Annotated in this window: 182 protein-coding genes, 3 tRNA genes and 1 riboswitch; of the genes, 91 read left to right on the top strand and 94 right to left on the bottom strand. The window is 63.3% G+C overall.

The features are described 5' to 3' along the window. The 4 genes from E5222_RS13595 to E5222_RS13580 all read left to right on the top strand — a co-directional run. Window positions 1-366, top strand: a 366-nt coding sequence (locus tag E5222_RS13595; RefSeq protein WP_136694311.1) for an aldehyde dehydrogenase family protein, incomplete at its 5' end; no start/stop codon positions are given. A 212-nt stretch (window positions 367-578) separates the two neighbouring features. Then, a complete protein-coding gene (locus E5222_RS13590; RefSeq protein ID WP_136694310.1) occupies window positions 579-962 on the top strand; it encodes a hypothetical protein in 384 nt (127 codons plus the stop codon). A 99-nt stretch (window positions 963-1,061) separates the two neighbouring features. Continuing rightward, window positions 1,062-1,397 (top strand): UrcA family protein, encoded by a 336-nt coding sequence (locus E5222_RS13585; RefSeq protein WP_136694309.1) that lies wholly within the window; start codon window positions 1,062-1,064, stop codon window positions 1,395-1,397. Window positions 1,398-1,422: 25 nt separating this feature from the next. Continuing rightward, window positions 1,423-3,024, top strand: a complete 1,602-nt coding sequence (locus E5222_RS13580) for a tetratricopeptide repeat-containing sulfotransferase family protein (RefSeq protein ID WP_136694308.1) — start codon at window positions 1,423-1,425, stop codon at window positions 3,022-3,024. A gap of 81 nt (window positions 3,025-3,105) precedes the next feature. On the opposite strand, the gene E5222_RS13575 is transcribed toward E5222_RS13580, so the two are convergent. The 5 genes from E5222_RS13575 to E5222_RS13555 all read right to left on the bottom strand — a co-directional run bounded on the left by E5222_RS13575 (window position 3,106) and on the right by E5222_RS13555 (window position 10,051). Beyond that, window positions 3,106-5,526 carry a TonB-dependent receptor gene (locus tag E5222_RS13575; protein ID WP_211196155.1) on the bottom strand — a complete coding sequence of 807 codons (2,421 nt, stop codon included), beginning with the start codon at window positions 5,524-5,526 and terminating at the stop codon, window positions 3,106-3,108. A 203-nt stretch (window positions 5,527-5,729) separates the two neighbouring features. After that, a complete protein-coding gene (locus E5222_RS13570; protein WP_136694307.1) occupies window positions 5,730-6,683 on the bottom strand; it encodes a sterol desaturase family protein in 954 nt (317 codons plus the stop codon). Between the two features lie 288 nt (window positions 6,684-6,971). Then, complete coding sequence (locus tag E5222_RS13565; protein WP_136694306.1) at window positions 6,972-7,895, bottom strand: Vgb family protein; 924 nt, start codon at window positions 7,893-7,895, stop codon at window positions 6,972-6,974. Window positions 7,896-7,934: 39 nt separating this feature from the next. Next, on the bottom strand, window positions 7,935-8,942 hold the full coding sequence (locus E5222_RS13560) for an MBL fold metallo-hydrolase (protein ID WP_136694305.1): 1,008 nt from the start codon (window positions 8,940-8,942) through the stop codon (window positions 7,935-7,937). A 17-nt stretch (window positions 8,943-8,959) separates the two neighbouring features. Continuing rightward, window positions 8,960-10,051: an MBL fold metallo-hydrolase gene (locus E5222_RS13555; protein WP_136694304.1), complete on the bottom strand. Its 1,092-nt coding sequence runs from the start codon at window positions 10,049-10,051 to the stop codon at window positions 8,960-8,962. Between the two features lie 213 nt (window positions 10,052-10,264). Here E5222_RS13555 and E5222_RS13550 point away from each other — a divergent pair, with 213 nt between their 5' ends. From E5222_RS13550 to E5222_RS13500, 11 genes are all read left to right on the top strand, one after another. Further along, window positions 10,265-11,350, top strand: a complete 1,086-nt coding sequence (locus E5222_RS13550) for a putative urea ABC transporter substrate-binding protein (protein ID WP_136694303.1) — start codon at window positions 10,265-10,267, stop codon at window positions 11,348-11,350. A 46-nt stretch (window positions 11,351-11,396) separates the two neighbouring features. Further along, the gene (locus E5222_RS13545; RefSeq protein WP_136694302.1) at window positions 11,397-12,212 is read left to right on the top strand and encodes an ABC transporter permease; all 816 of its coding nucleotides are present in this window, start codon (window positions 11,397-11,399) and stop codon (window positions 12,210-12,212) included. Beyond that, window positions 12,209-13,027 (top strand): ABC transporter ATP-binding protein, encoded by an 819-nt coding sequence (locus E5222_RS13540; RefSeq protein ID WP_136694301.1) that lies wholly within the window; start codon window positions 12,209-12,211, stop codon window positions 13,025-13,027. Before E5222_RS13545 ends, E5222_RS13540 begins: the two co-directional genes overlap by 4 nt. A 12-nt stretch (window positions 13,028-13,039) precedes the next feature. Next, window positions 13,040-13,549, top strand: a complete 510-nt coding sequence (locus E5222_RS13535; RefSeq protein WP_136694300.1) for a CopG family ribbon-helix-helix protein — start codon at window positions 13,040-13,042, stop codon at window positions 13,547-13,549. Then, complete coding sequence (locus E5222_RS13530) at window positions 13,546-14,370, top strand: urea amidolyase associated protein UAAP1 (protein ID WP_136694299.1); 825 nt, start codon at window positions 13,546-13,548, stop codon at window positions 14,368-14,370. Before E5222_RS13535 ends, E5222_RS13530 begins: the two co-directional genes overlap by 4 nt. Before the next feature lie 20 nt (window positions 14,371-14,390). Beyond that, a complete protein-coding gene (locus E5222_RS13525) occupies window positions 14,391-15,026 on the top strand; it encodes an urea amidolyase associated protein UAAP2 (RefSeq protein ID WP_136694298.1) in 636 nt (211 codons plus the stop codon). Further along, window positions 15,023-18,634, top strand: coding sequence for an urea carboxylase (uca, locus tag E5222_RS13520; RefSeq protein ID WP_136694297.1), 3,612 nt, complete (start codon window positions 15,023-15,025; stop codon window positions 18,632-18,634). The genes E5222_RS13525 and uca overlap by 4 nt, the downstream gene beginning before the upstream one ends. Next, the gene (gene atzF / locus E5222_RS13515) at window positions 18,631-20,397 is read left to right on the top strand and encodes an allophanate hydrolase (protein ID WP_136694296.1); all 1,767 of its coding nucleotides are present in this window, start codon (window positions 18,631-18,633) and stop codon (window positions 20,395-20,397) included. The genes uca and atzF overlap by 4 nt, the downstream gene beginning before the upstream one ends. 262 nt (window positions 20,398-20,659) lie before the next feature. Beyond that, a complete protein-coding gene (locus E5222_RS13510; protein ID WP_136694295.1) occupies window positions 20,660-21,652 on the top strand; it encodes a sterol desaturase family protein in 993 nt (330 codons plus the stop codon). A 122-nt stretch (window positions 21,653-21,774) separates the two neighbouring features. Continuing rightward, on the top strand, window positions 21,775-22,452 hold the full coding sequence (locus E5222_RS13505) for a hypothetical protein (protein WP_136694294.1): 678 nt from the start codon (window positions 21,775-21,777) through the stop codon (window positions 22,450-22,452). A 92-nt stretch (window positions 22,453-22,544) separates the two neighbouring features. After that, window positions 22,545-22,862 (top strand): 2Fe-2S iron-sulfur cluster-binding protein, encoded by a 318-nt coding sequence (locus tag E5222_RS13500; RefSeq protein ID WP_136694293.1) that lies wholly within the window; start codon window positions 22,545-22,547, stop codon window positions 22,860-22,862. Between the two features lie 100 nt (window positions 22,863-22,962). On the opposite strand, the gene E5222_RS13495 is transcribed toward E5222_RS13500, so the two are convergent. After that, window positions 22,963-23,673 carry a lanthionine synthetase LanC family protein gene (locus E5222_RS13495; protein ID WP_136694292.1) on the bottom strand — a complete coding sequence of 237 codons (711 nt, stop codon included), beginning with the start codon at window positions 23,671-23,673 and terminating at the stop codon, window positions 22,963-22,965. A 179-nt stretch (window positions 23,674-23,852) separates the two neighbouring features. Further along, window positions 23,853-24,134, bottom strand: coding sequence for a hypothetical protein (locus tag E5222_RS16685; protein ID WP_211196154.1), 282 nt, complete (start codon window positions 24,132-24,134; stop codon window positions 23,853-23,855). Window positions 24,135-24,349: 215 nt separating this feature from the next. Between E5222_RS16685 and E5222_RS13490 the strand changes: the two genes are divergently transcribed. The 6 genes from E5222_RS13490 to E5222_RS13465 all read left to right on the top strand — a co-directional run bounded on the left by E5222_RS13490 (window position 24,350) and on the right by E5222_RS13465 (window position 38,482). Next, entirely contained in the window at window positions 24,350-25,939 is a 1,590-nt protein-coding gene (locus E5222_RS13490) for a bifunctional AfsR/SARP family transcriptional regulator/alpha/beta hydrolase (RefSeq protein ID WP_211196153.1), read from the top strand. 10 nt (window positions 25,940-25,949) lie between these two features. Continuing rightward, complete coding sequence (locus tag E5222_RS13485) at window positions 25,950-26,627, top strand: Fe2+-dependent dioxygenase (RefSeq protein ID WP_136694291.1); 678 nt, start codon at window positions 25,950-25,952, stop codon at window positions 26,625-26,627. A 198-nt stretch (window positions 26,628-26,825) separates the two neighbouring features. Continuing rightward, a complete protein-coding gene (locus E5222_RS13480; RefSeq protein ID WP_136694290.1) occupies window positions 26,826-27,980 on the top strand; it encodes a TIGR03032 family protein in 1,155 nt (384 codons plus the stop codon). Window positions 27,981-28,111: 131 nt separating this feature from the next. Beyond that, window positions 28,112-35,932, top strand: coding sequence for a hypothetical protein (locus E5222_RS13475; RefSeq protein WP_136694289.1), 7,821 nt, complete (start codon window positions 28,112-28,114; stop codon window positions 35,930-35,932). 20 nt (window positions 35,933-35,952) lie between these two features. Beyond that, on the top strand, window positions 35,953-36,624 hold the full coding sequence (locus E5222_RS13470) for a glycosyltransferase family A protein (RefSeq protein ID WP_136694288.1): 672 nt from the start codon (window positions 35,953-35,955) through the stop codon (window positions 36,622-36,624). An 88-nt stretch (window positions 36,625-36,712) separates the two neighbouring features. After that, a complete protein-coding gene (locus tag E5222_RS13465; protein ID WP_136694287.1) occupies window positions 36,713-38,482 on the top strand; it encodes an ATP-binding cassette domain-containing protein in 1,770 nt (589 codons plus the stop codon). Between the two features lie 575 nt (window positions 38,483-39,057). Here E5222_RS13465 and E5222_RS13460 read toward each other — a convergent pair. Continuing rightward, complete coding sequence (locus tag E5222_RS13460) at window positions 39,058-41,577, bottom strand: TonB-dependent receptor (protein ID WP_136694286.1); 2,520 nt, start codon at window positions 41,575-41,577, stop codon at window positions 39,058-39,060. 208 nt (window positions 41,578-41,785) lie between these two features. Here E5222_RS13460 and E5222_RS13455 point away from each other — a divergent pair, with 208 nt between their 5' ends. Then, window positions 41,786-42,763: a helix-turn-helix domain-containing protein gene (locus tag E5222_RS13455; protein WP_246021780.1), complete on the top strand. Its 978-nt coding sequence runs from the start codon at window positions 41,786-41,788 to the stop codon at window positions 42,761-42,763. A 387-nt stretch (window positions 42,764-43,150) separates the two neighbouring features. Here the strand turns inward: E5222_RS13455 and E5222_RS13450 are convergent, their stop codons facing one another. Further along, window positions 43,151-43,816, bottom strand: a complete 666-nt coding sequence (locus E5222_RS13450) for a hypothetical protein (RefSeq protein ID WP_169053598.1) — start codon at window positions 43,814-43,816, stop codon at window positions 43,151-43,153. Further along, on the bottom strand, window positions 43,768-44,400 hold the full coding sequence (locus E5222_RS13445; protein ID WP_281276783.1) for an aconitase family protein: 633 nt from the start codon (window positions 44,398-44,400) through the stop codon (window positions 43,768-43,770). Before E5222_RS13445 ends, E5222_RS13450 begins: the two co-directional genes overlap by 49 nt. A 95-nt stretch (window positions 44,401-44,495) precedes the next feature. Between E5222_RS13445 and E5222_RS13440 the strand changes: the two genes are divergently transcribed. Beyond that, window positions 44,496-44,717, top strand: coding sequence for a hypothetical protein (locus tag E5222_RS13440; protein WP_136694282.1), 222 nt, complete (start codon window positions 44,496-44,498; stop codon window positions 44,715-44,717). Window positions 44,718-45,100: 383 nt separating this feature from the next. On the opposite strand, the gene E5222_RS13435 is transcribed toward E5222_RS13440, so the two are convergent. Beyond that, window positions 45,101-45,191, bottom strand: a tRNA-Ser gene (locus E5222_RS13435). A gap of 84 nt (window positions 45,192-45,275) precedes the next feature. On the opposite strand from E5222_RS13435, the gene E5222_RS13430 reads away from it, so the two are divergent. From E5222_RS13430 to E5222_RS13410, 5 genes are all read left to right on the top strand, one after another. Beyond that, window positions 45,276-45,680, top strand: coding sequence for a metallopeptidase family protein (locus tag E5222_RS13430; protein ID WP_136694281.1), 405 nt, complete (start codon window positions 45,276-45,278; stop codon window positions 45,678-45,680). 142 nt (window positions 45,681-45,822) lie between these two features. Beyond that, a complete protein-coding gene (locus tag E5222_RS13425) occupies window positions 45,823-46,833 on the top strand; it encodes a peptidylprolyl isomerase (protein ID WP_136694280.1) in 1,011 nt (336 codons plus the stop codon). Continuing rightward, the gene (locus E5222_RS13420; RefSeq protein ID WP_136694279.1) at window positions 46,833-47,150 is read left to right on the top strand and encodes a DUF1905 domain-containing protein; all 318 of its coding nucleotides are present in this window, start codon (window positions 46,833-46,835) and stop codon (window positions 47,148-47,150) included. The genes E5222_RS13425 and E5222_RS13420 overlap by 1 nt, the downstream gene beginning before the upstream one ends. Next, window positions 47,147-47,482 carry a DUF1905 domain-containing protein gene (locus E5222_RS13415; RefSeq protein ID WP_136694278.1) on the top strand — a complete coding sequence of 112 codons (336 nt, stop codon included), beginning with the start codon at window positions 47,147-47,149 and terminating at the stop codon, window positions 47,480-47,482. Before E5222_RS13420 ends, E5222_RS13415 begins: the two co-directional genes overlap by 4 nt. 22 nt (window positions 47,483-47,504) lie before the next feature. Beyond that, complete coding sequence (locus tag E5222_RS13410) at window positions 47,505-48,809, top strand: serine hydrolase domain-containing protein (RefSeq protein WP_136694277.1); 1,305 nt, start codon at window positions 47,505-47,507, stop codon at window positions 48,807-48,809. A gap of 171 nt (window positions 48,810-48,980) precedes the next feature. Here the strand turns inward: E5222_RS13410 and E5222_RS13405 are convergent, their stop codons facing one another. Beyond that, the gene (locus tag E5222_RS13405; protein WP_136694276.1) at window positions 48,981-51,062 is read right to left on the bottom strand and encodes a RelA/SpoT family protein; all 2,082 of its coding nucleotides are present in this window, start codon (window positions 51,060-51,062) and stop codon (window positions 48,981-48,983) included. A 159-nt stretch (window positions 51,063-51,221) separates the two neighbouring features. Between E5222_RS13405 and E5222_RS13400 the strand changes: the two genes are divergently transcribed. Genes E5222_RS13400 through E5222_RS13385 form a run of 4 tightly spaced genes read left to right on the top strand, consistent with a single transcriptional unit; the run spans window position 51,222 to window position 53,318 of the window. Then, on the top strand, window positions 51,222-51,506 hold the full coding sequence (locus tag E5222_RS13400; protein ID WP_425456261.1) for a hypothetical protein: 285 nt from the start codon (window positions 51,222-51,224) through the stop codon (window positions 51,504-51,506). Next, window positions 51,506-52,177, top strand: a complete 672-nt coding sequence (gntA, locus tag E5222_RS13395) for a guanitoxin biosynthesis heme-dependent pre-guanitoxin N-hydroxylase GntA (RefSeq protein WP_425456263.1) — start codon at window positions 51,506-51,508, stop codon at window positions 52,175-52,177. Before E5222_RS13400 ends, gntA begins: the two co-directional genes overlap by 1 nt. Then, complete coding sequence (locus E5222_RS13390) at window positions 52,174-52,761, top strand: DUF1989 domain-containing protein (protein ID WP_136694274.1); 588 nt, start codon at window positions 52,174-52,176, stop codon at window positions 52,759-52,761. Before gntA ends, E5222_RS13390 begins: the two co-directional genes overlap by 4 nt. Next, entirely contained in the window at window positions 52,761-53,318 is a 558-nt protein-coding gene (locus E5222_RS13385) for a DUF421 domain-containing protein (RefSeq protein ID WP_136694273.1), read from the top strand. Before E5222_RS13390 ends, E5222_RS13385 begins: the two co-directional genes overlap by 1 nt. A gap of 3 nt (window positions 53,319-53,321) precedes the next feature. Here E5222_RS13385 and E5222_RS13380 read toward each other — a convergent pair whose 3' ends face one another. Next, window positions 53,322-55,235, bottom strand: a complete 1,914-nt coding sequence (locus E5222_RS13380; RefSeq protein ID WP_136694272.1) for a M1 family metallopeptidase — start codon at window positions 55,233-55,235, stop codon at window positions 53,322-53,324. A 216-nt stretch (window positions 55,236-55,451) separates the two neighbouring features. Between E5222_RS13380 and E5222_RS13375 the strand changes: the two genes are divergently transcribed. Next, on the top strand, window positions 55,452-56,330 hold the full coding sequence (locus E5222_RS13375; protein ID WP_136694271.1) for a hypothetical protein: 879 nt from the start codon (window positions 55,452-55,454) through the stop codon (window positions 56,328-56,330). Window positions 56,331-56,378: 48 nt separating this feature from the next. On the opposite strand, the gene hemF is transcribed toward E5222_RS13375, so the two are convergent. Then, on the bottom strand, window positions 56,379-57,233 hold the full coding sequence (gene hemF, locus E5222_RS13370) for an oxygen-dependent coproporphyrinogen oxidase (RefSeq protein WP_169053597.1): 855 nt from the start codon (window positions 57,231-57,233) through the stop codon (window positions 56,379-56,381). Between the two features lie 162 nt (window positions 57,234-57,395). On the opposite strand from hemF, the gene pdeM reads away from it, so the two are divergent. The 3 genes from pdeM (at window position 57,396) to E5222_RS13355 (ending at window position 59,374) form a co-directional block, all read left to right on the top strand. Next, window positions 57,396-58,118 carry a ligase-associated DNA damage response endonuclease PdeM gene (gene pdeM / locus E5222_RS13365; RefSeq protein ID WP_136694269.1) on the top strand — a complete coding sequence of 241 codons (723 nt, stop codon included), beginning with the start codon at window positions 57,396-57,398 and terminating at the stop codon, window positions 58,116-58,118. Between the two features lie 136 nt (window positions 58,119-58,254). Beyond that, the gene (gene infC, locus E5222_RS13360) at window positions 58,255-58,776 is read left to right on the top strand and encodes a translation initiation factor IF-3 (protein ID WP_136694268.1); all 522 of its coding nucleotides are present in this window, start codon (window positions 58,255-58,257) and stop codon (window positions 58,774-58,776) included. A 340-nt stretch (window positions 58,777-59,116) separates the two neighbouring features. Further along, window positions 59,117-59,374 carry a hypothetical protein gene (locus E5222_RS13355; RefSeq protein ID WP_136694267.1) on the top strand — a complete coding sequence of 86 codons (258 nt, stop codon included), beginning with the start codon at window positions 59,117-59,119 and terminating at the stop codon, window positions 59,372-59,374. A 4-nt stretch (window positions 59,375-59,378) separates the two neighbouring features. Here the strand turns inward: E5222_RS13355 and E5222_RS13350 are convergent, their stop codons facing one another. Beyond that, window positions 59,379-59,759, bottom strand: a complete 381-nt coding sequence (locus E5222_RS13350; RefSeq protein ID WP_136694266.1) for a VOC family protein — start codon at window positions 59,757-59,759, stop codon at window positions 59,379-59,381. Window positions 59,760-59,822: 63 nt separating this feature from the next. Here E5222_RS13350 and E5222_RS13345 point away from each other — a divergent pair, with 63 nt between their 5' ends. Next, window positions 59,823-61,268 (top strand): SLC13 family permease, encoded by a 1,446-nt coding sequence (locus E5222_RS13345; protein ID WP_425456260.1) that lies wholly within the window; start codon window positions 59,823-59,825, stop codon window positions 61,266-61,268. A gap of 136 nt (window positions 61,269-61,404) precedes the next feature. After that, window positions 61,405-62,361: a hypothetical protein gene (locus E5222_RS13335; protein WP_169053561.1), complete on the top strand. Its 957-nt coding sequence runs from the start codon at window positions 61,405-61,407 to the stop codon at window positions 62,359-62,361. Window positions 62,362-62,394: 33 nt separating this feature from the next. Here E5222_RS13335 and E5222_RS13330 read toward each other — a convergent pair whose 3' ends face one another. Together E5222_RS13330 and E5222_RS13325 are read right to left on the bottom strand one after the other, a co-directional pair. Beyond that, entirely contained in the window at window positions 62,395-63,990 is a 1,596-nt protein-coding gene (locus E5222_RS13330) for an ATP-binding protein (protein WP_136694263.1), read from the bottom strand. A 171-nt stretch (window positions 63,991-64,161) separates the two neighbouring features. Further along, a complete protein-coding gene (locus tag E5222_RS13325) occupies window positions 64,162-64,695 on the bottom strand; it encodes a J domain-containing protein (RefSeq protein ID WP_136694262.1) in 534 nt (177 codons plus the stop codon). A gap of 190 nt (window positions 64,696-64,885) precedes the next feature. On the opposite strand from E5222_RS13325, the gene E5222_RS16600 reads away from it, so the two are divergent. Further along, on the top strand, window positions 64,886-65,047 hold the full coding sequence (locus tag E5222_RS16600) for a hypothetical protein (RefSeq protein ID WP_169053596.1): 162 nt from the start codon (window positions 64,886-64,888) through the stop codon (window positions 65,045-65,047). On the opposite strand, the gene pal is transcribed toward E5222_RS16600, so the two are convergent. The 14 genes from pal to hisB all read right to left on the bottom strand — a co-directional run bounded on the left by pal (window position 65,048) and on the right by hisB (window position 73,673). After that, the gene (pal, locus tag E5222_RS13320; protein WP_136694261.1) at window positions 65,048-65,563 is read right to left on the bottom strand and encodes a peptidoglycan-associated lipoprotein Pal; all 516 of its coding nucleotides are present in this window, start codon (window positions 65,561-65,563) and stop codon (window positions 65,048-65,050) included. Between the two features lie 59 nt (window positions 65,564-65,622). Then, window positions 65,623-67,014 carry a Tol-Pal system beta propeller repeat protein TolB gene (gene tolB, locus E5222_RS13315; RefSeq protein WP_136694260.1) on the bottom strand — a complete coding sequence of 464 codons (1,392 nt, stop codon included), beginning with the start codon at window positions 67,012-67,014 and terminating at the stop codon, window positions 65,623-65,625. Continuing rightward, on the bottom strand, window positions 67,011-67,826 hold the full coding sequence (locus E5222_RS13310) for a TonB C-terminal domain-containing protein (RefSeq protein ID WP_136694259.1): 816 nt from the start codon (window positions 67,824-67,826) through the stop codon (window positions 67,011-67,013). Before E5222_RS13310 ends, tolB begins: the two co-directional genes overlap by 4 nt. A 12-nt stretch (window positions 67,827-67,838) precedes the next feature. Continuing rightward, window positions 67,839-68,288 (bottom strand): ExbD/TolR family protein, encoded by a 450-nt coding sequence (locus E5222_RS13305; RefSeq protein WP_136694258.1) that lies wholly within the window; start codon window positions 68,286-68,288, stop codon window positions 67,839-67,841. Next, window positions 68,289-68,993: a protein TolQ gene (gene tolQ / locus E5222_RS13300; RefSeq protein WP_136694257.1), complete on the bottom strand. Its 705-nt coding sequence runs from the start codon at window positions 68,991-68,993 to the stop codon at window positions 68,289-68,291. Beyond that, complete coding sequence (locus tag E5222_RS13295) at window positions 68,990-69,451, bottom strand: YbgC/FadM family acyl-CoA thioesterase (RefSeq protein ID WP_136694352.1); 462 nt, start codon at window positions 69,449-69,451, stop codon at window positions 68,990-68,992. The genes tolQ and E5222_RS13295 overlap by 4 nt, the downstream gene beginning before the upstream one ends. 70 nt (window positions 69,452-69,521) lie before the next feature. Next, the gene (locus E5222_RS13290; protein ID WP_136694256.1) at window positions 69,522-69,899 is read right to left on the bottom strand and encodes a histidine triad nucleotide-binding protein; all 378 of its coding nucleotides are present in this window, start codon (window positions 69,897-69,899) and stop codon (window positions 69,522-69,524) included. Next, window positions 69,899-70,213, bottom strand: a complete 315-nt coding sequence (locus E5222_RS13285; protein WP_136694255.1) for a phosphoribosyl-ATP diphosphatase — start codon at window positions 70,211-70,213, stop codon at window positions 69,899-69,901. The genes E5222_RS13290 and E5222_RS13285 overlap by 1 nt, the downstream gene beginning before the upstream one ends. Window positions 70,214-70,268: 55 nt before the next feature. Next, window positions 70,269-70,460 carry a PEP-CTERM sorting domain-containing protein gene (locus E5222_RS13280; protein ID WP_136694254.1) on the bottom strand — a complete coding sequence of 64 codons (192 nt, stop codon included), beginning with the start codon at window positions 70,458-70,460 and terminating at the stop codon, window positions 70,269-70,271. A gap of 83 nt (window positions 70,461-70,543) precedes the next feature. Further along, a complete protein-coding gene (gene hisF, locus E5222_RS13275) occupies window positions 70,544-71,302 on the bottom strand; it encodes an imidazole glycerol phosphate synthase subunit HisF (RefSeq protein WP_136694253.1) in 759 nt (252 codons plus the stop codon). Then, window positions 71,299-71,511, bottom strand: coding sequence for a hypothetical protein (locus E5222_RS13270; protein WP_136694252.1), 213 nt, complete (start codon window positions 71,509-71,511; stop codon window positions 71,299-71,301). The genes hisF and E5222_RS13270 overlap by 4 nt, the downstream gene beginning before the upstream one ends. Continuing rightward, window positions 71,511-72,236, bottom strand: a complete 726-nt coding sequence (gene hisA / locus E5222_RS13265) for a 1-(5-phosphoribosyl)-5-[(5-phosphoribosylamino)methylideneamino]imidazole-4-carboxamide isomerase (protein ID WP_136694251.1) — start codon at window positions 72,234-72,236, stop codon at window positions 71,511-71,513. The genes E5222_RS13270 and hisA overlap by 1 nt, the downstream gene beginning before the upstream one ends. A 112-nt stretch (window positions 72,237-72,348) precedes the next feature. Then, window positions 72,349-72,978 carry an imidazole glycerol phosphate synthase subunit HisH gene (gene hisH, locus E5222_RS13260; protein WP_136694250.1) on the bottom strand — a complete coding sequence of 210 codons (630 nt, stop codon included), beginning with the start codon at window positions 72,976-72,978 and terminating at the stop codon, window positions 72,349-72,351. A 101-nt stretch (window positions 72,979-73,079) separates the two neighbouring features. Next, window positions 73,080-73,673 (bottom strand): imidazoleglycerol-phosphate dehydratase HisB, encoded by a 594-nt coding sequence (gene hisB / locus E5222_RS13255; protein ID WP_136694249.1) that lies wholly within the window; start codon window positions 73,671-73,673, stop codon window positions 73,080-73,082. A gap of 105 nt (window positions 73,674-73,778) precedes the next feature. Between hisB and E5222_RS13250 the strand changes: the two genes are divergently transcribed. From E5222_RS13250 to gmk, 3 genes are read left to right on the top strand one after another with little or no spacing between them, the layout of a single operon-like run. Beyond that, on the top strand, window positions 73,779-74,273 hold the full coding sequence (locus E5222_RS13250) for an SspB family protein (RefSeq protein WP_136694248.1): 495 nt from the start codon (window positions 73,779-73,781) through the stop codon (window positions 74,271-74,273). Window positions 74,274-74,286: 13 nt separating this feature from the next. Beyond that, window positions 74,287-74,676, top strand: a complete 390-nt coding sequence (locus E5222_RS13245; protein ID WP_136694247.1) for a hypothetical protein — start codon at window positions 74,287-74,289, stop codon at window positions 74,674-74,676. Window positions 74,677-74,724: 48 nt separating this feature from the next. Then, window positions 74,725-75,360, top strand: coding sequence for a guanylate kinase (gene gmk, locus E5222_RS13240; protein ID WP_136694246.1), 636 nt, complete (start codon window positions 74,725-74,727; stop codon window positions 75,358-75,360). A gap of 11 nt (window positions 75,361-75,371) precedes the next feature. Here the strand turns inward: gmk and E5222_RS16595 are convergent, their stop codons facing one another. Further along, the gene (locus E5222_RS16595; protein WP_169053594.1) at window positions 75,372-77,750 is read right to left on the bottom strand and encodes a S8 family peptidase; all 2,379 of its coding nucleotides are present in this window, start codon (window positions 77,748-77,750) and stop codon (window positions 75,372-75,374) included. Here E5222_RS16595 and E5222_RS16850 point away from each other — a divergent pair. The 3 genes from E5222_RS16850 to E5222_RS16590 all read left to right on the top strand — a co-directional run bounded on the left by E5222_RS16850 (window position 77,734) and on the right by E5222_RS16590 (window position 79,075). Beyond that, a complete protein-coding gene (locus E5222_RS16850; RefSeq protein ID WP_281276782.1) occupies window positions 77,734-77,862 on the top strand; it encodes a hypothetical protein in 129 nt (42 codons plus the stop codon). The two genes, E5222_RS16595 and E5222_RS16850, sit on opposite strands and share 17 nt — an antisense overlap. Window positions 77,863-77,986: 124 nt before the next feature. Then, a complete protein-coding gene (gene dapD / locus E5222_RS13230) occupies window positions 77,987-78,826 on the top strand; it encodes a 2,3,4,5-tetrahydropyridine-2,6-dicarboxylate N-succinyltransferase (RefSeq protein WP_136694245.1) in 840 nt (279 codons plus the stop codon). Window positions 78,827-78,925: 99 nt separating this feature from the next. Beyond that, complete coding sequence (locus tag E5222_RS16590; RefSeq protein WP_169053593.1) at window positions 78,926-79,075, top strand: hypothetical protein; 150 nt, start codon at window positions 78,926-78,928, stop codon at window positions 79,073-79,075. Between the two features lie 99 nt (window positions 79,076-79,174). Here the strand turns inward: E5222_RS16590 and E5222_RS13225 are convergent, their stop codons facing one another. Next, window positions 79,175-79,624, bottom strand: coding sequence for a hypothetical protein (locus E5222_RS13225; protein WP_136694244.1), 450 nt, complete (start codon window positions 79,622-79,624; stop codon window positions 79,175-79,177). Window positions 79,625-79,687: 63 nt separating this feature from the next. After that, entirely contained in the window at window positions 79,688-80,959 is a 1,272-nt protein-coding gene (locus E5222_RS13220; protein WP_136694243.1) for a dipeptidase, read from the bottom strand. A 91-nt stretch (window positions 80,960-81,050) separates the two neighbouring features. Between E5222_RS13220 and E5222_RS13215 the strand changes: the two genes are divergently transcribed. Next, on the top strand, window positions 81,051-81,503 hold the full coding sequence (locus E5222_RS13215) for a cupin domain-containing protein (protein WP_136694242.1): 453 nt from the start codon (window positions 81,051-81,053) through the stop codon (window positions 81,501-81,503). 15 nt (window positions 81,504-81,518) lie between these two features. Here the strand turns inward: E5222_RS13215 and E5222_RS13210 are convergent, their stop codons facing one another. Further along, window positions 81,519-81,734, bottom strand: a complete 216-nt coding sequence (locus E5222_RS13210; protein ID WP_136694241.1) for a helix-turn-helix transcriptional regulator — start codon at window positions 81,732-81,734, stop codon at window positions 81,519-81,521. A 3-nt stretch (window positions 81,735-81,737) separates the two neighbouring features. Beyond that, on the bottom strand, window positions 81,738-82,154 hold the full coding sequence (locus E5222_RS13205) for a hypothetical protein (RefSeq protein ID WP_246021768.1): 417 nt from the start codon (window positions 82,152-82,154) through the stop codon (window positions 81,738-81,740). A gap of 144 nt (window positions 82,155-82,298) precedes the next feature. On the opposite strand from E5222_RS13205, the gene E5222_RS13200 reads away from it, so the two are divergent. Then, window positions 82,299-84,167 carry an ABC-F family ATP-binding cassette domain-containing protein gene (locus E5222_RS13200; RefSeq protein ID WP_136694240.1) on the top strand — a complete coding sequence of 623 codons (1,869 nt, stop codon included), beginning with the start codon at window positions 82,299-82,301 and terminating at the stop codon, window positions 84,165-84,167. Window positions 84,168-84,176: 9 nt separating this feature from the next. Here E5222_RS13200 and E5222_RS13195 read toward each other — a convergent pair whose 3' ends face one another. After that, a complete protein-coding gene (locus tag E5222_RS13195) occupies window positions 84,177-85,445 on the bottom strand; it encodes a gallate dioxygenase (RefSeq protein ID WP_136694239.1) in 1,269 nt (422 codons plus the stop codon). A gap of 127 nt (window positions 85,446-85,572) precedes the next feature. Further along, window positions 85,573-85,821: a hypothetical protein gene (locus tag E5222_RS13190; RefSeq protein ID WP_136694238.1), complete on the bottom strand. Its 249-nt coding sequence runs from the start codon at window positions 85,819-85,821 to the stop codon at window positions 85,573-85,575. A gap of 182 nt (window positions 85,822-86,003) precedes the next feature. Between E5222_RS13190 and E5222_RS13185 the strand changes: the two genes are divergently transcribed. Then, window positions 86,004-87,053, top strand: a complete 1,050-nt coding sequence (locus tag E5222_RS13185; protein WP_136694237.1) for a TIGR00341 family protein — start codon at window positions 86,004-86,006, stop codon at window positions 87,051-87,053. A gap of 69 nt (window positions 87,054-87,122) precedes the next feature. Here E5222_RS13185 and E5222_RS13180 read toward each other — a convergent pair whose 3' ends face one another. Then, the gene (locus E5222_RS13180; protein WP_136694236.1) at window positions 87,123-88,382 is read right to left on the bottom strand and encodes a gallate dioxygenase; all 1,260 of its coding nucleotides are present in this window, start codon (window positions 88,380-88,382) and stop codon (window positions 87,123-87,125) included. 247 nt (window positions 88,383-88,629) lie between these two features. Here E5222_RS13180 and E5222_RS13175 point away from each other — a divergent pair, with 247 nt between their 5' ends. Continuing rightward, a complete protein-coding gene (locus E5222_RS13175) occupies window positions 88,630-89,907 on the top strand; it encodes a cyclic di-GMP phosphodiesterase (RefSeq protein ID WP_136694235.1) in 1,278 nt (425 codons plus the stop codon). A 93-nt stretch (window positions 89,908-90,000) separates the two neighbouring features. Here E5222_RS13175 and E5222_RS13170 read toward each other — a convergent pair whose 3' ends face one another. Both E5222_RS13170 and E5222_RS13165 read right to left on the bottom strand, forming a co-directional pair. Next, window positions 90,001-90,252, bottom strand: a complete 252-nt coding sequence (locus E5222_RS13170; protein WP_136694234.1) for an SWIB/MDM2 domain-containing protein — start codon at window positions 90,250-90,252, stop codon at window positions 90,001-90,003. 42 nt (window positions 90,253-90,294) lie between these two features. Next, window positions 90,295-90,900 (bottom strand): YbhB/YbcL family Raf kinase inhibitor-like protein, encoded by a 606-nt coding sequence (locus tag E5222_RS13165; protein ID WP_136694233.1) that lies wholly within the window; start codon window positions 90,898-90,900, stop codon window positions 90,295-90,297. A gap of 288 nt (window positions 90,901-91,188) precedes the next feature. On the opposite strand from E5222_RS13165, the gene E5222_RS13160 reads away from it, so the two are divergent. Next, a complete protein-coding gene (locus E5222_RS13160; RefSeq protein WP_136694232.1) occupies window positions 91,189-92,646 on the top strand; it encodes a S41 family peptidase in 1,458 nt (485 codons plus the stop codon). A gap of 18 nt (window positions 92,647-92,664) precedes the next feature. On the opposite strand, the gene E5222_RS13155 is transcribed toward E5222_RS13160, so the two are convergent. Continuing rightward, on the bottom strand, window positions 92,665-93,123 hold the full coding sequence (locus E5222_RS13155) for a COG3650 family protein (protein ID WP_136694231.1): 459 nt from the start codon (window positions 93,121-93,123) through the stop codon (window positions 92,665-92,667). A 104-nt stretch (window positions 93,124-93,227) separates the two neighbouring features. Between E5222_RS13155 and E5222_RS13150 the strand changes: the two genes are divergently transcribed. From E5222_RS13150 to E5222_RS13140, 3 genes are all read left to right on the top strand, one after another. Further along, complete coding sequence (locus E5222_RS13150) at window positions 93,228-93,743, top strand: cupin domain-containing protein (RefSeq protein WP_136694230.1); 516 nt, start codon at window positions 93,228-93,230, stop codon at window positions 93,741-93,743. Window positions 93,744-93,745: 2 nt separating this feature from the next. Next, complete coding sequence (locus tag E5222_RS13145; RefSeq protein ID WP_136694229.1) at window positions 93,746-94,171, top strand: ion channel; 426 nt, start codon at window positions 93,746-93,748, stop codon at window positions 94,169-94,171. A gap of 76 nt (window positions 94,172-94,247) precedes the next feature. Beyond that, the gene (locus tag E5222_RS13140) at window positions 94,248-94,748 is read left to right on the top strand and encodes a hypothetical protein (protein ID WP_136694228.1); all 501 of its coding nucleotides are present in this window, start codon (window positions 94,248-94,250) and stop codon (window positions 94,746-94,748) included. Window positions 94,749-94,757: 9 nt separating this feature from the next. Here E5222_RS13140 and E5222_RS13135 read toward each other — a convergent pair whose 3' ends face one another. Next, entirely contained in the window at window positions 94,758-95,168 is a 411-nt protein-coding gene (locus tag E5222_RS13135) for a DUF6491 family protein (protein ID WP_136694227.1), read from the bottom strand. Between the two features lie 101 nt (window positions 95,169-95,269). Continuing rightward, window positions 95,270-95,614, bottom strand: coding sequence for an HPF/RaiA family ribosome-associated protein (locus E5222_RS13130; protein WP_136694226.1), 345 nt, complete (start codon window positions 95,612-95,614; stop codon window positions 95,270-95,272). A 218-nt stretch (window positions 95,615-95,832) separates the two neighbouring features. Between E5222_RS13130 and E5222_RS16845 the strand changes: the two genes are divergently transcribed. Together E5222_RS16845 and E5222_RS13125 are read left to right on the top strand one after the other, a co-directional pair. Further along, window positions 95,833-95,961 carry a hypothetical protein gene (locus E5222_RS16845; RefSeq protein ID WP_281276781.1) on the top strand — a complete coding sequence of 43 codons (129 nt, stop codon included), beginning with the start codon at window positions 95,833-95,835 and terminating at the stop codon, window positions 95,959-95,961. 49 nt (window positions 95,962-96,010) lie between these two features. Continuing rightward, the gene (locus E5222_RS13125; RefSeq protein WP_136694225.1) at window positions 96,011-96,484 is read left to right on the top strand and encodes a YaiI/YqxD family protein; all 474 of its coding nucleotides are present in this window, start codon (window positions 96,011-96,013) and stop codon (window positions 96,482-96,484) included. 15 nt (window positions 96,485-96,499) lie between these two features. Here the strand turns inward: E5222_RS13125 and E5222_RS16585 are convergent, their stop codons facing one another. Next, complete coding sequence (locus E5222_RS16585) at window positions 96,500-96,655, bottom strand: hypothetical protein (protein WP_169053592.1); 156 nt, start codon at window positions 96,653-96,655, stop codon at window positions 96,500-96,502. Window positions 96,656-96,824: 169 nt separating this feature from the next. Between E5222_RS16585 and E5222_RS13120 the strand changes: the two genes are divergently transcribed. After that, window positions 96,825-97,133, top strand: coding sequence for an alkylphosphonate utilization protein (locus tag E5222_RS13120; protein WP_211196152.1), 309 nt, complete (start codon window positions 96,825-96,827; stop codon window positions 97,131-97,133). A 264-nt stretch (window positions 97,134-97,397) separates the two neighbouring features. Here the strand turns inward: E5222_RS13120 and E5222_RS13115 are convergent, their stop codons facing one another. The 4 genes from E5222_RS13115 to E5222_RS13100 all read right to left on the bottom strand — a co-directional run bounded on the left by E5222_RS13115 (window position 97,398) and on the right by E5222_RS13100 (window position 100,345). Further along, window positions 97,398-98,327 carry a hypothetical protein gene (locus E5222_RS13115; RefSeq protein WP_136694224.1) on the bottom strand — a complete coding sequence of 310 codons (930 nt, stop codon included), beginning with the start codon at window positions 98,325-98,327 and terminating at the stop codon, window positions 97,398-97,400. 99 nt (window positions 98,328-98,426) lie between these two features. Then, window positions 98,427-98,738 carry a hypothetical protein gene (locus E5222_RS13110; RefSeq protein WP_246021767.1) on the bottom strand — a complete coding sequence of 104 codons (312 nt, stop codon included), beginning with the start codon at window positions 98,736-98,738 and terminating at the stop codon, window positions 98,427-98,429. Between the two features lie 4 nt (window positions 98,739-98,742). Further along, a complete protein-coding gene (locus tag E5222_RS13105; protein ID WP_136694223.1) occupies window positions 98,743-99,336 on the bottom strand; it encodes a c-type heme family protein in 594 nt (197 codons plus the stop codon). Between the two features lie 76 nt (window positions 99,337-99,412). Further along, on the bottom strand, window positions 99,413-100,345 hold the full coding sequence (locus E5222_RS13100; protein WP_136694222.1) for a hypothetical protein: 933 nt from the start codon (window positions 100,343-100,345) through the stop codon (window positions 99,413-99,415). 219 nt (window positions 100,346-100,564) lie between these two features. Between E5222_RS13100 and E5222_RS13095 the strand changes: the two genes are divergently transcribed. Beyond that, a complete protein-coding gene (locus E5222_RS13095; protein WP_136694221.1) occupies window positions 100,565-100,921 on the top strand; it encodes a YigZ family protein in 357 nt (118 codons plus the stop codon). A gap of 107 nt (window positions 100,922-101,028) precedes the next feature. Then, on the top strand, window positions 101,029-102,759 hold the full coding sequence (locus E5222_RS13090) for a hypothetical protein (protein ID WP_169053591.1): 1,731 nt from the start codon (window positions 101,029-101,031) through the stop codon (window positions 102,757-102,759). A gap of 113 nt (window positions 102,760-102,872) precedes the next feature. Here E5222_RS13090 and thiC read toward each other — a convergent pair whose 3' ends face one another. The 3 genes from thiC to E5222_RS13075 form a co-directional block, all read right to left on the bottom strand. Beyond that, entirely contained in the window at window positions 102,873-104,738 is a 1,866-nt protein-coding gene (thiC, locus tag E5222_RS13085; protein ID WP_136694219.1) for a phosphomethylpyrimidine synthase ThiC, read from the bottom strand. Window positions 104,739-104,781: 43 nt separating this feature from the next. After that, a riboswitch (TPP riboswitch) is annotated at window positions 104,782-104,891 on the bottom strand. Between the two features lie 46 nt (window positions 104,892-104,937). Then, on the bottom strand, window positions 104,938-106,074 hold the full coding sequence (locus E5222_RS13080; RefSeq protein ID WP_136694218.1) for an acyltransferase family protein: 1,137 nt from the start codon (window positions 106,072-106,074) through the stop codon (window positions 104,938-104,940). 126 nt (window positions 106,075-106,200) lie between these two features. After that, window positions 106,201-106,599: a hypothetical protein gene (locus E5222_RS13075; RefSeq protein ID WP_136694217.1), complete on the bottom strand. Its 399-nt coding sequence runs from the start codon at window positions 106,597-106,599 to the stop codon at window positions 106,201-106,203. Between the two features lie 286 nt (window positions 106,600-106,885). Between E5222_RS13075 and E5222_RS13070 the strand changes: the two genes are divergently transcribed. Then, a complete protein-coding gene (locus tag E5222_RS13070) occupies window positions 106,886-108,415 on the top strand; it encodes a YadA-like family protein (RefSeq protein ID WP_136694216.1) in 1,530 nt (509 codons plus the stop codon). A 76-nt stretch (window positions 108,416-108,491) separates the two neighbouring features. Here the strand turns inward: E5222_RS13070 and E5222_RS13065 are convergent, their stop codons facing one another. Further along, complete coding sequence (locus E5222_RS13065) at window positions 108,492-108,773, bottom strand: YdhR family protein (RefSeq protein ID WP_136694215.1); 282 nt, start codon at window positions 108,771-108,773, stop codon at window positions 108,492-108,494. Window positions 108,774-108,960: 187 nt separating this feature from the next. Here E5222_RS13065 and E5222_RS13060 point away from each other — a divergent pair, with 187 nt between their 5' ends. The 4 genes from E5222_RS13060 (at window position 108,961) to E5222_RS13045 (ending at window position 113,496) form a co-directional block, all read left to right on the top strand. Beyond that, the gene (locus tag E5222_RS13060) at window positions 108,961-109,590 is read left to right on the top strand and encodes an SOS response-associated peptidase family protein (protein WP_136694214.1); all 630 of its coding nucleotides are present in this window, start codon (window positions 108,961-108,963) and stop codon (window positions 109,588-109,590) included. 101 nt (window positions 109,591-109,691) lie between these two features. After that, a complete protein-coding gene (locus tag E5222_RS13055; protein ID WP_136694213.1) occupies window positions 109,692-111,998 on the top strand; it encodes a TonB-dependent hemoglobin/transferrin/lactoferrin family receptor in 2,307 nt (768 codons plus the stop codon). Window positions 111,999-112,018: 20 nt separating this feature from the next. Further along, the gene (locus E5222_RS13050; RefSeq protein ID WP_136694212.1) at window positions 112,019-113,002 is read left to right on the top strand and encodes a DUF6607 family protein; all 984 of its coding nucleotides are present in this window, start codon (window positions 112,019-112,021) and stop codon (window positions 113,000-113,002) included. Window positions 113,003-113,088: 86 nt separating this feature from the next. Continuing rightward, the gene (locus E5222_RS13045) at window positions 113,089-113,496 is read left to right on the top strand and encodes a DUF6152 family protein (protein WP_136694211.1); all 408 of its coding nucleotides are present in this window, start codon (window positions 113,089-113,091) and stop codon (window positions 113,494-113,496) included. A gap of 3 nt (window positions 113,497-113,499) precedes the next feature. Here the strand turns inward: E5222_RS13045 and E5222_RS13040 are convergent, their stop codons facing one another. Beyond that, window positions 113,500-114,090, bottom strand: a complete 591-nt coding sequence (locus E5222_RS13040; protein WP_136694210.1) for a hypothetical protein — start codon at window positions 114,088-114,090, stop codon at window positions 113,500-113,502. 144 nt (window positions 114,091-114,234) lie between these two features. Here E5222_RS13040 and E5222_RS13035 point away from each other — a divergent pair, with 144 nt between their 5' ends. Continuing rightward, the gene (locus E5222_RS13035) at window positions 114,235-116,280 is read left to right on the top strand and encodes a S9 family peptidase (protein ID WP_136694209.1); all 2,046 of its coding nucleotides are present in this window, start codon (window positions 114,235-114,237) and stop codon (window positions 116,278-116,280) included. A 77-nt stretch (window positions 116,281-116,357) separates the two neighbouring features. On the opposite strand, the gene E5222_RS13030 is transcribed toward E5222_RS13035, so the two are convergent. Next, window positions 116,358-117,236 (bottom strand): MipA/OmpV family protein, encoded by an 879-nt coding sequence (locus tag E5222_RS13030; RefSeq protein ID WP_246021766.1) that lies wholly within the window; start codon window positions 117,234-117,236, stop codon window positions 116,358-116,360. Between the two features lie 37 nt (window positions 117,237-117,273). Beyond that, on the bottom strand, window positions 117,274-117,870 hold the full coding sequence (locus E5222_RS13025) for a DUF2585 family protein (protein ID WP_136694207.1): 597 nt from the start codon (window positions 117,868-117,870) through the stop codon (window positions 117,274-117,276). Window positions 117,871-118,020: 150 nt separating this feature from the next. Between E5222_RS13025 and crtY the strand changes: the two genes are divergently transcribed. The 4 genes from crtY to E5222_RS13005 are packed head-to-tail and all read left to right on the top strand — an operon-like array spanning window position 118,021 to window position 122,426. Further along, the gene (gene crtY / locus E5222_RS13020; RefSeq protein ID WP_136694206.1) at window positions 118,021-119,238 is read left to right on the top strand and encodes a lycopene beta-cyclase CrtY; all 1,218 of its coding nucleotides are present in this window, start codon (window positions 118,021-118,023) and stop codon (window positions 119,236-119,238) included. Further along, window positions 119,235-120,731: a phytoene desaturase gene (locus E5222_RS13015; RefSeq protein ID WP_136694205.1), complete on the top strand. Its 1,497-nt coding sequence runs from the start codon at window positions 119,235-119,237 to the stop codon at window positions 120,729-120,731. The genes crtY and E5222_RS13015 overlap by 4 nt, the downstream gene beginning before the upstream one ends. Before the next feature lie 10 nt (window positions 120,732-120,741). Further along, entirely contained in the window at window positions 120,742-121,335 is a 594-nt protein-coding gene (locus E5222_RS13010; protein ID WP_136694204.1) for an LOG family protein, read from the top strand. A 32-nt stretch (window positions 121,336-121,367) separates the two neighbouring features. Then, window positions 121,368-122,426, top strand: coding sequence for a phytoene/squalene synthase family protein (locus E5222_RS13005; RefSeq protein WP_246021776.1), 1,059 nt, complete (start codon window positions 121,368-121,370; stop codon window positions 122,424-122,426). Window positions 122,427-122,429: 3 nt separating this feature from the next. Here the strand turns inward: E5222_RS13005 and glpD are convergent, their stop codons facing one another. After that, window positions 122,430-123,911: a glycerol-3-phosphate dehydrogenase gene (gene glpD / locus E5222_RS13000; RefSeq protein WP_136694202.1), complete on the bottom strand. Its 1,482-nt coding sequence runs from the start codon at window positions 123,909-123,911 to the stop codon at window positions 122,430-122,432. Next, window positions 123,908-125,167: a multidrug effflux MFS transporter gene (locus E5222_RS12995; protein WP_136694201.1), complete on the bottom strand. Its 1,260-nt coding sequence runs from the start codon at window positions 125,165-125,167 to the stop codon at window positions 123,908-123,910. The genes glpD and E5222_RS12995 overlap by 4 nt, the downstream gene beginning before the upstream one ends. 94 nt (window positions 125,168-125,261) lie before the next feature. On the opposite strand from E5222_RS12995, the gene dinB reads away from it, so the two are divergent. Next, window positions 125,262-126,389, top strand: coding sequence for a DNA polymerase IV (gene dinB, locus E5222_RS12990; protein WP_136694200.1), 1,128 nt, complete (start codon window positions 125,262-125,264; stop codon window positions 126,387-126,389). Here the strand turns inward: dinB and E5222_RS12985 are convergent. The 4 genes from E5222_RS12985 to E5222_RS12970 all read right to left on the bottom strand — a co-directional run bounded on the left by E5222_RS12985 (window position 126,386) and on the right by E5222_RS12970 (window position 128,702). After that, window positions 126,386-126,847 carry an NUDIX hydrolase gene (locus E5222_RS12985; RefSeq protein ID WP_136694199.1) on the bottom strand — a complete coding sequence of 154 codons (462 nt, stop codon included), beginning with the start codon at window positions 126,845-126,847 and terminating at the stop codon, window positions 126,386-126,388. The two genes, dinB and E5222_RS12985, sit on opposite strands and share 4 nt — an antisense overlap. Continuing rightward, window positions 126,835-127,455 carry a 6-phosphogluconolactonase gene (locus E5222_RS12980; protein ID WP_136694198.1) on the bottom strand — a complete coding sequence of 207 codons (621 nt, stop codon included), beginning with the start codon at window positions 127,453-127,455 and terminating at the stop codon, window positions 126,835-126,837. Before E5222_RS12980 ends, E5222_RS12985 begins: the two co-directional genes overlap by 13 nt. Window positions 127,456-127,569: 114 nt before the next feature. Beyond that, the gene (locus tag E5222_RS12975; RefSeq protein ID WP_136694197.1) at window positions 127,570-128,031 is read right to left on the bottom strand and encodes a Dps family protein; all 462 of its coding nucleotides are present in this window, start codon (window positions 128,029-128,031) and stop codon (window positions 127,570-127,572) included. Between the two features lie 104 nt (window positions 128,032-128,135). Then, window positions 128,136-128,702 (bottom strand): hypothetical protein, encoded by a 567-nt coding sequence (locus tag E5222_RS12970; RefSeq protein WP_136694196.1) that lies wholly within the window; start codon window positions 128,700-128,702, stop codon window positions 128,136-128,138. A gap of 426 nt (window positions 128,703-129,128) precedes the next feature. On the opposite strand from E5222_RS12970, the gene E5222_RS12965 reads away from it, so the two are divergent. Next, a complete protein-coding gene (locus E5222_RS12965; RefSeq protein ID WP_169053590.1) occupies window positions 129,129-131,777 on the top strand; it encodes a G8 domain-containing protein in 2,649 nt (882 codons plus the stop codon). Between the two features lie 236 nt (window positions 131,778-132,013). On the opposite strand, the gene E5222_RS12960 is transcribed toward E5222_RS12965, so the two are convergent. From E5222_RS12960 to E5222_RS12950, 3 genes are all read right to left on the bottom strand, one after another. Further along, window positions 132,014-138,550 (bottom strand): hypothetical protein, encoded by a 6,537-nt coding sequence (locus E5222_RS12960; protein ID WP_136694194.1) that lies wholly within the window; start codon window positions 138,548-138,550, stop codon window positions 132,014-132,016. 676 nt (window positions 138,551-139,226) lie between these two features. Next, window positions 139,227-139,300 (bottom strand) — tRNA-Gly (locus E5222_RS12955). A gap of 96 nt (window positions 139,301-139,396) precedes the next feature. Beyond that, window positions 139,397-139,948, bottom strand: a complete 552-nt coding sequence (locus E5222_RS12950) for a MarR family winged helix-turn-helix transcriptional regulator (protein WP_169053589.1) — start codon at window positions 139,946-139,948, stop codon at window positions 139,397-139,399. Between the two features lie 486 nt (window positions 139,949-140,434). Between E5222_RS12950 and E5222_RS12945 the strand changes: the two genes are divergently transcribed. Further along, window positions 140,435-143,806 carry a TonB-dependent receptor domain-containing protein gene (locus E5222_RS12945; protein WP_169053588.1) on the top strand — a complete coding sequence of 1,124 codons (3,372 nt, stop codon included), beginning with the start codon at window positions 140,435-140,437 and terminating at the stop codon, window positions 143,804-143,806. A gap of 125 nt (window positions 143,807-143,931) precedes the next feature. Further along, the gene (locus E5222_RS12940; protein ID WP_136694191.1) at window positions 143,932-144,453 is read left to right on the top strand and encodes a hypothetical protein; all 522 of its coding nucleotides are present in this window, start codon (window positions 143,932-143,934) and stop codon (window positions 144,451-144,453) included. A gap of 103 nt (window positions 144,454-144,556) precedes the next feature. Here E5222_RS12940 and E5222_RS12935 read toward each other — a convergent pair whose 3' ends face one another. Both E5222_RS12935 and E5222_RS12930 read right to left on the bottom strand, forming a co-directional pair. Next, entirely contained in the window at window positions 144,557-145,585 is a 1,029-nt protein-coding gene (locus E5222_RS12935) for a hypothetical protein (protein ID WP_136694190.1), read from the bottom strand. 187 nt (window positions 145,586-145,772) lie between these two features. Further along, window positions 145,773-146,201, bottom strand: coding sequence for a MarR family winged helix-turn-helix transcriptional regulator (locus E5222_RS12930; RefSeq protein ID WP_169053587.1), 429 nt, complete (start codon window positions 146,199-146,201; stop codon window positions 145,773-145,775). Window positions 146,202-146,547: 346 nt separating this feature from the next. On the opposite strand from E5222_RS12930, the gene E5222_RS12925 reads away from it, so the two are divergent. After that, window positions 146,548-147,201 carry a Crp/Fnr family transcriptional regulator gene (locus tag E5222_RS12925; protein WP_136694188.1) on the top strand — a complete coding sequence of 218 codons (654 nt, stop codon included), beginning with the start codon at window positions 146,548-146,550 and terminating at the stop codon, window positions 147,199-147,201. A gap of 22 nt (window positions 147,202-147,223) precedes the next feature. Here E5222_RS12925 and E5222_RS12920 read toward each other — a convergent pair whose 3' ends face one another. From E5222_RS12920 to E5222_RS12905, 4 genes are all read right to left on the bottom strand, one after another. After that, window positions 147,224-148,699: a TRAFs-binding domain-containing protein gene (locus E5222_RS12920; protein ID WP_136694187.1), complete on the bottom strand. Its 1,476-nt coding sequence runs from the start codon at window positions 148,697-148,699 to the stop codon at window positions 147,224-147,226. 9 nt (window positions 148,700-148,708) lie between these two features. Continuing rightward, window positions 148,709-149,200, bottom strand: coding sequence for a nucleotide synthetase (locus E5222_RS12915; RefSeq protein WP_342773184.1), 492 nt, complete (start codon window positions 149,198-149,200; stop codon window positions 148,709-148,711). 2 nt (window positions 149,201-149,202) lie between these two features. Continuing rightward, a complete protein-coding gene (locus tag E5222_RS12910; protein WP_136694185.1) occupies window positions 149,203-150,813 on the bottom strand; it encodes a TIR domain-containing protein in 1,611 nt (536 codons plus the stop codon). 191 nt (window positions 150,814-151,004) lie between these two features. Next, complete coding sequence (locus E5222_RS12905) at window positions 151,005-151,928, bottom strand: hypothetical protein (protein WP_136694184.1); 924 nt, start codon at window positions 151,926-151,928, stop codon at window positions 151,005-151,007. Between the two features lie 332 nt (window positions 151,929-152,260). Between E5222_RS12905 and E5222_RS12900 the strand changes: the two genes are divergently transcribed. The 5 genes from E5222_RS12900 to asnB are packed head-to-tail and all read left to right on the top strand — an operon-like array spanning window position 152,261 to window position 157,289. Next, window positions 152,261-152,668: a hypothetical protein gene (locus E5222_RS12900; RefSeq protein WP_246021765.1), complete on the top strand. Its 408-nt coding sequence runs from the start codon at window positions 152,261-152,263 to the stop codon at window positions 152,666-152,668. Further along, complete coding sequence (locus E5222_RS12895) at window positions 152,661-154,082, top strand: sodium:solute symporter family transporter (RefSeq protein ID WP_136694183.1); 1,422 nt, start codon at window positions 152,661-152,663, stop codon at window positions 154,080-154,082. The genes E5222_RS12900 and E5222_RS12895 overlap by 8 nt, the downstream gene beginning before the upstream one ends. Next, window positions 154,083-154,205, top strand: coding sequence for a hypothetical protein (locus tag E5222_RS16840; RefSeq protein ID WP_281276777.1), 123 nt, complete (start codon window positions 154,083-154,085; stop codon window positions 154,203-154,205). After that, window positions 154,202-155,293, top strand: a complete 1,092-nt coding sequence (locus E5222_RS12890; RefSeq protein WP_136694182.1) for an aspartate/ornithine carbamoyltransferase family protein — start codon at window positions 154,202-154,204, stop codon at window positions 155,291-155,293. The genes E5222_RS16840 and E5222_RS12890 overlap by 4 nt, the downstream gene beginning before the upstream one ends. Window positions 155,294-155,342: 49 nt before the next feature. After that, window positions 155,343-157,289 carry an asparagine synthase (glutamine-hydrolyzing) gene (gene asnB / locus E5222_RS12885; protein ID WP_136694181.1) on the top strand — a complete coding sequence of 649 codons (1,947 nt, stop codon included), beginning with the start codon at window positions 155,343-155,345 and terminating at the stop codon, window positions 157,287-157,289. A gap of 39 nt (window positions 157,290-157,328) precedes the next feature. On the opposite strand, the gene E5222_RS12880 is transcribed toward asnB, so the two are convergent. Then, window positions 157,329-158,537, bottom strand: a complete 1,209-nt coding sequence (locus tag E5222_RS12880; protein ID WP_136694180.1) for a tetratricopeptide repeat protein — start codon at window positions 158,535-158,537, stop codon at window positions 157,329-157,331. A gap of 94 nt (window positions 158,538-158,631) precedes the next feature. Next, on the bottom strand, window positions 158,632-159,891 hold the full coding sequence (locus tag E5222_RS12875; RefSeq protein WP_211196151.1) for a Zn-dependent hydrolase: 1,260 nt from the start codon (window positions 159,889-159,891) through the stop codon (window positions 158,632-158,634). A gap of 281 nt (window positions 159,892-160,172) precedes the next feature. Between E5222_RS12875 and E5222_RS12870 the strand changes: the two genes are divergently transcribed. From E5222_RS12870 to dhaK, 4 genes are read left to right on the top strand one after another with little or no spacing between them, the layout of a single operon-like run. Further along, the gene (locus tag E5222_RS12870) at window positions 160,173-161,060 is read left to right on the top strand and encodes a class II fructose-bisphosphate aldolase (RefSeq protein WP_136694178.1); all 888 of its coding nucleotides are present in this window, start codon (window positions 160,173-160,175) and stop codon (window positions 161,058-161,060) included. Between the two features lie 16 nt (window positions 161,061-161,076). Then, entirely contained in the window at window positions 161,077-161,802 is a 726-nt protein-coding gene (locus E5222_RS12865; protein ID WP_136694177.1) for an HAD-IA family hydrolase, read from the top strand. Window positions 161,803-161,823: 21 nt separating this feature from the next. Continuing rightward, the gene (gene dhaL, locus E5222_RS12860; protein ID WP_136694176.1) at window positions 161,824-162,486 is read left to right on the top strand and encodes a dihydroxyacetone kinase subunit DhaL; all 663 of its coding nucleotides are present in this window, start codon (window positions 161,824-161,826) and stop codon (window positions 162,484-162,486) included. A 41-nt stretch (window positions 162,487-162,527) separates the two neighbouring features. Next, window positions 162,528-163,520 carry a dihydroxyacetone kinase subunit DhaK gene (dhaK, locus tag E5222_RS12855; protein ID WP_136694175.1) on the top strand — a complete coding sequence of 331 codons (993 nt, stop codon included), beginning with the start codon at window positions 162,528-162,530 and terminating at the stop codon, window positions 163,518-163,520. 77 nt (window positions 163,521-163,597) lie between these two features. Here the strand turns inward: dhaK and E5222_RS12850 are convergent, their stop codons facing one another. Together E5222_RS12850 and E5222_RS12845 are read right to left on the bottom strand one after the other, a co-directional pair. Further along, window positions 163,598-164,185 carry a hypothetical protein gene (locus E5222_RS12850; RefSeq protein ID WP_136694174.1) on the bottom strand — a complete coding sequence of 196 codons (588 nt, stop codon included), beginning with the start codon at window positions 164,183-164,185 and terminating at the stop codon, window positions 163,598-163,600. Next, window positions 164,182-164,667, bottom strand: coding sequence for an RNA polymerase sigma factor (locus E5222_RS12845; protein ID WP_136694173.1), 486 nt, complete (start codon window positions 164,665-164,667; stop codon window positions 164,182-164,184). The genes E5222_RS12850 and E5222_RS12845 overlap by 4 nt, the downstream gene beginning before the upstream one ends. Before the next feature lie 123 nt (window positions 164,668-164,790). Between E5222_RS12845 and E5222_RS12840 the strand changes: the two genes are divergently transcribed. After that, window positions 164,791-165,036 (top strand): hypothetical protein, encoded by a 246-nt coding sequence (locus E5222_RS12840; RefSeq protein ID WP_136694172.1) that lies wholly within the window; start codon window positions 164,791-164,793, stop codon window positions 165,034-165,036. 242 nt (window positions 165,037-165,278) lie between these two features. Here E5222_RS12840 and E5222_RS12835 read toward each other — a convergent pair whose 3' ends face one another. Together E5222_RS12835 and E5222_RS12830 are read right to left on the bottom strand one after the other, a co-directional pair. Then, window positions 165,279-165,665, bottom strand: a complete 387-nt coding sequence (locus E5222_RS12835; RefSeq protein WP_136694171.1) for a DUF302 domain-containing protein — start codon at window positions 165,663-165,665, stop codon at window positions 165,279-165,281. Between the two features lie 11 nt (window positions 165,666-165,676). Next, window positions 165,677-166,633, bottom strand: a complete 957-nt coding sequence (locus tag E5222_RS12830) for a TauD/TfdA dioxygenase family protein (protein ID WP_136694170.1) — start codon at window positions 166,631-166,633, stop codon at window positions 165,677-165,679. Between the two features lie 101 nt (window positions 166,634-166,734). Here E5222_RS12830 and E5222_RS12825 point away from each other — a divergent pair, with 101 nt between their 5' ends. From E5222_RS12825 to E5222_RS12805, 5 genes are all read left to right on the top strand, one after another. Next, window positions 166,735-167,055: an I78 family peptidase inhibitor gene (locus E5222_RS12825; RefSeq protein ID WP_136694169.1), complete on the top strand. Its 321-nt coding sequence runs from the start codon at window positions 166,735-166,737 to the stop codon at window positions 167,053-167,055. Further along, complete coding sequence (locus E5222_RS12820) at window positions 167,048-167,470, top strand: Rid family hydrolase (RefSeq protein ID WP_246021764.1); 423 nt, start codon at window positions 167,048-167,050, stop codon at window positions 167,468-167,470. The genes E5222_RS12825 and E5222_RS12820 overlap by 8 nt, the downstream gene beginning before the upstream one ends. Continuing rightward, window positions 167,467-168,036 (top strand): hypothetical protein, encoded by a 570-nt coding sequence (locus E5222_RS12815; RefSeq protein ID WP_136694168.1) that lies wholly within the window; start codon window positions 167,467-167,469, stop codon window positions 168,034-168,036. The genes E5222_RS12820 and E5222_RS12815 overlap by 4 nt, the downstream gene beginning before the upstream one ends. After that, on the top strand, window positions 168,033-169,082 hold the full coding sequence (locus E5222_RS12810; RefSeq protein ID WP_136694167.1) for an enoyl-CoA hydratase/isomerase family protein: 1,050 nt from the start codon (window positions 168,033-168,035) through the stop codon (window positions 169,080-169,082). The genes E5222_RS12815 and E5222_RS12810 overlap by 4 nt, the downstream gene beginning before the upstream one ends. A gap of 79 nt (window positions 169,083-169,161) precedes the next feature. Then, window positions 169,162-169,944, top strand: coding sequence for a sulfite exporter TauE/SafE family protein (locus E5222_RS12805; RefSeq protein ID WP_136694166.1), 783 nt, complete (start codon window positions 169,162-169,164; stop codon window positions 169,942-169,944). Here E5222_RS12805 and E5222_RS12800 read toward each other — a convergent pair. Genes E5222_RS12800 through E5222_RS12790 form a run of 3 tightly spaced genes read right to left on the bottom strand, consistent with a single transcriptional unit; the run spans window position 169,941 to window position 172,535 of the window. Then, window positions 169,941-170,744 carry a fructosamine kinase family protein gene (locus E5222_RS12800; protein ID WP_136694165.1) on the bottom strand — a complete coding sequence of 268 codons (804 nt, stop codon included), beginning with the start codon at window positions 170,742-170,744 and terminating at the stop codon, window positions 169,941-169,943. The two genes, E5222_RS12805 and E5222_RS12800, sit on opposite strands and share 4 nt — an antisense overlap. After that, window positions 170,741-171,202 carry a low molecular weight protein-tyrosine-phosphatase gene (locus E5222_RS12795; RefSeq protein ID WP_136694164.1) on the bottom strand — a complete coding sequence of 154 codons (462 nt, stop codon included), beginning with the start codon at window positions 171,200-171,202 and terminating at the stop codon, window positions 170,741-170,743. Before E5222_RS12795 ends, E5222_RS12800 begins: the two co-directional genes overlap by 4 nt. Window positions 171,203-171,209: 7 nt before the next feature. Beyond that, a complete protein-coding gene (locus E5222_RS12790; protein WP_136694163.1) occupies window positions 171,210-172,535 on the bottom strand; it encodes an alkaline phosphatase PhoX in 1,326 nt (441 codons plus the stop codon). Window positions 172,536-172,668: 133 nt separating this feature from the next. On the opposite strand from E5222_RS12790, the gene E5222_RS12785 reads away from it, so the two are divergent. Then, the gene (locus tag E5222_RS12785) at window positions 172,669-174,867 is read left to right on the top strand and encodes a beta-glucosidase (protein WP_136694162.1); all 2,199 of its coding nucleotides are present in this window, start codon (window positions 172,669-172,671) and stop codon (window positions 174,865-174,867) included. On the opposite strand, the gene ligD is transcribed toward E5222_RS12785, so the two are convergent. The 13 genes from ligD to E5222_RS12720 form a co-directional block, all read right to left on the bottom strand. Further along, window positions 174,861-175,739, bottom strand: a complete 879-nt coding sequence (ligD, locus tag E5222_RS12780) for a non-homologous end-joining DNA ligase (RefSeq protein ID WP_136694161.1) — start codon at window positions 175,737-175,739, stop codon at window positions 174,861-174,863. The genes E5222_RS12785 and ligD overlap by 7 nt on opposite strands. Window positions 175,740-175,799: 60 nt before the next feature. After that, complete coding sequence (locus tag E5222_RS12775; RefSeq protein ID WP_136694346.1) at window positions 175,800-176,822, bottom strand: phytase; 1,023 nt, start codon at window positions 176,820-176,822, stop codon at window positions 175,800-175,802. A gap of 2 nt (window positions 176,823-176,824) precedes the next feature. Continuing rightward, window positions 176,825-179,728, bottom strand: a complete 2,904-nt coding sequence (locus tag E5222_RS12770; RefSeq protein WP_136694160.1) for a TonB-dependent receptor — start codon at window positions 179,726-179,728, stop codon at window positions 176,825-176,827. Window positions 179,729-179,846: 118 nt separating this feature from the next. Then, window positions 179,847-179,975 (bottom strand): DUF2474 domain-containing protein, encoded by a 129-nt coding sequence (locus E5222_RS12765; protein ID WP_136694159.1) that lies wholly within the window; start codon window positions 179,973-179,975, stop codon window positions 179,847-179,849. Further along, entirely contained in the window at window positions 179,975-180,973 is a 999-nt protein-coding gene (cydB, locus tag E5222_RS12760) for a cytochrome d ubiquinol oxidase subunit II (RefSeq protein WP_136694158.1), read from the bottom strand. Before cydB ends, E5222_RS12765 begins: the two co-directional genes overlap by 1 nt. Continuing rightward, window positions 180,970-182,427 (bottom strand): cytochrome ubiquinol oxidase subunit I, encoded by a 1,458-nt coding sequence (locus tag E5222_RS12755; protein ID WP_136694157.1) that lies wholly within the window; start codon window positions 182,425-182,427, stop codon window positions 180,970-180,972. The genes cydB and E5222_RS12755 overlap by 4 nt, the downstream gene beginning before the upstream one ends. Before the next feature lie 111 nt (window positions 182,428-182,538). Continuing rightward, window positions 182,539-183,168, bottom strand: coding sequence for a peroxiredoxin (locus tag E5222_RS12750; RefSeq protein ID WP_136694156.1), 630 nt, complete (start codon window positions 183,166-183,168; stop codon window positions 182,539-182,541). A 175-nt stretch (window positions 183,169-183,343) separates the two neighbouring features. Then, complete coding sequence (locus E5222_RS12745) at window positions 183,344-183,493, bottom strand: transposase (protein WP_136694155.1); 150 nt, start codon at window positions 183,491-183,493, stop codon at window positions 183,344-183,346. After that, complete coding sequence (locus E5222_RS12740; protein ID WP_246021763.1) at window positions 183,493-185,256, bottom strand: SulP family inorganic anion transporter; 1,764 nt, start codon at window positions 185,254-185,256, stop codon at window positions 183,493-183,495. The genes E5222_RS12745 and E5222_RS12740 overlap by 1 nt, the downstream gene beginning before the upstream one ends. Window positions 185,257-185,271: 15 nt before the next feature. Then, complete coding sequence (locus tag E5222_RS12735; protein ID WP_136694154.1) at window positions 185,272-186,498, bottom strand: NAD(P)/FAD-dependent oxidoreductase; 1,227 nt, start codon at window positions 186,496-186,498, stop codon at window positions 185,272-185,274. A 51-nt stretch (window positions 186,499-186,549) separates the two neighbouring features. Further along, window positions 186,550-186,972 carry a YeeE/YedE family protein gene (locus E5222_RS12730; protein ID WP_136694153.1) on the bottom strand — a complete coding sequence of 141 codons (423 nt, stop codon included), beginning with the start codon at window positions 186,970-186,972 and terminating at the stop codon, window positions 186,550-186,552. Further along, window positions 186,972-187,418: a YeeE/YedE family protein gene (locus E5222_RS12725; RefSeq protein WP_136694152.1), complete on the bottom strand. Its 447-nt coding sequence runs from the start codon at window positions 187,416-187,418 to the stop codon at window positions 186,972-186,974. Before E5222_RS12725 ends, E5222_RS12730 begins: the two co-directional genes overlap by 1 nt. After that, window positions 187,415-188,341, bottom strand: a complete 927-nt coding sequence (locus tag E5222_RS12720; RefSeq protein WP_136694151.1) for an MBL fold metallo-hydrolase — start codon at window positions 188,339-188,341, stop codon at window positions 187,415-187,417. The genes E5222_RS12725 and E5222_RS12720 overlap by 4 nt, the downstream gene beginning before the upstream one ends. Window positions 188,342-188,421: 80 nt before the next feature. Between E5222_RS12720 and E5222_RS12715 the strand changes: the two genes are divergently transcribed. Together E5222_RS12715 and E5222_RS12710 are read left to right on the top strand one after the other, a co-directional pair. Further along, window positions 188,422-189,057, top strand: a complete 636-nt coding sequence (locus E5222_RS12715) for a peroxiredoxin (RefSeq protein WP_136694150.1) — start codon at window positions 188,422-188,424, stop codon at window positions 189,055-189,057. After that, window positions 189,054-189,398 carry an ArsR/SmtB family transcription factor gene (locus tag E5222_RS12710; protein ID WP_136694149.1) on the top strand — a complete coding sequence of 115 codons (345 nt, stop codon included), beginning with the start codon at window positions 189,054-189,056 and terminating at the stop codon, window positions 189,396-189,398. The genes E5222_RS12715 and E5222_RS12710 overlap by 4 nt, the downstream gene beginning before the upstream one ends. Before the next feature lie 102 nt (window positions 189,399-189,500). On the opposite strand, the gene E5222_RS12705 is transcribed toward E5222_RS12710, so the two are convergent. Continuing rightward, window positions 189,501-189,577 (bottom strand) — tRNA-Met (locus E5222_RS12705). Window positions 189,578-189,735: the final 158 nt, after the last annotated feature.

Here is a 189,735-nt window from a genome sequence, read left to right as displayed (position 1 = left end):
GCGCATCTGGTGGACAAGGTGACACCGGACATGAAGCTGTTCCGCGACGAAAGCTTCGGCCCCGTCGTGGGCATTGCCCGCGCACGGGATGAGGCGCATGCGATCGAGCTGGCGAACGATACCGAATATGGTCTCTCGTCCGCCGTATTTACCAGGGACACCGCCCGCGGATTGAAGGTGGCTCGCCAGATCCAGGCTGGCATTTGCCACGTAAATGCCTCGACCGTGTCCGACGAGCCGCAGATGCCCTTCGGCGGCATGAAGGCATCGGGCTATGGCCGCTTCGGCGGCAAGGCCGGTATCGATGCATTCACCGAACTGCGCTGGATCACCTTCGAAACCGAGCCGGGTCACTACCCGATCTGAGCGCGCGCCCTTCCGCTTCCCATCCTGCCCTTGCCGCAGGTGGGATGGCGGAGCGGGCAGTCCGACAGCAAACAGTCTCCTGCAAAATCGAAGCTCTGCGCCGCTTGACGCGCAAGGCTGTTTCCTGAACACTCAGGGCAATCAAGAGAAAGTCTTTGGGAGAGTTTCTGCAACACGCGCCTTTCGCGGGGCGCGTAGCAAGGAGACTCTGCATGCGGCTTCTCGCCCCTTCCCTTTTCCTTGGAACAGCCCTGGCCGTGGGTCACGTCACCCCGGCCCTCGCTGAAATGGATCCGCGTGCCCGACTGGTCCGCTGCGGCGAGGAAAGCTGTCTTCGGATCTCAGGGTTTCGCGAAGATCCGGCCTTTACCGTCAGCGTGAACGGCCGAAAATTCACCGTCGAAGGGAAGAATAGCTGGCGCGTACGCCTCCCGGTCGACACGGTGCGCGAGATCTCCTCGCCACAGGCTCGCACAATCGAAATTTCGCTGCGAAATCCTCATACTAACACTGAAACCTCCGCCAGCACCCCGCTGCCGATCGGGTTGCTCGGCGGTATCACCACGCTGACATCGCTCGAGGTCACGGGCTCCTGACCTTGCAATCCTCTCCCGCTGATCCTTGCAAGCCTGCCGGGGCAGGCATATCTCCTTGGCTAGCCGCCACAGAGCGGCAACGCGACAATACAGGAGAGGATGACCATGAAAGCAGGCCTGATGGCCCTGGCCGCGTGCGCGCTTGCGACGCCGGCCATGGCGGCAAACACACTTCCCGACCCCTTCGTGCAGGAATCGGCAACACTCCGCCTCGACGGGCTCGACCTGACGACCGTGGACGGACAGCGGCGCCTCGCCATCCGCATGGACAATGCGGCGCGCGCCGTGTGCGGCGAAGGGCTCGATACCGTGCACCTGAGGGCGCATGCCCGCGCGCGGGAATGCCGTACCGAAGTGCTGGCGAAGATCCGCGAGCAGATCGAAACCCGCGTGGCGGCAAACGAAGCGCCGGTGCAGCTGGCGTCCAGCCGCTAGGAACCAACTTCAGCCGGGGGCTGGCATGAATACCGCCGGCCCCACGGCAGAACTCTCGCCCGCGACGCTTGAGGCGCAGGCCCGGCAGGCACTGGAAGAAGGCGACCTGCTGGCGGCGACGAACGCCGCCAAGTCGCTGGTCATGCAGCAGCGCGATGCGCCGCAGGGCTACTTCCTGCTCGGCATTGCCGCAGAGCAGGCCGGTCAGATCGACAATGCCGTGCTGCTGCTGGAAGCTGCCGCCCAACGCGGGCCGGAAGCCGAACACCTTGCCCAGCTGGCGCGGCTGCTCAGCCTGCTGCATCGCGATGGGGAGGCGGCCAATGTGGCGCGCAAGGCGCTGGTGCTCGACCCCAGCGATGCGCGCACGCTCGATACGATCGGCTGTGTGCTAACCCGGATCGGCGACCATGAAGGCGCGATCGCGCCCTTCACAAGCGCGGTCGCGATCGAACCGGACAATCTCGATTTCCGCTACAATTTGGCAGCAGCAGCAAGCTTCACCGGTCAGGTAGAGGCTGCGCGCGAGAACTACGAAGCCATCCTCTCCACGGACCCAGGCAATGCGCGGGCGCATTATGCGCTGGCGATACTCTCGCGCCAGACGGCGGCGGCCAATCACGTGCCGCGGCTGAGGCAGGTCCTGACCGAGGCGAGCGATCCCGACGATGCGTTGCGTATCCGCTATGCGCTGGCGAAGGAGTTGGAGGATCTGGGCGATGCCGAGGCGTTCGAACACCTCTCCACCGCTAATGCGCAACACAAGCGCGCCCTGCAATATGACTTTGCCGATGATGCGGCGATCTTCGATGCGATCGAGGCGCTGTTCGCCGGGCGGGACGGAAAGCTGTTCGCGGGGGAAGGCAATCCCGATGGCTCGCCGATTTTCGTGACCGGCATGCCGCGCACCGGCACTACGCTGGTCGACCGTATCCTCTCGTCGCACCACCACGTCGCTTCCGCCGGAGAGCTGCAGGCGATGCCGGTGGCGGTCAAGCGGCTGGCTGGCACGCCGTCGCGCAAGGTCATCGATGCCGAAACCGTGCAGGCCAGCGGCGATATCGAACCGCAGCGGATCGGGGAGGCCTATATGGCGCAAGCCGCGCCCCATCGCCCAAGCGAGGGAAGCAGGTTCATCGACAAGCTTCCGGCCAATTTCCTCTATATCGGCCATATCGCCCGCGCCCTGCCCAATGCCCGGATCGTGTGCCTGCGCCGCAATCCGCTGGACACTGTGTGGAGCAATTACAAGAACCTGTTCGCCAGCCAGTCGGCCTATTACGCCTATTCCTATGACCTGATGGATACGGCGCGCTATTATGCGCGCTTCGCGCGGCTGATGGCGCTGTGGGACAGGCTTTTCCCCGGCCGCGTACTGCAACTCTCCTATGAGGAACTCGTCGCGGACCAGGAAAGCCAGACCCGGCGGCTGCTCGATCATTGCGGGCTGGATTGGGACGAAGCCTGCCTGAATTTCCATGAGAGCAAGGCGGCAGTTGCAACGCCCAGCGCGGCGCAGGTTCGCCGTCCGCTCAATGCCGATGCTGTCGGACGGTGGCGCGCGCATGAAAAGACGTTGGCGCCGATCTGCGACTGGTTCGAAGAGCAGGGTATTCCGACCGGCTGAGTTGCTTACCAAGCGCAGAGAAAAGGGGCGCCGACCGTTTCCGGCCAGCGCCCCTTCGCTTTGCTCGCTATCTCCGGCGGGTCAGAAGGAGACGCGGCCCTCCACACCCACGGTACGCGGGTTGAGCGGAACCTGGCGGTAATAGCGCAGGACAACACCATCATTCAGGCCCGTGCGCGACCGGTCATTGGTCACGGAAACAATCGCATCGTTGTTGAAGATGTTGTTCGCCCACAAGCTGATCGTGTAATTGTCCCACTCATAGGCCACCGAAGCGCGATGGGTCGTGAAGCTCGGGATAAGATCGCCGAAAGCGCGTTCATAGCCCAGGCGCGATACGACATTGCCGCGATAGACGGCCGTCCAGTTGGCGATCAGTTCACCGTCCGCCATGGGCGTGACATAGGTCACCCCGAGGCTACCCGAATTCTTGGCCGAACCCGGTAGGCGATCGCCATCAAGTGCATCGATCGATATCGGAGCGCTGGGATATGTTCCCGCAGGGTCGTTGACCGAGATGAGGCCGGGGACGTCCTGCGTCAGCTTGGCATCCAGATAGGAATAGGTTCCCCGGATCGTCAGTTGAGGGACCGGCCTGATCACGAAGGATGTCTCGAAGCCCTCGGACTCGCCAGTGCCGCCGTTCACCGTAATGCCGGTAACGCCATAGGTCGTGGCAGAATTGACCTGGATACCGTCCCACTTGATCTGGAACACGTTGAAGTTGAGCGACAGGATATCGTCGAACAGCTGCGCGCGGATACCCAGTTCAAGGTTCTTGGTCGTATCCGGCCCATACTGTTCTTCGTTGGGCAGGGCGCAGATGATCTGGTCTCCTGTATACTCGGTCGGGTCTACCGGGATATCGGGCGGACACGGCGCGACACGGTTCGGGCCGCCAAGGCGGTAGCCCTTGCTGTAGGTGCCGTAGATCATGATGTCTGGCGTGATGTCGAAGGAGGTGTTGAACTTCCACACCCAGCCATCTTGGCCGTCATCGCCGCCATTGACGTCCAGTTCGCGCGGATCGAGCGGATCGCCCAGGAACGGCAGCGCCGCCGCACCGGCAATTGTCGAGGTGTAGTCGAAATAGCGGGCGCCAGCGGTTACCTGCCATTGCGGGATGATCTGGAAGGTCGCTTCACCGAAGACCGCCTTCTCCTTCACCTCGGATTCGACATAGCTGACATATTCCAGGAATTCCGGATTGGTCGCCGGATCTCCCCAGGGGTGGTTCGGCAGGCGCTCGGCATAGTCGCTGTTGAACTTATTCTCGTTGTAGAAGCCGCCGAGAACCCAGCTGAGCGGACCCCCATGGCTTGAAACGAAGCGGATTTCGGCATTCTTCTGTTTGCGCTTCTGGTCCGACTGGAAGAAGCCCGCAAAGCCGGGATACAGCTCGTAGCCATAGTCGAGATCGAGCAGCAGGTCGGTCACGTCGCCAAGCGCGTCAAACTTGGTTTCGGTGTAGGCACCAGTGGCCACGACATCGACGATGTCGGCGATATTCGCATTGATCTGGGCGCTGGCGAGATGCGCGTGGCGATCCACCGGCTCCTCAAAGCGGCTGGCGTTTTCGTAGACGCCCGTTCCCAGCACGCCGGCGCTGTTCGACGATGCGCCATCGGTCTTGGTCTGCTGATACGCATAGGTCAGCAGCAGCTGCAGGTTGTCGTCGGTCTGGAACAGCAACTGGTTGCGCGAGGTGAAGGTGCGCTCGAAATTGAGATCCTCTGCCTCGAAAAGGTTCGCGTCGTAGCCGGCCTGGGTGATGCTGTCAGGCCCGTCCGGCTGCGGGTTCGATATGCCGGGCTCCTGCACAAGCAGCGGGTAATCAATATAGCCGGGATCGAAGTAATAGCCCGTGGCGCTGCGGAAGGCGATGTGATCGCGCACGATCGGCAGGTTGATCACACCATCGACCTGGTAGCCGAAATCATCGCTTTCCGACTTGGCGTAACCACGCGCATGGAACGATCCCTCGATGGCGGTCGGATCGGGCCGGTTGGGAATGTAGCGGATCGCACCGGCCAGCGTACCAAGGCCATAAAGCGTGCCTTGCGGGCCAAGCAGCGTCTCGACGCGTTCGATGTCGATTAGCTTGAAGTCGTAATAGAGCGGAACCTCGCCGAGATAGATGCCCAGCGCGTCATCGAAGTTGGAGCCGAAATCGTCGACGTCGGTGGCGTTAAGGCCGCGCAGCACGATATCGCCCGTGGTGCCACCACCCGTGTCGGAAATGGTCACGCCCGGTGTGAAATCGGCAATGTCGCGAATGTCGTCGATCCGCTGGCGCTGGAGCTCCTCGGCGCTGACGGCGGTGATGTTGATCGGCGTATCCATGATCGTCGTCGCGCGGCGCGTGGCGGTGACGAGAATGGTGTTGCCGCTCGCGCCCTCCTCGCTCTCTTCGCTCTGGGCCATCGCCGGCATGGCGAGCATGGTGCTCGAGATGATTGTCGCCGACAGCAGGCGCAGCTTCAGTTTGGCGCTATTTCTCATGATATTCGTACCCCGCATGCTTTTTGGTTGAGCCTCCCCGGGCCGCGACTCGCATGTCGCAGCCTGGTAATTTCTTCTTGAGGACCTTTGGTAGTGACCGGTTTCCGTTATTCGGATTTCAGTTCGCTACTTGCGCAGTTCGACGATGATATTTCGCCTGATATTGCGATCCCGATATTTCGTTATTTATCCAATTTGTCGGCTTACGCCGACGTACTCCGCCTGCTCTTGTACTTGTCTATCAGTGGTTGAAACGGAAACATGAACTGTTCGTAGATCGACAGCCGCTTGCGTTCATCCTGGCCCACGATCGCGGATTCCCCTTCGCGATAGGTGCCGAAGATGCGGTCGATCAGGATCAGCGAATTGGCATAATTGCACCGCGTATCTTCATAGCTCAGCGCCGTGTGGTGCAGGCTGTGGTGGCGGATCGTGGTGAAGACAAAGGAATAGACCAGCGGCGGGTCCGAGCGGATATTCGCATGGGCGTAACCCGATATCACGCCGAGGACGTTGAGTGCGCAGAACAGCGCGACGATGTCGAAATCGAACAGCGCCACTACGCTGAGGCTGATCAGGAACAGCTCGATCGGATTGCCGACGAAACCCTTCAGCGCGTTGAGCTGGGTGATGTGGTGGTGCGGCGCGTGGGTCAGCCACAGCGGGTACCAGTTATGCATCGCGCGATGCATCCAGTACTGGCCGAATTCGATCAGGAAGATGACGAGCGCCACCTGCAACACGAAGGGCAAGGCGGTGACCCAGGGCGTGGTGATGCCAAGCATCTCCTTGAGCGAGGCGAGCGGCCCGTCGGCGAGGACTTCCACCGCCCAGCCGATCACGGTGTACATCAGCACCATGTAGAAGAGGTCGGTGGCGAACTCGATCTTGTTGAGGCGCCAGCCTTCGTGCCGTTCAAACAGCTGTTCGAGGCCGAGCAGGAAGAAGCTGGTGACGACCCCTGCGATGAGGATGGACCAGGGGCTTTCGGTGATCGAACGCGGCGCCAGCATCCAGCCAAGGACGACTGCGACTAAGGTGGCGACGGGAATGAAGTTGACGAGAGATCGCTTGAGAGAGCCGCCGCTGGCAGCCGGACCATCGACAGGAGCGCGCGCATCCGCTGGGGGTGTCTGGCTACCTGATGCTCGATCCATAGACAATCTCCATATCGAGCCGGGTGGCGGCTCAATTCTGCAGATCCTCGTCCCGAGTTAGACCGTTCTTTACGACGGCATGACACACGCTACCGATATTACGGAATGCGTCAAGAGTATTAATTAGGCCTGTCGGCGGTCTCGGCAAATCCCTTCGCAACTGCGGAATCCTGCCGCTTTTCGGCATGCGGGCGGCTCCTCTCCGCCCTCGCCTGACGACCGCGCGACGCGTTCGTGTAATCAAGATGCAACAGGTGTCGAGCCTCCGGCACGAATCGGTTCTGCCCGCTACTCGCTCCCTTCGGACCACCAGGTGAGCGTGTGCACGTCATGCGCGCTCGTCCAGATGCCCTCGGGCGTGTAGCGCAGCGCGCCGCTTCCCTCCGGACGCCCGACGCGCGCGAGGATTTCGGCAGTCTGAGCATCGATCACGACGAAGGTCTGGTCGTCGGTCGTGCGCAGCCACACCTTTCCGTCTCCGGTGTCGATATCGCCCCATTTGAGGTTCTCGCCCACCGCTGTGCGGCCGGCCACTTCGCGCGTTGCCGGATCGATACGGGCGACCGTACCGTCACCCTGTTCCTGCACCCAGACCGCACCCTCGCCTGCGACGAGGAAGCCCGGCGTGTCGCCCAGCACGATCGTGTCGGTTACGGCATTGGTCTCCGGATCGATCCGCTGCAGCGTCCCGCCTTCGCTGCTCACCGCCCATAGCGCGTCGAAGCCGAAGGCGAGGAAAGTCGTGCCGGTGGCCACTTCGATCGAGGCGACGATGCTGTCGCTCTCCGGATCGATGCGAGAAATCGTGCCGTCGGCCTGGTTCGGCGCCCAGACCGCCCCGGCCCCGGCAACCACATTCTGCTCGCCGCTGGGGCCGATACCGGCCGGGATCATTGCGAGCACCTCTGCCGTCTCCGGATCGATGCGGTAAAGCTCGCCGCCCTCGCAATTGCCCACCCACAGCGACCCGGCTGCCATCGCCATCGTGCCGCAGGGACGCGGGATTTCGACCGAGGCGAGCAATTCGGTGGTCGACCACTGCTCCACCCGCCCGTCATTGGTGGTCCACACCGTGTCGCCATCGACCTGGAGGAAATCGGCAAAGCCGGGCACTTCGATAATATTCTCGGCGAATTCGGTGCTGACGGGCTCCTCCGCTGAGGGAGCGCAGGCAGCGGCGAGGAAGGGCAGCAGCAGGATCGAACGGTTCATGGGTCTGGCTCCTTGGAACTGGGGGACGCGCTGATGCGGTCAGCTGTAGCGATAGGGGTTGCTGTCGATCGTGGTGAAGCTGCGCGTCTGGTTGCACAGGAACACCGTGCCGGTGAAATATATGCCCGGCTCGGTGATCGTCTTGGCGTGCTCATAGGCTTCGCGCAGCTGCGCGACCGTCATCTCGACCGGTGCCTCATCGGGCTGCCAGGTCAGGCCGTAGGGATAGTCCTCGCCATCCTTGCTGATCTCGACGTGGCAGCCCATCACATGGGTCACCGGGTGGGTGTCCACAAATTCCATCAGCCGCGTCATGCTGTCGAACCACGGCTCCCAGAAGGTGATGTAGCACCGGCCGCGATAGAACATGTCGCCGGTGTAGAGGATTTGCGTGTAGCTGTCGTAATAGGCGAATTCGGAGACGACGTGTCCGGGTGAGCCCCAGATCAATATGTCGCGCCCGCCAAGGTCCAGCGTCACCTGCTCTTCCGGGTAGTTGGTCATGCCCCAGAAGCCGACCATCTCCTCATGGGTGAGGCCCATATAGCGCGTGTTCGGCCGGTCGGCGAACTGGTTGACCGCGGCATAATGGTCCGCGTGCAAATGGCTGAACGCGACCAGCAGCTCCAGGCTGGCGGGATCGCGCCCGTTGCGCGCGCACCAGTCGGCGATGCACTCGTCCACCACGCCGCGCAGGTCCCAGTCATTGCGCAGCTGGGTGAAGCCTTCATCCAGCAGCAGCACGCGGTCATTGCCGAAATAGAGCGGCGCGAAGGGCGCCTCGTAGCTATAGGCCTTGTTCTGCCTCAGGATGGCGGTGTGCGCGTTGTACCAGTGGACGTGTACCGGCGGGTCGGTGTTATCCATCAGCGATTCAGAACCGCAGATCCAGCGATCGGGAAAGCTCCCGGCAGCGGGCAGATTGCTCTTGAAATCGATGGGTTCCGGGCGCGGCGCGGCGGCGAGCGCAGCGTTGCTGTAGGTGGTCAGCACTGCCGGAACGGTAAGAGCGGCGGCATTGTATGAAAGGAATGTGCGACGATCCATGTTCGTTCTCCCGACCATCAAAACGGGTGCGGCGCATCGATGTTGGGCACGCCTTCCGGCCACACCCGTGTCCGCTGGTCGGGACTGACCCCGTTGAACAGGACGAAGTCCGGGCGGATCAGCATCATGTCCTTGCCTGCGACCTCGTGCGCATATTGCAGCGCCTCGTCGATCAGCTCGGGCTCCATCTGCAGGATCCGCTCATAGGGCTTGTAGGTGGCGAAGCGGGGGTAGTGCTTTCCCGGCACGAACATCATGTCGATATGCCCGCCCAGCACCCATTTCACCGGCTCACGCGCGGCGAAGGCCTTGAGACGTTCCAGCGAGGCGACATAGTCGCGATCATTGCTGATATTGATCCGGCCGGGAAACAGCAGGTCCCCGGTGAAGAGGAAATCGCAATAGGGATCGTAGAAGCTCACCCCGTCGCGATGTGCGCCCGGCGTGGGGATGACTTCTATCACACGATCACCCAGATCGATCCGGGAGGTTCCCAAGGGCCAAGTGACCGAGAGACCATAGTGGCGCTTCATCACCTCGAGAGGCGTCGGCACGATGGTAGTGTCGGGCCGACCCGCAAATTGCACGATGCCCTGGCTCTGCGCGATGTCCTCGCCTGATGTCATCGCAACGGTGAGCGGCACCTTGTCCCTTCGCCGCATCTGGCCCCAGCGGGTAATGATGGCGTCAACGGTGTCACGCAGCGGATAGTAGCTGGCATTCGCCGTCGCTCCACTGTCGATCAGCAGCGCGCCGTCATTGCCGAACAGCAAATAGGTGAACGGCGCTTCCCAATGCACGCAGACATTCTGGCGCAGGACGAAAGTGTCCTCGTTATACTGCACCACCTGCACGCGCGGATCGCGGTTCCTGGCCGCGACATTGGAGCCATAGGTCCAGCGAAAGCCCAGCCTTCCCGCCGCTGGCCCGTCGCAGGAATAATCGTGCACGACCGGCGCGGACGGATGCAGTGGGACGGCGGAATCGGTGTTCTTGACGCCCGGAGGATTATACCCGCTGGCAAGATTGCCATTGCCCGAAAAGGTCGGGTTGATCGTGGATGTGGGCGTAGGTGTCGGGACTGGTCGTGACGGGGAAGTCTGCGGCATCTGATGCTCCGGGCAGGACCGCCGGTTCGGCGGCGAATGGTTGCCTTCCAAGCATCCCCTCCCAGGCGACCTTCCGGGCTCGGACGGCTGTAGCGCCCTCTGCTCCGGGGCCGCACCATATGGATATTACAAAAAATGGCAACGGTAATAAATAAGTGATGGACAGCGGTCCCTTTTGCCGCAATGCTGCAAGTGCGAAAGGAGTTGCCATATATGTTGAACGGGATCCGCAAGGCAGGCGCAGTGGCTATGATGGCTTGCGCGCTGCTCGTAGCGTCATGCTCGCAGGCGCCTGAAGAAGCCGCAGCACCCAAGACGGAATTCACCATCGGCTGGTCGATCTATGCCGGCTGGATGCCGTGGCCCTATGCCGAACAGGCGGGCATCGTGAAGAAGTGGGCCGATCGCTACGGGATCGAGATCGATATCGTGCAGGTCAACGACTATGTCGAATCGGTCAACCAGTTCACCGCCGGCCAGCTTGACGGCGTGACCGTCGCCAACATGGATGCGCTCACCATTCCCGCTGCCGGGGGCAAGGACACCACCGCCCTCATCATCGGCGACTATTCGAACGGCAATGACGGCGTACTGCTGAAGGGCACCAGCAATCTTGCCGATATCTCCGGACAGCAGGTCAATCTCGTCGAGCTGTCCGTATCGCATTACCTGCTCGCGCGTGCGCTGGAATCGGCAGGCCTTGCGATGACGGATGTGCGCACCATCAACACGGCCGATGCCGATATTGCCGCCGCCTTCACTTCGCCCGATGTCACCGCCGCCGTCGCATGGAACCCCCAACTGCTGACGATGAAGCAGGAAGCAGGCGCAAGCCAGGTGTTCAGCTCCGCCGACATTCCCGGCGAGATCCTCGACCTACTGGTAGTCGACACCGCCACGCTCGAAGCCAATCCGAACCTCGGAAAGGCGCTGGTGGGCATTTGGTACGAGACCATCCAGCTGATGCAGCGGCAGGACGAAGAGGGCGCTGCTGCCCGCGCGGCGATGGCGCAGCTGGCCGGCACCACGCCCGAAATGTTCGAGGCGCAGCTCGCCACCACCTATCTCTATGTCGAGCCGGAGCAGGCGGTCGCCGCCGCGACCGACGCCTCGCTAGTCGAGACCATGACGCGCGTGCGTGACTTCAGCTTCGCGCAGGGGCTGTTCGGCCAGGGCGCCAGCTCCGCCGATGCCATCGGCATGGCCTTCCCCGGCGGGCGAACGCTGGGGGACGCGGATCGCATCACGCTGCGCTTCGATGAAAGCTTCATGCAGATGGCCGCCGACGACGCGCTGTGAGCGTGGTGAAGCAAAGGACTGAAGCCAAGACAGGGTTTGCAAACTGATGCGTTGGGTCAATCGCAGGATCGGGCGGACCAATGCCCTTCTTATGGGCATCGTCCCGATCCTGCTGCTTCTCGTTCTCTACCTGATCCTCGCGGCCGAGCGGAACGCCATCAATCCCGCGGACAAGATCCTGCCGCTTCCCGGCGCCATGATCGATGCGATGCGGGGGCTGGTGTTCGAGCGGGACCAGCTGTCGGGCCGCTACCTCTTCTGGGCGGACACGCTGGCCAGCCTGCAGCGGCTTGGCCTGGGCATAGCTATCTCCACCGCTAGCGCACTTCTGGTCGGCCTTGTGCTCGGCCTTCTGCCCCCGGTCCGCGCGACATTCGGCATGCTGGTAACGGGCGTTGCGGTGATCCCGCCCATTGCCCTGCTGCCCATCCTCTTCATCGCCTTCGGGCTTGGCGAAACCGCCAAGGTGGCGCTGATCGTGGTCGGCATCGCGCCCTTCATGATCCGCGACGTTGCCGGGCATGTGGGCGAACTGCCGCGCGAACAGATCATCAAGGCGCAGACGCTCGGCGCCAGCACATGGCAGCTGATGCTGCGCGTGGTCCTGCCCCAAGCCATGCCGCGCCTGATCCAGGCCGTGCGCCTGTCGCTCGGCCCGGCATGGGTGTTCCTGATCTCGGCTGAGGCGATCGCCGCCGATATCGGGCTCGGCTATCGCATCTTCCTCGTCCGCCGTTACCTCGCGATGGATGTGATCCTGCCCTATGTCGCATGGATCGCCATCCTCGCCGCCGTCGCAGACTTGCTGCTGGTCTGGTGCAGCCGTCGCATGTCCAGCTGGGCGCACGGGGCTGAGCGATGAGCGCCTTCCTCAGCCTTCGCGACGTCTGGGTCGAATATGGCGACAAGGTCGTTCTCGAACGCATCAACCTCGATATTGCGGAAGGCGCCTTCGTTTCGGTGATCGGGCCGTCGGGTGCGGGCAAGAGCAGCCTGTTGCGGCTGGTGCTCGGTCAGGATGCCCCCACGCGCGGGAGCATCACGCTCGACGGTGTTCCCCTCAAACCCGAATGCGACAGCAATCGCGGCGTGGTGTTCCAGCGCTATTCGGTATTCCCGCACCTGACCGTGCTCGACAACACGGTGTTCGGCCTCGAATGCGAGCGATCGCGCTTCATCGGCAGGCTGTTCGGCGCAAGCCGTCGCGCCGCCATCGCGGAAGCGGAGGAGATGCTGCAGGCAGTCGGCCTGGGTGACAGCCTGCACCTCTATCCGGCGCAGATGTCCGGCGGCATGCAGCAACGCCTCGCCATCGCGCAGGCGCTGATCAAGCGGCCCCGCATCCTGCTGCTGGACGAACCCTTCGGCGCGCTCGACCCCGGTATCCGCAACGACATGCACAAGCTGATCACCCGGCTGTGGAGCGACTATTCGCTGACCGTGATGATGGTCACTCACGATATCGGGGAGGCTTTCGCCCTCGGCAACCGGGTGCTCACGCTCGATAAGTGGCGGCATGACCCGCACGCCCCGCAACGCTATGGTGCGACCGTCGTCTACGACCTTCCGCTCACCCGGAAGGGTGCGCCCGCCGCCGATACCGCGCCTGCACCCCATGAGGAAGCCGACCGCGAAGAAAGTCTTAGTATTACGATTGACATAATAGATAATAATTGAGAGGAACTCCCTATGGCATCCGAACCTACCAGCCTGGCCCGCCTCAGTATGAGCCTTCCGGCAGACCTGTTCCGCCAGCTCGACGTGATGGTGGAAGAACGCGGCCTGCCGTCCCGCTCGCAGCTGATCGCGGAACTGATCCGCCATGCCCTGGCCGAGCATGAGGCGCTGACGCGTCCCGAGGAGATGCTCGCGGGCACCATCACGCTGGTCTATCGCGGCGATCGCGGCAGCGTGCGGCAACAGCTTGCGCAGACGCAATCCGATTACCTGAAAGAGGTGATCTCCTCGCAGCATGTCTTCCTGGAGGACGACCAGTCGCTCGAAGTGCTGCTGGTGCAGGGGCCGGCCGTGCGGCTGGAAGCGCTGTGCGATGCGCTGCGTTCCATCCGCGGCGTCCACCAGCTCCAGCTGGTGACCACCACCGCCCTCCTGCCGCCGCTGCATGAGCAGGGTGAGAGCGAGGCCGACGACCATCCCGCCTCGAAAAAGGCCAAGTCCGAGAAGCCTGCCGCTGCATGACCCAGGAACTGGCAAATCCCCTTGCTGCCCGCGACCACGCACGTGCGATGGCCGGAACCGTGGTCGAAGCCATGCCGGTGCTGCCGCCGGTGGCGCCCGACCTTCCCGAAGGCGTGGCGGCAGGGGATTTGCTGTGGGAGGAAACAGTTGCGCCCGGCGGCTATGCCACCCGCAAGCTGGCGCGCGGATCGCGCCTGCGCCTGATTGATATTGAGGGCGACGCGTGCGCATCGCTCCTCATCTACAATGCAGAAATGCCGAGCGAGCGGCTCAACGTTGCAGACACGGTGAAGGTGCAGTGGAACGCCTATCTCAATGCCGGAAAGCTGCTGCTGTCCGATATGGGCCGCGTGATGATGAGCATCCTCGAAGACGATGCGACGACACACGATGCCTTTTGCGGCACCTCCAACGCCGCCACGAACGAGGCGAAATATGGCGAGGGGCGCAATAGCGGCGCCTTCCCCAATGGCCGCGACCGCCTGCTGCTCGGTTCCGCCAAGCACGGGCTCCACCGGCGCGATGTCCATCCCTGCATCAACCTGTTCAAGGGCACGAAGATCGAGGCGGACGGGACGATCACGCCGCTGGTCGGCCCCTTCGAAGGTGGTCGCAAGCTGGTGCTGCGCGCCGAGATGGACGTGATCGTGGTCCTCGCCAACTGCCCACACGTCCTCGACCCGCGCGACGAATGGACGGTGTCGCCGCTGCGCATCTCCGCCTGGCGTGGCCCGGTAACGGGCGAGAACGACCCGATCAGGACCGCGACACCGGAGGGCCTGCGCGCCTTCGAGAATGTCGAAGACTATTTCCGCCGCTAGCAAGGAAGGCTGCACGAAATATGACCGCTGATCCCGCATTCGGGGGCCTTCCCGGTGCCGTCTTGCATGATGAAATCGTCCCTGCCCGCGCGCCATGGCTGCACCACATCGCCGCCGGCGAGACGCTGCGCATCATCGATATCGAGGGCAATCAGGCGGTCGACTTCCTGCTCTATTCCGATGCCGACGATGCCGAGCGCTACAGCGCGCAGGACACGGTTTCGGCTCAGGGCAACCTCTTCCTGCGCGAAGGCAGCGTATTGCGGTCCAACGAAGGACGTCCGTTGATGACCATCACCGGCACCTCCGTCGCCTATCACGACACGATCGGCGGGGCCTGTTCCTGCGAATCCAATACGCTGCGCTACGGCCACCACACCAAGGCGCAGCATGCCTGTGTCGAGAACTTTCTTGAGGCGAACCTCCTCGAAGGGCGCGGCAAGCGCGACATGGTCTCCAACATCAACTTCTTCATGAACGTGCCGGTCGAGGAGGACGGATCGCTCGGCATCGTTGACGGCATTTCCGCTCCCGGCCTCACGGTCGATTTGCGGGCCGAGATGGACGTGATCGTGGTCGTCTCCAACTGCCCGCAGATCAACAATCCCTGCAACGCCTTCAACCCCACCCCCGTGCGGATGATCGTTTCTGCATGAGCGAGGGCACGGTACTGATCGCCAACCGCGGGGCGATTGCCACCAGGATTATCCGGACACTGCGCAGCATGGGGCTGCGTTCGGTCGCTGTCTATTCCGAGGCTGATGCAGATTCGCTCCATGTGTCGCAGGCGGATGCGGCGGTTTGTATCGGCCCGGCACCTGCGGCCGAGAGCTATCTGGACATTCCCGCCATCATCGCCGCGGCGAAGGAAACGGGCGCGGGTTATATCCATCCTGGCTATGGCTTCCTTGCCGAGAATGCCGAATTTGCCGAGGCGTGCGAAGCGACGGGGATCACCTTCATTGGCCCGCGTCCGGAGCATATCCGCACCTTCGGCCTGAAGCACTCCGCCCGCGCACTTGCCGCCGAGCAGGGCGTGCCGCTGGCGCCCGGCACCGGCCTGCTGACCGATGAGGACGAGGCCGCGCGCGCTGCCAATGAAATCGGTTATCCGGTGATCCTGAAGGCAACCGCTGGCGGCGGTGGCATCGGCATGCGCATCTGCGAGGATGAGTCTGCTTTGCGCGATGGCTTCGCCAGCGTGGTCCGGCAAGGGGCGAGTAGTTTCGGCGATGCCGGCGTCTTCCTCGAACGCTATATCGCCCGCGCGCGCCACATCGAAGTGCAGATCTTCGGCGATGGCGATGGCCGCGTCATGCCGCTGGGAGAGCGCGATTGCTCGCTCCAGCGCCGCAACCAGAAGGTGGTGGAGGAAGCCCCCGCCCCTTGCCTGTTCTCCGCTGTTCGCCGCGACCTTCACGCCGCTGCCGTGCGGCTCGCCGAAGCGGCCCACTACCGCTCCGCCGGGACGGTGGAATTCCTCTTCGATGCCGAGCGGCAGGAATTCTTCTTCCTCGAGATGAACACGCGCCTGCAGGTCGAACATGGCGTCACCGAGGAAGTGATGGGCATCGACCTGGTCGAATGGATGGTGCGCGGTGCGGCGGGCGATTATGCCTTCATGGACCGCACACCGCCCCAACCGCGCGGCCATTCGGTGCAGGTACGCCTTTATGCCGAGGACCCGGCGCTGGACTATCGGCCTACCACAGGCACGCTGACCGCGCTGACTTTCCCTGACAATATCCGCTCGGAGACATGGTGCGAGGCCGGGTCCACGGTGAGCGCATGGTACGATCCGATGATCGCCAAGCTGATCACCCATGCTGAAACGCGCGAGGCGTCAATCAAGGCGATGCAGGCCGCGCTGGAAGAAAGCCGCATCGACGGCATGGAAACGAACCTGCGTTGGCTGCGCGACGTCCTGCGCGAGGAGCGCTTCCTGTCCGGGCAGGTCACCACACGGCTGCTCGACGATGTCGATTACACGCCGCGCAGTGTCCGCGTAGTTTCAGGGGGCACCGCCACCACAGTGCAGGACTGGCCGGGGCGTGAGGGGCTGTGGTCAGTGGGCGTGCCGCCATCGGGCCCGATGGATGACCGCTCCTTCCGCACGGGCAATCTGCGGCTAGGCAATCCGGAAGGCACAGCGGGGCTAGAAGTCACTTTCACCGGGCCGACGCTCCACTTCAATGCGCCTGCGCGGCTGTGTCTCGCGGGTGCCGACTTCGGTGCGCGATTGGACGGCGAACCTGTCGATCGTGACGTTCCCTTCGATGTCGCTGCTGGGCAGACGCTGGCGCTCGGCCGCGTGGCCGGCGGCGGTATGCGCGGCTATATCCTGTTCGCCGGCGGGCTCGACATCCCGCCCTATCTCGCCAGCCGCAGCACCTTTGAACTCGGCCAGTTCGGCGGCCATGCCGCACGCCGGCTGCTTGCGGGCGATACGCTGCACCTTGCGGATGGAGCGCTGGACACCGCCAGCGTCCCCGCCGGACAGGCCCCCGATTTCGGCAATCGCTGGACCCTGCGCGTGATGTACGGCCCGCATGGCGCACCCGATTTCTTCACCGACGGGGACATCACCTCCATCCTCGATGCCGAATGGCAGGTGCATTACAACAGCAACCGCACCGGCGTTCGCCTTGTTGGCCCCAAGCCCGAATGGGCGCGCAAGGATGGTGGGGAGGCGGGGCTCCACCCGTCCAACATTCACGACAATCCCTATGCCATCGGCGCAGTCGATTTCACCGGCGACATGCCGATCATCCTTGGTCCCGACGGACCTTCGCTGGGCGGTTTCGTCTGTCCCTTCGTGGTGATCGCCGCCGACCGCTGGAAGATCGGCCAGCTCGCCCCCGGCAACCGCCTGCGCTTCGTGCCTGTGGGGATCGAGGAAGCGCAGGCTGCCAGCCGCGCCGCCGCCCTCGCCCCGTCACCGGCCGGCCTTGCCGCCGCGAGTGTCACCCGCGATATCTCCGAACTGAGCCCGATCCTGGCCGAAATTCCGGAGGAGGGGCATCGGCCACGCACCTTTTACCGGCAGCAGGGCGACCGCAACATCCTCGTCGAATACGGTCCCATCGTGCTCGACATCGAACTGCGCATCCGCGTGCATGCGCTGATGACGGTGCTGGAGGCGAAGGCCCTGCCCGGCGTCGTCGATATCGTCCCCGGCATCCGCTCGCTGCAGCTCCATTTCGATGATCGCGTGCTCGACCAGCAGCATGCGCTCGCCGCACTGATCGAGGCTGAGGATGAGCTGGGCGACCTTGAGGACTTCACCATCCCCTCACGCATCGTCCACCTGCCCTTGAGCTGGCGCGATCCGGCGACCACGGCAACAATCGAGAAATACATGGCAGCCGTGCGCAAGGATGCGCCGTGGTGCCCGGACAATATCGAGTTCATCCGCCGCATCAACGGATTGCCCGATGCCGATGCGGTGCAGGATATGGTGTTCGACGCCAGCTACCTGGTGATGGGTTTGGGCGACGTCTATCTGGGCGCGCCCGTGGCGACGCCGGTGGACCCGCGCCACCGCCTCGTGACCACCAAATACAACCCTGCGCGCACCTGGACTCCGCCCAATGTGGTGGGCATCGGCGGGGCCTATATGTGCATCTACGGGATGGAGGGACCGGGCGGCTACCAGCTGTTCGGCCGCACGATCCAGGTGTGGAACACCTATCGCCAGACCGATGCCTTCAAGGAAGGCAAGCCGTGGCTGCTCCGCTTCTTCGACCAGATCCGCTTCTTCGAAGTGAGCGCCGAAGAGCTGGAGGAATGGCGCAGGGACTTCCCCGCCGGACGCCGCTCGATCGAGGTCGAGCATTCCGAATTCCGTCTTGCCGACTATCGCGCGTTCCTCGCCGAGAATGCGCAATCGATCGAGGCATTCCAGCAGACCCGCCAGTCTGCCTTCGATGCCGAACGCGCCGAATGGGAGCGTAGCGGGGAGTTCGATCGCATTTCCGAACTGACCGAAGACCCCGGAGCGGGAGCGCTGGCCGCGCCTGCCATCGAAGTGCCCGACGGTGCCGAGGTGGTCGAAGCCCCGTTCGGCGGCAATGTCTGGAAACTGCTCGTCTCCGAAGGCGACGAGGTCGAGGCAGGTGACGTGGTCGCCGTGATTGAAGCGATGAAGATGGAGTGTCCGTTGGAAAGCCCCGATGCCGGAACGATCACCGCCCTCTATATGCAGGAACGCCAGGCGATCGAGCCCGGCGCGCCCCTGATGGCCCTGACGCGGCGCGCATCATGACGGTACTCGACCGCCAGAGCGCCGCCGCCATTGCTGCCTCGGTAAACGAGGGCACCTTTAGCGCAGTCTCCGTTGCGGAAGACACTCTCGCGCGCCTTGCCGCCTATGACGAGATCCAGCCGCAAATCTGGATCAGCCGCGCTTCTCCCGAAAGCATCCTTGCCGCCGCCCGCACCGTCGATGCGCGTATCGCGGCAGGGGAGAAACTGCCGCTCGCCGGCGTGCCCTTTGCGGTGAAGGACAATATCGACGTTGCCGGTTTCAACACGACGGCGGCGTGTCCGGCATTCTCCTATACGCCCGCCGTCTCCGCCACGGTGACGGGCAAGCTGCTGGAGGCGGGGGCGATCTGCGTCGGCAAGACCAATCTCGACCAGTTCGCGACCGGGCTTGTCGGCACGCGCAGCCCATACGGAATCCCGCGCAATGCCTATAATCTCGCCTATGTCAGCGGCGGTTCCAGTTCGGGATCGGCTGTGGCGGTGGCGGCGGGCCTCGTTCCTTTCGCGCTCGGCACCGATACCGCTGGTTCGGGCCGTGTGCCTGCAGCCTTCCACCACCTCGTCGGACTGAAGCCGAGCAAGGGGCGGTGGAGTACCAATGGCCTGGTGCCCGCCTGCCGCACGCTCGACTGCATCACCGTCTTTGCTGATAGTGTTGGCGATGCGCAGCTGGTGGACGAGGTTATCGCCAGCTTCGATTCCGCCGATCCCTATTCAAGGGCGCTTCCAGAACGTCCCCTAAAGCCTGCCCGCATTGGCGTCCCGCGCCCCGACCAGCGCGGCTGGTTCGGCGATCATCAGTCCGAATATCTCTACGATCGCGCGCTCGGAGCACTGGGCAAGGAAAGCGAGCTGGTCGAACTCGACATCGCCTTCCTCAACGAGGCGGCGAGCCTGCTCTATAGCGGCCCATGGGTGGCAGAGCGCACCGCAGCACTGGCCGAACTGCTGGCGAACAACCCCGGCGCGATTGACGACACCGTCCGAACGGTAGTCGCCCCCGGCGCCGAGATTTCAGCAGTGGAGCTGTTCAACGGCATCTACCGCCTCGCCGAATTGCAGCGGCAGGCGGAAGCCATGTGGCAATCGGTCGACATGCTGGCCTTCCCGACCACCGGGACGACCTATCGCGTAGCTGAGCTGCTTGCTGCGCCGGTAGCGCTGAACAGCAATCTTGGCCTCTATACCAATTTCGTGAACCTGCTCGACATGGCGGCCATCGCGGTCCCGGCAGGTGTTCGCAGCAACGGCACCGGCTTCGGCATCACACTGATCGGGCCTGCCGGCAGCGACAATGGCCTGATGGCTGCAGCCGAAACCTTTCTCACAGCAGCGGAGCTTGCTCCGCCGCCCCCGCTCGACCTGGAGGGAAGAATGGAAACCGTAAAACTTGCCGTTGTCGGCGCCCATCTCAAGGACATGCCGCTCCACTGGCAGCTGACCTCGCGCGATGCGAAGTTCGTCGGCGCTTTCCAGACCGCCCCGACCTATCGCCTCTACGCAATGGCCGACAGCACGCCGCCCAAGCCGGCGCTGGTGCACAGCGAGGATGGCGCGGCGATCGCGGTCGAAGTCTATGAGCTGGACGTCGCCGCGTTCGGCAGCTTCGTGGCCGAAGTGCCCGCCCCGCTCGCCATTGGTACGGTGACGCTGGAGGACGGCAGCAGCGTCAAGGGCTTCGTCTCCGAACCGCGCGCGACGGAAGGCGCGGAAGATATCACCGCACTGGGCGGCTGGCGCGCCTATATTGCGCGTGGCTGAGCGACCGGTTGGCAGAAATGTCAAATTTGTTGCGTTATTACTCTTGACGCATTTCTTAATATCGATAGCCTCCATTCCCATAGCGAAAAGATAGCACGTTCACCGGGAGAGATTCTGCAACCAACCGGGCCGATTTCAGGCCCGGCCAGGGGAGTCCGCTCGTGAAGTACACGCAGGACCACAAGGGGTTAGGCACCAGCCAGCCCGCGATCCTGCCCGATGTGCCGCGGACCTCCACAAGCTCGACAGCGGGGTGACGGATATGGCCGGTGTACGCGTAGGAAACAGGATCATAGGCGCCGATTCGCCTGTAACCGTGGGGTGGGACAATATTCCCAAGGTCGAAGGCGGTCCGCTGAAGCGCTTCGTCTTCACCTATTTCCAGCCCTTCTTCCTCTTCGCGCTTGTCGCCTTCTGGTATTACGCGCCCAATTCCCTCGCCACCGCGACGACCGCCATCATCATCGGCGTCTCCTTCAGGGTGTTCCTGATCGGGATCGAGCTGGTGAACCCGCGCCACGATAGCTGGCAGCTCACCTGGAAGGAGCTGTGCACCGACCTGTTCTATGTCGGCCTGGGCTATACGGTACTGCGCATGGTCGATGCCTATATCGGCGACGGTGTCATCATCGAGGCGATCCAGGGCGCCTATGACTGGGACAAGCTCAGCTGGTTCACCGGGCTGCCGCTGCTGGTGCAGGCGCTGCTGATCTCGCTCATCTTCGATTTCGGCCAGTACTGGATGCATCGCGGGATGCACAATTGGTACCCGCTATGGCTCACCCATGCGCCGCACCACTACATCACCCAGCTGAACATCAACAAAGGCGCCGTCGGCAACCCGGTGGAGCTGTTCCTGATCGGGCTGGGCATTGGCGGCTTCTTCGACTTCCTGCCCCGAGCCGTCCTGCTCGCCGGCACGTTCGGCCTGGCGATCGGCACCTACCAGCACATCAATGTGCGCTTCAACACGCCGCGCTGGTGGCGCTTCCTGTTCAACACCACCGAGCATCACAGCGTCCACCATTCGCAGGATTTCGAAGCCAGCCGCAGCAATTACGGGGCGACCTGGATCATCTTCGACCGCCTCTTCGGCACCTGCATCGATGGCGAGGCCGAGAAGCTCGGCATGGAAGGCGGCCGCCGCATGCAGATCAGGGAGACGATGGTCTACCCCTTCACCGAAGGGTTCAAGACCAGCAAGGAATGGGTCCAGCGCCGCTTCCAGCGTCCCGCCAGCGTTCCCGCCGAATAGCCTGACGCTTCGGCCGGCCCGCTGATCGGCCGAAGCCTTCCAATGTTCCTGAAACCCTCCCCTGCGCCGCGGTGCAGGGAGAGCAGGCGCGCGCCTGCCCGATATTGCCGGAGACCCGCCGAGTGCTGAAACTGCCCTTCATCGACTGGATCTGGCGCGCGAAGGGTTTCGTGGAACTGGCCCCCCCGCGCACAGCGGACAGCGCCTTCGCCAAGCTGGACGCGCTGCTGGAAGAAAGCGGCACGAGCTACGAGATCGACGGCGACACGCTGACCTATGTGAAGGACAATCCCGCAGCGCAGGACAAGCTGGCAACTTTCCCTCGCGGCACGCTGCAGGTGGTCGAGGAGGACGGCCAATCGCGGCTCAAATACAATCTCACCAGCCCCGCTTTGCTGTTCTGCTTCCTTGCCCCGCTGCTGTTCCTGGCTTTCGCGCAGGGCAGCATCATCCTGTCCGATCTCGAACGCCCGACCGAGGCCGAGAAGGCAGAAGCCGAAGCGGAAAAGGCGGAGGAAGAAGAGGAAGAGCCGAAGCCGTTGAATGTCATCGACGAATGGCTGGGCGCTCCCGCTCCGGAAACGCTGGAGGAAAAGAAGCAGCGCGAGGAAGAGGAGGAAGCGGAAAAAAAGGACAAGTTCTCGTCCACGCCAGCGCTCGTCTTCGCCGGCCTGTTCGCCTTTCTGTTCCTCGTCGGCCGGTTCCTCGAACCCTGGCTGATCAGGAGGACCTTCCGCCGGGCGCTGAATGATCCGCCGGAAGAGCTTGATGGCGAACCGGACATCCCGACCGAAGCATAGCTAACCGGTCGTGACCGCCGAGCACGAACAACCCCACCATCCACACGCAACAATGCCGGGCGACAAGCATCGCCGCGGCCGGAGACAAGAGAATGATCACATTGCATATCGAAAACCAGCAAGGCGAAGCGCGCAGCATCGAGGTCGAGCCCACCGGATCCCTGATGGAAGCGATCCGCGCCAACGGCTTTCCCGAATTGCAGGCGCTGTGTGGAGGCTGCTGTTCCTGTGCGACCTGCCACGTCGTGATCGAACCCAAGTTCCTTGCCGGGCTGCCCGCCATGTCCGATGACGAGGACGACCTGCTCGACGGATCGGACCACCGCGAGGAAAGTTCGCGCCTGTCATGCCAAGTGCCCCTCACCGGCGAGATGGACGGCCTCAAGCTACGTATTGCCGTGATGGACTGACGGGAGCCCCAGACCTCGACGATCGCGCGGTGGTCCGGCTAACAGCAGTTCGCCTGGTGCTTTCAGTCCAACGGAAACCTGGAGAGGCCCCCAACAATTTCTACCTGTCATTTGACAAGCAATTGAGAACCGAGGGGGTATTGCTGTCGATAAGGCGCAAGCAAAACCAGCCGAGTCCCGCCACTCCGGTCATCAGTCCCACCCGATCCAGAACGTTCGCAGTCCGACCTGTAGCGACTAATTTCCCGACCAGACCCGAGATAGCATGTCTGGCGGCGTTAAAGATCTGATCCAGCTCGCAATCCGTCGACATCGAGGCTCGCTGGGCGGTCAGCGCGATGTCTGCGTTTCCAACCAATCCATGGTAGAGGCAAAGCGATTCCAAATCGACGTCGGTGGCTGGAGCATAAAAATGGGCGCATAAAGTAGACAGCGCCGCGCGCGCCTGCCTTAGGTAATCCCCATTGCCCGTTGCGGCATGCGCATTCAGCCGCGCAAGCAGAATGCCGGGTGCACCGTGGCACCAATAAACTGAGTAGTCCCTCGCACGCAGTGTGGCGGAATCCGCGAGTGACTCACGCAAATCCGGCCAGTTCTTCGCAACCGGGTCGAACCAATGCTGTTCGTGGCGGAACCCCGCTTCCGCCGTCTCCAAGAACACCTCGTCTTGTGTCGCCTGGTAGAGCCTGACCAATGCATCGGCAATTCCTGCTGTTCCATGCGAAAAGCCGGGTTTCTGAGGGTTTGCGTTTCGCTCGATGGCACTGAAGACCCACGAAAACCGGCTAGCGTTCCGAAATTCCCAGTAGATTCCCTGATAAGCAGGGAAACCGCACCGATTTTATTCGGCGTGGAGACGCGCAGGGGAAATTGGCCTGATTTGCGCCGGAGACGGAGCGAATAATGGGAATTGAAGAAACCAGATATATATCAATGAGATATGTGGCGGAGCGGTCAGTCATGCGCCAACTCGTCTCTGGCTGGCCTGGCCTAGCCTACGTCCTGACTGGCACACTTCAGACCATAACGGCTTACCATCCGGCTAGTGCGGCTTGCCGATATCACCGGCGAAGTTAAGGCCAAATTGGTCTGGCGTGGCCACGCCGTCTCCCGGTTCAACTTACCTTCCACTATGGAGCGCAGTATTTGGGTCTGTTGTCCGGTCAGATTTTCAACCGTGCTGGTTGCTTGTACCTTTTTGGCCAAGGCGTTGTCCCGTTCGTCAAATTCATCCTGCAGCGCATGGACAACCGTGCGGAGCGAGCCTGCCATTAACCGCTATTGAAGGTAGTCGAGAATACCCAATTCGAGGGCATGAACCACAGTCGGAACATCGGGCAAAGGTAGCTACCCCGGCGAGACTCGCGCACACTGTTGAAATCGATCGAGCAGGGTGGTGGATCTGCATAGTCTATAGTAGGTCTGCGGTGTCGGCACCGGACCGTCAGTGCTGGAGTCCAGATGGCTGAGTCAGGAGTGGTCCGGAAGTGCTGACAATCGATCTCATCGGGCAAACCAGAGTTCGGATCGATGACCGTGAACTGACGCTGCCATCGTCGAAAAAGACCCGTGCGCTGCTGGGCTATCTCGCGCTTAGTCCGGGAGCGCGCTCCCGCGAATCGCTCTGTGAGTTCCTCTGGGAAATTCCCGACGATCCCCGGGCCTCGCTGCGCTGGTCGCTCAGCAAGCTGCGCCCCATCGTGAATGGTGATGGGTGCGAGCGACTGGAGGCGGACCGGTCGCATGTCGAATTGAAGCAAGATGATGTCGAGGTCGATTTCCTCGCGCTGGGCAATGCCCTGCAGGCGCGCGCGCGGGACTTCGAAGAGGTGGTGACGCTATGGAACAAAACGCAGGGAAATTTGCTGGAAGACAGCGAACTGCCAGGGCAGCCGGAATATATGATCTGGCTCGGGCAACAGCGCAATGAGCTGATCCGGCTGCGCATTGCGCTTGCTCGCAGACTTGCCCGCTTTCCCGATGTTCCGGCGCTTGAGCGGGTGCGCTGGAGCGAGAAATGGCTCGAACTTGCCCCATTCGATCCCGCGGCCGGGCAAATGGCCTTCTTTTCCTTGCGCGATCTCGGGCGCCATGATGATGCCAGTGCATTGGCATCGAGGCTCGTCAGGAAATATCGCGATGCCGGTGTCCCGATTCCGGTGTTGGAGGCGAGCGTCGGCCCGCCGCAATCGACGCAAGGCGGGAACAAGGAAAGCGGTCGCGAACCGCTCCGGCAACAGATCCAGTTCACCCTAGCAGATGATCGTACGGCGATTGCCTGGGCGCGGATCGGTGACCGTTCAAAGCCGCCCTTGCTCAAGGCCGCCAACTGGCTGTCGCATCTCGAGCTCGATTGGGAAGCGCCGATCTGGAGCCCGATCTTTCGCGACCTGGCCGAGGATTTCGAGCTTGTCCGCTATGATGAACGTGGCTGCGGGCTTTCCGAGTGGAGCACCAACAGCATCGATTTTGAGAGCTTCGTGACCGACCTTGAACTCGTTGCGGATGCTGCCGGCTTCGACCGCTTTCCGTTACTGGGAATCAGTCAGGGAGCGGCAGTGTGCATTGAATACGCCGCCCGCCATCCGGAGCGTGTTTCCAAGCTTGTGCTGTTCGGCGGATACGACGCAGGGTGGCGCCACACGGCCGATCCGCAGGAACAGCGGGAACGCGAAGCCGTGATGGTGCTGACCGAAGCCGGCTGGGGCAAGGACAACCCAGCCTATCGCCAGATATTCACCTGCACCTTCATGCCGGATGCCAATTCCGAAGAGCTGGCCTGGTTCGACGATTTCCAGCGCCGCACGACATCGCCCAAAAACGCCGTCCGGTTTCTCGAAGCCTTCTCGTCGATCGACGTTCGGCACCGGCTGCGTGACGTGCAATGCCCGACGCTGGTGGTTCACAGCCGTGGCGATCAACGCATACCCTATGCCACGGGCCTCAATCTCGCTTCCCAAATCCCGAATGCAGAGTTCGCCGGAATTGACAGCAGGAATCACTTGTTGTTGGGTCGCCATCCCGAAGCAAAGGAGTTCGTGAGGCTCGTCAAAGACTTCCTGCTTCGCGAGGACTAGGAAGGCACGAATGATCCTCTCTATTGCAGCTATCCCGGATCCCGACGAAGTGCGGCAATTGCAGGAAAAGATTGCCCGGCTTTCCTGGGTCGATGGCCGGGCGTCAGCAGGCAAGGCGGCGCAGGCTGTCAAACGCAATGAGCAGGCCATCATGAAAGACGATGCGGGGCTCGCCGTGCGTCAGGTGATCCTGCCCCATATCGTCGAAAACGCCACGCTGCGTGCCGCCGCGCGGCCGCGTCGCTTTTCTCACCTGATGATTAGCAAGACGCGTGATGGCGGGGGATATGGGCCGCATGTCGACAATGCGATCATGGGCCAGGACGATGCACGCATGCTGACTGACCTGTCTTTCACCCTCTTTCTTACCTCGCCGCAGGATTACGAGGGCGGGGAACTGGTGGTCCACGGGACGGGAGGCACGCAGTCGCTGAAGGCCGAGGCCGGGCACCTCGTTCTCTATCCCTCTTCCACTATCCACGAGGTTCGCCCGGTCACGCGCGGCGAGCGGATCGTCTGCATTGGCTGGATCGAGAGCATGATCGCAGATCTGGCGCAGCGCGAATTGCTCTTCGACCTTCAAACCACGCGTAGCGCCTTGCATGCAGCTTTGCCCGCAGGCTCGGCGGAATTGCTGAAACTCGACAAGACGATCGCCAATTTGCTGCGGATGTGGGCGCGGGCGTGACGCCGAATATCGGAAAACGCCGAGAGAAAACTGCCCGGAGCGTCCGGAAATTTCTCCGCAAATTCTGAAAGCACGCAATTCCAACGGTAAATCGCGACAATTTCAACGGTGGTTCCAACGATAGCTCACACGGTGACGTGAGAATCAGTCCCTCGACAAGGGAAGGCGGATGTGACGCCTTCGCAAGGAGGGGCAAACATGAACACTACACGCGATAGCGCTGTTGCGGAAAACAAGCCGGCAAGCTCGAAGGCTGCCGACCAGCAACAGCAGAAAGTAGCCGCCAGCCAGGCATCGGTCACCACGCCGCGCGCCGAATACTCGCTATCGGGCGGGCTTATCCGCCGGCTGGTGGAGATGAACGCGTCGCTCGCCTTCACCTCATACCAGTCGGGCTTGCTCTACATGCTGGGCAGCAATGCCGCCGGGGCGGCGCAACTGCACCAGTCGGCCATGCCCAAGCCGATGGGTTTGCGTGCTGACGGGAATGGCGGCCTGGTGCTTTCAGCCGGCGCGCAGGTCATGCGGTTCGCCAATGTCCTCGAGCCCGACCAGCGCATCAACCAGACCTACGATGCCTGCTTCATGCCGCGCGTCAACTTCGTCACCGGCCAGCTCGACGCACACGACGTTGGCGTTGACGCGAGCGGTGAGGCCGTATTCGTCAACACGCGTTTCAACTGCCTCGCCAGGCCCTCGGCACGCCATTCGTTCGAGGCGATCTGGAAACCCGATTTCATCAGCGAACTGGTCGATGAGGATCGCTGTCATCTGAACGGGCTGGCGATGAAGGACGGCAGGCCGGCCTTCGTCACCGCCGTTTCCCGCTCCGACACGATCGACGGCTGGCGCGATCGCAGGGTCGATGGTGGCGTGGTGATCGACGTGGAGCGCAATGCGATCGTCTGTGAAGGACTGTCGATGCCCCATTCTCCGCGCTGGCATGGCGGCAAGCTGTGGGTCCTCAATGCGGGAACCGGCGAGTTTGGCCACGTTGAACTGCCGTCGGGCAAGGCCAAGACTGGCAAGTTCGTACCGGTCGCATTTTGCCCGGGCTTCCTGCGCGGGCTGGCATTCCATGGCAAATTCGCCTTCGTCGGCCTGTCGCGTCCGCGCTACCGGCGCTTTGAAGGCCTCGCGCTCGACGAGAAGCTGAAGGCGAGCGACAGCGAGGCATGGTGCGGCGTGCAGGTGATCGACACCGAGACCGGCACCTGCGTCGACTGGTTCCGCATCGATGGCGACATTGGCGAGCTCTACGATGTCGAGCTGGTCGAGGGCTTTCGCTGCCCGATGACGGTCTCCCCGACATCGCCGGACGCCGCAACGCTCATCACCTTCGGTCAGCCTTAGGCACGATAGCCAGTCCGCAGCGGACTATCGCACCGGCTTCGCGGCCCTCCGGCTGCGCCGGGCGCCGGACCGCCGTTCCAGAAATACACAATCATGCCCTTTCGACGGGGCCAAAGTTTTGGGGGTTAACAATGGAAAAGCTCAACCAGGCACCGAACAAGGCGCATGTATTCGATGAACCGGCCCGCGGCGCGGAGAATTTCCTGCGCTGGTGCAGGTCCGAGATGCTTCGCGGCGGCCGGATAACCAAGACAAGGGGAGAGGTTGCGAGCTTCTCCCCCGAACTCGGCCTGGTCAGCGACCCGACCAGGCTGGGCACCGCTGCAGGCGGTGGGGCTGCCACTTTGCCCCTGAGGCTGGCCCGCCGTCTGTTGCGGTGGTCAGTCGCGCCGATTGCCCTGCTGGCGGGCGCTTCACCCGCTTTTGCGCAAGATGCCTGCGTCGAAGTTACGCCCGGCGAGTTCGTGTGTGAGGATAATGGCGCTCCTGCGACAGTGCAGCAGCGGATCGACGCGCCGGGCGAGGATGTGGTCGTGACCTTGCAGGACGGCTTCGAGGTTGATGTGGTGACCCTCGCCATTGGTGGCACCGAATTCGATGGCCTCGATATTGAGTATGCAAATTCGGTGGTTATCGATCAGGCAGGCGGCACCAGCACGATTTCCGGTGCGCGCGGAATCGATGTCTACCGTATCGAAGGCAATATCAGCATCACCACTGGCGGCGATGTAACCGGCCGCCTTCGCGACGGTATCTATGCGGGCAACTACTCGGAAGGAGGCATCTTCATTGACAGTCGCGCCGGAACGGTCACTGGAGGCGACCTCAACAATGGCATCACCGCTGAGAATAATGGCGAGAGCGACCTCTTCATTCTCACGGCCGATGTCAGCACCACCGGCAATGACGGGATTAACGCCGTCAATGAAGGCGGCAATCTTACCATCGATAGCAGCGCAGGCACCGTTAGCGGCCAGGATTACGGAATTAATGCGCGCAATAACGGGACCGGCGCAACAACGATCACGACGGCTGCTGTTACCGGCTCCGGCGGCAACGCTATAAATGTCGCCGCCGCATCGAGTTCCACAGATCTCGTTATCGACACCACTGCCGGCCCCGTTACCGGTTCTGAGGATGGCATCAACGCTGTACATTCCGGTACCGGAACTGCGCGGATCACCACCGCAGATGTCACCGGGCAGAGCGGCTCCGGCATCGCCTTTGGAGCAGCCTACGGTGCCGGCGATATAGAGATCGATTCGAGCGCGGGCACCGTCACCGGAGCGAATTTCGGGATTATTGCCGGCAATAGTTCGACCAGCAATCTCTCGATCACCACGGGCGATGTCGTGGGCGTCGACTTCGATGGCATCCTCGCGACCGACGACGGAGAGAGCGGTGCCTATGGCGGCGCCGATATGACCATCAATACGACCGCAGGCAGCGTGTCCGGCGGCGGGAACGGCATCGTCGCGAGGAATTCCCATACGGGCGACCTTGTCATCACTACTGGCGATGTGACCGGCGGGGGCGAAGGAATTCTGGCCGAAAACCGCGATGCCGATGGCGGCAATCTGACCATCGATTCTACTGCGGGCACGGTCAGCGGCGGCACCCATGGCATTATTGCAAGTAACGCGGGCAATGGCGCGATCTCGATTACCACGGGCGATGTCAATGCTGCCGCGGAAAACGGTATCGAGGTGACCGGCAGCGGCTCCGTCCTGGCTATCAACACGACGGGCGGCACGGTCACTGCCGCCGAAAACGGCATCAGAGCAGAGGTCGATATCAGCGGTGCGGTGACTGTCGTAACCGGCGATGTGAATACGACGCAAGGCTACGGCGTTCGCGTCAGACAGGCCGGAGACGGCGATGTGGTGGTTGACACGACGGCAGGAGCTATCACTTCCGGAAGTAGCGCGGTAAGCGTTAGAAATGACGGGGCCGGCAGCGTCTCGATCACAACGGGCGATGCCACATCTACAGTCAGTTATGCCGGTGTATTCACTCTAAACAACGGAACCGATGCCACAATCGACACGGTGGGAGGTGACGTAAACGGCGTGAGATACGGCGTCCTTGTCAATCAAGCGGGCAGTGGCGCAGTCTCGATCACGACTGGCGATGTAACCTCACAAACTCTTGATGGCATTAGTGCCCTTGGATTCTTCGGCGGATACGCAACCGGAACCGACATCGTGATCGACAGCTCGGCAGGCACGGTAACCGGCGCGGACCGCGGCATTCATGTGCGACACGGCGGCACGGGCCAGGTTTCGATTACTACGGCTGCAGTTACCGGCTCCGGCGGCAACGGTATTGACGCCCGCACCGGCTCGGACGCCACCGATGTCATTATCGACACCACTGCAGGCCCCGTTACCGGTGCCGTGGACGGCATTACCGTTGCACAGGACGGTTCCGGCATTGTTCGGGTCACCACCGCCGATGTGATCGGGCAGAGCCGCAACGGCATCAACATTACAACATACGAAGACGCGGGCGATATCGAGGTTGACTCGAGCGCGGGCACAGTCACCGGAGACGACTTCGGGATTTTGGTCGCCAGTCAGTCGTTCGGCAGTGTCTCGATCACCACGGGTGATGTTGTCGGCGTCAGCAATGACGGCATCAGTGCGTCCGACGATGGCGAGGCCGGAATCTACGGCGCCGATATGACCATCAATACGACCGCAGGCAGTGTGTCCGGCGGCGGTGGGAACGGCATCACCGCGAGAAATCTTGGCACGGGCGATCTTGCCATCACCACCGGCAATGTGGCCGGCTATCGCGAAGGGATCCTGGCTCAAAACAGCCATGCCGAGGGCGGCAACCTTTCCATCGATACCACTGCGGGCGCGGTCAACGGCGGTGGAAACGGCATCGTTGCGGGCAATTTTGGGAGCGGGACCACGCGGATCGTCACCGGCGATATCACGGCAGGCAGCTACTATGGTGAAGGCGGGAACGGCATTTTTGCCAATAGCGGCACGACTGCAGGCGATCTGATTATCGATACCAGTTCGGGCACTGTCACAGCCGACAATAATGGCATCAATGCGTCTCAGGCGGGATCGGGCAGTTTGTCCATAACCACGGCTGACGTGACGGGAATCAGTCAGGACGGGATCCGCGCCCGGATTACCGGGGACGGCACCGATCTGACCATCGACAGCAGCGCGGGCAGTGTGACCGGCGGATCGGACGGCATCGATGCCAGGAATGATGGCACTGGCGCATTGTCGATCACGACGGCCAATGTTTCCGGCAATGGCTATGACGGTATTTTCGCAACCAATGACGGCACCGACCTCACCATCGACAGCAGCGCGGGCGCCGTATTCGGCGATCGCGATGGCATCGACGCGCGCAATTATGGCACCGGCACGCTCTCGGTAACGACCGGCGATGTGACCGGTGACCGTTTCGACGCGGTCAATGTGCGCAATGAGGGCACCGATCTGCTGATCGATACCAGCGCGGGCATTGTCACCGGCGCTGCCGACGGCATCGAAGCGCGTCAGGATGGCACCGGGGCCGTCTCGGTCACCACCGGCGATGTTACGGGCACCACGCGCGATGGCATCAGGGTCATCAATGACGATGGCACCGACCTCACCATCGACAGCAGCGCGGGCAGCGTGACCGGCGGATCCGACGGGATCGAGGCGCGCAATTTCGGTACGGGCGCATTGTCCGTCACGACCTACAATGTGACCGGCTCCGGCTATGACGGCACCTTCGCCACCAATAGCGGGACCGATCTGACCGTGGATAGCAGCGCAGGCGCCGTCATCGGCCACGATGACGGAATTGACGCGCGCAATTACGGCACGGGCTCGCTTTCGGTCACTGCGGCAGATGTAACGGGCGAAAATTTTAACGGCATTTCCGCGACCAATTCCTCAAGCGGAACCGACCTGTCGATCGACAGCAGTGCCGGCGCGGTCACGGCCTTGTATGGGAACGGCATTCGTGCCGTGAATCGGGGCGCCGGCAATATGAGCATTGTCACCGGCGATGTTACGGCGGCTAGTGATTATGGCGAAGGCGGATACGGCGTCTTTGCCAGCAACAGCGAAACTGCAGGCGATCTGATCGTCGATACCAGTTCGGGTGCTGTCACGAGCGATCTTAGCGGCATCTATGCAGAAAATTCAGGCACCGGATCGACCACCATCACCACGGCCGATGTCACCAGCATATATGGAAATGGCATCGATGCCGAAACGTCCGGCAACGGTCTCACCATCGATTCCAGCGCGGGCAGCGTGTTCGGCGGCGAGGCTGGCATCTATGCGCGCAATAATGGCACCGGACCGACCGCCATCATCACGGCAGACGTGGTGGGCGATTCCGGACACGGTATCGACGCTCGAACGGGCGGCGACGGTCTCACCATCGATTCCAGCGCGGGGTCTGTGAGCGGCCTTGGTACTGGTATCTTCGCCACGAGTATTGGCACTGGCGCTACGACGATCACCACGGGCGATGTGACCGGCGAGACTGAGCGAGGTATTTTCGTCCAGAACAACCCGGGTGCGAGCGATCTTTCGATTGATAGCTCTGCGGGCAGCGTGAACGGCAGTTTCGCTGGCATTACCGCTTTCAATCTTGGCAGCGGAGCACTGAACATTGTGACGGCGGACGTCGCCGCCACGGATATTTCGGGCGGAACCCTTACCGATGGCATTTTCGCTCAGAACTTCGGAACTGATCTTGCGCTCGATACGCGCGCAGGCACTGTAACGGGCGATATCGGTATCCGCGCCGACAATTTCGGCACCAGCGCGATGTCGATCGTCACCGGCGATGTGAACGGCCTCCGGTTCGATGCCATCGCTGCGATCCAGCTCAACGGGACCGATCTGTTCATCGACAGCACCGCAGGCACTGTCACCGGCGTCGTACGCGGTGTCGATGCGCGCAATCTCGGCAGCGGGACGCTGGCAATCACCACGGGTGACGTGTCTTCGACGAACGACGATGGCGTCTACGCCATCGGTGAAGGCACCGACCTGGTTGTGGATACGAGCGCCGGAGCGATCACGGCCGGCAACAATGGCGTTTACGCCTTCAACCAGGGCAACGGATCGACATCCGTCATCACCGGCGACATCACGACTGCGAATGGCAGCGGCGTCTACGCACGCGCCAATGAGAGCACCACCGGGCTGACCATCGATACCAGCGGGGGAACCATTGCTGCCGACCTTCAGGGCATCTTCGCGTTCAGTCGCGGCAGCGGCACCATGTCGATCACGACTGCCGACGTCACGAGCAACCGGGACAACGGCATTCTTGTCATCAACTATTCCGACAATGTCGTGCTCGACAGCACCGCAGGCCAGGTAACCGGCAGCGACGACGGGATAGACTTCATCAGCCTGGGGTCCGGCACGTCGTCCATCATCACCGCTGACGTGACCGGCATCGAAAGTGCAGGCATCAATGCCTCCGCCTTTGGCACGAGCTTCTCCATCGACACCAGTGCGGGGTCGGTGAGCGGCGGCACCGAGGGTATCAACGCCCGGCAATTCGGCAGCGGGGCGCTGCGGATCGAAACGGGCGACGTAACCGGGCTTGGCGGCAATGCAATCGAAGCAACGGTCGGAACCGGCGGCACCGACCTCGTCATCAATACCACTGCAGGCGCGGTCTCTGGCGGCCTTGCCGGTATTGATGCGCGGAACACTGGCACGGGCCAGCTTTCGATCACCACGGGCGATGTGACGGGCGGCACGAGCGAGGGCATCAACGCCGTGAACGGCCCGGACGGGTCCGAACTGCTGATCGACAGCTCTGCGGGCGCAGTAAGCGGTGTCCCGACCGGCATTCTGGCCGATCAGCAGAGCGCAGCCGATCTCGCGCTGTTCGTGAACGAGGTGACCGGCGCGACGGGTATCGAAACCCGCGCAACCACCGGCAACACGGAAATCACGCTGGCCCCGACCGCCGTGGTCACCGGCACAGTGGGCGCAGCAATTGACGCAGGTTCGACCGGCGGGGCAATCACCGTGCGTGGCTCTTCCGGAACGATCTCGGGCGCGACTGACGGTATTTATGCCCGCTCTGCAGGCGGCGATATCGTCATCGACAATCTCGATCTGGTCGAGGGTCTGGCAGGCGACGGGCTCGACCTTGCCTCGGATGGCGGGGACATTCTGGTCAGCGCTATCGACCTGGTCTCCGGTGCAGCGGGCAATGGCATTCAGGCCGATGCAGGCGGCGGCAATATCGGCATCATCTCCAGCGGCGGCATCACCGGCACAGTGGCGGGCATTGCCGCGCGCACTTCCGGCGCGGGCGAGATCGCGTTCGATCTGTCGGGCACGACCCATGGCGATGCCTTCGGGATCGATGTTGCAACCGATGGAGGCGGCGTCACGCTGCTCAATGGCGGAACGCTGACCGGCGGAACCTTCGCGGTCTTCGCCAGCAATGCTGCAACCGGCCCGATTGCCCTGCGCAATGATGGCACGCTCGTTGGCGCGATCAGCCTTGCCGGGGCCGACGACAGCTTGGACAATGCCGGGGTTTTCGCGGCGGCCGGAGCCAGCAATTTCGGCGATGGCCTCGATACGCTGGTCAATTCGCAGACCATCGATATCGCGACCAATGCCGAGTTCCTGGGGCTCGAACAGTTCTCCAATGCGGGGCTTATCAACCTTGCCAATGGTGTGACCGGCGGCTCGCTGGTGACGTCGGGCGATTATGTCGGCAATGGCGGCACATTGGCGGTGGATGTGGATTTCGCGAATGCCGTGGCGGATTTCTTCACCATTGGCGGCGCGGCCAGCGGCAGCACGCTGATCGCGATCAATCCGCTTAATCTCGATATCGGTTTCGACCGGCAATTGCTGCTGGTGGACGCAGGCGCGGGCAGCGAGGCGGAGGCTTTCACTATCGACCGTGTTCCCGGCTTCCTTGCTCTCGACGTGGTGTTTGACGCAGCGAATAATGACTTCCTGATCGGCCTAGCGCTCGATCCGAAAGTGTTCGAAGCGAACAAGCTCGGCGAAGGCGCGCAGGCGCTCTGGTATCGCAGCGCCGATGCGTGGTCCGACCATCGGGCAAGCGTGCGGTTTGCGGAGGACGAGAGCTATCCGTTCTGGGCCGTGGTTTATGGTGCGAAGAGCGAGCGCGACGAGAATTTCAGCGATCCCACGGGGCTGGCGCTCGGCAATGCCGTGCTCGACTATTCGCAGGATTTCCTCGGGCTCCAGGCAGGCGTTGAGCATCGCGCAGGTGAAAACGTCACGCTCGGCGTAACCGGCGGCTATCTCAGCTCTGGCCTGCGCCTGGCCGATGGCGGTGCGCGCGCCGACTTCGATGTGCTCAATATCGGTGCATCCATTGCTTTTGCCGATGGCGGCTTCTTTGCCGAAACGCTGGTCAAATATGACGAGATCGACGGAAGCCTGGGCGACACGGTCAGCGGCGGGCTCGGCGCGTTCGGCGGCGAGCTGGACGGATCGGCCTTTGGCGGGCTGATCGAGCTTGGCTATCGCTTCGGGGACGAGGCATCCTTTGTCGAACCCCGGGTCAGTGTCGAATATCAGGAGACCAGCCTCGACGACATCGGCGATCTCGGCGCTTCCGATCTCGCAGGACTGGGCTTCAGCTTCGAAGGCTTCGATGGCCTGCGCGGATCGGTGGGGCTCCGTCTCGGCGGAGAGGTGAGCCTCGATGCCGGTTCGACCATTGGATACTTCGTCGACGCCAGCGCTGTCCGCGAGTTTGAAGGCGATGGCATAACCCGCTTCGCCTTCGCCAATGGCGGCGCGGAATTCGCCAACGATCCGCTCGACACCTTCGCCCGCATACAGGCTGGCCTGTCCATGGGCGGCGAGGGTCCTGTCTCGGGCTTTGTCCAGGTCGAAACGGATGTTTCCGCAGAACTCACCAGTTTCGGCGGAAAGGCGGGCATCAGGGTGCGTTTCTGATCGTGCGCAAGGCTTCGCGCATGGCGACCGGCAAGCGAATCTCGGAGAGCTTCCTTGCCGGTCCCGGCCGCCCGGGGCTCGTCTCTGTCGTCATGCCCGCATTCAACCGTGAAATGCTGGTTGCCGATGCGCTCGATTCACTGGCAGCGCAGGATTATCGCCCCTTGCAAATCATCGTGGTGGACGAAGGCTCTAGTGATGCAACCGCAAGCGTGGTGCTCGATTGGGCAAGCAAACGAAGCGATCTGTGGGTGGACCTGGTTCGCCAGTCGCATCGCGGAGCTGGTGCGGCGCGCAATGCCGGTTTGATGCGCGCGCATGGGGAATTCATCTATTTCCTCGATTCAGACGATGTCGCCGCACCATACTCGCTCTCGCTGCTGGCCGGAGCGCTGCAGGCCAGGCCGGATCGGCCATTTGCCGCGGGGCATGCGATAGACACCGATCTTCGTGGCCGGGAAATCTCCGATGACCATTCGGGAATGCCCGATATGCGCGAGCGCGACGTCCCGGGGTGTCACTGGCCGCTATTCACCGCGCTCTATCGCAGATGCGCCCTGAGGCAGGCGGGGCCGTTCAACGACACACTGAAAACGGGCGGGAGCCTCGAGATGCACCGGGCTGCGGGAGACTGGTTCTACGGGTCGCCACGACGCTTGCTCGCGAGGCTCTCTCGCCTGGTCGGACGATGACTGCCTTCGTCTTGCCGATCGCAAGAGCCACCCGGTTCGATGAACAGCAATCGGCGCATTGGACGTTGGATGGACCGGGAGGGACGCGATGATCGGTGAGTTTACGCAATTATGTGCAGGCCTGTCCAAATCGCAACAGCGCGAGGCGCTGGTCGTGCTCGGTCTTGCGGTGATAGCCGGCGGAAGCGAATTCGCGATGATTGCGAGCTTGATCCCGTTCCTGACCTCGCTTGTTGCGCAGGTCGAAACATCGGGCATGGCCTCCGATACCGCGCCGTCCTGGATGCCTGCCGGCAATGAGAGGGCGGCACTTTATGCGGGTGCGGTTGCCATTCTAGCCTGTGTCTCCGGCGCAACGCGAATGACCCTGATCTGGCGCACGGAGACCTTTTGCAGGCGGCTTGGCGGCGGTCTCGTGCAAAGCGTTTACCGCCGGGTCATGCATGAAAGCATCGCCGAATTCGGTGCCCGCAACAGCAGCGAGGTGCTGGCAGCGGTCGACAAGGTGCAGGCGGTGTTGCGCGGTTTTGTGCGCCCGGTTCTGACCGCGATGACATCGGCCATCATTGCGGTTTGCCTTGCTACATTGCTGCTCCTGATTGCGCCGCTGGCGACGGCCTTTGTGACGGCCGGCCTTGTGCTCATCTATGCCGGATTTAGTCTCGGCTCGGTTCCCAAGGTCCGGTTTTATGCTGCTGAAATGTCGGTCGGGTGGAGCCAGCGAACCCGGTTTCTTCGCGAAAGTCTCGATGGCAAGCGCGAGATTCTGCTGTCGAGGCGTTTTGCCCATTTCGAGAAGCGCGTGGTTGAGGCCGACGGACGTTTTCGCAAAGCGGAGGCGCACAACCTCGTCCTTGCACAGACGCCGCGCACGCTCTTCCAGTCCGGAGCGATCATCGCGCTGGTCACGATCGCCATCGCGCTGGTCTGGCTGGGAGGCGACCTCCTTGCCACGCTTCCCGCCCTGGTCGCTGCCGCATTGGTTCTTCAGCGGCTTCTGCCACTTGTCCAGGCGATCTGGAGCGGAGCCGTGCAGGCAACGGGCAATCGCGAGCTGGCCCGGGATGTCATGCGTCTGGCGGAGGTCGATCGGGGGCACAGGGTCATCGATCGCGATATCGAACCGCGTGGCATTTCACACGAGTTGCGCTGCAAGGCCCTGTCCTTTGCCTATGACGATGGAAAGCCTGTGCTCGACAATGTCGACATCACCATCAGGCGCGGCGAATGGATCGGGATTTACGGAGCCTCGGGGTCCGGCAAGAGCACATTTGTCGATCTGCTTATCGGGCTGCAATTGCCGGTCGCGGGAGAGATCACGGTCGATGGCCTTGCGCTTGGGGCCGAACGTCTGGCGAGCTGGCAGGGCGCGATCGGCTATGTTTGCGAGGCGAGTTTTCTGCTCGATGGCTCATTGGCGGATAATATCTGCTTCGGCGAGGAACCGGGCGAGCGCTGTCTCCGGCGCCTGACAGTCGCCGCCTCGAGTGCGGGGCTCGACGATCTTGCATCGTCGCTACCCATGGGCCTGAACTCCCATATCGGTGAAGCGGGGGTCAAATTGTCGGTCGGGCAGGGACAAAGGATTGCGCTCGCCCGGGCACTTTACATGGAGCCGTCGATTCTGGTTCTCGATGAGGCAACCAACGCTATCGACCTGTCGCTCGAAGACCGGATATTCGATGCGATGGCACGCGACTATCCCGATCTCACACTCATCATGGTTGCCCATCGGCCACAGAGCACAACGCGATGCACGCGGCTGTTAGAAGTCCGTAACGGCAAGGTTGTCGAAGTGACATCGGTTTCCGCAAGTCAAGCGAGCAGAAGCGCCCGGACGGAATTTGCTGCAATGTGACCGCTTTTAGCGGGGGGCGGTGTGCAGATGATGCGGCCTGTTCAGAAGGCTTCGAGCAGGAACACACCACTCCAATTTCCTGATTTCGCGAGGTCGGCCGGCTTTTTCGGGTTTTCGACTCCCGATGCGGTCAAGTTTCCTAATGTCTATTCCTCACAGGCTCAGGCGCAGCGACGCACATGATGTAGGGGTCAGCGAGAGCCCTCGAGATGCTGGGCAATAGGATGGTCAAAAGTCCTGCAATTCCGCGATTTTCGGGGCTGTATCACACTTACTGGGAAGGCGAGGTGGCGGTGCAGCCATTCCGGAGACAACTCGTCTCCGGAATGGCCGAGACGTCTATCAGCGATGGTGAACGCCGCGCCTTCGCGCTCGCCGACCTGCGCACGATCGACCGCGATGTCAGCTGTGACCGTAGCACCTGTGTTCACAGCGAGGTGGTCACACTCGACCTGACCCGTGACATGGCTAGGACCATTGCCGCCCAATATGCGCCGGGAAATCCCGACCTTTGGCGCTATCGGCTATGTGCAAGCAATGGCCGGAGCAACCTTGGTCGCGCCGGCCATTACAAGTCAGAAACGCCGGCGAACCGTCACTGCAACTTCGCGTGGACGGCCTGGCTGGCCATTGACGTAGAAGGTGGCGAACTTGTTGAGGAAATAGAACTTATCGAACAGGTTCATCGCCTCCAGCGAGATCGACCAATCCTCATCGGGCGAGCGATAGGTCAGGCGGGCGTTCACCAAGGTATAGCTGTCAACGTCGACATTGGGATCGCAATCGAAATTGCCACAATATCCCGGTGTGTAATTGACATCGATGCGCGGTGTCAGCGAACCGATATTGTCGCCGAGCAAGGCTTCGTACTGGATGCCCGCGCTCCATTTGAACTCCCCGATACCGGGGCGGTTGGCGCCAACTATGATCGCGGTTGTGGGATAGTTGATCGAGGTGAACTCGAAATCGGTGAGGCTCATTGCGCCGTCGATCTGCAGGCCGGCGGCCGGCCTTATCGTGGTCTCAAGCTCGAACCCGCGCACCTTAGCGTCACCAATATTCAGGTACTGACCGCAGAGGCCCGGAATACCGCCGCCCGTTACCGGCAATGGCTGATCGTCCAGGCCGAGGCAGGTGGTCGGCGTGCCCTGATAGCCTTCATATTCCATGTGGAAGATGCTGCCGTTCAGGCGCAGGGCCCGGTCGAGCAGATCGGTCTTGAAGCCGACTTCGTAAGCCTTGAGTTTTTCTGCGCCGAATGGCCGGATTTGTTGATAGACATAGGGTCGCGGCGCTACGCCGCCGCCTTTGAACCCAGTCGAGAACTGGGCATAGACCATCGCATCGTCAGTGATGTTGTAGGACGCCACGGCACGATAATCCGTGATGGTTTCCTCATACACGCCGACAAAGCCGGTCAGCGGATTGCCCGGATTGCTGAGCGGCAGGTAATCGCCATTCCCGTCCGGGTTGAGGCGATTATAAAGATATTCCTTCTTCTCGTGCGTGACCCGAATGCCGCCCTCCAGCGTCAGCCGGTCGGTAACGGCAAAGGCGACATTCGCGAAGCCGGCATAACTTTGCAGGTCCGCCGTATCGTCATTGATGAAGGAGAAGCACGGCGTGTCTGCCGGGCAGAAGCCCGAAAACGGCGTGTGGATGCGAGCATTGTAGCGCGTAGATGCATCATAGTAGAAGCCGCCCACCACAAGATCGAGCTTGTCTTCCAGCAGGACGGCATTCAGCCGCAATTCCTGACTGAACTGCTCATGCGTGTAATCGGAATCATCCATGATGAAGACCACGGGCGAATGGTCGTTGTCCGAACCCGTCTCGCTGAACATGTGGCGATAACCGGTAATCGACTTCAGCGCGAGATTGTCGCTCAGTTCCAGGTCGATCGTCGCGGACACACCCCATGCTTCCGCGCCGGCGGCCGAAGGTGCGATGAACGGCCCAAGCGGCTCACCCGCGATATAGCCGGAGGGCGGCCCCGGAGGTGCACCGATCGCCGAATACATCACCCCGGGATCGTAGAAGTTGGCATAGCTGGCATACGGATCGTTCAGCACCGCATCGGCGCGGCGATATGGTCCGTAGGTGACGAAGCGGTCGTCATAGGCCACGCCCTGATAGGGGATCGAGAGGCCGGAACGGTCGACATAACCGGCGGCACGCCCAACCGTGACCGACTCGCCGCTGGCGATCAGCACAGAGGCCTGGGTTTCCGACGTATCCTTGGTGTAATCGCCCATGACATTGATCTCGAGCGGACTGCCTTCCGGCGCGATCCGCAGCGATCCGCGCACGGCATACATCTGCTGGTTGCCCATTTCGCCCAGCTCGCAATCGCCGCCGGATGCGATGCTTGGCAGCGCGCCGGAAATCACATCGAAATCGTCCGGGTTGAGGCAACCGTAATCATAGCGGGTGACGTGCCCGTCACGGTTGCGGGTGACTCCGGTAAAACGCGCGTAAACAGCGTCGGGCACGACGGTGAAGTCCGCGCTTGCCTTTACATCGATGCGGCCGAGATTGCCCAAGCTGGCCTCGACATAGCCGCCCGAGCCTTCCGGCTTGCGGGAGTATATCTTGATTGCGCCGCCCAGCGTATTCATGCCGGAAAGCGTGCCCTGCGGTCCACGCAACACCTCGATGCGTTCAATGTCGGTCAGGTCGAACGCACTGCCCAGGACCGTGCCGTAGTAGATGTCATCGATATAGGTGCCCACGCCCGGTTCGACCGACGGGCTTTGGTCCGACTGGCCGACGCCGCGAATAAAGACGCGCACGGAATTGCCCTGGCCTGCCGGGTTCTTCTGCAGCAGCAAGTTCGGCATCTGTGCGGTGATGTCCGTAAGCGTCGTCTGACTGCGCGCTTCGAGCAGGTCTCCACTGACAGCTGTGATCGACAGCGGCACGTCTTGGACATTCTGTTCGCGTAGCTGCGCGGTGACGATGATGACGTCGGGGTCGACATCATCGCTCTGCGCCAGCGCCGGGTTGGCTGCCAGTGCAAACCCTGCGGCCAGAGCCGGGGCGGAGATGCGCGTCAGCAATCCGGCACGACGCACCAGTGAGTATGTGCGAGACATGAATTCTTCTCCCAATAAATCGGCCGCTCATCACCGCTGACGGCAAGCGATTTTTGGCTTGCTACAGCGCCCAGGCGGCATTCTCTTTTTCTTCGGCAGTGCAAAACTGCCTGCAAGACTGGGCCTCATCTTGCCCCTTCCCGCAGACATACTTACCTTTCTATGCATTGGGAGGCGTTGACTGATGTGGAGATATGGCTTGCCACAGGTGGAAGCCGGGCTGCCACCCCAAGTCGGCGCAGTTATAGATCTGCGCCAAGTGAAGCAGGACCAGCGACGGTTGATGTGGGACGTCGCTGCGAGGGAAGCGTGGCCCGGAATTACGGTCCGGCTGCGAACAGCGCTGCCGGCTGGCGGGTCGATCAGGCGGGTCAAGCTCGGTACAGCCGACCTATACGAAGTGGAATCCGTCCCTGCCGAAGTCGATTTCCGCCCGACCCAGCTTCCTTCATCGCGCAGCGCCTTCATCTCCGTGATGGTCCAGGTCGAGGGATCGACCAATATCCGCCAGTCGGCCAGAAATGCGACTGTCGAGCCCGGCGACATCTGCCTGCTGGACGAAGCATGCGTGTTCCGCATGTTAACGGAGCAAGGCTGTCGCATCTATTTCCTGCGCCTGCCCCGGGTGCAGGTGTTGGGCCGGCACCCGCAACTGGAGCGGTTGTTTGCCCGGACGCTACCCTCTTCGGAACCAGGCGCCGGTCTGCTGGCTGAACTGCTGCTGCGGCTCGGCCGGGATGCGTTGAAATTGGACGAGGCACAGCGCCTTGCCGCACTCGCCGGGATCGTGCAGATGCTCGGCCTCGCCTCGCCGTCCGCAGGTGCCGGACTCGACATCCCTTGGCGGATATGCCGGGCGCTGGATTTCATTGAGCTCAACCTGGCCCTGCCAGAGCTGACTGCTGAAAATGTAGCGCGCGAACAGCGCATCAGCCGCCGCCGACTGGACCAGATCATGCAGGAACATGTCGGGGAGGCGATCTCGGCCCATATTCGGAGTCGACGACTGGAAAGTGCGGCGAAAGACTTGCGCAACCCGCAGCGAGTGGACCAGTCGATCGCACAAATTGCGTTCGCCAACGGTTTTGAGGACGCAGCGCATTTTTCACGCTCCTTCAAGCGCCGATATCTTGTCACGCCCGGACAATGGCGGCTGGACGGCAAGGTGAAACACGGTACAATCTAGACTTCGCGATTGCCAAAGATGAACTGGGTCCTCCGCAGCAGCGTGTTTTTGCGCTTGTGGTCGCTGACGGGAGATGTGCCCAAAGGAATCGTGCGATCGCAGCTGGCCGGCCCAGTTGTCCCATCGCCCCCCGTTTCGGAACGGGGCTTCCTGCTCGTCCGAGGCCAAGTGCGAACGTCCCAATCTCAGCAACGCGCTATGGCGGGTACGCCAGTCTACGGGTAATTTCTCCAATCGGCGCAGCTGCCATTTCACCGGGGCGACCGCCAGGCATCGGCATCACCGGCCAAACCTTGTCGGCACTGATTCCGCTCTCGTAACGGTCCAGCCGCGTCTCGATGGGCTGGAGGTACGATAGCCTCACCAGACAACAGCGGTCCCGACAAGTCAGGAAAGCAATCGAGATATCAGTTTGGCTACCCCACCGGCCGCAACCAGCTCGACCTCGCGCAGGGTCCGGAGGTCGAGTTGCCCTGCAATCGACTCCGTCCTTCCGGCTTCAGCGAGCTCAATCGTCACGGCTGCGTTGATCCTGGGTTCACGCGGTCCCAAAACGGACAAACGGCTCAAGGGTGAAAGGCCCGTGACCGGATCCCGGTTCACCAATATCGGCAATATGCCCATGGCGATCAGGTTGCTGCGATGGATACGCTCGAAACTGCGCGCGATAACCGCCCGAATTCCCAGCAGCGCCGTCCCCTTGGCTGCCCAGTCGCGCGCCGAACCGCAGCCATAGCCCTCACCCGCCCAGATAACTGCCGGCGTGCCCTGATCCGTGTAGGAGCGCGCTGCATCGAAGACGCTCGCTTCACTCCCATCGGCGCAAATCGCAGCATTGCCCTCCCTGCTGGCGATACGTTTGGTGAGGCGGGGATTGTCGAATGTGCCGCGCAGCATCACCTCGTGATTGCCTAGGAAATCGCCATAGCTGCCGAAGCGCTCCCCATCCCAGCCATTCTCCCGCAACCATCTGGCAACAGGCGACCCTTCCGCAATCTCCCCGATCAGGGAGATGTGATCGGTCGTGATACTGTCTCCCAACCACAGCAGCACAGCAGCATCGCGTAGTGGCAGGACGGACCGGGTGGGAGCCGTGTCGACAAAGGGGGGCCCCTGATCGTCAGCGAGCTCTCGTCCCAGGCAAAGCGCTGGCCACGGTGCGCTGGCAGCTCGCTCCAGCGCCGATCCACGAACAGACCCGCTGCGGGATCGGGCCAGTCTTTTGATGCGGCAAGTATAGCTTCCGCGTCGCCCGGCGCTGGCCAGATGTCAGCGAGCCGAACCTCACGCCCCTGCATGTCCACCCCCAGCACATCGCTCGACAGGTCGAGCGCCACACTGCCCGCCAGCGCCGCCGCCACGACCAATGGCGGTGACGCGAGGTAGTTTGCGCTCACCTTTACGTGAATGCGGTTGGCAAAGTTGCGGTTTCCGGAGAGGACTGCCGCACCGGTCATGCCAGGGTGACGCGCCAGCAGATCCTCTGCAGCCGTGGTCAGCTCCCCGCTATTGCCGACACAGCTGGTACAGCCATAGCCGAGAGTGGCAAAGCCGATCTCCTCAAGCGAGGGGAGAAGATCCGCGCGAGCAAGCAAATCGGTCATCGCGCGCGAACCTGGCGCAAGGCTGGCCTTCACCCATACGGGGCGGCAAGCGCCTGATCACCGCCGGTAAAACGGCACCACTGCATGAAGACCCGGCCCTGATCGCCGCACTCCGGCGCGCGCATGCCATGCTTGACTGGGTGCGCGGAAGGCCATCACTCGCCGCCTCGCCAGGCTCGCAATATGATCGTAAGATCCTGCGCCTGGCCTTGCTCGATCCCGCTCTTCAGAGCGACATTTTGACCGGACGCCAGCCGCCAAGTCTGACACTTGAAAACCTCAAGCAGATCGACATACCGATCTGCTGGTACAAGCAGCGCGAAGTGCTGGGTTGGCCGGCACGAAGTTGAGCGTCGACCGGTGCATCACCCTTTCCCTGCAAGCAGACGGCCATTCCCTGTTTTGCGGGCCGAATTCCCTTCTATGGAAAGTAGGGAATTCGGCAGAGAGCACCAACCCGAAAGCCAGGGTTTCTGAGGGTTTGCGCTTCGCTCGGATGTGCACAGCACTCACGAATACCAACTAGCCTTGCGAAATTCCCTGCAGATCCCCTGATAAGCAGGGAAACCGCACCGATTTTATTCGGCGCGGAGACACGCAGGGGAAATTGGCCGGAATTGCGCCGGAGACGGAGCGAAAATCCCCCAACAGTGACGGCTTCGCCCGGACAAGGCTGCGGAATTCCCGGGAATAATGGGAATTGAAGAAACCAGAGATATATCAATGAGATATGTGGCGGAGCGGGAGGGATTCGAACCCTCGATACGGGGTTACCGTATACACACTTTCCAGGCGTGCGCCTTCGACCACTCGGCCACCGCTCCGCATGCCTGACTTTGGCAGAAGGCGCGCTCCTAGCCGCCCCATCGCCGGATGACAAGCGCAGTTACGCCGCCTATTGGCCGGGCATGACACGTGACTTCGGGATCGCCCCTTCCGCCGCCGAGATCGAGGCCATGGCGCGCACCGCCATTGCCCGCCTGCCCGACCAGTTCCGCCTGCCGTTGACGGAGGTCGCGGTGATGGTGGTGGACCTGCCCGAAGACGAGTTGCTGGCCGAGATCGGGATCGCGCATCCCTATGAGCTCACCGGCGTCTACGAAGGCATCCCGCTCGACATGCGCAGTATCGAACATTCGGGTACCATCCCCAGCCGCATCCGCCTGTTCCGCCTGCCGATCCTCGACGAATGGGCCGATCGCGGGGACGAGACGCTGGAGCACCTCGTTGCCCACATCACCGTGCATGAGGCAGGGCATCATTTCGGCCTGTCGGATGATGACATGCATGCGCTGGAAGCGATGGTGGACTAAGAGCAAAAGTCCGTTCGTGCTGAGCCTGTCGAAGCACCGCTTTTCTTTTTTTTGCGGGAACATTGAAGGGGAAGAGCGGCCCTTCGACAAGCTCAGGGCGAACGGGGATTGTCTTGCCAAGCGGGCGTGGCACAGTGCGCCCATGAATCGCACAGCCCTGCTCGCCGCCCTGCCCCTCGCTTTCGCCGTACCCGCATGGGGGCAGGAAGAGGCGGAGCCGGTCACGCCCGCCAGCATCGTCGCAGCCTCCGCGCCGGAGGAATGGGTGGAGATCGATCCCGACCATATCCTCGTCATGCGCCTCGCCGATAATGGCAGCGACGCCCCGCGCGACGTGGTGATCCAGCTGCTGCCCGAACCCTTCAGCCAGCCCTGGGTGGAAAACATCCGCACCCTTGCCCGCGCACATTGGTGGGACGGCACCAGCGTCTATCGCGTGGTCGATAACTGGGTGGCGCAATGGGGCGGCGGCGATCCGGAGCTGGATATGGACCCGGGGCCGATGCCGGATGGGGTGCTCGACACCCAAGGGCTGGCCTATCCTTCTACTGCCAGTGACTTGCACAGGCCGCTTGTCGAAGAATACCTGCAGAACGCGTTTGAAGGCATCGTCGATAGTCGCATCGCGTGGCTCGACGGACATGCTGGTTTCCCTCGCACGGGCTACTATGCCGACCTGGAGGTCTGGGTCGATGGCTGGCCCATTTCCGCTGGCGATGGAGGTGAAACGGTCTGGCCCGTCCACTGCTACGCCCATGTCGGTGTCGCCCGCGACCTTGCGCCTGATACCGGCACCGGCTCAGAACTTTACGCGGTCATCGGCCATGCGCCGCGCCAGCTCGACCGCAATATCGCCGTGGTGGGGCGCGTAATCGAGGGGATCGAGCATCTCTCCACCCTCCCGCGCGGCACCGGCGATGCGGGCGTCTATGAGGACCGCGCCGAGGACACGCCGATCGAGTGGGTGCGCCTTGCCAGTGATGTCGAAGAAAGCGAGCACTGGCGGTACGAGTATCTCGACACCACCAGCGACAGCTTCGCCGCCTATGTCGCCAACCGCGCCAATCGGCATGACGCCTTTTACGAGGTTCCCGCGGGCGGGGTGGATATCTGCAATGTGCAGGTGCCGATCCGTCAGATCCCGGCTGAGTGATGCAGGGCGAGGTCGTCTCGGTCACCGGCGAACTGCTGGGCTGGCGCAATGATGCCGGGATGCTGGCGACTTACCTGAAGATCACTGGCGAAGCGGCGCAGGATATCTCCGCGCATGAGCTCCACGCCCGCATCACCAGCGGCAAGAGGCGCGGCTTCGGATCGGTCAAGGTCGAGGCACGGATCGGCGAGAGCAGCTGGACGACCAGCGTCTTCCCGCAAGACGAAGGCTGGTTCCTCCCCGTCAAGGCCGCGGTCCGCCGCGCCGAGGCGCTGGAGGAAGGCACAACCACCTCCGCCGAGATCACCCTGCTGTGAGCGACCCCATCACCCATCACTCGCAGATCTGGCTGTGGTCGGGCGCGGAGAATGGCTACAGCTGGCATTTCGTCACGCTTGATGGGGAGGCGGCCGAAGCGATCCGCGCGCATGAGGCGATGCGGCGGCTGGAGCTCGGGCCAAATGCAGGAAGGCGGCGCGGCTTCGGCTCGGTCAAGGTCGCCGCCACGATCGGCGAGACACGGTGGACCACCTCGGTCTTTCCCAGCAAGCCGCAAGATGGCTACATATTGCCGCTGAAGCTCGCGGTGCGAAAGGCGGAGGACCTTGCGGCGGGCGACATGGTCGCGGTGGAGCTGGAACTGCTGTGACGCCTTGGTGGGAGGACAGAGGATGGACGGGATTTCCAAAGCAATCAGCCGCCGTGACATATTGCGCGGCGCAGGCGCGGCAGGCGTATCGCTGGCGGCATTGCCGCTGATCTCCTGCAGCAGCGGCGGCGCGGGGACGCAGGCTGCCGACTGGCCCAATGTCGCCGCAATGATCGAGCGTTATCGCGCCACCGGAAAGATCGCCAATATGCAGGTGATGCTGGGCCAAGGGGCTGACACCCTGCTGATGGGTGGCGGGCTCGATGCGTTCGACACGCCCGACCGGCCGAGCAATGTGAACAGCCTCTACCGTCTCTATTCGATGACCAAGCCCATTGTCGGCATGGCGACCATGCTGCTGATTGCGGAGGGCAAGATGCGGCTGGACCAGGAGCTGGCCGAGATCCTGCCCGCCTTCGAGAACATGGCGGTCCAGAAGGAATATGACGGCCCGATCACGTCGGACAACCTCGAACCGGCGGAGCGGCCGATCACCATCCGCCACATGCTCACCCACACTTCGGGCCTCGGCTATGCGGTGGTGCAGCAGGGACCGTTGTCGGATACGATGAAGGCGGCGGGCGCGGTGACCGGGCTCGTCGGGCCGGACCCCGCCCCCCACCTCGCGCGCGGCGAGCCGGTGGCAACGCTCGCCGAATTCGCCGACATCATGGCGCGTATGCCGCTGACCCACCAGCCGGGCACGCGATGGAGCTATTCCACCGGGCTCGACCTGATGGGCCGGGTGATCGAAGTGGTCGCCGAACAGGATTTCGAGGAGTTCCTGACGGAGCGGATTTTCGAGCCCTGCAAGATGGATAGCACCTTTTTCCGCGTGCCCAATGGCGCGATCCAGCACATGACCACCAATTACGACGTGCAGGGCGAAGAGCCGGTGGTCGTCGATGGCGGGATGGACACGGTGTTCCAGGGCGATGGCTATTTCCCGATGGGCGGGACGGGCCTCGTCTCATCCCCGCATGATTACGACCGCTTCCTCGCCATGATCGCCAATTCGGGCCAACTCGACGGGGTGGAAGTGCTGCCCGGGGAGGCGGTGACCATGGGTACGAGCGACCTGCTGCCCGATCCTTCGGTGACACAGGGAAGCTGGGTCGAAGGATACCGCTTCGGCGCGGCGGGCAGGCTCGGCTGGGCGGGAATGGACCACGCCTATGGCTGGGCGGGCAGCGCGGGCACCGTCGGCTTCGTCGATCGCGCCAGCGGCCTGCGCGTGGGCGTCTATACGCAATATATGCCGGCGAGCAGCTGGCCAATTGCGGATGATCTGCAGGCTGCGGTGATGCAGGATTTGGCGTTGCGTTAGCTTTGCGCACCCGCATCCGCGGGTGCGTCCTCGGTGCTATTCCCTCCGCTGCGCTGCGGGGCACCTGCGGGCGGCCATCCGGCCTTGCGGTCGCTGTGCTCCCCTGCTGCCGGCTGCCTCCCTCACCCCCAGTGCAAGGGCTCAGTGCAAGGGGCGCTTCCTGCCCTTCAACTAAATCCGCTCCGCTTCGGCGACGGAATCACTCGCCCGCAGCGAGCTGACGATCCGCGTCAGATGCGCCAGGTCCTGCACTTCCAGGTCCACCGCATAGGTGTGGAAGGGATCATCGCGCTGGGTGAGTTCGAGGTTCATCACATTGGCGTTGTTGCGCGCGAAGGTGCCGGCCATTTCCGCCAGCGTGCCAGGCCGGTTGTAGAGCGTGATGTTGAGCCGCCCGACCGCGCCGTGCGAATGCTCGCCCCATGACAGGTCCACCCAGTCGGCATCCTCGCCATTCGCGAGTTCGAGGCAGTCGATCGCATGGACTTCCACGCCCTTTCCCTTGCGCCTGAGGCCCACGATCCGGTCGCCCGGCAGCGGGTGGCAGCATTCGGCAAGTGTGAAGCCCATGCCCGGCGTAAGTCCCTTGATGCTGATCGCGCGGCCCTGCGGCATCTCCTCCGGCAGGTCGCGGGTAGAGCCGGGGACCAGCGCTTCCATCACCATGCGATCGGTCAGCTTGGCGGAGCCGATGGCGAACATCAGGTCCTCCTCATCCCCCAGCTCCAACCGTTCGAGTGCGGCCTTGATCGCCTTCTTGCCGACCTTGGCGGGCAGGCGCTCGACGATCTCCTCGAACAGCTTGGCGCCGATCTCGGCGATCTCCGCACGCTCCTTCAGCCGCACCGCGCGGCGAATGCTGGCTCGCGCCTTGCCGGTGACGACAAAGCCGAGCCAGGAGAGCTGCGGTTCGGCGCTGGAGCCCTTGATGATCTCCACCACGTCGCCATTGTTCAGCTGCGTGCGCAGCGGCATGTGCCGCCCGTTGATCTTCGCGCCCACCGTCTGCGCGCCAAGGTCGGTATGCACGGCAAAGGCGAAGTCCACTGCGGTCGCGCCCTTGGGCAGCTGGAACAGCGCGCCCTTGGGCGTGAAGGCGAAGATGCGGTTCTGGTAGACCGCGAGCCTTGTATGCTCGAGCAGTTCCTCGGCATCGTGGCTGGCATCGACGATCTCGATCAAATCGCGCAGCCAGCCCACTTCACCATCGGGCCGGCCGGCCTGCTTGTAGGCCCAGTGCGCTGCTAGGCCGAATTCGTTGGTCCGGTGCATCTCGCGCGTGCGGATCTGCACTTCGACGCGCATCGATCCGGCATGGATCAGCGTGGTGTGCAGTGACCGATAGCCATTGGTCTTGGGGGTGGAGATATAGTCCTTGAAGCGGCCCGGCACGCTCTTCCAGACAGTGTGCAGCACGCCCAGCGCCCGGTAGCAATCCTCCACGCTGGAGGTGAGCACGCGGAAAGCCATGATGTCGGTCACCTGCTCGAACGACACGTGACGTTCGGCCATCTTCTTCCAGATCGAATAGGGGTGCTTCTCGCGCCCCCAGACCTCGACCTCCAGGCCGGCTTCGGCCAGCGCCTGCTTCATGTTGAGCGCGATGGCATCGACCTGCCCGCCTTCGGTGGAACGGATCTGCTCCAGCCGGCTGGTGATGGTGGCATAGGCCTCCGGCTCCAGCTGCTCGAAAGCCAGCAGCTGCATCTCGCGCATATATTCGTACATGCCCACCCGCTCAGCCAGCGGGGCGTAGATATCCATCGTCTCACGCGCGATGCGGCGGCGCTTTTCCGGGTTCTTGATGAAATGCAGCGTGCGCATATTGTGCAGGCGGTCGGCCAGCTTCACCAGCAGCACGCGCAGATCCTCGCTCATGGCGAGGAGGAACTTGCGCAGGTTCTCGGCCGCCCGCTCATTCTCGGGCATCTGCTCGATCTTGGAAAGCTTGGTCACGCCATCGACAAGGCGGGCGACGTCCTTGCCGAACAGCAGCTCGATATCCTCGATCGTCGCCAGCGTATCCTCCACCGTATCGTGGAGCAGCGCGGTGATGATGGTTTCCTGGTCCAGCTTCAGGTCCGTCATCAACCCCGCGACTTCGACCGGGTGGCTGAAATAGGGATCGCCGCTGGCGCGCTTCTGGCTGCCATGCTTCTGGACGGTATAGACATAGGCACGGTTGAGCAGCGCCTCATCGGCGTCAGGGTCGTATTCCTTGACCCGTTCAACAAGTTCGTACTGGCGCAGCATATGTTCAAGATAGTGCCGGATTCTGCGGAAAACAGGAAGGATTTTCACCTTTTGTGATGAGCCGGATGCTGCATGAACGTGCGACGAGCCGATCCCCCGCGCCGGAACAAGGGACCGCCTCCCGCATTTGAGAAGCGCAAGCAACCGAGCAGGATCATCATGTTCACACAGCTCAATCCCAGCCTTCCCGTCCACGTCCTCGACCGCGGCAAGGGTCAGGCCGTTGGCGTTATCGATTACGGTCCCGAACACCATTTGATCTGGGTCACCACCCTTGATGCCAATGGCGAAATCTGGTGCGCGCCCAATCCGCAAGTGCGCTTCCAGGGCAACTGGACCATGGGGCGCAAGCGTCCCCCGGCAATCGCCCCCGTCATGGCGAAACCCTCGCAAGCCTGCAGCTGCGACGAGGAGCGCGAGGCGGCAGGAGTGGTGCCATGCTGATGGAGGAAGCAGACGACGCCGCCCTCCGCTCCGATCTCGAGGAATGGATCGAGGCCAAGGCCTTTCCCTGCGTCGGCGCCAAATCCGCCCTCGCCCGCGGAAACCTGCGCGTGATGGCCGCGCGCGACATCACCAGCGCGTGGAACGATGTGAAGATCCACGACGCGCTGCTGCACTGGGCGTGGGACTATCGCGACGATCCGGGCGGATTGCGCTCGCTGGCGGTGGTCTTTGCCGGCCCCAACGACCTTTCCGAAGACGAGTTCGAGCGGCATATGTGGGACCGCATCCAGTCGCTCGCCGACAAGGATCACTGGCGCGGCCAGCCCTATGACGAGAGCGTGAGCCCGGACCCGGAAAACCCGCATTTCTCGCTCAGCTTCGGAGGCCAGGCTTATTTCGTCGTCGGCCTGCATCCCAATGCTTCGCGTCCAGCGCGGCGCTTTCACCACCCGACCATGGTGTTCAACCTGCACGACCAGTTCGAACGCCTGCGCGAGGAAGGCCGCTACGAACGCATGCGCGAAGCGATCCTGAAGCGTGACGAGGCGCTGGCGGGCGACATCAACCCGATGCTTGCGCGCCATGGTGAAAGCAGCGAGGCCTGCCAGTATTCGGGCCGCGCAGTGCCCAAGGGCTGGAAGCCGCCTTTCGAGGACAAGCGGGCATGAGCGATGTGCAGGTCATACCGCCGCGCTCCGGCGTGGCCTTCCGGCTGGACAAGGGACAGGTGCTGGAAGTGGTCGATGTCGAAGGCTGCCAGGTTTCCGACCTGCTCGCCTTCAATGCCGGTGACGTGCGCGAGGTCGTGTCCAACGGGCGGACCTTCGACTACGAGGAGACGCTGAAGCTGACCACCGGCAACACGCTTTGGTCCAACCGCTCCAACCCGATGCTCACGATCACGCGCGACGATGTGGGCTGCCACGATTTCCTGCTGACGCCGTGCAGCGAGGGGACCTTTCGCCATTTCTATCCTGACGAGCCCGTTCATCGCGGATGCTTCGGAAACCTGGCGGAAGCGCTGGAACCCTATGGCGTTACGGAAGACGCGATCCCCACTGCCTTCAACGTCTTCATGAACGTGCCTTTCGACGGGACAAGCGGGCGCATCAGCGTGGAGCCGCCGCCATCGAAGAAGGGTGACGTGCTGCAGCTGGAAGCGCAGATGGACTGCGTGATCGGCCTCACCGCCTGCTCCGCCTATGCCTCCAATGGTGGCAGCTTCAAGCCGATCGGCTGGAGGATACTGTAATGGAGCGCGAGTTCTCGCTGTTCGAGACGAGCTGGCCGCAACTGGCCGAAGTCGCGCTGTCGGCGGCGCTGGCCTATGCCGCCATCGTGGTCATCATTCGCGTCAGCGGAGCGCGCACCACCGCGCAGCTCAACAGCTTCGACTGGATTGTGAACGTGATCGTCGGCAGCCTGGCCGCCAGCGGCATCTTGCTCGAAGACGTCTCGCTCCTTGCATCGCTGACCGGCATTATTGTGCTGGTGGCGTTGCAATACACGCTCGCCCGGCTGACCCAGCACTTCAAGCCGTTCGAGAAGCTGGTGAAGGACGAGCCGGTGATGCTGACCCACAAGGGCCGCTATCTACGCGAAGCCATGCGGCGCACCCGCATCTCGGAAGACGAGATCATGACCGCACTGCGCGGCGAAGGGCACACCTCGGTCGAGGATGCCAATTGGGTGATCCTGGAAACCAACGGCACGCTCAGCGTCATCCCGCGCGATGAGAACAAGTCGCTGGAGACGGTCGAAGCGCTTGAGCGCGTCGCGAAGCCGGGACTGCGCGACGCGCTGAGCTAGTCTTCAACTTTCATCCCAGTCCAGCACTTCATCAACGCTGCCGCGCGTATAGGCGTGGTAGGTCGGCCGCGCGCTTGTGTAGAGCGGGCGGGCGATCGCCATGCCCCAGTCGCCGCGATCGGCGAGCACCTGGTAGAGCGGCGAAACGAACTTGTTACGGCCCACGGTGGAGAGGAATTCCTCCGCTTCAGGCACTGCCGGATCGTAATCGTTCATCAGGGCGAGGCGCAGCCACAGGAAGCGGATCTCGTTATTGCCGGTCTGCGACAGGCCGAGCGTTTCGTTGAGTTCCTCCAGCGCTGCCGTATCGAGCTGCTCAGGCACTTCGCGCAGGAAGCGCATCTGTTCCGCCGCGCTCCAGCCGTGCCAGCTTTCGGCATCGAGCGTGCCGTCGGCGGCATAGGCGGCGACCGCTGCATCGACGGCAGCGAAGGCGGCCGGATCGGGCTTGGCCGCATTGGCGGGAATTCCGGTGCCGTAGATCCATTCTTCCAGCATCAGCGCCTCTTCCAGTTCCTCGTCGCCCTGGATCAGATTCTCGCGCAGGTCGGCGATGAACATTTCGGACGTGGCGGGCTGGAAGGCGTGGGCATCGAACCACTGCCGCAGCCAGGGATCGAAACGCTCGCGCCCGATGATACCTTCGACGGTGCGCAGGAAGACGGTGCCCTTGTCGTAGATCGCCTCTCCGGCGGTATCGAAGGGGCTGGTGCCGGCGGGCGTGCGCATGGCGGTGACGGGATTGTCTGCGCCCTTGTCCTCCACCATGTCCACCAGTGCGCCATAGCTCAGCGCATATTCCTGTTCGGAACGGGTGGTGCCGAAGACCTCTTCCGAAATGCGGCTCTCGATATAGGAGGTAACACCCTCGTTCAGCCAGCCATCGCGCCAGCTGGAATAGGTGACGAGGTTGCCCGACCAGCTATGCGCCAGCTCATGCGCGACGAGGCCGGTGTTGGAGCGGTCGCCAGCGATGAAAGTCGGCGTCAGGAAGGTCATCACCGGGTTTTCCATGCCCCCGTAAGGGAAGGCAGGCGGCAGCACGATCATGTCGTAACGGCCCCAGCGATAGTCGCCGTAGAGCCCCTCGGCCGCATCGATCATCGCTTCGGTATCGACGAGTTCGGCGGCGGCCTCCTCGATCATCGCAGGCTCTGCCCAGACGCCCGAGCGCGGGCCGAGTTCGCGGAAGGTGATGTCGCCAGCCGCAATCGCGATCAAATAGGGCGCGACCGGATGGTCCATGCGGAAGGCGAAGGCGTGGCGGCCCTCGCCCGCTTCCTCGGCCTCGCCCTGGATGATGCCGGACATGACCACGTTGAGCTCTTCGGGGGCAGTCACGCGTGCTTCCCAGCTCTGGCGGATGCCGGGCGAATCCTGCGTCGGGATCCAGGTGCGGTTGAGGATCGCCTGCCCCTGGCTGAAGAGGAAGGGATGCGCCCCGCCCGCGGTCTGCTCCGGGCTCAGCCATTGCAGCGCTTCGGCTTCCGGAGCGGAAGTGTAAGTGACGACGATCTGTTCGGGAGCGGCCTCACCGAAAGTGATGGTCAGCGGCTCGCCCTTGCCATCGACATGCTCGCCCATCTGCCAATCCAGCGCTTCGCCCGAAACGGTGGCGACGCTTTCCACCTGCAGCCCGTCGCTGTCGAGCACGATCTCCCCCGCGCCATCGGCGGCGAGGATATCGAGCGTGGCGGTGCCCGACACGTCCTGCTCTTCGAAATCGAGCGCGAGATCGAGCGCCACATGCGTCACCCGCGCCACCTGCGGCTGGGCGAAAGTGAAGTCGTCGAAAGCCTCCTCGCTGGTGAGGATCGGCGCGACCATGCGTTCGCCGGCTTCGCTCTGGAACGGTGCCTCGCAGGCGCTCAGGCTGAACAGGGAAGCCGCAGCGGCGGCGGAAAACAGGATGCGCATGGATACTCCGGGGATGACGGATTCGGTTACGGCTGCAACCTTAGGGGCGCGGAATGCGCTTGTCATCACTCGCCGATCGCCGTGTCGCCAATCGCCGTGTCGTTTGTCGAGCGAGGTGACGCATAGGGCCAAGGATTCTGGGAACGGTAATGTTATTCGGGCACCAATCGGATCGGTTGTCGCCCGCTATTGGGCGCATCCGCATGGAGGATCACAATGCGCAGGACCGGCATGTTGCCAGCACTGCTGGGCTGCTTCGCCATCTTGGCAGCCCAGCCCGCGACGGCGGAGGAAGAAGAGCAACAGCTCGATTCCGAGGATGTGATTGTCATCGAGGGCGACCAGCCGGTTAGCGTGCGCGACGTGCGGCGCCAGGCAGGATCGATCACTCCACGCGAAGGCGCGGTTGGCGCACCGCTCGCGCGGATGCGCCGCGAGGTTTGCGTCGGAGTTTACGGCCTTGCGCCCGACAGCGCGCGGCTGGTGATCGACCGGATCTACTACAATGCCGAGGCGGTGGGGCTGAAGGTCTCCGAGGAAGAAGGCTGCACGGCCAATATCGTCGTCGCCGTGGTCGAGGACCCGCGCGAGGAATTCGCAAGCCTGCGGCGCGAAAGCAGCCGGCTGGTGGAAGGCATCGATTTGTGGGAACGCAAGCGCGTGGCCGAACAGGAAGGCCCCGCCCTCGCCTGGAACGCAGTCGCCACCACTGCCTTTGACGGTTCGCAACCCATCGGCCGCGGGCCGCCCGTTTTCGAAAGCACCATGTCGGGCCGGACCGGCACCCACACGCTGCGCGAGATCATGGTTTCGGTGGTGCTGGTCGACAGCGAGGCGCTGGCCGGGCTCGATGGCGTGACGCTGGCCGACTACGCCACCATGCGCAGCCTCGCCCACACGCGCGCGCCGATCGAGGCGATTTCGGCCCCCACCGTGCTCGGCCTGTTCACCGCAGAGGGCGCCCCGGACCGGCTGAGCGCCTTCGACAGGGGTTATTTGCGCAGCCTCTATGGCGGCCCCGGCAACCGCCCGCTGTCCTATGCGATGTCGGACATCGGCCGCGAAATCCGGCGCGAAATGGAAGGGCGGGAGTAGGCTTCCGCCAACTCCCTCACTCCCCCTCAGCTCCGCCTCAACTCCCCCTCAACTCCATGTCACCTCGGGCGGCAGGCTCATCAGGATCGCATCGATATTGCCGCCAGTCTTGAGGCCGAACAGCGTGCCCCGGTCATAGACGAGGTTGAATTCGACATAGCGGCCGCGCCATTCCTTTTGCGCGGCTTTTTCTTCCTCGGTCCATTCCTGCCCCATGCGCCTGCGCACGATCGCCGGGAAGGCGTCGAGGAAGGCCTCGCCCACGTCGCGGGTGAAGGCGAAGTGCCGTTCGAACTGGTCGAGATCCTCGCATTCGAGGTGGTCGTAGAAAATGCCGCCCACGCCGCGCGCCACGCCGCGATGGGGGATGAAGAAGTAGTCGTCCGCCCACTTGGAGAAACGCTCATAATAGGTCGGGTTATGCGCCGCACAGGCTGCGCGCAGGCGGGCATGGAAGGCCTCTGTATCCTCCTCATAGGGGATCGGCGGGTTGAGATCCGCCCCGCCGCCGAACCAGGCCGACTGCGTGGTGAGGAAGCGCGTATTCATATGCACGGCGGGCACATGCGGGTTGGCCATGTGCGCGACCAGGCTGATGCCGGTGGCGGTAAAGCCCGGATTGTCCGCGTCCGCTCCATTGATCGAGTCGGCGAATTGCGGCGCGAATTCGCCCGAGACGGTGGAGACGTTGACGCCCACCTTCTCGAACACCTTGCCCTTCATCACCCCGCGCACGCCGCCGCCGCCTTCAGTGCCGTCCTCGGTCTCGCGGTCCCAGGGGATGTAATCGAAGCCGGCGTCCGATCCCGCCTCACGCTCGATCGCCTCGAACTCGGCGCAGATGCGATCGCGCAAGCTTTCGAACCATTCCTTGGCGGCGGCGGTTTGATCGGTCCAGGGCATTCTCGTCCTCATGTCGTCATTGCGAGCGACCGGAGGTCGCGCGGCAATCCAGGGCAGATCGCGTGTGGTACTGGATTGCTTCGTCGCTACGCTCCTCGCAATGACGAGGATCAAAGCTTCAGCCCCCTTGCCAAACGGCTCCAGCCACGGCAAGTGGAACCAATGGTTCCCCTTTCGTTCGCCTTTCCCTTTTGCGGTGAGGAATTCCGCCTGACGCGTTCGAATGCGCTCTTCTGGCCGCGTGAGAATGCGCTGCTGGTGGCGGACCTGCATCTCGAAAAGGCGAGCTTCTTTGCGCAAGCCGGGCAGCTGCTGCCACCCTATGACAGCCGCGAGACGCTGGAACGGCTGGCGGCGGCGGTGAAGGAAACGGGTGCGCGGCGAGTCTATACTCTGGGTGACAATTTCCACGATGCCGATGGCCCCGCGCGGCTGGAGGGGCATGCGGCGGGCATGCTCGATGCGCTGACCCGCGCGCTCGATTTCGTGTGGATCACCGGCAATCACGATGCCAAGGATTCCGGGGCTCAGGACGAGAAAGGCCGAGCAGCTTGCGGCGGCACTTTCGTGGAGGAACTGGAGCTTGCCGGCATGGTGCTGCGGCATGAGGCGAAGAAGGGCGAGTCTCGGCCCGAACTCTCCGGCCATTTCCACCCGCGGCTGCAGGTGAAAGTCCACCACAGGCACATCCGCCGCCCCTGTGCGGTGGTGAGCGAGAATGGCGCGGATAGCGGCCGCATGATCCTCCCCGCCTTCGGATCGCTGACGGGCGGGATGAACGCCGCGGATCCTGCAATCCTCAAGGCGCTGCAACCGGCGCGCCGTATCGATGCCATGGTGCCGACCGAGAGGAAGCTGGCGCGGTTCCCGATCTGGAGGCCCTGAGGTTTCCGCCCGCCCATCCGGGCAAGCGAAAAACCAACAATCCCTACCCCCTAGCTTCCGCGCCGATTCCTCACTACATAGGCGCCAGACAAACGCAGCTACAGGAGCAACGCCCATACCACGTCCACCACGGCGCATGAACACGCCGCCGGTCAAGTCCGGCCCACGATACGATAATATGATCCAGTCCGATAAGGTTCGCGTCATTGATGAGAATGGCGAGAATATCGGCGTTCTCTACACGCAGGAAGCGATCGAGCAGGCAGCCGATGTGGGGCTGAACCTGGTCGAAGTCTCGCCCAATGCAGACCCGCCCGTGTGTAAGTTCCTCGATGTCGGCAAGTATCGCTACGAAGCGCAGAAAAAGGCGAACCTGGCCCGCAAGAGCCAGAAGACGCAGGACATCAAGGAAGTGAAGATGCGCCCGAACATCGACACGCATGACTACGATGTGAAAATGCGCAACGTGAACAAGTTCATCGAGAATGGCGACAAGGTGAAGGTCACCCTGCGCTTTCGCGGCCGCGAAATGGCGCACCAGCACCTGGGCATGGACCTGCTCAAGCGGGTGCAGGACGACGTGGCGGAAATCGCCAAGGTCGAGGCATTCCCGCGGCTCGAAGGCCGCCAGATGCTGATGGTGCTCGCGCCGAAGTAAGCGCGGTTCCCGATCAAATCACCAAAGGGGGCGTGATCCGCAAGGGTCGCGCCCTTTTCACTTGCGGTTCAGGGGCTTTCGGCAAGTCTTGGGCAAGGAAGGGGAGGTCCGATGAAACGCGTTTCCTGTACCGTATCCGCCGTCATGATGCTCGCTGCCGCTGCTCCGGCGATCGCGCAGGAGGACGAGGGCGAAAGCGCCCCTTCGCGATTCGAGGAAATCAACCGCCAATTCGGCCATCGACTATTGGCCCATTACGGGACTTATCCACCGAGGGGGAGTTGCATGGCTCCCACCGGCTGCGGCATTCTTGGTGCCGAGCTAGGGAGGACAAGCAATTATGGGCACGGAACGGCGTGACACAATGCACGGCGCACTGGTCGGCTGGCATGTCGAGGATCTCGGCCAGCGGATGGTTCTGACGGTGGAAACGGTTTCCAAGCCGCCGCCGCATCATCGCGAAGATGTGCACAAGCACCGCTTCGTACTCGACCGTAACCAGTCGGTACAATTGGGAAATTACCTGTTCGAAATGAGCGGGCAGGCCCCGCGGCGCGGGCGGCGCAAACCGCTGCTCGACCGGTTGCTGGGCGCTTGAGCTCCTAGCCTGCGGGCTCCCACAATTCGATCGGGTTGCCGTCGCAATCATGGATGCGGGCGAAACGGCCGACGCCCTCGATCTCCTCGTGCCGACTCGCCTCGACGCCGGCTTCCGCCAGCGAGTCGAGGAGGTCGTCGAGCCCCGCGACGCGGAAATTCAGCATCACTTGCCGCTCCGCCTGCCAGTAATCGCTGTCGGCAGCAAAGGCGGCGAAGACGGTATGGCCGCCCTCCTGCTCCCAGGTCCATTCGCCATCAGGCGTGGGGCTGCCGCTCTGGGTGGCGTTGAAACCCAGCTGGTCGCGATACCAGGCTGCCAGCCGCGCCGGATCGGTCGAGCGCAGGAACACGCCGCCAATCCCCAGAACCTTGCCAGAACTCATTGCACACTCCCTTGCCGATCGCGTCCCGGACGGTAGGCTACAGCCATTCGAGGGGAGAGCCAATTGTCACCGGAAATACCGGCATCAACGCGCGCCAGCCGCATCGGCTTCTGGGTGGGACTGGCGGGTTTTGCCGCCACGCTGATCCTGCCCGCACCTGCAGGCATGGAACAGCCAGCCTGGCATGTCGCCGGGCTGGTGGTGTGGATGGCCGCCTGGTGGATGACCGAGGCGATCCCGCTCACCGCCACCGCACTGCTGCCCTTCATCGTCCTGCCCTTCAGCGAAGCGGGGACCGCGAACGAGGTGGCCGGCGATTACTATTCGCCGATCCTGTTCCTGCTGCTGGGCGGTGCCTTCATCGCGCTGGCGATCGAGCGGACCGGCCTGCACCGAAGGCTGGCGCTGTTCATCCTCAACGCCATCGGCGATCGCGGCGGGGCGATGGGCATATTGCTTGCCTTCATGGTCTCGGCGGCGATCCTGTCCAACATCATCTCCAACACCTCGACCACGCTGATCATGATGCCGATGGCGCTGGCGGTGCTTGCGGGAGGCACGTCCTCAAGTAGCGAAGCGGTAGGACACAAATTGGGTCTCAGCGGCGCACTGCCCATGGGCATCGCCTTTGCCGCCAGCATTGGCGGGCTCGGCACGATCATCGGATCGCCCACCAATGCCATTGGCGTGGCGCTGCTGAAGGAGACGACGGGTTACGAAATCTCCTTTGCCCAATGGGCCGCATTCGGCGTGCCGATCGCGGTGCTGGGCATCCCGCTCGCCGCCTTCATAATCGGCAAGGTGCAGCAGGTGGGAAGCCATCCCTTCGATGCCGCCGCGGCGCGCGTAGCGATCGATCCGCACGGGCCGTGGACTGTCGCGGAAAAGCGGCTGGTGCCGGTGATCGCGGTGACCTTCCTCGCCTGGATGCTGCGCCCCTTCCTGCTTCCCTTCGTGCCCGAGGGATCGCTGGTCGATGGCACCATCGCCATCCTTGCCAGCCTGGCGCTGTTCATCCTGCCCGACGGGACCGGCCGCCGCATGCTGATGTGGGACGAGGCGAACCGCGCGCCCTGGGGCGTGATCATGATGTTCGGCGGCGGGCTGGCACTGGCCGGCGCGATGGGCCGCACGGGCCTTGCCGCATGGCTTGGAGAGGCTCTGCTGCCGCTCGCCAGCGTGCCGCTTATACTCGTGGCCCTCGCCGTAGTGGCAATGGTGGTGCTGGTGACGGAGTTCGCCAGCAATGTGGCTACGGCAAGCGGCATCATGCCGGTGGTCGCCAGCCTCGCCCTCGCGCTGGGAGCGGACCCGCTGCTGATTGCACTCCCCGCCGCCATGGCCGCCAGCTGGGGCTTCATGCTGCCGGCGGGCACCGGCCCCAATGCCATCGCCTGGGCGACGGGGCGCATCCAGCTGGGCCGCATGGTCGGGGCGGGCCTGATCCTCGATTTCTGCGGCATCTTCCTGGTGGTGGGCGTGTGCTGGCTGGTGGCGCTGGCCTTCTGAGGCAAATGCTCCGCCGTGTTCATCCGCCAGCCATATTCGCGGCGGTCAAATAAAGGGAAACCCGGGTATACGCCCTTGCCCATCTTCGCCGCCCCCCGCTAAAGACGCGGGGCTTCATTCTGACGGGATCACAGCCTTGACCAATCATCGAACCACCCTGCGCCGCCGCTTCCGCTTCCTGCTGGGAGCCGCCGCCTGCGGGGCGCTGCTGGCTTCCTGCGGCGGCAGCAGCGATCCCACCCCTACACCCACCCCTACGCCTACACCGACGAGCACGGGCACTCCGACTCCCACGCCGACTTCGGTCAACTTCGACTTCACCGAAGATTTCGCGATCGGCACGTCGCGGGCCTATATCTATGCCTACTTCACGCCCACGGGCGGAGCGGAGGTCTTCAGCGATGCGGCACGCGTGAATGCGACTGCCGGCGTGTCCTTCGCGGTTGACCCGGAGACGGCGCAATTCGCCTTCCCTGACCTGTCCTCACCGGTCGAGTTCGATGCGGCGGACCTTGCCGGCTCGACTGCCAATTCGCGCACCTATGTGGACGGTGACGAGCGGCTGGTGCTGGAACGCCCCTTCACCAATGTCCTTTCGGCTTCCTATGAACGCAAAGACAGCGGCATCGTCGGCACCGAGCCGGGCGATATTCGCAGCACCCGCGTGGTCCTGGTGCTGAATCCAGTCTCCACGACCGACACGATCGACGCCGATATCGCATATACCGGAACGCCCGTGATCGACGGCGGCACGCCCGGCACTACGCCTGATGGAGAGGCCGTGGGCGAAGTGACCACGCTCACCGTCGATGCCAGTGAGGATGCGGTCGTGGGTACACTGCGGATTTTCGAAGATAGCGGATCGGGCCCGGCGCTGGTCGCCACATTGCCGGTCGATGCCGACCTCACCAATGCAGGGACATTCTCGCAAGGGGCGACAACGCTTGTCGACAATGGCAGCGGATTTTCCGGCGCGCTGATCGGCTTCCTGGCCGGCCCCAATCGCGAGGAAGCGGCGCTGGTCTTCTCCATCTCGCATGACGATGGCCGCAAATATGTGGGCCAGCTGGTCATGCAGGACACGACGCCCTGACCTGACTGGCGACCGTTTCGAGCGGCAGCGGCTTCAGGCTGCAGCGGATAGCGGGACCTCGGCGTCCAGCTGCGGCTGGCGGATTTCGCGCAGCGGCAGCGTGACCAGGAAAGTGGTTCCGCTGCCTGGATCCGACTGCACGGTGATCGAGCCGTCCATTAGCCGAACCAGCTGGTGCGAGATGGCGAGGCCCAGCCCCGCCCCGCCGCGTCCGCGCACGGCCTGCTTGTCGACCTGCTCGTACTTGCCGAAGATCCGCTCGATCGCGGAGGCGGGAATGCCGATGCCGGTATCGCGCACTTCGATCAGCAATTGCGACGCCATCACGCCGCGCTGGATGCGGGCGCAGAGCGTGACACTGCCCTTGTCGGTGAACTTCACCGCATTGCTGACAAGGTTGATCAGCACCTGCCGCAGGCGCACGCTGTCGCCGCGGACCAGCGCGGGAAGGTGGGGATCGAGGTCGCTTTCGATGGTGATGCCCTTGGCGCGGGCAAGCGGCTCGAACAGGCCGGCGGCAAAGGTCAGGTCCTTGCGCAGGTCGACTTCGCCATCCTCCAGTTCGAGGCGGCCCGCCTCCATCTTGGAATAATCGAGCAGGTCTTCGAGCAGGCAGACCATGGTCTCCCCGCTTTCGGAGATGCGGTCCACCAGCTGCTGCTGTTCCAGCTTGAGCTCGCCATGGCGCAGCAATTCGGCAAAGCCGATCACGCCGTTCATCGGCGTGCGGATATCGTGGCTGATGCTGGCGAGGAACATCGCCTTGTCTGCCACCATCTGCCTCTCGCGCCGCAAGAGCGCGGCGATCGGCAGCCCGATGGCGAAACTGCTGGCAAGGAAGACCTGCAATACCATCAGCTTCTCGCCCAGACCTCCGTTCATCAGGTTGATCGGGCCGTGGCCCAGCGTCGTGGCGACGGAAGCGATGATGGCGAGGTTGATGATGGCGATGGCATTGCCGACGGGCCCCAGGCGAATGGCATAGAGCAGCACCACCGGTGCATCGAGGAAGAGGAATGGATAGTCGGTCTGCCAGAAAGTGTAGATACTGACTGCAGAGCCGAAGGCGATGATGCCCAGCGCCTCTGCCAGCTTGCGCCGGGTTAGCCGGTGCCGCTCCTTCCAGCCGTCGATAATCAGGCTGAGCGCCGGTACCAGCAGCGCCAGACCCAGCGCATCGGCGCGGGCCCAACTCCACCATAGCGATACCGAGGCGTCCAAGCCCTGCGGGGCGAGGATGAGTACGGCGACAAGCCCCGAACACGCCGCTGCCAGCAGGGCAATCACGGCGAATGTGATGGTGTGGCGGTTATTGCAGAAGTCGGGCGGAGCACAGCGCATGCGGTGCAGGGCCCATAGGACCAGCAGCACTTCCAGCTGGTTGGCCATGGCCAGCCCCAGCGCCTGCAGCGGCGGGTCGTGCCAGGCGAGATTGGCCAGGATGTTCGTAACAAAGGCAAGGCCCATGCCGGGCAGCATCCAGCGCCGGTCGAGACGCAGCATGGCAACCACCAGCAGCGCATTGGAAAACCATACCGCGGCAATCCGCCCTTCATCGCGCGTAAGGGCGATGCCCACCCATGCCAGCGCGCCAAAGGCAACGGCGAGCGCCAGCAGCATAACCGCCATGCGCAGATTCTTGTCCGACGTCAGAGGCGGATTTCGCGACAGAATTATTCGGCTCCCCGTGTCTTGACGACGGCTTAGCCCATCATGGCTAAACGGTTTCAGGGATTAAGTCCCGTATGACTACCTAGGGCGAGGATGGCTTGAAAATTCGCCATGCTGGCCCGGGAAGCGCTAGCCCTTCCACTCGCGCCGTTCCTCGGCCTGGCGCAGGACCTCATAGGCGAGCTGGTAGGCCTGGAAGGCCTTGGCCGCCTCCGCGTCGCCAGGACGAACGTCAGGGTGCACTTCCTTGGCCTTGGCGCGCCAGGCTTTCTTGATGTCGTCGAAGGAGGCATCCGCTTCGAGCTCGAGCACTTCGAGCGCGCGCATTTCATCGGCGCTGCGGCTGCCATCGCCGCTGCCGCTCCAGCCGTAGTGCTGCGCTTCGGCATAGCCGGCGCTTTCGGCCTGTTCGGACTTGGCGCGGCGGGCGGCCTCCTCCTTGTCGAGGCCTTCGAAATAGTCCCAGCCCTTGTTGTATTCAGCCGCGTGCTTCTGGCAGAAATACCAGCGTTCGGGGCTGTTGGGGCTCTTGGGAGCGGGGCAATCGCCCGGCTCGTTACAGCCGTGCCGGTCGCAAATGCGCATCTCCACCGCGTCCCGGCTGGCATCATAGCCACGCCAGCGCGGGAAGCCCCAGTCCACCGATCGTCCGGAGCGCGCCATCAGGTTAACCTGCCTTTGAGCATCCGGCCACTATAGGGCCTGCCGCGCAAGGTTGGAAGGCGGCTTGGGGGTGGATTTGCGGCATTTCGCCGCATGGCACCCTGTTACAATTCCTTACCAATGCTGCATTGCAATATAAATCGGACCGCCTATTTGGTGGTTTCACAGACAACCAATGGACGCATTCGCCGTGAGCAAGCAACTGGCCATCTCTTCCGCATTCTCCATCTTCGCGATGGTAGCCTTCGTGCTGTTCGCTGCCCCCGCACAAACGGGAACGGGCGCGAATGCCGAAGCTTCCGCGCCCGTCCACTGGCAGGCCAGCGTGGACCTGCCCTTCATCGCCGACTGATCAGCGGATCATCACCGTCACCGCACGGCGGTTGCGCGCCCATGCCTGCTCGTTGGAGCCGGTCGCGGCCGGACGTTCCTCGCCATAGCTGACGGTGCGCAGGCGGTTTTCCGCCACGCCCAGGCTGACGAGGTAGTTCTTGGCCGCATTGGCGCGGCGTTCACCCAGAGCCAGGTTGTATTCGCGCGTGCCGCGTTCGTCGGCATGGCCTTCCACGGTGGCGCGGGCATTGGTGAATTGCAGCAGGTATTCTGCCTGTGCGCGCAGCGCGGCGGCATCCTCGCTGTCGATATCGTATTTGTCGGTATCGAAGAAGATCACATCGCGGCCCGCCATTGCGCGGGCGAAATGTTCCTGCGAGCCGGCCACCGGCCCTGCGGGCGGAGTGGGTGTAGGCGTGGCGGCAACCGGTGCCTGCGTTTCCTGCACCGGCGGCAGCTCTTCGGGCGGCTTCTTGGAACAAGCCGCCAATGCCAGGACACTGGTGGCGGCGATCATGACGGCATTAAGTTTCATTTCTCAGACTCCTCATTGAAGAACCAAATCCCTTGGACCCTTGGGGTATTATAACGCATTTACGGCAGAACCGGTCCCCAGGCCGGGTCTGAAGCCCCCACCGGCGTGTTGAGGCGACGTTCGTTCTCGCCGGTGAGGTCCACCTGCCAGATCGTCGAATCGCCTGAATTACGCGCGCTACGGAAGAACTGGATGATGCGGCCATTGGGCGCCCAGGTCGGCGCTTCGTCCTGCCAGCCATTGGTCAGGGTGCGCATATTGCGCCCATTGGTGTTCATCACCGCAATATGGAAATCGCCGACGATATGGGTGAAGGCGATCTGGTCGCCGCGCGGGCTCCATTCCGGCGTGGCGCAGCGCCCGCCGAAGAAGCTGATGCGCCGCTGGTTCGACCCGTCGGCATTCATGATGTAGCATTGCTGCGCGCCCGACTGGTCGCTTTCGAACACGATGCGTGTGCCGTCGGGCGAATAGGAACCACCCACCTCGATCGAAGGACTGAAGGTCAGCCGGATCGGTGTGCCGCCGGTGGCGGGCACGCGGTAGATATCGGTATTGCCGGCCACCGCCATCGAATAGAGCAGGTAGCGCCCGTCCGGGCTCCAGCGCGGGGCGAAGGTGGGATTGCTGCTCTGCGTCACCAGCGTCTGCCGCCCGCTATCGACGTCATAGACATAGATGCGCGGATTGCCGTCCGAGTAGGACAGGTACGCGATCTTCGAATAGTCGGGCGAATAGCGCGGGGTGAGCGCAGTCGACTGGCCATTGGTGATAAAGCGATGGTTCGCCCCGTCGCTGTCCATGATGGCGAGCCGCTTGGTGCGGTTATCCTTCGGCCCCGTCTCGGCGATATAGGCGATGCGGCTGTCGAAGAACGGATCCTCGCCCGACAGGCGCGAATAGACAAGGTCGGCGCATTTATGCGCGGCGCGGCGCCATTCGGCGGGCGCGACCACCCAGCCCTCGCGCACCAGCTCATCCTCCAGCACCACGTCATAGAGGTAGCAGCCGACGGTCAGCCGCCCGTCATCGTTTGCGCGGACATAGCCATGCACCAGCATCTCGGCAGAGCGGCCCCGCCACGTGCCCCAGGAAGGCGCAGTGATCTGCGGATAGGTCGGGCGCGGCAGGGCATCGGGGCCGACCGGGCGGAACAGGCCATTATTGCGCAGGTCGGCATAAACGATCCGCGCCAGCTCATGCCCCAGCGCCGCAGTGCCCTGCGCGTTGGCGGGAGTGGAGACATCAGCATTGGTAGCGAAGCTGGCAATCGCGATGCCGAGATCCTGCCAGCTTTCCGCCGTCACGGTGACTTCGGTGCCGCCATTGTCGGAGGTTTCGACCGTCTCCAGCTCTTCTTGCGGCAAGGTCAGCTGCTGCGCGGCAACGGGCGCGGCCAGCGTCAGGCCGAATGCGGCGAGCGTTGCGGAAAGGGCAAATCGGATGGTCATTGGGCCAGCTCATTGTTGAAATTGACGGTCACTGTACTCCAACCGGAATAGAACCGTTCGGGCAAATTGAAAGGAGAAGCGAGGCGCACGGCGCGGATCGCCTGTTCGCGGTGGCGGTTCACCTGCGTGCGGTTGGCGTCGGTCTCGCCCGTGGTGGCAAGCACCTCCGGCGTGCCGTTGAGCGATCCATCGCGATTGAGGCGGAAGCGCACGCGGGTAACCAGCCGCTCGACCTCGACACCCGAGGGCGGGGTCCAGTGCGGCTTCAGCTGGCGGATAATGGCGGCGTCGATGCTCGCCTGCTGCTGCGCGCTGGGCCGCTCGCCCGCCTGGCCTTGCGTACCGGTGGAATCGCTCATGCCCTCAAGGAAATTGTCATTGAGGCGCGACCCGGTGGCCCGCTGCGTTTGCGTGGGCTGCGGGCGCGGGGCCTGCGTCTGCGTGGCACGCGGAGTGGGCGTAGGCGTCGGCTGCGCGACGCGCTGCGTGCGCGGAGAGGGCGCGGGGCGCGGCGGGGCGGTGGTCGGCTGGGTCACCGGCTCGGGCACCACGGTTTCCAGCGGCGTACTCTCCTGCGAAGGCAGGTCGGACAGTTCGGGCGCCATCGCGGCGGCCGGCTGGTCCGAAGGATCGGGCGCGGTGGATTCAAGGCTGACATCGGTGGCCAGCGACACGTCGATCCGCTGCGGCGGGGTGAAGTCGCGCTCGCTCCCCACCTGCACCATCAGCGCCACCAGGATTGCCGCATGCGCCGCCCCCGCGACCACGAGGCCGGTCTTTTCTTCACGGGAGAGTGTGGCGAATGGGGCCATATCAGGCGTCCGCTATGGCGCTTCGGATGAACCGCTGGTGACCAGCGATATCGCGTTGAAACCCGCGCGGTTCAGCTCGCCCATCACCGCCATCACGCGGCCATAATCGAGCGTCGTATCGGCGCGCAAAGTCACCACAGGGGGACGCGGCCCGCCGCTTGCCGCCAATGCGTCCAGGGCGGCGGGAAAACCGCCCGGCTCCACCGGCGCATCGTCGATATAGATGAAGCCCGCATTGTCGATCGAGATGGTGATCTGGTCGGGATCCTGCTCCAGCGGATTGGCGCGGCTTTCGGGCAGCTCCACGGGCACGCCGCTCGCCAGCAAGGGCGCGGTGACCATGAAGATGATCAGCAGCACCAGCATCACGTCCACGAAAGGCGTGACGTTGATCTCCGCCATCGGCGCGCGGCGCTTCGACCGCCCTCTCCCGCGAGAGGAGGAAGTGAGGCCCATGGCCATTTATGCGCGCTCCATCTCGCGGCTGACCTGCGCCTGCACACGGTCGGCAAAGCGCTGCAGCTTGGCTTCGAAATTGTCCACGCGGGAGGAGAAGCGGTTGTAGGCGATTACCGCCGGGATGGCCGCGAACAGGCCGATGGCGGTGGCGAACAGTGCCTCGGAAATGCCCGGCGCCACGACGGCGAGCGAGGAATTATTCTGCATGCCGATCTGGAAGAAGCTGTTCATGATGCCCCAGACGGTGCCGAACAGCCCCACGAAAGGCGCGACGGAGCCGGTGGTGGCGAGGAAGTTCAACCGGTCTGCCAGCCTGTCAGATTCCACGGCCACCTGGCCTTCCATCGCCAGCGCGATACGATGAAGGGCGCCCTGCTTGTCGCGCAGGCCCGCCTTGGTCGAACGGCGGAATTCGTTAAGCCCGGCTGCGGCCACACGGCCCGAGGCATTGTCCCCTTTGTCGCGCGCAAGCAGCGTTTCGGGATCGTCATGCGTCCAGAATTCCTGCTCGAAAGCGGCGGACTTGCTGCGCGTGTGCCCCATCTTCAGCGAGAAGGAGACGATGATCATCCACACCCAGATCGAGGCGAGGATGAGGCCGATAATGACAAGCTGCACCACGATATCGGCATCGAGGAACAGATCCAGCGGATCGAGCCGCGTGGGCGCCGCGGCACCCGCCGCGGCCAGAAGGTCAAGCGAGGTCATTCAGTCTCTTTCGCGAAGAAATTGTCGAAGGCTTTGCGCCATTCGTCCGGTTGGCGGCGCGGGCGTCCATTAGGGGCGATGAAGCCGACGCGCACGGCGATTTCCACCAATTTGTCGTCCCCCCTCATGATCACCTGCGCCAAACGCACGCTGGCGGCCTTCAGTTCCACACATCGCGTTTGAACGGTAAGTGAATCATCGAGCCGCGCGGGCGCGAAAAATCGGATATTCGCCTCGGCCACCGCATAATTGCCCTCACCCGCCTCATGCGCGGCGCGCTGGTCGATATTCAGCAGGCGCAACAGGTCGGACCGGGCACGCTCGGCATATTTCAGATAGTTGGCGTGATAGACGAGGCCGGAAAGGTCCGTATCCTCGTAATAGATACGCAAGGGAAAGAGGTGGCTTTGCCCCTCGAATATCCCCGTCGGCGGTTGCGGCATGTCTCCCATCACCATGGGTGAATAGCGGGCGGCCGACTCGCGCGGCAAGCGCGATTTGCTCGCCCTGCCCCTGTCGCGACTCGTCTCAGCCCGAAATCATCCGTCCCAGCGGCTTGCCGCCGAACAGGTGGACATGCAGGTGCGGAACCTCCTGCCCGCCATGCGCGCCGATATTGGCGAGCAGGCGGTAGCCCGGATCGACAAGGTCCAGCTCGCGCGCGACATGGCCCACGGCACGAATGAAGCCGGCGATCTCACCCTCGGGCGCACGAGCGGAAAAATCGTCCCAGCTAACATATTCGCCCTTGGGGATCACCAGCACATGGACCGGCGCCTGCGGGGCGATATCGTGGAAAGCGAGCGCGTGATCGTCCTCGTACACCTTGTTGCAGGGAATTTCCCCGCGCAGGATCTTCGCGAAGATGTTGTCGGGATCGTAGGGTTCGCGCGGATCGATCGCCATCATTCGCTCCTCGATGCTTTCTCGACGAGCCCCGAGACCCCCTCACGCCGCGCCAGCTCCGCCTTCACATCGGCAAGCAGCAGGCCGCGCGCCTTAAGCGCCACCAGCAGGTGGAAGATGATATCGGCGGCCTCGCCCACCAGCTCCTCATCGTCGCCGGACAGGAGCGCCACGGCGGCCTCCACGCCCTCCTCGCCCAGCTTGCGGGCGATGACGGGAAGGCCCTTGGCGTTGAGGCGGGCGACATAGCTTTCGTCGGGCGAAGCGCCCGCGCGATCGGCAATCACCTGTTCGAGATGTTCGAGAATATCCATGGCCAGCGGGAATGCGCAGCCGGGGCCGCGCAGTCAAGCCGCCAGCAGTCGCGACTTATTCGCCGTCGGGCGTATCGTCGGGCTTCTTGGTCGCAAAACGGCGGCCGATGATCAGGCCGGCAAGGCCCAGCGCGAACAGCGTAAGGCTGGAGCCTTCGGGCACCTGCGCGCTTTCCCCGGTCGCAGCGGCGGGCGCGGCAAGAACCAAAAGGAAGAATGCGAGGGCTGCGTGAAGGCGGGTGATCATGGGAAATGCTCTCCGCCTCCCGCGCGATTCCCGCAATCAGCCCCTCGCGACCGTCCCGGCTTGGGACTGGGCGCAAGATTTTGTTAACTACGTGCAGGAAGTCCGGCGGCGCGCAAGGCGGCATGCGCATCGGCAATCGTGTGCTTGCCGAAATGGAAGATGCTGGCGGCAAGGACCGCGCTCGCATGCCCCTCCGTCACGCCTTCCACCAGGTGGTCGAGCGTGCCCACGCCGCCGCTGGCGATCACGGGGACGGACACCGCATCGGCAATGGTGCGGGTGAGCTTCAGGTCGTAGCCGCGCTGCGTCCCGTCGCCATCCATGCTGGTCACCAGCAATTCGCCCGCGCCCATTTCGGCGAGCCTGATCGCATGTTCGACCGCATCGATCCCGGTTTCGCGCCTGCCGCCATGCGTGAAGATTTCCCAATGGTCGTGGACCCAGCGCGCATCGACCGATGCGACGATGCATTGGCTGCCCATCTTCTCGGCAATTTCGGTGACCACTTCGGGGCGGCTGACCGCGGCGGAATTGACCGCCACCTTGTCCGCGCCTCCCAGCAACAGCGCGCGCGCATCCTCCACCGAGCGGACGCCGCCGCCCACGGTCAGCGGCATGAAGCACACCTCCGCCGTGCGCCGCACGATATCGAGCAAAGTGCCGCGCCCCTCATGGCTGGCGGAAATGTCGAGGAAACACAGCTCATCCGCCCCGGCAGCATCATAGGCCTGCGCCTGCTCCACCGGGTCGCCGGCATCCTTCAGGTCGACGAAATTGACGCCCTTCACCACGCGGCCATCGGCCACGTCGAGGCAGGGAATTACGCGGATTCGAACGGTCATTGCTTCACCTCATCAATGAGCAAAAGCAATCCTGAGATGAGCACCAACAGGTTGAAGATCGCAGCCATCCAGAACAGGCTTGGTCGATCAACGAGGCTCCATCGTCCATATGGCACCCCCATTGCAGTCATGGTTTGGGAACGAAAGCCTGAGACAAGAAACCATGCTGCAAGCACAGCAATTCCAAGGAAAAGCAGAACCACCATCATCACCGGTTGGCCATCGCAATCGCCGTCGCGAGGTCCAACCGCCCCTCGTAAAGCGCGCGGCCGGTGATCACGCCTTCGATGCCCTCATCGGCATGAAGCGCGAGCATGCGGATATCGTCGAGGCCTTTCACGCCGCCGCTGGCGATCACGGGGATGTCCACGCTGCGGGCGAGGTCCACTGTCGCATCGACATTGCAGCCCTTCAGCATGCCGTCGCGCCCGATATCGGTGAAGAGCAGGCTGGCAACGCCCGCATCCTCGAACCGGCGGGCGAGGTCGACCACGGGCACGTCGGACACTTCCGCCCAGCCCTCGGTTGCGACCATGCCGTCCTTCGCATCGACGGCGACGACGATGCCGCCTTCCCATGCGCGCGCCATGTCCTTGACGAATTCGGGGTCCTTCAGCGCGGCCGAGCCCATCACCACGCGGGCAACGCCGAGATTGAACCAACCTTCGACCGCCGCCGCATCGCGGATGCCGCCGCCCAGCTGCACATAGCCGGGAAACGCCTCGACAATCGCCTCCACCGCCTCGCGGTTTTCGGCACGGCCCGCAAAACTGCCGTCGAGATCGACAACGTGGAGATGCTCGGCCCCGGCCTCTGCAAACAGCATGGCCTGCGCGGCGGGATTGTCGCCATAGACGGTGGCGCGGTCCATATCGCCTTCGGCAAGGCGCACGACTTCGCCGCCCTTCAAGTCGATGGCAGGGAAAACGATCATCGTACTGGCTTACCCTTCTTCGTCATTCCCGCGAAGGCGGGAATCCAGCGGGGCGAGGCACCTAGCAGCCCTGGATTCCCGCCTTCGCGGGGATGACGGATGTTGCTATTGTTCACGGCTTCCATTCGAGGAACCTTGCCAGCAAATCCAGCCCGTATTTCTGGCTCTTTTCCGGGTGGAATTGCACGCCGAGGATATTGTCGCGCGCCACGGCTGCCACGAGGCCGCCGCCATGGTCGGTCATTGCCGCCACGTCATGGCCTTCTTCCGGCCGGAAGTGGTAGGAATGGAGGAAATAGGCCTCACCTTCCTCGATCAGTTCCGACCCGTCGCCGTGATGCGCGTGGAGAACGTCGTTCCAGCCCATATGCGGTATCTTGATGGCGGGATCGGTGCGCTCGATCAGCTTCACATCGCCCGGGATCCAGCCAAGGCCCGGCGTCTCGCCATGCTCCAGCCCGCGCGTGGCGAGCAATTGCATGCCCACGCAAATGCCTAGGAAAGGCACGCCGTCCTTCAGCACGCGCTGTTCCAGCGCCTCGACCATGCCGGGGATGCCCCACAGCCCCTCGCGGCAAGCGCCAAACGCGCCCACGCCGGGTAGCACGATACGCTTCGCGCCCAGCACCAGCTTGGGGTCGGCGGTCACCGAAACATGGTGCGCCCCGGCGGCTTTCAGCGCGTTATGGACCGAATGCAGGTTACCGGCGCCATAGTCGATTAGCGCAATAGCCTCCGACATCTTAGCTTTCCGCACGCCCATCCGGGCGCGCGGTCCTCGCTAGACGGGCAGGCAAGCTGCCGCCGCTGCGGGCGGCCGGTCGGCCTTGCGGCTGTCGCCGTTTAGCCACCAAGCTGCCCCTTGGTCGAAGGCACCGCCCCGCCCTTGCGCGCGTCGAGTTCGACCGCCTGCCGCATGGCGCGGGCGAAACCCTTGTAGAGCGCTTCGCAGATATGGTGGTTGTTCACGCCGTAGAGCACCTGGCAATGCAGCGTCAGCCCGGCGGACTGCGCCACGGAATGGAACCAGTGCTCGATCAGCTCGGTATCCCATTCACCCAGCTTTTCCTGTGTGAAACGGGCTTTCCATTCGAGCCAGGGGCGGCCGGAGATATCGACCACCACGCGCGCCAGCGTCTCGTCCATCGGCGAATGCGCCTCGCCGTAACGGCCGATACCCGCCTTGTCGCCCAGCGCCTGACCCAGCGCCTGACCCAGCGCAATGGCGCTATCCTCGGTGGTGTGATGCTGGTCGACATGGAGATCGCCGTTAACCTTCAGCGTCACGTCGATCAGCGAATGGCGCGAAAATTGCTCCACCATATGATCGAGGAAGCCGATCCCTGTGGAAATGTCATAACTTCCCGTCCCGTCGAGGTTCACCTCGACGAGGATGTCCGTTTCCGCAGTCTTTCGCTCTATCCGGCCCGTTCTCATGCGCCTGCCTATAGGCGCGAATCACCCTTACGCAAGGATTCGCATGTGGATGCATGTCCCGTTTCGCCTTGACCGGGGGCGCGTTAATAGTAACCAAGCGCCATTATGAGCGATGAAACGCCCGACAGCCTGATCCCTTATGACGAAATCGTGCAGGAAGCCCTGCGCGCCGTGGTGGGCCGCGTGCTGGGAGAGGTGGAGGCCGCCGGCGGCGTCCTGCCGGGCGAACATCACTTCTACATAACCTTCAAGACCGGCGCGCCCGGCGTGCATATCCGCAAGGATCTGCGCGAACGTTTCCCCGATGAAATGACCATCGTGCTGCAGAACAAGTTCTGGGACCTGAAAGTCGATGCCGATGGCTTTTCCGTCGGCCTGTCCTTCAACCAGCGTCCGGCGGAACTGGTGATCCCCTTTGCCGCGATCACCGCCTTCGTCGATCCGGCGGTGGATTTCGGACTGCAATTCCAGGCCGCCGCCAGCGATGTCGAGCCGACCGAGCATGACGATCCGGAAAACGATGGTGGTGATGAAGGCCCGGCCGCGGTGAGCGAGGATGGCTCCAACGTCGTCACCGTGGACTTCGGCAAGAAGAAGTAGGACGGACCGCCAGATGGTCCTTCGCTCCCGCAAGTCGCGCAAGGCGCTGGTGAAGGTGGACGAGGACAAGAAGGTTACCGGCGCCACCGACAATCCGGCCGCCAACCTGCTGATGGCCGATATCGTGATGCGCACCGGATCCTACCTGCTGCGCAATTTCGTCGAGCGCAGCTTCCTGAAAGGCCGATACGGCAAGCAGACTGCCCGGCAGATGGTGAAGAACCGCCCGGTGACGCTGACGCTCGCCTCGATCGCGGTGGCCAAGATCGCCACCCGCTCGGTTCCCGGCGCGTTGGTGGTCTCCACCGGGCTTATTGCCAAGGCGCTGTATGACCGCGGCAGGTCACGTCACACTGCGGAAAGCCAGGGCGATGCCGAATTGCTCGACCGCGTCGAGGATTGATCGCGCCCGCCCCTTGAAAAGCGCAGGGGCCTTGGTCCAAGAGCGCTTATGGCCGATTCCAGCAATCTCGCCCGCCGCGGGCTGATGTTCATCCTCTCCTCGCCTTCGGGCGCGGGCAAGACCACCATCGCGCGCAAGCTGCTGGCGGAAGTGGACGGGATCGGCATGTCGGTATCCGTCACCACCCGCGCGCCACGCCCGGGCGAAGTGGACGGCAAGGACTACGTCTTCGTCGACCAGCCGACTTTCGACCGCATGGTGGAGGATGGCGAATTCCTCGAATGGGCGGTGGTGTTCGGCAACTCCTACGGCACGCCCAAGGCCGAGGTGAAGCAGGGGCTGAAGGACGGGCAGGACTTCCTGTTCGATATCGACTGGCAAGGCACGCAGCAGCTCTACCAGCGCATGGAAGTGGATGTGGTGCGCGTCTTCATCCTGCCACCCAGCATCGGGGCGCTGGAAAGCCGGCTACGCTCGCGCGGCACCGATAGCGAGGACGTGATCCAGGGCCGCATGGACCGCGCCCGGGCCGAGATCAGCCATTGGGACGGCTATGACTATGTCGTCGTCAATGACGATATCGACCGCTGCTTCGAACAGGTGCACCATGTCCTGCAGGCAGAACGGCTGCGCCGTGCCCGTCAGACCGGGCTGGTGGACTTCACCCGCAAATTGATGGGCTAGGTCCCTCCGGCCTAGAACTTGCGTCCCCAGCGGAAGGCCACGCCCGCATCGTCGGGCGCGGTTTCAACATGGCCCGGCTCCTTGCGCCAGAACAGGCTGGCCGAGGCATCGCCACCCCAGAGCGGGGAGCGCCACGCGACTTCGGCATCGAGCTGGCGGCCTTCGGGCGAAAGCGCGATGCGGTGCAGCGTGTAATCGGCGCTGAGCGTCTCGTAATCCCAGCTTGAAGGCAGCAGCAGTCCCAGCTGCCCGCCTTCGACGCGAAGCGGCTGCGAGACGCGGAAGGCCAGCGCATCGCCGCCGGTGAACAGGTTGCGCCGCTCGACATCGAAGGCGAAAGCGCGGCTCGACAGGCTGGAATCCTGCGCCACGATCCCGGTGCGCCGTGCCCGCGTCCAGCCCTGGCGCAGGCTCGCGCCAAGGCGCCAGTCCGGTGCGAAGGACCATCCGGCGCTCGCATCCACGAACAGGCTGTCCGCCCCGGCAAGGCCGAACCCTTCCTGGAAATGTGCGCCCAGCATGGTGGTATCCTCACCCAGCCAGGTCAGGCCGAGCGCGGCATCGAGCGCACCGAAGCGGCGGTCGAGCGAAAGACTCATGGTCGAAAGATCGTCCTGCGCGCGCTGGCCGCGCAGCGCCGCGATATGGCGTTCCACCGCGCCCGCCCAGGTCTGGCCGTGGCTGGCGCTGGCAGTCAGGCCCCAACGGCCGAGCTGCTGGCGGAAGGCGACGCTGGCGTCGCTGCCACGGAACAGGCCGAGGTCACCGGTCGAATTGCCCGCGATCATGAAGGCGGGGCGGTCCTGCCCCTGCATCCGCGCGACCAGCCCTTCGGCCCCTTGCGCATAGGCGAAGCCGAACTGCGTTTCGGGCGAAAGGCGCGAGACAACCTGGGCTGCGAGAACGCGTGCCTGCTCCGCTTCGCCGCGATGCAAGTTAAGCTGGGCAACATTGCCGCGACCGTCGATCGAGAAGGCGACGGAAGTGCGCTGATTGCCGCCAGAGAGATGGCGCTGCTGGCCTGCCAGCGCGCCATGCAACGGATTGGCCTGCTGGGCGGAGCGGATGCCGGTGCCCAGCGATGCCTCGAAAGCGCGGCCGAATTCGTCGGTGATCACGCCGGTCAGCGCGGCAGTGGTCATCAGCGCATCGCCCATGGCGGGCGATGCGGTGCCGGTCATCTCCCCGAGCGACAGCGTCTGCGTGGTGCCTGCCAGGCTGGTGGGGCCGAGCGGCTGGAAGGCGGCATTGATGTCGAGGATGCCGCGCCCGTACAGGCGGTCGGGACCCGCTGTGCCCGCATCGAAAGCGGTGCGCAGCAGGATCTCCGCGATCTCGGCACCCGTCAGCGTGGGGAAGGCCTGCGCCAGCAAGGCCGCCGCGCCCGCCACCTGCGGCGCGGCAAAGCTGGTGCCTGAGAAGAGGTAGATGAAGCCTTCGTCATCGACGAAAAGCTCGCCATCCTCATAAGTGCAGCAGATCCTCTCACCACGCGCGGTGATGAAGAATTCGGGATTGGTGCCCGCGCGATTGCTGAAATCGTCGGAGAAATCGTAATTCTCGTCGACCGAACCGACGATCAGCACCGCACCATTGCCATTGGCCAGGGCATCGAGCGCAAACTGGGTCAGCTGCCGCTGGTTCTCATTACCCGCCGCCAGCACAATCAGCACGCCGGCCGATGTGGCGTTATTGATCGCGGTTTGCAGCACCGGTGTCGCCCCGCCTTCGCCGCCGAGCGAGATATTGATCACCTGCGCCCCGTTGGCGACGGCATAGTCGATGCTGTTGGCGATATCGACATCGGCGAACTCGCAATCGGTGTTGGGATTGCCCGGAGCGTCCGCGCCGCACGTGCCCGGCGTATCCGCGCGGATGGCCAGCACGGTCGCGTCCCAGGCGATGCCCAATATGCCCGTATTGTCGCGCGCGGCAGCGGCAACCATGGCGACATTGGTGCCATGATCGTCGCTTGCATTCAGCTGGCCGCGCGAGCCGTGGATGTCGGTCGAGTCCGGGGACAGCCGCCCGGCGAATTCGGGACTGTCCACGTCGATACCGGTGTCGATCACCGCAATGGTGACATCCTCTCCGGTATTCCCCCCGATCCAGGCAGCATGTGCATTGTGTTGCCCGGGCCCGCCAGACTCGCGAAATTCCTGGGTATTGAAGGTCGGCGCAACGCCCACCTCAGGGAAAGTCGGCGTGGGCGCAGGCGTCTCTGTAGGCGTCTGCGTTGGTGCCGTTGGCGTGGGCGTTGAAGGCGCCGTTGTCGGCGGAGGCGTCGGTGCAGGCGGCGGCGGCGTGACCACCGGGCCACCGCCGCCACCACCACCACCACAGGCCGTCAGCAGGGCACTTGCCAGCACCAGCATGGAGCTGCGCGCCATATTGCGCATCCTGCCGCAGTTTGTCGTGGTCGCCATCGTCATCGTCATCCTCTATGCGTGGGTCCGTTTACCGGAGCAACCATCTGGGCAGCTTACATCTAATATTGGTTGAACAGCACCCTGGGATTGCTCCTGAACGACGCTGGCGGGCGGCCTGCCGCATGCCAAGGCTTGCCCCATGGCGTCATGCAAGCTAGCGGCCCCTCGCGAGAGAGTTTGCGAAGGGACCTGCCAAAATGAGCGCCGATCTGGAAAATGCCGTCGAAGCTGCGTGGGAAGCGCGCGAAAGTGTCACGCCTGCGAGCAAGGATGTTCGCGAAGTGGTCGAAGCCTCGCTGGAATTGCTCGACAATGGCAAGGCGCGCGTGGCCGAACCCGATAGCTTTGGTGGCTGGCAGGTCAACCAGTGGCTGAAGAAAGCGGTGCTGCTGTCCTTCCGCCTCAACGACAATGCCGTGGTCGACGGCGGCGCAGCGGGCGCCCCTGCATTCGACAAGGTGCCCAGCAAGTTCGCAGGCTGGGGCGAGAACCGCTTCCGCGAGGCAGGCTTCCGCGTCGTTCCCGGCGCTGTTGCCCGCCGTGGCAGCTTCATCGGCAAGAATGTCGTCCTCATGCCCAGCTTCGTGAATATCGGCGCCTATGTCGATGAAGGCACCATGGTCGATACCTGGGCCACGGTCGGCTCCTGCGCTCAGATCGGCAAGAACGTCCACATCTCTGGCGGCGCCGGGATCGGCGGCGTGCTGGAGCCGCTGCAGGCCGGCCCGGTGGTGATCGAGGACGGGGCCTTCATCGGCGCGCGTTCCGAAGTCGCCGAAGGCGTGCGCGTGGGCAAGGGCGCGGTGCTGTCCATGGGCGTCTATCTCGGCGCTTCGACCAAGATCGTGGACCGCGCGACGGGCGAGGTGCATATGGGCGCGGTGCCGCCCTACGCGGTGGTGGTGCCCGGCTCCATGCCCGGCAAACCGCTACCCGATGGTTCGCCCGGACCCAGCCTCTATTGCGCGGTGATCGTGAAGACCGTGGACGCGCAGACGCGCTCCAAGACCGGCATCAACGAGCTGCTGCGCGACTGATACGGGCGAAGGTCCCGCCTGCAAAAAGCGGAACATAAGGCCCCGCGATCCGTAGGTCTGCCAGGAACAGGCGGGAATCTACAGGAAGCGAGGCCCACAATGGAACGCAAGGGCGACGAAATTCATATCGAGACGGACGAGGCACGCGGCGGCTCCACCCCGCATGTCACACGCTGGATGCTCGGCATCAGCCTTGCGCTTGCCATCGTGGTGATGTCGCTGGTGTGGATCATCCCCGCACTGAGCTGAAACGAAGCCGGGAAGGAAGCAAAGATCGGCGACGCGCCGGTTGATGTCGACGATGAGGGTTCGACCGATAGCGTGCTGATCGGCGACGCTGGAGTTGATCTAGCGCCGATCTGGCGCCGGTTCTGCAGGATGCCGATCCAGCAGGTCTCGCCCTCGCCACAAGACCAGCAGCATGGATATCAGGCCAACCGTCGCCACTGAGACGCCTAAGCCAAGCCAGACGATCGCTTCGGCGAACGGACCAGCCATTTGGTCGAAAGCGGTGCTTCCCGAGAGAGCGACATAGCTTAGCGCCCCATAGACCTGCATCAGCCCCAAGATGGAGCCGACGGCAATCGCCAGAAAAGCCAGGTACTTGATCTGTCGCAGGCGGATATTGAGATAGATTCCGGCAACGGACGGTTCCTTCCGCTTCACCAGGAACATCGTCGTCAGAGCCAGGATCGCGACGAATATCATGGCCAGGAGGGAGAGGCCGACGAGCGCCTCCATCGGTGTTGGAGCGGGTTCGTGGATGAAGCCGAACTCGCCCTGAGGCGGTGCATCCATGTTACTCTTCCCCTGTAGCAATTATCGTGAAGGTCTTGCGCTACGCCCAGGTCGATCCAGTGGCTAGCCCACCGGACTTTCGATCGGCCCCACGCCTGCCTGCCCCGCAGCATAGGCCTCCGCCTCACGCAATACGCGCATCATGTTGCGGCTGGCGATCTTTTCGAGGTCGGTCTGCGAATAGCCGCGCCGGGCGAGTTCGACGAAGAGCGCCGGATAGCCGGAGACATCCTCCATCCCCACAGGCCCGGTGGCCATGCCGTCATAATCGCCGCCAAGGCCGATATAGTCGATCCCCGCAACATCGCGGATATGGTCGATATGGTCCGCCATGTCGGAAATCGTGGCGAGCGGCATGGGATTGACCGCATCCCATTCGGCGAGGCCTGAAGCGACCTGCTCCGGCTCTCCCTGCAGCCATGCTTCCAGCCGCGCCTGTTCGGCCTGCCGCGCAGCGTACCAGATGCGCTGGTCCTCGCTCAGGTAACCGGGCAGGCCCACCACCATCACGATGCCGCCCTGTTCGGGCATGCGAAGCAGCACGTTGTCGGGTACGTTGCGCGAATGGCCGTTCACGGCGCGCGCGCCCGAATGGCTGAAGATCACCGGCGCGCCGGTGGCATCCATCGCATCCATCATGGTCGCCTCGCTCACATGGCTGAGATCTATCAGCATGCCCAGCCGCGCCATCTCCTGGATCACCAGCACGCCGAAATCGGTGAGGCCATCGTGCTCGGGATCGGCGGTGGCACTGTCCGCCCAGGGCGTGTTCGTCGAATGGGTGACGGTCATGTAACGCGCGCCAAGGTCGTACATCTGCCGCAGCACGCCCAGGCTGGAGCCGATCGAATGGCCGCCTTCCATGCCCAGCAGCGAGGCAATCTTGCCTTCCGCCAGCGCCGCCTCGACATCGTCTGCGGTCAGCGCCAGCGCAAGGTCGTCCGGATAGGCGTGGATCAGCCGCTTGGTCACGTCGATTTGCTCGATGGTCGCCTGCACCGCTTCGGGTTCCGGCAAGGCGGCGCTGATATAGACCGACCAAAACTGCGCGCCGACCTTGCCCTGCGCGAGGCGCGGCAGGTCGGTATGCATGGCGCTGGTGTCCTCGCCGCCGCCGAAGCCGGGCTCCGCCGAAGTGTCGTGGAAATCGAAACCCTCGAGCACATTGCCGCGACGCCCGCGCAGCTGGATCGGCACGTCGTTATGCCCGTCCCACACCGGCGCGGCATCGAGCGCGGCGGTGGCCACGTCCTCGGCGCTCTGCGCGAAAGCGGTGGCTGGCAGAGCGAGCAGTGCGAGGGCGAGGGAAAGGCTGTGAATGGGCGTGGACACCATGGAATCTCCTTGGGACCGGGGAAGGGACAGGCATGGGACTATGCGTGCTTGCCGACAGATGGCAAGCCTTCCGCTGACCGGAGGAGCACGCATGAGCGCAGCACGCGACCTGATCGAGCGATTGAACCTCGCCCCGCACCCTGAAGGCGGCTGGTACCGCGAGCTGTGGCGCGGCGCGGATGGCGGCGATGGACGCGCCGTTGCAACCTCTATCCATTTCCTGCTGGAGGCGGGGCAGAAATCGCATTGGCACAGGGTCGACGCGGCCGAGATCTGGCTGTGGCATGCGGGCGATCCGCTGGACCTGTGGCTGTCTGCTTCCGACGAGGGGCCGATGCGCAGCGTGACCTTGGGAGCCGATGCCGAGGCCGGACAAGTCTTCCAGCATGTCGTGGAGCCGGGAGAGTGGCAGGGCGCCATGCCCGTGAAGGACGGTGCGCATGGCTATTCGCTGGTCTCCTGCGTGGTCGCACCCGGCTTCGAATTTGCCGGCTTCACCCTCGCCCCGCCGGACTGGTATCCGGGCAAGGACGCGTCTGGCTGAGGGGGCTGAGGAGGATCACCCCTCCCAGCCGAACACATCCTCCACCCCCACGCCGAATATGCGGCTGATGCGGAAGGCGCTTTCGAGGCTGGGCGAGTACTTGCCCTGCTCGATGGCAATCACCGTCTGCCGCGTGACGCCGATGGCATCAGCCAGCGCCTGCTGGCTCATCGCGCCATGCGCCTCGCGCAGCTCCTTCACGCGGTTGGTGATCGGGGGGGCCTTGCCCATGGCTCAATACCCCCGGCGCAGGAACAGGATCTGCAAGCCGTATTCGGCGATTTGCGCCAGGATCAGGCCGCCCACGATCCAGTGGAACATTACGCTGCCCTGCCCGGTCCACATATATTGCAGAGCGCCATGGATCACCGCCACGCCCAGCACGACGCCGGACCAGTGGCCAGCCTTGTCGAGCAAGGGCCGCTCGCGCTCATCGGCGGGAACCTCGGCCTCCTTCGGGGACGCAATGGCGAGCACCACCTGCACGATGATCGAGAGCACGATCACCCCGATCACATAGGGGATCAGCGGCCCGGCCTGCGCCAGCGCCGGAGCATCGGCTGGAATCTGCCGCACGATGCCGAGGTAGAATAGCCCGGTCACGACCATCACGGCGAGCATGGCCCAGGCGGATTTTTCACGGAAAGACATGGCTTTCCTCCTTTCGATTCGATGTCTGATATCTTTTACATAGTCAAAGATTTTTGACTGTCAAATATTTTGTACAACTTCTACTATGTGCTCTGCCGTCGTTTGTCATGGAATTGGCCCCTCACCCCTGTTAGGGGCGCGGCCATGCTGACAATCAACGGCCTCACCGTGCGCCTGGGCGGACGCACCATCCTCGATCGCGCCACTGCCGCGGTGCCGCCGGGTGCGCGCGTCGGGCTGATCGGGCGCAATGGTGCGGGCAAGTCCACGCTGATGAAGGCGATGATCGGCGAGCTCGAAGGCGACGAAGGCTCGATCGAAATGCCCCGCCGCACCAGGTTGGGCTATATCGCGCAGGAAGCGCCGCATGGCAGCGCCACACCGCTGGAAACCGTGCTGGCCGCCGATGTCGAGCGCCTCGAGCTATTGCAGGAAAGCGAGAATTGCGAGGATCCCGACAGGCTGGGCGACGTGTATGAACGGCTGATCGCGATCGATGCCTATACCGCCCCCTCGCGCGCTTCGCGGATCCTGATTGGCCTCGGCTTCGACGAGGAGATGCAGCAGCGCCCGCTGGACAGTTTTTCGGGCGGCTGGAAAATGCGCGTCGCGCTGGGAGCGCTACTGTTCTCGCAGCCCGACGTGCTGCTGCTGGACGAGCCGAGCAACCATCTCGACCTGGAAGCGACGCTGTGGCTGGAAAACTTCCTCAAGGCCTATCCGGCCACGCTGGTGGTGATCAGTCACGAGCGCGATCTGCTCAACAATGTGGTGGATCACATCCTGCACCTGCAGGGTGGCAAGTTGACGCTCTATCCCGGCGCCTATGACAGCTTCGAACGCCAGCGCGCCGAACGCGCCACCCAGCTGGCGGCGGCCAAGGCCGCGCAGGATGCGCAGCGCGCGCGCCTGCAGGATTACGTGGCGCGCAATTCGGCGCGGGCCTCCACGGCCAGGCAGGCGCAGTCCCGCGCCAAGATGCTCGAAAAGATGCAGCCGATCACCGCGCTGATCGAGGATCCGAGCCTGAGCTTCGATTTTCCCGATCCGGCAGAACTGAAGCCGCCGCTCATCACGCTGGACCTCGCGGCGGTGGGCTATGCGGCGGACAAGCCCGTGCTCAGCCGGCTGAACCTGCGCATCGACCCCGATGACCGGGTCGCGCTGCTGGGCCGCAACGGCAATGGCAAGACCACGCTGGCACGGCTGCTGGCGGCGCAATTGCCGCCAATGGAGGGCGAAATGTTCTCCTCCGGCCAGATGAAGGTCGGCTATTTCACGCAGTACCAGGTGGAGGAGCTTTCCAGCGAAGATACCCCGCTGGAACATATGACCCGCACGATGAAGGACAAAACGCCCGGCGCGGTGCGCGCGCAGCTGGGCCGCTTCGGCTTTTCCGGCCCTCGCGCAACGCAGCAGGTCGGCAAGCTGTCGGGCGGCGAACGGGCACGACTGGCGCTGGCGCTGATCACCTATGAAGCGCCGCATATCCTGATCCTGGACGAGCCGACCAACCACCTCGACGTCGACGCGCGCGAGGCGCTGGTGCAGGCGCTCAACGACTATACCGGCGCGGTCATCCTGATCAGCCATGACCGGCACATGGTGGAGCTGACGGCGGACCGGCTGGTGCTGGTCGATGGCGGCACGGCGCGCAATTACGACGGCAGCATGGAGGATTATATCGACTTCGTGCTGGGACGGAACCAGCCGAAGGGGGATGACAGGCCGCGCCCGTCGAAGAAGGATCGCCAGGCCGCTGCCGCAGATGCACGGGAGGAGGCAAAGCGGGTCAAAGCGGAGATGGCCGCGGCTGAAAAGGAAGTCGCCCGGTTGACCGCCCGGTGCGAAAAGCTCGACGCGGCGCTGATCGATCCGGCAGGCGCCAGCGGCGAGTTCGCCCGAATTCCGGCGGGAGAGCTCGCCCGTCTGCGCGGCGAGGCCGGCCAGGAATTGGAAGCTGCCGAAGCCAGCTGGCTCGAACTGGGCGAACAGCTCGAAGCGCTGGCCTGACGCAGCAGGCTAGTCCGCCGGTTCAGCCTCCACCGAATAGTTGATCGCGGCGTTGCGCGTCTTCTGGAACTCGGGGACGCTCATGCCCTTCATCGCCGCGTAGACATCGATATTGCCGAGGCCGACGACGGGGGCGAGTTTCTCCAGGTTGAAGAAGATCACGCCGTATTTGATCATGCCGATCCAGTCGAGATCGCGGATCAGGGTCTTCTCTTCATCGGTCAGTGCGTGCTCCTCCGCCAGCGCCTCGAAGTCGGTCTTGAAGCGCTGGCGGAATTCCGGCTCGACGATCGAGTGGAGGAAGTTGTTGATCCGCCATGCCTTGGCGCTGCGGGTGATGGTGAAGGGATAGGTCCCCTCCAGCCCCAGCGCGGGCTCGACGTCCCAATAGATGCGCTTGGCATATTCTTCCTTGCTCTCGGGCGAAGGGTCCTCCTCCGCATCCTCGAACACCATGGAGGCGATGCTGGTCATGGAGGGGAGGAAGAAGCTGCGATGCAGTTCCTTCACCTTGGGAGCCAGCGCGCCGCGCATCAGCATCCACATCACGATTTCCGCGCCTTCCATGCCGCCGAGCTTCACTAGCTCGCCCACCGGCATGCGGGTGAGGCTTTCTGGATCGTTCGCCAGCCGGTCCATGAATTCATGGTCCCATTCGACATTGTTGAAGCCGCAGCGCTCGCCATGGACCTGGTGGGAGAGGCCGCCAGTCCCGGCGATGGCGACCTTGATATCGGCCGGGTAGTTCTGGATCGCCCGGCGCAAGGAGCGGCCGAAATCCCAGAAGCGGCGCGCCTTGGGGATCGGCAGTTCGAGAACGCCGCATTGCAGCGGCACGATCTTGCAAGGCCAGCCTTCCTCATCCGAATGCGGCAGCAGGACGGAGAGCGGCGAGAAGGCGCCATGGTCCAGCCCCATGCCCTGCCAGTAGGAGAGGTCGAAATCGTCCGCGACCATGCCGAAGGCGAGGTGTTCGGCGAATTGCGGGTCACCCTTGATCGGCGGGATCTTGCGCGGGCCGCCGCCTTCGTCCGCCGCGGCATATTCCTCGCCAATGCCGATGGCGAAATGCGAATAATGCCGCATCCAGAAGGAGGTCATGTGATCGTTATAGACATAGACGATCACGTCGGGCTTCGTGTCCGCCAGCCATTTCCTGACCGGCTCGAACCCGTCGAAAATGGGTTTCCACACCGGATCGTCCTGCTTGCCCGCATCCTGGGCAAAGGCGATGGTGGGCGTGTGCGAAACGGCAAATCCGCCGACGATTTCTGCCATGGCTGCTCTCCTCAACGCGTTGGCGAGACCGCCCGGTCCAAGGGGCGAGTCGCATGTCGTTAGGGATGCGATATTGTAGGCACTGCTTACGATCTTTGCGCCGCGTCAATCCGCGCCGCTTGAGACGTCACCAGCGGCGGATCTTGCGGAAACGGCCGAGATGGTCGCGCTGGTAATAGAGGCGCGGCGGCTTGCGGTTGAGCCAGCCCCTGATCCTCCCCAACAGGCCCGGCCCGAAACGGCGCGGGCGCATACGACCGGACCCTCCGATCACGTCTTCCGGCGGATCGGTCAGCGCGGACGCGACGATCCAGAAGCCGCCCAGCACAAGCATGATCAGCATGGTGACAATCGAGAGGAGCAGGACGGCTGCCAAGGGTCGCGTCTCCAAAGCGGCAGGTTCACACTATTGCGCCCGGGGCTCTAGTCCCAAAGCCGCAAGCGTTTGCAGCTTGCTGGCTTACGCAAATATACACATGGCAGCGCGATTTGCGAAACATCAATGGGCTGGCGCCGGGGATAGCCCTAAGATGGGACAGAAGCTCATCGGGAGGATCCATGTCAGCACGCCTTGTCGTGGCCATCGTGCCCGATACCGAAGTCGAAAACATCGAAGCGATCCTGGCGCGCCATTGCCGCCGCTTCTGGCGCGAGGCGGTGCCGGGTGGGCTGGAGAAATTCAGCTGCCTGGTCCAGCTGCGCTATACCGAGCGCCTGCTGGAGGAGCTGGAGGCGAATTTCGCCGAGACGCCGGGCTTCACCGCCTATGTCGAGCAATTGGAGGCGATCCTCCCGCCGCTGGAGGAGACCCCGGAAACCGAATTGCCGGGCAGCGATACCCCTCCCCCCACAGCGCTGGAGCGCTTCTTCACCCGCGACCGGGTGAGCACGGACGAGCTCTATGACGATATCGCGGAAAGCCTGCAGCCAAGGCCCAGCTATCTGCTCACCGTGATCCTGTCCTCCGTGATTGCCGGCCTCGGCATGCGCAGCGGGCAGACTGCCGTGGTTATCGGCGCCATGATCATCGCCCCGCTGCTGGGCCCGACCATGGGCATCGCGCTGGCGGCGACGGTGGGCAATGGGGAGCTGGGGCGCAAGGCGGCGATGACGCTGGTGATCGGGTCGCTGCTCGCCATCCTCGCCGGCGTGGCAGTGGGCATGCTGGTGGAGATCGACCCCCTGATCCCCGAACTGAGGAACCGCACACTGGTGCAGCCCGCCGATATCGCGCTGGCCTTGGCTTGCGGAGCGGCAGGCGTGCTCGCCTTCAGCCGCGCCGCCTCGCTGACTTTGGTGGGCGTGATGATCGCGGTCGCGCTGGTCCCGCCGCTGGCCGCCTGCGGCATCTACTTTGGCGCAGGCTTCCCGGTGGCGAGCGGCAATGCGCTGTTCCTCTTCGCCATCAACCTCGTCTGCGTGAATGTGGCGGGGATCGCCATGTTCCTGTTCCAGGGCCTGCCGCCCAAGAGCTGGCGCATGACCGGCGGTATCCTGGCGCTGTGGGTCTTCGTCCTGCTGCTGCTCGCATCGATGATGGCGGGCCGGCTGGTACTGGGCCTGGGCACGGTCGAGATGGTGGCGGAGGCGATCGCCAACCGGATGTGAAGCCCAGACATGAAAAGGGCGGCCCCGCCGATGCGGGGCCGCCCTTCCTGTATCCGGTAGCGGGTGGGCTCAGTCTTCCTTGCCGGCCACGCCGTAATTGATCTGCGCGTTGCGGGTCTTCTGGAATTCGGGAACCGAGAGGCCCTTCATCGCCGCATAGATATCGATATTGCCGATACCGGTCACCGCGCCGAGCTTTTCCAGCATGAAGAAGATCACGCCGTAATGGATCATGCCGATCCAGTCGCGGCGACGCACGAGGTCCTTCTCCTCTTCGTTCAAGCCACCCTTTTCATAGGCGGCTTCCTCATCCTCGCGGAACAGCTTGCGCATTTCCGGTTCGGTGAGGGAATGGAGGAAGTGGTTGAGGCGGAAGCCCTTGACCGAACGCTCGATGGTGAAGGGATAGGTCCCCTCCATCTCCTCGGCGCCGACATAGTCGCGGTTCGCGCGGGCGCGGGTCGCTTCGGGGTCCTCGACAGGTGTCTGCTCGCCCTTCTCTTCCAGGATCATCGTGGCGATGGGGCACATGGAGGGGAGGAAATAGGTCTTGTGCGTGCATTCGACCTCGGCCGCGAGCGCGCCGCGCATCATCAGCCACATCACCACCTCGGCGCCTTCCCAGCCGCCCAGCTTGGCGAGTTCCGCCACCGTCATGTCGAGCAGGCCTTCGGGGTCCTTCTCCAGCCGCTCCATGAACTCGGCGTCCCATTCGGGATTGTTGAAGCCGCAGCCTTCGCCATGGACCTGGTGGCTGAGGCCACCGGTGCCGGCGATGGCGACCTTGATGTCTTCCGGATAGGAGAGGATCGCCTGGCGCAGGCTCTTGCCGAACTTGTAGAAACGGCGCGCGGAAGGCAGCGGCACGGTCAGCACGCCGCAGACCACGGGCAGCAGCTTGCAGGCCCAGCCATTGTCATCATAATCGACCATGACCGAGAGCGGGCTGAAGGCCCCGTGATCGAGGCCCTTGCCCTGGAAATAGCTGAGGTCGAATTCATTCGCGACCATCACGCGGGCAACGTGCTCGGCAAACTTCGGATCGCCCTTGATCGCGGGGATATCGCGCGGGCCGCCGCCTTCATCCGCAGCCTTGAATTCCTCGCCCACGCCCAGCGCGAAGTGGCTGTAGTGGTCGAAGAAGGAGGTCATGTGGTCGTTATAGATATAGACCAGCACATCGGGCTTCTTTTCGCGAAACCATTTCTGCACCGGCTCATAGCCTTCGAAGATCGGCTTCCAGACGGGATCGTCCTGCTTGCCGCCGTCCTTGGCGAAAGCGATGGTAGGGGTGTGCGACGTAGCGACGCCGCCGACGATTGTGGCCATTGGTCCTGTCCTCTCGATCGCGCGCAGCGGGCGCACGCTTGCACTCATATTTCTTTCACTGTGCCATGTGGCGATGCCTCGGGACAAGTCAATTTTACAGATGGGCGAAAATTTCGCAGATGTGAACAATCGAGCCGCCGGCAGAGCCCCTGCGTAAACTTCCCTAGGTCCGCGCTATCCATTTTGGAGCGCGGATCGCGGCATGGAGGGAACCACCCCGCAACCCCGTAACCAAGATGGCCTCTAAATGCTGAAACGCGTCGAAATCGCCGAGCTGGAAATGGGCATGTTCGTCCACAAGATGCTGGGCGGCTGGTTCGACCATCCGTTCTGGCGATCGAAATTCCTGATCGAGGAAGCGGACAAGCTCCAGACCCTGAAGCAGAGCGCGCTGGAAGCGGTAATCATCGACACCGCGAAGGGTAAGGATGTTGCCGCCTCGGCGCCGGAGGGGCGCGCGCGGAGCGGCGCATCCGGACAGGGTGCCGCAGCGCAACCGGCAGGCCGCGTCAGCACGCTGAAAAAGCGCAAGTCGGTCAGCCAGCCCCCGCCCGCGCCCACCACCACCGCGCAGGAACTGCAGGCAGCCGAAGGCATCGCCAGCCGGGCCAAGGAATCCATGCACAAGACCTTCCTCGCCGCGCGGCTGGGCAAGGCGCTGAATGTGCGCACGGTGGAGCCGGTGATCCGCGACATCCACACCTCGATCCAGCGCAATCCGCAGGCCTTCAGCGGGCTGATGCGCTGCAAGCTGCAGAACGAACTGGTCTATCGCCACGCGCTGGCCGTCAGCGCGCTGATGGTCTCGCTCGCCCGCAAGATGCGCCTGACCGAAGGCGAGATCCACCAGGCGGGCATTGCCGGCCTGTTCCTCGACATCGGCACCAACTACCTGCCCAAGGATGCCGTCCCCGCCGATGGTGATTGTCGCAATGCCGATCCCAAGATCTGGCAGCAGCACGTGATGCTCGGCTACCGGGCGCTGCAGAATGACGACAGCCTGCCCGAAATCGTGCTCAATGCCAGCCTGCAGCATCACGAGCGGATCGATGGCACAGGCTACCCCAAGGGCCTGGCGGGCGAGGAGATCGGCCAGTACGCCCGCATGGCGGCGATCTGCGACACATTCGATTTCATGCTGACCGAGACCGAGAAGGAGGCGGCGCTCGATCCCGCAGCTGCGATCCGCAAGTTGCAGGCTATGGAAGGCGCTTTCGACGAGGACATATTGCGCAGCTTCATCGAATCGGTTGGCCTCTACCCGGTCGGCTCCTTCGTCCGCCTGCGCAGCGACCGGCTGGCCATGGTGATCGACGAGGACGTCAAGGACAGCACAAAGCCGATCGTGCAGGTCTTCTATTCGCTGGCCAGCAACCAACGCATCACGCCGCAGCGGATCGCACTGGCCGAGTCGATGGAAGAGGACGAAATCGTCGACATCGCCGACCTCACCGGCCTCGACCTCCCGCCGGACCGGCAATTGCGCGAGCTGATCTTCCTCGCCGCGCACAAGACCGACTACTGAGCGCACACATCCGGTGCCGACAGGCCGGAAAGCAAAACGGGCGGCAAGCCGAAGCTTCCCGCCCGCTTTCGTCTCACCCGAAGGCGAGGTGACTTAGCTCAGGTGCTTGGACACCGCGGCCGTCATCTTGAACATCGAGATCTGGTCCTTGCCGATCACCGCGCCCAGCTTGCCGTCGGGGTTGATCTGGCGCTTGTCCTTGCTGTCCTGCAGGTTGTTCGCCTTGATGTATTCCCACACCTTGGAAGTGACCTGTGCACGGGTCATCGGACCCTTGCCGACCACATTCTCGAGCTCGCCCGAGAGGTTGACGGGCTTGTTCAGCGCGTTGTTCTTTGCAGCCATTATACTTTCCTTCCCTTCAAAAATTCGCCGAAAGACGGACGGTTAGTCCTCATCATCGCCTTCGGCTTCCCAATCGTAATCGCCGCCTTCCTCACGGGCATATGTCCCGGTCAGCAGCGCCACGGCTGTCACATGGCCTTTCATGGCCTCCACCAGATCGTCGCGACCGGCCCCCGGCATCAGAGTGAGCGGTAGGTCAAGCGCGAAGAGCTGGAATACGTAATCATGCGGATCATGGCCCGTCGGCGGGTCGGGCAGCAGCCATTCGGAATTGCCGAAGCTGTTCTTGCCCACGCGCAGCGGCACCTCGCCTTCGAGGATCTGCCCCTTCTGCCCCGGGAAGCCCCAGACCAGCCAGTGACAAAACGGCTCGGGCGCGGGTGCGTCCGGATCCTCGACGATCAGCACCAGCTCCTGCGTGCCGGGCGGCGGGGCAGTCCATTCGAGCGGCGGCGCCACCGCATCTTCCTCGTCAGCGGTGAAGCACGGATCGAGCGCCTTCCCGTCAGCGAAGGCGGCGGAGGTCAGGGTGAAGCCATTCTTGCCCACCATTCCTTCCGCGCCAAGCTTGGCTACGGCCAGTTTGGCATGCCCGGCGCGCACATTGCGCAGCGCCTTGCCCAGCCATTCGGGCACGTCTTCAAGCATTATCCCTCCTCAACAGACCCTTCCGCGGGCCATTTTGTTCAAACGATTCCCCTCCGTGACGGAGGCATTTCCCCGGCGATATGCCCCTGATCGCCCCCTTGGCAAGGGCAGGAGGGCGCTTGCCTGTCGATCAATTGTGAATGAGCGCGTTTTTTCAAGGAATTGACGCCCTGATGCCGCTTGTCAGCGGTGGATGGGGCAGATAGCGTCCTATCCGTAAGCTCCGAACCTTGCGCGGCAGGACTTGCTTTGGGGGAAAGCCGGGCAGATTGTGGAATGGGATCGCGCATGAAAACCTCGAAAATCGCCCTGTCGCTCGCCTGTGCGGCCATGCTTGCCTCTTGCGGGGGCGGAGGCGGTAATGGCGGGGGCGCAACCGCGGGCGGCGGCGGCTCCACGCCAACGCCAACACCCACTTCCACCTCCACGCCGGGAACGGCGACATGCTCGCTTTCCTCGCGCAAGGCCTGGGCGCTCGACCAGTTGCAGGAATGGTACCTGTTCCCCAGCCTGCTGGACGACGGCATCAACCCCGACAGCTATGCCGACCTGCAGAGCTATATCGATGCGCTGGTCGCGCCGGCCCGTGCGCAGGGGCGCGACCGCTATTTCACCTATCTCACCTCGATCGAGGAGGAGAACGCCTTCTACGAACAGGGGGCAAGCGCCGGTTTCGGGTTCCGCCTCTATTACGACAGCGGCGCGCGCCGCGTTTACGTGCTGGAGACCTTCGAGAATACGACCGCGCTGGGCGCAAATATCGATCGTGGCAGCGAGCTCCTGGCAATCGGCACCAGTGAGGCGACGCTGGAGACCGTCAATTCGCTGATGGCTTCGGGCGGCGCTCGCGCGGTCGTCCAGGCGCTCGGCCCCGACACCGTGGGCACCACGCGCGTGATCCGCGTGCGCGACCAGAGCGGCATCGAACGCACGGTCAGCCTGAGCAAGACCGACTTCGCCATCGATCCGGTATCGAACCGCTATGGCTATTCGATCATCAATGATGGCGGGCGGCAGGTCGGCTATGTCAATCTGCGTACCTTCATCGATCCCGCCGCGCCGGATTTGCGCGACGCCTTCAACGCATTCCGCAATGCCGGCGTGACGGAGCTGGTGATCGATTTCCGTTACAATGGCGGCGGGCTGGTCAACATTGCGGAGCTGATGGGCGACCTGATGGGCCGCGAACTGTCCGGCCAGGTGTTCGACCAGATCACTTTCCGCAGCTCCAAGTCGCAGAACAATTCCACCTATCGCTTCTCGCCGGTCTCCCAATCGGTAGCGCCGACCAGCATCGCCTTCATCACCACCGGCAATACTGCTTCGGCCAGCGAAATGGTGATCAACGGGATGAAGCCTTACCTGCCGAACACGCAATTCGCGCTGATCGGCGGCGATACCTACGGCAAGCCGGTGGGGCAGATCGCCATCGACCAGCCCAGTTGCGACGACAGGCTGCGCGTGATCGCCTTTGCGCTGCAGAATGCCGATGGCGATGCCGAATATTACAACGGCCTTGCCTCCACCATCGACGATAGCTGCCGCGCGGCGGACGACCTGACGGCACAGTTGGGCGATCCGGCGGAGAACATGCTGGCAGTCGCGCTCGACTATCTCGAAGGCGGACAGGCCGCCTGCACCGCCTTCTCCGCCACGGCGCGCGCACCCGCCGCCGCCGACCGCCGCGAGCCGCTGATGCCGGAGCGGCCGAACACGGTGAAGCGCGAGGTGCCGGGCCTGTTCTGACCGGAGAGGACGCTCCGTCTATTCGCGGCCGGTGACAGGGTCGGTGAAAGGCTGGGCGTCGGTCCAGCCGCAGCCATTGCGCTGCTCATCGCCCAGCTGCAGCGTGACGGTGAGCGGATAGGTCCTGTCGCTCATCCCGTCCGAGCACGTGCCCGGCGTCACCGCGACATCCAGCGGCTTGCCGTCCAGCTCCCCGCTGAAGGACAGGCCGCCGCGTCCGGCAAAGCGGGTGACGGCAATCGTGGTGCCGGCCATGTCCTCGGGCGTGGAATAGGTGAGCGTGCCGTTCACCGCTTCGGCATTCCAGAAGGGTTCGGTCCCGGTCATCTCGACCTTCTCGTCCGGCCCGATCCCGGCAAAGGGCTGGTCATCCTGCGCATTGCCCGGCAGCGCCGCATCGGGCTCGGAACCCGAGCAGGCGGTGAGCAGCAAGGCGGCGGCGAAGCTGGTGATCGTGATGGTGGTGGGGGCTTTCATGCCCCGCCCCCTAGCCCAGCCGCGCACCTCTCGCCAGCGCTTGGCGCGCAATTGCTGCGCCGCTATCACCCTTGGCCGAACCAATAGCGGGAGGAGAAGGCAAGATGGCACAATGGGGCAGGCGGATCGTCACGGGCCATGACGAGGACGGCAAATCGGTAGTGCTGTCGGACGGCTACCCGCCGCAAGGCCACCCGATGCACGGGCCCGAGGTCGGCGCCGATTTCACCGAGATCTGGCACGAGGCAGCGCCCGTCCCCGAACTCGCCGCCACTCCTGTTGCAGAGCCCAATGGCCGCCCCTTCACCATCATGCCGCCATCGGGCCACCTGATGCGCTTCATCGAGCTCTACCCTGCCAGCCAGGGCGGCAAGAAAACGGTCATGCACCGCACCAGCACGATCGATTATGCGCTGGTGATAGAGGGCGAGGTGGTGCTCCACCTGACCGACAGCGAAGTGGTGATGCGCCCCGGCGATGTGGTGGTGCAGCGCGGCACCGACCATGCGTGGGAGAACCGCAGCGACAGCGTGACCCGCATGGCCTTTTTCCATCTCGACGCCCGCTTCGCGCCGGAGCTGCTCGACACGCTGCCCCGCCCGCTCGACCTGATGCGCTGACCATGCTTGCGCCGCTCGCCGTTGCCATTGCGATGGTCTTCGCGACCGTCACCATCCACGGCCTCGGCCTGTTCCTCCTCGCGCGCGCCTTGCACCAGGAGGTGGAGGAGGAACGCGCGGCGCAAATCTCGGCCTTCTCGCTGCGCGGCGTGTCCTCCACGCTGATCGTGGTGCTGGGCCTGTTCTTTCTGCACGGGCTGGAAATCTGGCTCTATGCCGCGGTCTACCTTGTGCTGGACGCGCTGCCCGACCTGGAGACGGCGGTCTATTTCTCCACCATCACCTATTCGACCATCGGTTACGACGATGAGGGGCTGGCCGTGCGCTGGCAGCTGGTCGCCGCGATTGAGGGGATCAACGGCGTGCTGCTGATGGGCTGGACCACCGCTTTCTTCATCTCGCTGATCGGCCGCTTTCGCTGGCGCTGAGATCCGCCGCCGGAACCATTTCGCGCCAGCCTGCGTTGGAATGGCAAACACGGATCATTCGAAAGCGAATTGAAAAATGAAATTCACGCCCCTGATTGCGGGCGCGGGCGCGCTCGGCCTGGTGGCGGGTATCGCCGGTGTCCAGGCGATCAACACGACCCCCGTGACTCACATGGAAAGCGACCTCTTGGCCGGCCTGCCCGACCATCCTGTCGCCGCCGCTTCTACCGAGGCCCATGTCGCAACGCCCAGCCACTACCCGCTCGAAACGCCCGAGGGCACGGTGCCGGTCGAGGACCTGGCGCTGCATGGCCGCTATCGCGACAGCGCCGTGCGGGTGGGGCTGATAGACGCCCCCGCCGGTCACCCTGCCGAAGTCGAGATGGCCGAAGCCGACCTGATGAGCGCCGAGGAACTGGCCGAGCGCTATCCGCGCCTGCGCCTGCCCGTGGCCGCACCGGCGGAGCGCGAGATACTCGTTGTTGGGGAGCCTGCTCCCGGCGTGATCGCCACCCGGATCAATGGTGCGAAGACCATCACCGTCGCCGGCGCGCAGCCTGCCTCCAGCGGAGGATAACCGGCACGCCTATTCGGCGGTCGCCTCATCCTCTTCCAGCACCTTCCCCAGCATGCGCACCGTGCACCGCTCCACGCGGCTGGACGGGATGCTGGAGGGCACCAGCAGCGTTTCCGTCTGCCCCGTGCACAAGGTCGAGCGGCCACGCAGGTCGAAGGCGATCCGGTGCGCGAAATCGAGATCGTTGCAGGGGCCGACCACTTCGAACAGCCAGTCATCGCTCGGGCCGGTGGTAACGATCAGCCGCTCCTCCCCGTCGGGCCCATCGGGCGCGCTGGTATAGCCGCTGATCGTATTGGTGAAGAAGCACTGCCGCTCCGTATCGACACCGGCGATGGTGCGCGGTTCGGCATCGGTCTGGGCGCAGGCAGTGGCCAGCATGGCCATGGCGGCGAGGGCAGGAATCTTCTTGGCGATCATCGGACTATCCTTCCTGGGCAGGATGACACATGCCCGGCCAGCGTCCTTGATACAGCACAAAGCTGACGCCCGCCTGACCGCGCGCCATGGCGGCCAGAGGATCAGATGATCTTGTCGGGCGACGGGTCGTGCTTGTGGCGCTCTGCCTTGCCGAAGTGCCGTTCCAGCCGCTGGGCCAGCGTATTGGCCGCCTTGCGCGCGGCAAGGTCCACGGTGGCGGCATGTTCGGTCACGCCGATCGCCCTGCCGGAGCGCGGGCGCGCCTCGATCGTGCAGGCCTTGTCGTCATTCCCGCCCTTGTGCGCATTCTCGTCTCGCACATGCACCTCGATCCGCGTCAACCGCTCCTCGAACCGCGACAGCTTCTCGCGCACCGCAGCCTCGATCCGCTCGGCGACGTTTTCCGTACCCATCACCGAACTGTCGGAATTGAACTGGACCTGCATGGAGATGCTCCTCTCTGTTGTGATTGTTGTACCTTATCGAGATGGGGAGGATCGGGCGGGAATCCAGCCAAGGTTTCGCATGTCGCGGGTGTTTCCTGCACCGGAGCCGACATGGTGACACCATGCCAGTTGCCGCCGACAGGGTGAATTGATGCAAGGCTACGCTGAAAACGGCGTATCATGTGGCTGAGGCATTCCGCCTCGATTGGAAAAAACCCATGTCCAAGGGACAGAAGTCGAACCGCGAAATCCGCAAGCCGAAAAAGGAAAAGGTCAAGACCAACGCCTCGCAACCCTCGCTGAAACCGGGAGCGATCAAGGGCCTGGAGAATATGAAGAACGGCTAGGCCTTTCCGGGTGACAGACGGGAGGCATCCGGTGCTACACTGCGCCCCAATGCCTGCGAACCGCCCCGATACCGCCCCTGTCACCCTCCTCGTCGATGCCGATGCCTGCCCGGTGAAGGAGGAGATCTACCGCGTGGCCGAACGCTTCAAGGCGGAGGTCCGGGTGGTCAGCAACTCCCCCTTCCGCGTACCGGTGAGCGAGCGCGTGAAACGCGTGGTGGTGGATGACGGCTTCGATGCGGCGGACGACTGGATCGCGGAGAACGCAGGCCCGCGAAGCGTGGTGATAACCGGCGACATCCTGCTTGCCGAACGCTGCCTGAAGACAGGCGCGACGGTGCTGGCACATAACGGCAAGCCCTTCGATGCCGCCAGCATCGGCAGCGCCATAGCCACCCGCGCGATCCTGGCCGACTTGCGCGCCGGAATGGACGGGGTCGGAGGCGGCCCGCCGCCGTTCAGCAAGGCGGATCGGTCGCGGTTCCTGCAGGCGCTGGACCGGGTGCTGGTGGGGTTGGGCTAAGCGCGGAGCCGGGGCTCAGTTCGCCTTGCCCGCCTTGTGCGCGGCAATCGCTGCGTCCAGAGCGGCAATCCGATCCCGCTCGGGCGTACCTTTCGCGAGGCCCTTGAGACGACAGGTCGCCCACAACTGCCGCTTCTCGGATTCGAGCTTCTTGAGATAAAGGTCCGCCATGCGCGAGCCTATGGGCGCTGCCGGGACGTGACGCCAGTGGAAATGGGCGAGGGTCCGGGTAAATGAGCTGTCTACGCCCCCACACGCCTCCGTGCCGCCCCGCGCCCACCACACTAGCCAAGACGCGCGCAGCTTGTCATAGGATCGGCCCACAGTTGAAAGGCGGGCAGTGAGCAGCACCGACGAAGACTATGTCTATGACGAGGAAAGCGGCGACTGGATGCCCGCCTCGGAGCTTGCTGCGAAGCAGGCCGGCGCGAGCACGGTCGAAGTGCGCGATGCCGTGGGCAACCTGCTCGCCGATGGCGATCAGGTTACGCTGATCAAGGACCTTACGGTGAGGGGCGCGGGGCAAACCCTGAAACAGGGCACGCTGATCAAATCGATCCGCCTGACCGGCGACGCGCAGGAAATCGACTGCAAATATCCCGGCATCAAAGGCCTCGTCCTGCGCGCGGAGTTCGTGAAGAAGCGGTAGCCGCCCTCGCGGCACTTCTCCGCATCCTCTGCGACACGGTCGCTCGACCCTACCTCCCCAACGGCCGCCGGTTCGCCCGCCCCCCGCGCTCATATTCCTGCGCCGAGGCGACATGCGCCACCCCGCCGGCAAGGCAGATGGCAGTGGCAAGAAGACGGATTTTCATTGGCTTGCTTCCCCCAAGTGGCTGGGTTTTGGGGTGGTGGGCTTTCCGGTTCTGCGACACCAAATGCCGTCCCCCGTATCCTCCGCGGGACTTTCGCTCTACTGCCCGGCATTCTCTTCGATGCGTTTCCCGTCATCGTCGAGCAAGCGGAATTCGCGCGCACCGCTCGCAGATATAGTCAATGCCGCGAACTCCGCCTGTTCGGCTTGCGCCACTTCCAACTCGCTCTGCGCTTCGGTCAGTCTTAGCCGGGCTTCCTCGAGTTCCTCCAACCTTTCATTGGCAAGTTGGCGGCGCTCGGAAGCCCGCCTTGCCCTTCCCGAACTGTCCGGCTTTTCCGCCGCCCTTGCTTCGGCTTCTACTGCCCTGCTCTCATCTCGCTCGTAGCGGCGCACGGCCCGCTCTACTTGGCGTTCGGTCTCGTCCACGCTGGCTTCGGCCACTCTCAGAGTAGCCTCATTCAAATCGCCGGGTTCGCTGCAATAGTGCTTGATCGGTTCGACCGGATCATCGGCCCGGAAAATTTGCAGCTTATGCAACCGCCATTCACCCCGCTCCCGCGTGAACTGACCCGTATAGACACCGGCTACTTCATCTGCTGGATTGGTCACCAGCCATTGACCTAAAGCGGTCTGATGGTTTCCCGCGCGGAAGAAGCGCAGAGTCTCGGTGTCGAGGCTGTTGCCCGCCACCGCCAGCGGATCGACCTGCATATCCAACTCGTCCTCACCGACGCTGTGATCGCCAAGGGTCCAGTTAGTCTTTCCATTGAGCTTGAACATGTGGCTGATTGATGCACCCGATTGGGCAGCATCGAAATAGGCCTGCATGATGCCGGGAGCAGGAAGGCGAGCCTCGTCGATCTCATCGTCCGACATAGGACCACATGAGCCGGAATTCATCTGCATCACGGTGAGCATGTAGAGATTGGGATCCAGATGCGGCATGTACTGGGCCGCCGCCGGGCCCGCCTGAAACGTCAGAGCTACCGCACCCGTACTCGCCAATATTCTGATTTTAACGCCCACATTCCCCTCCTGCTTCTATGTTTGGCGATAGAGTAACAACTCGTTGGTATTTGGCAACTTCTGCGGGGACACCAAGCGTTGCCTGTACTTCACCCAATCCTATGCATTTCTCCTCAACCGTCGCCGGTTCGCCCGCACCTTCGTCCGATAGTGCCGCACCGAGCGGCGCGCCGCCTGCTCCGGCTGGGTGCTGGGCGCGGTGAGGAGTTTCCAGCCGAGTTCCCAGTTGGCGGCGAGTTTTTCCTCGACCATGCGGGTCGCCTCGCGCTCGGCCAGCTTTCCTCCGGCGGAGAGGCGCCACAGGCGCAGCCAGATCACGTTCGAGGCTTCGAACCACAGCGACCAGCCCTCCCAGGCGAGGCGGTGGAGCGCGGCGTAGTCCGGGGCGGGCGGGGTGCGGCGGCGGGCCATGCGATCAGCCCTCCGCCGGCCAGCTGACCAGCAGCGCGCCGCGCAGCTCTCCTGCCGCGAAGCCGGTGGCGGCATCTTGCGGGTAGAGCGCGTCGATCCGCGCCTTCAGCTGCGGGTCGATATCGCTGCCGTGGCAGGCGGCGCAGGGCTGGTCGCGCATGGGAATGGCGGACAGATAGTTGATGCGCGCGCCCTCCCCCTCGCCGCTTTGCCAGATGCGCGTGGCGGGCGCGCCGTCCACCAAGGGCTGGGCGGCGAGTTCGGCATAATGCGGGGCGAGGTCCGGGGTGAGGCCGCCATCGGGGTTGCGGTTGCGGTCCGACACGCGGCGCACTTCGGCCCCGCTGGCGGCGGATTGTTCGGCGGCGATGCGCGGGGCCGCCTCGTGGCAGACCTCCACCGCCTGCATCGGCCCGCCCTCGCTCATCGCGGCGACGAGCTGCGATTGCAGCGCGACCTGGAAAGCCTGCGCAACGGGAGCGGAACGCTCGCGAATGGCGGCCTCGTCCAATGGCGTCGGCGGCGCGACTTGCTGCTGCGCGGAACAGGCGGCAAGCGCGAGAAACGGGGCGGCGATGATGAGGGGGCGGATCGGCATGACTTGGGGCGCTCCGGTTGCGGTATCGCCCAGTATCTGCCCCGGTTAGGCCTGCCTCAACCCCCTTTAGGCCCTGTTAGACGTCGCGGGCGAACATCCGGCCGAACATCCGGCGCTTGGGTTCCTCCGGCGCGGGAGTGGCGGCGGCTTCCTCGGCCACGCGGCGGCGCAGCTGTCCGCCGACCGATTCCTCCTCTTCCTCGAACGGATTGCGGGCCACGGTGATATCGGCGAGCGAGCCCATGGAGGGACCGGCATCATTCGCGCTCGGCAAGGCGACCGGGCGCTTGGCCAGCGGGCTGTAGGGTACGGCAGGTGCGGCCGTTGTCACGCGATGCAGGCAGGCCGCATCGGCGCGCATGCCGACAAGGCCGGTGACCAGCTTGACCGTGCCGGGCAGCGGCATTGCGGCCAGCTCGGCCGCCACCGCCTGGTGGAAGCGCAGCGCGCGCCACCAATTGCCGACGACGAAATCGACATAACGCAGCGGCGCATGGTCGGGTCCGTCCTCGCGGAAGAAGAAGCGCTGCTTGTGGAACAGCAGGGCGGTGTTGAGCCGCTCCAGCCCGGATATCTCGAGGAAGGTCTCGATATCCTCCTGCGCGCCGGCAAAGGCCGGTTCGTCGCTGGCGCATTGGTCCAGGATGTCGTCGGCGCTCGCCGCGCTCCAGCTCCACACCTCATCGGTGTAGAGATTGAGGAGCATTTCCGGGGCGTGGTAATGGCCCTTTTCGAAGGCGAGGTCGGCATCGTTGACGATCGCCAGCGTGGCGCCGGTGATCGGGTCGCCCTCATACATCTCGACGGCCTCGACCAGTTCGGCCCAGCCGTCCAGCTCCACCCTCTTGCGCGTGGTGGCGCGGCACAGGGCGGCGACATCGCCTTCCAGCCCTTCCAGCGCATCGACCAGCACGGCTTCTGCTTCGTCGAGCTTGCCCTGCTCGACCAGCGCGCGCAGGCCATCGCACCATTCACGCTCGCCTTCGGCGGTGGTAAATTTCGTCTGCAACCCATGCATGCGTTTGTCTGTCCCCAACACAGCGGCGTGGCACCATCTGGCTGGGGAGATTACCTGCCAAGTGTAATCAGAGGATTAACCAAGCACTTTTGGGGTTGCGGAGCAGCGGCGTGGCCGGGACGCCTGGCGATGCCTCAGTCCGAGCCGCTTGCGGGTACGTAAAGGTCCCCGCCTTTGCATTGCGCCGCGCCTGGCTTTACCTCGCGCGCCATGCTGACGCTTGACGGGATCATTGCCGACCGCGGATCGAAATACGCCGTGTCCGGCGCGCCGTGCCGATCCTCGAAGGAGGCGAAGGCGCTGCTGGCCAAGCTCAAGCGCACCAAGAAATTCGCCAAGGCGACGCACAACACTTGGGGCCTGATCTGCGATGAAGGGCCGATCAAGAATGATGACGGCGAGAGCGGCGCAGGGATGATCATCCTGCGCATGCTGGAACGCGAGGGCCTGCGCGATCATCTGGTGGTGGTGACGCGGTGGTATGGCGGCAAGCATCTGGGCGGAGACCGGTTCCGGCATGTGCAGCATGCGGTCGGGGCTTATTTTGAGGCGGTGCGGGAGGGGTGAATTTACCTTCTAGGGCTCGTCGATCCCTTCTAACACAATCCAGCGTTAGACCACTTGAATTATGTCTTGTCCTGTGAAAAGATTTCATCGAATTCAATAGTGGGGGATTGAATTTTATGATTCGCGTATCTTTCTCAGCTCTTTTACTTCTAAGTTGCTCGGCGTGTGTTTCGCATATTGATCCGGGGCAGGTCGATTACAGAATGGCGGACTCCCCAGACAGGCAGCTTGAGGCCGGCCAGTTGCGAAGTCTGGGAGCGTTGGAGCGACGCTATTTCCCCACAAATTCCGGGCAGCGACCATTCGAGAAAGAAGATGTTTACGCGATCAATCTAGAACAGGTCGTAATCGGACAGCGGATTCTCGAAGGTTCTTTTTCCGGTACCGAGTTTGGATATTCGACATTCGGCGACGACGCAGAGATAGCCATCCTCGCTCACGTATTTGAATTCTCAGGCGAAGGTGAACAATCGCCGGCGGGATTTGATTATTCGCCCATTTCAGGAACTGACGGTGCTCCAACTGACGGAAGCAGTAGTTCCGGGCAACTTAAATTGGTCTACTATTCAGAGAGCATTGAACCTCAGCAAGCATTTAACCTCAGCAACATCCCAATCAGCCCTCGAGAAAAATACAATGGCGGCACAATAGGAATCCGTCTTGTGGTCATGGAAATAGATACTGGAACAGGTCCTCTCTCATCGTTAATGCAGCAATTGGCTCAAGAAGGCCGAAATCTCGCAAACGACTATTCTCCAAGCACAACGCGTGTGTTGTTTGAGTTGGGTCAAAGCCTTTTTTCAGGCGGGCAGAATGACGACATCCTTCTAGACTACGTGATGACACTCAACATGCCCCAGTCGGCGTTAGAAATAGGTCCGACGTTCAGGCCCGGCCATTATGTTCTTCGCCGTCAGCAGAATCGTCAGACGCCGATGGACTGGAGCAAGCTGTTTTTCGACCACAATACGGGCCGCGTGATGCAGAAAAATACGGCCTCGCGGAATGTCGATAGCGGAATATCTGGAGGCACGACAGACCCGACTTATGTGGAAGTTCGTGACGGACTAATGCTGACCGTCAATATCCAAAGGTATCCGAAAAATACGCAGACAGAGAGCTTTGCCTTGCAGTCATGGGATCTGTTTCGGCAGCAGGCCCAGCAGTTGGCGGAAAGCAATGCTAATGAACACTCGCTGGACTTCCTTGTAGGCCAGTATCGCGAGGCGCTACTTACCAGCCAAAGTGAGAGAATGGCTCGTGAGGTTCTAGCCCATTGGCGCGATGCGAAGCTGGCGCTGGAATCTTATGAGTTCAATGCCATAGACCAAAACGATCTCGATAATCTGGCGAGAGAGGGATGTCAGTTCGACCCGCTCCGCATTGGTCAATTGCGAGACAGTGCCCGGCGCGATGCCCGCGACGCGCTTCGAGAAATGCTGAATGCGTTCAGAATTGCCTCTAATGTCACAATAGGACCAGAAGACGATGAATCCGGGACGAAGCCCTTTGACAGTGTGAGTGAGGACGTCGTGAGCGAAATCGCGCGCTTTTTCATGCCTTGGCCAGCGCAGGAAACGCCCGCCAACAGATCAACCGAGGAGAGGCCAACTGAAGCTATGACTGCAGAAGATAAGTCTCCTGAAGACAACTTTGTTGATGCCCAAGCGTTCACGGACGCCTATGCCAATGCGAACAACTCCTCCGCCCTGTTCCAAATTGCCGAAACGACGGCGAAAGAACGATCCGAGCAACGATTTGGTGGTGATATGATTTCCTGTGCGCGAATGATTGAAGAAGGCATCATTCCCGCTAGCGCTGTTCCACAAAGCTCCTAGCAACCAAATCTAGTGAGTAGTCCACCGTTTGCGACTTTTCTGTCGGGGCTACATCTGATTCGATAGGTCCGCAGTCTCGGACGGCTTGAGCGCCGCCGAGGTGCGACGATGTATCAAGCCTCGTCATTGGGCAAATACAACTCCCCACCCTTGTCCTTATAGACCTTGCTCATCTCCTCCATGCCGCGCTTGGCCTCTGCCACCACATCGCCCGCCGCCGCGATAAACGCATCGCTCGGCTGGTTCTGTTTCGCTGCAAAATCCCGCACTTCCTGGCTGATCTGCATCGAGCAGAACTTCGGCCCGCACATGGAGCAGAAATGCGCGGTCTTGGCGCCCTCCGCAGGCAGGGTCTGGTCGTGATATTGCTCGGCCGTATCGGGATCGAGGCTGAGGTTGAACTGGTCGCGCCAGCGGAATTCGAAGCGGGCGCGGGACAGGGCATCGTCGCGCACCTTCGCCGCCGGGTGGCCCTTGGCAAGGTCGGCAGCATGAGCGGCCAGCTTGTAGGTCACAACGCCAACCTTCACGTCGTCGCGGTCGGGCAGGCCGAGGTGTTCCTTGGGCGTGACGTAGCAAAGCATCGCCGTGCCGTACCAGCCGATCTGCGCGGCGCCGATGCCGCTGGTGATGTGGTCGTAGCCGGGTGCGATATCGGTGACGAGCGGGCCGAGCGTGTAGAAGGGCGCTTCGCCGCAGGCCTCCAGCTGCTTGTCCATATTCTCCTTGATCTTGTGCATCGGCACGTGGCCGGGGCCCTCGATCATCACCTGCACGTCTTGCGCCCAGGCGCGCTTGGTCAGCTCGCCCAGCGTGTAGAGCTCGGCGAACTGCGCCTCGTCATTGGCGTCGGCGATGGAGCCGGGACGCAGCCCGTCGCCCAGCGAGTAGGCGATGTCATAGGCTTTGCAGATCTCCGTGATCTCGTCGAAATGCTCATACAGGAAGCTCTCCTTGTGGTGGGAGAGGCACCATTTCGCCATGATGGAGCCGCCGCGGCTGACGATGCCCGTCACGCGCTTGGCTGCCAGCGGTACATAGGCGAGGCGCACGCCCGCGTGGATGGTGAAATAGTCCACGCCCTGCTCGGCCTGTTCGATCAGTGTGTCGCGGAACACTTCCCAGCTCAGGTCCTCGGCAATGCCGCCGACCTTTTCCAGCGCCTGGTAGATCGGCACGGTGCCGATCGGCACGGGGCTGTTGCGGATAATCCATTCGCGGGTGTCGTGGATGTTGCGGCCGGTGCTGAGGTCCATCACCGTGTCCGCACCCCAGCGGATCGACCAGACCATCTTGTCCACTTCGCTCGCCACGTCGGAGGCGACGGCCGAGTTGCCGATATTGGCGTTGATCTTGACGAGGAAGTTGCGGCCGATCGCCATCGGCTCGGCCTCCGGGTGGTTGACGTTGGAGGGGATGATCGCCCGCCCGCGCGCCACTTCGTCGCGGACGAATTCGGGCGTCACATAGTCGGGGATGGCGGCGCCCCAGTCCTGCCCGTCACGCACATATTCGGCGAGCTTGGCGCGGCCGAGATTCTCGCGCTCCGCCACATATTCCATTTCGGGCGTGATGATGCCGCGCCTGGCGTAATGCATCTGGCTGAGGTTCGCGCCGGGCTTGGCGCGCAGCACCTTCTTCGCCACATTCGGGAAAGCGGGCACGCCGCCCGAACGGTCCGGGCCCAGCTGGCCGTTATCTTCCGGCTTCACTTCGCGCGCGTCATATTCCTCCACATCGCCGCGGGCGAGCTGCCACTCGCGGCGCAGGGCGGGCAGGCCGGCCTGGATGTCGATGCTCGCATTGGGGTCCGTATAGGGTCCGGACGTATCATAGACACGCACCGGCGGCTCCCCGCTGGAAGGCTCCAGCTCGATCTCCCGCATGGCGACTTTCAGCGGCCCGACATGCATCTTGCGGCTGCCGCGAATGGGGCCGGTGGTCACACCGATTTCAAGCTTGGAATTGATGTCGGCCATGCGAAGCACTCTCCAGATATCGGGCATGGAGAAGGCATTGCGGCATGGCTGCCAGACCCTTCCCTCCGCCCGTGCTAACGGGTTCAGGTTCAACGGGTCGGGCGGCGCTTACCCCGCCCCTCTCAGCGAAAGCTCGCTCCCCGGGGAATGCGGATACTAGGCGCAATGCTTGCGCCTGTCCACGCCCTCCAGGCCGAAGCTAGGGTGCAGAATGGCGGGCCGGGGCGACGTTCCTTCCGCTGCGCGTATTCCACCAGCGCAGGATCGAGCGCTGGGCGGGCTTTTCGAACGCGACGAAGGACAACCACCCGGCCAGCGTCGAGATGGCAATGAACCCGGCGAGGAACAGGGGCGAGCTGGCGATGCTGAGGCTCACGCCCAGCCAGTCCAGCAGCAGGAACAGCGCGACCTGGATCGGGAAGTGCCACAGATAGCAGCCATAGGTGCTGTCCCCGATGAAACGGAACCGCTTGAAGGACGCGCCGAGCGGAAGACGGTCCACAAGCGCCGCCCCGGCGACAACCGCGATGCAAAATGGCAGCAAGCCGTTGCGGATTGTAAGCTCACCGAAGATCGCGTTCATGGCCAGCATCGCCATGCCGAGCCCGGCGACGATCGCCAGGTCACGCACGGCCCGCGGGTGGTTGCCGGCGACATTATACACCGCGCAGCCGATGAAGAAGAATGTCACGCAGGGCCAGACCATCGGCGGCCCAATCTCGAGCTGAGTCAGGACGGTGGCCGCCGCCGCGATGGCAAGCGGGCCGAAAGCGCCGGCGCGCAACAGGTTCTTCGCCACCAGCCAGAACAGCGCATAGCTCAGGATCTCTACCGAAACCGACCAGATCGGCTGGTTGAAGGAGTATCCCTCCTCCAGCCCCCAGGTCGAGGCGAGGAAAAGGTTGAGCACGAAATGGTAGCTGTCGTTGTAGCCGTAGATCACGTGATTGCCGAAGCGGGCATAGGCGAGCGCCTGAAGCACCGCGACGATAACCAGCGTCACGAAATGGAGCGGGTACAGCCGCGCGAACCTGCGGATGAAGAACTCGCTGCCCGGCGTATCTTTCGATGCGTAGACCTTGGCAAAGACAAAACCGGAAATCAGCCAGAACAGCTGCACCGCCGAACCGCCATGCTGATAGAGCGGGGACAGCAAGTCATAGAACGGCTGCACTCCTGCGAGATCCTGCACCTCGATATGGTATACGCCCGGCGGGTAGAAGAAATGCTGGTAGTGATAGAAGAGCACCGCGATGGCGGCGAAGCCGCGCAGCATGTCGACCGTGTAATAGTGATCGGGAGCATCGGCTGGATTGCTGCCAGAATTGCTCGTCATTCCCCGATCCCCTGAATTGGCACTCGCTAAGCAGTGCGCCCCTTCGCACTGCGGACGCTGCTGACACTGCTCCAATATCAGGTACTTATGAATGGCAGGCCCTAATGGGCAATGAATCCCGGCGGGTTACAGGCGCAGCAGCGCGATGCAGACCAGCACCACGCCCAGCACGCCGGCAATCAGAGCCCAGACCCGGTTCACCGCGCCGAGCATGCTGGCGGCGAAATGGAGGAAGGGCCTGCCGAAGCCGAGGATCACCACGCCTTCCAATGCCATGCCGCCGCCCATCACGGTGACCAAGACCGAAAGCCAGTCCGCCGGGTTCCACGGGTTGACGAGGTAGATTGCCGCGCCCAGCGCCAGCACCACGATGCCGGTCAGGAAGCGCAGGCCCTCATGCTCCTCGAAGTCCTCCAGCATGGCGGCCCAGCTGCCGGGCGAACGCAGCTCGCCGATTGCGGCGCCGACAGCGTAAAGCCCCAGGAACAGGGCAATCCATGCGGAAATCTGGTCGGTCTCGGCCATTGCGTTCTCCCCCGTGATGGGAAGAGGATAGGGCTGGCTGAGAGGCTTGTCGAGCGCTTGGCTCAGGCTTCGGGATAACGCGATCTGGCATCGTCAATTCAATTGACTCCGTCACTGCGGCGAAGTCTAATATCCGGGCTGAAATTTGGGGTAGTTTTCCGAAACCAGTCAACAAGCATCCAGACCGGACAAAATACCGGCTGCCGTTTTTCGTGCCGTGCGTGCGTAGGATGGGTCGTGATTTGTTTCTTCATGCGCGCAGGCGAATTCATGAAGGAGGAAAATCGTGTCTGGACATTCCCGTAACTTGAAATGGGCGCTCGCATCCGGGGCGGCGCTGGTCGCCATGCTGAGCCTTGGCGAAACGGCTTCCGCGCAAGCCACTTGCGACCTCAACGGCGCGGATGGCGGGACCAATGCCGCCGATGCCAATGACGGGGCCTCGGCTACGGGCACCAATGCACTCGCTTGCGGAACGGATACGCGCGCACCAGGCAATCAGGGGGTCTCCATCGGCTATGATACCGAAGCCAATGGCGATAGCTCGATTGCTATCGGCAGCGACGACAACGCCAGTGGCACCGGCACCACCGCCGATGGCCATGCAGCAGTCGCAATCGGCTCCGACGCGTATGGATTGGGGGACGAAAGCGTTGCCATTGGCCTTTCCGCTGCGGCTCGCGCCACGGACACCGTTGCTATTGGCGAGAATGCCGATGCCAGCGGCACCGGTTCGATCGCGATCGGCGGCGATGGCGACGGCAGCTCAATCGGTGCACAAACCACAGGTTCCAGCGCAGTGGCAATCGGTCAGGATGCACGCGCGACAACGCAGGGCACGGCCACCGGCAGCAATGCCGTCGCAGCCCTGGGAGGAACAGCATACGGCTATAACACCAGTGCCAACGGGACCAGCTCCGTCGCCATCGGCAGCGATGACAACGCCTCCGGCACCGGCACAACTGCCAACGGCCATGCGGCGGTGGCGCTCGGCTCTGATGCATTTGGCGATGGCGATGAGAGCGTAGCGATTGGCCTTTCCGCAGCGGCGCGGGCCGCCGATACGATCGCCATGGGCAATAATGCCGATGCCAGTGGCATAGGATCGATCGCGATCGGCGGCAATGCAGACGGCAACGGAACGGGAGCGGTAACCATCGGAAACGGTGCGACCGCCCTTGGCGCCGACGCGGCTGCGGGGGCAGGTTCCACCGCGCTCGGAAGCAACGCCAATGCCCTTTTCGCCAACTCCACCGCGGTCGGTTCCGGCGCCACGACAGACCGGGATGACCAGGTGAAGCTGGGCGGCGCTGGCAGCTCGGTCACCGTCGGCGATCTTGCCGCGAGCACCGCGGCGCAGGTCGGGCCTGACATCTACCTGGTGACCGCCGATGCCTCGGGCACGCTGGGACAGGGGATCAACGTCGCCTCGCTCGCCAGCGGCGCCTCGCTCGATGCCGAAACCACGGCGCGCATGGCAGCCGACGCCAATCTGCAAAGCCAGATCAACGGTCTTTCTGGCAGCCTGGCCAGTCTCGACGGGCGCGTGGGAGGATTGGAAAGCCGTGTGGATGCGTTGAGCGATTATGCCGCATCCTCCACGGCAGTGGCCACCGCCATGGGCGGCGCTGCCTTCCTGCCCGACACGCGGTTCAACCTCACCGCCAATGTCGCGACCTATGACGGGGCGCATGCCGGCGCTTTGCAGCTTGGTGTACTGGTAACCGAGCACGTGGCGTTAAATGCCGGTGTCGCCACGGGCTTCAACAAGCGCGGCAAGACTGCCGGCCGGGTCGGCATGACCATCGGCTGGTAAAGAGAACCATGCGCGAGGAGGGAGCGATACCGCCCCTCCTCGCGCAGGTCGGAAGTCGAGCGGTCGAGCGCTTGGCTCAGGCTTCGGGGCCGTCCACCACCAGCACGGTGTCCACGCCAAAGACCTCAGGCGTGGTGCTGAACTTCTCCTGCATGGAGAGCACGAAGCGCGGGCCGAAAAAGGCCTCCGCCGAAGCCTGGTCGGTGAAGAGATAAACGCTGTGGCCGCAATGCGCGCCCTCGTCATAACAGAAATATTTGCGCACCAGGCCGGGCAGGCTGGCGAACTGCTCCTCCGCCAGGGCAAAGGCCTCTGCCATATCCTCGCGCGGGACGGGCGCGGGCAGCTTGTATTTCACAATCACAGTATGAATGGCGCGCTCTCCCCTGACAAAGTACGGCGTAATCTCTAGATCTTAACCGTAAGCGCATTCAGCAAGCCTTGACCGCAGTCAAGTGCCGACTGATCTGAAATTGCGATGTTATTCATATAAATGTTTAAGCAATCTTGCCCATCGACCCCGGGCTCGCCAGTGGAGAAGGGGCATGACGCAGCTCTACCGCCTCGATGCCGATGCGGCCGCGATCGCCCGGCATTTCGAAGCCTGGGCAGGCAATGATCCGTGGCAAGGCGGCTATATCGCTCCGGGGCAGTTCGCGCCGGTGATCACCGCCGGGCGCGAGTTCATTGCAGGGCCACGCAAGGGGCGCGGGCAGCATCGCATGATCCCGCGCATCTGGGGCGTGCCGCCTCCCCCTTCCGCCCATGACGCGACGCGCGGCATCACCAGCGTGCGCAATGTGGACAGCCCCTTCTGGATCGGGAATTTGCGCAATAGCGAGTTCCGCTGCCTGGTCCCTGCAACGAGCTTCATGGAATGGGGCGCGGGGATCGATGTGGAGGGGCGCCGCAACCGCCACCACTTCCGCTGCTCGGATCAGGAGATCTTCGCCTTTGCCGGCGTGTGGAAGGATAGCGAGATCCCCACCTTCGCCATTCTCACCTGCCCCGCCAACCAGCGGCTGCGCGCGATCGGGCGCGAGGTAATGCCCGTGATCCTGCCGCCCGATAGCAAGGCTGAGGACCTGTGGCTGCATGGCGGATGGGACAAGGCATGCGAGCTTCTCAAGCCCTGCCCGGAAGACATCCTTCTGGAAACGAACGGGATTTCCTGATCCTCCACGGATAACTGCGAACTCTTCGCAAAACATGCTTGACCCATCATCGACTCCCATTAGTAATGCGACTCATTCGCATTTGCATCTAGGGAATCGCAATGTCACCTCTCCGGGCCGCCCCTCAGCAGCCTCATCCTTGCACGCGCTGGCTGGCGCGGCGCGCGCCTTCGCAGCGTATCGCCCGGCCGCTCTGCGCCTCGCTGGCGCTGGCCTTCGCGCTCAATGCGCAGGCCGCGCTGGCCGATGAGGCGGCGGAGGCCGAGGCGCTGACCACCGAATCGCGCATCACCATCACGGCGACGCGCGTACCGGTGGCCGAGGAAGTTGCGCCCGCGACCGTGACCGTCATCACAGACGAGGACATTGCCGACGACTTCGTCACCGATATCAAGGACCTGGTCCGCTACGAGCCGGGCGTCAGCGTGCGCCGTGCGCCTGCCCGCTTCGGCGCCGCCCTGGGCACGACCGGCCGCGCGCGGAATGAGGAGTTCACCATTCGCGGCATCGGCGGCAATCGCGTGCTGATCCAGGTGGACGGCATCCGCGCTCCGCAGGGCTTCAGCTTCGGCGCGCAGGATGCTGGGCGCGGCGGCTATGCCGATGTCTCGCTGGTCAAGGCGGTGGAGATCCTGCGCGGCCCGGCTTCCGCGCTCTATGGCTCGGACGGGCTGGCCGGTGCGGTCAGCTTCATCACCCGCGACCCCGTCGACCTGATCGACGGCGGCAAGAGCTTCGGCGGCTTCGTGACCGCGCAATACAGCTCCGCCGATGACGAGTTTGCCGAGACCGCCGCGCTGGCGGGCAAGAGCGGCAATGTCTCCGCCATGGTCGCCTTCACCCGCCGCGACTTCGAGGAGCTGGAGAACCAGGGCACGGTCGGCGGCATTGGCGAGAGCCGCACCCTGCCCAACCCGCAGGACGGGCACTCCAACGCGATCCTCGGCAAGCTCGTCTGGGCCGACAATGGCCACCGCCTGCGCCTGACGGGCGAGCGGCTGGAGCTCGACGTCGATAGCCAGGTCCTGTCCGGCGAAGGCCCCGCCTTCCTGTTCGGCCCCAGCCCGAGCTGGATCGTCGACAGCCTTACCGCAGAGGATTCCACTCGCCGCAATCGCCTCTCGCTCGACTGGACGTGGGAAGGCGACGGAACGCTCGAGTACGCCCACCTTGCCGCCTATTGGCAGGACGGCAAGGACGTGCAGTTCACCCGCGAGGAACGCTCCCCCGTCTCCGCCACGCCGCGCCCCGATCGCGAGCGGCTCAACACCTTCGAGAACGAGGTTTGGGGCCTTGTCGCGGAGGGGCGCAAGAATTTCGGCGGCAACGGCATCGAACAGGTGCTGGCAGTCGGCGGCGATATCAGCTGGACCCGGCAGGAAGGCCTGCGCGACGGGATCGAACCGCCCTTTGGCGAGACCTTCCCGACCCGTGCCTTCCCGGCGACCGATTTCACGCTGGGCGGCGTCTACCTTGCCGACGAGATCCGCCTGGCGGACGGCGCGCTGACGATCTATCCCGCATTGCGTTTCGACTTCTACAAGCTCGATCCGACCGACGATCCGCTGCTGCCGGACTTCGCCGGATCGGCCCAGAGCGGCGAGCGTCTTTCTCCCAAGCTGGGCGTGACGGCGCAGATCGTGCCCGACCTGCTGCTCTTCGCCAACTATGCGCAGGGCTTCCGCGCGCCGACGCCCGCCCAAGTGAACAATTTCTTCTCCAACCCCGCCTTCGGCTACACTTCCACGCCCAACCCCGATCTCGGCCCCGAACGCTCGACCAGCTATGAGGCCGGCATCCGCTATACGAACGACAATGCGCGGCTGAGCCTTGCGGTCTTCCGCGCCGAATATGACGATTTCATCGACCAGGCCGATGTTGGCGGAAGCGGGGTTGCTTCCGATCCAACGATCTTCCAGTTCGTCAATCTCGACGATGTGACGGTCGAAGGGATCGAGGCGAAAGCCAGCCTCACGCTCGATAACGGCTTCTTCACCCGGTTTGCCGCCGCCTATGCCGATGGCGAAGTGCAAGCGCCCGACGGCACCATCTCCCCGCTCGGCTCCATCGACCCGTTCGAACTGGTCGCCGGTATCGGCTGGAATTCTCCCACCGGTCGTGCCGGAGTGGAGCTGAGCCTCATCTACAACGCCCGCAAATCGCTGGAGGACAGCGACGGTGTCTGCTCGGCCGAATGCTTCCGCCCGGACAGCTTTACCGTGTTCGATATCAGCGCATTCTATGCGGTTACCGATGCGCTGAAGCTGCGCGCGGGCGTCTTCAACCTGTTCGACGAGACCTATGCCTATTGGTCGGATGTGCGCGGGCTGTCCGCCACCTCCACCATCACCGATGCCTATACCCGGCCCGGCCGCAATGCATCGGTCTCGCTCAGCTACACGTTCTGAATTGGAAGGGACCCTCGACCATGAAACTGATGAAGACGACAATCGCATCATCGCTATTGGCGCTGGCCATGGCGGCATCCCCGGCGCTGGCCGACGGCCCGGTGGCCGAACGCTCCGGTACTGAGGAGCAGGCCAGCTTTGCCGCCGACCGCGAAACCATCCTCGCCATGGCGGGCGATTACCGCGTGCGTTTCGACATGCAGGAATCGACGCCGTGGCGCGAAGGCTACGAGCCGCTGGAGCGCAAGATTTCCGGCGGGCATGAAAGCGTGCGCGTGATCGAGGATACGGGCACGCGCATCGTGCTGCAGCACCTGCTGGTGGTCGATGCGGGTGGCACGCCGATGGTGATCAAGCACTGGCGGCAGGACTGGGAATATGAGCCTGCCCGCATCCTCGCCTATGAAGGCCCCGGCCGCTGGGCGTGGGAAGAGGTACCCGAACGCATGCGCGCCGGCCGCTGGGCGCAGACCGTGTGGCAGGTGGATGACAGCCCGCGCTATGCCGGATGGGGCCAGTGGGAAACCACCAACGGCGTGCGCCGCTGGCGCAGCAACTGGACACAGCGACCGCTCGCCCGCCGCGATGCCGTGCGCAATCTGGTCTATGACCTCTATGCCGCGATCAACCGCCACCAGCTGACGCCCGATGGCTGGATCCACTGGCAGGACAACACCAAGATGGACCTCGTCGAAGGCGGTGAGGAACCGGTGGTGCAGGAATATGTCCTCAACACCTATACCCGCTTTGCCGATTACGAGGTGAGCGCCGCCGACGAATACTGGGCCGCGACCCAGGGCTACTGGCAGGCGGTGCGCGCCGAATGGGACCGCGTGGCCCAGGCTCGTGGCGGTATCGCCATCGAGGAAGAAGCGCAGACCGGCACCGTCATTTCCGCAGAACTGCTCGGAATGGGCGATGACATCCTCTCCGGGTCCCTGCCCGAAGCGGAAGCCATTGCCCGCGCCGTGACGCTGATCGAGGAGCACACTACCGCGCTCTGAGGTCAGCTACTCCTCTCGCGCCTTTCCCTGTGCTATGAGGGAGCCAGGACGGGGCGCGAGAGGAGACTACGAGAGGAGGCCGGATCATGGCCAGCATCAGGAAAATCACCCTCACCGCAGCGATCGCCGCCGCAGCCTTGCCGCTGGCGGCTTTCGCGCATCACGGCTGGGGCTGGACGGAGGACGAAGAAAGCCGCCTTTCGGGCGAAATCGTCACCATCAGCTTCGGCAATCCGCATATGCATTTGCAGGTCCGCACCGAGGAAGGTGTCTGGACCGGCGGGCAGATCTGGGAAGTGGACCTGTCCCCGCCCGTGGTTGCTCGCCGTTCGGGCTTCGGGCCGGAACATGCAGGGCCGGGCGACCAGGTCTCGCTCACCGGCCACCGCGCGCGCGATCACGATGTGCGCGGCTTCAAGGCGGAGACGATCACCGTGCGCGGACGAACGTTCGACGTCTATCCGCAGCGGCCCAAGAGCCTCGATCCCGAATAGGGCTCAGTCGGCCTCGCTTGGCAGTTTGGCCAGCAGGCACAGGGCAAGGAAGAAGGTCGCTACCGTCCCCGTCGCACCGGCGGGAAAGACCACCCGCATGCCGATCGCCATGGCTGTCGCATTGACCAGCAGCGCAGCCACGCCGGTGATCGCCGCCAGCAGGCCGGCGATCCGCCATGCCCCTGCGGCGCGGCGCCACAGCTGACGCCCAAGCTCGACCGCAGCAATGCCGAACGCCGCCTTGGCCGCGAAATAGAGGAAGAAGGAAAAACCCAGCACGGGCATGAAGACCGGGTTGGGCTCCCCCTCTCCGCCATAGCCGAGCTGGTAGAACAGGGTCAGCCCCATGCCGGTCTGGATCAGGTTGAAGATCCCGCCTGCGACCAGGCAGCCACCCACCAGCGCATCGCGCCTGGCGATCACGAAGCCGGCCACGGCCACCACCAGCCCCAGCAGCGCCTCGGTCCGCCAGATCGGATAGGCGATGTGCGACTGCCCGCTGGCGCCCAGCGCCATATAGGCGATCTGCGTCACCACGGTGAGGATGAGCGCGGCGGACACCACCTGGCTTGCACGCGTGTTCTGCATTTCCATGTCAATTCCCTCCCATTCGAACCCTGACTAACAGCTTTCGACCCTGCTTAGACCCCGGTTACACCGCCTTAGGCCTGCCATTGCCTTGACTGCCTCGCGCGCTATGAAGGTTGCATTCGTAACTGCAACGGGGTCCTGCCTGTCATGAAATCTCTTCGCACCGCCCTTCTTGCCGGCGCCGTCCTGCTGCCGAGCGCCGTGATGGCCCGGCCGATGACGCCCGAAGACGTCGCGCGCATCGAATATACCGGCACCGTCGCCGTCTCCGAAGACGGCACGCGCATCGCCTATACCACTTTCAGCCGCCCGGACGTGACCAGCGGCGAGGAGAATGGCAGCGGATCGCAGCAGCTCTTCCTCGCCGACGGCCCGATGCAGGCACGCGCTTACCTGCCTGAAGATGTGGGCGTGTCGGGCATCGGCTTCTCGCCCGATGGCACGATGATCACCTATCTCTGGGCAGACGAGGACGAAAAGCGCGGCGTCTGGGGCGTCCCCGTCGCCGGCGGCGCGCCGCGCAAGCTGGCAGGGCTGGAGGATGCGAACGTCCTCTCCTACGCCATCGCTCCTTCTGGCGAGAGCATCTATTTGCTCGCCGCCGCGGCTCCCGATGAGGACCGCGATGACGAGGCCGATCTCGGCTTCAATGCGCGCATCTATGAGGAAGAACAGCACTTCAACCGGCTGTTCGTCGCCGCTTCCGGCACCGCCGAAGTCGATCCCGAACCGCGCGAGATCGACGTGCCCGGCCATGTCGATGGCATGGACCTTGCCCCGGACGGCAGCTGGATGGTCGTCACCTCCGCGCCTTCGACGCTGGTCGATGACAGCCTGGTTTCGCGCAAGCCCTATATCGTCAACCTCGTCACCGGCGATGTCCGCGTGGTCGATACGCCGGGCAAGATCGACGATATCGAGATCGCGCCCGACGGCTCGCAATTCTCGCTGATCGCAGGTGTGGACGTGAACGATCCGGCGGCGACCACACTGCACCTCGTCGATGCGGCGACGGCAACCTATCGCGCGCTCAATGAAGGCGCGGCGGAAGCGGTGGTCGATACCGAATGGATGGCCGATGGCCGCCTCGCCACGATCGTCCATGTCGGCGCGCAGAGCGTGCTGCGCTTCTATTCGGACGATGGCGACATGCTGCGCGAGGTCGATCCCGAAGGCCTGATCCTCACCAGCATCGAACATGGCGGCAACCGCCTCGTCACCGAAGCGCATTCGCCCAGCCATCCCAACGAGCTGTTCCTGTTCACCGGCAACACCTTCCAGCGCTGGACCGATCACAATCCCTGGCTGGCGGAGATCGATTTCGGCACCCAGACCACCGTCACCTTCACCGCACGCGACGGGCAGGCCGTGGAAGGCATATTGATCGAGCCGGTGGGCGGCGTGGACTTCGGCGGCGCGCCGACCATCCTCGACGTGCATGGCGGCCCGGAAGCGCATGAATCAAACGGCTGGGTGACCGGATACGGCAACCCCGGACAGGTGGCTGCCGGACGCGGCTATGCTGTGTTCCTGCCGAACTACCGCGGCTCCACCGCCTATGGCACGGCCTTTTCCAAGCAGCACCAGGGCAATTACACCGATCCCGAATTCGCCGACCTGGTTGACGCGAAATATGCTCTGGCGGAACTTGGCTATACCGATCCCGCGCGCGTGGGGATCACCGGCGGATCTTATGGCGGCTATGCCACCGCATGGTCCTCCACCTACAATTCTGAGGAATTTGCAGCGGGCGTGATGTTCGTCGGCATCTCCAACCAGATTTCCAAGATGGGCACGGGCGACATTCCGTTGGAGATGTACAATGTGCATGCCCGCCAATGGCCGTGGGAAGACTGGACCGGCATGCTGGAAGTCAGCCCGATCTATTACGCCGATCGCGCCGATACGCCGCTGCTGATCCTGCATGGCGAGGAGGACACGCGCGTCTCCCCCACGCAGAGCGTCGAGCTCTATCGCCATATCAAGATCCGCCGCCCGGACACGCCGCTGCGCCTCGTTTTCTATCCCGGCGAGGGGCACGGCAACGGCATGGCGGCGGCGCGCTACGACTATAATGTCCGCATGATGGAATGGTTCGACACCTATCTGATGACGGGCGACCGCGACGCCCCCATCCCCGGCCCGCGCCCGGCGCTCGAGCTGGGCGAGGATGAGGAGGGCGGCGAGGACTGATCGCCACTGCAATCGTCACACAAGAAGGGCGGCGGATCGGGGTGATCCGCCGCCCTTCTTGTGACCTTTCGGAAGGCTCAGAAAGTGTAGCCGACGCCCAGCACGCCCAGGAACTGGTTCGCGCTGCCGCGCACGCTGGTGAAGGGCGTGTCCTTCGCATCGCCCAGCAGGCGCGAATAGCCGCCGATCGCGATCAGCGCCCAGCCGCCATTGGCGAGGTTACCGTCGAGGTCCACGCCGACAAGCAGCGTCGTGCCAACACTGGTGAAACCGCCGCCATCGGGCGTGTAGACGGGCAGCTCGCCACCCGTCACAAGGCTCTGCGCCGGGGTGACGGTATAGTAGTAGTCGTGAAAATCGCTGTCGCCGTAGGAAGCCGAGACAGTCAGCGACCCGGCCACACCTTCGCTGACGGGCGTGAAATAGGCGATGGAGGGATCGACCACCATGCCATCATGCGCGCCGGCAATGTCCCAGCGCACATCCGTGGTCAGCGTCAGGCTGTCATAGGGATTGAGCACCTGCGCAAAGCTGACGCCAGCCGTGGGACCGATCTCGAAAGCGCGGTCGAGCTTGCCGAGGCTCTTCACCACCGGATCGGAAATCTGCATCGCCCGGTCGCTACGCAGCCTTGCGGCGATGCCGAGATCGAAGCCCGGGCCGTCCTCCGGGTCCTGCAAGAAGTCCAGCGCCAGGCCCGCCGGACGCGGATTGATGTCCACGCCCTTCAGCGATCCCTGTACGATCGGCAGCGGGGTGACAACATAGTCGTTCGATCCCGAATAGGACGGGTTCAGCGCCACGCCCACGCCCACGCTCAGATAGTCGCCCGAAAAGACGGTATCGGCATAGGGATCGGCGGAAGTTGCGGTGTCGCCCTCCTCATCCTGTGCGACGGCAGGTGCGGCAAGCGCGATGGCGGAAGCAGCGGCAAGCGCCGCGATTGTCTTTCTCATGCTGGTCAAACTCATGGTTGCCCCACGAGTTCCGCATCTATCCGCCAGCCTGCCATGCCGCAACAGAATCGATGGGATAGAGCAGCATCAGCACGTTGAGTGTGAGGTTGTCGCGGATAACCGCCAGCGCCAGCAGCTCCAGGAACACACCCAGCGCCACGCTCGCCCACCAAGGCAGGCGCAGGGCGATGAGGAAGCCGAGCGTCATCCAGCCGATATCGGCTGCGGAATTGACGATGGAATCGCCTGAATAGCCCCAGCTGATCGTCACTTCGCGATAGCGGTTGATGACCATCGGCGTGTTCTCGGAGATTTCCCATGCGGCCTCGACGAATACCGCGATCGGCAGCGCCCAGCGCGAGGGCCTGCCGCCGAAGAGCTTCCACTTGCGCCACAGCAGCCAGGCAACACCCGCCATGATCAACCCGTGGGTGAAATGGCTGGGCGCATACCAGTCCGTGATGTGCTGGCTGTTTTCCGAGGATTCGACCACGCCGTGCCACAGCTTGATGCTGCCGCATTCGCACAGGGGCGGACGATCCATGGCGAACAGGATTGCAATGGCGACAAGGAAAAGCACAAGCGAGACCTTCCACGCCTTCTTGTGCGGCCAAAGCTTTGCCCCCTGCTTCATCGCGTATCGCCCCTTCGATCCTGCCGCATGTGTTTCGGCTCACGCGCTCGATAGCAAGAAGAGTTGAAGCAATTGCCCACCGAATTCGCAGCCCCCACCCTGCCCTGAAGTCCGGTTGCGCGGGGCGGGCCATGCGCTAAGGCTTGGGTCATGAACGCGCGCACTTGCGACATTGCGATTATCGGCGGCGGCCTGTCGGGCGGCCTGATCGCGCTGGCGCTGGCGCGGCACCGGCCCGAACTGACCTTGCGCCTGGTCGAGGCGGGCGAGGCGCTGGGCGGCAATCATCGCTGGAGCTGGTTTTCGAGCGACTTGTCGGAGGATGGCAAGACGCTGCTTTCCACCGTTCGCACGGCGCATTGGGGAAAGGGCAACCGCGTCGCCTTTCCCGCCTATCAGCGGCAACTCACCGCATCCTACAACTCCATGTCGAGCAGCAACCTTTCCGCGGCGCTCCACCGCGAACTGCCCGAGGAAGCAATCCTGCTGCGACGCAAGGCGAGCACAGTCGATGCCGCGGGCGTGACGCTGGAGGATGGCACGCGCATCACCGCGCGCACGGTGATCGATGCGCGGGGGATGGCTGGCAGCGAGTATCTCCACGGCGGCTGGCAGGTCTTCATGGGCCGCCACCTGCGCACCGCCGAGCCGCATGGCATCGAACATCCGGTGATCATGGACGCGACGGTCGACCAGCTGGCACCGGCGGGCGATGGCGGCGCCTATCGCTTCGTCTACATCCTGCCGCTGGGCGCGCATGACCTCTTCGTGGAGGACACCTATTACGCCGACGATCCGGCGCTCGACCGCAGCCTGCTGTCCGGCCGGATCGACCAATATTGCAGCCGCGTGGGTATTTCCGGGGAGCCGCTGGGCTTCGAGACGGGCGTGCTGCCCGTCGTCACTGGCGGCAATTTCGCCGCCTTCCAGGAGGAGCAGCGGATTCCCGGCGTCGCCATGGTCGGCGCGCGCGGCGGCTTCGTGCATCCGCTGACCAGCTACACGCTGCCTTTCGCGGTGGAGATCGCCCTGGCGGTGGCCGAGGATGCGGACCTTCCGGGCGAGCAGCTTTCCGCCAAGCTGGAAGCGCGCGCCCGCGCCCATTGGCGGCGCATGGGTTTCTACCGCAAGCTCGGCAACATGCTGTTCGGCGCGGCCGAGCCTTCGCAGCGCTTCCGCATCTTCGAACGCTTCTATCGCCTGCCCGAGGGACTGATCGAGCGCTTCTATGCAGGCCGCTCCACCTTCGCGGACAAGGCGCGCATCCTCATCGGCAAGCCACCCGTCCCCATTTCCCGTGCGCTCTCCGCGCTCTCCAGCGCGCGCCCCGCGCTGCAAGTTCCCCCCTCAGAAAGCGATTCCAAATGACCAGTGCAGAAAGCCGCAAGGCGTGTGTGATCGGTGCCGGTTTTGGCGGGCTCGCCCTCGCCATCCGCCTGCAAAGCGCAGGCATCGCCACCACAGTGGTGGAGGGCCGCGACAAGCCGGGCGGGCGCGCCTATTTCTGGCAGAAGGACGGCTTTACCTTCGATGCCGGGCCCACCGTGGTCACCGATCCCGATTGCCTGCGCGAGCTGTGGGAGCTGACCGGCCACGACATGGCCGAGGATGTCGAGCTGATGAAGGTCATGCCCTTCTACCGGCTCAACTGGCCGGACGGGACCAATTTCGATTATTCGAATGACGATCAGCAGCTGAGGAAGGAGATCGAGAAACTCGATCCCGCCGATGTCGCCGGATACGACGATTTCCTCGAATATTCGGCGGGCGTCTACGAGGAAGGCTATGTGAAGCTCGGCACCGTGCCCTTCCTCGATTTCAAGTCCATGCTGAAGGCCGCCCCGGCGCTCGCCAAGCACCAGGCCTGGCGCAGCGTCTATTCCATGGTCAGCAAATATATCCGCAGCGAAAAGCTGCGTGAGGCATTGAGCTTCCACACGCTGCTGGTCGGCGGCAATCCGATGAAGACGAGCAGCATCTATGCCCTGATCCACAAGCTGGAGAAGGATGGCGGCGTGTGGTGGACGCGCGGTGGCACCAACCGCCTGATCGCCGGCATGGTCCGCCATTTCGAGCGGCTGGGCGGCAAGGTCATCCTCGGCGATGCGGTGGAACAGGTGGAAACCTCCGGCAAGCGTGCCACTGCCGTGCGCACGAAAAGCGGCTGGTCCGACACATTCGATGCCGTGGCCAGCAATGCCGATATCATGCACTCCTATCGCGACCTGCTGGGAGGGAGCCATCGCGGCAAGGCCTATGCGAAGAGCCTGTCGCGCAAGAGCTTCTCTCCCTCGCTCTTCGTCGTCCATTTCGGGATTGAGGGGACATGGCCCGGCATCCCGCATCACATGATCCTGTTCGGCCCGCGCTATAAGGGCCTGCTGGAGGACATATACGATCGCGGCGTGCTGCCGGAGGACTTCTCGATCTACCTCCACCACCCGACCGTGACCGATCCGGGTATGGCGCCGGAGGGCAAGAGCACCTTCTACGCGCTCGTCCCCGTCGCCCATCTCGGCAAGCTCAATGTCGACTGGAGCATTGTCGGCCCGCAGTTGGAGAAGCGCATTCTCGACGAGGTCGGGCGGCGGCTGATTCCCGATATCCATGACCGGATCGTGACCAGCTTCCACTACACCCCGCGCGACTTCAGCCACGATCTCAACGCGCATCTGGGCAGCGCCTTCAGCCTTGAGCCGGTGCTGACGCAAAGCGCATGGTTCCGCGGCCACAACCGCGACGACGTGATCGAGAACTTCTACCTGACGGGGGCCGGAACGCATCCCGGAGCGGGGATTCCCGGCGTTGTTGGCAGTGCAAAGGCCACGGCAGGGCTTATGATTGCCGATTTGTCGCGCTAAGGGACAGGGCATGACAGCCCCGTTCAACCGCATCGCCGTCTATTGCGGCTCAGCCACGCCCGCCGATCCGGGCTATATCGACCTCGCCCGCAAGGTGGGCGATGCACTCGCGCGCAAGGGAATCGGCGTGGTCTATGGCGGCGGCAAGGTCGGGCTGATGGGCGCAGTGGCCGATGGCGCGCTGGAAGCTGGCGGTGAAGTGATCGGCGTCATTCCGGATGCGCTGGAGGGGCACGAGCTTTCGCACAAGGGCTGCACCGAGCTGCATGTCGTCGACACGATGCATGAGCGCAAACAGATGTTTACCGATCTTTCGGACGGTTTCGTTACCCTGCCGGGCGGCGTGGGAACGATGGACGAATTGTGGGAAGCGGTCAGCTGGGCACAGCTGGGCTATCACAGCAGTCCGGTGGGCCTGCTCAACGCTTTCGGCTTCTATGACGGATTGCTGGAATTCAATCGCAAGATGGCGGAAGTCGGCTTTGTGCGCGAACCCCATCGTGGCATTATCATCGATGCCGAAACGATAGAGGATCTGCTGGACAAGATGGCTACCGCCGAACCGATCAAGACCGTCCTGCAGATCCGCAGCGAGGATCTGTGAAGAGGCCACGCACGCTGATCCCATCGCGCCACTTGCGCGAAACGCCGCGCCAGTCGGGCGGCGGGCGTCCGCGTGCATCGCTGATCAGCAAGGCGCGCGAATCGATCGAGGAAGGTTCGAAGAGCTTCACCGCCGCTTCCATGCTGTTCGATGAGGACACGCGTGACCGGGCCCACCTGCTCTATGCCTGGTGCCGGCGCTGCGACGATATTGCCGACGGGCAGGACCATGGCGGCACGCTGACGCTCGACGATAGCGATCCGAAGGACCGGGTGGAGGCGATCCGCATCCTCACCCACCGCGCGCTGGAAGGCCATCCGACGGCCGATATCGCCTTCGACGCGCTGGGCCTCGTCGCTGCCGAATGCCGCCTGACGAAGGAAATGGCGGATGACGTGATCGATGGGTTCGCGCTCGATGCCGCGGGATGGCGGCCGCGCACCGAGGGCGAGCTGATGCGCTATTGCTTTCACGTCGCAGGGGCGGTGGGCGTGATGATGGCGCGGATAATGGGCGTACCGGCGGACGATCACGATACGCTGGATCGCGCCTGCGACCTCGGCCTTGCCTTCCAGCTCAACAATATCGCCCGCGACATCTGGGAGGATGACGCGGCGGGCCGCTGCTACATTCCAGAGGAGTGGCTGGCGGAAGCCGACATTCCGCCCGGCCAGCACATGAAACCGATGTTCCGCCCGCAGCTGGTGAAGCTCGCCGCGCGGCTGGTCGACCTTGCCGAACAGCATGAGGCCGCCGCCCGCCTCGGCGCAGCGCGGCTGCGCTTCCGCGACCGCTGGGCGGTGCTCTCCGCCGCTCACATCTACGGTGCGATCGGGCGCGAGGTCCGCGAGCGCGGCGAGGCGGCATGGGACCACCGTGTCCATACGACGACGGGTGAGAAACTGCGCTACCTGTGGCTCGGCCTGCGGGACGCGATGCGCGATCCCGAACCGGTCGACCCGATGCCGCGCTGGACGCGCGGCGAACTGATGGTGATGGCGCGGATGGAGGCGCCGCCTGCGCCGATGCCGACCACGCCCCTGCGTGATGAGGAAGTGCGCCCGGCCACGCCCAAACCGCAGCCGGAATAGCGGTCAGCCGCCCATGAAGGCAGCGAGCGCGGCCTCCTCAAGCTCGATCAGATGCAGCCCCAGCTTGCTGCGGCGCCACAGCACGTCCTCGGCAGTGACGGCCCATTCCTGCTCGCGCAGGTAATTGACCTCGGCTTCGCTCAGCCCGGCGCCGAAATTGCGGCCCAGGTCTTCCCAGCTCTTTGCATCGTCCAGCCAGCCGATCGCATCGAGGCCATAGGCGCGGGCAATGCGCGTCGCATCGCGCTTCGACAGGAAGGGATATTCCTTCAGCAATTCGCCCACCAGCAAGCCCTGCGCATCGCGCGGGAAATCGCCGCCGGGCAGGTGCTCCTTCGCGGTCCAGCGCTTTCCGGTCAGCACATCGGGCATGCGCTTGGCGAGCATGTCCACCACTTCCTCCGCCACATGGCGATAGGAGGTGATCTTGCCGCCATAGATGCCGAGGAAAGGCGCGCCGTCCTCCTCATCGCTCAGCACGAGCCGGTATCCGCGCGTCGCCGCCTCGGGCCGGTCGGCGCCGAAATCGACCAATGCGCGCACGCCAGCATAGGACCAGACGACATCGTCGGGCGTGACGTTCTTCGTGAAATAGCGGTTCACCGCATCGCACAGGTAACGCACCTCGTCCTCGTCCGGCTCCACGCTGTCGAGCGATCCGGGATGTTCGGCATCGGTCGTGCCGATCAGCGTGTAATCGTCCTCATAGGGAATGGCGAAACAGATGCGCGTATCCGGCTGTTGCAGGATATAGGCGAAATCGTGCTGGAACAGGCGCGGCACCACGATATGCGATCCGCGCACGCGGCGAATGCCGTATTTGGGCGTCAGGCCTGCGAGCTTGGCAAGGTCGTCCACCGCAGGGCCCGCGGCGTTCACCACCGCCTTGCCCTTGAAGGTCTTGCGCCCGGCGCGCACGTTCCACAGATCGCCCTCGCGAGAGAGTGAGGTGACCTTGGTGCGCGTCAGCACCTCGGCCCCGTGGCGCGTGGCGTCCCGCGCGTTCAGCACCACCAGCCGCGCATCGTCTACCCAGCCGTCAGAATATTCGAAACCGCCGCTGCACTCGCCTTTCAGCGCGCGGCCCGCCGGATGCTCGTCCAGGTCGATCGCATCGCTGCCCGGCAGCGTGCCCTTGCCGCCGATATGGTCATAGAGGAACAGGCCTGCGCGCAGCTTCCAATGCGCGCGCATGGCCTTGTTGACGGGCAGCACGAAGCGCATCGGGCGTACGATATGCGGGGCGATCTCCCACAAGGTCTCACGCTCGCCCAGCGCCTCGCGCACCAAGCCGAATTCCATATATTCGAGATAGCGCAAGCCGCCATGGACCAGCTTGGTGGACTTGCTGGAAGTGCCGCTGGCGAGATCATGCGCTTCGAGCAGCAGCACCTTCGCCCCGCGCCCGGCGGCATCGCGCGCCACGCCCGCCCCGTTCACCCCGCCGCCGATAACAATCAGGTCGTACGGGGAAGATGCGGTCACGGGACGATACGCTCCTTGGGCGGTTTCACATTGAGGCGGCGGAACAGCCGCCCTTCCTCGCTATAAAGCACGAAACACAACGCCAGGGTAGAACAGATCAGCAGCGCCCAGGCAAAGGGACGCGCGGTTCCGTCATAGAGCTGGCCGATCAGCAGGCCGACCATGGCCGCGCCGAACATGCGGAAGAAACTCTGCACACTGGAGGCAGCGCCCGCAATATGCGCGAAAGGCTGCATGGCGATGCTGCCGAAATTGGCGCCGAGGAAGCCGAGCAGGCCGAGATTGATGGCCGTCAGCGGCACGAACCAGCTGATGTCGCCGGGATGGTAATAGCTCGCCCAGACCTGCAGCGCGCTGACCACGATGAACACCAGCACGCCTGTATGCGACACGCGCCGCGCGCCGAAGCGCATGACGATGCGCGAATTGGTGATGTTGGCGAAAGCCATCATCGCCGCCGTGCTGCCGAAGACGATCGGGAACGCAGCCTCGCTGACACCGAAGTGCTCCGAATAGAGCTGCTGCGCGATGTTCACATAGGCGAAGACCCCGCCCATCACCAGCAGCGTGCCGAGCACATAGCCGATCGACTGCCGGTTCAGCAGCGCATCCTTCATATTGCGCGCGATGACGGGGAGGATGATCTCCTGCCGATGCTCGTCACGCAGCGTTTCGGGCAGACGGAAATAGACCCAGCAAGCCGCCAGCCCGCCCACCGCCGCAAGCGCCACGAAGATCCAGCGCCAGCCCGCCACCAGCAGCACGGCCTGCCCGAAGCTGGGGGCGATCACCGGCACGGTGATGAAGACGGCGGCCACCACGCTCATCAGCCGGGCCATCTTGTCCCCTTCATAGAGGTCGCGCACGATCGCCATCGGCGCGACCATCAGCCCGGCGCTGAGCAAGCCGCCCAAGGCGCGGGCCACCAGCACCAGGTTGAACTGGTGCAGCACGGCCACCAGCAGCGAGAAGCCGGCATAGCAGGCGAGCGAGAACAGCAGGATCGGCCGCCTGCCATAGCGATCGGCATAGGATCCGGGGATCAGGCAGCCCATCCCCATGGTGATCGAATAGATTGCCACCACCAGCTGGCGGCGATTGCCATCGGTCGCGCCCAGTTCGCGCGCCATATCGTCCAGCGCGGGGAGCATGGCGTCGATCGACAACGCATTGAGGCTCATCAGCAATGCCAGCAGCACGATCAGCTCGCGCTTGCCCATCGGCATGGAATCAAGGGGTTCGGCCACGGTCGACATGCAGGGCCTCTAACCGCTATGTTGCGTTGCGAAAAGCCACTTTGTTGATTGTGTCCGGTTTGCGGTGCTGCCTCGCGCCCACTAGATTGCGACCATGTCCGAAGGCAAAACCGACAGCGATGAGGAAGAAGCGGCAATCGGCCTCCGCAAGATCATCCATGTCGACATGGATGCCTTCTTCGCCAGCGTGGAGCAGCGCGACCATCCCGAATTGCGCGGCAAGCCAGTGGCCGTGGGCGGCAGCAGCGGGCGCGGCGTGGTGGCGGCGGCGAGTTACGAGGCGCGCAAGTTCGGCGTGAGGAGCGCCATGCCCTCGGTCACCGCCAAGCGCAAATGCCCCGACCTGATCTTCGTGAAGCACCGGTTCGAGGTCTATCGCGAGGTCTCCAACCAGATCCGCGAGATCTTCCTCCACTACACCCCGCATGTCGAACCGCTGAGCCTGGACGAGGCCTATCTCGACGTGACCGAGGATATTCGCGGCATCGGTTCCGCCACGCGCATTGCCGAGCTGATCCGCACGGCGATCCGCGAGCAGACGCAGCTGACCGCCAGTGCGGGCGTGTCCTACAACAAATTCCTCGCCAAGCTCGCCAGCGACCAGAACAAGCCCGACGGGATCTGTGTGATCCGCCCGGGCCAAGGCGCGGCCTTCGTCCAGTCGCTGCCCGTGCGGCGCTTCCACGGCATCGGCCCCAAGGGCGCGGAGAAGATGGCGCGGCTGGGCATAGAGACCGGTGCGGACCTGGCGGCGAAGGATGCCGACTACCTGCGCCAGCATTTCGGCAGTTTCGGAGACTATCTCTACCGCGCGGCGCGGGGGATCGACCTGAGAGCGGTGCGTGCAAACCGTATCCGCAAGTCGATCGGCGGAGAGCGGACTTTCAGCGACGATATCTCCGATACCGATGCCCTGCGCGACACGCTGGAACGGATCATCGCCATCGTATGGGACCGGATCGCCGAGAAGGACGCACGCGGGCGTACGGTGACATTGAAGCTCAAATATACCGATTTCCAGCTGACCACCCGCGCCCGTTCCTTGCCGCAGCCGGTCGCCGACCGGCAGACCTTCGCCCGCCTCGCCCGCGAGATATTGGAGGACGAGTTGCCGCTGCCCATGCCGATCCGGCTGATGGGCCTGACGCTGAGCAATCTCGAACGCGAGGACGACGCGGAGGAAGAACGCCCGCGCGACGATGCGCAGCTCTCGCTGCTCTAGCGCTCCAGCATGGCCAGCCGCCGCGCGACCGGCTTGGCGAGATTGTCCGGCAGCGCATGGCGGTGGAAGAAGGCAGCCTCCACCACTTCGCGCCGGTCGGGGCGTGGCGTACCCTCGATCCGGCCAGCCAGGACATGCGCGAAGTGACGTGTGCCGTGAAGCGTCTCATCCAGCATGCCCAGATGCCGCGCTTCGGCGAGCGAGCAGGACAGTTCCTCCTGCAACTCGCGCATCGACGCCTGCAGCGGATCCTCGCCCCTCTTCAGCCCGCCACCGGGCAGCGCCCAGACCGGCGGGCCATAAGAATGGCGCACCAGCAGCACGCGCTCCTCGGCATCGAAGGCGATGATCGAACAACCGTGAATTTCGCGGCGGGACAGCGACAACCAGACGCTGCGCAGGCGGTAGGCCGCGCGATAGGCGGACCGGTGCAAGGGCGCGGGGATCAGGTGAAGCATGTCACCGGCGCGCGCGCGGCCTTGAGCAGGCGCGCCACGGGCAAGTCATGCTCGCCCGCGATGGCGGCATCGAACACTGCGCGCTTGTCCCCCCCGCGAATGACGAACATCAGCGCGTCGCAATCGACCAGCGCCGGGATGGTGAGCGAAATACGGTCGAAGGGCGCCTCGGGCGGCAGCGGATCGGGGGTCAGGCGGATGACTGGCTTGGTCGCCGCAGGATCGGGATCGGTATTGGGAAACAGGCTGGCAATATGCCCGTCCGCCCCCATGCCCAGCCAGCTGACCGCGAAATGCGGCGGCTCCGCGCCTTCGGCCAGCGGCACGATGCGCGCGCCTGCGGGCTCCAGCAGCGCGCGGATGCGGCCGGTATTGCTGGCCTCGTGATCCTCAGGAACCAGCCGGTCATCCCCCGGCCACACGGCGATGCGCGACCAGTCGAGCGGAGAGCGGCACAGCTCCTCCAGGATCGGGAACGGCGTGGAGCCACCCGGCAGGGTAATGGCGATGTCGCCATCCGCCTCGGAAAGGGCCGCGGAGAGGCGCTGTTCAAGCCAGCGGGCGATATCCTGTGCGGAGGCGTCTTCGATGAATTCAGGCGTGCTCATGTCCCTCCCCCTAAAGCAAAGGCCGCCGGGACGCGATGGTCTCCGGCGGCCTTCTTTTACCGCGTCCCTTCGAGGGATGGGGGGAGGTGGGACGCGGCGGGGGATTTCACCCGGTCAGTGGAGCAGGCTGGAGAGGAACCACACGCGCTCCTCGGCCATGTCGGTCCAGTCGTCGATCAGGCCGTCAGTGGCATTGTCGCCAGCCTTGTCGGCATGCTCCTTCAGCTCCTTCAGTCGCTTGACCATGGCAGCATTGTCGTCGCGCAGTTCGGCGACCATCTTCTCCGCGGGAAGTTCCGCATCGTCCTCGTCGGCAATCTGCGTCGCCTTGGCGACCGAGCCGATCGAGGTGAGCGTCTTCGCGCCGTTCTTGCGCACACGCTCGCCGATCGCGTCGATCTGGCCCTGTATCTCAATGGCCTGTTCGTCGAACAGCAGGTGCAGGTCGCGGAAGCGCGGGCCGGTCACGTGCCAGTGGAAGTTCTTGGTCTTGAAATAGAGCGCCAAATGGTCGGCCAGCAGGCCGTTCAGTCCATCGATCAGCGCGGATTTCGAATTATCGCCGGTATCGGCCATGTCATATCCCCTTTGATCTTGCGTTTGCATTTGCCTGATCAACGGGACGGGCAGCGCTTTGTTTCGCGCAAATGGCCGATGCACGTGATCGATAAAATCGATCTTTAAATGATCTGTCGCGCAGATAGGTCGATCAGGACCGCAGCGAGCGCGAGCAATGCGGCCATGGCGAGGGTCATTGCCCGGCGATGAGGAAGTCCGGCTTCCAGCCTGTCACCCGCGATCACGGCAATGCTCAACGCCGCGCCGCTGCCCAGCGTACCGCCCACAGCCGCCAGCACCGCATTTCCCGTCTGCAGGCTCAGCGCCATCAGCAGGAAACGCGCCGCATCGGTCGCCTGAGCCGCCAGCAGCACCAGCAGGATCGCACCGAGGGAGAAGGTGGGTTCACTGGGCCTGGGCCCCGCGCGCAAGATCACCAGCTCCAGCGCGGCGACGAACATGGCGATCGCGACGAACATCTGCTTGCCCGCCGGAGGCATCACCGGCGCCAGCAACAGCCCCAGCCACGCGGCCAACGCGGAGGTGGCCGCAGACGCAATCCACACCGCCACATGCAGCCCCGCCCCTCCCCCGCCCAGCGCCCCGGACAACCGCGCCATGCGCAGCATGTCACGCCCGGCCAAGGTGACCAGCAGGCAGGTGATGAAGGACAGGAAGAAGGCGGGCATGCCCCGCCTATAGACAGAAGGCTGGAGCGGGTGAAGGGGATCCAATCCACATTACAACCCACCTGAAAGCGGCAGAAAACCTAGGGTTTCCGACTGTGCGGAAGCTGCGTAACCAGCCATGTGAGAAGGTCAACACCCCTTCAATTCGTGTCTCGACCGAACACGTTCGGTGGTCAGCTTCATCGCTCAAGTCCACCAGCCTCGATGCGAGCCCACGCATCTTGCACCAGCTTTCCGGTCCGCTAGCCAGAGAAACTGATATCAGGCAACCACGCTATCGCCGCCTGAAACTCGGAAAAGGCCTTGGATTGGCGTGTAGCTTGTGCACTTGGCAAACCGGCTTCCTCGCGGCAAACTCCAGTCCAATAACAATTGCGGGACAGTGAACTCGCTGGAGGGGAAATCACCATGCACTTGCAGCCTTGCTTGCTCAAATCTGCCCTGTTTTTGTCGATCGCAACCCTTCTGGGCGTAACTTCGGGCGCGAACGCCCAGTCGCTCTGGTCCGAAGCATCCACATGGCCGAGCGGGCAGGTGCCTACCGCGGGCGATGCGGTGGAAATCACCCGCGATATGGATGTGGTGCTGGACGTCGATGCGCCGGGGCTTCGCAGTCTGACCATTCAGGGCAGCCTGACCTTTTCTGATGAGCGTGACATCAGCCTTGAGAGCGAGTGGATCTACGTGCCGGGCGGTTCGCTGACTATTGGCACGGCGGACAAGCCGCACAGCAGCAAGGCCACCATCACCCTCACTGACAATGTGACGGGAGAAGACATCAATACGATGGGCGATCGCGGCATCATGCTGATGCGCGGCACCCTGAACCTCCACGGCACGCGTGACCATACGTGGAGCAAGCTTTCCGCCACCGCGGAACGCGGCGCAACCAGCATCCAGCTACTCGACGCCTCTGGCTGGCAGGTGGGTGACGAAATCGTGCTCGCCTCCACCGACTTCAATCCGCGCCAGGCAGAGCGCCGCACGATCACCGAGGTCAATGGCAACACCGTCACCATCGACCAGCCGCTGCAACATATGCACTTCGGCGAGATCACTTTCGGCGTGGACGAGCGCGGCGAAGTTGCCAACCTCACCCGCAATATCGTGATACAGGCCTCCGAGGATGCCGAAGAGACTTACTTCGGCGGCCACATCATGGCGATGGCCGGATCGAAAGCCTATGTCGACGGCGTCGAGCTGAACCGCATGGGCCAGCATCTGGTGCTGGCGCGTTATCCGATGCACTTCCACATACTGGGCGAAGGGCAGGGCATGTATGTCCGCAACGCCTCCATCCATGACACTTACAACCGCTGCGTGACCGTGCACGGCACCCACAACCTGCGCATCGAGAACAACGTAACCTACAACACCGTAGGCCACTGCTTCTTCATGGAAGACGGGATCGAAACCGGCAACGCGTTCATCCGGAACCTGGCGATCCAGACCAAGTGCCATCCGACACTGGACTGCGTGCCCACGAATCTCGCCGCCAATGGAGAAATAGACACCCGGTTCGAGGATTTTGCGGCTGCCAGGCAAGCCAGCTTCCACGGCGGGAACACATTGCTGCCTTCCGACAACACGGTGGCGTCCTTCTGGATCACCAACCCGGACAACAGCTACATAGACAATGTGGCGGCCGGCTCCGACCAAGTCGGTTTCTGGCTCTCTATACCGCAACACCCCAATGGCGCCTTTCTGGGTACGGAAATTTCCGCCAACACCTGGCCACGCCGTACGCCGCTGCGCGCATTCAGCGGCAACACAGCGCACTCCAACTTCGACGGGTTCCTGATCGACCGGCACATCGACCAGGACAATACCTTCGGGTTGGCCTCGATTCCGTTGCTGCCTTTGACAGATCCCACCGATCTGGAGAGCGAAGTGATGGAGACGCACTTCGAGAACCTGACCGCTTACAAGAACCGCAATGGCGGTCTCTGGGGCCGGGGGGACCTGTACGTGTACAGCAACGCGAAATTCGCCGACAACGCCATCGGCATGACGCAGGCCGCAGGGGACATCGGCAGCCTGCCCTTCAGTTCACGTCTGGTGGACGCACTGGTCGTGGGCGAGACCGACAATATCGGCAATCCCGCGACGCCGGAGGAAGTGGCCTACGGACGCAGCCTGCCCAAGCCCTCCATCCCGGACTTCCCCATCCGCGGCTACGAATATTACGATTACCGCGACGATGTGGTGAACACGACATTCGTGAATTTCGAGGACAACGATCAGAGGAAGACAGGCGCGCTATCCTTCCTGCTGTTCACCAGCGCGGGGCTCAGCACCGGAAGCACCATCAGCGGTGCCGAGTTCGTCAACGCCAAGCCGGTCTATTTCCCGGAATACGATTCAAGGTTCGACAACGACAACCGCGGCGGCAACGCATATCGCACGCTGTCCTTCCGCGACCTGGACGGATCGGTGACCGGCATCCCCAATTCCCAGGTCCTGCTGCACGACGGCGAAAATGACAGCGTCGCCACCGACGACAGCTGCGAGATTCGTCCTAGCTGGAACGCTTCCGTGTGCACGGGCGATATCGGTCGCCTCAATCTCTCGGACAGCAGGGGAGAACTTCCCGCCGCAGTCGATCTGGAATCCCGCACCGCCCGGTTCGCCCTGCTCTCCTCGCTCGGCCCCAATGCGCCGGACACGCCCCTCGTCCAGGCCCAGCGTGCCGCCCTGTTCTCCCGCCGTCCTCCGCAAGCGCCCATCGCGCTTGTTCGGGGCGGCAAGGAATTCAAGATCAGCGGCGATCAGAGCACCGTGCGTGCCGGAAGCGAGATCCAGGTTCAGACCGAAAGGCCGCAAGTCACTCTCAGCCTCGCCGAAATGGACGAGGGCTCTTGGGTCATGTTCGAACTGCCGGGTTTCACCGGTGCAGCATCGGGAACGCGGCAGGACAGCATGGAGGCTCTGCGCCAGGCGAACGAGACGTCCTATTTCAGGGGCGAGGATACCCTCTGGGTCAAACTGGTGGCCGATGCTCCGGTCATGGAGGTCATTCGTCCAACGGATCTGCAAGCAAGCATAACGGTCAGCAGGGAGGGACTCGGCGGCTGACGCCCACACCGGCAACGCGCCCCATTATCGCCGGTAGGGTCATGCCGGTCGTATCCAGAAAGCGGTCGGCCGAAGGGACGGTCGGCTGCCTAAGCAGGTCAAACTTCCGTGCGTTCCGGACAAGCCCATCGTGTTCCAAGTCATCCGACCGCGCACGGCCTGGGAATACGTTTTCAGCCAAGTCCTGCGATGACGGAGCGATCCGCTGACTGCAGCGGATCGCTCCGTCCCTGGGCTCAGTAGGAAATCCGGCCGCCCAGAACCAGCGACAGTCCGTTATTGTCTCCGGGATTGTCGAGGCCCGCCGCATAGCTCACTTCGCCATAGAGCGAAGCGCGCCCGTTGCCGAAGCCATGCCGGACTCCCAGTCCCGCCTCGGCGAACCAATCCTCGGTCTGCGTGGCAACCGGGGATTCGGCGACGAAGGCGGTGATCTCGCCCGCCAGTTCCCGATCGACCATGGCAATCCCGTAGAGGCTGAGGCCCTGCGCGGCTGCCGAGTTCCACGCGGCGGTCACGCCAAGGCCGACCGTCAGGCTTTCGGCGCTGTCGAGCGTGGTGCTGAGGCCGCCCCCACTGGTGAAGCCATCATAGGTAACCTCATTGTAGGTGACGTGGCCCTGGGGCGTGAGGGTCCAGCCCGAATCCGCCAGCATGATCCGCTTGCCGATTTCGATACCCCCTGAATAGCCGTTGCCATCGGTGCTGCTTTCGAATCCGGCCGAGTCCACGGTGCTTTCGAAGATGGTGTACTGGAACTGCCCGTCGACATAGAGGCCCGAACGGCCGAACCATGTGGCTGAAACGCCTGTCGAAACCGCGTCGGTGTCGATCGAGGCCGACCCGGTTTGCGAGCCGATCGAGGTATCTGCGGAGCTGTAGGACATGCTCGCCCCGACGACGAGCTGGCCGGCATCTGTATCGGCAAGGCTGAAGTTCAGACCGCCGCGCATGCGATACTCATCCATTTCGCCCTGATAGGCAGTCCCGGAAGTGGATGGCGAGAAATCCGCGCTGGTCGTGTCCGTGATGAGCCAGATCCCCCGCATCTCGCCGAACTCCCCGGCATCGCCGACCAACGACAGTCCCGATCTTTGCCTGAGGCTGGGCAGATCGCTCTGGAGCAGCAACGAGTGCGCAAGGGCTTCGAGCCCCACCACTTCACCCACGAAACCGCCATAGGCACCGAGGATGAAATCCGAGCCGATCTGGGCAATGTCGTAGTTATAGGCGCCGAAAACCAGCGGGGTTGCCAATGTGAACGCATCGGCCGCCGCAGTGCCGGTGACCGAAGCGATAACGATGTCATTGCCGCTGACCTCGCCGGTCGAGACATCATTGACGAAAATGGCGGTCGACCCGCCAGTCACATCGCCATCGACCACCAGGCGGTCGGCGCTGTCGCCGGCGAAATCGACATCGATCAGCATCTCGCCGCCGCCAGTATAGGTTCCGTTCACGCTGGCGATATCGCCAGTGGTCGCAGCGGCAGCCGACAGGTTGATCATGCCGGCGTTAGACAATCCGTTCCCGAAGGTCAGGTTGCCGCTGTGCACAAGGATCATCCCGGTCTCGGCATTGGTGAACAGCCCGCCGAACCGGGCCGCATCCGCCCCGGTGCCGTCACCGAAGAAGGAGAACGTGCCGGCATTGGTCATCGCGCCGCTGATCGCGCCGTAAAGGTTGATCGTGCTGCCCGTTTCGTTGGTGAAGGTCGCAGCATCCAAGGAGCCGTCTCGTTCGATCTCGATGAGGCCGCCCGACAGGTTCGTCAGTGTGCCGTTCACGGTGAAGGCATCCACCCCGCCCGCATCATCGCCCACGACCAGGGTGCCGCCGTTCCGGACCGTTCCGTCGGCCACCGAAGCGCCGGTCACCGAGAAGAGGCCAGCATTCTCCACCACGCTGCCCGCGGCAAAAGTACCGCCTGCAAGCGCGATCCGGCCGGTCTCTTCGTTGGTGATCTCGCCGGAGGCCGTGCCGCTCACGATCAGGGTCGCATAGTCGCTATTGATCAGCCCGGCATCGGGTGCAATGCCGAAAATGGCCACATCACCGGATGCCACCCTCATCTCGGCCGTCGCGCCGCTATTCGTCGTGCCGCCGGTGATCGTTCCGTTCAGGTTGACGAGCCCGCCATTGTTGGTGAGCGAGCCGTCGATCGTTCCGGTGCCCGGTCCGCCAGTGATGGCAAGCAGACCCCTGATTGCAGCGGTGCCAGAACCGCCAGTCGCCAGGTCAAACGACCCGTCCGGACCGTTGATGACGTCGCCTGTAAAGGTCACATCGGGGTCGATCCGCGCATCGCCGGCTGTGTTCCAGATGATACCGGATGAGTCCCCGGCAATCTCGATCACACCGCCATTGTTTTCGACGCCATCGTTGAACGTACCGCCATTCACGAGGAAAACGCCGCCGCTATTGACCGCGCCTGTGCCGGAAATCGAGCCAGCGCCATCCAACGACAAAAGCCCGCCATTGACTGCGAAGCCACCCTGCATCTGACCGGTATTCGCCAGTTCTCCGCCATTGACGATGGCCGCACCGGTCAATGTGCCTGTATTGAGCAGCAGCCCGGCGTTCGATGTCGCCGTGCCATTGATCGTGCCGTCATTCTGAAGGAACGCATCCGCAACCCCGCCGCTATTGGTGGTGGCGACATTGCCGTTCACGATGCTGCCCGAGGCGATTGTGACACTGCCGTCGTCGCTTGTCAGAGCACCCGAGGCGATGGTGATTTCACCCTCCACGGATGAGGAGCCGCCGGTTGCGAGAATGCCCGCGCCAAACGTGCCGCCATTCGCGGTGAAGGTGCCGCCCGAAACCGTGACCAGACCTGTCACGCCGCTGCCAGCATTGGTGGTCGCCGTCCCGCCGCCAAGATCGAGCGTGCCGTTGATCGTGCCAACCACCTCGGTGGTGCCCGAGTAATTGGCCACGTCACCCGTCAGTGTCTGGCCCGTGTTGATCAAAACCGTGCCGCCAGTAGGCGCGCCGCCACCCGCCGTGCCGTTCTGCACATTGCCGGAGGAGTTTGCGATCACCGTGTACTGGCCGGTCCCGGTGACCAGCGCCGTGCCGTTCATGCTCCCGCCATTGGCCAGGAACGTGCCATCCGCGACCGTCACGTCACCGGCAATGGACCCATCGGCATCGTTCGAGAATGTACCACCGTCCACCTCGACAGCCCCGCCGCCGACGATGCTACCGGTGTTGAAAAAGGTCCCGGCATCCGCGTAGACAGTACCGTTGACCGTGCCGCTATTCGATCCGGTCGTCGCGCCTGTTGCCATGGTGACGTTACCGGTCAACACGCCGGTATCGGTGACGTCCACCACCGATCCTTCGACAAGGATATCCGCACCAACCGTGCCGGCGATGTTCAGATTGCCGGCCTGGCCGACGATCCCTCCGGAAAAATTGCCGCCATTGGCGTTGATCGTGCCGCCCGTCTGGGTGGTGACAAGCTGAATATCCGCGCCGGTTTCAGTCACCAGGGTGCCTGCGGAAACGGTCACCCCCTCTGCATCGGCATCGCCGGGATCTTCGACGATCGCACCGGCGACGGTCACCGTGTTACCGGTGACATTCAGCGAGCCAGTCAGCGTGCCGCCATTCTCGAGACCGGTTGCGCCGTTGCTATGCGTCAGGTCGCCCGTCAGATTGCCCCCGTTTGCGATCGTGACAATGCCACCATCATTGGTGATATCGCCAGAGGCAGCGCCATCGACGACGATATCCCCGTCGACCAGGGCGATTGCACCGGCGTCGAGGCTGCCGCCACTCAGCACCAGTTCGCCCCTGTCCGTCGGGCCTGTGCCGGTGACAGTGACCGCGCCGGTGACATTCCCGGCACCCTGGTTGAATGTCCCGCCATTGACCTGAACCGTCCCGGCAATGGTGCCTTCATTGGTCAGGGTGCCGTCATTGTTCACCACGTCATCAGTCAGGGTGATGCCCGAAAGGACGTTGATGTCGGATCCGTCATTGGTCAGGTCCAGCGCCTGAGACACGGTCACATTCACCGTACCGCCCTGAGCGATCACGCCGCCGCCGAACGACCCGCCGGCAGCATTCAGCGTGCCGCCTTGCACAATCGTGATACCGGTGATGAAGCCGGTGTTGGTGTTCGTAACCGTCCCGCCATTGACCTGAACCGTCCCGGCAACGGTACCGTCATTGGTCAGGACACCGTCATTGTTGACCAGGTCATCGGTGAGGGTGACGCCCGAAAGGATGTTGACGTCGGATCCCTCATTGATCAGGTCCAGGTTCTGAGACACGGTCACATTCACCGTACCGCCCTGAGCGATCACGCCGCCGCCGCCAAAGAACCCGCCGGCAGCATTCAAAGTACCGCTCAGGACCGTCGTTTCGTCGTCGATAGCGCCGCCCGCATTGTTCGTAAGCGTCCCGCCATCGATCGTGACCGCGTTCGTGATGTTCCCGTCATTGTCGATCAGGCCGCCCGTCAGAATGGTCCCGTCGGCATCGGTCAGGGTTCCATCAAATTGGATCGTCGTCGTCCCGCCGCTCTGCACCAGATCGGTTTGCAGCGTGGTACCGAAACTCACGTCGATATCGCCACCGGTGATCGTCGTCGTCCCGACACCAGTGTTCCCATCGACATTGAACGTCCCGGTCCCGCTGATCGCGACATCACCGCCAAAGGTTCCGCCGCTGGCGGTCAGCGTGCCGCCGGTGACACTGATCAGGCCGCTGATCGTCCCGCCGCCGTTGTTCTGCACCTCGCCGCCCGCGATATTCACCGCGTCATCGATCAGGCCTTCGTTCTGGATCACACCGCCCGAGACCATCACCGTCCCATCAGTGTCATCCAGCACGCCGCCTGTCGCAATGGTGGTGGTGCCGCCGGCCTGAACGAAATTCGTGGTCAGGGTGACCCCGCCGCCGTCAATTGCGACGACGCCGCCATTGTTGGTCACATTGTCTGCCGCTGCATCGGCATTGACGTTGAAGGTGCCGTCATTGACGACGACATCGCCAAACGTGCCGCCATCGCCATTGAGCGTACCGCCCGTCGAGGGATTGCCGTCGTCGTCATCCAGCGTCACCGTGCCGGTCACATCGCTGGCAATGTAGTTGTTGAAGATACCCCCGGCGCCGTTGATGAGCACGTCGCCCGCGACCGTGCCGGACGGGGTTCCGGAAACGTCCCCGTTGTTGAAGGTGCCGCTCGTCACCGTAACGGTGCCGGTCACCGTCCCGTCATTGTTCGTCGTGCCACCCGCCATCGACAGCGTCGTCGTCAGGCTCCAGCCCGACAGGATATCGATGTCACCCGCATTCATGGTGACCGAGCTTGCGACGGTGTCGTCAAATATAGTCATCGCGCCGCCATTCACGGTGACAGCGCCAAACGTCCCCCCGCTCGCGTACAAGGTGCCATTGTCCACCGTCACCGCTCCGCTGACGGAGCTGCCTTGGTTGTTGTTGAAGGTCGCAAAGGCCCCGTTGAGCCACACGGCCCCGCCAACGCTGCCGGTGGTAAAGCCCGATGCCTCGCCGTTGTTGAACTCCCCGTCCTCCAGATAGACATTGCCGGAGACCGTACCGAAATTGTCGAAGGTGCCGTTCGTCGTCATCGAGACGCCGCCCATCGTGCTGCCGGTAAGCTCTACGAGGCCACCCCCGGTAATGGCGATGGTCCCGGTCATCGTGCTGTTGCCCGACAGGACCAGTTGTTCCGAGCCGCTAAAATCCAGCACGCCGCTTCCGGAGATCACGCCCGAGATCTCGCGGTCTGTCCCGTCACCGAAGGTCAGGGTGTTGGCATTCAAATTGATGTTACCGGAGCCAAAAATCGCGCCGATCGTCTCGTCACTGCCTGTCAGCTCGAGTGTGCCGCTATTGTCGATAATGGCGGTGTCCGACAGCGCATTGTTGCCGCCTCCATCCACATTCAATGTCGCGCCTGAAGCGATGGTGATCGCATCCGCATTGTTCAGGCCACCTGTCGCACTGATGACAAGTTCACCACCATCGACATTCACGGGACCAGACAGTGTGCTTTGTCCATTCAGGGTAAAAGTGGTCGCAAAAGCCTTCAGTAACTCACCCGTTCCAGCCAATACAAAATCCGACTCTCCAGTGCCAAGTCTTGTGATGGTACTGACCGTGAAAGTTCCGTTGTTGAAGCTGCTGCTCCCAGCCGAGAGGGTCAGCCCCTGAACATTCAAATCCGCACCGCCCATATCCAAGTGAATACTTGTGAAAGCACTCTGTGCCGATACTTGAGTGACTCCGGTCACGGTACCCCCGCCCGCGAAGGTCAAGCGACCATCGGCGAGATTCAACGCGCCATTGATCGCAAGGTCTCCCGACAGGATCAGTTCACCTTCGCCGCTCTTTACCAAACCGGTGGCAGAGGTGATGTCGCTGCCGATGTTCGCCACGCCGGTCTCGACCGTTATGCCAGTGTTCGGCGATACGAAATTGACCGTTCCCCCAGTGACAGCATAGCCGTCAGTCTGGAACGTAAGGCCGCCAACGTCCTGGGTTCCTGACACTGTTACCGTACCAGCGGTCCCGCCAAACACCGCGACATCGCCGCCGTTCCAGGCCTCGTTCGTTGTGCCGCCATCCGAGGTCCAGTTCGCCGTCGCAGCGTCCCAGGTCCCCGACCCGCCTTCGACCGTACCGTTCGCCGTTGCCCCGGCCCCGTCCCATTCCAGCGACTGGGCAAACGCCCCCGCCGGCGTGATGGCGGTCGCCAACAGCGCCGCCGCGATGCTGGGAGCATAGCTCGCCACAACACCCCTGAATTTCGTCGGACGCCCCCCGCGCAGCACGCACGTCATGGTCAGATTAGCAGGTTGATTCCCCATAATTTCCCCCTTTGAAATGCCGAAAAATCTGCTCCGGCGGCGCGGTACCGGCAGCTAAACGCCGGCCGCACTAAAGCTGAATGCAAAGATTGCGGCTGGTCCCCGGCCAAACCGAACGATTGATCGCCTTGCGGCCGGGCAGAGCATGTTGCCCTCCCGCCTGCACAGGCTGCGCGATTGGCAAGGAGGCGCGCCCCGCCAACCGTAAACCCGGCCGCGCCAGAACAGCTGCTACCGGACTTCCTTTTCATCATTGGGACTCGCAACATTCGAATGCAGGCATCTGATTAGGACACCGTCAGCTTCCACCGTGTTGCCCGGACTCAAACCCTTAAGGTCAGGGTTAGAACATTTTAGTAAAGTCGATCTTATCGCCACAGGTCTTTGAACAATTATTCTAAACCGGCATTCCGACACTCTGTCAATTCCGCCTTCCGGCTCACGCTCATCGGCGTAACGAACAGGATCAGCGTCTTCCGCAGCAGCGACACCTCACGCTCGGCCCTGGCCGATCTGTGGGACGCAGTGTGAGAAGCTGTGGGTGAAGCTATGCGCACTACCGCCTACGGAATGGCGGTTTTCTGCGGCTAGTTCAGGATTGTGGAGCGGGTGAAGGGAATCGAACCCTCGTCGTCAGCTTGGGAAGCTGCTGCTCTACCATTGAGCTACACCCGCATTTCAACGACTTATCGAACTTGAAACGCCATTCCTGGATTGCCTCGTCGAGGCGAAGCCGCCGGATGCCGCATGTGCCCTGTTGGCGTAGTGCGGTCAACGATCTTTGCGGTCCGCATCATCGTCGATCGGAGGGAAGCGCGGATCGCGGATTTCGATCTCGCTGCCGGGCCCGGCTTCGAGCTGTCCGAGCATCGTGTCCATGAGATCGCGCATTTCGAAAATCTGCTCTCGCGAGAAGGGCGCCAGGACGTGATTTCGCAACCGGTCATAGACCTTGAATATCTGTTCCAGCTCCTCCTCGCCCTTCGTCGTGATCCGCACGAGATTGACGCGCCTGTCGGTTGGATGCGGCTCACGCGTGACAAGCCCTTCCTTGCTGAGGATGTCCATCATTCGCGTGACGGTCGGCCCTTCGATGCGCAGCCTCTTGGCGATGTCGCTTTGCGATTTCGGGTCCGGCATGTTGAGGATGGCGGCCAGCGTTTCCATCCTGGACGTGCTCTGGTCGATCTTGCGCAGTTCCTCGTCCAGCTTGCTGCGGAAACCGCGCACGAACAGCACCATCTTGACCAGCAAGTTCACATCGACCGGCGAACCGCCTTCCCGATAGATCTCGAAACTGCTTTTGGATTTGGAAAAAGGCACAGGACCCCCGCTGCTTGCTTGAACGCTGCTTTGGGAGGAGCGGGCACGACCCGCTTCGAGCGCTGCGGCTGCGATACTGCCGATCTCCCGATTGCCGTCAAGCCCCATCGATGGGCAGCTCCATAGCGGCCGGGGCTGAGACACACTCCCTAAATCGAAGGGTCTCGTGGGGCTATCCCACCCGCAGGAATGGCGGTTTCCTGCGCCTCCCAGCCCGCAATCCAGATGCGTCGAGTCGACATTTTAAGAAGGCTAATGATTCACCTATATATGATTCGCATCCTCATGATTAGTTGACAAAACTATATTTTAGACTAACGAATCGCCACATCTGACAAGGACCGGCCAGAAGGTCGGACGACCAGAAAAGGGATGCCTTGGGAGGGGTGCCCGCTGATAGCCACGGAACCGTCGCGCGTTCGCAAGAGCGGCCGGCGGCGACTGCGTCTCTCACAGCCCCTCCAGAGGTTCATTGAGGGGAGAGCTATGAGAAATTCGACTATTCGCCGTGCCCGCACCTGCCTGCTCGCGGGCATTGCAGGGCTTGCTTTCGTGCCATCGCTGGCCAGTGCCCAGGACCAGGCGACCGATGAAGATTCCGATGAACTGCCGATCCCGGCGGCGCCGGACGCACCGGGCAGTGCCAGCTCCAGCATGATCATCGTGACCGGATCGCGCATTGCCCGTCCCGACTACACGGCAACCAGCCCCATCGTTTCGATCGACGCCGACGTTATCGAGCAGTCGAGCTCGGTCAATCTCGAGGCCAATCTCAACAAGCTTCCGCAGTTCAGCCCGGCGCTGACGCAGTTCGATACGGCGGGCATCCAGCCCAATGCGAACGACACTCCGGGTATCTCGACCCTCAGCCTCAGGCAGCTTGGTGCGAACCGCAACCTCGTCCTGCTCAATGGCCGCCGGGCGACTCCCATCAACGGCACGGGCGTGATCGATATCAACTCGATCCCCTCTGCCGCGATCCGCCGTGTCGAGATCATCACCGGCGGCGCCTCTTCCACCTATGGTGCCGATGCCGTGGGCGGCGTGGTCAACTTCATCCTCAAGGACGATTTCACCGGCGTCGATTTCGACGGGCAGGTCAGCTTCTCACCGCAGGGTGGGGGCGAGGAATACCGCGTCTCCGCACTGGTCGGCTCGGCGCTGGCCGATGGCCGCGGCAGCGTGATGTTGGGCATGGAATATTACAAGCGCGAGCAGCTGCTGCGCCAGGATCGCCGGTCCTACCGCGACGCGCGCGCCGACCCGACCGTGCGGGGCGAGGAGTTCTTCCTGGCGGAGAACTACATCACCTCCAACAGCAGCCGGAACCCATATGACCAGGACGTGCTGAATTCCTACTTCACGTCGCGGCCGGACGGGGTCGACGTTCCCTACACCAACCTTTATTTCAACGATGACGGCTCGCTGTTCGTGAACACGTCCAGCACGGTGGGCGGCGCCTATTATCCGCTGCTGCTGAACTATCAGGGGCAGTTCGACGATAACGAGCAGAAACTGCTCGATACCGGCCTGCTGGAACAGAACAATCCGGACCGGATCCTGTCCTCGCCACAGGATCGCTACTCCTTCTTCGCGCATGGCGATTTCGCCATCAATGACTGGGTCTCCTTCGTAGGCCAGGCCTATTTCGCGCGGACGGAGACTCGTTCGGTATCCTTCAACACCGTGCTGCTGGGATCGACAGGCACCGAGATTCCGTTCGATGACGAGATCTATGTCGGCAGCCCCTATGCGCCGGAATCCGCCGATTTCCGCGTATCCTCGGTCCTTCCGGACGGCACGCCCGGCGATTTGAGCGACAACCCGACCAACCCCGATTTCATGGCTGGCGGACGCTATGGCCTGAATTGCGGGCCGATCGGCGGCTGTACCAATCGCGAGGTGTTCCCGGTTCCGGCGAATATCGAAGCGCTGCTGCTCAGCCGCGACGATCCGGACGCGCCTTTCATCGCCAACTACTCGCTTGAAAGCTTCGGCCGTCGCGGGGTCGAGGCGTTCAACAATACGTTCCAGATCCAGCTGGGCTTCGAGGGTGAAATCCCGGGCACGGACTGGACGTGGGACGTGATCGCATCGCATGGCGAAACCGTTGCCAAGACCAACCTCACTGGCCTCGTCTCGCTGGAGCGGTTCCGCACCATCCTGACCTCGCCCAATTATGGCCAGAACTTCTTCGCGCTGGGCAATAATGGTGCGCGCTACGGTTCCACCGGCTCTTGCGAGACCGGCCTCAGCCCATTCATTGCCAATTCGGCCTTCAGCGCCGACTGCGATACGGCAACCAGTGTCGACACGCAGTTCGAAAACCGCATCTTCCAGGACCTGGTCGAAGCCAACTTGCAGGGCGGCCTGTTCGAGCTTCCCGGCGGCCAGCTGCGCTTCGCGGTTGGCGCGGCCTATCGCAATAACGGCATCGACTTCACCTCGGACAGCTCGGCCTTCGAAGGCTCCTCCTTCTACGAGACGAGCAACACTTTCCCGCAGGCCAGCACCTCCGGCTCGACCGGCGTGGGCGAGGTCTATGGCGAGTTGTTCGTGCCGGTCCTGTCCGGCGTGCCGTTCTTCGAGGAGCTCAATCTCGAGCTCGGCTATCGCTATTCGGACTACGATTCCGTCGGCGGCACCCACACCTACAAGATCAACGGCGAATGGGCCCCGACCGACTTCCTGCGCTTCCGGGGCGGCTACCAGCGGGCCAGCCGCGCGCCGAACCTGGGCGAGCTGTTCACGGCGCGGACCAATACGCTGGCCTTTGCCGGCGACGGCGATCCGTGCTCGATCACCAACAACACCAGCCCGTCCACAGTGGGCAACTACTCAGCAAACCCGGACCTGAACACCAACGGGACCGCGACCGAGGTGCGCGCCCTGTGCGAACAGATCATGGGCGCGGAAGGTGCCGCAACCTACTACGATCCGGCACGTCCGGAAGCGGACTTCCCGCTGGGCGGGCAGTTCTTCACCTCGCTGCTGGCAGGCGCCAACGGGCTGGAGGAGGAGACCGCCAAGACCTTCACCATCGGCGCGGTGTTCGAAGCGCCGACGGATAATCCGTGGCTTACCAACCTGCGCATGTCGGTCGATTACTATAATATCGAGCTTACCGACGGCATCTCCGTGCAGGGGCTGGATTCGGTCCTGCGGCAGTGTTTCGCGCCGCAGTTCAATCCCGGCTTCGACCTCAACGATGCCTGCCAGCGGATCGAGCGCGATTCCGTCAATGGCAGCACCCAGGTGGTGACGATCAACTACGACAATCTGGGCGCAGTGGAGACTGCGGGCGTCGACGTGCAGCTCGATTGGGGCCTGCGCTTCGAGGATGTCGGCATCGGCATTCCGGGCAGCTTCAACCTCAATGTGAACTTCAACTATCTGGACAAGTTCGCAACGACCACCGATCAGGATGTGCTGCCCCTGATCGACTATGCCGGCACGCTTGGCGGCGGTGACGTGGGCACGCAGTCCGGCTCCTATCGCTGGAAGCTGTTCACTCGCGCCAACTACACCTTCGGCCGAGGATCGATCGGCATTCAGTGGCAGCACAAGCCGTCGGTCGCCCCGGCGCAGGCTGCGACCGACGATATCGTCACCGTGGCCGGCGCACCCGCATACGACCTGTTCAGCCTCAACGCCCGTTACGAGGTGACGGACAATGTTTCGGTCCGCGGCGGTATCGACAATCTGTTCAACAAGCAGCCGCCCTATGTCGGCTACTTCCTGGACGACGTTGCTGGCGATGGAACGCCCCGCTTCGGGCGCGCGGCCAATCCCTATGACGCCAGCCAGTATGACGTGCTGGGCCGCCGTTTCTTCGTCGGCGTGAACGTGAACTTCTGACCCGCAGCTCCCGAACAGCGGATCAGTCCAATGGACGGCGGCGAACCGAATGCTCCCTATTTTCGGTTTGTCGCCGTCCTCGTTGGCGCCGGCAGGCGTCACACTCCCATGAAGGATTTCCAGTGATGGCAAATCATCGTCTGAAATGGCTGGTCGCCCTGCCCGCTGCGCTTGTGGCCACAACACCGGCTGCCGCACAGGAGGAAGATTACGAGAGGATCGTCACCATCATGCGCGCCTGTGCCGAGATCGAGGACGTGATGGCGCGGGTGACCTGTTACGACAACAATATCGGTGCGGGCAGGCCGTCAGCCGCACCCAGTGCGTCTTCCGGGACGTCGAGCGTGCCCGCCGTCAATGCTCCTGCTGGCTTCGGCGCGGAGATGGTGCGTCAGCCCGAGGTGCGACGCAGCCAGGAACAGGAAGATGCGATCACCGCCCGCGTCTCCTCTGTCTCAGAAGTGGAGCCCGATATCTACCTGATAACGCTTAGCGACGGGGCGCAATGGCGCTTCGTGGACAGTGCGCCATTCGGCTTCAGCCCGCCGCGCGCAGGCGACACGGTTGAACTGGAGCGCGGCTCTCTGGGCAGTGTCTTCCTCGAATATGACGGACAGCGCCGGATTCGTGTTCGCCGCTTGCGCTGACCTGACCAATTCATCCGCCGGGCCTCCCCCGGCAGCGACCGACTGGACCCGGCGCCATGCGGCGAACCGGGTCCTTTTTTATCTCACGGGGTGATGGAGGAGCCTATTCCCCGGCAGCGCGGGCCGCGCGCGAGGCGGTGATGTAATTGCGGATCTGCACATTACCCTCGTGGCAGGCATATTCGAAGAACTGGTATTCATCGTCCCGCTGCCAGTCGAGCCGCACGGACCAGGGCGCGGTGAAGATCACCGGATCCTCCCAGGTCATTTCATAGATGATCGTGTCCGGCCCGGTCATATGGAACCGCTCGACCAGCCGCGCTTCGGTACTCACCGGCGTATCGTTCGCAGGCGGGGAGCCGGTGGTGACGATATTGGTCGCGGACGGACCCGGAGCGAAGTTGTCGGTGGTGACGACCAGCGTGTTCTCATCCTCCCACGCGCCGCGGCTCACACCCATGAGGTTGTCGATGGCGGTCGCCACGCCAGCGGACCCATCGGTGGGGATGATGCGCGTTTCGTGGATCATCTCCAGCTGGATCGCGACAAGGCCCGGCGCCTGGAAGATGCGGATGCCGTTATTGTACATCATCGGCAGCATGGAAGCGGGAAGGCCGCGCGTGATGCAGCGGTCCCAGCTGTCGAAATCGGTCCAGATGTCGAAGTCCTGTCCCTGCCGCCAGCTCGACCGCATCAGGTCAGAGCGCCGTTCGCCCTCAGCCGTCTTGGCCGGCAGGCGGCCATTGGCGGGGCTTACGATGAAGGAGGTCCGGCGATTGGGGCTGCCCAGTTCGGTCCAGTGCCCCTGGCCCAGCTGATCGGCGGAATCCTCGTTCTCCCGCCGCGCGCCTAGCGTCTGTACGCGCTCCGCCTGTTCGGCGAATTCGGCATCGCTCAGGAAGATGCGCTCGCCATATTGCGGATCGCGCTCAAGAGGCGTGCGGCTGTTGAGATGGTCGATCGGCCAGACCCCACGAAAATCGGGCTCGCCCCAGGGCGTGAGCGCGGGCTGGTATTCCTCGGAGATCGGCGGCAGCACGGTCAGATCGGATGGCGTATCCGACGTTTGCTGTGCCAGGGCTGTCGTCGAAAGCAGGGCCAGGGCCGCGATGGCGGGCAGACTGCGATGCATGGTGATCTCTCCGGTTCATCTCTGTCATGGCGGCATGGCGAAGCCCATCCGCGCCCTCTCGCGCGAGGGGCGAACGTCCTCCAGCCGAAGAGCATAATTAGCAACCTAACGATTAGTTTGGCAAACTAAACTTGCGGCAATTTCGCCGCCTATGCGGTGACCGCCAGGACGGCCCCGCGCATCGCCCTCACTTGAGCGAAGCCACCACGCGGTCGAGGAGGTCGACCAGCAGCTTGAGGTCCTTTGCGCCGAGCGCGTCCTTGATCGGATCCTCGATGCGGGAAACCTCCGCAAACAGGGCTGTCATCAGCTCATGCCCCTTGTCGGTCAGCGCGATATCGTTGCGCCGGCGGTCGGTGCTGGAACGGATGCGAGTGACCAGCTCCCTCTTCTCCAGCTCGTCGATAATGCCGACCATGCTGGGCGTGGCGAGGCCCGCGAGACCGGCGAGTTCCGCTTGCGAGCTGCCGGGATTGGCATCGATCAGCGCCATCACCGTCAAGGAGCCGGTCGGCAGCTCATAGGGCGCCGATACCGCTATCGACCGGGCAGACAGGGCGTTGTGGATCAGTCGCGCTCGCGGTCCGATGCTCTTTTCGAAAACTCCCCAGTTCAATTGCCGTCCCCATGCCAGTGAAGCCGCCCTGATAGCGCCTTGTCCTCCGTTCCGCCGCATACAGGCAAGATCGAAAGCAGGCAAAAAAAGCCCGGCCTCCGTTTTACCGTTGGCCGGGCAAGTTGAGACACCGTCTGCACGGCGTCCCTCGGGTCGCAAGGCCATTTGGCATCATCATGGACTGCCTGTCCGTGACGGGGGTCACAGCCAGCGTTCCGGACGAAAAAGATGAAGCTATGACAAGGACCTTTCGCGCTTGCGCCTTAAATGCGATAGCCTTGCCCGAGGGATCGCCTTGCGGCTTCGGTCGCCTCTCTGATAGCAGCAGTTGTCGAGGGACAGCACCATGCTCAAGGACGAATGGCTCGGCGCTATATCGGCCGTCTTCGGTTGCAACGACGATGTCGCGGCAACCCTTGGCCGTGAGATGAGCCATGTCGTGGTGCCGCACAAGACGGTGATCGCGCATCAGGGCGACTTGCTGGAGCATTGCTGGCTGATCCTCGATGGCGCCGTGCGCGTGCAGATGATCGGCTGGGACGGAAAGCGCGCGCAGCTCGCCTATCATGGTCCGGGCGAGCTCTTCGGCGCCTATCCCCAGGCCCTCACCTGCCGGGCGGACATCATCGCCAATGGCAAGGTCGAGACGCTGCGTATTCCGAGCCCGGCAATGGTCGCGGTAGCCGAGGCGCAGGCGCCGATTTCCTATGGCCTGAGCCGCCTCCTGGCCCGCCAGCTGGACATGGCGCTGGACCGGATGGCAGCGCGTACGACGCTCTCGGCCTCCGGCCGGCTCCATGCCGAATTGCTGCGACTGGCGGATGACGACAACCGCATCGATCCGATCCCGACCGTGACTGCACTGGCATTGAGCGTGAACACCTCGCGCGAGACCGCTTCGCGCGCCATTACCGCGCTGGAGAGACGCGGGATCGTAAAGCGTGAGGGTCAGGTGATGACGATCGAGGCGCCGCGCATGCTGGAAGACATGGTGATCTGATCCGGGCTCGCGCGCCGGAAAGCTAGCATGAGATGAGCACGTTCAGCGTGACATCGCCATGGGCAGTGGCGATGTCGCCAAGGCTCTCGCAATCGAATTCGGGACCCCTCAATGCAAGGGAAAGCGCCATGGTGCGCGACAGGAGAACGCGCCCCGGCGTTGCTGCATTGGCAACCAGCTGCGCCATGTCGAACCGCTCCGGTCCTGCCGCGCTAGGATCGAAAGCAACATAGTCCCCTCCGATCGGGACGTCCCTGACGGTCGCTACTTCCATGGCCGCGCGGGCGGCGATAACCGGATCGGCAAAGCTCACAGCCGTCTGTCCGCCCAGCCTGTCCGCGACCTTGCCGCCTGCCGCGACGAGAGCTTCGACCGCTGCCGATGTGGGGAGGACGAGGATCGCCTCGCTGGTAAAGGCGGGAACGGGAGCGCTCCGGGGTGGAACCCGCTCGGCATCCAGCCGGTGGATCGGGAATCCTTGTGCCTGCCATGCCTCATCGAGCAAGCGGGCTGCCGGTTGCCCGGTTTCGGACACACCGATCCTGAGCGCATACGCATGCGTTTCCAGCATGCGAGCCTGACGGATGGCGAGGCCCATCGCCACCTGGTTCGCCAGCTTGATCCCTGCCTCCGACACCTCGTCGAGATCGGGGAGTGTCTCCACCGTGGTCGCCGTCTCCAGCAGGCGGTCGAAGCGGTCGATCCAATCCTCACCGAGGATGCCGACCGACTCCCGGCGGAAGGCATCAATCGATGCGGGCAGGACGACGTGGAGTTCGCCTCCGCCGCGGACAATCGCCTCCGCCGCAATGATATCGGATCCTGCAGCCAGCGGACCGAAGCCGAAGCCCGGGGCCAGTTCCGCGACGGCGTCCTCAATGGCGTGCACGACTTCGTCATGATCGGGCGCCAGATGGATGATGCCGTTAAAATGCAGGCTGGCCGGCGGGCGCAGCGTGTCGAGCCACTCGGAAGGCTCACCGAGTGTCTCCAGGATCAGCCGGAATTGGCGCAGGGTGGAAGCATGATCCTCCCAAGCGGCAGGAGCCGCGCGCACGGCATCAGCCAATGCCTTGCGCGCATCGTCGATCCGGCCATGCAGCAGGCAGGCTTCGGCACGCGTGGCCTTCAGCCAGTATTCGGTCTCGGGCTCATGCTCCCCGCTGTCGAGCATGGCCAGGATCAGTGCAGCGGTCTTCTGCGCTTCCTCCCGGTTCCCCGCGAGCAGGGCAATCGTCGCAGCATTGATCAGCGGATAAGTCGCCGGGCGCAGCGCGGCCGCGGCCAGATAGGCCGACTGCGCCTGCCCGAACAGGGCGGAACGCTCCTCACCCGCGGCCTTGAGGGCGCGGTCCTTCGTCAGCCGTCCCTTCAGGCTCAGCGCATCGGCATTGTCGGCAGCAGATGCAAGCCCGCTTGCCTCGAACAGCCGCCACGCCCGCTCGGTATCACCCGAGCGGGCCAGCCGCTGTACATTCCTGAGCGTCGAGAGGTTCATGCTGCCTCGTCAGCCTCTCCCGCCTCCCAGCCACGGCGGCGGGTTCTTGATATCGGGATCGATAGTGATCGGCACCCACTCGGGCTTGCTGCCCGGCAGGTAGAGATCGACATTGATGTTGAATGGGTGGCTGCTGTCGGTCTTGCCCTCCTTGTCGAAGCGCGCGCGGAAGGTTACGCACTTGTAACGGCCGGTCTCCTCATCCAGCTCGCTATAGGCAAGGTCGCCGTAATAGCGCGCGAAATCGCCCTTCATCGTGATGGCGTCATATTGCTTCGAGAAGAAAACCTGTTCGCCAATCAGCTTGATCACCACAGCGCTATTGCCTTCGATGGCGACATAATCCTGACCCTCCACCCTGCAGGGCTCCGGCACCAATTTGAGCGCTATCCGCCCGTCGGCCACACACAGCGTAACGTTCAAGGTGGCCTTCTTCGCGCATTCGCCTTCGAATGGCGATCGTATTTCAATCGGCTTTTGCGCCAAGGGACAATTCGTCATCTTTATTCCTCCATTCTCGCCTGTGGAAATATCTCTTCGATCCTGATGCGCCATCGTTGCCAGTCCTGGTTGTCGGGATCGGCGGCGGTGAGGCGTTTGATTTCCCGGCTCGCCTCGCGCGCGCTTGCCAGCGAGCGCTCGGTTTCGCCGAGATCGCGCAAGGTGGTCGCGATCGCGAAGCGGGAGAGGAACCAGTCCTGCCGGTAACTCGCGTTCTGGGGGTCCGTCTCCAGCAGCTGGTCCATGATCTCAGCCTGCTGCTGCCTCTGATCCAGAGCCTCGTCGGTCTGGCCCGCCGCGGTGAAGGCATCGCCCAGCCATGCGTGACGGTTGGCGAGATCGATCAGGACCCCGGGATCACCGGGCGACTCTTCGGCAACGCGCTCCATCGTTGTCAGCGCGGCACGGCAGGCATTGAGTGTCATGGCAACGTCCGACTGGCGAGCGAGATGCAGTGAGCACAGATTGCCTTCTGCATAACCCAATTCCCGCAAATATCCGACATTGCCGGGTTCCAGCACGGTGAGCTGGTTTGCCAGTTGCAGATAATGCTCGAAATGCGGCTGCGCGCGCTCATGCTCCTGTTGCAGGAAATCGGTATAACCGAGCCAGAATTCGGATTGCGCATGGGCGAAGACGCGCGCCGGATCGTCAGGTTCGGCCGACAGCAGCGCCTCGGTCACGCGATGCGCCTCGCTGAATTTTGCAAGGGCGCCTTCGAGATCGCCGCTGCGGTGATCGTCCTCTCCCATCGCATGAAGGACCCGCGCACGCCGCTCCAGGGATTCGCTTGGCAGGCGGGAGAGGTCGCCCTGTTCGCCATAATAGGCGATGGCGCGTTCATTGACCGATTCCAGGATTTCGATACGCCCGACGCCTTCGAGCTTGGTCCTGAGATCGGTGAGCATGAACTCGACCAGCCCTTCGGCCTGCTGCCGCTGATGCTCGGCTTCGTTGCGCGCATTGATCGCGAGGACGAGCAAGGTGAGCAGGAGAACCACCGAAGCTGCCGAGGCCCCGGTGATCGCCACTGCCCGGCGAAGCTGGCGCTGCACATCGCGCTGCACCAACTCGTCCAGCGCCAATCCGGCGACGCCGGCGGCGATCTTCAGGCGGGCAAGCCGCTGGCCATCTCCCTGGCGGCGAAAATCGGCGGCGATGGGCTCTCGCGCAACGCCATCCGGCCCCGGCGCAACCAGCGCTTCGGGAAATGCCTCTCCGGGTTCGCCGTCGATCAGCGCTGCGAGCACCGGCCGATCGGGATGAAGCGAGCGGAACAGCGCGATCTCCTGGCTGACCCAGCGCGAGGCGCGCGCGGATGGCGAGCACAGGACGATCAGGCAGGCGGATTGGGAGAGGGCGCCAGACACTTCTTCATGCAGGCTATCGGATGCCGGCAGCTCGTTCCGGTCGCGGAAAATCGGTGACAGGTTGCGCGGGACCTCGCCGCGCGCGGTCGACTTGCCGATAACGCTATGTGGCAGGCGGTAGCTCTCCAGCCAGCGATGCAGGCGCCCGGCAATCCGCTCATCGGCATGGCTGTAGCTCATGAATGCACGATAGCGCACCGGTGGCACCAGCGATGCGGACAGCGTGCTTTCCTCTGGGTCCATGCCACCTTCTCCCTCGCGGGCGCGAGCTGCCGGCAGCTCGCGAGAGAGCACGCCAACCCCTTCTCCATCCAAGGTGTGAGGGAGTTGGAAACCATGATGCAAGAGAAAACTTGCCTTGCCAGTGCCATCGCCGCCTTGAAAAGGCAGGAGATCAGGCGCCAAGTCGGAAAGGCAGATGGCCGGCCGGCCCATCAGTCAAGCACGATGCCCTGCTCGTCCAGCACGCCTTCCAGGCGCCGCCCAGCATGGACGAGGCGCCCTTCCGCGACCTCGAAAAACGACGTCGCATGATCGATCAGGTCATGGTTGGGCTCGCGGTGCTGGCTGGCTACGGCATGGCACCATTGGATCGCGGCGCGAAGGACGGCAGGCGCATGACGCAATTCCTCCGGCCTCGGCAACTGGTGAACGTTTCTTGCCAGGTCGATCTCGGGCAGGGAGAGGTTCACCAGCACCTCGTCGATCGCCCAGGCGCTCTGGCTGTCGGACATCTTGGCCGGATCTCCGAACCCGCGCCCCTGGACGATCGGCCAGTGCACCGCATGGCCGCCGATATAGAGAAGCAGCGAAATCGTGTCGCCCACGACCATGGCATCCTCCGCCATGCACGACCGGTTCCTGAGGATCCGGCGGGCGAGATGGACGCGGCGGAATTCCATGTTGTGGCCGTAGAGTGTTTCCAGTTCGATCGTGGCCAGGATCGCATTTTCGAGATCGGAGATGGCTCCGTAATAGTCGCGGCGCTGCTGCTTGATATAGGCTTCGGCAGCGAGCTGGAAGGACATGGCGGCGATGCTCGCATGGCGGGACAAGCCGGCCGTCTCGCAGGACTTGGCCGCCTGCGCGAGCAGTTCGGAAGCACGGTCGGCATCCCCGCGCCGGCCCGCCGCAAGCCCCTCTTCGCGAACCTGTTCGGCGGAAAGGATGACCGCAATCTCCTCGCCCGGAAGAGCGGCGGCAAGGCGGCGCAGGTAGTCGGCCGCGAACTGCTGGGCAGCGTCGGGCTGCCCCCCTTCGGCCGCGCTCTCACGAAAAGCACGCCGCGCCTCGGACAAGCGAAACGGCGGGCGCTCCGTTGAGATAGCTTCGCCGGCCATGGTCTCGACTACACACATGCTGCTTCCCCTTTCAGCCGCGATTGGTGCCTTTCGATCAGGAGAATTACCCACCCGGCCGAGTCGCACGTGTGATGGCCGTCACGGACCGCGCGCGCTCGCGCCAGATGAATTACCCGCTGGAAAGCTGCGACCTACCCGGTTCACAAGCCGGGATGCATTTGTTACGCGGTGCCAACTCTCGCAATTCCGCTTTCACTACACACCAGCAAGAGCACCGGCAGGTCGGCCGGCATTACAGGCAAGGCACGATTTCCTTTTCCAAAGAGAATATCGCCCCGAGGTCCCCTCGCCCTTTCCCTGATCGCGCTCCGGACAGATCCGCTGTCCGATTGCTCGTCGCGCTGATCTCGCTGGCCGCGGCCTTGCTGCTCCCTGCCGCTCCCGCCGCCGCATCTGCGCCGGAATGGGCGGATGGCGGTGCGCTGGCGAGCGATACGGGGCATGTCCTGCTGGAGTGGCAAGCGAGCGAACCGGTGACGCTGTCGATCGCGCGAGAGGCGAATTTCTCCGATGCGCGCGAGCTCTATGAAGGCACGGCGAGCTCCTATTTCCTCTCCGGCCTCAGCGACGGCGAGTATCACCTGCGCTTGCAAGCCGCGGGCGGCAAGCTTTCCGAACCCGCCGTGTTGACCGTCGCCCACCAGTCGCTGGCACAGGCGCTGTGGCTGACGCTGATCGGCCTCATCATCACCGCTGGCATTATCGCCACGATCTGGCGGGGAGCGCGCAATGACTGAGGACAGCGTCCTTCTCGACCCGTCGACCGGTTACCTGCTGCTGGCGATCTTCAGCGTGCTGTGGATCGGCCTCGGCTTCTATTGGGGCCGCCGCAACAAGAGCTTCGAGGATCATGCGCTGGCCGGCCGCAATGTCGGACTCGCGCTCGGCTCCGCCACCGCGGCGGCGACATGGATCACTTCCAACACCACCATGCTCGCGCCGCAATTCGCGCTGGAGCTCGGCATATGGGGGATGATCGCCTACTCGATGGCGGCTTTCGGCCTCATCCTCTTCGCGCCGCTGGCCAAGCGCATCCGCACGCTGATGCCCAATGGCTATACCAGCGGCGACTTCTTCCGCTTGCGCTATGGCCGCACGGCCTGGGGCATCTTCATGCTCTTCACGCTGTTCTATTCGCTGACATGGCTCGTCAGCATGGCGATGGCGGGCGGCATATTGCTCGAGGCGCTGGCGGGCATCGACTATGTCTGGGGCATGACGGTGATCCTTGCCGTCTGCGTGATCTACACGATGCGCGGCGGCCTTGGCGCGGTTATCGGGACCGACTTCATCCAGAGCCTGATCATCATCGTCGGCATCGTCGTGGTGGGCTTTGCCGTGCTGCAGAATGTCAGCGTGGACGAGATCCATGCGAACCTCACCGCGACCAAGCCGGAACTGGTGCATGTGCTGTTCCCCGCCGCGCTGATGGCGATCTTCAACAATCTCCTCTTCGGCCTGGGCGAGGTGTTCCACAACAATGTGTGGTGGAGCCGCGCCTTCGCTTTCCGGGAGGGCGTTGGCAGCAAGGCTTTCCTGATCGGCGGGCTGGTATGGTTCCCGATCCCGATCGCCGCCGGCTTCATCGCGCTGGCTTCGGGTGCGCTCAATGTCGCGGTGCCCAGCCCCGACATGGTGGGCCCGCTGGTAATCGCCAATGTGCTGGGCGAAGTGGGCGCGGTCGCGATCTTCATCATCGTGTTCTGCTCGCTCGCCTCCTCGATCGATAGCCTGCTGGCCGCGACCAGCGATCTCATTACCGAGGACATCTATCGCCGCCTGTTGAAGCCCGCCGCGGATCCGGCGACGCTGAAGAAGGTCGCGCAATGGATCACGCTGGCGCTGGGCGTGGGCACATGGGCGGTCTGTGTGCCGCGTGTGGGAACCTTGGCCTCGGTCCTGTTTTTTGCAGGTCCGCTGGTCGGTGCTATGATCTGGCCGATCGTCACCGGCCTCTACTGGAGGCGCGCCTCGAGCGTGGGTGCGATCGGGGGGATGCTGCTGGGCGGCGGCGTGGGCCTTATCAGCTATTTTACGATCGGCTGGTTCGTGGCGAGCACGATAGGCACGGCCGTTTCCATGGTCTGGGTGCTGGGCGCGGCCTGGCTCTCGAAAGACCGCTTTGACTGGAACCTCCTCAAAGAGGACTGAATGACCTTTTCATCCGGATTCCTGACCCTCCTCGTCTACGGCTCGCTCGTCTGGTGCGCGATTTCCGCGCTCGGCCTTGCGGCAATGCTCATCAAGGATCTCCTGCGCGGGGAAAGCTGGTGACCATACCCGCATCGAAGGTCGCAGAGGACCGCGAGGCCAGCCGCCTGCGCGCGCCCATCGGCAATTGCCCCAATCCCGAAGGCTTGTTGCAATATGAGCCGCGCCTCAGGATCGACGTGCTCGACCGGCTGCGCAATGCCTCGGTCCTGTCAGCGGCGCAGTTCGACAAGGACTTGTTGTGCGAGATTTCCAAGCTCTCGGCCTATCTCCAGCTGCGCAAATACAAGGTGAACCGCGCGCTGGAAGACAAGATCATGGCCGCCGCCTTTTTCGAGCCGAGCACGCGCACGCGGCTGAGCTTCGAAAGCGCCATGTTGTCCGTCGGCGGCAACACCATCTCGGTCGCCGATGCCAAGACCACGGGCGTCGCCAAGGGTGAAAGCCTGCAGGACATCGGGCAGATGTTCAATTCCTATGCCGATGTGGTGGTTGTCCGCCATACCGAGCAGCTGGCGGTGGCCGAACTCTCCGAATATCTCCGCATACCGATGATCAATGGCGGCAACGGGTCGGACGAACATCCCACGCAAGCGCTGGCGGACTGGTACGCGCTGCTCAAATGGCGGCCGGAGATCGCCTTCGGCAACATCCCCGACAAGTTCAAGCTGAACATCGGGATCATCGGCACGCCGGGGAACATGCGCACGGTGAAAAGCTTCCTGCAGCTCGCCCTGCTGTTCCATGAGAACATCAACCACATCACCATCTTTTCCGAGATGGCGGACCCGCTCGGCGATGGTTTGCGCGAACTGTGCGATGCCAGCCCGATCGGCATCAATTTCAGCCGCGATTTGCAGGGCAGCCTCGAATATCTCGACGTCATCTATATGAACGCCATCGCCTTCCTGGGTGATGGATACCGCTTCTATTCGGAAGACTTCCAGCTCAATGCCGACAGCAAGCTGAAGCATGATACGGTGATCCTGCACCCGCTGGCACGTGGAGAGGAACTGTCGACCGATCTCGATCGTACGCAGCATAACCTCTACTTCAACCAGGCCGATGGCGCGGTCTGGGTGCGCCAGGCGCTGCTGCTGGCGATATTCGACAGGGTGCGCAACTCGGTGCCCGACAATTTGCTGATCTGACCAGTGTCCAGGCCAAGCGCCGGGGCATGCAGAAGGAATACGAAACGACATGTGCGGAATTGCCGGGGTGTGGAGCCCCAGGAACCATCACGCCGATACCGATGCCATCGTCAAGGCGATGGCCGACAAGATGTACCATCGCGGTCCCGATGGCTGGGGCAGCCATGTCGATCCCGCCAACGGCCTCGCCATGGTGCACACCCGGCTGTCGATCATCGGCCTCAATGCCGGCGACCAGCCGATCTTCGGGCGGGAGGATGACGCGACCGACGGCTTCGTGATGACCGTGAATGGCGAGTTCTACGGCTACAAGCAGCTGCGCGGCATCCTGCGCACCGACGGATACCAGTTCAACACCAAGTCGGATTCCGAGATCGCGCTCAAGCTGTTCCACAAGCACGGCTTCGACTTCATGGAGCATTTGCGCGGCGAATTCGCCTTTGCGATCTTCGATGAAAAGCGCCAGCGCATGATCCTGGTGCGCGACCGGTTCGGCATCCGCCCGCTCTTCTACCACGTCAGCGACAAGGGCTTTTTCTGGGGCAGCGAGATGAAGGCGATGCTCGCCCATCCCGATGTCCCCCGCGAAGTCTGCCCCAAGGCGCAGCTGCACCAGATGATGCAGGTGATGGTCCCCGGCATGACGCTGTTCGAAGGCATCCATGCGCTGAAACCGGGCCACATGCTGGTGGTGCAGAAGACCGATGACGGCTTCGACGTTGAAGAAAAGCGCTATTGGGATGCCGAATTCCCGCTCGACGGCGAGCATGACGATCTGCCCGACGAGGAGCATATCGAGAATGTGCGCCAGGCGCTGGTCGAAAGCGTTGCCCTGCGGCTGGAGGCCGATGTGCCCGTCGCCTGCTACCTCTCGGGCGGGATAGACAGCTGCTCGATCATCGGCATGGCCGCGGCGATCCAGCAATCGCCGGTCAAGGCCTTCACCATCAGCTTCGACGATGACCGCTATGACGAGGCGCATATCGCCACCGAAATGGCGGAGAAGGCGGGCGCCGACCAGGATATCCTCAAGCTCAAGGCCGTCGATCTCTACGGCAAGAATTTCGAGGATGCGGTCTTCTATTCCGAACGCACCTTCTACAACACGCTCGGCGTCGCCAAGATGCTGATGAGCCGCCATGTCCGCGATGTCGGCTACAAAGTCGTGATCACCGGCGAGGGGTCGGACGAGCTGTTCGGCGGCTATGCCCAGTTCAAGGCCGACTATTTCCTCCACGATCCCGCCTATGCCGAAACCTCAGCGGGCGCGGATATGAAGGAGCGGAACAAGATCTTCGCCGGCTCCGTGCTCGCCGAACAGCAGATCAGCCACCCTGCCTTCGAGGAAGTGATGGGCTTCACCCCCTCATGGATCCAGCCCTGGATGCTGGTGCTCGAACGCGTGAAGCCGCTGCTGTCGGACGAGTTCAAGGCGAAGCTCGGCGATTACGATCCGATCGCAGCCATCGCCTATTCGCTCGACCGCTCGATGCTCGACGGGCGCCACGTGCTCGACAAGGTGCAGTATAGCTGGATCAAGACCATGCTCGAAGGCCAGATCCTCAACTGGGGCGGCGACCGGGTGGACATGGCCAACAGCCTCGAAAGCCGCCCGGCCTTCCTCGACCACCACGTGGCCGAACTCGCCATGCGCATCCCCCCGCATGTCCGCATCCGCGACGGGATCGAGAAATGGGTGGTGCGCGAGGCGATGAAGCACGTCCTCCCAGAAGTGCTCTACAAGCGCGAGAAATTCGCCTTCATGGCCCCGCCCGCCCATACGGACGAAGCCAAGACCGTCGAGATCAACAAGCTGATCGACAAGTGGCTGTCATCCGAGGAAATCGCCGAACACGGCATCTTCGACGAAGCGAAACTGCGCCAGTCCATCGAAGACTACCGCAAGAGCGACGACCACGCTCAGAACACGCGGAAGGATATTATCCTAAACCACGCGATTGCATTGCACGCGATCGATGAGTTGATTGGGGCCTGAGCCGGTGAAGGGCTCACCAATCGATATTTTTACCGGGAATCAGGGACTCTCAGTGACACGTACAAGCCTTGGCTTCTCGATTTCCATGATCAGGTCATCGTCACGTGCCGCCAGATCACGCTGGCCATTTTCCCAGTAGATTTCCGCGCGCATATGTAGCGAAAACGTGTCATCGGATTGAATGGCGAGGGCATCATTGAGGAATTCAATCGCACTCTCATCGTCATCTCGATTGGTGGCCAGTATAGCCCGGCCCCGCAGGACGACTATCCACCCTGGGCTGTCCTTGGCCACGCGTGAGAAGTCCTTCTCGGCGACATCGGCATTGCCCATCCATGCATGGGCTATCCCTCTATTGGCCAATGCATAAGGGTGATCAGGATCACGCTCGAAGAGAGTTGTGAAGTCACCTATGGCTTTTTCAAACTGGCCTGTGTCGAGGAAGGCGTTACCCCGTTCGATATATGCATCGTCGAAATCCGGGTTGATGGCGAGCGACGCATTCAGGTCATCGATTGCTGAGGGCAAATTGCCAAGTCGCGAGTGGATCAACGCACGATTATACAGCGTGTAAGAGTCTTGCGGCTCCAATTCCAAAGCGGCGGAATAATCATCGAGAGCAGACATACTCTCTTGCAGCCTATGATTTACGCGCCCTCGTGCGGCAAGAAGCTCCGCTCGCCCATCCTGATCGAGGTTGTTCTCTGCGAGCATCAAGCTGCAGGTTTCCAACATCTCGCTTAGCGCCTGTTCACCAACATCGTCATCGCAGCGCTGCCTGGTATGGTCGTCAAATACGAAAAGAGACGTAGCCAGAAAAGCGATGCCAACCGACGCATTCCAAGCAAGCGATGCCCAATATTTGAGCGGTTGTGACGCCTTGTTGTAAGTTGCAGAAACTCCCCGGATCAACGGCTCCGTAGTGCCACTACGCCAATCGGCAAGGGCTCTTCCCACGGCTGCACTGCCCACCAGACCAAGCAAAGCAGGCACAAAGAAGTCCGACTGAGCAAACTCACTTGCGTGGGGCGTAAAGATGAAAACTGCGAGGGAAACCACTCCTGCGAGAATGGCGAGACTACGGTAGAACAGATTGTCGGACCGCCAGCTCAGGTCCTCGGGCGGTGCCGTGATCTCACGCCTTGAAGGGTCATGAGCGATATGCATCCACACGTAGTGCGCATGCGCCCAACCAAATATGGCGAGTGCGGCAAGGATCCAAAACTGCGGGGAAAGAAAATCCAGCACGCACGCAACGTGTTTCAATTTCCGCGCGCGGGCAAGTATTGAGCCAAGATCGGCGGTTTTCGGTTCAGGCGATGTCTGTGAGGCCGCAGAAGTCCTACTCAGCCGCCTCCGCCACCGGCGCCTGCTCGCACGCCAGGTCCAGCACGCATTCGAACAGTAGCTGCGCGCCGCGTTCGATGTCGGACCAGTGGGTCCATTCGTCAGGCGCGTGGCTGACTCCGTTTACGCTGGGGACGAAAATCAGGCCGGCGCGTGTGTGGTTGCAGAAGAACTGCACATCATGGCCTGCGCCCGAGGGCATGAGCTTGGAGGAGTAGCCCAGCTCCTTCGCCTTGCCGTCGATCAGCTGCACCAGCCCCTCGTCGCAATAGGCGGGCTTGAGCCAGCTCATCTCCTCATATTCGAATTTCAGCTTGTGCTTGCGGGCGATGCTGGAAAGCACGCGGCGGCAGGCATTGGCGAGGCCGCGCATCACTTCCTCGTCAAGGTCGCGGCCGACGATTGTGAAATCGGCTTCTCCCGGAACGGTATGCGGGAAGCCGGGTTTCAGGGCGACATGGCCGATGGTGATGCGGCTCTTGTCGGTCCCCTCCTCGTCGATGATGCGCTGGATCTCATGCGCGAAATCGGCAATGCCCATGAAGGCGTCCGATCGCATGTCCATCGGCGCGGTGCCGGCATGGTCGGCCTTGCCGATCAGGCGGCAGTTCCACTTGAAGACGCCGGAGATCCCCTCGACCACGCCGATAGTGACCTTCTCGGTATCGAGCACCGGGCCCTGCTCAACATGCAGTTCGAGGAAGGCCTTGATCTCCTCCGGACGGCGATAGGCGTGGAGCGCACCATGGGGATCGAGCCCCGCTTCGGCCATCGCGTCCTTCAGGAGGTTGCCATGTTCGTCCGCTGCCGTGTCGAGCCATTCGCGGGTTACGCGACCAGTCAGCGCCTGCGCGCCCAGCATGCCGCCGAAGCGCCCCTCCTCCTCGCTGGTGGCGATGATCTCGATCGCATATTCGGGCACGATCGCAGCCTCGGCCATGGTGCGGACCACTTCCATGCCCGCGACGACGCCCAGCACTCCGTCGAAGATGCCACCCGCCGGAACGGAATCGAGATGCGAGCCGATCACCACGGCCGGACCTTCCTCCGGGCCATAGCGGCCGATGACATTGCCCGCACCGTCCATCCGGGCCGCCATGCCCAGCGCCTCGAACTCACCCATCAGCCACTGGCGCGCGGCCATATCCGCCTTGGTGAAGCCCTGGCGATAGACGCCATTGCTGCCCTCCTCCTGTCCGAAGCGGGCGATGGCGAGAATGTCCTTCTCGATACGGTCGATGGTGATTTCGGGCACGCTCTCTCCTGACATTCTGGCGCCGAGAACCCTAGTCAATTCAAGGCGGTCAGGGCAAGGGCAGGCTCCGCGGCACCGAAAGCCCGTTCATACGTTCTGAAATGGGCCAGATGTCCCTGCAGGCGACATATCGCTGCGCCAAGCGGACAGAATCATCCGGAATTGCCGAAAGAGGCGTTTAGACGGGTGGCGGCAGGGCGTAAGTCTGGCTAAGGAGCCGAGTCGAAAGGCCACTACGCTGGGGAGCTTGGGCGGGCCTTAGGATCAAAAGGAGCTTATTCATGCCGCTGGTAAACATGAAACCGTTGCTGCGCCATGCCATGGACAATGGCTATGCCGTCGCTGCCTTCAACCTCGTCGACTACAACACCGTCAAGGGGATGGTGAAAGCTGCCGAGGGCCTCAACGCCCCCGTCATCTGCCAGACCAGCTCCAAGACCATCGATTATTACAGCCACGAGGAAATCGTCAGCTGGGTGCGCACCTGCGCCGAAAACTCACCGGTTCCGGTGGTGCTGCATCTCGACCATTGCAAGGACATCGCAATGATCGAGAAATGCGCCCAGACCGGCTGGACCTCGATCATGATCGACGCGTCGGAATTCCCGTTCGAGGAAAACCTCGAAATGTCGAAGCGCGTGCGTGACATTGCAGAGAAGTACAATGTCGGCATGGAAGCCGAGCTTGGCCAGATCATGGGCGTGGAAGACGACATGGTAGTGGCAGAGGAAGACAGCGTCCTCACCGATCCCGAAGACGCCAAGAAGTTCTGCGACGCGCTCGACCTGTCGGCATTCGCCTGTGCAGTCGGCACCGCGCATGGCTTCTACAAGGGCGAGCCGGTTGTCGATTTCGACCGTATCGAGGCCATCAACAAGGCCACCAACACGCCGATGGCGCTGCATGGCGGCACCGGACTGTCGGACGAGACTTTCGCCAAGGCCATTGCCCGCGGTTCGGCCAAGGTCAATATCTCGACCAACCTCAAGCACGTGTTCGTGAAGAGCGTGGACGAATATCGCCGCGCCAATCCCGACGATTACGAGCCGCTGCGTGTGATCGACGCCCAGTACCAGGCCTGCAAGGACCTGTTCGCCAGCTTCATCGAGAAGTTCGGCGGCAAGGACCAGGCCCCGTCCTTCCTCGAGAGCCTCAAAGAAACGGCCTGAGGGAGCGGACACAGACATGATCAAGGCACTGATTTTCGATTGTGACGGCGTTCTGGTCGATACCGAGCGCGATGCCCACCGCGTGGGCTTCAACCTGGCCTTCAAGGAATTCGGCATCGATGCCGAATGGAGCGTCGAGCTCTATGCAAGGCTCCTCCTGACCGCCGGCGGCAAGGAACGCATGACGGTCTATTTCGAGGAGTTTGGCTGGCCGGAAGCGCTGGTGGCCGAGCACGGCGGCAAGCAGGAGCTGATCGCCGCCCTGCACAAGGAAAAGACCCGCCTGACGTCCGAAATCGTCAAGGACCTGCCGGTTCGCCCTGGCGTACTGCGCATCATCGATGAGGCGATGGAAAAGGGCGTGCGGCTGGGCGTGTGCACCACGTCGAACCCCAAGTTCATCGATGCGGTGCTCGACCTGTTCGGCGCGGAGCGCAAGGCAGCTTTCGAATTCGTCCATGCCGGCGATGTCGTCAGCAAGAAGAAGCCCGATCCGGAAATCTACAACCTTGCCCTCGAAACGCTGGGCCTGCCCGCATCCGATTGCATGGTGGTGGAAGACAGCCGCAACGGCCTGCTCGCCTCGACCGGCGCGGGCATCCCCACGCTGATCACCACCAGCACCTATACTGCGGATGAGGATTTCAGCGAAGCGGCCAAGATCGTGCCCGAGCTGGGCGACAATCCGGTTCTTGTTACAATTGAAGACTTGAACGCGCTCAACGCCGAAGCCACGGCCTAGCGCGTCCATAGGGGAGGAAAGATGTCCACGCTTACCATCGACCAGATCGCCGACGCCATCGACGTCACCTGCGACACGGTGATCCGCAACGAGAAGTATTTCTCCGACCTCGACGGCCTGGCCGGCGACGGTGACTTCGGCACCTCGCTCGCGACCGGCTTCAAGGTCATCAAGGCGGACCTGCCGGCGATCGAGAAGGCGGCCATCGGCGCCATGCTGCTGAAGATCTCGATGATCTGTTCCAAGCATGTCGGCGGATCGTCCGGCCCGATCTGGGGCACCGGCTTCATGAAGGCCGGCATGGCCTCCAAGGACATGGCCGAAGTGACCTACCACCAGCTGACCGACATGGTCGGCGCCGCGCTGGAAGGCATCATGGCACGCGGCGGGGCGAAGCGCGGCGATAAGACGCTGCTCGACGCGCTGATCCCGATCCACGAGAAGATGCAGGAAATGGACGGTTCGGACCTTGGCGCGGTGCTTGCCGCCGTTGCTGCCGAAGCCGACAAGGCGATCGACGAGACGCGCACGCTGGTCGCCCATCGCGGCCGCGCCAGCCAGGTGGGTGAGCGCAGCGCGAACACGCCCGATCCGGGCATCGTGGGCGTCGCCACCATCCTTTACGACTGGTGCAAGCACTACGGCGTGGACTACACCCCCACTGCCGCAGAGCTGAATCGCTGAGCACCAGCCCTTTTTACCTGTTTCACGGAGAGGAATGAGACATGAAGAAGTTCGTCAACAATCCTGAGAATTTCGTTCCGGAATTCATGGCCGGCGTGATCGCCGCCAACCCGGACCTGCTGGAAGCGATGCCCGAATTCCAGCTGATCAAGCGCAAGAACGTGGACGCCAGCAAGGTCGCCATCGTGCAGGGTTCGGGCTCCGGCCACGAACCGGCTCATGTCATGGCCGTTGGCCCGGGCATGCTGACCGCCGCCTGCCAGGGCCCGGTCTTCGCCGCCCCGCCGGTCGATGCCTGCTATGAAACGATCAAGTCGGTCGCGACCGATGCCGGCGTGCTGGTTCTGGTCAACAACTACCAGGGCGACCGCATGGCCTGGGACATGGCCTGCGAAATGGCCGAAGCCGAAGGCATCAAGCTGAAGCAGTTCATCATCAATGATGACGTTGCCGTGCAGGACAGCCTCTACACCGTCGGCCGTCGCGGCGTGGCCGGCAACTTCTTCGTCATGAAGGCTTGCGGCGCGCTGGCCGAAACCGGTGCCGATCTCGACGCGGTCTATGCCATGGCTGAGAAGGTCAACAACAATGTCCGCACCATGGGCCTGGCGCTGACCAGCTGCACCCCGCCGGCAAAGGGTGACCCCATCTTCGACATCGGCGACGATGAAATGGAAGTGGGCGTCGGCATCCACGGCGAACCGGGCCGCGAACGCACCAAGATCAAGCCTGCCGACGAGATCACCGAACTGCTGTTCGAAGCCGTAGCAACCGACCTGCCCTATAATTCGGGCGACCGCGTGGCGCTGATGATCAACGGCCTTGGCGGCACCCCGCCGGCAGAGCTCTATGTGCTCTACAACAAGGCAGCACAGCTGTGCGCCGATCGCGGCCTGACGATCGCGCGCAACTATGTCGGCGAATATTGCACCGCCATCGAAATGGCCGGCTGCTCGCTGACGCTTCTCAAGCTCGATGCCGAGCTGGAGAAGCTGCTCGCGGCCCCGGCGGAAACCGCCTGCCGCATCTTCTGATCCAGCCGATCAGCAAGGCATGAAAAAGGCCCGGCCCTCTCCGCGAGGGCCGGGCCTTTTGCTTTGGGCGGGACGGCTCAACTCTCGTCCGCATCCTGTAACTCGGCCCGCATGGCGCGAACCCCGTCCAGTTCGGCGCGTACTTCGCAATAGCGGCCACGCTGCGCGAACCACATGAAGACTGCCGCACCGCCGATCACCAGCCCGATCAGCATGCCCCTGCCGGGTTCGCTCGCAGCGACGATGTCATAACCGAACATCAGCGCGGAACAGACGGCCAGCAGCACGGCATGCGCCTTCATCCCCTCGGCCAGGCGCAAGCCGATCCTCGCCTGCCGCTCGGCCTGGTCCAGCACTTCGCCCGCTTGCTGCAGATAGGCCTCGCCGTGCATCCGGCGCAGGAAGACGAAATCCGCCAATGCGATCAGCCCGGCGGTCAGAAAAACCACCGCCGCGACGTGGAACAGGAAGTGGCCGGCATTGAAGACCTGCCAGGTAAAAAAGGCCGCAAACGCCCAGAACACGGCCATCTGCCCGAGCCTGTGGGTGCGCTCCTTGCACAGCTTCTGCTCCCCTTCTGCGACGAGGTCGGCATAGGCCTGCAGGTCGGCATCCTGGCTCTGCCAATCGCCTTTAAGGCCATCGAGGAAGTCGTCATCGCTCATGCGAGCATCTCCTTCAGCATCTGCTTGGCGCGATTGATCCGCACGCCGACATTGGATGGCGAGATGTCCAGCGCCTCGGCGATCTCGGCATAGGGCATCTCTTCGAGGTAGAGCGTCACCACCTGCCGATAGGTGAGCGGCAGGCGGCGGACGGCATCGGCCAGCCGGTGCGCCCGCTCACTTGCGATCATCGCGCTTTCGGGCGAGGGTTCCTGCCCCTCCTCCACATCGTCTGCGGCGCTCGCTTCGCCTTTCTTGCGCCCCACCGCCTTCGCCACATGGCTGACCGAACGGTTATGCGCGATGCGATAGACATAGGGCGCCAGCCGCTCCTTCTCGCGCAAAGCGGGCAGCGCCTGATGGATCGCGAGGAGGATTTCCTGAAACAGGTCCTCCTGCAGCATCGCATCGGCCTCATAGGATGCAGCAACACGCCGCAGCCCCTGCCCGTAATCGGAAATGATGCGCTCCAGCGTGCTCATTATATCGGGACAGTCCCCCCTCGCCCGGGCTTATTACAAAATCTTTTTTCGCAAAAATCAGTAAGAAACTGCGCGCCCGGTCCGACTGTCTTCACGTCCTCGGTGACGAAAGGAGACATGACGATGACCACGAATTCCAAGACCCGTACCAACAAGCTGGCCCTCATTATTGGCGGGGCCATCATCGCCGCGATCTGGCTGGCGACGTTCGCCGCGCTGGCGCTGATGCAGCCCGATCTCAAAACGCGCATGGTGATCCTGGCCGTGGGCGCCGGGAGCACCGAGCTGGTGCTCTACGCCGGCGCCGCCTGGTTCGGCATCAACATCTTCAACCGCTTCCGCAGCTTCCTGCGCCATCGCGGCGAGTGAACGGGCGCGACCATCTCATCACGCAAAAGCAAGGAACCAAGCCATGAGTATCGTAACCGACCGCCTGTTCTCGTTCATCTGCGCCGTGGCGCTGACGAGCTCGCTGATCCACGCATCCTTCTTCTGGGGAGTGTGACATCGGCAGAGGGGTGCTCCCCTTCCAGCATACGACGCAACGCAAAACGCCCGGCTGCCGAAAAGGGAGCCGGGCGTTTCGTATTGTCCGGTGTGGAACCCGTTTGCTAACCGAGCCTTGCGATGGCCGCTGCCAGCATTCCCCGCACCTCTTCCGCAGCCTTGTGCAGGTCGGGATTGTCGATCGCCTGCATGGAGGCGACCGGGTCGATCGCGGCGACTTCCACCCCGTCGTCCAGCTGCTGGACGATCACGTTGCACGGCAGCATTGTGCCGACCTTGTCTTCCAGCAGCAGCGCCTGATGCGCCAAGTTCGGGTTGCAAGCGCCAAGGATCACATAGGGGCGGAAATCGGCGCCAATCTTCTTCTTCAGCGTCTCGGCAATGTCGATGCGGGTGATCACGCCGAAGCCTTCAGCCTGCAGCGCTTCCTCGGTCCGGGCAATGGCATCGGCCATGCCGCCATCCACGCGCGTTGCGATGTAATAGGTCATGCCGGAGGGCCCTACCGCCCCGCGTCGCGCGCCGAGTTGATGTCCACCGCCTTGGGCGTCACCGCGAACAGCGCGGTCAGCGGATCGTCGCCCATGTCCAGCGTATGCGGTTCGGTGCCTTCGCGCACGGTGGTGCGGCGCATGTCGCGCTTGTGGGCGGTGTAGTCGTACTCGCCGCCGCGATGCATGGTGCAGAGGTTGTCCCAGATCACCATGTCGCCGGGGTTCCACGCCACCTTGAAGGTGTATTTGTCCTGCGTGACATGGGCGATCAGGTCCTCGATCAGCTTGCGCCCCTCGGCCTTGTCCATGCCCTCGATATCCATCGTATGCGCGGCGATGAACAGGCTCTTGCGGCCCGATCCCTTATGCGTGTGGACGATGGGGTGGCGCGCCTTGGGACGCTGGTCGATCTCCTCCTCGGGGATATCGGCACCCGCCTTCTTGCGGCTCCACCACAGCGAATTGATGCCGATCTTGTCCTCGATCAGGTCCTTGGTTTCCTGCGGCAAATCGTCATAGGCGGTGCGCGCATCGGCAAACCAGGTCTCCCCGCCCACGCCCGCCGGCGGGGTGATGTGTGCGAGGAGCAGCGAATAGGATGTGCGCTTGTCGAGGAAGGCGCTGTCCGTGTGCCACAGCCTGTCGCCCTTGCGATATTCGACCGCCGCCGGATCCTTGGTGATTTCGCCTTCGAGGTTCAGGTTCGACGCATCGAACAGCTCACGGAAAGGCAGGCGCATCTTGGCACCCTCGCGCTTGGGGACACGCTCCAGATAGCCGAAATTGCGGCTGAATTCGACATGCTGCTCGTCATTCATGCCGGTGTTGCGCCACACGGTGACGCCGTATTTGTCCATCGCATCGGTCACCTGCTTCACCTCTTCGGGCGACAGCGGACGGGTCAGGTCCAGGCCTGAACATTCGGCCCCGAAATTGGGCAGGATGGGTTCGACTTTGAGCGCCATGATTCTCTCCACTCTCCTGGCGAAGGCGCTCCATCAGCGGAGCCGCCCCGTGCTTGCACACCTCCTAGCGATTTGCTGCGCCGCGCGCTAGGAGTGGCTGCATGAGAAGGATGCTCCCCGGCGGCATGGCCGCTATCGCCCCCGCAATACTCTCGCTGGCGGCCTGCGCCACACTGCCCGATCAAGGCGATGGCGAGCTGCGAGCACGCCCGCCGCAGGGCGAATGCGATGCCTCCGGCGTGCAGGACCTGGTGGAAGAGCGCGCCACTGCGGAGGTCGGACAGCGCCTGCTCGAAAAGACGGGCGCCACACGGCTGCGCTGGGTCCCGCCGCGCACTGCGGTGACGATGGATTTCCGGCCGGACCGGCTGACCGTCGCCTATAACGACGACATGATGATCGAGAGGATTTCCTGTGGCTGATCCCGCCAACGCCAACGGCCCCAATGACGGCCGCCAGCGCATCCCGCCGCTTTCCCCGTTCGAAGAGCAGGCGAAGTTCACCCGCGCGATCCGCGTGGGAGAGCGGATCATCGTCTCCGGCAATATCGGGGTGGAGGCGGATGGCAGCGTCTCCCCCGATGCCGGGCGGCAGGCGGAACGCTGCTTCGAACAGATCATCGACTATATCCAGCAGCTGGGCGGCCAGTCGGGCGACCTGGTGCGCGTGCGCATGTTCGTGACCGATATCGCCGATGCCGAGGTGGTCACCGCAGCCTTCACCAAGTTCTGCGGCCATGCCCGCCCCACCGGCACGCTGGTCGCCATCGTGGCGCTGGCCGGTCCCGCCTTCAAGGTGGAGATCGAAGCCGAAGCCATCGTCGGCGCGGGACAATGAGAGCAGCGCAGCTGGCTGGTTGCTCGCTGGCGGCCTGCAGTGCACTGACGGCCTGTGCGATGGCGGATCGCATTCCCGATCCTATGACCGTAAATGGGCATGTGCTGGGCAAGGCGGAAGATTTCGCAACCCGTGGCCCGGCCACCGTCTGCATGGAGGGGATGCGGGTCACAGTGGCAGAAGGCGAAACAGCCTATCTAGAGTATCTCGGGATTCACAATGGGCGACTGCGATTGGTTCTGGCCAATGATTCTGCCTTGATCTTGGCACACGGAGATAGCTGGGCGGATTTGCGTCGGGATGGACAGCAACCGTCATTCCATCACCAAAATGCCGTCTACTTTCAGATCGATTCCACATCAGACTACCAGATATTTCTCACCACCGAGGATGGTGCCCTGCATCGCTCGCCCGTTCTCAATCTGCACGGTTCAGCTCTCAAGGGAACCGGCGAGGACGTCGAGGCGGTCGAGCGTGTCACATTCGGTCAGCCGGACTGGAACGGTTGCGACAAGCGCTTTGGCTATGGGTGGGACGGGATCGTCTATTCGGTGGATGAGGAATGACGGGCGAAATCGTCAAGAGCCGCGAAGGCGAGGTCGGGCGTGTCTCGCTCGCCCGCAAGAACGCGCTCAATGCGCTGACCATGCCCATGTGCGAGGCGATGATCGCGGCGCTGCTTGAGTGGCGCGCCGACCCGGCGGTGAAGGCGGTGATCCTCGACCATGCCGATCAAGTCCGCGGCTTCTGCGCCGGGGGCGATGTCGCCATGGTGCGGCGCGCGGTGCTGGAGGATGGCGGCGCGGCAGGGCGCGTCTTCTTCATGACCGAATACCGCCTCAACCACTTGCTGTTCACTTTTCCCAAGCCGGTGATCGCCTTCATGGACGGGGTGACCATGGGCGGCGGTGTGGGCCTCGCCATGCCCGCCGTGATCCGCGTGGCGACGGAGAATACCCTCTTCGCGATGCCCGAAGGCGCGATCGGCCTCTTCCCCGATGTTGGCGCCGGATATTATCTGCCGCGCCTGCCGGGACAGATCGGCAAGTTCCTGGCATTGACGGGCGCGCGGCTGGACGGGGCGGAGTGCCTGTGGGCGGGGATTGCCACCCATTATTGCGCCAGCGACGATCTTGCCGAGGCGAAGGAGCTGATCGCGAAGGAACCCGGCGCGGCGGAGGAGATATTGCGCGATCTCGCCTCCCCCGCGCCCGCCGCGCGGCTCGCCGGCAATGCCGCGCTGATCAACTCGCTTTTCGCACCCGACACGCTGGAGGGCATCATTGCCGCGCTCGAGGCCGATGACGGCAAATGGGCGGGCAAGGAGCTTAAGGCGGTCACCAGCAAGTGCCCGACCACGGCCAAGGTCGCGCTGCGGCAATTCGTCAGTGCTCCCGGCACGTTCGCCGAGGAAATGGCGCGCGAATATGCCCTCGCCGCGCGGATGATCGCACGGCATGACTTTGTCGAAGGCGTGCGCGCGGTGCTGGTGGACAAGGATGGAAAGCCGAAATGGAAGCCCGCCCACGCCGAGGCGGTGACTGAAGAGATGCTCGATGCAATCTTCGCACCGCTCCCCGCCGGGGAGGCATGGACGCCGCTGGAGGCGTGACCGCCGCAATTGTCCCATTGGCGGGCTGAAAGAAAAACTCGTCCGGCATGGGCGCTGCGGCTGGTATGAGGCCCGCAGGATGGACCTTGCCTATTCCCTTGCCGGCGCCTTCGTGGGCTTCCTCGTCGGGCTGACCGGTGTCGGCGGCGGCTCGCTCATGGCGCCCATCCTGATCATCCTGTTCGGCTTCAACCCCGCCGTCGCGATCGGCACCGACCTGTGGTTCGCCGCGATCACCAAGAGCATCGGCGGCACGATCCATCACAAGCTCGGTTCGCCGGACTGGCAGGTAGTGCGCCGCCTGGCCCTTGGCAGCCTGCCCGCAGCCGCGCTGACGGTGCTGTGGCTGGCGCATAGTCATGAGGGTCGGCTGGAATCGGACCTGCTGATGCAGCTGCTGGGAGCCATGCTGCTGCTTACCGCCGTGCTGATGCTCGCAAAACCGCGCCTCACCGCACCCTTGCGCAAGTTCGCCGATCGGATGAATCCCGAAATGCGGAAGCGGCAGGCGCTCGCCACCATGGCGGCAGGCGCGCTGGTCGGCGTACTGGTCACGCTCACCTCGGTCGGCGCGGGGGCGCTGGTGGCGGTGATGCTGGCGCTGCTCTACCCGTTGCGGCTGGGCGCGAAGACCATCGTCGGCACCGATATCATCCATGCCGTGCCGCTGACCCTTGTTGCCGCCATCGGCCATAGCTGGCTGGGCAATGTCGATATCTGGCTGCTGGCCAGCCTGCTCATCGGCTCGATCCCCGGCATCGTCGCCGGATCGCTGGTGGCGGGCAAGGTGAATGACGGGCTGGTGCGCTGGGCGCTGGCGGCGATGCTGGCGGTCTCCGCCGTCAAGATGATGGCGAGCTAGGCGCCGAGCGCATCGAGCGCGCGCTCCACCGGCGCGCGATAGCTTTCACCGAACAGGCGCAGATGGACGAGCAGCGGCCAGAGGCGATAGGCGGGCAGCCGCTCGCGCCATCCTTCCTCCAATTCGCAGCCCTCGAAGAACTCCTCTGGCGGATGGTCGAACAGCGTCAGCATGGCGATATCGACTTCGCGATGGCCGATATAGCATGCCGGATCGATCAGCGCGGCGACGCGGCCTTTCGCAAAGAGGATATTGCCGCCCCACAGGTCCCCATGCAGCAGGCTGGCGGGAGGTGTTGCGGGCAGGATGTCGCCCATGCGCCCTGCCAGTGCCTCCAGCCGCGCGGCGGTGACGGGGCCGAGATATTTCGCGTGACAAGCGATGCGGTGCTCGCCCCAGAATGTCGACCAATTGTCCGAGCGTGCATTGGCAATCGCGACTTCCGCGAAATGGTAGTCGGCATCCCAGCCATAGGGCTCCTCACGCGGCGCATGCAGCTTGGCGAGCACGCGGGCGAGGTCCTGCCAGCCGCCGTCCCCCGCACCGCCTTCACTCTCCACGAACGCCATCAGCAGCAAATCGTCGGCACAATGCAAGACTTCGGGCACCGGCGCGCCCGCCTCCGCCAAGGCCGCCAGCATCGCGCTTTCGACCGGCACATCGCCGCCCTGCTTGGCGACGATCACGCGGCCATCGGCAAGGTCGAGCCGTGTCGCCCCGCCCAGCGATCCGCCCGACAGCCGCTTGCTGCCCGTCACGGCAGAGCCGGTGATCGCGGCAATGGTCTCCGCCCAGCTCACAAGCGAGCCAGTCGCCCGGCAATATGGCCTGCCGCCTCGCGGGCATCGGCCCAGGCTTTCGCGAAGCCTTCCGGCCCGCCGTAATAGGGATCGGCCACCGCCTCCCCCTCGCGGCCCGGGATCATATCGAGCAGCAGCGCCAGTTCGGCAGTCGCATCATGCGGGGCGAGCAATTGCAGGTCGGCCAGATTGTCGTGATCCATGGCAAAGATATGGGTGAAGGCGTGGAAGTCCTCACGCGCCACCTGCCGCGCGCGCTGCCCGGCGATATCCACGCCATGCTGCGCGGCGATTTCCTGAGAGCGCGGATCGGGCGGCTTGCCGACATGCCAGTGGCCGGTCCCGGCGGAATCGATCTCCACCGTCAGCCCCGCCTCCTCCGCCGCATGTCGAAAGGCGGCCTCGGCCAGCGGCGAACGGCAGATATTGCCGAGGCAGACGAACAATACGCGCGTCATGCCGGTCTCAGCTGTTGAGCCATTTCCACGGGCCAGTGATCGCCAGCGTGCGCGTGGGCGAATAGGCGTTGACGAACAGCGTGCGGCCATCGGGCGAGAAGCAGGCCCCTGCAGGCTCCGTCTGGATGCGCAGGCGGGCAAAGGCGTAGGCCTCGCCCGAAGGCGTCACGCCGCGGAGGTGATTATCGACCGTTTCGGTATACTGGTCCTCGCATACGATCAGGTGCCCATCGGGCGCGATGGTAAGGTTGTCGCCGAAGGAATACACCTCGCGGTCGCTGCTTTCGTAGAACAGCTCCAGCACGTCGGCGCCGTGGATATTGGGGCGCATGCGGAAGATCTGACCTTCCTTCGCCGCACCGCCGCTCGTGGCAGTGAAGAAGAACTCGCCATCGCCCATCCAGATGCCTTCGCCGCGCGCGAACAGGGCAGCGCCCATCTCCGCGCCGCGCTGGCGCAAATCGTCCTCGGGCGATTCCACATTGTCGAGCGTGATCCAGCGGCCCTGCACCAGATCGCCCACCTGCATCGCCACGCCGTCCCAGTTGCGCGTATCGGCAACGCCATTGAGCACCAGCGCCTGCAGCGTGCCGCCGCGCGCCAGCTCTCCCGCATGGGTGGGGATGTAGCGATAGAGGAGGGAATCGTTCCGGTCCTCGGTCATGTAGACGATGCCGGTGGCGGGATCGACGCATGCCGCCTCGTGATTGAAGCGGCCCATGGCGGTGATCGGCAGGGGATCGACCTGCCGTTCGGCATTGGCGGGCACTTCGAACACCCATCCATGGCTTTTGTTGATATTGCCGTTGGGCGTGGAGACATCCTCCTCGCAAGTGAGCCAGCTGCCCCAAGGCGTAACGCCGCCCGCACAATTGCGGATCGTCCCGGCGAGCGAGCGGTATTGCCGCTTCACATTGAGCGTCGCCGGATCGAGCACGATGGTGGTGGTGCCGCCCGCCAGCGGAACAAGGCTGCGCGCCATCGTATCGAAGGCCGGGCCGGTCGCCCCGCCCGTATCCTCCTCGGCGCGCAATTCATGGTTGCGGACCAGTGCCCATTCGCCATTGCCGAGGTCGAAACAGCCCATGCCATCGGCCTTGTCGGGCACGGTGCCGCCATCGTCCATCGCCTCTCCCAGCGAGGAGAGCACGCGGTAGGAGAAGCCGCGCGGCAGGTCGAGAATGCCTGCGGGATCGGGCACCAGTGCGCCGTAATCCGCGCCCAATGGCAGTGGCGTGGCGGCCCCTCCCCCACGCGTGGCGCAGGCCGATGCGGACAGGGCGGCGAAGGCACTGGCGGTGGCACGAAGGAACTGGCGGCGATCTGCCTGCATTTTGTCGGGTCTCCTGATGAGGTCTTTCCCTCCAGATAGGCGGAAATTGCGGCTTTGCCATGACAGTCTGGATGACAGGCGGGGCGCTCTATGCTGATATCGCCGGAAAAAAGACAACAGAGAGGATGGCCTGATGAGATTGACCCGCACGCTGCTGGCCGCAACCGCGCTCGCGCTGGCCGCGCCCGCATTGGCGCAGGAGGAGGCCAGCCCGCCCGTGATGCTCGCCGCCGACACCACGGGCTCCGCCAGCGAACGCGCAGCGACGATGGTTGCGCAGATGACGCAGGACGAGAAACTCAGCCTGCTGATGGGCTATTTCGGGACAAGCTTTCCTCCCAACGACTACACCGTGATCGAAGGCGCGCGACCGGGCTCCGCAGGCTATGTGCCGGGTATCGGGCGGCTGGGCATTCCCCCACAATGGCAGGCCGATGCCGGGATCGGCGTGGCGACACAGGGCGGCGCGGAGGCGAAGCGGCCGCGCACGGCGCTCCCCTCCGGCATGGCGACGGCGGCGACTTGGGACCGCGACCTCGCCTTTGCGGGCGGCGCGATGATCGGCAGCGAGGCGCGCGCGGACGGGTTCAACGTAATGCTCGGCGGCAGTGTCAATCTGGTGCGCGAGCCGCGCAATGGGCGCAATTTCGAATATGGCGGGGAGGACCCGCTGCTCGCCGGAGTGATGGTGGGCCAGCAGATCGCCGGCGTACAGTCGAACGACATCATCTCCACCTCCAAGCATTTCGCCGTCAACGACCAGGAAACTGCGCGCGGCACGGGCAATTCGGTGATGGCGGAAGACGCGATGCGGATGAGCGATCTGCTCGCCTTCCAGATCGCGCATGAGGTGGGCAATCCGGGCTCCGTCATGTGCGCCTATAACCGCGTCAACGGCCCCTATAGCTGCGAGCATCCGTGGTTGCTGACGCAGGTGCTGCGGAACGAATGGGGCTGGCCCGGCTATGTCCTGTCGGATTGGGGCGCGGTGCATTCGACCGCCTCATCAGCCAATGCCGGGCTGGACCAGGAATCGGGCTTCGGCCTGCAGACTGCCGCATGGTTCCGCGCGGACCGTTTGCAGGCGGGCGTGGATGCGGGCGAAATCTCCAGCGAGCGGATCGACCTGATGGTCAGCCGCATCCTCACATCCATGTTCGCGCATGGCGTGATCGACAATCAGGTGGAGGCCGACCAGCCGATCGATTTCGCCGCCAATCGCGCGGTCAGCCAGGCCGATGCCGAGGGCGGAATCGTGCTGTTGAAGAACGAGGGCGATATCCTTCCCCTCGCCGCCAATGCCCGGCGCATCGTGCTGATCGGCGGTCATGCGGACAAGGGCGTGCTGTCGGGTGGCGGGTCGAGCCAGGTCTATCCCGATGGCGAGAACGCCGTGCCGGGGATCGAGCCGACCAGCTGGCCGGGGCCGGTCGTCTACTACCCCTCAAGCCCGCTTGAGGAATTGCGCGCGCTGCTGCCCGATGCGCTGGTGACCTGGCATGACGGCCTCGACCATGAAGGCGCGGCGGCGGCGGCCAATGCGGCGGACCTTGCGATCGTCTTCGCGAACCAATGGGCAAGCGAGAGCATCGATGTTCCCATGCATGTGGAGGACGATACGCTGGTGGAATCGGTCGCGCTCAACCAGCCGAATACGGTTGTTGTGCTGCAGACCGGAGGGCCGGTGCTGATGCCTTGGGCGGACAACGTGCGCGGCATCGTCGCGGCGTGGTATCCGGGGCGCATGGGCGGCAAGGCGATTGCCAATGTGCTGACCGGGGCGGTGAATCCCTCGGGCCATTTGCCGGTCACTTTCCCGCGCAGCCTCGACCAGTTGCCGCACCCCGAAGAGCCGCATGAAGGCGACGTCAATTACACCGAAGGCGCGACGGTCGGCTACAAGTGGTTCGACCGCGAAGGGCTGGAGCCGCTCTTCGCCTTCGGTCACGGCCTTTCCTATACCGAGTTCGACTATGGCGACCTCTCCGTCACCCAAGCAGGCGACGGGCTGGTGACGACATTCACCGTGACCAATAGCGGCGATGTCGCGGGAGCCGATGCGGCGCAGGTCTATGTCTCAGGCACAGGATGGGAGGCGCCGCGTCGCCTCGGAGGCTTTGCCAAGGTCGAGCTGGAGCCGGGCGAGACCAAGCTGATCAGTGTCGGCATTGATCCACGTCTGCTGGCGGTGTGGAACCTCGCCAATCCGGGTTGGAGCCGTGCTGAGGGTAGCTACACGGTGACGCTGGCGGAAAGCTCGCGCGAGCTGAGTGAGAGCGTGGAAATCACGCTGCCAGCCCGCCGCCTGTCACCGCAGTGGCGCCCTCAATAGGGGCCGCTCTTCGGTAGGGACTGTTCCGCCTCGCCCCAACCGGCGAGGGCGTTGCTTGCGGCGCGGTCCAGCAGGCTGTCGACAGCGTCGATGGTGAAGGCCTGCGCCTTGGCGAAACCGGGCAGTTCCTCCCAGCAAATCGGCGCGGCCACCGGCGCCCCGCTCCGCGCACGAACCGAATAGGGCGCGATGGCCGAATTGCCGCGCATATTGCGCAAATAGTCGATGAAGATCCGCCCCTCGCGCTTCGCTTTGGCGCTGCTGGCGGTGAAGCGGTCGGGGGCATCCTCGCTCATCGCCTGTGCCAGCGCCTTGGCGAAGCTTCCATGCCGGTCCCACGAATGACCCTTGGTCAGTGGGACCACGACGTGGAGGCCCTTGCCGCCCGTCAGCAGCGGGAAGCTTGTCAGGCCGACATCGGACAGGCGTTCGCGAACCTCGATGGCTGCATCGCGCACGGCAGCAAAGCCCACGCCCTCCCCTGGATCAAGGTCGATCACCAGCCGGTCCGGCGCCTCCACATCGTCGGCGTGGCTGGCCCAGAGGTGGAATTCGATCGTCCCCATTTGCACGCATTCCAGCACGCCCGCCGCGCCATCAACATAGAGGTAGTCCTCCACATCGCCTTCCTTCTCCCTGATCGGCACGGCATGGACATGCGGGCCGAAACCAGAGGTGCGGTGGCGCTGGAAGAAGCATTTGCGCGAGCGGCCCTGCGGGCAGCGCACGATGTTGAGTGGACGGCCCGCGGCAAAGCGCAGCAGGAGCGGGGCCACGGCGGCATAGTAATCCGCCAGGTCGCCCTTGGTGTGGCCGCTATCCGGGAAATAGACCTTGGCGCGGCTGGTTATGCTGACAATCGCATCGCCCATCGCGGCATCCTGCCATGACGGGAGCACTCGTCACAACAGGGATGCGCGATGGACTTTGCGTCAGTCGAGGCCGAGCGCGGCTTTCACGTCGGCCCAGCTGACCAGCTTGAAGTTCTGCGCATCCGCGCCATTCTGGCCGTCTTGCGCGATAAATAGGCCTTCGGGATAGTCGGGGCCGAAGCTACGCGTATCGAGCTCGATTCCGTCGGTTTCCTCAGTCGAGCCGAAGGCCCCTTCAGCCACCCTGAACCGCCCTAGAGGGGCCATCGAAGGCAGTTGAAAGACGGCATAGGCATTGTCGCCCTGGCTCGAGGCGATCAGGTAGCCGCCATCCGCGCCATCTCTCGCAATGGCGAGCCCTTCGACATCGGCAACGAGATACTGGTTGTCGATTGCGGCCACGATTTGGCCCGTGGTCTCGCCGTCGCGGAAGCGCCAGATGCCCGCCGCCTCTTCGCCGACATAGAGCGTGCCGTCGCGATCGTCGAAAACGCAGCCCTCGGGCTGGCTGGGAACCGCCATCTCGCGCAGCAGCGTGGCTTGCGGCGTTTCGCCCGGAGCCCATTCGCCGATTGCATATTCGCGCAGCCGGCCATCCTTGATCACCGCCAGCGCCGAGAGGCCGCCATGCCGGCTCATGCAAAAGCCGTAGCCTTCACCGGAACCGCTCGGAATGCGGCCCAGCGGCGCAAGTTCGCCGCTGGCCGTATCCAGCGTGAAGGTGGAGATGTGCGAATTCGCAAGGTCGATCCGGTCGCTGGCGGCAACCATGACTGTACCATCTTCGAGCGTGACGAGATCGACATTGTTGACCGCGCCGGCGTCGATGAAGCTGCGGACCGCTCCGTCGAGGCCATAGACATAGAGCCCGGCCTTCTTGTCGGTCGCGACGATCAGGCTGGCTGCCGGATCGGCATCGTTGCGCCAGATCGCCGGATCGTCCGCCGCATCCTCGTTCATCGTGCCGACGGGAGCCGTCTCGCCCTTCGCCATCACGGCGACGGGCGGGAGGCCTTGCTGCGCGGTGGTGGCGCAGGCGCTCAACGCGCCCGCGGCCACCAGTGTTGCTATTGTTCTCTTCATCATCAGAAGTTGACGCGAACGCCGCCCTTCATCGTCCAGCTGGAGAACTCGCTCTCATACACGTTCTGGCGGACGCCATAGGTGTTGTAGGCGAAGAAATCCTCCTCGGTGATGTTGATCCATTCGTAGAAGATCTGGACATTGTCGGTGATGCGATACTTCGCGCTGAAATCCAGCTGGAAGTGATCGTCGATCAGGCGATCTTCCTCGGCCGAAGAGCCCAGCTCGTCGAGGAAACCGTCGCGATAGGTGCCGGCGAGGCGCAGCGAAAGCGGACCGTTCTCGTAGCCCAGCACGGCGTTGAACGTGTGCTTGGAGGTAGTCGGGAGCGGGATGGTGCGCGTCTCCGTTACCGCACCCAGCGTGCCGGAGGCTGCATCGGGAACGGTGCCGGTGGCATCGGTATAGGTGTAGTTGAACTGCGTCAGCAGGCCCGACAGGGCACCCGGCAGCATGGTCCACTGCTGCGCGAAGCCCAGCTCGATACCCCATACTTCGGCACTGTCGCCATTGAGCGGGATCACCGCCTCGTCGAAAGCGATGCCGTTGAAGACCAGCCGCTCTTCCGGATCGATCTGGTCGTTCTCGTTGAGGTCCTCGGCATTGTACTCCACGTCGACGACGTAGTTGGAGATGTCCTTGTAGAAGAACGCCGCCGTCACCGCGCCATTGCCGGAGAAGTAGTATTCGAGCGAGGCATCGAAGTTCCACGCTTCATACGGCTTGAGCGAAGGATTGCCGAATTCGCCCTCGATCTCGTCATCGTCATTGATCTCGGTGGCGAAGCGCGGGGCAACCTTGGAGAAGGGCGGGCGCACGACCGAGCGATATCCGGCCAGGCGCATGACCAGGTCGTCCTGCGGCTCGAAACGGATGTTCAGGCTCGGCAGCCAGAAGCCGTAATTCTTCGGCTGGAAGCTGTCGGAGATGATCACCGTATCCTCGGTCGCCGTCTCGCCATTCGGCAGCGTGCCGTCTTCTTCCACCAGCAGCACATTGTTGCCGAAGATGTCGGTCTGCGTGTGCTCGTAGCGCACGCCGCCGATCACGCTGAGATTGTCGCTGTCCCAGCGGCCGAGCAGGTATGCGGCGAGAATGTCTTCCTCGATCGCGTAGTCCGACACCGCACTGTCGAAGATCGTGTCCACGCCCTGCAGCTCGAAATCGGCGAAGTTGTTGAGGAAGAAGTCGGTCGCACCGGTATAGCTCGCCACCGGGCCGATATCGCCGCGGCGGAAGGTCTGTTCGCCCAGCACATCGGCGAGCGAATAGGTGCCTTCCCCGTCATATTCATAGAATTCGACATCGGCATTGTAGGTCTTTTCGCGCCAGCGTCCCTTGGCGCCGGTCTGCACGGTGAAGACGCCATTGCCCATGGCGAATTCGCGGGCGACGTCGAGGCGGGCGGCGAATTCTTCGTCCTGCGCGTCCGACGTGTCGACGAATTCGATATCGTTCAGCTCATAGGTTGCGGCATCGAAGAAATCGGCCACGCCGCTTGCCGCATAAAGCGGCGTGCGTGGGTCGGAGAAGTCGAGGTCGAGCACCAGCCCGTCGCCCGAAAACTCGCGTTCGAACTGCGTGGGATCGACATTGCCGTCCTCTTTCTCGGAGGACTTGGCGTAGCTCGCCATATACTCGATCGTCCACGGACCGGTCACCGTCTCACCGCCCAGGGCCAGCGAGTAGGTGCGCTGGCGCTCGAAACGGTCCTTGATGTCACGCTCGACGACCAGTTCGTATTCCTCGCCCGGCTCATCGGCGTCGAAATCGGCAAAGCTGCCAGTAAAGCCGCTGCCGGTGATGAAGCCGTCTTCCAGCACCAGCGTGGTGCGGCGGCGATATTCCTGGTCGTCGAACTGGCTGAACAACCCGCGAATATAGAGGTCGGTGCTTTCCGAAGCGCGGAAATCGAAGCCGAGCGTGGCGGACAGGCGCTCGCGCTCCACGTCATAGTCGCGATACTGCACTTCTTCCGGGAAGATGAAGCCGTCATCGTCGTCCCAGCCATCAGCCTCGATCGTGTCGACTTCATATTCGCGCTGGTAGTAGCTTACGCCGCCCGACACGCCGATATTGTCGGCCAGGCGATAGGCAAAGTCGAGGCTGGCCTTGGGGCCCAGCTGTTCGGAATAGTTGTTGTAGGAACCCTCTGCCCGCGCGGTCACGTAATTGCCGCGACGGTCGAAGGCGGAAACGGTGTTGATCTCGATGCTGGCGCCGATCGTGTCGGCATCCATGTCGGGCGTCAGCGACTTCTTGACCTCAATGCTTTCGATGATGTCACTGGAAATCACGTCCAGTGCCACGGCACGAATATCGCTTTCGGGCGCCGGAACGCGCACGCCGTTGATCGAGCTGGCATTGAGGTTCGGGTCGAGTCCGCGAACGGAAACGAAGCGTCCCTCGCCATGGTCGTTGAGGACGTTGATGCCCGGCAGGCGGCGCAGGCTTTCGGCCACGTTCTGGTCGGGGAACTGACCGATGGCGTCGCGGGTCAGCACGTCGGACACCGTGTCCGAAGCATATTTGCGGCTGAGCGCGCTGGAGATGTTGGCGCCCTGGCCGATCACCAGGATGCGCGAGGCATCGTCGCCGCCCAGCGCGAAGTTGACGACCACGGTGCCGGTAGCGGGTACTTCGACCGTCATGGTTTCGGCAGGAGCGCCGACATAGCGGGCGGTGATCTCGTAGGTTCCTGCGGGCAGGTCGGCGATGCGATAGGTGCCGTCGCGCGCCGTCACCACCTGGCGGCCCAGCGCCTCGATCTCGATAGTGGCGGATTGCAGCGCGACCGTATCGGTCTCGTCCACCACGGTGCCGGTAACGTCACCGGCGATTGCAGGGGTGGCGGCGAGTGCCAGCGCAGCGATGCTGCTGGTGGCGAGAAGGAACTTCGTATTCATGATTGGGCTTGCCCTCCGTCCATGTGAATGGCGCGGCGGCTAGGCCCTGCATGTGAAGGCTTGCGGTCAATGCAGTGACAGAACGGTTACAACCGTGTCCTGTTGCCAATGGGCAACGTCAGCTGCCGATCCAGCTCCTGAGGATGAAGGCGACGACACCCAGCACCGCGACGCTGGCGGCCCAGATCAGCGCCATCCAGCCGAGGCGCTTCCACAAGGGGGATTGTTCCTCTTGCGGCAAAGGCATCAATGGTAGCCTTCCTTGCCTACCTTCCCGCGAAACACCCAATATGCCCAGGCGGTGTAGCCCACGATCAGCGGCATGGTGATGGCGACACCCACCAGCATGAATACCTGGCTGCGGTGGGGCGCGGCGGCATCCCAGATCGTGACATCGGGCGGCACGACATTGGGCCAGATCGTCGCGCCCAGCCCGGCCATTCCGAGCAGGAACAGGCCCAGCGCGTACCAGAAAGGCGAACTCTCGCCCCTACCGATCGCGCGCCACAGCAGGATTGCGACAAGGCCCGTGGCGATGGGCACGGGAGCGAGCCAGTAGACTTCGGGCGCGGTCAGCCAGCGCTCGGCATATTCGGGACGCAGGGCGACATTATAAAGGCTCACCGCCCCCATCAGCGCGGCCGTGGCCAGCGCGGACTTCTTCGCCAGGCCACGGGCCTTTTGCTGCACGTCCCCGTCCAGCCGCCAGATCAGCCAGCACGCGCCCAGCAGCGCATAGCCCGCGACCGTGCCGACACCAGTCAGCAGCGTGTAAGGCGTGAACCAGTCGAACCAGCTGCCGGCATAGGCGCGATCGACCACGGTGATGCCCTGCAGCAGCGCGCCCAGCACCATGCCTTGCGACATAGCCGCGACCAGAGATCCGCCCATGAAGGCCATGTCCCAGAACGGCCGGTGCTTCTCGTCACGCCAGCGATATTCGAAAGCGACGCCGCGGAAGACGAGGCCGAGCAGCATGGCGATGATCAGCGGATAGGTGGCAGGCAGGATGATCGCATAGGCGAGCGGAAATGCGGCGAAGAGCCCGCCACCGCCCAGCACCAGCCAGGTCTCGTTCCCGTCCCAGAAGGGCGCGATGGAATTCATCGCCCGGTTGCGCCCCTCGCCCGGCTGGAATTGCGGGAAGAGGATGCCAATGCCGAGGTCGAAACCGTCCATCACCACATAGGCAAGGATGCCGAAAGCGATGATGAAGGCCCAGATGACGGTCAGGTCCACACTCATTGTCCGTCCTCCTTCTTCACGAGGACGCTCTGCGGCAGCGTCTCCTCCTCGCCCGGATTCTGTGTCGGCCCCGGCGTGATCCCGGCGGTACGGATCGGGCCTTCGTCGCCACGCTTGACGCCCGCCTCATGCGGATGCGGCGCAGCGCTCATCAGGCGCAGCAAATACCATGTGCCGACGGAGAAGACCGCGAAATAGACCACCACGAAAGCGAGCAAGGACGCTGCCACCGCTGGCGCATCGAGCGGGCTTGCCGAATCGGCGGTGCGTAGCAGGCCGTAGATGGTGAAAGGCTGGCGGCCGACTTCGGTGGTCACCCAGCCGGCGATGACAGCGACGAAGCCCGATGGCCCCATGATAAGGGCAGCGCGGTGCAGCAAACTCCAGTCATAAAGCTTGCCGCGCGTCCGGGCGAGCAGGCTCCAGAGGCCGATGCCGAGCATGCCGAGGCCAATCGCGACCATGATACGGAAGGCCCAGAAGACCATGAAGACGGGCGGCTGGTCCTCGTCCGCAATCGTGTCGAGCCCGTCGATCGGCGCGTTGAAATCATGCTTCAAGATGAAGCTGGAAAGCTTGGGGATACCCAGCGCCCAGTCGAGCTGTTGCGTCTCGTCATTGGGAATACCGAAGACGTAGAAGGGCGCGCCGTCGGGATGGCTCTCATAATGCCCCTCCATCGCCATCACCTTGGCCGGCTGGTGCTCCATCGTGTTGAGCCCATGGAGGTCGCCGACGAAAATCTGCACCGGTGCCACCAACGCCGCCATCCACATGGCCATGGAGAACATCTTGCGCGCGTGCTGGTTCGCCTTGTCCTTCAGCAGGTGCCAGGCCCCCACCGCGCCAACCACGAAGGCGGTCGTCAGGTAGGCGGCGGTCACCGTATGCACCAGCCGGTAGGGGAAGCTGGGGTTGAAGATGATCTCGATCCAGCTCGGCCCCGGCAGGAACTGGCCGTTCGCGGCCATCTCGAAGCCGGTGGGCGTCTGCATCCAGCTATTCACCGAAAGGATCCAGAAGGCGGAAACGAAGGTGCCCGCCGCCACCATCAGCGTGGCGAAGAAGTGCAGCTTCTTGCCCACCTTCTCCATGCCGAACAGCATCACGCCGAGGAAACCGGCCTCAAGGAAGAAGGCGGTCAGCACTTCGTAAGCCATCAGCGGCCCGATCACCGGCCCCGCGACATCGGAGAAGACGGACCAGTTGGTGCCGAACTGGTAGGACATGACGATGCCGGAGACGACGCCCATGGCGAAAGCGATGGCGAAGATCTTCAGCCAGTATTTGAACAGGTCGAGATAGACGGCCTTGCCCGTCTTCAGCCACAACCCTTCGAGGACGGCGAGATAGCTCGCCAATCCGATCGAAAATGCGGGGAAGATGAAGTGGAAGCTTACCGTGAAAGCGAACTGGATGCGGGCAAGCAGCAGGGCGTCAAAGGACTCGAACATGGCCGGAAAAAGCCTTTCAGTCTGATCGGTGCACGGCCCCTATAGCCGCTTTAACAGACAAGTGAATGCCCGCCAGCCGGATGGGAAGGCTGACGGGCATTCTCTGGAACCTCAGGCGACCTTGGTCATCCTGAGATAAGGCTTGATGGTGGTGAAGCCCTGCGGGAACATCTTCTTGGCCTCCTCATCGGGGATCGAGGGCGGGATGATCACCTCGCCGCCCGGCTCCCAGTTGGCCGGGGTGACGACCTTGGCGCGGTCGGTCAGCTGCAGGCTGTCGATCACGCGCAGGATCTCGTCGAAATTGCGCCCCACGCTCATCGGATAGGTCATCATCAGCCGGATCTTCTTGGCCGGATCGATGATGTAGACAGAACGCACGGCAGCGGTCTCGCTCTGGTCCGGGTGGATCATGTCATAGAGGCGCGCGATCTCCAGGTCGGGATCGGCCACGATGGGGAATTTCAGCGTGGTGTTCTGCGTCTCGTCCACGTCCTTGATCCACTCCAGATGCTCTTCGGCCGTATCGGTCGAAAGGCCCAGCGGCTTCACGTTGCGCTTGTCGAACTCACCGGCAAGGCGGGCGGTCATGCCCATTTCGGTGGTGCAGACCGGCGTGAAGTCCGCCGGGTGGCTGAAGAAGAACACCCAGCTATCGCCAGCCCAGTCATGCAGGCTGATTTCGCCGACCGTGCTGTCCACGGTGAAGTCGGGTGCGGTGTCTCCGATATGCAGTGTCATCTCTTGGCTCCTTGGTTGGTGCGAGAGAGATAGCGCCGGTATTCCGATTCGACTAACTCAATTACTTGATTAGCGTAATCGTATTATATCCTGAAGCGATTTTCAGGGGAAATTGGGCTCAAAAGCGCAAAAATAACGTATTACAATTACCGTTTTCCCTTAATTGAAAAGGCAGTCAGGCAATCTTCCGCCGCTCGGCGCGCCAGCGGTACAGCGTCTTTTCCGAGATGCCGACTTCGCGGCAGCTTTCGGTCACGCCCATGCCCGATGCGATCAGCCGCTCGATCTTGCGGCACTTGGCGTCCTTTTCGGGGATGGCAGTCATCAAATCAGTCCTCTTGCAAGCATGTGGTCGGTGGGAGCGATCTCTCCGTCATCGGCTGCCAGCTCGGACCAGGCCTGGTCCTGCGACAGGAAGACGCGGCCATTCAGCTCCTCCAGGAAATGGGTTCCGTTGAGCCGGTCCATAACCGGCCCCTTCACTTCGGACAGATGCAGCCCGATCCCGCCATCGGCGAGGCGGTGATTGATCGCCTCGAGGCTTTCCAGCCCCGTCGCATCGATCGCATTGACCGCGCTGCACATCAGGATCACGTGGCGCAGCTCGGGCCGTTCGGCCACGCGCTCCAGCACATATTCCTCCAGCCAGCGGGCATTGAGATAGGTCAGACTCTCATCGATGCGGATGGAAAGGAGGTGCGGCAGGGTCAGCACCTTGTGCCGCTCCACATTGCGGAAATGCTCTGTCTCCGGCACGCGGCCGACGACGGCGGCGTGAGGGCGCGAGGCTCTCCAGAGATAGAGCAGCAGGCCGAGCAATACGCCCGCGATCACGCCCATCTCCACGCCCGCCAGCAGCGTGGCGATGATCGTCGCCATATGCGCGGCGAAATCGCCTTTGGAATAGCGCCAGAGCTGCCCCGGCGTCTTGAGGTCCACCAGGCTCAGCACGGCGACGATGATCGTAGCGGCCAAGGTCGCGATCGGCAGGTTGAACAGCAGGGGGGTGAGGAAGAGCGAGGCGAGCGCAATGCCGCCTGCGGTATAGGCGCCGGCGGCAGGCGTCTGCGCGCCGGCATCGAAATTCACCACCGAACGGGCAAAGCCGCCGGTCACGGGATAACCGCCGCTGAGAGCCGAGGCGATGTTGGAGGCGCCAAGGCCCACCAGCTCCTGGTCGGGCGTGATGCGCTGGCGGCGCTTGGCAGCGAGTGTCTGCGCCACCGAGACGCTCTCCACGAAACCGATGATCGAGATCAGCAGGGCAGGCACAAAGAGCTGCGCGATCAGGCCCATATCGGTCGAGGGAACGGCAAAGGGCGGCAAGCCCTGAGGCACCGCGCCCACCAGCGCCACACCGCGTGTTCCAAGGTCGAAGGCGAGCACGGCAAGGATGGTCAGCACGACCGCGATCACCGGCCCGGCCTTGGCGGCCATGCCTGCGCCCTTCTTCGTCATGCCGAACTTTTCCAGCAGCGGCGCAAATCCCTTGCGCACCCAGAACAGGAAGGCCGTGGCGAAGCCGCCGACCACGACGGTCGGCCAATTGGTATCGGGCAGGTTGGCGAACAGGTTACCGAGCATCTCCGGCCAGTTCTCGCCCCCGCCCGAAATGCCGAGCAAGTGGCGCAACTGGCTGGTTGCGATGAGGATGCCGCTCGCGGTGATAAAACCGGCGATGACCGGATGCGAGAGGAGATTGGCGAGGAAGCCGAGCCGCAGGAAGCCGAGCACAGCCAGCATCACGCCGGACAGCGCGGCCAGCGTGATCGCCGCTTCCAGATATTCCGCCGTCCCCTGCGCAGCCACCGCGCCCGCGGCGGACGCCGTCATCAAGGACACCACCGCCACCGGCCCCACGGCCAGGGTGCGGCTTGTCCCGAAAATCGCATAGGCGACGAGCGGCAGGATCGAGGCGTAGAGGCCGACGACCGGCGGCAAGCCCGCCAGCAGCGCATAGGCGAGGCTTTGCGGGATCAGCATGATGGTGACGATCACCGCCGCCAGCATGTCCGCCGTCAGGATTTCACGATTATAGGCCGCACCCCATTCGAGGATGGGGAAATATCGGCGCAGAATGTTCGGCACGACCCCTAGCCCGCCTTACTGCGCGATCATGTTGCCGGGACCGGCAAGCCACTCGCGGCCCTTCAGCATCCCGTTCCAGTAAATCCACGGCAGCGCATCGGCCTTCAGCATCCAGCTGAGCCGCGTCGCCTTGGTCCCGTCCACCAGCCAGGTGGGGAAGCTGGGCATCAGCTTGCCGCCATAGCCGAATTCGGCGAGCACGATCTTGCCGCGCTCCACCGTCAGCGGGCAAGAGCCATAACCGTCATAGGCGACCGTAGGCTCCTTGCCGTCGAGCACTCTCAGCGCATTCACCGCGACGACCGGCGCCTGCTTGCGCGCGGCGGCGGCGGTCTTGGCATTGGGCGCGCTGCACCCGTCACCAAGGCCGAAGACGTTGGGATATTTGGTGTGGCGCAGACTGAACTGGTCGACATCGACGAAACCGCTTTCGCCAGCCAGCGCGCTTTCGCGAATGAAGTCCGGGCCGACCTGCGGGGGCACGACATGGATCATGTCGAACTCCACCTTCTCCTCACCGTCCTTGGTGGCAAAGGTCGCGACCTTGCCGGGGCCATCGACGGCGACGAGCTTGCTCTCCAGCTCCAGGTCGATGCCGTATTTCGCCACATATTCCATCAGCGCGGGGACATAGGCCTCCACGCCGAACAGCACGGCGCCGGCATTGCGGAACTGCACATTGATATCGTCGAGGCGGCCATGGCGCAGCCAGTGGTCGCAGCTGAGATACATGCTCTTCTGCGGGGCACCGGCACATTTGATTGGCATGGGCGGCTGGGTGAACAGCGCGCGGCCCTGCTTCATCTGCTGCACCAGCTGCCAGGTATAGGGCGCCAGGTCATAGCGATAGTTGGAGGTGACGCCATTCTTGCCCAGCGTCTCCTCCAGCCCCGCGATCTGGCCCCAGTCGAGCTTGATGCCGGGGGCGACGACCAGAAGATCATACTGCACCTCGTCACCTTCCGTGGTGGTCAGGCAATTATTGTCCGGGTCGAAAGTGCTGACATATTGGTGGATCCAGGTCGCGCCCTTGGGAATGACGCTGGATTCCGGCCGCCGCGTGATCTCCGGGTTGAAGACCCCGCCGCCGACCATGGTCCAGCCCGGCTGGTAGAAATGGTCCGCCGCACCATCCACGATGGCAAGGTCGAGCCCGGGGCGGCGGCGCAGCATGCTGGCCGCGGTCGCGATCCCTGCCGAACCTCCACCGACAACAACGACTGTGTGCTTGTGTTGGGCCATGGGACGATCCTCTCAAGTGTTAGGGCGCGCGAGCGGAAGGCAGCGCAGCCGCTAGGCGTTCTTCGATGTCACCAGCTTGTGCAGCAGCATGCCTGCCAGCATGGAGGCGACGAAAGTGGCGATGGCAGCCGGCGAAGGGGCGGTGCCGAGCGATGCGATGGCGGGCCCCGGGCACAATCCGCCCAGTCCCCAGCCAACGCCGAACAAAGCAGCGCCACCAACAAGCTTGCCATCGATGTGGCGCGTGCCGGGCAGGTGCCAGGTCGTGTCGACCAGCGGCTTCACCATTTTCGGCTGGATGAACCAGGCCACGGCCATCACGATCAGCGCGCCGCCCATCACGAAGGCGAGCGTCGGGTCCCAGTCACCGAAGATATCGAGGAAGCCGCGCACGCGCGCGGGATCGGTCATGCCTGAAAGCGTCAGGCCGATGCCAAAGATCACGCCGGCGATAAGGGTCAGGAGCTGTTTCATCACCATCCCCATCCCAAGGCGTTGGCGACAGCGACGGTCACGATCCCGCTCACCATGAAGGCGAGCGTCGCCGTGATCGACCGGCGCGACAGGCGCGACATGCCGCAAACACCGTGACCGCTGGTGCAGCCGGATCCCATGCGCGTACCGAATCCGACAAAGAGTCCGGCCGCAGCAAGCAGGATGAGGGAGGGAGAATAGCTGACCGCGACCGGACCGAAGGCCAGCGCGTAGACGAGGCCGCCCAGCACGAGGCCAATAATGAAATTGAGCGCCATGATCCATGGCGGGCCGCTGTCGGCAATGCCCGTCGCGCGCGCCAGCAAGCCGCTGACGCCCGCGATGCGGCCGGCACCCAGCAGCATGATCGCGGCCGAGATGCCGATCAGCACACCGCCGACCAACCCTTCAAGGGGCTGCGCATCGGGAAATCCGGGCAGCGTCATACGGCGTTGACCGGGATCTTGATGTAGCTGATGCCGTTATCCTCGGGCTCGGGCATATGCCCGCCACGGATGTTCACCTGCACCGAAGGCATGATGAGTTCCGGCAGGTCGAGCGTTGCGTCACGCTTGGTGCGCATTTCGACGAACTCGTCCTCGCCCACCCCGTCATGCACATGCACGTTGGAATCGTGCTGCGCGCCAACGGTCGATTCCCAGGCATAGGTATCGCGGCCCGGCGCCTTGTAGTCATGGCACATGAACAGGCGCGTCTCGCGCGGGAGCTCAAGCAGGCGACGGATGGACTTGTAGAGCTGACGGGCATCGCCGCCGGGGAAGTCCGCCCGTGCAGTGCCGTAATCGGGCATGAACATCGTGTCGCCCAGGAACACGGCATCGCCGATAATATAGGCCATGTCGGCCGGCGTATGACCCGGCACGTGGAGCGAGATCGCCTCGATATTGCCGAGCTTGAAAGTGTGGCCGTCCTCGAACAGGTGGTCGAACTGTGAACCGTCACGCTCGAATTCGGTGCCGGCGTTGAACAGCTTGCCGAACACTTCCTGCACATGGGTGATCTGCTGGCCGATGGCGAGCTTGCCGCCGAGCTTTTCCTGCAGATAGGGCGCGGCTGAAAGGTGATCAGCGTGGGCATGCGTCTCGAGCAGCCACGTCACTTTCAGGTTTTCCGAATTGACGTATGCAACTACCGCATCTGCCGAGGCGAAGGACGTACGGCCGGAATTCGGGCGATAGTCCAGCACCGAGTCGATAACCGCCGCTTCACGCGTTGCGGGATCGTGTACGACATAGGTGATCGTATAGGTAGCCTGGTCAAAAAATCCTTTGACAACAGGGATCTGGTTAGAATCCGCACGCGCAGCTTCGATTTGCGCGATGGCCTGCTGCAACACTTGGTCAGTCATGGGAACGGCCTCTCAATCTTTAATTACACATTTTATGTATATGTATTGCTTTGCAAATGTCAAGGTGCTACGGGGTGGCTATGACGAACCAGGATAACGTCCAGTGCCTACGCATTGGAGACATCGCACCGGACTTCACTGCGCGCAGTACGGCAGGGCCAGTCAGCCTGTCCGATTACCGCGGGCGATGGGCGCTACTGTTCTCGCATCCGGCCGATTTTACCCCGGTCTGCACCAGCGAATTCGTCGCGCTCGCCCGCGCGGCCGATCGCTTTGCGAAGATGGATACCGCGCTGCTCGCCCTGTCGGTAGACAGTCTCTATTCGCATTTCGCCTGGGTGAGGGCGATCCGGGACCGGTTCGACGTGGAAGTGCGTTTTCCCATCATCGAAGATCCGACGCTGGTCATTGGCCGCGCCTATGGCATGGTCGCGCCCGAGGCGAATGACAGCTCGACCGTACGGACGAACTTCTTCATCGACCCAGAGGGTACCATCCGCGCGATCGCCTGCTATCCGCTCAATGTCGGCCGTTCGGTAAACGAGATGCTGCGCACCTTGTCGGCACTGAAAGCAGCCGATGAGACCGGCAATCTCGCCCCCGAAGGCTGGCAACCGGGTGACCCGATGCTCGTCCAGCCCGATCCCGACATCGATGCGATTCTCTCGGCCGATACGCCGACTGACTGGTTCCTGACCGAGAAGGTGGGTAAATGAGCGAAGCCATCGTCGAGGCCCTGAAGGCAATCGCCCATCCCTTGCGCTTCCGCATCCTGGGAACGCTGGCCGATGGCGAACACAATGTGGGCGAGATCGAGGAGGCGAGCGGCATCACCCAGCCAGCCCTCTCACAGCAACTCGCAATTCTCCGGAAGGCGGACCTTGTGACCACCAGGCGCGAAGCCAAGCAAGTCTATTACGCGATCGCGCCCGAGGAGCTGGGCAAAGTGACCGACGCACTCTCGGCCATGCTGCCCGAAGCGGAAGACCAAGGCGAAGCCGCAACTCCTCATGCACGGCGCACAGGCGCGGCAGTATTCGCACGCCTCAATATCTGAGCAACCTCTGAAGCTAGGCGCATGGCCGCGCGCCTGGCCACAAAACCGCCGGCCAAACGCAAAAAAGCCGCCCCAACGGGACGGCTTGTATGTTTCGGACGGTGGTTGCGGGGGTTGGATTTGAACCAACGACCTTCAGGTTATGAGCCTGACGAGCTACCGGACTGCTCCACCCCGCGATATGATCTGGCTTAAAACGCCAGCGGCTGCATCCGCAGCCTCGGCTTTCCTCGCTTTCGGCAGCAAGCTGCCTCCGCTGCGGGCGGCCGTTCGGCCTTGCGGTCCCTTGGGGGCCGGTTGGCCACGACGCAACTGGACGACCACCGATCGCCAGAGA

The sequence above is a fragment of the Alteraurantiacibacter aquimixticola genome, from assembly GCF_004965515.1.
In the GTDB taxonomy this organism is placed as follows: domain Bacteria; phylum Pseudomonadota; class Alphaproteobacteria; order Sphingomonadales; family Sphingomonadaceae; genus Alteraurantiacibacter; species Alteraurantiacibacter aquimixticola.
Note: the sequence above shows the minus strand (reverse complement) of the source record. Positions and strands in the feature narration are given on the sequence as shown.

What these genes read in the sequence shown, in the direction of transcription:
- E5222_RS13590 (WP_136694310.1), top strand. Translation starts at nt 579, where the DNA reads ATGCGGCTTCTCGCCCCTTCCCTTTTCCTTGGAACAGCCCTGGCCGTG.
- E5222_RS13585 (WP_136694309.1), top strand. Translation starts at nt 1,062, where the DNA reads ATGACCATGAAAGCAGGCCTGATGGCCCTGGCCGCGTGCGCGCTTGCG.
- E5222_RS13580 (WP_136694308.1), top strand. Translation starts at nt 1,423, where the DNA reads ATGAATACCGCCGGCCCCACGGCAGAACTCTCGCCCGCGACGCTTGAG.
- E5222_RS13575 (WP_211196155.1), bottom strand. Translation starts at nt 5,526, where the DNA reads ATGAGAAATAGCGCCAAACTGAAGCTGCGCCTGCTGTCGGCGACAATC.
- E5222_RS13570 (WP_136694307.1), bottom strand. Translation starts at nt 6,683, where the DNA reads ATGGATCGAGCATCAGGTAGCCAGACACCCCCAGCGGATGCGCGCGCT.
- E5222_RS13565 (WP_136694306.1), bottom strand. Translation starts at nt 7,895, where the DNA reads ATGAACCGTTCGATCCTGCTGCTGCCCTTCCTCGCCGCTGCCTGCGCT.
- E5222_RS13560 (WP_136694305.1), bottom strand. Translation starts at nt 8,942, where the DNA reads ATGGATCGTCGCACATTCCTTTCATACAATGCCGCCGCTCTTACCGTT.
- E5222_RS13555 (WP_136694304.1), bottom strand. Translation starts at nt 10,051, where the DNA reads ATGCCGCAGACTTCCCCGTCACGACCAGTCCCGACACCTACGCCCACA.
- E5222_RS13550 (WP_136694303.1), top strand. Translation starts at nt 10,265, where the DNA reads ATGTTGAACGGGATCCGCAAGGCAGGCGCAGTGGCTATGATGGCTTGC.
- E5222_RS13545 (WP_136694302.1), top strand. Translation starts at nt 11,397, where the DNA reads ATGCGTTGGGTCAATCGCAGGATCGGGCGGACCAATGCCCTTCTTATG.
- E5222_RS13540 (WP_136694301.1), top strand. Translation starts at nt 12,209, where the DNA reads ATGAGCGCCTTCCTCAGCCTTCGCGACGTCTGGGTCGAATATGGCGAC.
- E5222_RS13535 (WP_136694300.1), top strand. Translation starts at nt 13,040, where the DNA reads ATGGCATCCGAACCTACCAGCCTGGCCCGCCTCAGTATGAGCCTTCCG.
- E5222_RS13530 (WP_136694299.1), top strand. Translation starts at nt 13,546, where the DNA reads ATGACCCAGGAACTGGCAAATCCCCTTGCTGCCCGCGACCACGCACGT.
- E5222_RS13525 (WP_136694298.1), top strand. Translation starts at nt 14,391, where the DNA reads ATGACCGCTGATCCCGCATTCGGGGGCCTTCCCGGTGCCGTCTTGCAT.
- uca (WP_136694297.1), top strand. Translation starts at nt 15,023, where the DNA reads ATGAGCGAGGGCACGGTACTGATCGCCAACCGCGGGGCGATTGCCACC.
- atzF (WP_136694296.1), top strand. Translation starts at nt 18,631, where the DNA reads ATGACGGTACTCGACCGCCAGAGCGCCGCCGCCATTGCTGCCTCGGTA.
- E5222_RS13510 (WP_136694295.1), top strand. Translation starts at nt 20,660, where the DNA reads ATGGCCGGTGTACGCGTAGGAAACAGGATCATAGGCGCCGATTCGCCT.
- E5222_RS13500 (WP_136694293.1), top strand. Translation starts at nt 22,545, where the DNA reads ATGATCACATTGCATATCGAAAACCAGCAAGGCGAAGCGCGCAGCATC.
- E5222_RS16685 (WP_211196154.1), bottom strand. Translation starts at nt 24,134, where the DNA reads ATGGCAGGCTCGCTCCGCACGGTTGTCCATGCGCTGCAGGATGAATTT.
- E5222_RS13485 (WP_136694291.1), top strand. Translation starts at nt 25,950, where the DNA reads ATGATCCTCTCTATTGCAGCTATCCCGGATCCCGACGAAGTGCGGCAA.
- E5222_RS13480 (WP_136694290.1), top strand. Translation starts at nt 26,826, where the DNA reads ATGAACACTACACGCGATAGCGCTGTTGCGGAAAACAAGCCGGCAAGC.
- E5222_RS13475 (WP_136694289.1), top strand. Translation starts at nt 28,112, where the DNA reads ATGGAAAAGCTCAACCAGGCACCGAACAAGGCGCATGTATTCGATGAA.
- E5222_RS13470 (WP_136694288.1), top strand. Translation starts at nt 35,953, where the DNA reads ATGGCGACCGGCAAGCGAATCTCGGAGAGCTTCCTTGCCGGTCCCGGC.
- E5222_RS13465 (WP_136694287.1), top strand. Translation starts at nt 36,713, where the DNA reads ATGATCGGTGAGTTTACGCAATTATGTGCAGGCCTGTCCAAATCGCAA.
- E5222_RS13460 (WP_136694286.1), bottom strand. Translation starts at nt 41,577, where the DNA reads ATGTCTCGCACATACTCACTGGTGCGTCGTGCCGGATTGCTGACGCGC.
- E5222_RS13440 (WP_136694282.1), top strand. Translation starts at nt 44,496, where the DNA reads ATGCTTGACTGGGTGCGCGGAAGGCCATCACTCGCCGCCTCGCCAGGC.
- E5222_RS13430 (WP_136694281.1), top strand. Translation starts at nt 45,276, where the DNA reads ATGACACGTGACTTCGGGATCGCCCCTTCCGCCGCCGAGATCGAGGCC.
- E5222_RS13425 (WP_136694280.1), top strand. Translation starts at nt 45,823, where the DNA reads ATGAATCGCACAGCCCTGCTCGCCGCCCTGCCCCTCGCTTTCGCCGTA.
- E5222_RS13420 (WP_136694279.1), top strand. Translation starts at nt 46,833, where the DNA reads ATGCAGGGCGAGGTCGTCTCGGTCACCGGCGAACTGCTGGGCTGGCGC.
- E5222_RS13410 (WP_136694277.1), top strand. Translation starts at nt 47,505, where the DNA reads ATGGACGGGATTTCCAAAGCAATCAGCCGCCGTGACATATTGCGCGGC.
- E5222_RS13405 (WP_136694276.1), bottom strand. Translation starts at nt 51,062, where the DNA reads ATGCTGCGCCAGTACGAACTTGTTGAACGGGTCAAGGAATACGACCCT.
- E5222_RS13400 (WP_425456261.1), top strand. Translation starts at nt 51,222, where the DNA reads ATGTTCACACAGCTCAATCCCAGCCTTCCCGTCCACGTCCTCGACCGC.
- gntA (WP_425456263.1), top strand. Translation starts at nt 51,506, where the DNA reads ATGGAGGAAGCAGACGACGCCGCCCTCCGCTCCGATCTCGAGGAATGG.
- E5222_RS13390 (WP_136694274.1), top strand. Translation starts at nt 52,174, where the DNA reads ATGAGCGATGTGCAGGTCATACCGCCGCGCTCCGGCGTGGCCTTCCGG.
- E5222_RS13385 (WP_136694273.1), top strand. Translation starts at nt 52,761, where the DNA reads ATGGAGCGCGAGTTCTCGCTGTTCGAGACGAGCTGGCCGCAACTGGCC.
- E5222_RS13380 (WP_136694272.1), bottom strand. Translation starts at nt 55,235, where the DNA reads ATGCGCATCCTGTTTTCCGCCGCCGCTGCGGCTTCCCTGTTCAGCCTG.
- E5222_RS13375 (WP_136694271.1), top strand. Translation starts at nt 55,452, where the DNA reads ATGCGCAGGACCGGCATGTTGCCAGCACTGCTGGGCTGCTTCGCCATC.
- hemF (WP_169053597.1), bottom strand. Translation starts at nt 57,233, where the DNA reads ATGCCCTGGACCGATCAAACCGCCGCCGCCAAGGAATGGTTCGAAAGC.
- pdeM (WP_136694269.1), top strand. Translation starts at nt 57,396, where the DNA reads ATGGTTCCCCTTTCGTTCGCCTTTCCCTTTTGCGGTGAGGAATTCCGC.
- infC (WP_136694268.1), top strand. Translation starts at nt 58,255, where the DNA reads ATGAACACGCCGCCGGTCAAGTCCGGCCCACGATACGATAATATGATC.
- E5222_RS13355 (WP_136694267.1), top strand. Translation starts at nt 59,117, where the DNA reads ATGGGCACGGAACGGCGTGACACAATGCACGGCGCACTGGTCGGCTGG.
- E5222_RS13350 (WP_136694266.1), bottom strand. Translation starts at nt 59,759, where the DNA reads ATGAGTTCTGGCAAGGTTCTGGGGATTGGCGGCGTGTTCCTGCGCTCG.
- E5222_RS13330 (WP_136694263.1), bottom strand. Translation starts at nt 63,990, where the DNA reads ATGGCGGTTATGCTGCTGGCGCTCGCCGTTGCCTTTGGCGCGCTGGCA.
- E5222_RS13325 (WP_136694262.1), bottom strand. Translation starts at nt 64,695, where the DNA reads ATGGCGCGCTCCGGACGATCGGTGGACTGGGGCTTCCCGCGCTGGCGT.
- pal (WP_136694261.1), bottom strand. Translation starts at nt 65,563, where the DNA reads ATGAAACTTAATGCCGTCATGATCGCCGCCACCAGTGTCCTGGCATTG.
- tolB (WP_136694260.1), bottom strand. Translation starts at nt 67,014, where the DNA reads ATGACCATCCGATTTGCCCTTTCCGCAACGCTCGCCGCATTCGGCCTG.
- E5222_RS13310 (WP_136694259.1), bottom strand. Translation starts at nt 67,826, where the DNA reads ATGGCCCCATTCGCCACACTCTCCCGTGAAGAAAAGACCGGCCTCGTG.
- E5222_RS13305 (WP_136694258.1), bottom strand. Translation starts at nt 68,288, where the DNA reads ATGGCCATGGGCCTCACTTCCTCCTCTCGCGGGAGAGGGCGGTCGAAG.
- tolQ (WP_136694257.1), bottom strand. Translation starts at nt 68,993, where the DNA reads ATGACCTCGCTTGACCTTCTGGCCGCGGCGGGTGCCGCGGCGCCCACG.
- E5222_RS13295 (WP_136694352.1), bottom strand. Translation starts at nt 69,451, where the DNA reads ATGGTGATGGGAGACATGCCGCAACCGCCGACGGGGATATTCGAGGGG.
- E5222_RS13290 (WP_136694256.1), bottom strand. Translation starts at nt 69,899, where the DNA reads ATGGCGATCGATCCGCGCGAACCCTACGATCCCGACAACATCTTCGCG.
- E5222_RS13285 (WP_136694255.1), bottom strand. Translation starts at nt 70,213, where the DNA reads ATGGATATTCTCGAACATCTCGAACAGGTGATTGCCGATCGCGCGGGC.
- E5222_RS13280 (WP_136694254.1), bottom strand. Translation starts at nt 70,460, where the DNA reads ATGATCACCCGCCTTCACGCAGCCCTCGCATTCTTCCTTTTGGTTCTT.
- hisF (WP_136694253.1), bottom strand. Translation starts at nt 71,302, where the DNA reads ATGACCGTTCGAATCCGCGTAATTCCCTGCCTCGACGTGGCCGATGGC.
- E5222_RS13270 (WP_136694252.1), bottom strand. Translation starts at nt 71,511, where the DNA reads ATGATGGTGGTTCTGCTTTTCCTTGGAATTGCTGTGCTTGCAGCATGG.
- hisA (WP_136694251.1), bottom strand. Translation starts at nt 72,236, where the DNA reads ATGATCGTTTTCCCTGCCATCGACTTGAAGGGCGGCGAAGTCGTGCGC.
- hisH (WP_136694250.1), bottom strand. Translation starts at nt 72,978, where the DNA reads ATGTCGGAGGCTATTGCGCTAATCGACTATGGCGCCGGTAACCTGCAT.
- hisB (WP_136694249.1), bottom strand. Translation starts at nt 73,673, where the DNA reads ATGAGAACGGGCCGGATAGAGCGAAAGACTGCGGAAACGGACATCCTC.
- E5222_RS13250 (WP_136694248.1), top strand. Translation starts at nt 73,779, where the DNA reads ATGAGCGATGAAACGCCCGACAGCCTGATCCCTTATGACGAAATCGTG.
- E5222_RS13245 (WP_136694247.1), top strand. Translation starts at nt 74,287, where the DNA reads ATGGTCCTTCGCTCCCGCAAGTCGCGCAAGGCGCTGGTGAAGGTGGAC.
- gmk (WP_136694246.1), top strand. Translation starts at nt 74,725, where the DNA reads ATGGCCGATTCCAGCAATCTCGCCCGCCGCGGGCTGATGTTCATCCTC.
- E5222_RS16850 (WP_281276782.1), top strand. Translation starts at nt 77,734, where the DNA reads ATGGAGCTGCGCGCCATATTGCGCATCCTGCCGCAGTTTGTCGTGGTC.
- E5222_RS16595 (WP_169053594.1), bottom strand. Translation starts at nt 77,750, where the DNA reads ATGGCGCGCAGCTCCATGCTGGTGCTGGCAAGTGCCCTGCTGACGGCC.
- dapD (WP_136694245.1), top strand. Translation starts at nt 77,987, where the DNA reads ATGAGCGCCGATCTGGAAAATGCCGTCGAAGCTGCGTGGGAAGCGCGC.
- E5222_RS16590 (WP_169053593.1), top strand. Translation starts at nt 78,926, where the DNA reads ATGGAACGCAAGGGCGACGAAATTCATATCGAGACGGACGAGGCACGC.
- E5222_RS13225 (WP_136694244.1), bottom strand. Translation starts at nt 79,624, where the DNA reads ATGGATGCACCGCCTCAGGGCGAGTTCGGCTTCATCCACGAACCCGCT.
- E5222_RS13220 (WP_136694243.1), bottom strand. Translation starts at nt 80,959, where the DNA reads ATGGTGTCCACGCCCATTCACAGCCTTTCCCTCGCCCTCGCACTGCTC.
- E5222_RS13215 (WP_136694242.1), top strand. Translation starts at nt 81,051, where the DNA reads ATGAGCGCAGCACGCGACCTGATCGAGCGATTGAACCTCGCCCCGCAC.
- E5222_RS13210 (WP_136694241.1), bottom strand. Translation starts at nt 81,734, where the DNA reads ATGGGCAAGGCCCCCCCGATCACCAACCGCGTGAAGGAGCTGCGCGAG.
- E5222_RS13205 (WP_246021768.1), bottom strand. Translation starts at nt 82,154, where the DNA reads ATGTCTTTCCGTGAAAAATCCGCCTGGGCCATGCTCGCCGTGATGGTC.
- E5222_RS13200 (WP_136694240.1), top strand. Translation starts at nt 82,299, where the DNA reads ATGCTGACAATCAACGGCCTCACCGTGCGCCTGGGCGGACGCACCATC.
- E5222_RS13195 (WP_136694239.1), bottom strand. Translation starts at nt 85,445, where the DNA reads ATGGCAGAAATCGTCGGCGGATTTGCCGTTTCGCACACGCCCACCATC.
- E5222_RS13185 (WP_136694237.1), top strand. Translation starts at nt 86,004, where the DNA reads ATGTCAGCACGCCTTGTCGTGGCCATCGTGCCCGATACCGAAGTCGAA.
- E5222_RS13180 (WP_136694236.1), bottom strand. Translation starts at nt 88,382, where the DNA reads ATGGCCACAATCGTCGGCGGCGTCGCTACGTCGCACACCCCTACCATC.
- E5222_RS13175 (WP_136694235.1), top strand. Translation starts at nt 88,630, where the DNA reads ATGCTGAAACGCGTCGAAATCGCCGAGCTGGAAATGGGCATGTTCGTC.
- E5222_RS13170 (WP_136694234.1), bottom strand. Translation starts at nt 90,252, where the DNA reads ATGGCTGCAAAGAACAACGCGCTGAACAAGCCCGTCAACCTCTCGGGC.
- E5222_RS13165 (WP_136694233.1), bottom strand. Translation starts at nt 90,900, where the DNA reads ATGCTTGAAGACGTGCCCGAATGGCTGGGCAAGGCGCTGCGCAATGTG.
- E5222_RS13160 (WP_136694232.1), top strand. Translation starts at nt 91,189, where the DNA reads ATGAAAACCTCGAAAATCGCCCTGTCGCTCGCCTGTGCGGCCATGCTT.
- E5222_RS13155 (WP_136694231.1), bottom strand. Translation starts at nt 93,123, where the DNA reads ATGAAAGCCCCCACCACCATCACGATCACCAGCTTCGCCGCCGCCTTG.
- E5222_RS13150 (WP_136694230.1), top strand. Translation starts at nt 93,228, where the DNA reads ATGGCACAATGGGGCAGGCGGATCGTCACGGGCCATGACGAGGACGGC.
- E5222_RS13145 (WP_136694229.1), top strand. Translation starts at nt 93,746, where the DNA reads ATGCTTGCGCCGCTCGCCGTTGCCATTGCGATGGTCTTCGCGACCGTC.
- E5222_RS13140 (WP_136694228.1), top strand. Translation starts at nt 94,248, where the DNA reads ATGAAATTCACGCCCCTGATTGCGGGCGCGGGCGCGCTCGGCCTGGTG.
- E5222_RS13135 (WP_136694227.1), bottom strand. Translation starts at nt 95,168, where the DNA reads ATGATCGCCAAGAAGATTCCTGCCCTCGCCGCCATGGCCATGCTGGCC.
- E5222_RS13130 (WP_136694226.1), bottom strand. Translation starts at nt 95,614, where the DNA reads ATGCAGGTCCAGTTCAATTCCGACAGTTCGGTGATGGGTACGGAAAAC.
- E5222_RS16845 (WP_281276781.1), top strand. Translation starts at nt 95,833, where the DNA reads ATGTCCAAGGGACAGAAGTCGAACCGCGAAATCCGCAAGCCGAAAAAG.
- E5222_RS13125 (WP_136694225.1), top strand. Translation starts at nt 96,011, where the DNA reads ATGCCTGCGAACCGCCCCGATACCGCCCCTGTCACCCTCCTCGTCGAT.
- E5222_RS16585 (WP_169053592.1), bottom strand. Translation starts at nt 96,655, where the DNA reads ATGGCGGACCTTTATCTCAAGAAGCTCGAATCCGAGAAGCGGCAGTTG.
- E5222_RS13110 (WP_246021767.1), bottom strand. Translation starts at nt 98,738, where the DNA reads ATGGCCCGCCGCCGCACCCCGCCCGCCCCGGACTACGCCGCGCTCCAC.
- E5222_RS13105 (WP_136694223.1), bottom strand. Translation starts at nt 99,336, where the DNA reads ATGCCGATCCGCCCCCTCATCATCGCCGCCCCGTTTCTCGCGCTTGCC.
- E5222_RS13095 (WP_136694221.1), top strand. Translation starts at nt 100,565, where the DNA reads ATGCTGACGCTTGACGGGATCATTGCCGACCGCGGATCGAAATACGCC.
- thiC (WP_136694219.1), bottom strand. Translation starts at nt 104,738, where the DNA reads ATGGCCGACATCAATTCCAAGCTTGAAATCGGTGTGACCACCGGCCCC.
- E5222_RS13080 (WP_136694218.1), bottom strand. Translation starts at nt 106,074, where the DNA reads ATGACGAGCAATTCTGGCAGCAATCCAGCCGATGCTCCCGATCACTAT.
- E5222_RS13075 (WP_136694217.1), bottom strand. Translation starts at nt 106,599, where the DNA reads ATGGCCGAGACCGACCAGATTTCCGCATGGATTGCCCTGTTCCTGGGG.
- E5222_RS13060 (WP_136694214.1), top strand. Translation starts at nt 108,961, where the DNA reads ATGACGCAGCTCTACCGCCTCGATGCCGATGCGGCCGCGATCGCCCGG.
- E5222_RS13055 (WP_136694213.1), top strand. Translation starts at nt 109,692, where the DNA reads ATGTCACCTCTCCGGGCCGCCCCTCAGCAGCCTCATCCTTGCACGCGC.
- E5222_RS13050 (WP_136694212.1), top strand. Translation starts at nt 112,019, where the DNA reads ATGAAACTGATGAAGACGACAATCGCATCATCGCTATTGGCGCTGGCC.
- E5222_RS13045 (WP_136694211.1), top strand. Translation starts at nt 113,089, where the DNA reads ATGGCCAGCATCAGGAAAATCACCCTCACCGCAGCGATCGCCGCCGCA.
- E5222_RS13040 (WP_136694210.1), bottom strand. Translation starts at nt 114,090, where the DNA reads ATGGAAATGCAGAACACGCGTGCAAGCCAGGTGGTGTCCGCCGCGCTC.
- E5222_RS13035 (WP_136694209.1), top strand. Translation starts at nt 114,235, where the DNA reads ATGAAATCTCTTCGCACCGCCCTTCTTGCCGGCGCCGTCCTGCTGCCG.
- E5222_RS13030 (WP_246021766.1), bottom strand. Translation starts at nt 117,236, where the DNA reads ATGAGAAAGACAATCGCGGCGCTTGCCGCTGCTTCCGCCATCGCGCTT.
- E5222_RS13025 (WP_136694207.1), bottom strand. Translation starts at nt 117,870, where the DNA reads ATGAAGCAGGGGGCAAAGCTTTGGCCGCACAAGAAGGCGTGGAAGGTC.
- crtY (WP_136694206.1), top strand. Translation starts at nt 118,021, where the DNA reads ATGAACGCGCGCACTTGCGACATTGCGATTATCGGCGGCGGCCTGTCG.
- E5222_RS13015 (WP_136694205.1), top strand. Translation starts at nt 119,235, where the DNA reads ATGACCAGTGCAGAAAGCCGCAAGGCGTGTGTGATCGGTGCCGGTTTT.
- E5222_RS13010 (WP_136694204.1), top strand. Translation starts at nt 120,742, where the DNA reads ATGACAGCCCCGTTCAACCGCATCGCCGTCTATTGCGGCTCAGCCACG.
- E5222_RS12995 (WP_136694201.1), bottom strand. Translation starts at nt 125,167, where the DNA reads ATGTCGACCGTGGCCGAACCCCTTGATTCCATGCCGATGGGCAAGCGC.
- dinB (WP_136694200.1), top strand. Translation starts at nt 125,262, where the DNA reads ATGTCCGAAGGCAAAACCGACAGCGATGAGGAAGAAGCGGCAATCGGC.
- E5222_RS12985 (WP_136694199.1), bottom strand. Translation starts at nt 126,847, where the DNA reads ATGCTTCACCTGATCCCCGCGCCCTTGCACCGGTCCGCCTATCGCGCG.
- E5222_RS12980 (WP_136694198.1), bottom strand. Translation starts at nt 127,455, where the DNA reads ATGAGCACGCCTGAATTCATCGAAGACGCCTCCGCACAGGATATCGCC.
- E5222_RS12975 (WP_136694197.1), bottom strand. Translation starts at nt 128,031, where the DNA reads ATGGCCGATACCGGCGATAATTCGAAATCCGCGCTGATCGATGGACTG.
- E5222_RS12970 (WP_136694196.1), bottom strand. Translation starts at nt 128,702, where the DNA reads ATGCCCGCCTTCTTCCTGTCCTTCATCACCTGCCTGCTGGTCACCTTG.
- E5222_RS12945 (WP_169053588.1), top strand. Translation starts at nt 140,435, where the DNA reads ATGAGAAATTCGACTATTCGCCGTGCCCGCACCTGCCTGCTCGCGGGC.
- E5222_RS12940 (WP_136694191.1), top strand. Translation starts at nt 143,932, where the DNA reads ATGGCAAATCATCGTCTGAAATGGCTGGTCGCCCTGCCCGCTGCGCTT.
- E5222_RS12935 (WP_136694190.1), bottom strand. Translation starts at nt 145,585, where the DNA reads ATGCATCGCAGTCTGCCCGCCATCGCGGCCCTGGCCCTGCTTTCGACG.
- E5222_RS12925 (WP_136694188.1), top strand. Translation starts at nt 146,548, where the DNA reads ATGCTCAAGGACGAATGGCTCGGCGCTATATCGGCCGTCTTCGGTTGC.
- E5222_RS12920 (WP_136694187.1), bottom strand. Translation starts at nt 148,699, where the DNA reads ATGAACCTCTCGACGCTCAGGAATGTACAGCGGCTGGCCCGCTCGGGT.
- E5222_RS12915 (WP_342773184.1), bottom strand. Translation starts at nt 149,200, where the DNA reads ATGACGAATTGTCCCTTGGCGCAAAAGCCGATTGAAATACGATCGCCA.
- E5222_RS12910 (WP_136694185.1), bottom strand. Translation starts at nt 150,813, where the DNA reads ATGGACCCAGAGGAAAGCACGCTGTCCGCATCGCTGGTGCCACCGGTG.
- E5222_RS12905 (WP_136694184.1), bottom strand. Translation starts at nt 151,928, where the DNA reads ATGTGTGTAGTCGAGACCATGGCCGGCGAAGCTATCTCAACGGAGCGC.
- E5222_RS12895 (WP_136694183.1), top strand. Translation starts at nt 152,661, where the DNA reads ATGACTGAGGACAGCGTCCTTCTCGACCCGTCGACCGGTTACCTGCTG.
- E5222_RS16840 (WP_281276777.1), top strand. Translation starts at nt 154,083, where the DNA reads ATGACCTTTTCATCCGGATTCCTGACCCTCCTCGTCTACGGCTCGCTC.
- asnB (WP_136694181.1), top strand. Translation starts at nt 155,343, where the DNA reads ATGTGCGGAATTGCCGGGGTGTGGAGCCCCAGGAACCATCACGCCGAT.
- E5222_RS12870 (WP_136694178.1), top strand. Translation starts at nt 160,173, where the DNA reads ATGCCGCTGGTAAACATGAAACCGTTGCTGCGCCATGCCATGGACAAT.
- E5222_RS12865 (WP_136694177.1), top strand. Translation starts at nt 161,077, where the DNA reads ATGATCAAGGCACTGATTTTCGATTGTGACGGCGTTCTGGTCGATACC.
- dhaL (WP_136694176.1), top strand. Translation starts at nt 161,824, where the DNA reads ATGTCCACGCTTACCATCGACCAGATCGCCGACGCCATCGACGTCACC.
- dhaK (WP_136694175.1), top strand. Translation starts at nt 162,528, where the DNA reads ATGAAGAAGTTCGTCAACAATCCTGAGAATTTCGTTCCGGAATTCATG.
- E5222_RS12850 (WP_136694174.1), bottom strand. Translation starts at nt 164,185, where the DNA reads ATGAGCGATGACGACTTCCTCGATGGCCTTAAAGGCGATTGGCAGAGC.
- E5222_RS12845 (WP_136694173.1), bottom strand. Translation starts at nt 164,667, where the DNA reads ATGAGCACGCTGGAGCGCATCATTTCCGATTACGGGCAGGGGCTGCGG.
- E5222_RS12840 (WP_136694172.1), top strand. Translation starts at nt 164,791, where the DNA reads ATGACCACGAATTCCAAGACCCGTACCAACAAGCTGGCCCTCATTATT.
- E5222_RS12835 (WP_136694171.1), bottom strand. Translation starts at nt 165,665, where the DNA reads ATGACCTATTACATCGCAACGCGCGTGGATGGCGGCATGGCCGATGCC.
- E5222_RS12830 (WP_136694170.1), bottom strand. Translation starts at nt 166,633, where the DNA reads ATGGCGCTCAAAGTCGAACCCATCCTGCCCAATTTCGGGGCCGAATGT.
- E5222_RS12825 (WP_136694169.1), top strand. Translation starts at nt 166,735, where the DNA reads ATGAGAAGGATGCTCCCCGGCGGCATGGCCGCTATCGCCCCCGCAATA.
- E5222_RS12815 (WP_136694168.1), top strand. Translation starts at nt 167,467, where the DNA reads ATGAGAGCAGCGCAGCTGGCTGGTTGCTCGCTGGCGGCCTGCAGTGCA.
- E5222_RS12810 (WP_136694167.1), top strand. Translation starts at nt 168,033, where the DNA reads ATGACGGGCGAAATCGTCAAGAGCCGCGAAGGCGAGGTCGGGCGTGTC.
- E5222_RS12805 (WP_136694166.1), top strand. Translation starts at nt 169,162, where the DNA reads ATGGACCTTGCCTATTCCCTTGCCGGCGCCTTCGTGGGCTTCCTCGTC.
- E5222_RS12795 (WP_136694164.1), bottom strand. Translation starts at nt 171,202, where the DNA reads ATGACGCGCGTATTGTTCGTCTGCCTCGGCAATATCTGCCGTTCGCCG.
- E5222_RS12790 (WP_136694163.1), bottom strand. Translation starts at nt 172,535, where the DNA reads ATGCAGGCAGATCGCCGCCAGTTCCTTCGTGCCACCGCCAGTGCCTTC.
- E5222_RS12785 (WP_136694162.1), top strand. Translation starts at nt 172,669, where the DNA reads ATGAGATTGACCCGCACGCTGCTGGCCGCAACCGCGCTCGCGCTGGCC.
- ligD (WP_136694161.1), bottom strand. Translation starts at nt 175,739, where the DNA reads ATGGGCGATGCGATTGTCAGCATAACCAGCCGCGCCAAGGTCTATTTC.
- E5222_RS12775 (WP_136694346.1), bottom strand. Translation starts at nt 176,822, where the DNA reads ATGAAGAGAACAATAGCAACACTGGTGGCCGCGGGCGCGTTGAGCGCC.
- E5222_RS12770 (WP_136694160.1), bottom strand. Translation starts at nt 179,728, where the DNA reads ATGAATACGAAGTTCCTTCTCGCCACCAGCAGCATCGCTGCGCTGGCA.
- E5222_RS12765 (WP_136694159.1), bottom strand. Translation starts at nt 179,975, where the DNA reads ATGCCTTTGCCGCAAGAGGAACAATCCCCCTTGTGGAAGCGCCTCGGC.
- cydB (WP_136694158.1), bottom strand. Translation starts at nt 180,973, where the DNA reads ATGAGTGTGGACCTGACCGTCATCTGGGCCTTCATCATCGCTTTCGGC.
- E5222_RS12755 (WP_136694157.1), bottom strand. Translation starts at nt 182,427, where the DNA reads ATGTTCGAGTCCTTTGACGCCCTGCTGCTTGCCCGCATCCAGTTCGCT.
- E5222_RS12750 (WP_136694156.1), bottom strand. Translation starts at nt 183,168, where the DNA reads ATGACACTGCATATCGGAGACACCGCACCCGACTTCACCGTGGACAGC.
- E5222_RS12745 (WP_136694155.1), bottom strand. Translation starts at nt 183,493, where the DNA reads ATGACTGCCATCCCCGAAAAGGACGCCAAGTGCCGCAAGATCGAGCGG.
- E5222_RS12735 (WP_136694154.1), bottom strand. Translation starts at nt 186,498, where the DNA reads ATGGCCCAACACAAGCACACAGTCGTTGTTGTCGGTGGAGGTTCGGCA.
- E5222_RS12730 (WP_136694153.1), bottom strand. Translation starts at nt 186,972, where the DNA reads ATGAAACAGCTCCTGACCCTTATCGCCGGCGTGATCTTTGGCATCGGC.
- E5222_RS12725 (WP_136694152.1), bottom strand. Translation starts at nt 187,418, where the DNA reads ATGACGCTGCCCGGATTTCCCGATGCGCAGCCCCTTGAAGGGTTGGTC.
- E5222_RS12720 (WP_136694151.1), bottom strand. Translation starts at nt 188,341, where the DNA reads ATGACTGACCAAGTGTTGCAGCAGGCCATCGCGCAAATCGAAGCTGCG.
- E5222_RS12715 (WP_136694150.1), top strand. Translation starts at nt 188,422, where the DNA reads ATGACGAACCAGGATAACGTCCAGTGCCTACGCATTGGAGACATCGCA.
- E5222_RS12710 (WP_136694149.1), top strand. Translation starts at nt 189,054, where the DNA reads ATGAGCGAAGCCATCGTCGAGGCCCTGAAGGCAATCGCCCATCCCTTG.